The following is a 230,686-nucleotide window of genomic DNA, read 5'->3' as shown; positions in this document are numbered from 1 at the left end:
AAAATTTTTGAAATTATAAAAAATACTTTAAATAAAGTTATAAAAAATATTGATAAAGAAGATTATAAATATTTTTCTAAAGAATTTATAGATTTAATAGAATCCGCATCGATTAAAGAATATTATTCAAAAGTAAAATATAGATATAATTATTTAAGATTTTCAATATTTTCAAAAGATATTTCGATTCGTTATAAAGAAAATAGATTTAAATTTTATAAAAACGATATTGTTTAGAGGTAATTTTATGGATAAAATAAAAGTAGCTTTAATAAAATGCGATAATTACGAATTAAGCGAAGTAAAATCGGCTATAAATAGAGGAATCGATTTGCTCGGCGGAATAGATTTATTTATTAAAGAAGGCGATAAAATTTTATTAAAACCAAATTTACTCGCTTCAGAATCTGCAGAAAAATCTGTCACTACTCATCCCGTAGTTTTTGAAGCTATAATTTCAATTTTGCAAGAAATAAAAGAAAAGAAAAATATTAAAAAAATTTCTTATGGCGATTCTCCTGGAATTGGAAAAGGAATTTCTGTAGCTCAAAAATCGGGAATAAGCGAAGTTGCCGAAAAACTAAATATTGAATATGCAGATTTTGACGAACCTATCGGCGTAAGTTTTAACGAAGGAATAAAAGAAAAAAGTTTTACTATTGCAAAACCGATTTTAGAAGCCGATACGATAATAAGTTTGCCAAAATTAAAATCGCATGCTTTAACGATTATGACGGGAGCGGTAAAAAATCAATTTGGTTGCATCCCGGGATTTAGAAAAGCGGAGTATCATTTGAAACTTCCCGATTTTGACGATTTTTCTACAATGCTTTTAGATTTGAATAAATTAATTAATCCGAAATTATATATAATGGACGGAATTATGGCTATGGAAGGAAACGGTCCAAGAAGCGGAAACCCAAAAAAATTAAATGTTTTATTATTATCTTCGGATGCTATCGCTTTAGATTATGTCGCATCTCAAATAATCTCTTTCGATTATAATTTAATTCCAACAATAAAAATGGGATTTAAACTCGGATTTTCAAATAAAGAAAATATTGAAATAGTCGGAGATAATATTGAAAGCATTAAAGTTAATGATTTCAAAAAACCGCATAAAAGAATCGGAATTGGAAGAAGTTTAATGAAGTTAAGCGCATTTCCAATAATAAAAAGATTATTCGCTATAATGATACCGAAACCCGTAATAGAATATAGCAAATGCGTAAAATGCGGCGTTTGCGTTAAAGTTTGTCCTGTCACTCCGCTTGCGCTTAATTTTAATAAAAAAGGTAAAAATTATCCGCCTGAATATTATTACGATAAATGTATAACTTGCTATTGTTGTCAGGAATTATGCCCGCATAAAGCGATAATTTTGAAAAGAAAATTTTAATTTTAAATTCTGATAAAAAATTTTTAATTTAATTTATATAATACCGTTATTTATAGTATTGATAAAAGTATTTTTTGTAATATAATTTTAAATTATTCTTAAAAATAAATTCTTTAATAAAGGATAAAATCAATGAATTTGTTTGAAATAGATTTTAATAAAGATAAAAAATTTGTCGGCGAAGATTTTAGATATAGAAGAAAACTTTTAGTTATTCTTTTTGTATGCGTTTTTATATCCGCTTTGCTTTTAATAAGATTATTTTATTTGCAAATAATAAAGAATAAATATTATAGCGGTTTATCAAGAAACAATAAAGAACAAATAATACCGATTGAAGCTCACAGAGGCGAAATATATGACAGAAACGGCGTTATGGTTGCGGAAAATGTAAAAGTTTATGTTATGTATATGATTCCCGTTTATTTGCCTAAAAATTATTTTGAAAGAGAAGAGCTTTTATATAGAGTTTCAAAAATATTTGATATAGATTTAGGACAGATAAAATCTATTTTAGATAAAGTTCCTAAAAATAGTTACGAATCAATAGAAATAGCTAACAATATTACTATGGAGCAGATTAGCTATTTAGCCGAACGCTCCGAAGAATATCCAGGCGTTTATTACGGAAGTAAATCTGTTAGAAATTATCCGCTTGGCGAGACTATGACTCATATTTTGGGTTATATAGGAAATATATCGCAAGAAGAATTTGAAGATAAGAGAGCCGAAGGTTATAGAAGAAATAGCATGATTGGAAAAGAAGGAGTCGAACAATTTTACGATAGAGAACTTCGAGGAATTGACGGATATGTTCAATGGATAGTTGACTCAAGAAATAGAGTTAAAGAAACTATAAGTCCTGCAGTCGGAAGACCGATTCCTGGAAAAAAACTTATTTTAAGCATTGATTCAAAGATTCAAAAAGACGCCGAAGATTTATTATACGGACAAGTTGGAACTATAATAGTATCGCGTCCTACAACGGGAGAGATTCTTGCAATGGTAAGCGCGCCTTGGTATGACCCAAATATATTTATAGGAAAAATCGACAGAGAAAAATATGTAGAACTTATAAATAATCCAGCAAATCCTTTTTGGAATAAAGCTATAAGAGGTAGATATCCTCCAGGCTCAACTTTTAAATTAATATTGTCTTCAGGTTCGCTTGCAGAAGGAAGAATTACTGCAAACACTACAAGATTTTGCGGCGGAGGAATGCCTCTTGAAAATAGATTTTATAGATGCACTGGAGAGCATGGTTATGTAAATATGTATAGAGCGATTCAATATTCATGCAATACCTATTTTTATAATTTAGCTTATGAACTTGGACCAAATTTTATAAAAAAATACGCTGAAATATTCGGCTTCAATTCTACAACAGGAATAGATTTGCCAGGCGAAAAAATAGGAGTAGTTCCGAGCGCAGATTGGAAGAGAAGGAAAATAGGCGAATATTGGTGGGATGGCGATACTTTGCAATATGCTATTGGGCAAGGTTATATGTCCGCAACTCCTATAGCCGTTCATATGGCTACATCGGCAATTATAAACGATGGCGTTATGTATCGTCCTCATGTCGTTAAAGAAATAAGAAGTTCGCAAACTGACGAAGTTATATACAATAACGATAAAGTTGTAATTAAAAAATTAGATATTCCTCAAAATGTATTTACCATAGTTAAAGAAGGAATGAGAATGGCTGTAGACGGCGGAACTGCAAGAAATGGAGCTTGGTCGCCTTATGTTAAATTGGCTGCAAAAACTTCAACCGCTCAAACCGCACAAGGTAAGGACCATACTTGGATTACTATTTTCGGACCTTATAATCAAAGACCAACGGACGATATGGTAGCGGTTACGGTTATGCTTGAACATAGCGGAGGCGGAGGAGGAAGCACGGCGGGACCAATCGCTACGGCAATGTTGCGTTCTATACTTTCGGGCGAGAATGCCATTAATGTTAGAAATTCAATATATAATAGAATGCAACTCATATACGAGCAATTTAGACTTCAAAGAGAATTGGAAGCTTTAGAAAATAGCGAAAGCGAAAAAAATGACGAAGAAAAAGGCGGAAAAAAATCTAAAAGAGAAGAAGATAATAGGATAAAATATGAATGAAAAAAGAGAGATAAAAAAATTATTTATATTTGACTTTAGAATATTACTTTCAATAATATTTTTAATGATAGCTGGCGGAGTCGCCGTTTATTCTTCCACTTATTCGGCTGAAGCGAGCAGAATGAGTTGGCTTTTTTTGAAATATTTATTCTTTTCTTTTACGGGCTTGGTTATTATGTGCATAACTATGTTTATAAATTATACAAAATTAGCCGAGCATAGAATGTCTTTATATATTCCAATGATTGCGCTTTTAATTTTAGTTTTAATTCCTAATATTGGAACTACGATTAACGGAAGCAGCAGTTGGCTTTTTGGAATGCAACCTTCGGAGTTTGGAAAATTAATTATGATAATATTTTTAGCAGGATATTTAGACAAAATAGGAGATAGAATAAAAGAAGAAAAATATTTTGCTCTTGCGGGTTTGTTTATAGTTATTCCAATAGCTCTCGTTTTGATGCAGCCAGATTTGGGAACTGTTTTGGTTTATTGTTTTATAGTTTTCGTTATGCTTTTTGTCGGAGGAGTTCCCATTAGATACATTGTAGCTTTGATGAGCATAGGAATAATAGGGCTTTCTATTCCAATGTTTTTAGAATATAAAAGAATGTCGGACGATATAAATAATGTTCTTTTTAATTTTTTATCTCAAAGAATTTATATAGGTTATCTTGCTGGAATATTATTATTTATAGCGGTTTTACTTTTAACGATTAACTTTTATATGAGCAATAAATATATAGAATTATTATCTTTTATGTTTTTCGTTTTATTTTTAAGCTTGTGCGCCGCTTTGGTATTCGATATAGGATTAAAAACTTATCAGAAAGAAAGGCTTTTAGTATTTATGAATCCTCAATTAACAAGATTAAGTTCGGGTTATAATATAATTCAGTCTTTAATAGCCGTTGGAAGCGGAGGATTATTTGGAGAAGGATTTTTAAACGGAAGCCAATCTCAATTAAATTTTATTCCTCAACAGGTAAACGATTTTATTTTTTCAAATATATGCGAAGAATGGGGATTTATAGGAAGCGCTTTAGTCGTTATAGCTTATGCGATAATTTTTATAAGAGGAATAACAGTCGCTTATTTTGCAAAAGACAGACTCGGAGCTTTAATAGTCGCGGGAATAATAGCTATGTTTTTATGCCATGTTATAATCAATATAGGAATGGTTGTGGGAATAATGCCTATTACGGGATTAACTTTGCCTTTCGTAAGTAGCGGAGGCTCTTCAATTTTAACTTTTTCAATGTCTATAGGGCTTATATTTAATGTCGAGGCAAGAAGATATGTTCATTAATAATTTACAATTTAAAAATATATTATAATAAAGTTTCAAATTATGAAAAGCAATATTTTAACTGAAAAAATTTTAATAGTCGATTCAAATATAGATTACGCTAAATTTATACAAAACGCCTTAAAAAAAGACGGATATTTATGTTATATTGCCGTATCTTATGAAGAAGCGATTAATTTAACTTATGAGAAAATTCCAGATTGCATTATTGTAGATTATATGCTTCCTTTCGGCGGAGCTTTCAGATTAGCGGAAAGAATAAGCGCGGATAATCTTATAAATAATACGGTTATACTTTTTATGACGGCAAACGACAATAAAGCGGAATGTATAAAATCTTTTGAATGCGGAGCTGACGGATTTTTTCAAAAATCAATCGACATAGATATTTTTTTATTAAAAATGAAATCCTATATAAGATTAAAAAAAGCCGTTGAATCAAATATAATGTATATGGATATATTAAAAAAAGACATTGAATACGCTTCAAAATTGCAAAAAAGCATTCTCTCTTATGGAAATGTTTCAATACCAAAAAACGATATAGCGATTTATCATTATGCTCCAAACGAAGTATCGGGAGATTATAGCGGAATAAAGCAGATAAATGACGGTTGTTATGCAATTTTGCTTGCCGATGTTTCAGGACATGGCGTGGCTGCGAGTATGCTTACAATTTTAATAAAATCTTTTTTTGATTCTCATGCGATTATCGATTCAAAAAATACTTCTCCATCAGTTTTTTTGAAAGAATTAAATAATTTTTTTATAGACGAAGGTTTTGATAAAAGTTTATTCGCTTCGGTATTTTACGCCGTTTATAATAATGAAACGGGATATTTTTTATTTTCTTCGGGAGGTTCGCCAAAACCTTTATATTATTCTAATTTTTTTAATAAGATTGATTTTTTAGATATTGACGGTCCTTTAATTGGAATGACTGAAGAAAGCAAATATACGGAAACAAGCATAAAACTTGCTCATAATGACACTTTATTTTTATTTACGGATGGCGCTTACGAGATATTTGACGACAATAATAAAATGCTTGGAGATGAAAAATTAAAATCTATATTTTTAAAAAATATGCATAAAAATATTAATGTAATAAAAGATAATATAATTCGGGAAATAAAATACTTTTCAAATAATTCTCTCACTGACGATATAAGCATGATATTATTAAGAAGAACCGATTAAAAAATTATAACAAAATATTTTTTTATTTCGATAATATATTAGTTGACATATTATTATTTTACATGTATTATATTTATATTGGCGGTGATAATAAATTATGAAATTGAAGATAGGAATTTTGATTATAGTTAATTTAATAGCTTTCATAGCTTTGCTTTATATGTTCGATGTATTCGGCGTTGTAAATTATTATACTTTAATGCGAACGAGAATAGCGCCAAATGTTCCGCTTTTATCGAGATTTATAAGCAAACCGAGAGTGGAAGATATGTCGCTTTTGGCAAGAGACGATTTAGCAAAAATGCGAGAATCTTTTAATTTGAGAGAAAAAGATATTGAGGCTCAAGAATCTTTAATTGCAAGCAGGGCGATTGAATTAAATTCACAGTCCGAATTAATAGAACAAGACAGACAAAATTTATTAAGCGCTTGGTCTAATTATCAGGCTACTATGGACGCATCTTCGCAATATCAACTTGTTCTTACAGATTTGGCAAATAAAATTAATAGTATGCCTCCTCAAAATTCTGTCGCTCTTCTTAATCAGTTGGCTCAAAACGGTTCGGACGATTTGGTTATAGATGTTCTTTTAGAAATGGATTCCATAGCCGCTACGGAAGGACGAAATAGCACAACCTCTTATCTTTTAAGTTTAATGGACGCATCGGTTGCGGCAAGAATACTTGAAAAATATGAAGCGAGAACAAATCCAAGAAATAATACCGTTCCTTCTTCGCCAAACGATTTTCCTTCGTATCCTGATTCCGATATGCTAAACGATGCCGTAATTGATATGGGAACATAAAAATATTTATTTTAAAAAATAGTTTTTCTATATTGAAAATAATACTTATAAGTTTAAATTAATATTTCAATTATAATAAAATACTGATATTTATAATTTGTAGCAAACTATTAAATAAAAGAATTTGTAAAAAAACGCTTGACTTTAAAATAAAATAATATATTATATTTGAATATTTATTTAATATCGCGGGGTGGAGCAGTTGGTAGCTCGTTGGGCTCATAACCCAAAGGTCATAGGTTCAAGTCCTGTCCCCGCTAATAGTCTAACGACTTTACGGCGGCGTGGCTCAGGTGGTTAGAGCATGCGGCTCATATCCGCAGTGTCAGGGGTTCAAGTCCCTTCGCCGCTAATTATTTTATAAAAAAGGAAGGTGAGTTAATTGGTAAGAGTATTCGCTAACGAAGGAGAACCTGTAGAAAGCGTTATAAAAAGATTTCGTAGAGCATGCGAAAACGAAGCTATTTTACAGGAATTAAAAGAAAAGCAATTCTATAAAAAGCCTTCTCTCGAAAAAAAACTTCAAAGAGAGAAAGCTATTAAAAGAATGAAAAGAAAAATCAAAAAAGAAAGACGATTAGGTTTATTATAAATCTAATCAATCTATACTTGAAAATATTTATTTTTTATCGTATAATATTTACGATTTTAAAATGAAAATATTTTAAATATAGAAAAAATTATTAATATTTAATATTTGTTTGAAAGGAGAAAATTTATGGCAGCAAAACAGCTATTATTTGACGAAGAAGCCAGACGCTCGCTTATGAGAGGAGTTGACGCTTTGGCTAATGCGGTAAAAGTAACTTTAGGACCAAGAGGACGAAATGTCGTTATAGACAAAAAATTCGGTCCTCCGACAATTATAAACGATGGCGTTACAATCGCTAAAGAAATAGAATTGGAAGACCCTTTTGAAAATATGGGCGCTCAAATTGTTAAAGAAGTCGCTACTAAAACTAACGATGTGGCAGGAGACGGTACCACAACCGCTACGGTTTTGGCTCAAGCTATGGTTAAAGAAGGACTTAAAAATGTTACAAGCGGCGCAAATCCTATGCTTATTAAAAGAGGAATTGAAAAAGCGGTTAATGAAATAGTCGCTCATATAAAGTCGGAAGCGAAACAAATTAAAGGCAAAGAAGAGATTGCTCAAGTTGCGACAATTTCCGCTAATAATGATAATGAAATAGGCGAGCTTATAAGCGATGCTATGGAAAAAGTAGGAAAAGAAGGCGTTATAACAGTTGAAGAAGCAAAATCTTTGGAAACTAATTTATCATTGGTTGAAGGTATGCAATTCGATAGAGGTTATATATCTCCTTATTTTGTAACAAATGCCGACAGTATGACAGCGGAATTGGAAGACGCTTTAGTTTTATTATATGAGAAGAAAATCTCAAATATGAAAGAACTTCTTCCTGTGCTTGAAAAAATCGCTCAAACGGGAAAACCTTTCATTATTATCGCCGAAGATATTGAAAGCGAGGCTTTGGCAACTTTGGTATTAAATAAAATGAGAGGCGTTTTGAATGTATGCGCAGTTAAAGCGCCAGGTTTTGGAGACAGAAGAAAAGCTATGTTGGAAGATATAGCAATACTTACGGGCGGACAAGTTATAAGCGAAGATTTGGGAATGAAACTTGAAAACGCTACTTTAGAACAACTTGGAAAAGCTAAAAAAATTACCGTTGATAAAGAAAACACGACTATAGTAGAAGGCGGCGGAAAGAAAGGCGAAGTTCAAGCGAGAGTTTCAGTAATTAAAAAACAAATCGAAGAAACGGATAGCGATTACGACAGAGAAAAATTACAAGAGAGACTTGCAAAACTTTCGGGCGGAGTCGCGGTAATTAATATTGGAGCCGCTACTGAAGTTGAAATGAAAGAGAAAAAAGCGAGAGTTGAAGACGCTTTATCCGCTACAAGAGCGGCTGTTGAAGAAGGCGTAATTCCAGGAGGCGGAATAACCTACTTGCATGCTCAAGCTAAATTAGATTCTATAAAATTAGAAAACGCTGACGAACAGGTTGGAGTTAATATAGTAAAAAGAGCTATAGAAGAGCCTATAAGAATGATAGCGGCAAACGCTGGTTTGGACGGTTCTGTAGTCGCTATAGAAGCTAAAAAGCAAAAAGGCAATATGGGATTCAACGCTCTTACAAACGAATGGGTTGATATGTTGAAGACGGGAATTATAGACCCTGCTAAAGTTTCAAGGAGCGCTCTACAAAATGCAGCTTCAATAGCGAGTCAAGTTCTAACCGCTGAAGTTATCATTACAGACATACCTGAACCTGAAAAACCTATGCCGCCAATGCCTGGCGGAGGAATGGGCGGTATGTATTAATAATTAGCCTCAAATATTTTTATAAAGATAAAGCCCTGATATTTTGTCGGGGCTTTTTTATATTTAAAATTAATTAATTCAAAGCTATATCTAAAATCATCATAATAGCAAAACCGAATATAAATCCAAAAACTCCAAAATGATTATGTTCTTCGGCAACCGCTTCGGGAACAAGTTCTTCTATAACGACATAAATCATAGCGCCTGCAGAAAAAGATAAAGCCGCAGGTAAAATTAAAGTTAATTTTGTGACGGTTAATGCTCCGATTACGGCGGCAATAGGTTCTACCAAACCCGATAAAGAGCCTAAAGCGAAAGATTTTAATTTTGAAACGCCCGTAGTTTTTAATGGCAAAGAAACCGCAGCGCCTTCGGGCAAATTTTGCAAACCTATACCTAAAGTAAGAGCCATTGCAGAAGCTAAAGTTATTCCGCTTTGTCCTATAGAAAAAGCTCCAAAAGTAACTCCGACAGCCAAGCCTTCGGGAATATTATGCAATGTTATAGCAAGAAATAATAATACGCTTTTTGATAATTGAATTTTAGGACCTTCTTTTTCTTCATGCCCATTAACAATATGCATATGCGGTAATACTTTATCCAATATCCATATAAAAAAACTTCCGAATAAAAATCCTAAAACGGGAATAATCCATTTAGGCAAATCCATTTTTGAAGATAATTCTATCGAAGGAGCAAGCAGAGACCAAAAACTTGCGGCAGTCATTACGCCCGCTGCAAATCCATACATAGTAGCCAAAACTTTTGGTTTAATTTCAGAGAAAAAAATAAATACTAAAGCCGAACCTAAACTTGTAAAAGTCCAAGTTATAAGTCCGCCGAATAAAGCCAAAGCTATTGGAGAATCAAACATTTACTTTACCTTATCAATCAATTAAATTTTATAAATTACAATCATTATATTTTATTTTATTATTAGTTTCAATATAAAATTAATTTTTTACTATTTAATAATTTTATATTCTAAAAATATAATTAGGACACAAAAAAGTAAAATAAAATTTTGAATTAAAGAAATATATTTTTTGAAATTTATTATATTAAAGATATAAATAAATTTAAAAACTAATAATTATTTATTTTCCCTCTCTCTTAAAACGCGCATTAACTCTTCTACAAAAATTTTATCTCTAAACGCTATATGTTCCAAAAGCCAATCTTTTAAGTATTTTACCAATTTATTAGCGACAAAAGGCTGTCCTTCCTGATATCTACTTATTTGCTTTACCACTTCGTTATAAAAATCTTTATGCATAGTTTTATGATTTTCCGCATCCGAATAATTTATAATATCCATTATTTTCTCTTCCGTCTTAAAATGATAATCGGTATAATCGATGCATCTTTTCGCCGCTTTAATAAAAGCCTCATTTTTGTTTGATTTATTATCTATAGTCGATAAGTAAAGGTCGTTAATTATATTTACAAGTTCTCTATGCTGTTCGTCTATAATTTTATGCTTTGTATCGTATAGAGGACTCCATTCTATAAAAACGCCATCCTCTCTGCTTTCGTTTTCTGTCTCATTAGCATTATTCTTTCTCATAAATAAAATTCTCCATAAAGTGATATTAAAAAATTGTTCTCATACTAAATATAATAAAAATTTTAATATTTTCAACTATTTTTTATTTTTAAATATATAATCGCGAATTTTATAAAATATATCTGCTAATATCTCTATTCTCTTCTATATCTTTCATAGCTTCTTTTATGTTCTCGGATTTAATTTTAATAAACTCTCCTTTATGTTCGTCCGCCGTAAATGAAATATCTTCAAAAACTTTTTCCATTATCGTGTAAAGTCTTCGCGCTCCTATATTTTCAACATTTGTATTTATACTATAAGCCAAATCCGAAATACTATCTAAAGCCTCTTCTTCAAACTCTATAGAAACTCCTTCGGTTTTCAATAATTCTTGATATTGTTTAGTTATGGCGTTTTTTGGATTAACTAAAATATCTTTAAAATCTTCCTTTGATAAAGCTTTTAATTCCACTCTTATCGGAAATCTTCCTTGAAGTTCGGGAATCAAATCCGAAGGTTTATTTGTATGAAAAGCTCCAGCCGCAATAAATAAAATATGGTCGGTTTTCACGGGTCCGTATTTCGTATTTACCGTTGTTCCTTCGACTATAGGAAGCAAATCTCTTTGAACTCCATGACGCGCCACATCCGCATGGTCGCTCTTGTTTCCGCTCGCTATTTTGTCTATTTCATCTAAAAATATTATCCCCATATTTTCAGTTAAACTCAAAGCGTCAGAAGTTACTTTTTCCATATCGATAAGAGATTCCGAAGCCTCGCTTATTAAATATTTTTTAGCTTCTTTAACTCTTAATCTTTTATTTTTCTTATTAACGGGCATAATGCTTCCAACCATAGATTGAATCATATCGTTTTCTTCAAAACCCATTCCTGGAATTATTCCAAACATTCTATTTTGATTGCTATTAACTTTTATCTCGACATAAGTTTCGTCAAAATCTCCGTTGGCGATTCTAATTTTCATCTGCTCTTTTGCTTTCTTCTTTTTTTCCGCTTCGTTTTCGGACAAATATTTATCGTCTTCTTTATCGGAGTTTAAAAGAAGTTTCACTAATCTATCCAAAGCGTTATTCGTTGCCTCTTTTTCAACTTCTTTCATCATAGCCGATTTTAAATCAAATATAGCCGCATTAACCAAATCTCTAACCATGCTTTCAACATCCCGTCCAACATAGCCGACTTCCGTATATTTTGTAGCCTCAACTTTAATGAAAGGCGCTTTTACAAGTTTTGCAAGTCTCCTTGCAATTTCAGTTTTTCCGACTCCCGTAGGTCCTATTAATATTATATTTTTAGGCGCGACTTCGTCTTTTAATTCGTCAGGCAAATGTCTTCTTCTGTATCTGTTTCTTAAAGCTATGGCAACCGACCTTTTAGCTTCGGTTTGTCCTATTATATATTGGTCTAAAGCCTCGACAATTTTTCTAGGCGTAAGTTCGCTTTCCAATTTTGCGTCAAATGACATTATTCTATAACCTCCAAAGAAATATTACTATTAGTGTATATGCATATATTAGAAGCTATTTCAAGCGATTTTTTAGCTATAATATCTGCAGGCAAATCCGTATTTTCCGTAAGCGCTATAGCCGCCGCTTTTGCATATTGTCCGCCGCTTCCAATAGCGAGTATATTATTATCGCTTTCTATAACATCTCCGTTTCCAGAAATTAAAAGCATTCTATCTTTGCTTGCCACTATTATTAAAGCCTGAAGATTTCTAAGCATTTTATCTGTTCTCCATTCTCTTGCAAGCTCTACCGCCGCTCTTGTCAAATCGCCCGAATATTCTTCAAGTCTTTTTTCAAATTTTTCAAATAAAGTGAAAGCGTCCGCAGTAGAACCAGCAAAACCCGACACTATTTTTCCGCCGAATAGTCTTCTTAATTTTACGGCATTTGGTTTCATAACGGTTTCACCGAGCGTAACTTGTCCGTCTCCAGCTATGGCAGTAATTCCGTTTCTACTTACCGCGCAAATAGTAGTGCCTTTAAACATATACCAACCTCTATTAATATTAATTCAAAAATAATTTATATATTGTATTATATAGCTTTAATTAATGCAAATTTATATTAATTGACATATTATTTAATTGATAGAATTATTTTTATAAATAATAGTTTTTTAATGAAAAGTAAAGTCAAATATATTGCAAAATTATATTTTATGAATAAATATTTAAATTTTAAAATAATAATTTTTATATTTTTTGCTTATCAATATTATCTAATCTTGGTTTATAAATATTCTTATATAAATAATCTGTAATTTTATCATGCTCTTCTTTATCTTTAATTTTTCTTGTTGTCATTATTTTCATTTTTATCGTTCCCTCTTCTTTTTTTTCATTTATACAAGCCATATTATAATCGTAATCGGCAAGTATAAAACCAAAACGCAAATACCAATCTATACGCTTTTTGGCAATTTCATTTAAATCATAAGGTTCTACTTCTATAACGATTAATTTATCTTTTAACGATTCTAAAATTTGAGTTAAAATTTTTGAGCCGTAATTTTTTCCTCTGAATTTTTTATCTATCGCTAAATATTCTATATAATTAAAATCTAAAAATTCCCAAATCGTAGTAATTCCAACAGGAATATCGCCGTCCAATATCGCATAAAATTTATTATTGTTATTATTTAAAATTGCATTGAAATCCCATCTTTCTTCTATAGGAAAAGCTTCATTATATAAATTTTGAGCAAAATCTTTATATTCCAAATTATCTTTAATCTCTAAAAAATTTATCATAAAATCCTCTAATAATTTAATTTTATTATATTCGATTTTTTAATTTAAGTAAATACAAAATCTTAATTCTAAATAAAAATTTGATTTATAAAAAATAATCTATTTAAACTTTTCATTTGACAAAAATTTAAAATATTATATAATTATTTTAATTGTTAATTAATTTAAGCGATTATCAAATAGAAAATATAATCAAAAAGAGGAAAATTTATGTTATTGTTAAAAACATTTTTATCAACATTATTTTTTAATGATTATAAATTTCCCCAGAAAATTTCATTATAATAAACCGTGAGTTTATTCAAAACATTAGCCTATAATTAATCAATCATTAATTATAAAAAATTAATTTATTTACATTTTATTTTAAGGATAGCATTATGAGTTATAATCATAGCAAAAGTATATTTTTGGGCGATATTCCCATCGGCAAATCGTTTTTCTTTAGGATTGAAAACGCTCTTTTAGTTTCTAAAAAGGACGATATTATAGAGATAATTTCGTTTTACAATAATCTTGAAAACGATTTAAAATCCTACTGCATATTTAAAGGCGAAATATTTTTAGATAAGAAAAATAATAAAGAATTATATAGCTACTATATAAAGAAAAAGTCGAACGATAATTTTCCAAAATTTGAAGCTGATATTAATCGTTTAGAAAGCAATCCTCCGTTAAATATAGGACTCGCTCCAAGAAATAGTTTGCCTGAAGAAGGCTCTCCAAATTACGGTTTTGACTTGCATTATAAAGAGGATTTATGGAATAATAATATTTCAAAACTTTACGAAGAAAGCAAAAAAACTCAATGGAATACTTCTGTCGATATAGATTGGGATAATATACCGAATTACGATAAAGATATGGAATTTGCTATAGCTCAAATTATGACATATTTAACAGAAAACGAATTTTCAGCTTTATATGTGCCAAGTAAATTTATAGCAAAAGTTAGTCCGTATTTTTACGAGATTCCCGTATTTTTATCTTCTCTAATTAATGACGAAGCGAGACATATAGAAGCGTTTATTAAAAGAGCGAATATAAACGGCATGGGAGTTCAATATTCTTCGATTATTACTCAAAATTCTTTATATACTTTATACGCCGAAAGTAATTATATAAAATCGAGCTTTTTGTTGCATGTAATGGGAGAAGGAACTTTTTTGGATTTACTGAGTTTTTTAGAAAAATATACAAAAGACGAACCGACTCAAAAATTATTAAGATTGGTTAGAATAGACGAAACTCGACATGTTAGATACGGAACGAATCATATTAAAGAAATATTAAAACATAATCCTAATAAAGTGAATATTTTAAAAGAAGCGGTATTTAAAAGAAAAGAATATTTGGACGAATTAAACGGAGAATCGACTTTATTAATAGAATCTATGGCTTTTCTTGCGGGCGGCGGAACTTCTTATAATCAGTATAAAAACGGAATGGAACTTGTAAGCGAACTTAAAAATCAAATGCATGAAAATAGAGTTCAAAGACTAACAGAAATAGGAATAGACGAAGACTTGGCGGTGGATATATCGAAAAAACATACGCCTAATTTTATGTGATATATAAATAAAAATTTATATATAAAAAATATTAAAATACTTTAAGGAGAACAAAAATGAGTAAAATTTTTGAAGATGCAATTAAATTTGCAGAACAGCATGTTAAACCTTATACGGAAGAGGTTGACAAAAACGGAAGATTTCCGAAAGAAGCCTATAACGAATTAAGAAAACAAGGCTATATGGGGCTTATAGTTCCAAAAGAATACGGAGGAATGGGCGGAGGAGCTAAAGAGCATGCCGAAGTAGTTCATGCATTGGCTAATTACTGCGCTACAACGGGATTATGTTATATGATGCATAACGCTGGAACTAAATGCTTAATTGATTACGGAACTGAAGAACAGAAAAAAGAATTCTTGCCTAAAATTGCGAAAGGAGAAGTTGCAATAGCTTTGGCATATAGCGAAAGCGGAAGCGGAACGCATTTTGGAAGTCCCGATATGACGGAAACTAAATCTGGAAGTAGAATAATATTAAACGGAAGAAAGAGTTTCGTTACAAGCGCATTATTTGCCGACTATTATTTAACTCTTACCAATTCTTGCGAAAATAAGGGAACATTAAATAATTGGCTCGTTCATAATAATTCAAAAGGAATTACCCATGAAGAAAATAAATGGGACGGTTTAGGAATGAGAGGAAATGCGTCTATGCCCGTAGCTTACGATAATGTGGAACTTGATATTTCTTATAGAATAGGCAAAGAAGGAGACGGAGAAAATCAATGCGGAAGCGTTTTACCTTATTTCGTTGTCGGTTTGGGAGCGGTTTATAGCGGACTTGCAAGAAACGCTTATAATTGCATTTTAGATTATACAAAAAATAGAAAATATACAAGCGGACAATCTTTAGCCGATATTGAAATGGTGCAAGTAAATTTAGCCGAAATATATACAAAAATGCAATCTGCCGTAGCGTTTACATTTGCATCAGCCGAAAGCCTCGACAATAACGAAGCCGATTCTGGATTAAAAATATTTGCTTGCAGAATAAACTCTATTGAAATAGCGGTAGAAGTTTGTCAGAAAGCCATGAAATTGGGCGGAGGAAACGCTTATGCAAAAAGGCTTCCGTTAGAAAGATATATGAGAGACGCTTTGGCTGCGCCCGTTATGGCTCCTGGTATCGATGTATTAAAAACATGGCTTGGAAAGGCTATAGTTTCTTAATTTAAAATAGTAAATTTGATTTTAAAAAAAGGAGATAAAATGAAAACTATATTATTAGGCGCGGTAGCTTATGACCCTAAAGTGGTTGGAATTTGGGATATAATAAGAGATTATAGCAACGAATACGGATGCAAGCTCGATTATGTTTTATTTTCAAATTATGAAAGGCAAGTAGATTCTTTATTAAAAGGACATATAGATATAGCTTGGAATACAAATGTCGCTTGGATAAGAACATTATACGCGACAGACAATAAAGCTAAAGCTATAGCTATGAGAGATACCGATTTACATTGGTCTACAAAATTTGTAGTTAAAAAAGATAGCAAAATAAAAAATATTGAAGATTTGAAAGGCAAAAAACTTGGAGTTGGAAGCGCCGATTCTTCTCAAGCTAATATAATGGCTATTTATTATCTAAATAAAAACGGATTAAAAATTAAAGAATCCGATATTAATAATTTAGAAATAGATAACGAAAGCGTAAACATTATAAGATATAATTCCGATTTGGGAAAACATGGAGATACAGGCAGAAGCGAATGGGATGTATTGGAAGGCTTAAAAAATGGTTCTTTGGATGCGGGAACTATAGGCTCTAATACTTGGATAAGAATTTTGGAAGAAGGATTATATCCTGACGGAGATTTAATCTCTTTTTACACAAGCCCCGATTTTTGTCATTGCAACTTCACGGTTATGCCAAATATCGATTCTGAAATATCGGATAATTTTGTTAAAATGCTTATGTCTCAAAAAAAGGAAAATCCTATTATAAAAAAAATGATGGCTATGGAAGGCTTGAACGAGTGGATAATTACGGGCGAGAAAGAGCTTAAAGGATACGACACTTTATACGAGGCTATGAGAGAACAAAAATTATTATAATTTTAATTTTTTATTTTAAAAAAGCGGGTTCTATTAATAGGACTCGCTTTACTATTTTTACAAACATTTTATAATACATTCTTTTTTGATTTGCCAAAGCACAACTTGAACTTTGCCTATTTTATCAATATTTACAATTTTAATATCTTTATGATGCATAAAAAGAAATCTACAAGCAATATATTTACTAATATTTTTCAATTCTTTTAAATAAAACATTTTTATACTATTTCGTCAAAACCGTTATTTTGCCTATAGATTTTATTATATCGTTAAAAAACAAAATTTTAACCATTTTATTTTATTCTTAAAATATTATATAATATATCAAAAAAAGGAGATGTAAAATGATAAATGTAAAATTAAACAATGGAATCGAAATGCCGATTTTAGGACTTGGAATATATAAAATAACCGATAAAAAAGAATTGTATAACGCCGTAAAATGGGCTATAGATTCGGGATATAGAAAATTTGACACGGCTCAATTCTATGATAACGAAAGAGAGCTTGGAGAAGCTATAAGAAAAACTGGAATCGATAGAGAGAAAGTTTTTATAACTACTAAAATATGGAATACAAATCAAGGATATAAATCTACTAGAGAATCTTTTGAAGAGAGTCTAAAAAAATTAAATATGGATTATGTCGATTTGCTTTTAATTCATTGGCCAGGACAGAAAAAAGAAAGATATTTAGACACTTGGCGAGCTTTAGAAAATATATATCAAATCAAAAAAGCGAGAGCAATCGGAGTGAGCAATTTTGAAATAAAACATTTAAACGATATATTTGCTAATTGCGTAATCGCTCCCGTAATCAATCAAATAGAAAGGCATCCGAACTTAAACAGAAAAGAATTAATAGAGTTTTGCAAAAGCCATAATATGAATATCGAAGCTTGGTCGCCTCTTGCAAGAGGAAAACTCATAGATAATAAAACATTGGAAAGTATAGCCGAAAAATATAATAAAACGGTAGCTCAAATAATATTAAGATGGAATATAGAAAATAAAATAGTGGTAATTCCAAAATCTATTACAAAAGAAAGAATAGAAGAAAATATAGATATATTCGATTTTAGTTTGGAAGAGGAAGATATAAAAAAAATAGACTCTATGAATAATAATAAAAGAACGGGATTTGACCCTATGGAGTTTGATTTTTAATTTTTTATGCGTTTATTATTTTGTATTATAAGAAAGTCAAAATTTATACTTACTTTCTTTATATCAACGATAGGCTAAAAGCCCGCAGAGTAAAACGGATAGAAGTCAAAAAAATACGCTTTTAATAAAATTCATTAAAAATTATTTCTATTATTTTATTATACTGCTCTTTATTTATAATTCGCTTCTTGCTTTATCTATTAAAGTATTTGTATATTCTGGGTATTTATTTTTAAGAACTTTAAAACTATCGACAATTCTTGCAAATTCCTCGAAAGTTATATTATAAAGTTTGGCAATCAAAATATCGTTTCTTATTTGAATCATATTATAATCTTTATCGTTTTTAGGAATTTCAACGCTCGTTTTATAAAGAGATTTCAATTCTTTATTATTATATAAATTTAAAACAAAAGCATTTTCAATTATTTCGTTATAAGGATTTTTCTTTAATTCTTCTTCCGATGCATGTATCAAAGGAATTTTCATTAAATATATTTTATTAACCGCCATGTCTACATATAAACGAATTATATAATCTATAATAACGCTATTGAAAATCGCATTAACCCACAAAAGCCTTTCAAAAGGAATTTTCTTTATTTTTATATCTTTATTTTCCAAATAATATTTTTTTGAATAAGACAAATATAAAGAATTTCCCGCCGTAGAGTTTGGCGGAAGAATTGCGCTTATTAAAGTTCTTTCATTAGTATTGCTCGCTACTCCTCTAAAAGCCAATCTTGGAAAATTATAATCATAAACTATATATTTTTCCAAATCCTCTCTTTTATCGAAATTAAAATATTCCAAAATTGTAGCTTCTTTGCTTTTATTGTTTCGTTTCAAATTATTTATATTTTTTTCTTCGTAAATATTTTGTATCATTCTATAAATTTCTTTTGAAAGAATTCTTTTCTTAAGCTCGTTTTCGTCCACAAAATATTGAGGCTTTTCAAAAGAAGAATTGAATTGATTAATCATTCTGCCTTGATAAAGAAACATTTCGTTATTATTTCTATCTTCCAAAAATATATCTTTATCAATAGTTAAATGAAGTTCATTGTAAAAATCTATATAATTTGTGTCGATAATTTTTCCAACCGAATAAGTTTTTTGCAATATTTTCAAATCGTTTTTGTCTCTAATTTCGGGAATCATATAAGAGTCGTAAAATAAATTTCTTGAAAAATTGAGCGAATAAAATATATCTTTTATTTTTTCGTTATAAAGTCTGTCGGTTTCAAGCTCCATAAAAAAGCAAGGCAATTTGTCAAAATCTGCTTTTGATTTGTCGGGATTTAATTTTTGCAAACTCCAAATCGCGAATTTATATCTCGAATCCACATCTCTAAAAATTTTATTTCTATTTTCAAATTGATAAAAATATTTAAATTTAATATTGTCAAAAATATATTTCCTCAAATTAATCGAGCCTTCCTCGTAACTCCAAGTAGAAGGAGTTATATAAATCAAAGAACCTTTTTGCGAAAGTAAATTTATATTTCTTTCCATAAAAAGTTTATATAAATTCGTATCGCCCGCTCCTTCGTTTAGCGGATAATATTTATTATAATATGACGACAATGTATTTATATAAATTCCCGTATTCAAATATTCTTCTTTAATTTCTTTAGAGTATTTAAGCAAATTATCTTGAGTAGCTTTTTTCTCGCTATTTTTCATCGTTCTATAATTGCTTCTATATTTTGAGAAAAAATCTTTATCGTCCAATTTTACTTTATCCCAAGGCGGATTTCCTATAATAATATCGAAACCGTAATTATAACTTTCTGGAAATTCAATATCGTAATGAAAAAATTTATATTTATTTTTTATTCTTCCGACTTCTAATAAAGCGTCTTCATTCTCTAAGTCGATATAATTTTCAATATTTGTAAAAATTCCGTAAGTATCCAAACTTAAAATTTCCGTTTCTTTTTTCTTTTTGAGAGATGCCGATAATTTTTTATATGTTATTAAATCTAGTATTTGAGACAATCTTTTTTGTTTTGGATATATTTCTTCAGAGTATATTTTTTTAGAGTTTTCAATTTCTTCCGTTGTGCTATCTGGTAAAGATGATAATTTTTCGGATATATTTTTCAAGTCGTCAAATATTTCTTTAAAATTTGTTTTAAAAAATTCGTCCGATTTTTCGCTTTCGCTGAATATTTTATTTCCTTCCTCTATCGAAGAGCCGATTAATGAATTGCCTTCTTTAATGTGATGTTCTATAAAACTTAAAGGAGTTCCAAATATAAAAGTTTTAAGCCACAAACTTAAACGGGTAAGTTCTACCGAAAAATAATTTATATCTACTCCGTATATTATTTTCTTTAATAAAATTCTTTTTAATATTTGAAGTTCGTCTATTTCCAAATCGTCTAAATTGTATTTTTTCAAATTCTCTTTAATTTTATCTTTTTCTTTAATTATAAAATCGTATAAATAATAAAAATCTCCCTCTTTTTTCTCTCCGTTAAATATTCTCGAATAAATGTTTTCCGTTAAAGCGTCCAAAAAATCCACTAAAAAATGTCCGCTTCCGCAAGCGTTATCTAAAACTTTTAAAGAAAGTATATTTTCCTTGTATTTTTTCTCATTTAAAATAATATTAACGGCGTCTTTTACCATAAAATTTGAAATTGAAGCTGGAGTATAATAACTTGCGCTCATTTTTCTTTCGTTTGAATTATTAACCAAATAAATAGAATTAGGCTCTATTTCTTTTTCAATATCTATTTTTATATTTTTATTCTTTTTCATTAATTGATAATCGTGAATATCATAATAACCGTTTTTTGATTTATTCGTATCGTCTCTATATTCCAAATAATATGTTTTATCGTTTCCCGCTTTTCTAAAATTATATTGCAATAAGCCTTCGTAAATATTTCCAATATGAGTAACCGACATAATCGCAAAATTTCTAATATTTATTTTGTTCTTATCATCTCTTATTTGCAAAAGTTCTTTTAAAATATCAAATACCTCCTCGTTAGTAAATAATTTTTCATTATGAAGCAAAGGAGCTTTATTCTTTTCAAATAATCCGCCATTTAAAAGAGGAATATTAAAAGGAACGCTTCCTTCGTCTAAAATATTAAATAAATCGCATAGTTCTTTATAAGCGTTTAATTTAGGATTAACTTTTGCTCCGCTAAAATGTTTTTCTAAATTTTTATACAATGTAAACAACGCTTTAATTTTATAATTGTCATGTTCATAAAATAATTGACTTTCGTATTTAGTTTCAAAATAGGATATGAATAATAATCTATAAGCCATAATTATTGATTGATTAAACAACTCGTTTAGACTTCTATCGTTATAATTTCTATATAAAATCTGTCCTATTTTTTCTATAATGGAATTGTCGCCATATATTATATTTTTTAAATCTTCTTCTATTTCATTTATCGCCATTTCGTTTATGATGCTTATTTTATCCGCTTTGCTTTCAATTTCTTTTTCTTCGGCTATAAAATACTTTTTTCTAAAAATATAGTAAAAATATTGAAAAAATTCGTAATCGTCATTTTTAATAATATCTTCCAAATCTATAGAAAAGAATATTTTTTCTGACTTTTTATCTTTCAAATCATATAATCTCCATTCTTTGCCGTTTGACAATATTCCGTATCGAACGCCTATAAACATATTATAACGAACAAGTTGCATATGCGGAGATTGCGCTATTGTTTTTGTGTCAAGCTCTCTTGCCCATTCTTTAGCCTCGAATATTAATAATATATCTTTATAATCTTTCTTATCGATATAATTCTTTTTTGCTTTTTCGTTTGGAAATAAAATATAATCGGGTTTTAATTGTTGTCCGAATATTGTAATTTTTTCTTGAGTTAAATATTTATATTCAAATATATCGTTTAATATAGGTTTTATAAAATTTTCTTCTAATTGGCTTTCGTTTAACTTTTCTAAATTATTTTTATAATAAAGATTTTTTATATAATCAAAAGCAGTTTGGCAATTTTTATCATCGTCAAAATACTTTTTTAAATCCACTCTTAAAACTCTGTCGGAAAAATAATTATTCTTAATATATTTCATTTGTAAACCTCTAATTATTATTATACACTATATATAATTTTTTTATATAATCAATTATGAATTATCTTTTAACCATATTTGAAATTTTATAGTTTATATTTTATAATTAATAATCAAACTTTATTGAATAATAAAATAATATGAGAAATAAAATAATCAGAAGAAAAGACACGATTTTTGCAATAATAGTTTCGTTAATTTTGCATATATTTGTTTTTAGTTTTATAAATACTTCTATTATGAAATCGGTTTTTGCCTATGACAGAGCCGAAGAATTGGAAGAAAATATAAAAAAAGACGATTATATGTTTTTAGTCGAAACGCCCGATATTGAAGAAGAAGAAAAAAACGAAGAGGATACTCTTTTTGCTTCCGACAAATCTTTAAGGTCGAGAGGACAGATAAATGTTAATCCTTCAAAAACTTTTTCAGACACTTCTGTATTTTCATTTTTCGGAGACGGAGCAAATAGTCCGATAGTCGAAAGAAGAGAAAATATATCTCCAAATAATAACGATAATAATATAAAAAGAAACGAATTAGGCGAAAATATAAGCAGAGAAAAAGTTGAAACTTATAAACCTAAAAATCCTGGAATTAAAGGAAATACAAAAATTCCCGCTTCTTTTGAAGACGGAGCGGACAGAGCGGTTGTTCTTTCGAGCCAAACGGGAGGCATTCAATTAGGAACGAAGGCTCAAGAATATTTTTGGTATTTTTATTCTTTAGTAGGTTCAATAAGAGATTCTTGGTATTTAACGATTCCAAATCAAGCGCATTATTTAGGACTTTTGAGAACGGACGAAGTTGAAGTTTTAATTTCAATAGACGAAGACGGAAATATTTTATTTGAAAAGTTTTTAAAGAAATCTCAAATTGGACAAGGCAGTTTAGATAATTCCTGTTCAAAAGCGATAGAATACGCTAAAAAATTAAAACCGCCACCTCAAGGCTTACTTAGAGATTATGCGGAAAACGGGAAGGTGTATATACCGTTTAAGTTTATATATCAGAATTTTAGCATGGATTAATTTAAAATATTTTTAATAATCACAAACGCCATTATTTAAAATAATTTTTATAATAAAAATAATCTTATTGAAAAAATTTATATTTAAGTATATTCTTAAAATATTAATAATTTTGTAAAAAGGTTCAAATTATGAAAGCATGGAAAGGATTACTCAAAGAATATAAATCTTATTTACCGATAACCGATAAAACTCCGCTTATAAGTTTAAATGAAGGAAATACGCCTTTAATAAAAGCCGAAAAAATAGGAAAAAAACTTGGAGGAATAGAATTATATTTTAAATATGATGGATTAAATCCAACAGGTTCTTTTAAGGATAGAGGAATGGTAATGGCAGTAGCTAAAGCTTTGGAAGAAGGCTCTAAAGCTATAATGTGCGCTTCTACAGGAAATACTTCGGCATCGGCAGCAGCATACGCCGCAAGGAGCAATATTCAATGCATAGTTCTTATTCCCGATGGAAATATCGCTTTAGGAAAATTGGCGCAGGCTTTAATGTATGGCGCTAAAGTTATAGCGATAAACGGAAATTTTGACGAAGCGTTAAAATCGGTTATAGAGATTACGAATAATTATCCTATAACTCTCGTCAATTCCATTAATCCTTACAGACTTCAAGGACAAAAAACTTCAGCTTTTGAAATATGCGATATATTAGGAAAAGCTCCCGATTATTTGGCGATACCTGTTGGAAACGCGGGAAATATATCCGCTTATTGGATGGGTTTTAAAGAATATAAAGATAAAAATATAGTTTCTAATTTGCCTAAAATGATAGGTTTTGAAGCGGAAGGTTCTGCGGCAATCGTTAAAAATAAAATTATAGAAAATCCTCAAACTTTGGCTACAGCGATAAAAATAGGAAATCCTGCAAGTTGGAAATTAGCGGTTAATGCTGCAAACGAATCTAAAGGCTTTATAGATTCTGTAACGGACGATGAAATACTCGAAGCCTATTCTATGCTCGCAAAAGAGGAAGGAATATTTGCAGAACCAGCGTCCGCCGCGTCTTTGGCGGGAATAATTAAAACTTATAAAAATGGCAAATTAAAAAAAGGCGATATTATAGTTTCCGTTCTCACAGGCAACGGCTTGAAGGACCCCGATAACGCGATTAAAATATCAAACGCTCCGATAAAAGTTGAAAATAATATTGAAGAGATAAGAAAAGTTATAGGATTATAAAATGGATAAAATTAAATTATTAATAGAAAAATCAAAAAAGCTATTTAAAGAAGATAAAGCTATTGTGCATCTTGTTAACGATGAAAAGCAGAATAAATTTTTAAATGATTTAAAAAATTATCCTCATGCATTTGTTTTAGCTTGTTTAATGGATAGGCAAATAAAAGCCGAACGCGCTTGGGCTATACCTTATAAAATTTATAAAACACTTAATACTTTTGATATATATAAACTTGAAAAGCAAGGTTGTAAATATTATAAAGATTTATTTAATAATAATGAAGAATTATTTGATAAAAAGAAATTTCATAGATTTAACGATAAATTTTCGGAAATTTTTTATAATGGAGTTCGCCATATCATTAATAAATACGAAGGGAAAGCGGATAAAATATGGAATGATAATCCAAGTAGCGCAACAATAGTTTATAGATTTTTAGAATTTGACGGATGCGGTATAAAAATAGCGACTATGGCTGCCAATATTTTAGCTAGGCAATTCAAAATACCTATGTTAGATTATTATTGTATAGATATATCTCCAGATGTCCATATTAGACGAGTTTTATATAGACTTGGTTTTGTTGAAAAAGAGGCAAGCCCTGATATGGTAATATACAAGGCGAGAGAGCTAAATCCAGAATTCCCAGGATTAATAGATTTTGTATGTTGGGAAATAGGAAGAAATTATTGCAGACCTAAATTTAAAGATTGTGAATGCAAAAAATGTGATATGAATGAAGCTTGTTCTAAAAATGAGTAATATTATAAATAATGATTTAAGGAAAATAATTATTATGAATAAAACTAAAATCGTTCAAGTAGGAAATATTTTAATAGGCGGCGGAAATCCTATAACCGTTCAATCTATGACGAATACAGATACAAGAGATATAAAATCAACAGTTAGACAATTAAAATCTCTTGAAGATGCGGGAGTCGATATTGTCAGGCTTGCCGTTTTGGATATGGACGCTGCAAAATCTATAAAAGAAATAAAATCGCAAACTAAAATTCCATTGATAGCCGATATTCATTTTGATTATAGACTCGCTTTAGAAAGTATAAAAAATGGAATTGACGCTTTAAGATTAAATCCTGGAAATATTAAAGATAAAGAAAAAGTTAAAGAAGTTATTAAAGAAGCAAAAGCAAGAGATTTGACAATAAGAGTCGGAGTTAATGGCGGAAGTTTGGACAGAGCGATTTATAAAGAAGTAAGCCCAGAAAATATGGTTAAAAGCGCGGGAGAACATATAAAATTAATGGAAGATTTAAATTTTACAAATATAAAAGTTTCTTTAAAATCTTCGGATATAAAAACTACGATAGACGCGAATATTTTATTTAGAAAAAAATACGATTATCCGATTCATTTGGGGGTGACGGAAGCGGGAACTTTAAGAAGCTCGCTCATAAAAAGCACAAGCGCGCTATCCTATCTCATAATGAACGGAATCGGAGACACAATAAGATATTCTATAACGGGCGACCCTGTGGAAGAAGTTATGGCGGGAAAAATGCTTTTAAAATTTTTAGGTTTAAGAAAAGAGCCTTCGATAGAAATAATCTCATGTCCGACTTGCGGAAGATGTCAAGTTGAAGTTGAAGAAGTTGCAAGCTATATTGAAAAGCATGTTCAAAATATTAAAAAAAATATTACAATAGCGATTATGGGCTGCGTTGTAAACGGACCTGGCGAGGCGAGGCATGCGGATTTTGGAGTCGCGGGAACGGGAGATGGAAATTTTATTTATTTTGAAAAAGAAAACGAACCGATTAAAATATCAAAAGAAAATATAATAAATTTCATAACAAAAAAAATAGAAGAATTTTAATATTTTATAATATTCTTTAATTCTTTATTTATTAAGAATATTAAAAAAAAATATTTTAAATTTAAAATTTTAAAATCCTTGATAAATAATATTTCCGCTTTCGGTTATTCTTATAACTTTTCTGTCGGAAAATCTTATTTTATAAGCGCCCGATTTTTTCTCTATATCGACTATTTTTGAATTAGCCAAAAAAGAATTTATTGAATTTATCACGGCTTCAGGCAATACTTTTTCTGGAACATAATTATAATAGCCGTCTATTTTTATCCAATTTCCATCCGCAGTAAAAGATATTTTAGCATTGTTTACAAGTTTTACCGTATATATACCTTTATCCATTTTTATTTCTTCCGCTGGAATTTGCGGATAAACCCACTCGATAAATTCTTGAGCGTTTTTAGGCAAAGCGGTTAAAGAAATCGGAACTACGGTTTTGGAATATATTACAGCCGAAATAAATAATAATATAAATATAATTTTATTTTTCATTTTAATATCCTTATTTTCTATTTTAAATTTAGACGAATAATATTTAAAAAAGTTCCCGTTTAATTTTTTATATAATATCTATATCCCGAATCTTTTATAGCGTCTTCAAATATTTTATTGTCTAATTTTTCTTTCGTTAAAATAATCGCTTCCTCTTTATCAAAATCGACTTTTGCATAAACATTTTTTATTTTATTAAGATTGTTTTCTATATTTCTTGCGCAATGAGAACAAGTCATTCCTCCAATATTTAAAACTTTTTTATATTGATAATGGCTTTTATTTTTGTCTTTAACTTTCACTTTTTCGGAATTTAAAATTCCTTCGCCCGAGCAACAGCTTCCCGATTTTATTCTTTTTATATAGTTTATAACCGAAATTACGGCGATAATTCCTATCGAAATTAATATTATAATTTTATCCATAATCTAATTTATCCTTAAATAAATATTATTAAAAGTGTTAGAATATAATAACATTTTTTAATTTTCTGTCAATATAGATATTGCAGATATATAAATAATGTAAAATAAAACTTGATAAAATGCGAACTTTTGATATAATAAAATAATTTCAAGGTTAATATTTATTTTATACTTTATTTTTATATATTATTAAGGATAATTTATGTCTAAAATTATAGCTATAGTAAATCAAAAGGGCGGAGTCGGAAAAACCACTACGGCAGTTAATTTAAGCGCGGCTATAGCGGATATGGGATATAAAACTCTTTTAATAGACATTGACCCGCAGGCAAATACTTGTTTGGGAATAGGAATTTCAAGAGATAAAACCAATAAAGGAATATACGATTTGCTTATAGGAAACGCTAAAGTAAATGAAGTTATAATAAAAACTTATAAAGAAAATTTATATATTATTCCTTCAGATTCCGATTTGGTTGGCGCTCAAATAGAACTTGTAAGCGAAATAGGAAGAGAGTTTAAATTAAAAAAAGCTATAGAATCGATTAAAAACAATTATGAATATATATTAATAGATTGTCCGCCTACTTTAGGAATACTTACATTAAACGCATTAACCGCTGCAGATTCCGTTCTTATTCCGATACAATGCGAATTTTACGCTTTGGATGGAGTAGTAGAGCTTAATAATACAATATCGCTTGTAAAAGAAAATTTAAATCCAAATTTATTTATAGAGGGAGTTCTTTTAACTATGTATGACGGAAGAACAAAATTAAGTTCGGAGGTTGTAAGAGAAGTTGTTAATTTTTTTAAAGAGAAAACTTATAAAACCATGATTCCAAGAAATGTCCGTTTAAGCGAAGCGCCTTCATATAGTAAGGCTATCGGAGACTACGATAAAGAATGTATAGGAGCTAGAAGTTATAAAGAGTTTGCAAGAGAGTTTATAGAAAAATCTAAAAAAGAGAAAATTAAAATATAAAAATTAATTTCGGAGAATTATTATATGAGCAAAAAAGGAGGATTAGGAAAGGGTATGAAAGCCCTTATAAATTCGGGAGACAGAGATATAAAGAAAGCGGTTGAAGAAGCGGAAAAAAACGGCGTTCTTGAAATAGATATTAAACTTATAGATATGAATCCCGACCAACCGAGAAAAATTTTTGACGAATCGGAAATAAAAGGATTAGCGGAATCGATAAAAGAAAACGGACTTATAAATCCTATAACATTAAGAGAGAAAGACGGAAAATATCAGATAATTTCGGGGGAGAGAAGATTTAGAGCATTTAAATTTTTAGAAAGAAATAAAGTTCCAGCTTTAGTGCTTAAAAATATTGCCGATTCAAAAATGCTTGAGCTTACATTAGTTGAAAATATTCAGAGAGCGGATTTAAACCCGATAGAAATTGCAAGAAGTTTTAAAAAATTAATATACGATTTAAATATCAAACAAGAAGAGCTTGCAAAAAGAGTAGGAAAAAGCAGAAGCGCGGTTTCAAATTCTATGAGAATATTAGATTTAAGCGAAAATATACAGAATTTAATTTTAGAAGGAAAAATTACCGAAGGACATGCAAGAGCTATTTTATCTTTACAAAACGAAAGAGAGAGAGAGAGTTTTGCAAAACTTATAATTGAAAAAAATTATTCGGTTAGAGAATGCGAAAGAATAGTAAAAGAAATGAAAGAAAAAAAAGAATCAATCTCTAACGAAAAAGAAACGCGTAAAAAGGACCCAAATATAAAAAAACTTGAAAACGATTTAGAAAAAATATTTTCGACTAAAGTTAATGTTATAGATAAAAATGGCAAAGAAGGTAAAATCGTTATAGAATATTATAGCGCTGACGATTTATCAAGAATAATGGATATTCTCGATAATATTAATTTAGAGAATAATTCGATAAAACCAAAACTTGAATATTAGGAGATATTTTGAAATTTAAAATTTCTAATATTTTAAAATATATAATTTTATTATTTGTATTATATTTATCTTTATATCCTCAAGAAAAATTTAAAGAAAAAAAATTAAAAGTCGCCACTATAGATTTGGATAATCATTTTAAGGAAAATAAACCTTTAAGAAAAGAAATCGTTAGAACTATAAACAGATATCATTACTTAAAACAAAAAATGACAATATCCGTTGATAGAGAAAAAAAATATTTATTTGGAACGAATCAATTAAATTTAAAAAACGGTTTAACTGTCGCCTCTAATTTAAATGTTAGAATTGCAATAATCATTAAAAGCGAAAGAATATTAATAACAAATAATACGGCTACAAATAAAATTGAAGATAGCAATCAAGCGGGAACTAATTTTGGATTTAGCAATAATTTGAAAGACGCTTTTAATCAAATATTTGAAAATTATAAAATAGTAGAAGATACTATTTTAAATAATCTTTTTTTTACTAATAATAACAATACGAATTTAAGCAATAATTTAAGAAACGAAAAAAGATATAATAATAATAATGAAAATGAAGAAGAAAGATTTGAGCTTAAATATAATTTTAATGTTATCGATATTGAAAGAAACGATATTTTAAAAGAATATAAATTAGTCTCTTCAAATCAAGCTATGACAACTATTCAAAATATATCCGATTATTTGGAAGCATATTTTGCAAAGTTAGTATTTGATTCGGTTGAGCCTAAAAAAAACGATATCAACATTAATTTTACTATAGAAAAAATATCTTCAGGCAATAGAACTAATTCAATATATTATAACGGCAATGTTACCGAAGGAGATTTTATAAACCTTAAATTTAATCCTAATAAAAACGGATATTTATATATATTTGCATTACAAAATAACGGCAATATGATTTTAATGCATCCAAACGATTTTAATAATTTTATAAATAATAATAATGTTCAAAAAGACGAAATTGAAGCGAATAAAAATTATTCTATACCGCCAGAAAATTCAAAATTTAGCATAATTGTAAGTCCCATAAATATCGAAGAAGAAAAATTAAAAATAAAAAATATTGATAGTTTTTACGCTATTTATACTAAAAGAAAACAAGGTTGGATTACAGCGCGATATTTTAACGGAGACGGTTTTAAGATTTGTCCTAAAAATAAAACCGCGGATTTTGCATTCAAATTAAAAAATAAATTAAAATTAAAATATGAATGGCAAATGTCTAAAATATATTTAAATGTATTTTCAAAAATGAAAAGATAAATAATAAAAAACTAATTATATAATCGTATATCCCATATTTGAAATTTCATTAAAAATATATTTCGTTATTTTTTCGCCAAGTATTATTTGATATTGTCCAGCATCAAAAAATATTCCATTAACTTTTTCTAATTTTTCAATTTCAGAAACATTAACTTTATTTTTATCTTTGACAATTAATCTTAATCTTGTCGCGCAATGAGATACGGAAGATATATTTTCCTTTCCTACCAATTCAATTATTTTTGTAGCTAATTCTTTATAATTTAATTCCATAATTTATAATCCTTAAATTTTATTTATTTTTTATAAGAGGATAATTCATAGCCTCTCTTGAAGAAATATAAGCCGAAGAAACTTTTTTCATAAGCTCTCTAACTCTTGCTATATAGCCCGCTCTTTCCGTTACGCTAATTGCGTTTCTTGCATCAAGCATATTAAAAACATGCGAACTTTTCATAACCATATCGTAAGCTGGAAGAACGCATCCGTTTGCAAGACATTTATCGCATTCTTCTTCGTATTCTTTGAAATGTCTAAAATACATGTCGATATCTGCAATTTCAAAATTATATTTAGAAAATTCTTTTTCGCCTTGCAAATGAACATCGCCGTATTTTATTCCATGTCCCCATTCTAAATCGTAAACATTATCTACATTTTGCAAATACATGCATATTCTTTCAAGTCCGTAGGTAATCTCGCCCGTTATAGGTTTTAAGTTTATTCCGCCAACCGCTTGAAAATATGTGAATTGAGTTATTTCCATTCCGTCAAGCCAAACTTCCCAACCCAATCCCCAAGCGCCAAGTGTCGGAGATTCCCAATCGTCATGAACAAAGCGAATATCATGGTCTTTAAAATTTATTCCCAAAGCTCCCAAACTTTCAATATATAAATCTTGAATATTATCGGGCGAAGGTTTCATTATAACCTGATATTGATAATAATGTTGAAGTCTATTCGGATTTTCTCCGTATCTTCCGTCAGTCGGTCTCCTTGAAGGCTCTACATAAGCGACATTGAAAGGCTCTGGTCCCAAAGCCCTTAAAGCCGTAGCGGGATTAAAAGTTCCAGCTCCAACTTCCAAATCATAGCCTTGCTGAATTATGCAACCGTTATCGCTCCAAAATTTATTTAAATTCATTATTAAATCGGTAAATGTCATAATTTCTCCATAAATTTTTAATCATAAAATTTCTAATAAATTTTAATGTTTATATGATACAATAAAAAAATATTATATCAAGTATATTTTATTTCACAACATTTAATAAAGTTAACTTTAAAAATTTGGTTTTATTAAATATATGAATTTTATTAAAAGCGGATTGATTTACTTCGTTTACAACGACATATTAAAAAATAAAACCCCTATGCTCTTTTGAACATAGAGGTTTTGGCTTAAATCTTTATTGTTTTTTAGTTAGCTTAAATAAAATTCTAAAATAGAATTATTGTATGGTTATTGTTACTACTAATGTAGCTTTTCCTGTAGAAGCATCATAAGTATATATTTGACCATCAGTTACATCTGAAGCGAATTTTACATTAGCATTTGCTGGCTCCATTGTTAGAGTTAATTTTTTATTAGCATCAAGTTTAGTATCATCGCTAGTCAATTTAATTACACTAGCATTCTTGCTTGCTACTTCATCAATTGATTTTTTCAATGGGTCTTTTATATCTGTAATTTGTTTATTAGCTACTGCTTTTACAGTCACATTACCTTGTTGAGGTGTAACAGCGCTATCTAATTCAAAAAGATTAGAATTTTGTACATCTACAGTTGAAGTAAATATTGACAATAATTCACTTGTCATTGTCGCTGCATCAACTACTACGGTTTGTGGGCTAGTAGGTTTGCTTCCGCCTTCGTCCTTGCTACAGCTAACCGCCAATAACGATAAAGCCATTACCGTTATTAATAAAGATTTAAGAATGTTTTTTGTGTGTTTCATTTTGCACACTCCTTTTGAATAAAATTTTTTTATAACTAAACAAGGATTTTTAATTTTCCTTGATAAGCTATCGAAATTGATTAAAGTTAAAAAGATTTTAACTAAATTATGCAACAAAATTGAGACACTTAAAAATTTAAATGCCTTTAAAAATTGAAATATATAAAATTTAAAATTATTATTTAAAAGACAATTATGGCTTTGCTTTGCTTTGCTTTGCTTTGCTTTGCTTTGCTTTGCTTTGCTTTGCTTTGCTTAACAAATTTACAGTATTGTTATTTATCGTAATTTTCATATCAAACTTTCCTCACCGATTTCTCGGCAAATATTTTTATCAATTAAATTATACAACATTAAAAAAAATTAGTCAATAGTTTATTTTAAATTTTTTCAATATTGATTAATTTAATTTAACAATATTATAAAATATTTAAAAAATTTGTCAACTATTTATTTTAATTAATTAAATAATATTATAAAACATTTAAAATTTTTGTCAACAAAATAATTTAAATATTTATTAATTATAATTATACAATCTTTTTAAAAATATATCAAGCGTTTATTTTAATTTTAAAAATTATCTTTTGATATATCTTTCCATTTCTCTGTCTAAAGTTTTTCTTTTTAGAGTTTCTCGTTTGTCATGAAGTTTTTTGCCTTTCGCTAAAGCTATTTCAACTTTAATTTTTCCTTTGCTAAAATATAAACTTATTGGAATTAAAGTAAGTCCTTGTTCTTTAACTTTTCCGAATAAACGCTTTAATTCTCTTTTTTTCATTAAAAGTTTTCGCTCTCGCAAAGGCTCATGATTATTTCTATTTCCAAAATGATATTGAGATATATGCATATTAACTATAAAAAGCTCGCCTTTTTTAAACGAAGCGTAGCTATCGGACATATTTACGGCTCGCTCTCTTAAAGATTTGACTTCCGTTCCAAGCAAAACTATTCCAGATTCGTATTTTTCTATAATCTCATAATTAAAAAGCGCTTTTTTATTTTTAACTATCTCGCCAGAAGAAATATTATTTTTTTCTTTTTTATTTTTTTTAGACATAATCTATTCCTAAATATCAATTTCAAATTATACTTAAATAAAAAATATTTGTCAACTTTTTCTATTTATTAAATATTTTATAAAATTGTTCTTTATTATTTTTTATATTTAATGTATAATAATTGCAATAATTTAAAAATAATTAAATAGGAGTTTTTAATGACAAAAGTAGTTTTAATTCGTCATGGAGAAAGCGTTTGGAATAAGGAAAATCTTTTTACGGGTTGGGCTGATGTTACTCTATCTGAAAAAGGAATTGAAGAAGCTAAAAATGGCGGTAAAGAATTAAAAAAAGCGGGATTTACTTTCGATAAAGCCTACACTTCCACTCTCACAAGAGCGATAAAAACTTTAAATTTAGTTTTGGAAGAGATGGGACTTTTATGGATACCAGTCGAAAAGGCTTGGCAGTTAAATGAAAGGCATTACGGAGCTTTGCAAGGATTAAACAAATCTCAAACGGCTGAAAAATATGGAGAAGAGCAGGTTAAAGTTTGGCGAAGAAGTTATGACACCCCGCCTCCAGCTTTGGAAAAAACTGACGAAAGATTTCCAGGACATGACGCAAGATATAAAAGTTTAACCGAAAAAGAACTTCCATTAACCGAATGTTTGAAAGATACGGTTGCAAGAGTAGTGCCTTATTGGGAAAATATTATTCTGCCCGATATTAAAGCGGGCAAAAAAATAATAATAGCGGCGCATGGCAATAGTTTAAGAGCTTTAGTAAAATATCTTGATAATATTTCGGATGCGGATATTACAGAATTAAATATACCAACGGGAATGCCTTTAGTTTATGAGCTTGACGATAATTTTAAGGCGATTAATAAACAATATTTAGGCGACCCTGAAGCGGTTAAAAAAGCTATGGAAGCTGTGGCAAATCAAGGAAAAAAGAAATAAATAAAATTAAATTAAAATATTTTTTAATTAAAGGAGTTTTTAACTTGAGTTTATATGTTTTAATTAATATAATAATATTTTTAGTATTAATGGCTATTCTTTATGTAATGCAAAAGAAACATATTGATTTTACATTTAGAGTATTAGGCGCGTTAATTATGGGTTTAGCTTTAGGTTTTTTATTAAGAACCTTATATGCATCAAATATAGAAATAATTAATAAAACTATAATTTGGTATAATATCGTAGGCAACGGATATGTTAGGCTTTTGCAAATGTTGGTAATGCCTCTTATATTTGTTTCTATAACTATGGCTTTGATTAATATAAAAGGCGGAAGCAATTTGAAAAAAATGACTTTCAGCATTATAGCGGTATTAATGATAACAACCGCAATATCTGCTTTGGTTGGAATTTTGGTTTCAAAAGGTTTTGGATTAGACGCTTCAAAATTACAATCTTTAGTTGGCGATATTTCTCAAGGAGCTTCAAATTACGAAGGCAGACTTGAAAGTTTTAATTCAAAGCCCATTCCTCAACAATTATTAGAGATTATTCCTACAAATCCCTTTTCGTCTTTAGCGGGATTTGGAGGCTCGCCGACTTTATCGGTAGTATTCTTTTCCGCTTTAATCGGAGTTTCGGCTTTAGGCTTAAAAAATAAAAAACCTGAAATTTTCGATTTCTTTTTTAAGATAATGCAAACTTTACATGATATTATAATGAAAATAGTTTCTTTCGTTATGAGATTAACTCCTTTCGGCGTATTGGCTCTTATGACAAAATTTATGGCTTCAAGCGATTTAAATGCTTTCGCTCAATTAGGACAGTTTTTAATCGCTTCTTATGTAGCTGTAATTATTATGCTTTTAATTCATACAATTATACTTATAATATTCGGATATAATCCTTTTAAATACTATTCAAAAGCTTTTGCAGTTCTTACTTTTGCTTTTTCTTCAAGAACGAGTGCGGGAACTTTGCCTTTAACTACTTCTACTTTAACAAATGGAATGGGAATTTCCGAAGGAGTATCAAATTTATCGGCTTCGCTAGCGGTTACAATAGGACAAAACGGATGCGCGGGAATTTATCCCGCTATGGTTGTCGCTATGATAGCGCCTACTTTGGGAATAAATATTTTTGAGCCTTATTTTTTAATAAAGGTTATAATAATAATAGCTATCGGAAGTTTTGGAATAGCGGGAGTCGGCGGAGGAGCTACAAACGCCGCTTTAATTACGCTTTCCGCTTTGAATTTTCCCGTAGGTTTGGTTGCCGTTCTTTTGGGAATAGAGCCTATTATAGATATGGGAAGAACTATGCTTAATGTTAATGACGGCATGATAACTGCGGCGGTTACGGGAAAGATTTGTAAAGAAGTAGATATGGATAAATTTAACGCTAAATATACATCCTATTCTGAAAATATATAAATTATTGAAAACTATTTTTAGGCAGGGATTAAATCCTTGCCTTTTTTATTCGCCTATAATTTTTATCAAAACTCTTTTATTTCTTTTTCCGTCATATTCTCCGTAAAAAATTTGTTCCCAAGTTCCAAAATCAAGTTTGCCATTCGTAATTGCAACGACTACCTCGCGTCCCATAATTTGTCTTTTCATGTGAGCGTCAGCGTTATCTTCGTATCCGTTATGTTTATATTGACTATGCGGTTTTTCGGGAGCTAATTTTTCAAGCCAAATTTCAAAATCGCTATGTAATCCGCTTTCGTCATCGTTTATAAATACGCTTGCAGTTATATTCATTGCATTGCATAAAATTAATCCTTCCTTAATTCCGCTTTCTTCCAAACATTTTTGAACTTCGGGAGTTATGTTTAAATATCCTCTTCTTTTCGGATAATTAATATCCAATACTTTTCTGTAAGATTTCATTTATTTCCTCCAAATAAAATAATTCTTAAATTATACAAAACAAATAAAAATTGTCAAAAAAATTATTTGCATTATAATTAAAAATATGATGATAAGCGCAAGCAGAAGAACCGATATACCATCGACTCATTGCAAATGGTTTTTAGAAAAATTAAAGGATAAATATGTTTTAGTTCAAAATCCTTTTAATAAAAATAAATTCTATAAAGTAGATTTGAGTAAAGAAAATGTAGATATAATAGTTTTTTGGAGCAAAAATCCGAATATAGATTTTTTGGAAGAAGTTAGAAATATGGGATATAAATTTTATATTCATTTCACTATCACGGCTTATGATAAAAATATAGAAAAAAATATTCCAAATAAAGAATTATTAATAAAAAAATTTATTAATATAAGCGATAGATTCAAAAAAGATAAAATAGTTTGGAGATACGACCCGATTATTTTAAATAAAGAATTTAATTCAAATTATCATATTAAAAATTTTTCTTATATTTCAAACGCTCTTAAAAATTATACGGACGAATGCATATTTAGTTTTGTTCAAATATATTCAAAAATAAAAAATGTATTTAAAGATATAAATAACGATATCGAAGAGCGTAAAAATTTAATTAACGATTTAAAAGAAATCGCTAGTAGAAATAATATAATATTAAAAAACTGTTCGCAGAGTTTTGATAATATAGAAAATTCTTCTTGCATAGATAAAAACAGAATAGAAAATATTTTAGGATATAAAATAAAAGAAAATAAAGATAAAGGGCAGAGAAAACTTTGCAATTGTATAAAAAGCGTAGATATAGGAACTTATAATACTTGCCCAAACGGATGCATATATTGTTATGCAAATAAATAAATAAAAAGAATTGATTTTTTATTTAATTTAAATTATAATATTTTCACTTTATAACTTTTACTTAATTTAAGGCTTTATATTTCAACTTTTATTTTTTATAATATATAAATAATAAGGAGTTAAAAATGGCAGAAAAACAAATACTTAATTTTGAAGCCGAAACTAAACAAATTTTAAATTTAATGGTTCATTCTATTTATACTCATAAAGAGATATTTTTAAGAGAACTTATTTCAAACGCGAGCGACGCTTTGGATAAGGCGAGATTTGAATCCATAACTAAAAGCGATAAATATACGGGAATGGATAATTTGAGAATAAAAATAGAAATAGACGAACAAAATAGAATTCTAACGATAAAAGACAATGGAATTGGTATGACAAAAGAAGATGTTATACAAAATATTGGCTCTATCGCAAGAAGCGGAACTAAAGCTTTTTTAGAGAAAATTAAACAAGAAGCGGAAAATAAAAAAGAAAGCGGAATCGATTTAATCGGACAATTTGGAGTAGGTTTTTATTCGGCTTTTATGGTTGCGGATAATATTATAATAGAAACTAAAAATGTAGAATCCGACAAAGGCGTTAAATGGGAAAGCTCGGGAGACGGTTCTTATTCTATAGAAGATATTGATAAAGCGGATAGAGGAACTAATATAATATTGAAATTAAAACCTAAAAATGAAAATGAAGAAAACGAAGAAGATTATTCAAATAGATATACTTTAGAAAGATTGATTCAAAAATATTCAAATTATGTTCATTATCCGATTATTATGGATATGCCGATTCCTAAAAAAGATGAAAAAGAGATTCAGCAATACGAAGAGAAAACTATAAACTCAATGATTAGCATTTGGCAGAAAAATAAAAGCGATGTCAAAACAGAAGAATATAACGAATTTTATAAAGAACATTTTCATGATTACGCCGAACCTTTCGATATTATTCATACTAAAGCGGAAGGAACTTTGGAATATACGGCTTTACTTTTTATTCCTTCAAAAGCTCCTTTCAATTTTTTGTATCCTAATTTTGAAAGAGGTTTAGAATTATATTCAAAAAATGTTTTTATAATGGATAAATGCAAAGAATTGATTCCCGAATATTTAAAATTTGTTCGAGGCTTGGTTGATTCTCAAGATTTTTCGCTTAATATTTCGAGAGAGATTTTACAACATACGGCTCAATTAAAAAGAATCGCTTCAAATATCGAAAAGAAAATTTTGGAAACTTTGGAAAATATTTTAAAAAACGACAGAAAAAAATACGAAGAGTTTTTTAAAGAATTTGGAGAGTCGATAAAAATAGGAATTTATAGCGATTTCACTAAAAAAGAAAAATTATCAAATCTTTTATTATTTCAATCTTCAGAAATGTCGGAAAACGAATATACGACTTTAGCGGAATATAAAGCGAGAATGAAAGAAGGACAAGAATTTATTTATTATGCGGCGGGAAAAGATAAAGCCTCTATAGAAAAACTTCCTCACATGGAAGGCATGAAAGATAAAGGTTTTGAAGTTCTTTATTTTACCGATAGAGTTGACGAGTTTATGGTTGGAATAATGAGAGATTATGAAGAAATAAAACTTCATTCTATACTTCAAGCCGACAATGAAAAAACGGATAAAGATTTTTCAAAAGAAGAAAATAAAGAAGTGAAAGATATACTTAAAGCCGTTAAAGAAATTTTGGGCGATAATAAAGTGGCGGATGTTAGAGAAAGCGACAGATTAAAAGAAAGTTTGGTTTGTCTTGTAAATAAAGAAGATTCGATTAGTTTTAATATGGCTAAAGTTCTTGCCGAAACGGGAAACAATATGTTTGGCATGAAAGCGGAGCGAGTTTTAGAAATAAATACTTCGCATGAAGTTTTTAAAGCTATGGAAAAAGAATATCAAACAAATAAAAAATCGGATTTATTTAAAGAATATAGCGAGCTTTTATACGATGAAGCTTGCATACTTGAAAATCTGCCTTTGGAAGATACAAAACTTTTTGCTTCAAGAATGAGTAAATTAATGCTTAAATTATAAAAATAGATTTATAATTAATTAAAGGAGATACAATATTAAAAATTGCATCTCCTTTTTTATATAAACTTTACATAGTTTTAATTAATATTATAAACTAATTCATTTTATAATTTACTTATTATTTATATCCACCATTCTGGCGTAATTTCTCCGAGCTTTAAAATTTTTTTATTTTTATAGTCAAGCATAATTTCAATATCTTTATAATCGTCAGGCATTAATTGAACCATTAATTCTCGACAAGCCCCACAAGGCGCGCCCGTTTCTTCGTTTGGCATAATCGCAATAACTCTTTTAATTTTATATTCTCCGTTTGTTATCATATTGAAAATCGCATTTCTTTCCGCGCATATTCCCAATGTAGAGCATGTATCTATACAAACTCCCGTATATATTTTATTCTTTGTCGATAGAATTGCAGCTGCGACAGTTCCCGCTTCTACATATTTAGATATTTTTCTTTCATTTTGAACGGTTTTCGCGGCTATATACATTTCTTCCCATTTATTATCCATAATAATTTTCCTTTACAAATTAATATCTATACTTTGAAAATATAATTATTTTATCTTTCAATTTTATTTTTTCAACTTTATAACCGTAATCTAAAAGCTCTTTTTTATAAGTTAAAAAAGAATGGTCAATATCAAAACCTGTAGCGTCTTTTATTTGATTAAAAGATAATTCAATTTTTTCTTTATTCGTTTGTTTAAAAATTAAATCAATATACATCCATAAATGTCCGTATTTACTCATTATTTTTCCTTGATAAATTTTAATTTGTTAATCTATAATATTTTTAATTTTTGATAAATCTCCGCTGCATAAAGCTTCCATATTCTTAAAAATCTTTTCAGCGCTCCAATCCCACCATTTAATTTTAAGCAAATATTCAATTAAATCTTCGTCAAATCTTTTTCTTTTAACTTCGCAAGGATTACCAACGGCAACGGAATAAGGCGGAATATCTTTTGCCACAACTGAATTTGCTCCGATTATCGCACCGTCTCCTATATGAACTGCGGGCAGGACGGTGACATTTTGCCCTATCCAAACATCGTTGCCTATAATAGTGTCTCCTTTTAATTTTAAATCAGATAAAGAAGGCGCGCTTTTTTCCCAACCGTTTTCCATAATATTAAAAGGATATGTGGTAATTGCGTTAATTCTATGATTTGCTCCATTCATTATAAATTCAATTCCTTTTGCAATAGCGCAAAATTTTCCTATGATAAGTTTGTCTCCTATAAAATCATAATGATGCGTCACATGACTTTCAAAATTCTCCGCTCCGTTAATGTCGTCATAATAAGTATATTCTCCGACAATTATATTTGGATTTTTAATAACATTTTTGATAAAGCATAAACTCGGTATTTTCGGATTAGGAAAAATTTCATTCGGATTAGGTCCCATATCATAACCTCGCTAAATTTTAATTTTTTAATCTATAATATTTTTAATTCTTGTAAGGTATTTGAAAATAATCAAGCCAAGTTTTAAATTTATCTTGAGCCGTTAAACATGTATCTCTTAAATAACCTTTCTCATTTTTCCATTCATTTAAACCGCGATAATAAAATAGTTTCAAATTATCGTCTATAATGAAAGGAACTATATTATGTTTTAAACATTCTTTAAACATAATTAATCTTCCAACGCGTCCGTTTCCGTCTTGAAAAGGATGAATCATTTCAAATTTATAATGAAAATTTAAAATATCGTCAAATGTTATTAACGAAAGCGAATTATACCAATCGATAAGTTTTTTTATTTCTTTCGCCACAATTTTAGGTTTTGTAGTTTCCTTGCCTCCAACCTCGTTTGGAAGTTTTTTATAATCTCCTACTTTAAACCAATCAAGTCTATCGCTACTTGTTCCGCTTTTTAATATTTTATGCAATTCTTTTATAAATTGTTCCGATATAGTTTTTTTGGCAGATTCTATTATTACATCTATACATTTAAAATGATTAGCCGTTTCGATTATATCGTCAGAGTTTAATATTTGATTTCCAATTTCTATGGTATTTGTTTCAAAAATATATCTTGTCTGCTCTATAGTTAATTTACTGCCTTCAATATGATTTGAATTAAATGTTAAATCTATTTGAATTTTATGATATATTCCGCCTGCGATTTTATTTTTCTTTTCAAATTGAAGTATTTCAAGCAATGTTTTTGGTTTAGAATATTTTTTATTTATACGATTTGGTTTTTTAGCGTCTTCTGGTATATTCCATTTTTTTGATATTTGAGATACTAATAAATAATTCATATAAATTATTATATATTTTATCGGCAAAATATCAATAAAGAATGCATTTTATTAATTTTTTTGCCGTTATCGGAATAAATAATTTGACTTTATATATTAATTATAAACCTTAATTAGTCAATAAAAACGGTTGAAATTTATTTTTAAAAATATTATAATTACAATCGTTAAAGCGAATAAAAATATTATAAATTATATAAAACGCTTGACTTATTTTTAAGATATTGTATAATTTTAACTATGTTAAAGAAAAATGAAATACTAAAAAATAATAAATTCTGCAGCTCAGCTCAGCTCAGCTCAGCATCATTTTAAAATTTTATGTTTACTTATTAATTATAAAAACTATTATATTTATTTTGAGTTCATATTTAATAAAATCGTTTATTCAATTAAATGTTTTTATTCATATTTTTATATACAAAATATTTTTGGGAAAAATAAAAACAAGTATCACTGTATGATACTAGTTATATGTTATAATATAATAAAAAATTTAAATTAAAAGGAGACAAAAAATGGCAAATTATTATTGCGAATACTGTGGGCAAAAATATTCCGATGTTAGGAATTTGACTGCTAACAGTTGCTCAAGACATCCAGATGGACCGAGTAAGGGAAAACACAAGCTTTACGAGGGAGGAGAGAAATCTCAATATATTTGCAAATATTGCGGACAGAAATACTCAGATTTGAGGAATTTAACTGCCAGCAGTTGCTCAAGACATCCAGATGGACCGAGTAAAGGCAAACATGCCCCAGCTTTATAAGTAAAGTTGAATGGATGCGGTAGGTAGAAATTAATAATTTTTACCTACTTTAATAAATAAAAAAGGAGAATTAAAATGCGTGGATTTACTAAAATGTCAATAATATATGCCGCTTTGTTAATTTATATAGGGGCAATATCTGGTATGAAGTCAGAATTTAAAATGATACTTTTTGCTATAATTGATTTAACATTTCTTAGAATTATACTTCGTAGAAAAGACACTTATGAGAAGAAATTTGCTTTTGTGCTTATTACATATTCAATAGTTTTACCAATAACTTATGAAGCTTTCTCATTATTAAAACATAGCGATGAAGATATGAAAGAATTTGGCATATTTTTATTAACAATATGTCTTATTACCATTATATTATCTATTTTATATTTTATAAAAACTATTAAAAAAATTAAAATGATTAATTTTGAAAGAAAATTTAATCTAATTTTTTATAAAATCGATGGAATAGACGACAAAATTTTATATTTACAAAATGAAATTTCAAAATTATCAGGAAAAGATAGAGAAAAAACAAATTTTTTATATATGAATTTAATTAAATATAATTTAGCAAAAATTGAAGGAATAGATGATGAAATTTTATATTTACAAAACGAATTTGGCAAATTGTCAAGAAAAGATAGAGAAAAAATAAAAGTTTTATATACTAATGTAATAGAAGTTCATTTAAATAAAATCGATGGAATAGACGATAAAATCTTATTTCTAAAAAATGGAATTGAAAAATGGGCGGAAAAAGATAATGTATTAAGAAAAATTTTAGAAGAAAAAATTAGATATTTTGATATTAATAGAGAGCGTATAGAAAATGATGAAGAAAGAAGACGTGCAGAAGAAGAAAAAGTGGATGAAATTTATAATGAAATTGTAGGCTATGTAGAAAATAAATATTTTGTAGAAACCGATTTAGACCATATTTTTGGAGAAGACGAAGGTTGTTTTTTGATTATAGATGATATAAGAAGACTTACAGAATATTATGACAATAAAGAACATAGAAGATTTAGAGAAATGTATAGAGGAACATTATATATAACTAATAAAAAATTATGGATAAAATCATACCAAAAAACAAATCCTATAATGGTATTAGCGCCTCTTACCGATATATTAGAAATATATAAAAAGTTCCATGATTTCAATTATTTATTAAAATTAAGAATTAGTAAAACAAATACAGAAGATGACATTCTTTTAGAAGTAGATGATGAAATGGATGCTTATAAAGCAATGTTTTGTATTGAAAAAACTAAAGAATATTTATAAATTTAAATTTTTATTAAGGAGTAAAAAATGCATAAAAAATTTTACAAATGTTTAAAATCTAATAAAGGAGGTATGCTATATGGCAGAAGATAAACAAATCGATTTGCTAAAAAGTTTAATTGAAAACAAAGAAAAAATTGAAAAAGATATTGAAGAGGCAAAGAAAAGAATTATTCCAACGGTTAATATAATAAATATTTTAGGTTGCGCCTATGACGAAGTAAAAAATAGTTCTTTACTTCATAATATTCTTAAAATAAAATTTAAATATGATAATAAAGAAATAAATTTTGCAAAAGATTTTTCTTTATATATTGTTGGCGATGAATATAAAGATAAAATTAAAAACGCTAAATTTAAAAATGTATATAGAGAATTTCAAACTAAAGACGGCAGAAGAATTGACATATTAATCGTATTCGATAAATTTGAAATAATAATTGAAAACAAAATAAATGCGGGCGACCAAGAAAATCAATTATTAGATTATTATAACGATAGATATAACGGAGAAAAAGAAATATTTTTAGTTTACTTAACCAGATGGAAATATGAAGCGTCAGAATATAGCATATCAAAAGAAACAAAAGAAGAGTTAAAAGATAAAATATATTATTTATCACACGGCGATATAGCCGAATGGATTGAAAACGATATTTTAAATAAATACGAGTTTTTGAAATTCGATAAAAAATATCAATCGATTTATTCCGCATTAATTCAAATAAGAGATAACGAAAAAATTATAACTAATCCAAACGAGGAGAACAACATGAAAAAAGAAAAAATTAAAAATTTTTTTGAAGAGAATAAATATTTTGAAAATTTATTAAATAAGGAAGAAACGATAAAGGATAGCTTTGATAAATTAAACAAATTTTATGAATTGTTAGAAAATGCTCAAAGAGTAATTATAGATAAAAAATTCGAGCTTATATCTGGCAATATAAAATATTCATCGAAGGTAAGCGAATTTATTAAAAAAGTTCAATCTGATAAAGGCGAAGATTATATGAAAGGCGCTCTCTTATATAATGAAGAAGGTATTAAAGGACAATTTAACGGTATATGGTCAAGGAATATACTTATTTCAATAATAGGCTACTTGGATTTATGCATAACTTTAGAACAGAATATTTATATCGTTGATTATCATTTATTTATAAATATAATTGCGAATAATAACATTGCAAATAAGTTAAGAGAAGAGCCGATTAAAACCGAAATAGGAAAAATACTTGGTAAAGATAGCAATAAATATAAAGAAGACGAAGATAGAGGATATATTTATACTTTATATATAGATATTGAAAAAGACAAACCCGAAGAAATAGGACAGAAAATAATTGATTTATATAATTTATTAAAAGAAAAAATAACTCAATAAAATTTAAACTTAAAAACAGGAGAAATAAAATGGCAAATAATTTAACGCTTGAAGATGTTAATAATTTATATTTTTGGGCTACAAAACTTGAAGAAAAGCAAAATTCTCGTTATGTGTATGAAGAAAATATAGAAAGTAAAGAGGATATTTTAAACCTTACTGGTATTGCTGCTAGAAATTCTCTTCCGAAGGAAGTTTTTAAACTTAATCGGCTTAAATTTCTCGGAATAGAGGTAGAAGACTTGACTGAATTGCCTAAAGAAATAGGGAATTTAAATAATCTTGAAGGTTTGACAATAAGATGTCCTAACTTAAAAGAGCTTCCAAAAGAAATAGGGAATTTAAATAATCTTGAATATTTACATATAACACGTCCTAACTTAAAAGAGCTTCCTAAAGAAATAGGGAATTTAAATAATCTTGGAAGGTTAGAAATAGAATGCCCTAACTTAAATGAACTTCCTAAAGAGATTGGGAATTTAAATAATCTTACAAATTTATATATAACATGCCCCAACTTAAATGAACTTCCAAAAGAAATTGGGAATTTAAATAATCTTGAAAAGTTAGAAATAAAATGTTCTAACTTAAAAGAGCTTCCTAAAGAGATATGGAATTTATCAGAATTTAAAGTTGAATTTGATATTAAAAATAATAATAATAAGGAACTATTAAAGTATATTGTCGATAGTCCTAATAATGAAAATAAGGATGTAGAATTAAAAATTGTGATAAAAGAAAAAAAAGATTAAAAAATGGCATATATTATAAATATAGGCTATTTAATTTTAGTTTTTATAATACCCTTCGTTTAATTAATATTAAGCGGGTTTAAAATTATAAAGGGTTTATTATGTCAAAAAGTTATAGAAAAAATCCTATTCATTGGGTATGCGGCAATACATCTAAAAAAGATAAAATAGCTTATAATAGATGTTTTCGCCGTAAAGATAGATTAATTTTGAAATACTATGACGACAATACCGTTTTGCAAATGCATAAAAGAGACGGAGAAGGTTGGTGGACTTGGCAATGCGATGGCAAAATTCATTTCTTTTATACTAAAAAAGAATTATTAAACAATGAAGAATTAGCTTTATGGTATAAAAAATTTATGAGAAAATAATTTTATAATTTTTAAAATATATAAATAACTAGTATCATTATATAATACTAGTTATATGTTATAATTAATATAAACAATTTTTATTAAATAAAAGGAAAAGTAAAGTGAAAAACAATAATATAAATAAAATTATTATTACTAACGAAAACGAAAAAGAATATTGGATAGAATATAAAAAAACTTTATCTCCGCAAATAAGAGAAGCATTGATTACTAAATATAAATATTTGTTGGAAGATACGGCTAATAAGATTAAAGGAAATATTGGAAAAGGACGCTTTAAGAATTTGGATTATGAGGATTTAGTATATTTAGGTTCTTTCGGACTTTTGGAAGCGATAGATAGATATAACCCAAACAACGAAAGCGATATAAAATTTGAAATTTATGCCAGCATGAGCATACAAGGCGCTATATTTGAGGAATTCAGAGCAATGGATGGGTTGCCAAAGTCAGTTCGTAGAGAGATAAAAAAATTAGAAATGGTAGAAAATAAAATGATAAATAATTTAACCAAAAAAGAAATCGACAATTTATGCAAATGGGCGAAAAAGTATAATATTGAAGATTTGGATACAGAAGAAAAAATATTGAGTATTATATTGGATATTAAAGAACTTAAAATAGTTTCTGATGAAATAGATTATTTGCCAAACGAAATTTTCAAACTTACAAATCTCGAGAGTTTTTATATAGACTGCTATTCTTTGGAAGAATTTCCTAAAGATATTGAAAAATTAATTAATCTTAAAAAACTTACGATAGAATTTTCCGATATAAAAACTCTGCCAAAAGAAATTTTCAACTTGGTTAATCTTGAAACTCTTAATATAGACTGCTATTCTTTGGCAGAATTTACCGATGGAATAAGCAATTTAACAAAACTTAAAACTCTTAATTTTATATATTGCGAGGAGTTAATAGAATTTCCTAAAGAAATATTTAACTTAAAAAATCTTGAAAATATTCGTTTAATCTATTTTAATAAGTTTAAAGGTTATTATAAAAAAATAAACGATTTAGACAATATAAAAAATATCGAATTAGAAATATTTGATTTTGATGGATTTGAATTCCAAAAAGAAATATTAAAACTATCTAAATTAAGGACTCTAGAGATGTATGGCGATAACGGATACATGAAAGAATTGCCAGCAGAAATAGAAAACTTAATTAACTTAAAAAAACTTTCTATAGCCGTTGAAATTTTAAAATGTTTGCCTAAAGAAATCGGAAATTTAATTAATCTCGAATATTTAGAAATAGATAGCGAATTTGAAGATTTTAACGGAATTCCTAAAGAAATTGGAAATTTAAAAAATCTTAAAACTCTTAAAATAGTGCGATGCAAAGGTTTAAAAGAATTGCCTAAAGAAATATTTTATTTGCCAAATCTCGAAAACCTTGAAATAAATTGTGAAATAACGGAAATTCCAAAAGATATAAAAAATTTAGTTAATCTTAAAAATTTTAATATATGGCGAGCTAGTTTAACGGAATTGCCAAATGAAATATCTAATTTGACAAAACTTGAGGAACTTCATATATCATGCGATAATATGAAATATTTGCCAAAAAATATATATAAATTAATCAATCTTAAAAATTTATCAATTTGTTGTCGCAAATCAAAGAAACTTCCAAAAGAGTTATTCGATTTAATTAATCTTGAAAAACTTCAGATAAGTTGGTGCGAAAGCTTAAAACATATTCCCAAAGAAATAGGAAATTTAATCAATCTTAAAGAATTAGAAATAGCTCTAAATAAATTAAAAAATATTCCAAAAGAAATTAAATGTTTAATTAATCTCGAGACTCTTAATATATGGTGCGCAAACTTAAAATATATTCCAAAAGAAATTAATGGTTTAACTAAACTCAAAAATCTTAATATATACCATTGTAAAAACTTGAAATATATCCCCAAAGAAATCGGCGATTTAGTTAATCTCGAAAAACTTAATATAGAATGGTGTGAGAAATTAGAAAAAATTCCTGAAGAAATTGGAAATTTAACTAACCTTCAAGAACTTGATATACATTGCGAAAATTTAAAAGACTTACCAAACGAGATTGGAAATTTAGCCAATCTTAAAATATTTAGTTTAGGAAAGTATTCGTTCAACGAAAATTCAAATTTAAAAATAATACCAAAAGAGATTGGGAAATTAATTAGTCTCAAAGAATTTGATATTTTCTCTTCCAACTTAAAAGAGTTGCCCAAAGAAATTGGCGATTTGGTTAATCTTAAAAGATTTGAAATAGATTGCGATAGTTTAGAAGAATTACCGCATGAGATTGGAAACTTGATTAATCTTAATAGCGTTAGAATGTATTGCGATAAATTAAAAGAACTTCCAGAAGAAATAGGCAATTTATTAAAAATGGAATATTTTAGTATGGATTCTGAAGTTTTAAAAGAATTGCCAAAAAGTATAGGAAATTTTACTAAACTTCGCAGTCTTGGATTAGACTGTTCTAATTTAGAAAGACTTCCTAAAGAGATAGAAAATTTGAAAATAATTAAAGGAATCGATATAAGAAGCGATAAGTTAAAAGAATTTCCTAAAGAAATATTAAGCATGCCTAAACTTGAACGGATTGATTTACATGGAAACGGAATAAAAGAGATACCAAAAGAAATTATTAATTTGACTAAACTTGAAAAATTGGATATGCAATATTGCGCTAACTTGAAGAAAACTCCGAAAAAAATAGGCAATCTGATTAGAGAATCTAAAATTAAATGCTGGTGGAATTTTTAAGGAGAAATAAAATGCAAAATAATTTAACAAAAAAAGAAATTAATAATTTATATAATTGGGCTAAAAAATATGATATTAAAGAATTGCAAACAAAAGATAGAAATAAATTATTAAATATTAAAAAACTCTATATATTTTCGAGAAATTTAAAAGTATTGCCTAAAGAGATAGAAAATTTGATTAATCTTGAAGAGCTTATTATTGGAGATTATATTGTCGGAGGCACAATTAAAAAACTACCAAAAGAAATTGGAAATTTGACTAATCTTAAAAGGCTTGAAATAAGTTGCCACAAATTAAAAGAATTACCTAAAGAAATATGCAATCTCACTAATCTTAAAGAATTATTAATAAACTGCAATAATTTAGAAGAATTGCCTAAAGACATTGGAAATTTGACTAAACTTAAAAGACTTACAATAAGGTGCGATAAATTAGATAGACTGCCAAAAGAAATTGGTAATTTTATCAAACTTGAATATATTCTTATAGGTTCTAAAAGTTTAAAAGTATTGCCTAAAGAGATAGGAAATTTAAAAAAACTTAAAGATTTTACTTTATGGCTAAATAATTTAACAAAATTTCCTAAAGAAATTGTAAATTTAGTTAGGCTTGAGCGTTTAGAAATAAATCGTGGAGATAACTTAAAAGAATTTCCAAAAGAGATTATAAATTTAGTTAAATTAAAAGATTTAGAGATAAGTCATTGTAATAAAATAAAAAATCTACCAAAAGAAATTGAAAATTTAACTAAATTTAAAAGATTTAGAATTAAAAGGTTAAGTTTAAGTAAAATTTTTAAATAAATAAAATTTAAATATTTAATATAAATAATTGACAATTTAAAATATAAGTATAATATAAAAATAGGAGGAATTTTTATGACAGAAGTAGAAAATCAAACTCTTAATTTATTAAAAAATATTATTGAAAATAGAGACAAAATATTTGAAAGTATAAACGAGGCAAAAGAAAAATTAATTCCTATAGTTAATATAATAAATATTTTGGGCAATACATATTATGAAGTTTCAAATAGTTCGCTATTATATAATATTCTTAAAATAAAATTTAAATATGATAATAAAGAAATAAATTTTGCAAAAGATTTTTCGGAATATATTATTAAAGAAAAATTAGGAAACGATAGCGTAAATATTAATTCTTCCAATATAAGTGTTTATAGCGAAGAGCATCCTTCAATCGAAAGTAAGCGTAGAATGGATTTATTTATACAGTCCGATAATTTTGAAATAATAATTGAAAATAAAATTGGAGCTGGCGACCAACCAAACCAATTGCAAGATTATTATAGTAATAGAATTAATGAAAATAAAATTATTAAAGATAATATATTTGTAGTTTATTTAACCCGATACGGTTATAAACCGTCAGAATTTAGTATTGATAAAAAATTAATTTCAGATTTAGAAAAAGAAAATAAAATATATTATTTATCGCATGACGATATGTCAAATTGGATTGAAGATAAAATTTTAAATAATAAAGAATACGAATTCTTAAAAGAACAAAAATATCAGTCGATTTATTCGGCTTTAATTCAAATAAGAGATAACGAAAAATTTATAAGTAAAGAAACGGAGGAAAATAAAGTGGAACAAAAAATAACTGAAGATTTTTTAAATCTTAAATCATTAATAAACGAGGGCGAACCAATAAAAGATAGTTTTGATAAATTAAATAAATTTTACGAGTTATTGGAAAATGCCCAAAAAGTAATTTCAAATAAAAGACTTAATCTTGTATCGAGAGATATAGAATATTATTCATATATAAGAAAAATTGTGGAAGAATATAAAACAAATAAAGGCATTTATGCTAATATTATATCTAAAGAACTTGTTAGTTATAGGTTTTCTTCTGGAGATTCATATTCTTTAAATATAGATATTCCAATAGGAAAAAATAATGATATTCATATAATATTAGACCAGCGTCTCGATTATCATTTATGCATAAGCGTTTTTTCTGAAAAACCTGATATTATTAATCAATTAAAATATATTGATAAAATTAAAAATAAAATTACTAAAATCCTTAATAATTGTATAGAAGGTGAAAGTTCAGAATATGGAAGTAGTTGGGTTTATCTCAAATTTATTGATACTACTAAAAAAGATGAAGCTGAAGATATAGCCGATAAGATAATTGAATTATATGAATTTTTAAGAGATAATATAAAATTAGATAATGCATAAATTATAATTCTTTAATTTTCAAAATATATAAATAATTTTATTAAACAGGATAAATTAAAATGCAAAACAATTTAACCAAAAAAGATATTGAAAAATTAAACAAATGGGCTAAAAAATATGATATTAAAGAATTGAAAACCAAAGATAAAAATAAGCTATTGGATATTAAAGAACTTACGCTTGGCGAATTATCTAGAGCGGAAAAAAATTTTTCTTATATTCCAAATGAAATTTTTAAACTTGTAAATCTTAAAGAACTATATATAAAATCCATAAACTTAAAAGTGTTGCCAAAAGATATTGGAAATTTAATTAATCTTGAAGAGCTTACTATCGGAGGTTTTCGCGGTTGCAAATTAAAGAAATTGCCAAAAGAAATTGGGAAGTTAACTAACCTTAAAAAACTTGAAATAAGTTGTAAAAAATTAAACGAACTTCCGAAAGAATTATTTAATCTTACTAATCTTAAAGAATTTGAAATTAAGAAGCGAAAATTTAGAAAAACTTCCTAATGAAATTGCCAATTTTGTTAACCTTAAAAGTCTTATAATAAGTTGCGATAAATTAGTAAAACTGCCTAAAGAAATATGCAATTTTTCAAAACTTGAAGATATAGAAATAGCTTGCGAAAATTTAAAAGAATTGCCTCATGAAATAGGAAATTTAAAAAAACTAAAATATTTCACTTTATGGGAAAGTAATTTAAAAAAATTTCCTAAAGAGTTTGGGAATTTAATTAACCTTGAATATTTTAAGATATATTCATCTTATAGCTTAAAGGAATTTCCAAAAGAGCTTGCAAATTTTACTAAATTAATACATTTAACAATAGAATGTTATAAAATGAAAGAGCTTCCAAGAGAAATAGGAAATTTAATTAATCTTAAAAGCCTTCATATTAAAAGCGCAAACTTAAAAGAACTACCAAAAGAAATTAAAAATTTGGTTAATCTTGAAAGAATTGATATAATTTGGGACGGATATGCAAAAGAATTGCCTAACGAAATTCTTAATTTTGAAAAACTTAAATTTATAGAAATAAAAAAATTGGGATTCATTTATAAATCGGTTGGAAGAGAATATAAAATTGAAAAAGCCAAAAATAAAATAAAGAAAAATATAAATAAAACAAAGAAAGGATAATTTTTTTCAAATTGCTTTTTAAATTTTTTATAAATATCAATTTATTTTAAAAATAATTATAAAATAAGGCTTTTACAAACTTTTTCCACAGTCTTTGGAAGTATAATCCATTCGGCAGATTCCATAACTCTTTTTTGCAATTTTTCCGCCGTATCGTTATCTAAAACTTTAACGGCTTTTTGCATTATAATCTCTCCGCCGTCAACAATTTCGTTTACAAAATGCGTTGTAGCACCCGTAATTTTAACTCCTCTTTTTATAGCTTCTTCATGAACTTTTATTCCGTAAAAATTTTTTCCGCAAAAAGAAGGAATAAGCGAAGGGTGAATATTGATAATTTTTTTAGGATAATCTTTTACAAAATTTTTAGACAAAACCGACATAAATCCCGCCAAAACTATAAGCTCGATTTTATAAGATTTCAAAATTTCTTTTAATTTTCTTTCAAATTCCTCTATTTTCTTGCATTCTTTTTTAGAAATAATTTCAAAAGGAATTTTTGATTTTTCGGCTCGTTTCAAAGCGAAAGCGTTAGAATTATTTGAAATAACCAATTCTATTTTTCCGCTTTTTATTATTTTATTTTTTTGAGCGTTTATTAAAGATTGCAAATTAGTTCCGTTTCCCGAAACCAATACGGCGATTCTTATTTTTTTATTCATATCATTCCTTAAAAATAATTTTTTCTTTATTCTCAATTATTTTGCCAATAATATAAGCGTCCTCTTTGCAGGAGCTTAAAATTTCAATAGTTTTTTCAGCGTCTTTTTTTGAAACGATTATGCACATTCCGACTCCCATATTAAAAGTATTAAACATATCTCGCTCTTCTATATTTCCAATTTTTTGAATATATTTAAATATTGGCAAAATTTTAATTTTATTTTTTTCTATCTCTGCGCAAAGTCCGTTTGGAATGCATCTTGGAATATTCTCGTAAAAACCGCCGCCCGTTATATGCGATATTCCTTTTACTTTAATTTTTTTTAATAATTTTAAAATCGGTTTAACATAAATTTTTGTCGGCGTTAATAATATCTCGCCAATAGATTTTTTCCCAAGTTCTTTAACTACATTATTTATATTTGAATTATCAATATTTAAAATTTTTCTAACAAGCGAAAATCCATTTGAATGAATTCCGCTCGAAGATAAAGCGATTATAATATCTCCTTTTTTTATCAAACTATTATTTATTATTTTTGATTTGTCAACTATTCCCGTAGAATATCCCGCCAAATCGTATTCGTCTTTAGCGTAAAAATCGGGCATCTCAGCAGTTTCTCCGCCTATCAAAGCGCAATTAGATTGAACGCATCCTTTTGCTATTCCTTTTACTATTTCAGAAATTTTTTCGGGATAATTTTTTCCGCAAGCAATATAATCTAAAAATATAAGAGGTTTCGCTCCAACGCATATTATATCGTTTACGCACATAGCAACGCAGTCTATTCCTATAGTGTCATGTTTATTCATTGAAAACGCTATCTTTAATTTTGTCCCAACTCCGTCAGTTCCGCTTACCAAAATGGGTTTCTTTATTCCTTTTAAATCAAGTTCAAATAATCCGCCGAATCCTCCGATACTTGAAATAACGCCTTTAATATTAGTTTTAGCTATATGCTTTTTTATAAGCTCTACAGATTTATATCCCGCCGTTATATCGACTCCCGCTTTCGCGTAAATATCGGATTTGGAATTATTCATTTTGATTTTTCCTCGTCTATATTATTTATCTTTCTTTCAAAACGATTTTTAAATTTTTCGGTTGGAATTTTTGTAGGATAATTTCCGTCAAAACAAGCTATACAGAATCCGCTTTTTTCATTGACATAACCTATTTTTTTAACTCCTTCCAAACTTAAATATCCAAGAGTATCCGCTCCGATTTTTTTTGCTATCTCTTCAATCATATATTTGCAAGCGATTAAATTATCTTTTGAATCTATATCGATTCCATAATAGCAAGGGTTTACAAAAGGCGGCGCCGAAACTCTCATATGCACTTCAATAGCTCCCGCTTCTCTTAAAAGTTTAACTATTCTTCCGCTTGTCGTTCCTCTAACTATAGAATCGTCTATAAGAATAACTCTTTTTCCTTTAACGACATTTGCCATAGGATTTAATTTTATTTTAACTCTATCCATACGACTCTTTACTTCGGGATGTATAAAAGTTCTTCCGATATATTTATTTTTTATTAATCCTATTCCGTAAGGTATTCCCGAAGCTTTTGAATATCCTAAAGCCGCATCCAATCCAGAATCGGGAACTCCGACTACAATATCTGCATTTACAGGATTCTCTTTTGCAAGTATCTCTCCCGCTTTAATTCTCGCCTCATAAACATTTTTTCCGTCTATTATAGAATCGGGACGCGCAAAATAAATATATTCAAAAACGCATAAAGTTTGTTTCGCTTTATTACAATGTTTTTTTATAGAAGTTATTCCGTCCTTACCAAAAACTACAATCTCTCCTTTTTCTATATCTCTTATAAACTCCGCTCCGACAGAATCTAAAGAACAACTTTCAGAAGCTACTACATATTCTCCGTTTGCAGTTTTTCCATAACAAAGAGGTCTAAAACCGTTTTCGTCTCTTGCAGCTATAAGTTTTTGAGGCGACATTATTACCATTGAATAAGCGCCTTTTATTCTATTCATAGCCTCGCAAACCGCTTCTTCTATAGTATCCGCTTTTAATCTTTCTTCTATAATCGTATGAGCTATTACTTCCGTATCCGAAGTCGTGTGAAAAATAGAGCCTTTCGCTTCAAATTCAGAACGCAATTCGTAAGAGTTTATAAGATTTCCGTTATGAGCTAAAGCCATACTTCCTTTTATATGATTTACAACTATAGGTTGAGCGTTGCTTCTTTCGTTTCCTCCCGTAGTGCCGTATCGAACATGTCCAACCGCAATATTTCCTTCGCCAAGTTTATCAATAACGCTAGGAGTTATAACATCGTTTACCAATCCTAAATCTTTATAAGAGCTAAAAATTCCTTCGTTATTAACGGCTATTCCGCAAGATTCTTGTCCTCTATGTTGCAAAGAAAATAATCCGAAATATACGATTTGAGATAAATTTTCTTTTTTAGGGCTATAAATTCCAAAAACTCCGCATTCTTCTCTTATTTCAGACATATAATTTCTCCAAAAAATTATCCGAGTATTCTTTTCATCATTTCTTTATAAGCGCCTTCTACATTTCCCAAATCTCTACGAAATCTATCTTTATCAAGTTTTTCGTTTGTAGTCGCATCCCAAAAACGACATGTATCGGGAGAGATTTCATCGGCAAGAACTATTTTATTATCTGCAAGTTTTCCAAATTCAAGTTTAAAATCAATGAGTTTTACATTTATTGAAATAAAAAATTTTTTCATCTCTTCGTTTATTTTGAAAGCGTATTTTTTTATAATTTCAATTTCTTCTTTTGTTGCAAGTTTCAAAGCGATTGCATGATAGGAATTGATTAAAGGGTCGCCGAGATTATCGTTTTTATAAGAAAATTCTATTGTCGGTTCGTCAAAAATTATTCCCTCTTCCACTCCGTAATTTTTTGCAAAAGAGCCAGCCGAAACATTTCTAATAATAACTTCAAGCGGAATTATCGAAACCTTTTTAACTAAAGTTTCTCTCTCTGAAATTTCTTCAATATAATGCGTAGGAATTCCCGCTTTTTCAAGAAGTCGCATCATATAATTTGTAACTTTATTATTTATTATTCCTTTTCCTAATATAGTTCCTTTTTTTATTCCATTAAAAGCGGTGGCGTCATCCTTATATGAAACGAGTAAAATTTCTGGTTTATCGGTTTCAAATATTTTTTTCGCTTTGCCTTCGTAAAGTTGTTTTCCTTTTGTCATTTTATAAACTCCTTTATAATTTTTTATTGAAATTTTTCATTTATAGCAATGTCTTTTTTAAGAACTGCTTCGCTGTCTTTAATTCTTTTTTCTTTTAATTTTTTAGATAATTCTTTATCATTAACGGCTAAAATTTCTATTGAAAGCAAAGCCGCATTAACTCCTCCGTTTATCGCAACTGTAGCGACAGGAATTCCCGAAGGCATTTGAACGGTTGATAAAAGAGCGTCAATTCCTTCCAAATTTTGAGATTTGCAAGGAATTCCTATAACGGGAAGAATAGTATTTGCAGCAATAACTCCCGCAAGATGAGCCGCCATTCCAGCAGCCGCTATTATAACTCCAAAACCGTTTTTTTCGGCATTTTTTGAAAATTCAATCGCTTTTTCGGGCGTTCTATGAGCGGAATATATATGAACTTCAAAAGGAATAGAAAAATCTTTTAATATATCAATAGCTTTTTCTATTATTGGCAAATCGCTATCGCTTCCAATTATTATTCCGACTTTTTTCATATACTACTCTTTTTTTGATATTAAATATTAGAGTAGTTATTATATTATATTATTTTTTTTAATCAATAGATTTAATAATTGATTTAGAATTGCTTCATTAATAGCTTACAATTACGGTAAAAAATCGATAGCTTGGCTTTGTTGAGGATATGTCTTATAATGATATTTTACTATATCAAACTACTTCATAATTTTATTTTTTGTAAATTTTTTTTAAATAAATAGAATTTTTTTCTTGACTTTTATTAAAAAATTGTTAATTAAGGATAGACAGTGAGGATAAATGTTTTTTATAATTACTGTTAAATAAAAAAAAATTTAGTTCTTTTTGAAGGAGGATAAAATGAAAAAAGTAATTTATTTGTCTTTAATTGCCGTTATTATGGCGGCGGCTATTAGCGTGATTTCTTGCACAAGCAATGAAAATCCAGTAAGGTTATCGCAATCGGAAACAATAATTAAATACGAAACAAATACGGTATATAAGACAAATGATACAGCGAACACCACATATAATGTTTTAGATTATTACAACATTTATGTTCCTTACGCTGGAGGAATGAACGGTTATTTTAATGTAAGCTATAAAGACACCAACAGATTAAACAAAATATGGTTCGCCCAAATTCAAAGAAAAGGCGAAAACGATGGAAAAGTATTCGCTATTAGAAATAGAGCGAATGATAGAGATATGAATAATTTTCAAAACTCTCATAATGGAAGAGAAGATTATTACTATTTCGCGGATAATGGCGATATATATTACAAAGGTGGAGATAAAACTAATACAACAGGCTCAATTTTAATAAAGAGATTTGTCGGAGCTGTTATAGTCGATTATAGAAGAGTGCATAAAAGAGTTTATCAAACGGCAAACTGGTCGGATGATGAAATATACAATACGGGAGAGTTTACTATCGGAGCTATTTATAAAATGGGAATGTCAGAAGGGCAAGCGCAAGCTAGATTTGCAGATGAAAGCGGAGCGCCTACGGACGGAACTTATGAATTCATAGCGGCTCGTAGAAAACTATATACCTATCGCGATGCATTTGTCGCAAAATCTGTATTGTTTAAAAGATATTATCATAACGATACATTTATTGAAGTTCTTGTTTTGAATCCTTATGCTAATGAAGGAAATGAACATTGTTTGGGAGTTGATGCGTATTATGCATACGATAGCCCGCGCGGATTAGCTCCTATGACAGATGAAAAGGTATATTTGGGCGAGAGACCTGAACATATAATTCCATTGTTGAATCGCACGACTACATTTACTGATGCAAGTCGTTGGTGGAGTTTCTTGGCTTTGCCTGGACATAAATATTAAAAACGGAGGATAAAAATGATAAAAACAGTTTATTCATTCTTAATCGCCACTATTACGATGGCACTTTTAGCGATTTCTTGTTCTGACAAGGATAATATTGAAAGTTTATCTCAAACGGGATTGTTGGATGCAAACGGAAATTTGGTAACTAATTCATTGAGTTATACCAATAGCGCATGGTTTACTAATGATATTCCGATTTGGGCTACTAATGAAAAAATTGGAGCTACAATAATTAAAACTAATACGGATGGTTCGACTACAGTTTACCATATTGTATATGAGACTAATTATTTTCTTCCAAATTTGCCTGAAAGTCCTACCGATTATTACAGGCTTCGCGTTCCTTATTCTGGAAATGGAAACGACTATGCTACAGTAAGTTATAGAGATATGGACAAATTAAAACAATTATGGCTCGACCAAATTCAGAGAAAAGGTGCGGGAGATGGCAAAGTATTCGCCATTAGAAATAGAGCGAATGATAGAGGACAATGGTATGAGAATATGAATTTCCAAAAGTCTCACGAAGGAAGACAAGATTATTACTATTTTGCGGATAACGGCGATATATATTATAAAGGCGGAGATAAGATAGATAAAAATAAAGAGATTTTAGTGAAAAAATTTGTCGGCGCTACTATAGTAGATTATAGAACTGTGCAGAAAAGAACGAGTCAGCTTCCAAAAAGAGGATTAGACCAAATAATTAATACGGGCGAATATACTGTAGGCGGTATTTATAAAATGGCTATTGATGTAAACGATGCTAGAGAAAGATTTGCCGATGCAAGCGGAGGCGCTTTAGACGGAGTTTACGATTTTATTGCGGCGCGTAAACAAGTATGGTTTTGGTATAATGGAATTCAAGAAGATAAAGGCATGTTTATAAGACAATTTTATTCTACAGACTTTATAGAGGTTCTCGTTTTAAATCCTTATGCTAACGAAGGAAATGAAAATTGCATGGGATTAGACGGTTATTACGCTTATTATGGAGATTATAGAAGCGGAGAAGGAGAGATGCCTGTAAGCGGATTTACGGAGGAAAATATCCATTATATGACGGATGAAAAATTATATTTGGGTAAAAGACCAGAGTGGATAGTTCCATTACTTAGTCATACGACTACTTATACGGATGCAAGCCGCTGGTGGTCCTATTTGGTAATGCCTGGGGAAAAATATTAATAGATTTATAGTTATGAGGCAATCTACAAAATGGATTGCTTCATAATTAGGTTATAACTCGAATTGAGGGGGAAATTAAAAATGAGAAAATCGATTTATTTATTTTTGATTATCGTTATATGTATTATGTCTATGTTAATGGCTTCTTGCGATAATCAGCCTATGAAAGTTTCTTATTCGCAGAAGACAGGATTGTTAGACCAAAATGGTGATATTGTATCGAATTTTACTTATACTAATAGCGGTTATGTTGCGCCTGAATTACCATTTGACGCTACAGAATACTATAGAATATTCGTTCCTTATTCTAAAGGAAGCGGTTATCATACTGTAAATTATAAAGATACTAATAAATTAAAACAATTATGGCTCGACCAAATTCAGAGAAAAGGAAGAAGCGATGGAAAAGTATTCGCCATTAGAAATAGAGCAAATGATAGAGATATGAATAATTTTCAAAAACAGCATGGAAGTCAGTCAAGATACGATTATTATTACTTTAAAGATAACGGAGATATAGTTTATAAAGGCGGAGATAAAACCTATTATGCAAAAGAACACTTAATTAAAACATTTGTCGGAGCTGTTATAGTAGATTATAGAACCGTAAAGGAGAGAACGGAGCCTGACGCGGGCGTTACTCATCAGGATGTAATACATCATACGGGAGAATATACGGTTGGCGCTATTTATAAAATGGCTATAAATGTAAACGAAGCTAGAAGATTATTCGCGGATGCTGGAGGCGGACCTACAGATGGAGCTTATGAATTTGTAGCAGCTCGCAAAATGATTTGGTTTTTTGCTGGAGGATTTACTCAGGATACATCTCTATTTGTTAGACAGTTTTATAACACGAATTTTATGGAGGTTTTAGTTTTGAATCCTTACGCTAATGAAGGAAATACTTATTGTTTGGGAGTTGATTCTTATTATGCGTATTATGGAAATTATAGAGTTGGCGAAGGAGCGACTCCGCCTATTGACGGTTTTACGGCTCAAAATTATCCTTATATGACGGATGAAAAATTGTATTTAGCTCAAAGACCAGAAACTATAATTCCGTTGCTTAATCATACGACTACATTTACCGATGCAAGTCGTTGGTGGAGTTTCTTGGCTTTGCCAGGACATAAGTATTAAAAATATATAAATTTAAATATATTTAATAAAAATTAAGGAGTTAATTATGACAAGATTAAAAACAATTAAAGTTTCAAATCGAATAGCTGTTATTCTATTGATAGCTATATTTAGTATCGTAGGTATAGTTGCCTGCGGTGGAGCACAAGACATTAGCGCTAGTAATGGCGAAGGTTTTGTAGTAAATCCAGATAAGTCCGATAGCACTGGTAGCACTGGACCTACAGAAACGCCAGGAACTAGCGGACGACCATGCGCTTATCCCGAAAACACATATTGGGAGTTATACGCTCCTTTTGTTACTTGGGACAATACTCTTCCAGTGAGCTATTTGGATACCAATACTTTGAGCGAATATTGGAGAAAGCATATAAAGAGAGCTGGTAGTAACGACAACACTCAATGGATTATAAGAGACGGAGATAATAGACGCACCGACCCAAGAGACGGAAACTATTATTATTTTGATAAGAATATGGATATAGTTTATATGCATCAAACAGATAATAATAAGTATCAAATAAAAGTTAAAGAATTCCTTGGCGGAGTAATAGTAAGATATAGTATAGATTTTACGGGAAAAGTTCCAGACCCTCCAGTTTATACTATAGGCGGACTTTACAGAAATACCTTAAATAGAGAATCAGATAACTCTAAAGGAGAAAAAGGCTATACTAAATATGACAATAGCCCTCTTAATGAGTTTATGCGCGAGATACATCATTGGGGCGAAGGCGACTTGACGGTTCTACTCATGAATGTAGGTTATGCGACTATTGATTTCAGATATAATATGTCATTCCCATTCAGTTATGAATTTGGAGTTGATGAATATTACTGCACAGTAGACGGCAACTATAGAAAAGACCCTACATATTTCTTAGGACAAAATCCTACTAATTATTTGGGAGTTGAATGGAAAAACTATTGGCATGAAAAGTTAAATGTAAGAGTTAATCACTCTCACTATTTAGATAGATATAACTTTAGATTTACTATAGCGGAAGCTTACGATTGGTGGGATAAATAAAAAAATATAAATTTTAAATTTATTTAAGAAGCTTATAATTTGTTTTGCAAACTTGGGGCTTGTCAGAAATGGCAAGTCCTTTTTATTTGTATTAACTTCGGTTTATAAATATCTTGCAATAACTATATTCTAAATTATATTAAATAAAGTAGATTTAATTTACTTTCTAATATAATATATTTCTTAAATTTTAGTTTTATATTTATAAAAGAGTTTTTAATTTATGGAAAATAATTTTGAAAATAATTATAACGAAAAAAATAATTTATCTTTTTTGACTATATTAATAATCTGCTCTTATATAGCTTGTCAAATGATTTCAAATATATCAAGCGTAAAAATCGCAAATGTTTTAAGTTTGGCTGTTGACGGCGGAACCTTTCTTTATCCTTTGGCTTTTACAATAAGAGATATGGCTCATAAAACTATAGGTAAAAAAAATACTCAAAAACTTATAATCGTTTCGTCTATTATAAATATATTTACGCCAATTTATTTTTATATAATATCTCAAATACCCGCGGATTCAAGTTGGGAATTTAACGAAGCTTTTAAGATGACTTTAAGTCCCGTTATTAGAATTTCTATAGCTTCAATAATCGCATCTACTTTATCGGAATTTGTCGATACGGAAATTTATCATTTTTTTGTAAGTAAAATAACTAAAAAATATCAATGGTTAAGAGTTTTAATAAGTAACGCTTTCAGTATTCCCGTAGATAATTTTTTATTTGTAGCGATTGCTTTTTTTAAGGTTTTGCCAATTAACGCTTTAATAGGAATATTTATTTTTAATTTCTTTGTTAAATATGCTGTCACGATTATTAGCGTTCCTATGATTTATTTAGTTAAAGAAAAAGATTGAGATTAAAATCAAATTTTTATAATAAAAAAGGAGACTTTAAAAGCCTCCTTTTCTTTAGGAATTAATTATGCAAGATTTCAATTTATTTAATTAAGCTTCTTTTTTAATTTTTGTTTTATATAACCAATCTACAAAAACAGCTATAGCGTTATCGCCTGAAACATTAGCCGCAGTTCCAAAAGAATCTTGAGTTAAATACAAGGCTATCATTAAACCTTGCAATTCTTCTCCCGTTATTCCAACCATATAAAGAAAAGGCAAAGCGCTCATTATAGCTCCGCCAGGCGCGCCAGGAGCCGCTACCATTGCAACGCCAAGCATAAGTATAAATGGAAGCATTGAGCCGTAATTTGGATTTTGCCCTAATATCAGTATAACCGCCGTTGAACAGCTTGTTATTGTTATCATAGAGCCAGCCAAGTGAATAGTCGCGCAAAGAGGCACTACAAAATTTCTAATCTGTTCTGAAACTCCGTCTTTCTCTGCCGATATTAAATTAACGGGTATAGTAGCGGCGCTGCTTTGAGTTCCTACAGCCGTAAAATAAGCGGGAATTTGATTTTTAATAAGCATTAAAGGAGACTTTTTAGCTATTAATCCAGATATTATAAATAATGCCGTAATATATAATAAATGAAGAATTATAACTACTACAAAAACTTTGCCGAATATAACCAAAATATTTTGTATGCTTCCCGCATAAGACAAATTGGCAAAAGTTCCTAAAATATGAATTGGCAATATTGGAATAATTATTTTTTGAAGTATAGATTGTATAACCTCTTCGGCATCCTTTACTATAGCGAAAAGTTCCGCTCCTTGTCCTTTCGGACGCAACATTGTAATTCCTACTCCAAGTATAAATGCAAATATAACCGCTGAAGTAACATCAAATAGAGGTTTTAACGGAATAGTAAAATAAGTTTCAAGTCCAGATTCAATTTTTACAGCTCCTAATTGAGTAATATTTAAAAGAATCGGGAATAAATTTGATGCCGTTAAAAAAGCTATACTTCCCGCAAGCAAAGTTGAAGCGTATGCTATTAAAACCGTCACGCCTATTAATTTTGAAGCTCCTTCCGTAAGGCTCGCTATACCGTATCCTATAAACGCTACTATCATTAAAGGAATTATAAAGTTTAAGAATAAACTAAATATTGAGCTTATAGTTACGAATATTCTTACAATCGGAGCGGGCAAATATAAACCAACCAATATGCCAAGTATAATGCCGATTATGATTTTTGGGAAAAGTCCAATCTTTTTCATTTTGAGACTCCTTAATTTTTGTATTTTATTATTATAATATATTTTAAATTTTATTCAATAGGTTATTTTTTATATTGTGATAGCTTAATTATTTTAAAGGCATATTTTTCAAAAAAATTTGTTTAACTATTATTAATAAATAATTAAACAAAGAGGAGTTATTATGTCAGGAAACGCTAATATAATAGTAATAGAAGGAAGACTTACAAGAGACCCAAATTTTACTAAAACTAAAAATGGAAAATCTTTATGCAAATTTAGTATGGCAAATAACAGATATTATTATACCAATGGAAGTTTGCAAAAAGAAGTTTATTTTTTTGATTTTATAACTTGGGGATATAACGCCGAAAAAGCCGCGTCAAGTTTAAGTAAAGGAAGTCATGTTTTAGTAAGCGGAGAATTAAGACAGAATTCTTATTTTACTAAAGAAGGAAACAGAAAAAATTCAATTTATATACTCGCTTTAGAAATTAAGAGTTTGAGCAAAAAAACTTTGGATAATAATTCTTCAAACGAACTTGCAAATAATCAAGAGATATCGAATATTATTGAAGAGAATATGGAACAAGCATTTTAGATTTTTCTAAAATATTAAATAATTCATCGTTAATGATTTTTATATCTTTATTGGTGTCTATATGATAAATAAAAGGTTCGTTAAAGGAATGAAATATTTTATCGACTTTTTTTAAATAGGTTTCGTTTTCAAATCTGTCGGCGATTCCTCTTTTGGATATTATTCTGTTTAAGGCAATGTCTATCGGAAGATGAAAAATAAAAACTATGTCGGGTTTGATAATAAAATCTTTATGCATATTTATTATTCGATTAATATCTATTCCTTTAGCTCCTTGATAGGCAATTGAAGAATAAAAATATCTGTCTAAAATTATAAAATAGCCTTCTTCCAAAGCGGGCTTTATCATACATTCTATATGTTCTTTTCTGTCTTCGATAAATAAAGTTAATTCTTCTTCGGCGTCCAAATTTTCCGACAGCATGCTTTCTCTTAATTTAGCCCCGTAATGCGAATGCGTAGGCTCAAAAGTATAAATTGTTTTTATATTAATAGAATTTAATTTTTCAGTAAGATTTTTTGCGCATGTAGATTTTCCCGAGCCGTCAATTCCTTCTATAACTATTAATTTGCCTTTCATTTTTATATTTCCTAAATTCTTTTAAATAAAATCTTTTTTATAAATTATCTTATTTTTAAAGTCGCTATTCCGATTATTGCAGCGATTATTCCTAATATATAAAATCTAAAAACTACTTGAGTTTCTTTCCAACCCGATTTTTCAAAATGATGATGCAAAGGCGCCATTTTAAAAATTCTTTTCTTAAACATTTTATAATAAAATACTTGAAGAACTACGCTGAAAGCTTCGGCTACATAAACCGCTCCAATTATAACTAAAAGAAGTTCATGCTTAATGAATAAAGCTATAATTCCCAAAACTCCGCCGAGAGATAAACTTCCTACATCTCCCATAAATACTTGAGCGGGATGAGCGTTGAACCATAAAAATCCGAGTCCCGCTCCGATTAAAGCTCCTACAAAAACCGTTACCTCTCCAGCATCGGATATAAAAGGAATTTTTAAATAAGTAGCCACGAGAGAGTTTCCCGATACATAACATAAAACAGCCAAAGCCACAGACATTATTATTAAAAGCCCAATCGCAAGTCCGTCCAAACCGTCAGTTAAATTTACGGCATTACTCATGCTAACTACAACAAAAATTGCAAAAGGTATATAAAAAATTTTTAAGTCTATATAAAAAGTATCAAAAAAAGGTAAAAATAAAGTAGAAGAAGGAACTTGAGCGACTTTCACGGTTTCAAATATTCCAGCCAATTGATTTAATTCAAAAGACATTAAAAAAGTGGATTTGTCGAAATAATATAAATATATTCCGATTATAGCTCCTACAAAAATTTGAAAGAATATTTTATATTTTCCCGAAAGTCCTTTTGAGTTTTTATATTTTATTTTCAAAAAATCGTCCAAAAATCCAGCTATTGAAAGTATTATTAATGAAATCGTCAAAAGTATTATTTTAACATTATCTAATTTTCCCCATAATAAAACGCTTATCAATACGCTTCCGATTATAAATAAACCGCCCATTGTAGGCGTTCCCGTTTTTGCCAAATGACTTTCGGGACCGTCATCTCTCACTATCTGCCCGAAGTTTAATTTTTTTAATTTTTCTATTATATTCGGCGCAAACATAAAAACCAAAATCAAAGCGGTTGCGACAGCTCCAGCCGTTCTGAAAGTAATATATCTAAATATATTAAATCCAAAAAATGATTCTCTTAAAGGATAAAAAATTTGATAAAGCATATTATAAAAACCTTTCGTTTTAATTTATTTAAAATCTATTTCCATAAAGTTTATTTCAAATCGAAAATATTATTAAAAATATAAGCGTTAAAACAATTTTAAAATTATTTTATATATACTATTACATATTTATTTTTTGTCAATGAAAATTTAATTTTAAAGTAGTATTTGCTATGCTATTTTATTTTTTAATTTTTATTATTAACAAATTATAAAATAACTATATAATCTCTTGTTATTATAGCGTCATAATTTTTATAACCCAATATTTTTAATATATCGTCAGAATGATGTCCGATTATTTTTTTAGCGTCTTCAGAATTATAATTTATTATTCCTCTTGCAAACTCTTCTCCATTTTCATCTGCAATACTCACTATATCGCCTCTTTTGAATTCGTTAATAATCTCTATAACTCCTACAGGAAGAAGGCTCGATTCTTTTTCCAATATCGCTTTTTTAGCGCCAGAGTTTACAATAACTTTTCCTATTATAGTCGTTGCGTAGGCAATCCATCTTTTTTTTGTATTAAGTTCGTCAACTTCTTCAACGGGATAAAAAATCGTTTTGTCTTTAGTTTCAAATATATATTTAAGAACATCGGGCTTTTTTCCGTTTGCTATAAATAAAGCGCATCCGCATCTTGTAACTATTTTAGCCGCTTGAAGTTTAGTTTTCATTCCGCCTCTTCCTCCTTTTGAAGCGTCAAGCCCTAAATTTTCTATTTCTTTTGTAATTTCAAATACTTCATGAATAAATTTTGCATTTTTGTTTGTTTTTGGATTATCGTCATAAAGTCCGTTAATATCCGAAAGTATTATAAGCAAATCGGCGTCAAGTTCGCTTGCTACCAATGCGGAAAGTTTATCGTTTTCTGAAAAACTTATTTGAGTTATATTTCCTAAAAATTGCACTTCATCGCTCGATACGGTATCGTTTTCGTTTATTATTGGAATTACTTTATATTTCAAAAGAGTATCTAAAGTTGAACGCAAGTTTAAATATCTTCTTCGGTTTGAAAAATCTTCTTCTGTTAATAATATTTGAGCGGTAATTATATCGTATTTTGAAAATCCGTCTTCGTAAGTCGACATAAGTTGAGACTGTCCGATTGCGGCGCAAGCTTGCTTTAGAGAATTTTCACTTAAATCAACAGCGTTAATTTTTTTAGCTCCGAGTCCAACGGCGCCAGAAGTGACAATAAGAATTTCTTTCCCCATTCTATGAAATTTGGCGATAGCTTCAATAAAAGAATATATTCTTGCCATTGAAATATATCCGTCTTCGCCTCTTAAAACATTAGTTCCGAATTTGAAAACTATTCTGTTTATATTATTTAAATTTATTTTTTTCATTGAAATTAAAAACCTTTAGAATTTTATATTGATAGTATATTTTATTTATTATATTGTTTCAAGCATAATTTAAAAAACTAATTTATAATAAGATATTTTTTATTTATCAAAAATATATTTATAAACATTCTCCGACAAGGGAATTCCATTTTTTATATAATTTTCTGCGCAGGCTTCTTTTCTTTCTCCTGGTATTGAGATGGTTTCATTTTTATTCATAGCGGGTTCTTTTTTTATATCGTCTATAAAAGATTGAACGCTATTTAAAAAAGTTTCCATATCGTTGAAAAGCGAAGGTTCTATAACAAGTATAAAAGTCGAGAGATTTCTTTTTTTATCCATATCGCCATACATTTTTACCAAATTATTGCAATAAACATTTCCAATTAAAAGTCCCGTAAAAGCTTCGACCATAGTCATTATTAAATAGCCTTTGACTCCTCCAAAAGGAACGACATATTTTATTTTATTCGGGTTGGAAGAAGGATTTCCGTCTTCGTCTACTCCCCAATCCAATGGCACAATTTCGTTATTGTCTCTTGCCGTAAATATTCTTCCGAGCGAAACTTTGCTTGTCGCCATATCGCCTAATATAAAATCTTTTTTTGCTGGAAAACCGTAGCTTATAGGATTAGTGCCGAAGAAAGATTTTTTTCCGCCGAAAGGAATAACGCAAGGGTCGGTATTAACCATTATGAGAGAAACTTTTTTATCGTCTATAGCCATTTTATTATAATATCCCAAAGCTCCGCAATGGCTGTTGTTTTTTATTCCTATTAAAGCTATTCCCTGTTCGTTTGACGTTTTTATAGCCCATTCCATTGCATATTTTGTGGCGACATGTCCAAATCCGCCGTCCGCATCCATAGAAGCAAAAGAAGGTTTTAAAACATTTATTTTAAAATCTGAATTTAAATTTATTCCTCCGTTTTTCATTCTGTTAATATAATGCTCCACTCTCAAAACGCCATGAGAATGAATTCCTCTTATGTCGGAATATAAAAGAACTTCGGTTATTATATTGGCTTGTTTTTCGTCAATGCCCGAATTTTTTAATTTGTCGAAAGTCGCTTTTTTTAAGTCTTCGTATTTTACTTTTATCATTTATAATTGCATGCCTTTTAGAATTTATATAATTTATATTTTTTTAGTTTACATAATAAAAATTAAAAGTCAATATAAAATGAAAATTAATTATTTATTCAAATAAAAATATTTAAATGATTTTAAAGTTTACGAATGCAATAAAAATGTAATTATAATGTTTTTTGACTTAATAATCGTTTATATTATAGTAAAATTATGATAAATTCATATAATTTAATTAATTTTTATAAAAAATATTAATAATTATTAAATTTTTTGCTTGACATAAATTTAATTTAATTATATAATTGATTACCTTGTAAATTATAGACTCTATTTAAGTCTAATTAAGGAGTAAAAAAATGGCGGGAGCTAAAATAAAAACCGAGCAGATACATTTGCAATGCACGGAATGTAAAAGGAAAAATTATATTACGACAAAAAACAAACAGAATGTTCAGGAGAAACTTGAATTGAAAAAATATTGTCCGCATGATAGGAAACATACTATTCATAAAGAGTTGAAGGTTTCAAGATAGATTTTGTTATGGGTCAGTAGTTCAATTGGTAGAGCACCAGTCTCCAAAACTGGGTGTTGCAGGTTCGACTCCTGTCTGACCTGATTGTTTTGCTGATATTTTAATTTTAGGGTGATTTTATGGCAGATAATAAAAAAAGAAAAAACAAATTATTTAGTTCTTTAGATGAAATTAAAAAAGAACTTTTTGAAAGAAGCGTATGGCCCACTCGTCAAGAGGTTATTAATCAAACGGTTGTGGTTATTATTTTGCTTATTATAGCTTCGGCTTTTTTGGGAGCTGCGGATTATGTGGTAACTCTTTTAACTAGAACTTTATTGGACGGTTCTATTATGTCGTCTATAATGTCTTCGAGAATGATTTTATTTTTAATAGCGATAGTAATAGTTTTAGTCGTAATTTATTTTGCTATACGATATGTAAGGAAGAATAGATATAACAGGTGATAAATATGTCCGATACGAAAGATTATAAATGGTATATAGTTCATACTCAAAACGGCTATGAAAAGAAAATTAGAGAAAGAATAGACAAGAGAGTTAAAGAAAACGGAATGGAAGATTTGATTGTCGATATATATATTCCTTCTCAAATGGTTTCTGTTACTAAAAACGGAAAGAAAGTAAATAAAGAAGAATTTTCTTATCCTGGATATGTTTTTGTTAAAATGATAATGAACGATGCCACGCAATCTATGATTAGAAGAACTCCTGGCGTTTCGGGTTTTATAGGAAGCCATGCAACGACTAAAGAAGAAGGGCAAATAATTCCAAATCCTTTAAGCGAAGCGGATGTATCTCGCATATTTGAGGATATGGAAAGCAAAGATAAGAATCAAATAAACGAAATTATAGGATTAGATTTTGATGTAGGCGAAAAAGTTCAAGTTATTGACGGACCTTTTAACGGTTTGAATGGAGTAATTAAAAATGTTAATACCGATAAAGGCAAAATTACCGTTGAAATAGAAATTTTCGGAAGAAGCACGCCTACGGAATTAGATTTTAATAAAGTTAAGAAATTATAAAATAATTAAAGAGGTATAAAATGGCTAAAAAAATAGTTGGTATTGTAAAGGTTAGAATTCCAGGAGGAGAAGCTACGCCAGCGCCTCCATTGGGTCCAGCTTTAGGACAGAAGCAAATTCAAATAGCTGCATTTGTTAAAGATTTTAACGCTAAAACTTCTAAACTTAAAGGACAATTATTAAATACATATATAACGGTTTATGAAGATAAAACTTATACTTTTGTAACTAAAGGAACTTCTACTTCTACCTTGATTAAAAAGAAATTGGGAATAGAGAAAGGTTCGGGAGAACCTAATAAAACTAAAGTCGCTTCTATAAATCAAAAACAGCTTGAAGAGATAGCTCAAGAAAAAATGACTTATATGTCGGCAAACGATATAGACGCGGCTAAAAAAATAGTTGCGGGAACGGCTCGCACTATGGGTATAAAAGTGGAGTAAATTATAAGCAACACCATTTATTAGATTAATAATTTTAAGAATAAATGGAAGTAACAGTTTGAAAAATAGATTATAAAAAGGATTGTAAAATGGCTACAAAACAAAAAAAGATAGGCGGCAAACGTTACGACGCTATATTTAAGACGGTAGAAAAGTCAAAACTTTATGCCGTAGATGAAGCTATAGAATTAGCGAAGAAAAATGCCACCTGTAAATTTGACGAGACTATTGAGGCTACTATAAACCTTAATATCTTGCCTAAACATTCGATAAGAGATACTTTATCTTTTCCTAATTCTTTCGGAAAGGAAAAAAGAGTTGTAGTTTTTGCTCAAGGCGAAAAAGCTGACGAAGCAAAGAACGCGGGCGCTATTGAAGTCGGTTTTGAAGATTTAATAAGCAAAATTAAAGGCGGTTATACCGATTTCGATGTTGCAATATCTACCCCAGATTTAATGAAAGAAGTCGGCAAATTGGGACAGATACTTGGAAGAAAGGGACTTATGCCTAACCCAAAAACGGGAACTGTAACTTTAGATATCGCTCAAACCGTTAAAAGTTTTAAAGGCGGAAGAATGGAATACAGAGCGGATAAATTCGGAGTCGTTAGAATGGGAATAGGTAAAGCTTCAATGGACGCTAATAAATTAAATGAAAATTTTAGAGCGTTTTATGACGAGATTTTAAGAAAGAAACCTTCGGACCTAAAGGGAGAGTACATTAAAGGAATAAGCGTTACATCCACTATGGGCGTTGGTATAAGTATAGATTATAAGAAAATAAAATTATAAAAAATGTATATTTGAATAAACCTGTTTTTATAAGCGAAGTCGTATTTTGTGATCCCATTATACGAATAGATTAAAGAAACGGTTTAATATAGAGAGGTGATAATATGCCTAATAAGAAAAATATTGAAACGGTTGCGCATCTTAAAGAGAGAATTGATTCTTGCGCTGGGCTTGTATTCTTCGATTATAGAGGAGTAAATGTGGCTCAACTTACCGATTTAAGACGCGAACTGTCAAAAACTTCTTCCTCTATAAAAATATGTAAAAACTCTTTGGTAGATATTGCCTTAAAAAATTTAGGCAGAGAAGTAAAAGACGAGATGTTTATCAATCCTACGGCGGTTGTTTTTGCAAAAGAAGATATGCCTGCAGCTGCTAAAGTGATTAGCGAAGCCGCTAAAAAGAACGATAAAATAAAAATCAAAGGCGGTTATATGGGAGCGGATTTGCTTGACTCGGCTAATGTCGAAGTTGTAGCTAATATTCCGCCAAGAGAAGTTTTGCTTTCTCATTTGGTTACGGCTTTACAATCGCCTATATCAAGTTTGGCAAATTCTCTACAAAGCGTTATATCGGAACTTGCTTATACGCTTGATTCTGTGGAAGAAGAAAAAAAGAAATCGGCTTAATAGCTGAAAAAATAATTAAATTAAAAATTAAAAAAATTAAGGAGTAAAAAAATGGCTTTAAGTAAAGAAGAGATACTACAAGCGATAGAAGAGATGAAAGTTATAGAGCTTCATGAATTGGTTGAAGCTATTAAAGAAAAATTTAATGTAACCGCTGCTATGCCCGTTGCGGCTGTAGCGGCTCCTGCGGCTGGCGGTGGCGCTGCGGCTCCTGCGGAAGAAGAGAAAAACGAATTCGATATAATTCTTACGGGATTTGACGCGGCTCAAAAAATAGCGCTTATTAAAGAGGTTAGAGCGGTTAGTGGTTTAGGTTTAAAAGAAGCTAAAGACGCCGTTGAAAAAGGCGGAGAGACAATTAAGTCTGGAGTTTCTAAAGACGAAGCTGCCGCTATCAAAAAACAATTAGAAGCTGCTGGCGGTAAAGTTGAAGTTAAATAATAAAAAACGATTAAAATTTAAGGAGGGTATTATGGCTTTTACCCTTCTTAATTCTTATATTAAAATACAAACTAATTAAAGCTACAATGCGGAGACATTTTTAATATGGCTAATAACATTCAAATAGACAATAAAGTATATAAAGAAAGAGGAATAGAGTTCGCTAAAAAATACAGAATTGAAAACGGACGAGTAAATTTTTCACATTCGGCATCGGTTTTAGAACCTCCCGATTTTCTTGCTATACAAAAAGAGTCATACAATAGTTTTCTTCAAAAGGATGTTCCTGAAAACAAAAGAAAAAACGAAGGATTGCAAGAAGTTTTAAACTCTATATTTCCTATAGTCGCTACAAATGAAAAAATGCAAATAGAATTTATTTCATATTCTATAGGAGAGCCTAAAATATCCGAAAAAGAGGCGAGAAGAAGAGATAAAACTTACGCTTATCCTTTTAAGATAAAAGTTCAATTAACGGTTAGAGACCCTGAAATGATAGTCGAACAGGAAATTTTTGTAGGCGATATTCCAGCTATGACGGATAGAGGCACTTTTATAATAAACGGAGCGGAAAGAGTCGTAGTTTCTCAAATTCACAGGTCGCCAGGCGTAGTATTTAATAGAAGCGATAGAGACGCTATGTTTGTAGCAAAAATAATACCCGAAAGAGGAACTTGGCTTGAGTTTGAACTTGATACTAAAAAAGATATAATGTATGTAAGAATAGACAGAAAGAAAAAACTTCCCGTTACGGTATTTTTAAGAGCTATAGGAATTACAACCAACGAAGAAATTTTAAAATTATTCTATACGGTTGATAAAATTTCATTAACTAAAATGTCGGATGAAGCTAAAAAAGAAGCTTTGATAGGAAGACGCTCATATTCAACGGTTTACGATACGGAAAATCCAGAAGAGATTATATTAAATCCAGGCGAGCTTATAAATACAAACCTTGCCGAAAGGCTTTTAATGAGCGGAATTAAAGAAGTTGAAGTTTTGAATATGGAAGCCATTAAAGATAATGTAACTATAATCAATACTTTAGATAAAGACGCTACAAGAAATCAAAAAGAAGCCTGCGCAAAAATATATAATGTAATAAGACCTGGAGAGCCTGCTTTATTAGACACTGTGGTTAAAATATGCAATGATTTGGTATTTGATTCTAAATCTTACGCTTTGGGAGATGTCGGAAGATATAAAATAAATAAGAGACTTAATTTTCCTGAAAACGAACAGAGCAAAGTTTTAAGACATGAAGATATAATTGAAACGATTCGCTTTTTAATAAAAGTTTTCATAAACGAAGAACAGCTTGACGATATAGACCATTTGGGAAACAGAAGAATAAGAAGCGTTGGGGAGCTTTTGGCTATTCAAATGAAAACGGGATTTACGAGATTGGAAAGAATAGCAAAAGAGAGAATGCAAATGCAACAATCCGAAAGCGGAGCTATTACTCCTCAATCTTTGGTAAGCATTAAATTAGTGCAGTCGGTTTTGAAAGAATTTTACGGAACGAGTCAATTATCGCAATTTATGGACCAAAATAATCCTTTAGCCGAAATTACGCATAAAAGAAGATTAAACGCTTTAGGACCTGGCGGACTTACGAGAGATAGAGCGGGATTTGAAGTGCGCGATGTTCATCATACTCATTACGGCAAAATATGTCCTATTGAAACTCCAGAAGGTCCGAATATTGGGCTTATAGTTTCGCTTGCAACTTACGCGAGAATAAATAAGCATGGATTTTTAGAAGCTCCTTATAGAAAAGTTATTAAAGGCAAAGTGACGGACGAGATAGAATATTTGACGGCTCATGACGAAGAGAGATTTCATATTGCAGACGCGAACGCTCCTATAAACGAAGACGGAACTTTTAAGGAAAATCTTATTTCTACAAGATACAGGTCCGAATTTCCTTATTCGTCTCCCGAGCAAGTTCAATATATGGATGTTTCGCCTCAACAGATAGTTTCGCTTTCAAGTTCTTTAATACCGTTTTTAGAGCATGATGACGCAAACAGAGCTTTAATGGGAAGCAACATGCAAAGGCAGAGCGTTCCTCTTTTATTTCCAGAAGCTCCGATAGTCGGAACGGGAGTCGAAGCTAAAATATGTCAGCCTGGAACGGGAATAGCTTTGCATGCTAAAAGAGCGGGAAAGGTTATAAAAGTAGTTAATAATGAAATAGTTATTAAGCCGAATAAACAAAACGATAAAGACGATTTCGATATTTACGAACTTATAAAATATCAAAGAACAAACCAAGACACTAATTTTCATCAAAGACCAGTAGTTAATGTCGGAGATTCCGTTAAAGCAGGAGGACTTCTTGCGGATGGACCGGCTACCGATAACGGAGAGCTTGCTTTGGGAAGAAATGTTTTAGCCGCTTTCATGATATTTGAAGGATATAATTTTGAGGACGCTATTCTTTTAAGCAAAAGATTAGTTCAGGAAGATGTATTTACTTCGATTCATATAGAAGAGTTTTCGGTTGAAGCGAGAGAGACGAAATTAGATAAAGAAAATATTACGAGAGATATTCCTAATGTTTCGGATTCCGCATTTAAGAATTTGGATGAAAGAGGAATAGTTAGAATCGGAGCTAAAGTTAAAGCGGGAGATATTTTAGTTGGAAAAGTGACTCCCAAAGGCGAGACGGAAATTACTCCAGAATATAGACTTCTTCATTCTATATTCGGCGAAAAGGCGAGAGATGTTAAAGATACTTCTTTGAGAGTGCCTCATGGAAAAGACGGAACTGTTATAGATGTTAGAGTTTATAGCAGAGAAAACGGAGACGAATTAAAGCCTGGAGTAGAAGAGGTTGTAAAAGTATTTTTAGCTAAAAAACGAATAATACAAGAAGGCGATAAAATGGCAGGGCGTCATGGAAATAAAGGAGTCGTTGCAAGAATAATGCCTATAGAAGATATGCCTTTTTTAGAAGACGGAACTCCTGTAGATATATGTTTAAATCCTTTAGGCGTTCCTTCTCGTATGAATATAGGGCAGGTTATAGAGATGTTGCTCGGATGGTCGGGTTATAAAATGGGATTAAAATACGCTTGTCCCGTATTTGAAGGACCTAAAGAAGACGCTTTAAAAGAGGCTATGATTGCAAGCGGAATGAATCCAAGCGGTAAGGTTAAGCTTTATGATGGAAGAACGGGAGAGCCTTTCAAAAATGAAGTTGCCGTAGGTTATATGTATATGCTTAAATTAAATCACCTTGTAGAAGATAAAGTTCATGCAAGAAGCACTGGACCTTATTCTTTGGTTACTCAGCAGCCTTTGGGAGGAAAATCTCAATTCGGCGGACAGAGACTCGGAGAAATGGAAGTTTGGGCTTTAGAAGCTTATGGAGCTGCTAATATGCTTCAAGAGTTTTTAACCGTTAAATCGGACGATATGACGGGAAGAGCAAGAATATACGAATCTATCGTTAAAGGCGATGTTATATCCTCGCCTGGAATACCAGAAAGTTTTAATGTTTTGGTTCAAGAATTAAGAGGATTGGGATTAAATATCACAATTCACGATGAGAAAGGAAATAAATTGCCTTCAACCGAAAAAGAATTAAAACAAAAATCGAAAAAACAAACTAAAATTTTTAAATAAAATAGGAGAAGTTTAATTATATGCAATTCACAAACTTTGACCAAATAAAAATTAGCGTGGCAAGTCCTCAAGTTATGAGAGAATGGAGCTATGGAGAGGTTAAAAAACCAGAAACTATTAATTATAGAACTTTACGCCCAGAAAGAGACGGGCTTTTTTGCGAAAAAATATTCGGAACTACAAAAGAATACGAATGTTATTGCGGAAAATTTAAAAGCATTCGTTATAAAGGCGTAGTTTGCGATAAATGCGGAGTTGAAGTTACTCACTTTAAGGTTAGAAGAGAGAGAATGGGGCATATAGAATTGGCTGCGCCTGTGGCTCATATATGGTATTATAGAAATACGCCTTCAAGAATCGGGCTTCTTCTAAATATAAATATGTCTCATTTAAGAAGCGTTCTTTATTTTGAAAGATATATAGTTATAGAGCCTGGCGAAAGCACTTACTCTAGAGGAGACCTTCTTACCGAAGACGAATATAACGAATGTTTAGATAGATTCGGAGACAATATAAAAATAGGAATCGGGGCGGAAGGCATAAGAGATATGCTTAGAGATATCGATTTGGACGAAGAGATAAAAAAGCTCAGAGCGGAGATGATTAAAAAGGGAGAAAAGAGCGATAGAAGATTAAGAAAAAGATTAGAAATTTTTGAGGATTTTAAATCGAGCGGAAACGACCCTTCTTGGATGATTTTAGATGTTGTTCCCGTTATTCCGCCAGAATTAAGACCTATGGTTCAACTTGATGGCGGAAGATTTGCAACAAGCGATTTGAACGATTTATACAGAAGAGTTATAAATAGAAATATTCGCTTAAGAAGATTATTGGTATTAAGAGCGCCCGATATTATAATAAGAAACGAAAAGAGAATGTTGCAAGAAGCCGTTGACGCTTTATTTGACAATAGCAGAAGAAAGAAAGTCGTAAAAGGACCTGGAAACAGAGCTTTAAAATCTTTATCCGATATGCTTAAAGGAAAGCAAGGACGATTTCGTCAAAACTTATTAGGTAAAAGAGTCGATTATTCTGGGCGTTCTGTTATCGTTGCTGGACCGAGTTTAAAAATGCATCAATGCGGACTTCCTAAAAAAATGGCGGTTGAATTATTTAAACCTTTTATAATGAAAAAATTGGTTGAAATAAACAGCGCTCATAATATTAAAAGCGCAAAAAGATTTGTCGAAGAAGGCAGAGAGGAAGTTTGGGGCGTATTGGAAGAGATAGCTAAAGAGCATCCCGTTTTATTAAACAGAGCGCCTACTCTTCATAGATTGGGAATTCAGGCTTTTGAGCCAGTGCTTGTCGAAGGTAAAGCGATTCAGTTGCATCCTTTAGTTTGTCATGCTTATAATGCGGATTTTGACGGCGACCAAATGGCAGTTCATACTCCGCTTTCTGCAGAATCTCAAATCGAGGCTTGGACTTTAATGCTCGCTCCTCATAATATACTTAATCCCGCTAATGGAGAGCCTATCGTAAATCCTACGCAAGATATAGTTCTTGGAATAAATTATTTAACAAAATTAAGAGCGGGAGTTAAAGGCGAGAATAAAATATTTTCTTCTTCAAAAGACGCTTTGCTTGCTTACGATAATAATTTAGTAAAGCTTGAAGCGAGAATAAAAGTTTTAATGAAAAATAATAAAACGGGCGAGGAAGAATTTATTGAAACTTCGGTTGGTAGATTAAAATTTAATAATGTAATTCCTGAAGATTTTAGATATCAAAATAGAGATTTCAACAGTAAGGATTTGACAAAATTTATTCATGAAGTTTATTTAAAACATGGAACTTCCACTACGGTAAATATGCTTGACGATATTAAAGAGCTTGGTTATAAGAGCGCTACTGTATTCGGTTCTACGATTTCTATAGAGGATATTGTAATTCCTCCAATGAAGAAAAATGAAATTGAAGAGGCGACTAAAAAATTAGAATCTCTTCAATCTCAATATATGGACGGTATTATTACAAATGACGAAAGAAGCCAAAAAGTTATTGACTTATGGTCTTCTGTTTCGGATAAAATTTCTGACGCTATGATGGATAATTTAAGAAAAGACCAAGACGGATTTAACCCCGTTTATATAATGGCGGATTCGGGAGCGAGAGGAAGTAAACAGCAAATAAGACAGCTTGCAGGTATGCGAGGACTTATGGCTAAACCTTCGGGAGATATTATAGAACTTCCTATTATATCCAACTTCAAAGAAGGGCTTACGGTTCAAGAATATTTTATTTCAACACATGGAGCGAGAAAAGGACTTGCCGATACTGCTTTAAAAACTTCAAGCGCGGGATATTTGACGAGAAAATTAGTCGATGTGGCTATTGGAGTTGTCGTTTCAGAGCCAGATTGCGGAACGGTTAAAGGTATTGTAGTTGAAGCTATAAAATCGGGAGATGAAGTTATAGACCCTTTAAAAAATAGAGTAGTAGGATTTTTTAGCAACGAACATATTTATCATCCGATTACTAAAGAGCTTATATGTTCTGCAAATACGGAGATAACCGAAGAGATTGGCGATATAATAGAAAAAGCGGGAATTGAAAAAATAAATATAAGGCATCCTCTAACATGCGAAAGCAGAATGGGAGTTTGTCAAAAATGCTATGGAAGAAGTTTATCGACAAATAACCTTGCGGCTATAGGAGAAGCGGTTGGAGTAGTCGCCGCTCAAAGTATAGGACAGCCAGGAACTCAGCTTACAATGAGAACTTTCCACATTGGAGGAGTCGCTACGCAGTCGGTTGAAGAGAATGAGGTTAAAGTTAATTATCCTATTTATATAGAGCAATTATCGGGATATGTTTTACAGCCTAACGGAGTTAAAATTACGGCAAGAAAAGGCGATTTGAAAATTAGAAGAGTTTTAGATAAATGGGAAATAAGTAACATAAAAGATATATTATTTGAAAACAATTCTAAAGTTCTTATAGGCGATGTTATAGCCAATACAAAAAACGGCGATGAGATAAAATCTACTTATAACGGAACATTTAAGATAACTGACGATAATAAATATATAATGATAACGGGAATAGAGCATAATGTCGGCATTAAAGTCGGAAGCGAATATAGAGTTGATGAGCATACATTTATTGAAGCGAATACAATTTTGGCAAGTTTTGACGCTTATAACGAGCCGATAATCGCCGAAAAAGGCGGAATCGTAAGGTATCAAGATATTATTTTAGGCAGAACTATGGTTGAAGAGATAGACGAGCAGACGGGAAATAAAACTCATATAATTCAAGAGTTTAAAGACGAAAAAATGCAGCCTAAAATACTTATAGTAAGCGAAGGCGACACTTTTGAAACCGATATTCCAAACGGCGCTCAACTTATGGTTGATAATAACGCTAAAGTTGAAGCGGGAGAGGTAATAGCGAAAATAACGAGAGTTCAACAAAAGAGTAGGGATATTACTGGAGGACTTCCAAGAGTTACAGAATTACTCGAGGCTCAAAAACCTAAAGATGCCGCGATTATAGCGGGAATTGACGGAGAGGTTGAAATCGGAGGCTCTCATAAAGGTAAAAAAGTAGTAAAAATTATAAACGAATTTGACGAGACTAAACATTTAGTGCCTCATGGAAAAATGCTTTTGGTTAGAAATGGAGACCATGTGGAAACAGGCGCTCAGTTATGCGCGGGTAAAATAAATCCTCATGATATTTTGGAGACTAAAGGAGATTTGGCTCTTCAAACTTATTTGCTTGATGAAATACAAAGCGTTTATAAACAACAAGGAGTTGGAATTAACGATAAACATTTTGCGCTTATAATTAGGCAAATGTTAAGAAGACTTGAAATTACAGACCCAGGCGATACTAAATATATTGTAGGGCAGTATGTCGATAAATACGAATTTGAAGAAGAAAATAAAAGATATGAAGAAGCGGGAGGTTCGCCTGCAAGCGGTAAACCCGTTCTTTTAGGACTTACTAAAGCTGCACTTAATACGGAAAGTTTTATATCTTCGGCGTCTTTCCAAGAGACTACGAAAGTTTTAACTAACGCAGCAATTAAAGGCAAAATTGATAAATTGCTTGGATTAAAAGAAAATGTTATAATAGGGCATTTGATACCTGCAGGAACGGGAGTTAAACTTTATAATAAACTTCATGTATATAATAAGAAAAGCGGAGATTTAGAGAAAGTCGAAAGCGTAGATTTATCCGCCCCTAAAGAAGAGGATATTATACAGATAACTGTTTAATATTTTGTATAAATTCGACTAAATTTTTAAAATTGACCTTTTTAATTGCGGATTGTTACACCTTCACTTCGTTCGGCTCGCAATGACAGTGTTTATTTAATGCATCAAAGAACGATGCAAAAATTTTAAATGAATTTAAATTAGAGTTGAGTTGCAGAATGCAACTATTATGTTTTGTTTATTAATAATTCTACTTATCATACATCCTTAATTTAACAAACTTTTTTAAAAAGTCAAGCATTTTTTTAAGCTTAATTTTTATTGTATTAATTGATAACTTTATTTATTTATCGGATTGTTAATTTATAAATTTTAATTCTTATGAAAAATAATATAAACTATTCTGATAATTTATTTTCTGCTTCTCTCAATACTTCAAATATTGCGGCGCTATTATTCGCTCTCGCTATATCTCTCGGGTATTTTCCATCGTTATTTCTTATTTTAGTGTTCGCTCCTTTCAATACCAACTCCCCTACAATATCTATATTCCCCGAAATAACCGCTAAATGCAAAGCCGTGTTTCCTACTTTATTTTGAATATCTAAATTCGGATTTTTTTCTAATAATAATTTAACTACCGAAAGTTGAGAATTTAAAGCAGCGGTATGCAAAGCCGTGTTTCCGTTTATATCTACCGCGTTTATATCGACGTTTCTTGTAAGCAAAATTCTAACTACATTATCAAGCCCCAATCTTGAAGCCGTCTTTAAAGGAGTGTCAGCCCAAGAATCTCCATTCGTATAATTAACATTCGCTCCATTTTCAATTAAAATTTGAAGCAAATCCATATTGTTTTGAGCTATCGCATATCCGATTAAACTTACTCCATCTTGCATTAAACTATTTACATTCGCTCCGTTTGTTATTAAAAATTTTGTAAGTTCCATATCTCCGCTTTCAATCGCTATATTCAAAGGAGTAAATTCGTCTTCGTCCGCATAATTAATATTTGCTTTATTGTCGATTAATAGTTTCATTATATTAATTCTACTTTCGACTATTGGGCTTTTAATTGCAATCAATAATTCGTCTTTAATTTTCGCTTTATTTTCCAATAATAATTTTGCAATTTCAATATCTCCGTTATTTACCGCATAACTTAAAGCGCTCCATCCTTCAAAATCTATAGCGTTTACATCCGCTCCGTTTTCAATAAGTATTTTTGCAGTATCGATATAAGAATTTCCAACGGCTATTATTAAAGGAGTTTTTCCTTCCAAAGAATCGTTTATAAGTTTTTTATCGACTTTGTCTATAATCATTTGCATTATTTTAGCGCTATTTTGAGAAAGACTTTCTAAAAGTTTTAAATCTACCGCCGAAATATTTTTATTGTTATTAAATTTTGAACCCGAAGCCGCCATTAAAATATTTCCATAAATATCGCTTTTGCCCGCATTTTCTATACTCGCTCCTTTATCTAAAAAATATTCAACTAATTTAAGATTTAAAGATAAAACGGCATCGTATAAAATCGTTCTTTTGCTTTCTTCGTTTTCGTAAAAAATTTCATAATTAATATTCGCTCCATTTTCAACCAAATATTTAATAATATTTTCATCACTATTTTCTATCGCATAACTTAAAATATAAGATTCTCTCTTTAAGTCAAAATTATTATCTAAAAGAATTTTTATCATATTTAGATTTTTATTTTTAACGGCGCAATATATAGGATATTTTTCAAAATCTTCTCCATAATAATATCCGTAAATATTCGCTTTGCCTTCTTTAATTAGAAGCTCTACAATTTTTGGTTTATTTTCTTCTATTGCCAATACGAGAGGCGTAATTCCGTCAAAAGTCGCTATTTCTACATAGGCGTTATTTTCTATAAAGAATTTTACGGCTTTAATATTGTTATGTTTTATCGCTTGATATAATCCGCCTATATCTTCATCGCCCGTTTGATTTATATCTTTTCCGTAATTTAAAACTAATTCTTTAATTATTTTATCGCCGTATTTTTTAGCGTAAATTTCCGCATCGTAGACTTCGTAATTTTCAGCCATTTTATTTAAACTCGATTTTCCGCCTACAAATAAGAATATTCCAATAAGCAGTCCCGCTCCTATTAAGAAAACTAATACTATAGCTGCGACAATTACTCCGACTTTGAAAACAAATTTTTTGCTTTCTTCGTTATTAATTCGATTATTCATTTTTAGCCTTTATTTTAATTTTTATAATTATAACATATTTCATATTAATTAAAAGTAAAAATATTGACATATATAAAATTAGTTATAAAATCTTTGTCGAATTATAAAAATATTTTGGAGATTAAAATGCCTTTTGCAATATTTATGCTCACTTTTTCAGCATTCGGAATAGGAACAAGCGAATATATAATAATGGGTTTATTGTCGGAGATTGCGGAAGATTTAAATATTACTATTCCTCAAGCTGGCTCTTTAGTCACAATGTATGCAATGGGAGTCGTTGTCGGAGGACCTTTGCTTGCAATTCTTACGATGAAACTCTCAAGAAAAATTGCATTACTATCTTTAATGTTTATGTTTATAATAGGCAATATTTTATGCGCGTTATCGACAAGTTATTATTTCTTAATGGTTGCGAGAGTTTTTGCTGCTTTATGTCATGGAACTTTTTTTGGAATAGCCTCCGTTGTAGCGGCGGGAATGGTAGACGAAAATAAAAAATCTCAAGCTATAGCTTTAGTTTTTATGGGCGTTAGTTTGGCAAATATTTTGGGAGTTCCTGTTGGCACTCATATCGGCGAACAATTTGGATGGAGAGCGACATTTTGGCTTGTTAGCGCTATAGGAGTTTTATCGGTTTTGGCTTTATTAAAATTTATTCCATCAAATCTGCCAATGCCGAGCGGAGACATTATAGGAGAGTTTAAAATTTTAAGACATAGAAGAGTATTTATTCCTCTTATTTTATCCGTTCTAACTTCCGCAAGTTTATTTACAATATTTACTTATATCGACCCAATTCTGCAAAAAGTTACTATGGTTAATAAAGCCACTGTAGTAAAAATATTATTTTGGATAGGAGCGGGGCTTTCAATAGGAACTTTAACGGGAGGAAAACTCGGAGATAAAAGTTTAATAAAATCTTTAATATCAATTATGTTTTTAATAGTTATTATACAAATTATAATGCTATTCGTTAATACAAAAATTATGCCTATGATTGCGACTCTATTTGCATGGAGCATAACGGGATTTGCCATTTGTCCTATGCTTCAGGCTTTGGTTGTAGAACAGGCAAAAGGCGCTCCAAATTTAGCTTCGACTTTTAATCAAAGTTCTTTTAATTTAGGAAACGCAATCGGCGCGAAATACGGAGGACTTCTCATACATTATGGAATCGCTTATAAAAATTTATCGATATATGCGGCTATTATAATGATTATAGCGATTATTTTGACTTTATATTTTAGGCATTACATAAAACATAGAAAAACTAGCTAATGATTTATAAATTATATAAAAATTAATTTTGTTATTTACGCTTAATTATAAATTCTAAAATCCATTTCGGGAAATATATCGTCTCGCCATTCTAATTTGCTTAACCATTCTTCGTTTAAATCTCTGTTTTTAATAGCGTAATATAAATCGGTAAATCTTTTCAAATATAATTTTGTCGTATTAACGGCGTATTCCACCATAGTTCCAGTATGCATTATAAAAGCCCAATCGCTACTTTGAGCAAGCAAAAGTTCTCTCGCCGCTTGATTTAAAGCTCTTTCATAAAGTCCCGTTTCATTATAATAATTATGAGCAAGTTCAATCATTCTTTCTGCAGCTTTATGCAAATGCCTATATATCCAACCGTTAGTTCCGTTAAGCCAAACTTCTCCATATCCGTTAGCTCCCCAACTCGACATTGAAGGCATAGATATTTGATTTACAGGATGCCTTTCTAAATATTCTTTAGGCGTTATAGTTTCTATTATATTTTGGTCGAAATGAATTTTTCTCATTAAGAATTCTATAAACATAGGTCCTTCATACCACCAATGCCCAAATAATTCCGCATCATAAGGCGAAACTATAATTGGCGGTCTATCCATAACGGAAGCTAAATATTCAATCTGCTTTTCTCTATTAAACATAAAATTGCCCGAATGCTCTCCCGCAGCGTCCATAGCGGCTTCAGGATTATAAGGTTCTTTCGGACAATCTTTTCCCGTAATTCTATAATATTTAATTCCCGTATTTTTTCTTAAACCGTTACTTTGAATAAAATCTTTAATATATTCAAAAGGCAAATCGTAACCTATATCTCTGTAAAATTCTCTATATCTAAAATCGCCTGGATAACCGACTTCGGCGCTCCAAACGCTTCTTGAACTTTCAATATCTCTTCCAAATGCCGCGACTCTACTTTCTCTCGAACAATATAAAGGAGCGTAAACTCCATATTTTGGCACTTTATCAGCATGCATTATTCCATGCGTGTCGACAAAGAAATATTTAATTCCGTTATTTGCTAAATGTTTTTCAAGTCCTGGAAAAAATCCGCATTCTCCAAGCCATATTCCCGTAGGTTTTCTGCCTAAATGTCTTTCATGAGTTTTAACCGCCATTCTTAATTGCGCTTCTATGGCGTTAGGATATTCCTGCATAAAAGGAAAAAATCCATGCGTAGCTCCGCAAGTTATTATTTCTAAATTTCCTCTTTCTAAAAAATATCTAAATCCGTTTAATAAATTTTTATTATATTTGTAAACGAATATATCTCTTATTCTATAAAATTTATCTCTATAAACTTCGGCAGTATGATGAAAATTTGGGTCTAAAGAAGTTCTCTCGCATTCCATTTCCGCCAATTTTATTAACTTCTCTATATGCTCGACATATCTATTTTGAAGAAGTTCATTTGCAAGCATATTCATAAGAGGAGGCGTAACGCTCATTGTGATTTTAAAATTTACTCCGTCATTAACCAATCTATCATAAGCGTCAAGCAAAGGAATATAAGTTTCCGTAATTGCCTCGTATAACCATTCTTCCTCTAAAAAATTTTCATGCTCGGGATGTCTCACATAAGGCAAATGTGCATGCAATACTAAAGCGAAATAACCTTTCGACATATATTATCCTTAAAAATTATTTTATATATATTATTATAATAAAATATATTAGTTAAATCAATACTTTATAAGATAATTTTTATAATTTTTTATTATGATAAAATTTTAAGATTTGCAAGACGGACAAATTCCCAAAAATACAATATCATGTTTTATAATTTCCATATCGTTTTCTTTTGAAGCGGTTTCGTCTAAAAAATTTTGATATTTCATAGGCATATCGAATAATTTTTTACATTTATCGCATTGAAAATGATAATGCTCTTCCGTTTTATGGTCGAATCTCACGGCATCGTCTATTATCGATATTTTTTGTATATCTTTATTTTCAGAAAGTAAATTTAAATTTCTATAAACCGTTCCCAAACTTATAGAAGGAAAATTTGGCTTTATATGATTATAAACCTCTTCCGAAGTAGGATGATTTTTTAATTCTCTAACGGCGTTTAATATAACCTGTTTCTGTATCGTATTTCTTGTATTATTCATAACAAACCTTAATTATGTTAAATAATAATTGATAATTAATATTATTTAGTAATATATTATATTTTATAATATTTGTCAATATGTTAAAATATAGTGGTAAAATTTTAATATATTTACATAAAAACGATTATAATATATTCTATTTATAATTATTAAGGTTCAATAAATATGATATACGATAATGATTTGATAAAATCCTCGCTTATTTCAATGAGAGAATTTTTAATTGATTTAAGAAGAGATATACATAAACATCCCGAATTAGGTTTTGAAGAAATAAGAACTATGGAAAAAATTTCTTCTATTCTTAATTCTTTAAATATACAACATAAAACTAAAATCGCCAAAACGGGAATAATAGCCGACATTGAAGGAATCGATAAAAATTTTACAATAGCTTTTAGAACGGATATGGACGCTCTTCCAATGGACGATTTGAAAAGAGATTTGAAATGCGAATATTCATCGGAAGAAAAAGGAAAATGTCATGCCTGCGGACATGATGTTCATATTGCAATTTTAACGGGAATTGCAAAATATTTTTCTAAAATAAAACCGCCATGCAATATTAGATTAATTTATCAGCCCGCCGAAGAAACTACAGGCGGAGCAAAACCTATGATAGACGAAGGCGCTTTAGATAATGTTAATATTATTTACGGTTTGCATGTTCGTCCCGAAATAATGGCAGGACAAATAAGCGTAAAATATGGCGTTATGTATGCAAGCTCAAATATGTTCGATATTAAAATTTATGGCAAAGCGTCTCACGGAGCAAAATCTTACGAAGGAATAGACGCTATAATAATTGCCTCAAATATTTTAAATCAATTGCATAATTTTGTGTCCGCTTTTACCGATGGAAGTACGAGATTGCATATCGGAACTATAAAAGGAGGAAGCGCGAGAAACATAGTAGCCGATTTCGTTCAAATGGAAGGAATAATAAGAATGTTATGCAATGACGAAACAAGAAATAAAAGATTATCAATGATAGAAAAAATTATTTTAAATACCGCAGACTCTTTTAATGCAAAAGCGGAGTTTATAAATATGCCTTCTTATCCCGCTTTAATTAATCATACCGAAGCGGTAGATATTATTAAAGAAAACGGTTTTAATATATTGGGAAAAGAAAATGTTTTTATAGAAGAAAATTCAAATATGACAACGGAAGATTTTAGTTATTATCTTCAAAAAGTTTCGGGAGCTTTTTTTAGTTTGGGAGTTTCAAATAAAAATATAAATATTCCTATTCATAACGGTTTATTCGATATTGACGAAAGAGCTATTAATATAGGAGTTAATATGCAAATAGCTAATGTATATAAAACTTATAATAAAAAAGATTTGTTTATTAAGAAATAAAAAATTAAAATAAAATATTTTAAAACAAGGAGATTAATATGTCATCACTATTTAAGGGAGCAGGCGTAGCCCTTATAACGCCATTTACAAAAGACGGACAGGTTAATTATAAAAAATTAGCCGAGCTTATCGAGTTTCAAATATCAAATAAAGTTGACGCTATAATTGCAGCTGGAACGACAGGAGAGAGCGCAACTTTGACGAGAGAAGAGAGAATTGAAGTTATAAAATTCTGCATAGAAGTGACGAATAAAAGAACTATGCTTATAGCTGGAACGGGAACGAATGTCACGGCAACTGCGGTAGAACTTACAAAAAAATCTTACGAATACGGAGCGGATGCGATTATGGCGGTTACTCCTTATTATAATAAAGGAAACGATAGCGGACTTATAGATTATTTTACTCAAATAGCAAACGCCGCAAAATGTCCGATTATAATGTATAATGTGCCTTCAAGAACGGGAGTTAAATTGCCAATTTCTGTGATTAAAAAATTATCGGAAGTTTCAAATATAGAAGCGATAAAAGAAGCGAGCGGAGATATAAGTTATACGGCTGATATAGCGAGCGAAGTTCCTAATTTAGATTTATATTCTGGAAATGACGATATGGTGACTCCTATATTAGCTTTGGGAGGAAAAGGAGTAATATCTGTAACAAGCAATATTGTTCCTAGAGAAAATCATGATATGGTTATGAATTATCTAAACGGAAACATTAAAGAAGCGATTAAAACTCAAATACATTTTATAGATTTAATAAGAGCTATGTTTATAGAAGTTAATCCCGTGCCTATAAAATATGCAATGAATATAATCGGTTTTGAAGTTGGAGATTGTCGTTCGCCTTTAGGACCTTTAAGCGAAAAAAATAAAGAGCATGTAAAAGAGATAATAAAAAAATACGGAGTAAAAAAATGAATACGATTAAAATAATTATTCATGGAACGGGAACAATGAGTTCTATTTTAAAGAATGTAATTGAAACCGAAAAAGATTTAGAAGTGTCGGGTTTTGCTGACGATTTGACTAATGAAAAAGGCGATATAATAATAGATTTTTCTCATTTTTCGAGAATTCCAAATATGCTTAATTTTGCAGTTAATAATAATATTCCGATAGTAATTTGCACTACGGGTTATGACGATAAAATATTGAGTCAAATTAAAGAAGCGTCTTCAAAAATTCCAATTTTGCTTTCGTCAAATACTTCTATCGGCATAAATTTAATGAATGATTTAGTTTCAAAAATGGCGGAAAATCTTAATGGATTCGATATTGAGATTATAGAAACGCATCATAATAAAAAAGTCGATTCTCCAAGCGGAACGGCTAAAACTTTATTTAATGCGATAAATCAAACTTTGGAAAATAAAATGAATTTGATTAACGGACGGGAAGGAAATCATAAAAGAGATAAAAACGAAATCGGTATGCATTCTATTAGAGGCGGTTCGGTTGTAGGCGAGCATAGAGTTATATTTTACGGAGACGATGAATCTATTGAAATAAAACATTCGGCTATGTCGAAAAAAATATTTGTTTATGGAGCTATAAAAGCTGCAAAATTTTTGATTGGAAAGAAACCAAATCTTTACGGCATGAAAGATGTTTTATCTTAAAAATTTAAATATTATAACTTAAGCGGTTTTTATGCCGTTTAAGTTTATATTATATTGCATTATTTTTTATTATTACTAAAACCGTAAACACTAAAATATCTAACTTGAATATCCTCAATATCGTCTTCTATATCTTTTAAAAAGAATTTTAAGTTAAGTCCGATTAAATAATTATTATTCAAAGCTATAAATCTTTCTTTTTTGTTATCGGCTTTCAAAGAATAATCGTTCACTATCATATTAACATCTATATGGATATCGGAGAGAATATAACCGTCTTCTAAAATTTCAGTAGTTATCAAAACAAAATTATTTAAATATTCGTATTCAGCATAAGCTCCAGAAGCTAAAGAATATTTTTTTAATTCGGTATTATCAAGAAAATTTTCAACTCCTTCTTTAATAACTTTCTCAATATTTTTATCTTTATAAATTTTTTCTCTAACTTCTTCTTTGCTTATTCTTCCGCAGGAATTTTTAATATTATTAATATCCATATTTTCTAAAGTTCCCATAATTATTATTCGCTCCTATTATTAAATCGTTAATTCTATTTTATTATTTTCTGGGTCTAATATAACGCTTTCATAATATCCGTCTCCTGTAGTTCTTGGATTTGAAGATATTATATAACCGTCATTTTTTAATTCTTCCGTCAAACTATCGACTTTATATTTGCTTCCAACCGAAATTGCAATATGAGCAAAACCGTAAAAATTATTTTCTTTATTCAATTCGTTTATATCTTTTATATTCATTATTTCTATTTTAGAACCGTTTTCAAATGAAAGAAAATAAGATTCAAAACCTTTTTTATTATTAATATATTTATCGTTGCATTTGCAATTAAAATATTTTACATAAAAGTTTTTTATATTTTCTATATCTTTAACCCAAATAGCTATATGAGAAATATTCATTAAAATCTCCTAATTATTATTTATTTAAAATCGCTTCGCCTTCGGAGTTAAATTTTATTCCGCTGTTTGGAAAATCCAAATCTGCATAATTATTTAATTTTTTTATCGCTTCGTTTGAAGAATCAACGCTTGGAATTCCTCCGTTTATAAGTTTAATCGGAATCACTTTAGCCGAATTTATTTTTAAATTGTCGTTTAATGTAATTTGCAATATCGCGCTTATTCCGTTATTTCCCGCCAAAGAAAATTGTTTATAGCCTACAAAATTTCCAAGAGAATACGCTATAAAAGAATTATTATAAATTTCCATAGCTCTTAAAACATGAGGACCATGCCCGATTATTAAATCCGCCCCCGAATCGCTTACCGCTCTTGCAAATTTATAAACATCTCCCCTGTTTTCTCCGTAAAACATTTCCGTAGTTTTTGGAACTCTATACATATTTCCGCCTTCGGCTCCGCCATGAAAACTCACGACAAGAAAATCGCATTCTTTTTTTGTTTTTTCAACCAACGTTTTTGCAGAAGTTATATCTTGAATAGAATTATTCGCGTAAGAAAAATAATAAAAAGCTAAAAATCCTATTTTTTTATTTTTAATTTCTATAATAGTAGCGGTATTTAAAATATTTCCGACTATTTTTATTTCCGCATTTTTTAGATATTCTTGAGTCTGTTTATAACCTTTATCTCCAAAATCTCTCGAATGATTATTAGCGACTGCGACTATATTAAAACCCGCTTCGGCTATTCTGTTTGCCATATAAGGAGGCATACGAAAAGAATAAGAATTTTTGCTTCTCTTTGACGACTGCGTATTTGTATTTGCTATCGCTCCTTCCAAATTTGCAAAATTAATATCTGAGTTTTTAAAATAATTTTCTACGCTTTTAAATATATCTTTGCCTTCGTTTGACGGCAAATAACTTTTATCGGGATAATCGCTTCCCGTCATTACATCGCCCACAAATGATAATATTATCTCGGCATTTAAAAGATTTACAAATAAAGAAAGTAATATAGAAATAATTATAATTTTTTTAATATTCATAGTTTATATTGTATAATTAAAAATATAAAATTACAATGTTTTATTTATATAATTATTTTGAAAAACCTCCGATTATGCTACTAACCAAAAATTTTCTAAATATAATAGATAATAATGCTGGCGGAAATATAGCAAGCAATCCAGCTGCGGTAGTTATTCCATATTTTATGCTATCTTTAGAGACAAATTCTGATGCTACTATAGATATAGGTTTAGTTTGAATAGAACTTGCAAAAATTAAAGGTATTTGAAATTGCCCCCAAGACATTAAAAATATTATAAGAAAAACGGATAAAATATTTTTAATAATTTTTATTATATTTAATATTATAACATAAATTATAGTTATAAATTTAGAAAGTATCCGAATATTTTATATATATTTTTTCTAAAATAATATATAATAATATAATCATATTTTTAATGTTTTGTATTTTATAAATAATAACTTTATTTTGTAAGGAGAGAAAAATGAAAAAAGTATTTATTTTCGTTTTTATAGCAATTATTTTTTCTATTTTTGTATTTGCAGAAACTAAAAAAATAGCGTCTAATCAAGAGGCTATAGTTCCTTATAGACTTTTTAAAACGACAAATATGTGGAATTTTATTCAATTAGAGACGGCAACGGGAAGAATGTGGCAAATTCAATACGATATTAAGGGCGACAGTAGAGGAAGCGTTGTTATTAATGATAAAAATCTTGCCGAAAATAAAAAATCTATCGTTGGACGCTTTACTTTACATTCTACGGATAATATGTGGACTTTTATATTACTTGACCAAATAGACGGAGATACTTGGCAAGTTCAATGGTCATTTGAAGAAAGCGAGAGATTTATAATACCTATTAATTCTTTCGGTTATTAAAAAATAAGAATAATTTAAATAATAATAAATACGGTATATAATAATATAATCATATTTTTAATGTTTTGTAAATGAAGTCAATAAGATTTTTGTTAATATTTATTATAATATTTATTTCAATATTTAAAGGTTTATCGGCTCAAACCAATATTCAATCAGGGCTTTATATAGGAGCAAAATTAAACGGAAATTTTTTCCCGTATCTTGACGGAGGCGGCGAGATAAAATTATTTTATAGATTTATTTCGGATGTATTTCCTGGTTATATTTGGGAAGGAATTAAAACGGATTTAGGAATAAGCGATTATATTACCGCCGAAAATAATAAATTAACAATTTTTGTAGACACTTCGATTGTAGAATATTTTAATATAAACGCTAAATTGTCTTTTTTGAATTATTATACTTTTGCAAAAAGAGGATTTGTTAATTTTGAAAGCGTAAATCAATCTTTTGATACAAACGAATTAAACAACGCTAATAAATCAGAAAATATATCTTTTGAAGCCGAAATTACTCCGACATTTAAAGTAGAATTTTTAAAAATGCTTTTTGAAGGAAGAGGAATTATTTTACAAGCGGGATTAACTTTCAAATATGCATTTATTAAATACGGAAAATATCATTTGGATTATGATTTACTTCTTATAAGAGATAAAAACGATATTTCTTATAAACTTGATTCTATGCTTATATTTAATTTATATCCTTTGTCGGTTGGAATAAATTATATGCTCGCTTATATGAATAATACTAAACATTTATGGCAAACTATCGGCGCTTATGCTCATTTAGAATGGGAATTTATAAATAGAATATACACGGAAGCGAATTTAAAAATCGGACAATATATATATCATCCAATGTTTAGAGCGAGATTATATTTAGATATAAACGCTATGATGACTTTCAGAATAATATAATTATCTTATTTGTTTTATAAGTTTGCATATTAAATCCGCTTCGTTTTTTTGCAAAGTTGGATATATAGGCAAAGATATGCTATTTAAATAAGCTTTTTCAGTATTTGGGAAATCATCTTTCGGCAGATTCAAATATTGATGCAAAGGTTTAAATATCGGTTTTGCAACTTCCACTTTATGTCTTTCAAACATTGAAATAGTATCGTAAATATTCATCTCTCCGTTTAACATACAAACATATCTATAATAAGAAGGTTCTTCAGAATCATGCATTGAAAATTTGCTTAATTTACTTTCCAAAATTGCAGAATCGTAAAACGATGCGATATCTTTTCTAACTTCAATCATTCTTTCAATATGTTTAAACTCTTCCATTCCTATTGAAGCTTGCAAATCTGTAGCGCAATAATTGAATCTTGGAATAAAATTTTCTTTTTTGTCATAATGAATAATATCTCTTATGGCGTCCATTCCTTTTTTTTTCGTTAATATCATTCCGCCTGCGCCACCCGAAGTTATCATTCTAGTAGCCGAAAAAGAAAAATATGCAAAATCTCCGAAACTTCCCAAAAGTATATTTCTATATTTTCCTCCCAAACTATGCGAGGCGTCCTCTATAACGGGAACTTTAATATCGGCAAGTTCGTCAATCAAAGCGCAATTTCCGAACATATGCGAAACTATAATAGCTTTTGTTTTTTCATTTATCGCTTCGATTACATTATCCATCGATATTTGAAAACTGTCTTCGTCAATATCTATTAAAATCGGTTTCGCTTTTAAATTTACAACCGCTTGAAGAGGAGAGGCATTCAAAAAAGAAGACATTATTATCTCGTCTCCTTCGCCAATATTTAAATATCTTAATATAATTTCCAAAGCGCTAGTTCCGCTGCTTACAAATATTGCCGAAAAACCTTTGCCGAAATAATTTGCAAATGTTTTTTCAAATTCTTTTATAATATCGCCCGTAGCCAAATTGTCGCTAATCATTACTTTTAAGGCGCTTTCCAAATCTTTTTTTCTTATTGTAGGTCTCGAATGTCTTATCAATTTTATTCCTCGTTATTAATTAATTGTATTTATAATATATTAATTTAAATTTATTTCAATCTTTCGTTTATAAGTTCTTCTAATCTATTTAAAATTTTCTCTCTTCGCTCCCAAATATAATCAACCATAGAATCGTTAATTTTTATTTGATTTTGAAAAGCGTCAAATAATTTATCGTCTTTATTTAATCTTTCAACTTCTTTTAAAAGTTCCGAATTGTCTTCGCATGCTCTATAAAATAACAATGCATTTTTATTTATCAAATCTAACTCAATATTTTCATCTCCCGAATAAATCGGAATGCATCCCGCTTTGAAAGAATCAAATAATTTTTCCGTAATGTATCCATCGCTAATTGTATTTTCGGGACAAATATTAAATTTAAAATCTCTCAAATATTCTATTTTGTTATTATTAAATTCATTTTTCAAAGTGTCGTCATTGTGTAATAATTTTCCCGCGCATTTCACTTCGCCAATTTTATTAATTTTATTAAAAATTTCCGTTCTAATTTTCGGAATGTCATGGCTTGCAACGAGAGATGCAAATTTATTCTTTTTAGATTTTGCATTATTAATATTGTCTATTACCTTTTTAATATCGTTTTTTGTATAATTAAGGTTCAAAATACCCCCCCCTATAGTATTAAAATGATAATTTATCCAAATAGGAAATCTCACATAATTATTAAATTTATTTTCGTCCAATCTATCAAAGCCTAAAGACAAATCGACATCATTGACGCAATTATCAGAATATTCAGCCCAACTTTTGTCTATTGCATTTTTAGAAACGCATTCTCCCGTGTAAAAAATTTTAATTTTAGCTTTCGATTTATTTAAAAAATATCTTTTTCCTACGGGACCAAAAATTTCTATATCGGGTTTATAACTTATTTCTAAATCGTTTATATAATTATTTTTTATTACATTATAAAAATAATTGTTATAAAATTCTTTTTCGTCTATAATCCAATCGTTTCGCACGAAAAAAGTTTTTTTATTTCTCACTTTATTTTTATAAGTTTGATAATTAAGCCAATGGAAAAAATCTCTAGAAAAAACATTATCTAATAATTTCCATCTTGCCTTATCTCTTAAACTTCTTATTGGAATAAGCCATACCAAATAATGCACAAAATTTTTATTCATAAATACTCCAAATATTTGCAGAAAATTATCGTTTATTATAATTTATATTATAAATTATGTAAATAAAATTAAATAATTATATATAAACACTTGATTTTTTTGAATTAAATTAATATAATAAAACATTAAAAAATAATATTTATAAGCGGAGATTTATATGTCTGACAATATTTCAAAATTTCAAAAGAATGCGGAATTAATTTTTACATATATCTATAATAATAGAATGATAATTACATCCATTTTCGTTTTGATTATAGTTATAATAGCGGGAATTTTAATTTATAACGCGAATATAGAAAGCAAAGATAAAACTGTTAACGCAGAGTTTGAATCCGCTTTTGCTTTGTATGGAATGCTTCAAAATAATAGAATACCTAAAGAGCAGTTGAACGACCCAACAATTATAGTGGAAATAACTACAAAATTGCAAAAAGTTTACAAAGAAGCTAAAGGAAAAACTTTAAAATTAAGAGCGGCTTATTCTTTGGGCGCGGTTTATTACGATATAGGAAATTATACGGAAGCGGTAAAATATTTTAAAGAAGTTTCGGATAATAGAAATTTTTATTTGCAAGAAAGCGCAATTTATAATTTGGCAAGCTCTCAAATCGAGTTAACCAATTATAACGAAGCGGTTAAAACTTTGGAAAATTTTATTAAAGCGTATCCGAATAGTTATTTGAATCCGCAAGCTACTTTAACTTTATCGGACATTTACAGAAAACAAAACGATAAAGTTAAATCGATAAATGTTTTGAAAAATTGGATGAATAATAATACTAATAATCAATACTTAAATATATTTTCAGAAACGATAAATCTTATAGAAAATAATATTTATTGATAAAATTTTGTAATACGAATTGAATATTTTAAGGAAATAAAATTTGAATAAAAACGCTCCTCTTATAGTTCAAGGCGATGGCACAATTCTTTTGGATGTAAGCGCAAAAGATTTTGAAGAAATCAGAAATTTTATGCTTGTTTTTGCCGAACTTATAAAAAGCCCAGAATATATACATGCTTATAGAATAACTTTAGTTTCTTTATGGAATGCGGCGAGTTTAAATTATACTTCCGAGTCTATTATAGATTTTCTAAAAAAATATACTTCTTATGAAATACCTAAAAATATAATCAAGCAAATAGAAACGAGCATAGAAAAATACGGAAGAGTAAAAATAATAAGAGAAGAAGAAAAATATTATTTAACAAGCGAAGATAAAGATATTATAGAAGAGATATTGCATTATAAAGCCGTAATGAAATATTTAAAAGAAAAAGTAAAAGATAATAAAATTGAAATTGAGCCGATTTATAGAGGACATATAAAACTTGCATTAATAAATATTGGCTATCCCGTTCAAGATTTGGCGGGTTATAAATTGGGAGAAGAATATCGTTTTAATTTGAGAGAAAAATTAGCATCAAACGGAGAAGATTTTATTTTAAGAGATTATCAGAAAAATTCGGTTGACGCTTTTTATTCAAACGGCGGACCAGAAGGCGGAGCGGGAGTTATAGCGCTTCCTTGCGGAACGGGAAAAACAATAGTCGGTTTAGAAATTATGCATAGAATACAAAATAAAACTTTAATTATAGTGACGGGCGTGACGGCTTGCAGACAATGGAGAGACGAGATTTTAGATAAAACGGATATTCCGCCAGAAGATATAGGAGAATATAACGGATTAAATAAAGATATAAAACCTATAACAATAGCGACTTATAAAATATTAACTTATAGAAAAAATAAAGAATCTCCGTTTGTTCATTTTGAAATATTTTTTAAACATAATTGGGGACTTATAATATATGACGAGGTTCATTTGCTTCCAGCTCCTATAATAAAACTTACAAGCGAAATTCAAAGCATGCGAAGATTAGGACTTACGGCGACTCTTGTCAGAGAGGACGGACTTGAAAAAGATGTATTTTGTTTAATAGGACCTAAAAAATTTGATATGCCTTGGCGAGAACTTGAAGAGAAAAAATTTATTGCAGAAGCCTATTGTTATGATATAAGAATTCCATTAGACGAAAGCCATAGAGATGATTATATTATTTCAAGCGATAGAGGAAAATTTAGAATTGCAAGCGAAAATGTCTTAAAATACGATATAGTAAAAAAAATAATTGAAAAAGTTGAAGGAAAAAATATATTAATTATTGGACAATATATTTCGCAGCTTGAAGAAATGCAAAAGAGAATGGGCTTTTCTATAATCACGGGAAAAACTCCGCAAAGAGAAAGAGATATTATTTATAAAAAATTTAAATCGGGCGAAATAAATACGCTTATAGTTAGCAAAGTCGCCAATTTGGCGGTTGATTTGCCTGACGCTAATGTTTTAATTCAGATTTCTGGAACTTTCGGCTCAAGGCAGGAAGAAGCTCAAAGATTAGGAAGAGTTTTGCGTCCTAAAAAAGGCGAAAATAGAAGTTATTTCTTTTCAATTATTACAAGCGATACGAAAGAAGAAGATTTTTCACATAAAAGACAATTATTTTTAACGGAACAAGGCTATCATTATGAATTATTGGATATAAATTCTTTTGAAGAGTTAAAATTTAATAATTAATAAATATTTTCTATGTTGACAAAATTTAATAATTAATGTATTATTTTATAATGATATTATCGTTATTATTATTTATGGTTGACAACCTTCAACCTTCAACCTTCAACCTTCAACCTTCAACCTTCAACCTACCTATAATTTATAGGCGGGATTTTTATTTAACAGATACTTCATAAAACCATAACTTGTGAAAATATATTAATTTTACGAGGTGGTTTTATGTATGATAATAATATAAAAACAGATTGGAATAACTATTATAAAGAACGAAAAAAGAATAATTCAAAAATAATATTAGCTATAACAAGAAATACTAGAAAAATAACGGATAATATAATTATTAATATGCTTAAAAAGACTAAATTAAATATTAATTCTATTATAGAACTTGGAGGAGCTGATAGTTGTTTTTATGAAACTTTAAGAAAAGAATTTAATAATTGCGATTATACCGTAATTGATAATAGCAAAGTTGGTATAGATATATTTAATGAAAAATATAAAGATGATAAAACTAAAGCTATATATCAAGATATTTTATTAGAAAATATAATTGATTTGAAATCTGATTTAGTATTTAGCGCTGGTTTAATAGAACATTTTAATATTGACGATACTTCTAAAATGATACAGAAACATTTTCATTTTTGTAATGATAATGGATTAGTTTTAATAACTTTTCCAACGCCTACCATTTTATATAGAATATTAAGAAAAATTTCCGAAATAATAGGGATTTGGGAATTTCCAGATGAGCGTCCATTAAAAAAGCAAGAAGTATTATCAGAGTGTAAAAAATATGGAAATGTATTAGAAGTAAAATTAAATTGGTTAATCGGACTAACTCAATATATAATTTTATTTAAAAAATTTTGATTAAGTATATTTAATTAATTAACCTATCGAAGTTCCATTATCGCAATCTTCATTGACGCTTAATAAAGCGACTTCGCCGTTTTCTTTTACCGCTCCCAATACTAAACACTCTGAGAAAAAATTCGCTATTTGTTTTTTAGGAAAGTTTACGATTGCGACTATTCTTTTTCCAATCAAATTTTCTTTTTTGTATAGTTTCGTAATTTGAGCGGAAGAGCATTTTATTCCGATATCGCCAAAATCTATTTTTAATTTATAAGCGGGTTTTTTAGCTTTAGGAAAATCTTCAACTTCTATTATAGTTCCCGTTCTTATATCTAAAGCCAAAAAATTATCAAAAGAACATTCGTTTTTAATGTTATTCATTTTTTATCCTATTTTAAAATTATTTATTAAAAAAAATTATATAATATTTTATTAGAATTTAAAAATAATTCTTTACTTTTTAGCTATATAGACTTATCATATATAAAATTAATAAAAAAAGGCGGATTAATGAAAAATAAAAAAATCATTATAATAGGAGCGGGGCTTTTGCAAGTTCCTGCAATACAAATAGCTCAAGATATGGGATTATATGCAATAGTTTTTGATTATAATAAAGACGCGCATGGAATGAAAATAGCCGATTTGCCAATGGTTGTGTCTACTAGAGATGTTGACGGAAGCGTTAGAGCTGCAAGAGATTTAAGCAAACAAATGGAAATAAACGGAGTTATAACTGTTGGAACGGACGCTTCTACTACTGTAGCCGCAGTTGCAAACGCGCTTGGACTTCCAGGAAATAGATTTGAAGATGCTTACGCCGCCTCAAATAAAATAAGAATGCGAGAGAGATTTAAAAAAAATAATGTTCCTCAACCGAATTTTTTCCCCGTTTGGAATTACGAAGAGACAATGGAAGCATTCAAACATTTAAATAAACCTGTAGTTTTAAAACCCGCCGACAATATGGGAGCGCGCGGAGTAATGAAAGTTGAAAACGAATGCGATATATTAGCAGCATTTAACAGAGCAAAAAGTTCTTCTCCTTCGGGCGAGGTTATAATTGAAGAATATATGGACGGTCCCGAGCTTTCGATTGATATGCTTATTTACGAAAATGAAATTTATGTTACGGGAGTCGCCGATAGAATAATAGAATATCCTCCATTTTTTATTGAAACGGGACATATTATGCCTTCCGCATTAGATAAAGATAAAATAGAAGACGCTATTAAAGTTATGAAAGACGGAATTAAAGCGCTTAATCTAAAAATCGGAGCGGCAAAAGGAGATATTAAAGTGACGAAAAATGGCGCTATGGTTGGAGAAATTGCAGCAAGATTGTCGGGCGGATTTATGAGCGCATATACTTATCCTTTATCTACGGGAGTTAATCTAATTAAAAACGCTATTGAAATATCTTTAGGAAATCCTCCGAGCGATTTAAAACCAAAATGGAATAAAGTCTCTGTGGAAAAAGCTTTTTTGCCAGGAACGGGAATAATAGAATCTATAGAAGGAATAGAAAACGCTAAAAATATAAAAGGAATTAAAGAAGTATTTATAAAAACTAAAGTCGGAGATATACTTGTTCCGCCGACAAATAATTTAGATAAAGCGGGAAATGTTATAGCCGTAGGAAATACTAGAGACGAAGCTATAGCTGTGGCAAATAAAGCGATTGATTTAGTTCATTTCAAACTCACGGATGAAAAAAACTTAAACTTGGAAGAGATAAAAAGATTAGCTCAAGAAAAATTAGCTTCAAAACTTAATTTATCTTATTTATTTAGATATAATACTGACGAAGAAATGGGACTTTCAAATTACGCTTTCTGCCCGAGTATAATTCATGAAGAAAAACCTATAAAATTAGAAACTACAATTTTTAATACTCATGTCTCTCAACCGATAATAATCGATACGATTCATAATCTTAAAGAAGCTATTGACGGAATAATGGATATAAGAGAATATTATCAAATAACTATGGATGCGGCTTCTAACTGCGAAATTCTTGCAATCCTTAACGATTTTAATAACGAAGAATTATTTGAACTTTCAATTAAAATTATTAAAGAGCATAAAAGAGGAATAATTATGCTAAACGGCAATAATTCGCAGGAAGTTTTATTAAATAGAGTTAGAGAAGCTCAAAAAAACGGAGCTTGCGCGGTTGGAATAGATTTGTCTTATTGTTATGATATTAATTCTATAGATAAAAATAAAATTTATATAAAAAGCGAAAAAGAATTAAATAATTTAAGAAAAAGTTTGGATATTCCTTTGATTATAAAAGGATTATCTAACGAAGAAGATATATTTAATAAGAATTTTAATAATCTATATTTTTCAAATAATAACAAGTATTTATTAAAAGGAATAAAAAAAGTTTCCGATACTATAAACAAGATTGCATTAAATTTGCAAAGTAGCAGACATAAAATGCAAATTAATATGCTTGCAGAATCGCCAAAATTTGGAAGCGACATATTTAAATATTTTATGCTTGGGGCGAATGCAATTTGTATAACCGAAGAGAGTTTTATTGCAACGATAAGTAAAGGAAGAAAAGGGTTGGAATATATGATATATTCTAATAAAGAAGAACTTGAAAAAATGATGAAAGTTTTCGGCAAAACGGAATTAAAATACGATAGCGACATTATTTATAAGAATTAGGCAAGAATTATGGAGTCAAAGAAAATTAATTTATCGAAATCGTATCTATACGGATTTTTTGCTTCTATGATATCAGCGTTAATATATAGCGCCGTTATTATACCGATTTATATATTATTGATATCTCCGAATCCTCAAAATTTCTTTGTTTATTTATTATATACTCTCGATATTTGGGTTTGGATTTGGATTGCAGTTTCTATTTTATATTCTTTTATAATCGTATTGATGTTTAATATTAATAAAGATTTTATAAATACGATATGCAATTTTTTATTTTTTATCGTAACTTCTTCTATACTTTTACTTTCTTTAAGTTATGTTCCAGCTATACAGAATATTTTATATAGAAGAGAATATACTTTTTATTTTGCAATATTATGTTTTGGATTATTTTTTATATCTATACAATTAACTTATAGCTTAAAAAAAGTTATATTATTTATGTATAAATCAATATTATATAATTTAGGTTATGATGACGAAGAGGAAGAATATAGCGAAATAAATACTAATGTAATCGAATCTGAAATATTTTTTAATACTCTTAAAAATATAATATCTTTTGCTCAAAGACATGAATATGCGATTGGGCTTATAGCTTTTAAAATATCTAATCATAAAAAAATTGTAGATAAATGCGGAGAGATTGGCTATAAAAATATTGAAGAAGAATTAATAAAATTTATAAAACAAACCGCTCGAACGGGAGAAAATCAATGTTTGGCTGAAAATAATATTATATACACTTATATATACGCCGAAGAAGAGGACGCATGGAAAACTATAAGAAGATATTTTAAAGGATTAAAGAATTATAATTTTGAATATAACGGAGAGAATATCGATGTTGAAATAACTATTGCGGTAAGCGGTTATGATTTTTCAATTAATAAAATGAATAAAATTTCGGCTTTTGTCGTTAAAGATAATTTAATTACAAAACTTCAAGAAGCTTTGATAGAAGCGGAGGAAACGGAAAATCCTATAGTATTTTATCAAAAAGGAATATAATTGTGGAATTTTCAATAATATTTATAATAATTTTTATAGTCATATTAGGGTTGGCTACCAACTATATAATTAGAAGCGGAACATACGGCAATAAATTAAAGAGAATAAATCAATTATATAGCGAAAACAATTATGATTTGGCTATGCGCGAGATAAACGAGTTGGACCCGAAATATAAAAGGGACCCTTATATATTATGGTTAAGCGCGAATTTATATTATAGACAACAACAATTTATATTGGCTATGGCCGCTTTGCAAAATATAATAGACGCGGGAAGTTTTACTAAAGAAGTAAATCAATTAAATGTTCGAGAGTTTTTAGCGAAGATTTACGAAGAGACGGGAAATTATAAAAAAGCTATAGACGAATACGATGAAATTATAAGATTAAAGGACCAGGATTTTGATTCTTTATATAAAGCGGGAACTATTTCTTATGAGGCGGAAGAGTGGAGTTTGGCTCAAAAATATTTTACTTTAGCGGTTGCAAGAAACGACAGCAATCCTCAATTACTTTATATGCTTGCTAATTGTTATTATCAAATGCGTTCTTATCATGCGGCTCAACAGAATATTCAGCGCGCTTTAGATTTAGACCCAAATAATATTCAATATCATTTGCTTATGGGAGAGGTTTTATCGGCATCGAGAGATTTTCAAAATGCGGTTGTAGAATTAGAAATTGCCTACGGAAGCGATGCTTTAGATAATAAAGATTCTATCTCTTTACAGCTTGCAAACTCTTATTATGAACTTGGAAATTATGAGAAAGCAAAAGGTTTTTACGAAAAAGTTTTAAATAAAGAAGATATACCAAACGAGAAAGTCGTTGATGAAAGATACAGATATGCAGAAACTCTTGTAAAATATAAACAATTTGAAAATGCGGTAAAACAATGGGAAATAATTAAATCTACAAGAAATATATATTTGGATATAGACCATAAATTAAAAACTTACAGCTCAATTATCGCAAATAACGCTTTAAGAACGGCTTTAGAAATGGATGTTGTAGATTATTTGGAAAAACATTTTTATAGAGTATTGACTCTAAACGGCTATATTGTCACCGACCATAGCAAGAAATCCGACACATTAGTTTTCTTTGTTACAATAAAAAAATTCGGTTCTGAAGGACAATCATATAAAAGCACTTTCGCTTTAGATACTTCGGGTTATCCTATGAGACAAGACATTGTCGACCAATTTGTTGATTATGCGAGAGTTTACAAAAGCGCTCACTCTTTCTTAATAAGTATAGGCGGTTTTGCCCCTAATTTGAAAACTGACGATACTATAATGACAATAGAACCTGAAAGATTTGAGGCTATCATTGAAGGCGTAATATCATTTAGCGATTAAATTTTATTTATAATTTATATTGACTTTATATTTCTTTATATTATAATCATTCTTATGAAGCAGGAAATAACGCCTATATTAGAAAATTATTTAGAAAGCATCTACAATCTTGAAGTAGAAAAGAATTTTAAAGAAGCTATAAGAATAACCGATATAGCAGATGTCGTAAGTCGTTCTAAAGCTAGCGTTAATACGGCTATAAAAAGTCTTTCAAAATTAGGATATATAAAGCATGAACATTACGGCGATATAGAACTTACAGAATCAGGAAGAGCGATAGGAAAAGATATAGCCGAAAGACATGCGATATTTTATTATTTTCTTACTAATATTTTAGGAGTTGAAGAAAAGAGAGCGGACGAAGAAGCCTGTTTAATAGAGCATACAATGAGCAGAGATACCGTCCATAAGTTTAAAGAATTCTTATGCGCATATTGTAAAAAAGAAAATATTTTTAATAATAAAAAAAAGTAATATTTTTATTTTTGATTACTAAATTATTTCAGTAAATTATTAGCGTCTTTTCTTTCTTAATAATCGGATTATATCGCTATATCTTTCTTCTTTAGCTATTGATAAAGCCGTTTTACCATCTCTATCTTTTACTTTTATATCCGCCCCGCTTTTAATAAGAAGTTGAGCTATTTTATCGTATCCGTTTCTTGCTGCAAACATTAACGCAGTCCAACCGTTCTTATCTTTGGCGTTAATATCGGCTCCGCTTTCTATTAAATATTTAACCATTTTATAATCGCCGTAATATGAAGGAAGCATTAAAGGAGTGCAATCATTTTCGCCTTTAGCATTAACATCCGCTCCGCTTTCTATAAGCAATTTAGATATTTCGGGATTTTTTCCATTTAACGCAACTATTAAAACCGTGTTTCCGTTTTTATCTCTTGCATTAATATCAGCTCCGCTTTCTATAAGAGATTTTACTATATCGTAATTATTTTTATAAGAAGCCAATATTAAAGCGTTTCCTCCCAACTTATTTTTTAATTCTATATTAGCTCCATTTTCTATAAGAAGTTCCACTATTTCGTTATATCCAAAAGCCGAAGAAAATATTAAAGCCGTGTTATTATATTCGTCTTTTGTATTTACATTTAGATTTTTATTTTCGAGCAAATATTTAATTTCTTCTATATCCCCATTTTCAGCCGCATTTAAAAATTTTTCTTCTTCTCTGCTTATTGAGAATGCGTTTATACTAATTGATAAAAATAATAAAATTAAAGTTAATGTTTTCATTTTTTGTCTTCCTTTTTTGAATTTAATTTTTTAGTTTTTTAATATTATGTTAATTATTATCGTAATTAATTTAAAATGTATTAAGATAAAATATTATAATAAAACCTAAATTTAATTATATATAATTGTAAATTATTTAATTTTATAAGTTTGTATATATTTTCATTTTTTTAATAAAATATTTTTTTCTTTAAACTCATATTAAAGAGCGGGTTATTTTATTTAATATATGATATATAATAAAATACAAAGGGCAATATATGAATTTCAAATTATTTTGTATTATTTTCGAAATTAGTATTATGTTAATAATAAATTTTTTAGCGAAAAAAAAATAAATATTATGTTTACTTATTATGAAATAATCAAAAAATGGATTATATAGTATGCTATATATATTTTTTCAAGCTAAAATATGTATTAAATGTAATATAAACAGAGTATTTGCTACAAAAAAGCTAATTTTTTTTATTTTTTCAAAAAAAGCACTTGACAAAATTTATTCTATAAGTTAGAATATTCTAACAATAATTTTTAATAGACAAAATTAATTACGGAGATTATTATGAAGCATTGGTTTTTTAGACTTATGGAACTTGCGGGAAAATTTAAAATATTGCTTTTATTGTCTTGTTTATTTTCTATAATAAGCTCGATACTCGTTATGTTTCCTTTTGTTTTTATTTATATGATTATAAAAGAATTATTATATTCAAATAATTATGAAATTATAACTTATTATGCAAAAATAAGTTTAATATTTTCGTTATCGAGTTTAGCCGCATATTTGATAGCTTTATTATTATCTCATATAAGCGCGTTTTCTACGATACACTCGACAAAATTAAAACTTATGAAACATATAATTTCGTTGCCTTTGGGTTTTCACATAAAAAACCCGAGCGGAAAAATTAGAAAATTGGTTGAAGTTAGCTCGGAAGAAATAGAAAATTTTATCGCTCATAATATTCCAGATATAGCATACGCTTTCGTAAGTCCTATAGCTTTAATAATTTTATTTATATATTTCGATTATAGAATGGCTATAGCTTGTTTGATTCCGATTGTTATAGCCTTCATAATGCAAAGTATTCTTATGGGAAATAAAGGGGCTGGTAAATTTGTCGAGTTTTATCAAAAATATTTGGGCGAAATGAATAACGCAGCCGTAGAATATGTTAGAGGGATTTCTGTTATAAAAGTATTCGGGCAAACGACTTTTTCATTTAAAACTTTTTACGATTCTATAATAAGCTACGGAGATTATGCTAAAAAATACGCTATGTCTTGGAGAGTTCCAATGTCTTCTTTTATAGCTATAGTAAATTCTTCTTTCTTTTTTCTTATTTTATTTGGATTAATATTTATAACTAAAACGAACGATTATAGAGCCTTTGTTTTAAGTTTTATATTTTATACTATTGCAAGCGCTTTGGTTTCTTTAACTTTAATGAAACTTATGTATGTTAATTCGCATTCCGTTATGTTAAAAATGGCTGTGGACGATATATATAAAGTATTGGAAGAAAAACCGTTAGACAATATCACTAAAGAAATCAAACTTAACAAATTTGGCATTAGTTTTAAAAATGTAACTTTTCAATACGATAATACAAATATTCCCGCTATAGAAAATATAAGTTTTGACGCTTTGCCAAACACAATAACGGCGTTGGTAGGGGCTTCTGGTTCGGGAAAAAGCACTATAGCGAATTTGATTCCAAGATTCTACGATATAAATAAAGGAGCTATAGAAATAGGCGGAGTCGATATAAAAGATATAAATTATTCTCAATTAATGAAAACGGTTAGTTTCGTTTTTCAAGATTCAAAATTATTAAAAGCGACTATATTTGAAAATGTTAAATATGGAAGCCCAAACGCTTCAAAAGAGGAAGTTATTAAAGCGATGGAATTGGCTCAATGCGAAGATATAATAAATAAATTCCCCGATGGAATAAATACAAAAATAGGAACTAAAGGAGTTTATTTATCGGGAGGAGAAGTTCAGAGAATATCTATAGCGAGAGCGATACTTAAAAACGCTCCGATAATAGTTTTTGACGAAGCGACATCTTTTGCCGACCCAGAAAACGAATATCAAATACATTTGGCGCTTAATAAATTAATCAAAAATAAAACCGTTATAATGATAGCTCATAGATTATCTACTATAAAGGACGCCGATTTAATATTGGTTTTGGATAACGGAAAAATAATAGAAAGAGGAAATCATAACGAGCTTATAGAATTAAACGGAAAATATAAAATAATGTATGATAATTATAAAAAGGCTTTAAATTGGAGCGTAAAAAATAAAAAATAATAATTGCTTTATAGAATTAAAGGAGAAAATCTTATGCTTAAAAATATGTTTATGTTGTCGGATAGAGGAGTAAAAGATATGAGAAAGGCTATATTTTGGTCCGTAATATCCGACATAACTTTGATGGCTTCCGTTAGCGTATTGTTTATGGTTCTAAAAATTTTTATAGAGCCGATTATAGAATCTAAGGAATATACGGGCGAAAACGCGATAGCTTATATTTTAATAGCTTTATTGATAGCTTTTTGTATATATATAGCTTTTTATATTCAATACAAATATTTATATATTTCCGTATATTCCGAAAGTTCCGAAAAAAGAGTGAATATGGCTGAAACGATTAGAAAATTGCCTTTATCGTTTTTTCAAAAAAAAGATTTGGTAGAATTTACAAACACATTAATGAAAGATATAACGATAGTGGAAAATTTATTGTCGCATGCCGTTCCTCAATTTATAGGTTCGGCTATAACTATTGTATTAATATCGATATTGCTTTTAATTTTTGATTTTAAAATGGGTTTGAGCGTGGCGATAGTTTTTCCTATAGCTATATTAATAGTTTTCGCAAGCAGAAGAATAATGGAAAAATACGGGAACATAGCTTTGGATATTAAAAATCAGTCTTCTGACGCTATTCAAGAAGCTTTGGATTGCGTTAAAATAATAAAGTCCTACAATATAGAAAAAGATTATTTGAAAACTCTTAAAGAAAAATTAAGAGAATCGTTTTACGCTTTTCTAAAAACCGAAGTTGTGACGGGAACTTTTGTAATGTCGGGGAACGCGATATTGAAATTCGGAATGTCTTTAACTATATTTTTCGGAGCTTATTTATTTATAAGAAACGAAATAACGATTTATAAATATATAGCTTTTTTGTTAATCGCTTCGAGAATATATTCGCCAATAGAAATTATGCTAAATAGAATAGCGGAAATATTTATGCTTAAACTTATATATAAAAGAATGCGAGCGATAGAAAATGTAGAAATACAAAAAGGAAGAGAAAATATCGAATTAAATAATTTTAATATATCTTTCAATAATGTTTGTTTTTCTTATAAAGACGACAATAATCAAGTTATAAAAAATATTTCTTTTGAAGCGAAACAAAACGAAGTGACGGCGATAGTCGGAAAAAGCGGAAGCGGAAAATCGACTTTGGCTAAACTTGCCGCAAGATTTTGGGATTTTCAAGAAGGAGATATAACGATAGGCGGAGTCGATATAAAAACTATAGAGCCAGAAACTTTATTAAAAAATATATCCGTAGTTTTTCAGGATGTAATTTTATTTAACGATACGATTTATAATAATATAAAAATTGGAAAACGAAACGCGACTAAAGAAGAAATTTATAAAGCCGCAAAATTGTCTCAATGCGATAAATTTATAAATAACTTAAAATACGGTTATGAGACGATGCTTGGAGAGAATGGCGAAACTTTATCGGGCGGCGAAAGGCAGAGAATTTCAATAGCGAGAGCTTTACTCAAAAACGCTCCGATAATATTGTTGGACGAAATAACTTCTTATTTGGATAGCGAAAACGAAAGTTTGGTTCAAGAGGCGATTTCAAATCTTATTAAAAATAAAACCGTTATTGTTATAGCGCATAGATTAAAAACTATAAGAGACGCCGATAAAATAATAGTTTTGGATAACGGAAAAATTTTAGAAGAAGGAAAACATGAGAAGCTTATGCAAAATAATTCTTTATATTCAAAACTCGTTTCTATGCAAGAAGAGAGTTTAAGTTGGAAAATTTAATTTTTAAGCGAATATTAATATTTAAGGAGAATATATGAATTTCAAAAAAGTAAAAATAGAAATATTTATTCCCGCAGAATATACGAATAAATTAAGAGAAGAGTTAAATAATATCGGGGCTTTGGGAGTTGGTAATTACGATAATGTTATCTCTATTACGAAAATAAAAGGTTATTGGCGTCCTCTTGTTGGCGCTAATCCTTTTGACGGAAAAATTAATGAAATATCCGAAGCAAACGAAGATAAAATAGAATTTTCAACCGACATAAAAAATATAGAAAATATTATTAAAGTTATTAAAGAAACTCATCCTTATGAAGAGCCTGTTATAAATATTATTCCTTTATTAAATGACAAATTTGATATCAATTTGAATTATTAATTTAATCTTCTTTTGTCTAATAATCCCATTAAATCTCTAACTTCGTATAAAGTTTTTTGAGCGACTTTTAAAGCGGATTTTTTTCCTTCGTTTAAAACATCGTAAACAAAATCTTTATCGTTTGAAAAATTTTCTATTTTTTCTCTTATCTGCGCTAATTCCGTATTTATATTTTTTGCTAGAGATTTTTTACATTGAACGCAACCGATATTTGCGCTTTGGCAATCTTTACAAATTTCTTTTTGTTCTTCTTCGCTTGAAAATATTTTATGATAACTGTAAACATTGCAAATTTCTGGGTTTCCTTTATCGGTTTTTAATTTTCTGTTTGGGTCGGTGACGGCTTTTTGCAAAATTAATTTTTCAGTTTCTTCGGCGCTTAATCTTAAAGGAATATGATTATTTAAAGACTTACTCATTTTATTAATTCCGTCAAGTCCTAATATTCTTAAAACTTTTCCATGATAAGTTTCTGGCTCTTTAAAATATTCTCCGTATCTATTGTTAAACTTTCTCACTATCATTCTTGTAAGTTCGACATGCTGTTCTTGGTCTTCTCCAACGGGAACTATATCGGGATGATAAAGCAAAATATCGGCAGCCATTAAAGAAGGATATGTTAAAAGAGCGGCGTTTATATTTTCTGCGTTCTTTCTTGATTTATCTTTATATTGAGTCATTCTTTCAAGTTCGGCTACGGGAATAATAGAATTAAATATCCAAGCTAATTCTGTGTGAGGTTCTACATCCGATTGAACAAATATAGAACATTTTTCTAAATTGAGTCCGCATGCCAAATATTCTATCGCCGTGTCTATTATTCTTTTTTGCATTTCTTTCGCGTCATATTCTATCGTTATAGCATGATAATCTGCAATAAAAAAGAATCCGTAATATTCGTTTAATATATTTTCCCAATTTTTCAAAGCGCCCAAATAATTTCCTATATGAAGCGCTCCCGTAGGTTGTATTCCGCTTAACATTATTTTTTTTGACATTTTATAACCTCGTTTAATTAAATAAAATTTTATTCGGTTTTTATATTTGCTACCAAAGAACCGTTTTTATTTTTCAAATCATGAACATTTATATAAATTATTCTTTTATCTTCGGTTTCTATCATTATTTTTTTACTCAAAGGATTTAAATCTTTTATCATTGCATGGACGCTATTAAATATTAATTTTGTTCCAACTTTAGGCAAATCTTTTTTCAAACAACAATAAGCGTCATATTCATGCGCCAAACAACACATTAATCTTCCGCATTGTCCCGATATTTTCATCGTGTTTAAGAGAATACTCTGTTCTTTAGCCATTTTTATTGTTATCGTTTCAAATTTGCTCCTCTTTACTCTGCAACATAATTCTCTTCCGCAAATTCCGCATCCACCGATTGCTCTCGCTTCATCTCTAACTCCTATCTGTCTTAATTCGATTCTTATTTTGAAATGAGAAGCCAAATCTTTTACTAACTCTCTAAAATCTACTCTCTCTTCTGCGATAAATTCAAATAATAATTTTGCCCTGTCTAAAAAATAATAAGAACTTATAAGTTTTAAATCCAAGTTATGATTAATTACTTTTTCTTTGCATATTTTTAAAGCTTCTATAGAATCTTTTTTATTTATATTAAACTGTTCTATATCGTTTTCGTCCGCTATTCTAATTATATTAAATATTTTATTTTTATTTCTATGATTTTTATGATGGGTTTCTTTATCAACCATATTTTTAATTTCTTCGGATACATCTTCGCCTTCTATATTATTATCTTCGTTGTCTTCAACTTTATGAGTTTCTTCGTCAATTTTATTTAATAAATCCAAATCCACATCTTCAAAATTAATTACATTTCCCAATTCTATTCCATCGTCAGTTTCTATAACGCAATTATCTTTTACTTTTACATCTTTTATATGCAAATGTTCAAATTTTCCAATATTAGAATCTCTAAATTTTATATGAGCTATATTTTTTATCATTAAACTTCTCCATTACTTAAATATACTTGAAATAATTTAAAGATATTATATTTTATTTATAAGTTAATATTATTGCAAGTGATATTTTAAAAGATAATTTATTGTAACGCTTAATATAGTAAATGAAATTTTATATAATAACCGTAATTATTTCAGTTATCGAAATAATTATAAATTAAGTATAGCTATATATTTTTTAACGCGTCAGTAAATAATTCAATAATTTTTTATAAATTCTATTTTAAAAACAATTGATTTTTATATAAAAAAATATTAAAATATAATAATCTTAAATAGGTGTTTATTATGTTAACTAAAATTATAATAATTTTGTTTGCTATTTATTCTTCCGTTTTTGCCCAAAGAAGAGAAACTATTTTAACTTACGATAAATATATGGAAAGAATAGAATCTTTAATTCCCGAAATGAAATTAACCGCTTCTACCGAAAGCAATGCATATAATGATTTGATTAGAGCTAAAAGCAGCGGAGATGTAAAATTTGATTTGCAGGCTGGAGCTATCGGAACGCAAAACTATTTCGAGCAATATGTTATTTTTCCTCAGTCGACTTTTCGTTATAACGGTTTTAGAATCGGAGCGGGATTTAGCGGACTTATTCCATATTCAGGCACGAGATGGGCGGTAAAGATTCAGCATGACGGTTATTTTGGAGATTTCGATAGCGGTAATATATCATTTCCTTTTACTGCTGGTCAAAAAATGGTTTTGCCAAGTTTAAGAACAAATAATTTTAAATATTATTCTCCAAGTATAAAAATTGAAATTGCGCAGCCTATATTGAGAGATTTTTTCGGCAAATTAGACAGATATCCGATAAAAGACGCGGAATATCAATTAACAATAGCGAAATTAAAAAGAATGATTGACGATAATTCAGTTTTAAATTCTTATAGAAAACTTTATTATCAATGGATAATGACGAGAAAATTAGTTTCATTTTATAACGATATGATTAAAGGAGCGAAAGATTTTGAAAATCGAGCAAAAAGAGGATATACAAACGGAGTAATAGATAACGATTCTTATCAAAACGCTATAAGACAAACTTTAAAATATATTGAAGCGAGAGACGAAGCAGAAATTGTATTAAAAAAAGTTTTAAGAAATATAAGATTTTTTATACCCGAAACGAATACTATTCCAAGCGAAAGAGATTGGAATAATACTCTTAAAAATTCTATGAACGCTAAAATAGAAACCGTTCCTTTTTTAGAAAGTATTCAAGGACAAATGGCTCATCAATTAAAATTAAGAGCGGAATATGGAATGACGATTATAAAAAATAATTCTATGCCCGATTTGTCTATTGTCGGCAATCTTTCTCTTTCGGCTTTAGACGATAACGGATTTTTTAATTCTTTTGCAAGTATGACTAATTTAAATTATTTTGTCGGACTTATGTTTTCTTATCCAATAGGCGGACGAGATGCAAAGGCAAAAATGATGGACGCTTACGCTTCTTTAAATGCAGTTTCTGCAGATTATGAAAGAGTTAATAGAGATTACGAAATTCAAATTGGAATATATTACGATGAATTTCAATCTTATAAAAAAATGCTTGAGATTAAAAAACGAGAGATAAACGCTATAGTTTCAAAAATCAATACTCAAAACGAAAAATTTAAACAAGGTAGAATTTCGATTGACGAAATTATTAACTCTAAACTTGAACTTGCAAAAGCGAGAGCGGAAACTCTTAATTTGGAATATTCTATAATAAGAACTGTTATGGATTATAATTCTTTAGTTATGATGGAATGATTATGATTTAATTTTTAATATTTTTTAATTTAAATAAATAATAATGAGGAATAAAAAATGAATAAAATAATTGAAATATTCGCTAAAAATAGATTATTGGTTAATGTTATTATAATAATTACTTTAGCGTTAGGAGTTTACGCTTTTATTAATATAAAAAAAGAGGCTTTCCCTTCAACCGATTTCGATGTTATTGTAGTTCAAATTATTTATCCTGGCGCTTCGCCCGAAGATGTAGAGCAAAATGCGATGATTCCTATAGAAGACGAACTTCAAACGATAGCGGGAATTGATGAATTTTATTCTCTTATAGTTGAAAATGCGGGAATACTTACTATAAGAATTGATATGGAACTTAAAGATACTCGCCCCGTTAAAGACGAAATATTTAGAAAGATTCAAAATGCGCCAAATGTTTCAAGAGATATTCAAGAAATAAAAATTATAGAAGCTAACGCCGATAAAATGCCTATTTATAATTTGGGAATTCATTTCAAAGAAGGAATTGAAGGAGACGAAAAAGAACTTTACGATATATCAAAAAAACTTGAAAGAGAATTAAAATATGTTGATGGAGTTGCAAATATTGAAGTTTATGGCAGAAGTGAGCCAGAAATTCAAATAATTGCAAATCCTTATAAATTAAGAGAATATTATATTTCATTAACCGAAATAATTCAGGCTTTATCTTTAAGAAATATTCGTTCTACAAGCGGAAGCATTAAGCCTACAGAATACGATAATATAGACAAGAAAAATAAACTTTTAGTGACAACGGGACAATTTGAAAATCCTTTATCGATTACAAATCTTATAATTCGCTCTATTTTTAACGGAAAGCCCGTTAGACTTTCGGATGTCGCCGAAGTTAAAGAATTTTTCGCCAAAAAAAATGTGTTTATGAGAGTAAATAAAACGGACGGATATTCTATTAATATAATCAAAAAAGAAGATGCCGATATAATAAAAACTATAAATAATGTAAATAAATTTTTAGAAGAAAATAAAAATATTATACCAGAAAATATAGAAATTTCCGTAATGGGAAATAATTCAAGAACAATAAACGACCTTTTAAATGCCGTAACTTCAAATATTGCAGGCGGATTTGTAATAATATTTTTAATACTTATAATATTTTTAGATTTCAAAAGCGCAATTTTTACTTCGCTTGGAATGATAATAGTTATATCGGTTTCTATGATATACATGAAATATTCAAATATAACTTTTAATACAATATCTTTAGCGGGAATAATAACCGTTTTAGGAATGATAGTCGATAATTCTATAGTCGTCTCTGAAAATATTTTTAATTATCATCAAAAAGGATTTAAAGGTTTGGATGCGACAAAAAGCGCCGTTGGAGAAGTTTTTATGCCGATGTTAGTTTCAACTTTAACGACTGTAGCCGCATTTACTCCTATGATTTTTGTTTCGGGAACTATGGGAAGATTAATTAATCAATATCCTAAAGTTGTTATAGTCGCTTTAATTACGAGCATTTTTCAAGCGATTCTTTTGCTTCCGAATAATTTAATAACGAAAGACAATTTGAAAACTTTAACGGGAATGGACGCTATAATTTATAAAGTGCATAAAAAGAAAAATCCTTTGGACTTCGATAAAGATAAATTATTTAATATATTAAAAATTCCTTTTAAAAAATTATTAACTTTTACGCTTAAAATAAGATATTTAATAATTATACTTTTTATAGCGATTTTAATATTTTCAATTATGATTTCAAAATCTATATTTTCAAAATTTACTTTGGTTTACGATACAAGCGCCGATGTAATAGTTATAAATATAAATACGGGAATCGGAAGCTCAATTTATAAAACTAAAGAATATTTATCTAAAATTGAAAATATAATTTACGAAACGATTGACAATAAAGATTTAATAGCGGTTTATAGTTTAGCGGGAAAACAACTTGATAAAAATAGCGTTGAAATATCGGAAGAATTAAATAATTTAGCGGGAACTATGATATATTTAGTCCCTGCAAATAATAGAGAAAAAACGGCTTTCGATATAATTGACGATTTGAATTTTGCGATAGACAAAAGCAAAATTAAAGAAGAATTGGAACTTTTAACAATTAATACAAAACTTGTAATAAATCCAGGCAAAGCGATTGATATAAAAATAATTGGAAACGACACTTTGAAGGCGCAAGAAGTAAAAAATAAAATGAAAGAAAAATTATTATCTTTAAGCGGAGTAATAAATTATGACGATGACGATAAAATAGGCGAGGAAGAATTAAGAGTTATATTTAATTACGATAAAATGGCGGAACTTGGTTTAAATGTTTCAATTGCAGCAAGAGAATTAAGAGCGGTTTATTCGGGAATAGTGGCGACTTCAATTCAGCAGTTTGATAATAGATTAGATTTTAGAGTTAAATTGAACGAAAAATATACTCATAATACAAATACTTTATATAATCTTCTTATTCCAAACACTTATGGAAGATTAATATATTTAAAAGATATAGCTACGATTCAAATTACAAATAATAAATCAAGCATTATGCATTATAACGGCAAAAAATCTATAACTATGACGGCAGATATTATTCAAGGAGAGAATACGGCTTTGCAGGTAATGTATATTATGAAAGATTATTTTAATTCGATATCGAAAGATTATCCAGGAATAAGCGTAGATTTTTCGGGCGAGGTAAAGGAAACGAGCGGTTCTATAATCGGACTTGCTTGGGGATATTTATTTGCAATAATTGCGATTTATGTCGTTCTATTGCTTCAATTCAATAAATTCGTTCAGCCTTTAATGATACTTGGAATAATACCTTTTGGAATAATCGGAGTAATTTTAGCTTTTGCTATTCATAAAATGCCAATGTCTTTTGTAGGCGGAGTTGGAATAGTCGGGCTTGCGGGCGTTGTCGTTAATAACGGAATAATAATGATTGATTTGATTAATAGAATAATTGAAAACGGAAATATAAAAGATAAAAAAGATGTGTTTAACGCCGTAGTTGAAGGAGCGAGCGAAAGATTTAGAGCGATATTTTTAACTACTATTACAACAATATTTGGACTTCTTCCAACAGTTTATGGAATAGGCGGAAGAGCGGATTTAATCGTTCCAATAGTTATGGCTTTAGCTTACGGACTTTTATTCGCTTCTCTTTTAACTTTGATACTTTTGCCTTGTTTGTTTATGGTTTCTGCAGATTTGAAGCTTGTGAAGATTAATTATAAGGATTGATTGCAAACTTTATAATTTGTTTTATTAAATATTTTTTCTTGTATAATTTTTATCAACAGAAACCTTAAATTTTTGTTTTTAAAATTAACTTTTTAAATGTGTATTACCACACATCACTCTGTTCGGATTGCAATGAAAATTTATTTCTTCATCATTATGAGGCTCTGCCGAAGCAATTAACTATAAATATATTACTTCATTAATGATAAATTTTTACTTCAATGACGATTTTATTTCAATCAAAATGTCTAATTAAAATATTTCTATTGTCGATATATTAACATAACGGAATTATATTTAAATTGTATAAACAAGGGGTTGCAACCCCTTGTTTTCTAAATTGTATAATTGCCGATTACCATATTTAAAGGCGTATATTTAATTTTATGCAGAGTAAAAAATTCAAAATAAAAGAGGAAAAAGCGACTATACTCGATATAAAATCCGCGATTTCGATAGCTTTATTCAACGGAGAGCTTAATAATAAAGGTATAGAATTGGATACGGATGTTAGAAGAGCTATTACTTATAATAAAATTATATTTGAAGATTTATCAAAAAGATTATTTTCATATTATAATAGCAGAGAGGATAAAAAAAATAAATTAAAAGAAATTTCGCTTGTAAGAGCGCTTAAAAAAAATCCTAATTTATTAAATAAAGAAAGAATATATTATATAGAAAATCCAAATTTGAATACTTTTGAATTTTTAGACGATGTTTTGGATAAAGAAAAAAAAGTTAGAGGCTATAGCGAGTATATTTTATTTTCTCTGTTTAATAATTATTTTGACTATATAAAAAATTAATAGTTTTAAATATATTCGCTTAAACTAATAAACTAAATTTTTAAAATATTTAAATAGGATATATTATGAAAAAAATTATTATAGTTTTTATTGTATTTTTTAATTTTTTATTTTCTCAAAATTCCGATTTAAAAAATTTAAATACAAATTCTATAAATTTAGACAGAGAATTTTTAAACGCCGAAAAATTATTTTTTCAAAAAAAATATAATCTATCTCGAGAGGCATTTCTTTTATATTTGAAAAAAAGACCTTTATCTACAAACGATATGCTTTATTATTATATTGGCGCTTGCTATTTTCAAGATAAGCAATATCAAAACGCTATCGAATATTATAAACTTGCTTTTGATATAAACGATTCTTATTCTTATTGCAATAATATAGCAAACTCTTATTATCAATTAAAAAATTATAACGAGGCTTTGATTTGGTATAATCGTTCTGCGGAAAGATTATATTCTCTTTATTTGTCAAATATAAACGAAGAGATTTTAGACGGATTTACTATTTGGCAAAATGTTGTTACAAATACCGTATTTATAGGAGATTTTAATTTAAGCGAAGATTTGATTGAAAATTATAATTCTTCAAATAATATAAATAATGATAATTTGGAAGAAATTACAGAAGAAATTAACGAAGAAAATTCTGAAGAGAATTTAAACGAAGATTTGAGCGAAAATTTAATTCAAACAAAAGATAAAAAAAATATTTATAATTCTTTTACAAAATTACCTTTATTTACAAATATTATTATAACGAATACTTTTACAAACGAATATTTTTTTACGAATAAAACCGTAATATTTGAAGATAACACAAACTTTAATTTGGAAATTATAGGCAACCTTACGAATATTATAACGACTACCGATTTGATTATTGACGGCACTAATATTGTTTTTACAAACGCTATTGCATTTTTTGATTCTTATAATACTTCCGCTTTATATTATAGCGCTTATCTTAATATGGGACATACTTTTTTAGCTTTGGGAGATTTAACAAACGCCGCAATATCTTATGAAATATTTTTAAAAAATGTCGGAGATGATTATTATCAAAAAGATTCTTTGGATAAAGTTATATCTTTAATAAGGACAAACGATAATTCAATAAAATTTATTCCTTTTACGAATAATTATAGAATAAGCGAAAATAATGACGGAAGCTCAACGACTGAAAATATTTCACCGAATTTTGATTATATAAGAGAGACTATTTTTGAAAACGATATAAGAATAGTTTACGAAAAAGGAAAATTTGAAAAAATAAAAATGTATTCAAACGATTATACGATTTCGGATACTTTATATCCTTACGGTAAAAGAGAGATTGAAATTATTTTTGAAAACGGCGATAAAAAAACAGAAAGTTATTTTGCCGATAATTCAAAATCTATAAATTATAAAACCGCTAAAGGAGATATTTACGAATATATTTTATATCCCGATGGCTCTTTTATAAATAGAAAAACTGAAAACGATAATATTATAACGGAGATAAAGAAAACTGACGGCTCTTTAATCGTTAAAACTGAAAATATTGAAGATGGAAGTTATAAGATAGTTGCAAATTATATTGACGGAAGCATAGGCACTACGACTGTAGATAAAGACGGAATAAGTAATTTGAAAATAGTTTATCCAGACGGAAGAGTCGAAGAGAGAAATTCAAAAAGTTCTGGAGAGGGAAATTTATCTTATAATGTTAAAGCCGATGACGGAAGCGTAATAACAAAAACTTATAACGATGACGGCTCTTTTACTGTAATAACGAAAAAAGTTGACGGAACAATAATAACCGACACTATAGCCGAAGAGACTATAAGCGAAATAAAAATGCCAAACGGAACTTTAATAAAAAGGATAATTTGGAGAGACGGCTCAAAAGAAACTACGACTTTAAATAAAGATTCAAGCTCTATAATCGAAGCGGTTGCGGCGGATTCTAGCAGCGTGACGACTACGGTTAAAGCTGACGGCTCTACTATAACGGTGACAAAAGATATTTTAGGAAATACAGAAACGATTAATATTTATGCGGATGGAGGGACTTCAACCGCTCAAAATTATGTAGACGGAAGAACTATTATAAACGAAAAGAGAGCCGATGGCACAACTATAGATATTGAAAATGACGGAAAAAATAAAATATTAAAAGCGGTTGATTTTGAAGGCTATACTCTTGAAATGAAACAATATAGAAACGAAGACGCCGAAATAACTTTATTTAATTCTTTAGGAGATAGAGTAGATTTAGAAACCGCTAAAATCGTTATAAGAAGAATGGATTTAAGCATAAGAGCGGAAGATATAAAAAATCTTATTTCCGATAAGGATTTAAAAAATACAAAAGAGGATTCTGAAAATCCGATTAATGAAATTTCTGAAAATGATAATTCTTTTGATAATGAAGATAGTTTAGAAGATTATACAGAAGAAGATTCGGATACGGTTGATAATAATTCTATTTCAGAGTAGTTTTTATAAAATAACGCTTAAGATTATTTACTTGATATATTAATCAATTTTATCTAATTCATTTTATAAAAAAATTATCAACATTAAACTAATTTGCAAAATAATATGCATCCTCGCAAAAAGAAACTATAGCGCAGGTTGTAAGCTCTGGGTCCATCATATAACTTTCGGTTAAAGTAATTCCAAATTTTTCGGGTTTTAATCTGTCGAAAATTATTCTATTTCCAAACATATTTGTCAAAGCTTTGTAACCAAAAGAATATCTGCATCCTACATGCTTTCTCTTTCCGTTATTTTTTAGACAAAGCAAATTATCCATATTTGTTTGAAGTATATCGACATAGTTTTCGATTATATTTATTCCGATTGCATTATAAAAATAATAATCTTTATAATCCGAATTGTCGTATAACATTTTCAAAAAATTTGCGAATTTATTTCCTAAACTTACAACCGTAAAACCAATCGTATCTTCTTTTTCTTCAAAAAAATCAACTATAGAATTATAAGGTTCTTTAGGCATTCTCTCTAAAGGAATTTCAATAATTTTGTCGGTTAATTTATTGTCTTCTGCGTCAAATATAAAAAGTTTATCGTTTTCTGTAAATGTTTTATAAAATCCGTAAATCATTACAACTTCCATTAAATTATTTTCCACAATATTATTTTTCATCTCCTCATATTTCGGCTCTACTTTATTTTTAATCATTTCGTTATATTTTTCCATATCCTGATTTTTTGTCGAATATCCGAAACCCGCTCTGAATAATCTGATTTTATTTATCATATCGAAAGCTTCTTTTTCGGTTTTCTTATTAAAATCAAAAACTTTGCTTCCATAAAACGGAGGCTTATTTATAGAATGTAAATGATTATTATGATTTATTTGCATTTTTACTCCTTTATAACAATGGACTTAAGCCCCTTGTTTCATATTATTTATTGCGATTATTTAAATCTCTATCTTTTATTATTTCCTTAATCGCTATTATATCGTCAAATCCGTCTTTGCAATAAAATATTTTAGCCATTCCTCCATAAGCTTCTTTACAATCTTTTTCTACAAATTCTCTTGTCAAAGCGGCGCCGCCAAGTAAAATTGGAATTTTTAATCCTTTTTCTTTTATATAAATTAAATTCTCTTTCATTACTTCGGTTGATTTTACAAGCAAGCCCGACATTCCTATACAATCCGCATTATTTTCAAAATAAGATTCTAAAAATTTTTCTATCGGAACTTTTGTCCCGATATTAACCGTTTCAAATCCGTTATTTTTAATTATAATTTCAACCAAATTTTTTCCAACATCATGAACATCGCCCGCAACCGTTCCCAAAATTATTTTAGCGGTTTTTTCCTGTTTTGTTTTCGTTAAATACTCCGATAAAAAATCAACGCTCTTTTTCATTACTTCCGCAGAACCTAAAACAAAAGGAAGTTGAATAGTTCCCTCTCCAAATTTTACTCCTATATCGTCCATTGTCGGAAGCAAAATTTCGTCAATTATAGCTTGAGCAAATTTTTTCTCTCCGCCGAATATATCGCTGTTTGTTTTAGCCTCATTCAAAAGGTTTTGCATATCCTTCCATTCTCCGTCAAGCATAGCGTCTTTTATAGCTTCTCTTATTGGCTTTTTTATATTTACATTTATATCTTTAATTTCTTTTTTGTCTGAAAAATGATTTATATAATTTATAAGAGGCTCTTTTGTATTTTTTTTATTATATATAAGTTCTCTTGCAAGCTCTATTTCTTTATCCGATATTTTTGAAAGAGGAAGAATTTGAGCGACATTTATTATTGCCATTGTAAGTCCATGATTTATAGCTTCGTATAAAAAAACTGAATTTAATATTTTTCTTGCCTCTTCTTTTAATCCGAAAGATATATTTGAAACTCCCAAACTTATTGAAGCTTCGGGATATTTTTTTGATAATTCTTTTATCGCATTTAAAGTTTCCATTCCCGCGTTAAAACTATTTTCATCTCCGCTTGCTAATGTAAAAGTCAAAGGGTCGAATATAATATCATGCGGATAAATTTTATGAATATTAACCGCTCTATTATACATTCTATCGCACATAGAAATTTTATCTTTATAAGTTAATGCCATAGCTTTTTCGTCTATTGTAAGAAGCATAATAGCCGCTCCAAATTTTTTTGCCAATTTGCATATAGCGTCAAATTTTTCTTCTCCCTGTTCCATATTTGCGGAATTTATAATTGATTTTCCGCCATAAACTTTTAAAGCCTCTTCTATAACATTAGGTTTTATAGCGTCAATAACTAAAGGCAGAGATATTTGTTTAACATAAGCGGAAAGTATTTTTTTTATATCTTCAATTTCATCTCGCCCAGCCCAAGCCGCGTTAATATCTATGGCATGGCTTCCCGCTTTAACTTGCTTTATTCCAATATCAAGCATTCCATCCATATCGCCTGCAATCATAAGCTCTCTAAAAACTTTACTTCCAGTAGCGTTGCTTCTCTCTCCAATCATTAAAGGCGCGGGTTCTTGTTTTATGCTTACTATATTAAATAAACTTGAAATATAAGGACGCGGTTTTTCTAATTTAGGTTTTTTAGGTTTAAAATTTTTAGCTATTTCGGATAAAGCTTTTATATGTTCGGGAGTAGTTCCGCAGCAACCTCCAATAAATGCAAGTCCGTCCAAATTAAAAAACTCGCTGTTAATTTCGGCAAACTCTTCAGGTTGCATGCTATAATATGCTTTACCGCCTCTATTTTGAGGAAGTCCCGCATTGCTATGAATCGACACGGGCAAATAAGATATTTCCGTTAATTTTTTAATATGCCTCATTGCCATATCGGGTCCTGTTCCGCAATTCATACCGATTGAAAATATATTTAAATTCGACAAAACCGTATAAGCCGTTTCAATATCCGTTCCTAAAAGCATAGCGCCTTCTTTTTCTATTGTAACCGAAACCATTATTGGAATATTTTCGTCAATATCGTTGCATGCTAAAATTCCCGCTTTAAGTTGCAAAATATCTTGAGCCGTTTCAAGTAAAATAATATCGACTCCGCCGTCTATTAATCCTTTTATCGCTTCCAAATAACCTTTATAAAGTTCGTCAAAACTTATTTGTCCTAAACTTGGAAGTCTTATTCCAGGTCCTAAACTTCCCGCTGCAAAAATATCTCTGTTTGAATTTGTTTTTTCTTTAAACTCTTTTATAGCTTCTTTCGATATGATTGCAGATTTTTTTGAGATTTCATAAGCCATTTCTGAAATATCGTATTCGCTCAAAACCGAAGGAATAGCGCCAAAACTATTTGTTTTTATTATATTAGCTCCCGCATTCAAATAATCAATATGCACTTCTTTCATTATATGCGGAGCGTTTATATTTAAGATTTCATTGCATCCTTGAATATTATTTCCGTTTATAATCCATTCTTCTTTTTTAATTTCTTTTTTTTGAAGTTCCGTTCCCGTAGCGCCGTCAATTATTAAATATTGATTTTCAATTAATTCTTTTAATCTTTCTTTTGTTTTAATAAATTTATTCATATTTATTTTTAATAATCGTCTTCATCCTCTTCATAATCGTCATAATCTCTTTTAGCGCCTAATTTTATAAGAGCGTCTTCGATTTCCTCATAATATATATTATAATCTTTAGCATAATGTAAAACTCCTTTTCCTTCGTCATCCGTAGAATTTATATCTATTTTTAAATCATTAACCAAATAATCGAAAACTGAAATATTGCCATGCAAAGCCGCCATGTGAAGCCCGTTCGCTCCGTAAGAATTTTCCCAATTAACGAAATCGGGATATTTTTGAATAAGCGCTTTTATTATATCTAAAGTTCCAACCGCGCATGCATAAGCGAAAGCGTTCCATCCGTCTTCGTCTCTATGCAATAAAACCGATTCATCGTTAATATTATCAAGCAAATATTGAACTATTCCAATATCTCTATAGAATACGGCAAACGATAAAGGATTAACTCCATCTATAATATAATAATGGTCCGCAAATTCATTATATTCTTCTTCTCCGTCATTATCAAATTCGGCTTCGATTTGCGAGTTATCCGCTTCTATTATTTCCGCCACTCTTTGAAGGCTTCCACCAAATCTGATAGCTTCAAATATATTATAGTTATTGTCGTATTTGCCTTCTTCTCTTCCGCCCAAAGTAAGATAGAAAGAATTATTAGTTTTTTCTACATATCTGCCTTCTTCTCTTCCGCCCAAAGTAAGATAGAAAGAATTATTAGTTTTTTCTACATATCTGCCTTGAATTTTTACGACATTAGAATATTTGCTATGATATATATTATTCGTATTGCCTTTGACATAAGCGTTGTAAATATTTTCTTCTTCAACCGTTTCGTTTTCTTTTTTACAATAAATAATCGTAAATAAAATTAAAGTTAAAAATAAAAATCTTAAAAATGTTTGTTTCATTGTTTTTCCTTCCTTTTGTTTTTTATTAAATTTCATTCAAAATTTATTAAATAATATAATCGATTTATTTTATCAATAATTAAGAAAAATAAAATCAATAATCGTATTCATCCTCATAGTCATAATCGTAATATTTTCTTCTTTTAGCGCCTAATTTTATAAGAGCTTCTTCGGTTTCCTCATCGTTAGCATAATATAAAACTCCTTCTCCTTTGTCATTCCTAGAATTTATATCTATTTTTAAATCATTAACCAAATAATCTAAAACTGAAATATTTCCATTTAAAGACGCCATGTGAAGCCCGTTCGCTCCGTAAGAATCTTCCCAATTAACGAAATCGGGATATTTTTGAATAAGCGCTTTTATTATATCGACTGTTCCAACCACGCATGCATAAGCAAAAGCGTTCCATCCGTCTACATCCCCATGCAATAAAACGGATTCATCGTTAATATTATCAAGTAAATATTGAATTATTCCAATATCTCTATAGAATACGGCAAACGATAAAGGATTAATTCCATATATATTATAATAATTACCCGTAAATTCATTATGTTCTTCATATTCTTCTTCTCCGTCATTATATAACTCGGCTTTGATTTGCGAGTTATCCGCTTCTATTATTTCCGCCACTCTTTGAAGGCTTCCAAATCTGATAGCTTCAAATATATTATAGTTTTCGTCATATTTGCCTTCTTCTCTTCCGCCCAAAGTAAGATAGAAAGAATTATTCGTTTTTTCTACATATCTGCCTTCTTCTCTTCCGCCCAAAGTAAGATAGAAAGAATTATTTGTTTTTTCTACATATCTGCCTTGAATTTTTACGACATTAGAATATTTGCTATGATATATATTATTCGAATTTCCCTTGACATAAGTATCGTAAATATTTTCTTCTTCAACCGTTTCGTTTTCTTTTTTACAATAAATAATCGTAAATAAAATTAAAGTTAAAAATAAAAAATTTAATAATATTCTCTTCATAAGAAATAAAACCTTAAAATAAATTTAAATATCATTATACTATATTTTTTATATTTTTCAAATTATTATTTTATAAAAACTTATTTAATTTCATAACTTAACATAATTTACAAAACTTTAATAATTTGATATAATTAATTTTATATTTTTAATTGATAGAGTTTTTTATGGCTAAAAAAGAAATTAAAACTGATTTTTGGGTATATTCTTTACTGCAAAGCGCGAATATTGACGCTACCGCTCAAGGCTCGAATATTAAAGAAGTTGACGAAGCTTTGAAAAGCGCAAGCAAGAAAGGAACGGGCGAAAGCGGATTTCCAGATTTTACTGCAAAAGTGAAAGACTTTTTAATCGTTATAGAAGATAAATCCGATTTAAGTAAGCATTGTAAATTGGATTCTAATTCTTGCATAGATTTGGATAATATTAAAAGCATTACAGATTATGCGGTTAATGGCGCTATTCATTATGCAAAACATTTGGCGAAAAATACAAGCTTCAAAAAAATTATTGCAATTGGCGTTAGCGGAGATGAAAAGCATCATAAAATTAGCCCGTATTTTATTAACGAAAGAGGAATACTCGATAAAAAATTAAACGATTTAGAAACATTTACTTTACTAAACGAAGACAATATAGAAAGTTATTATTCTCAAGAAATATTAAATATTACTCCGAAAGAAGAAACGACAGACGAAGAAGTTAAACAAGACGCGGAATATTTGCATGAATGTTTACGAAATTACGGAGCTATAAAAGACGCCGACAAACCTTTAATAGTTTCGGGAATACTTTTAGCTTTAGACGAAATGAAAGAAAATAAATTAAATATCGATTATCTAAACAATGATGGAGCTACTACGGACGGGCAAAAATTATGGGAGCTTATAGAAAAGAATTTAAAAAGGGCGAGATTAAGTCCCGAAACTAAAAGAGATAAAGTATTGTCTCAATTTTCGGTTATTAAAGATACTAAAAAGATTAACGAATTATGCGAAATTTCTGATAAAAACGGAATAAAAATTAATTCTACGCCTTTGAGATATTATGCGGAATTTGTAAAAAATAAAATATACGACAATATTAAAAGTATAAAAAATTCTGAAGATTATTTGGGAAGATTCTATTCTGAATTTATGCGTTTTAGCGGAGGAGACGCTCAAAGTTTGGGAATAGTTTTGACGCCTAGACATATAACGGATTTATTTTGCGAATTAGCCGATTTAAAACCAAACGATATTATTTTAGACCCTTGTTGCGGAACGGGAGGATTTTTAGTATCGGCTATGAATAATATGATTTCAAAGACAAACGATATAATGCAAAAAAATAATATTAGACAAAATCAACTTTTCGGATTTGAATTGCAGCCGTTTATGTTTGCCGTTGCCACTACAAATATGGTATTGAGAGGAGATGGCAAAAGCAATTTAAATAACGAAGACTTTTTAAAACAAAATCCAAAACAATTACAAACCGATTGCGAGGCTACGGTAGGATTTATGAATCCTCCTTATTCTCAAGGAAAAGTGGATAAAAATTTAACCGAAATATCTTTTACGGAACATTTATGCAATTCTATATTAAAAGGCGGAAAGGTTATCGTAATCATACCGCAAAGCGCGGTTACGGGAAAAACTAAAGAAGAAAAAGCGATTAAAGAAAGCATTTTAAAAAAGCATACTTTAGAAGGCGTGATAACATTAAACAAAAATACTTTTTATAGAGTCGGAACAAATCCTTGCATAGCGATTTTTACTGCAGGCATTCCGCATGATTATAAAAATAAAATTTGTAAATTTATTAATTTTGAAGATGACGGTTTTGAAGTTCAAAAGCATAAAGGATTGATAAAAACTATTCATGAAAAAGATAGAAAAGAACATTTATTAAAAGTATGGCGAGGCGAAACCGAAGCGGAAACTAAATTTTGCGTAAAAACGACTATCGAAGCGGAAGACGAATGGCTGCATAGTTTTTATTATTTTAATGATGAAATTCCTAAAGAAGAAGATTTTGAAAAAACTATGGCTGATTATCTAACTTTTGAATTTAATATGATAACGCATGGAAAAGAGTATTTTTTTGAAGAAAAAGATAAAATAAATATAATAAATAAAGATTTAAAATTATCTTCTTTAAAATGGAAAGAATTTAAACTTAACGATTTATTTGAAAGAATAGAAAAAGGCAAATGTCAAAATACAAATAAGGAAACTAAAGAAAGTATAAACGGCGTTTCTTTTTTATCGGCAACATTAAATAATAATGGAGTAAGCGGTTTTGTAGAGCCTAATTATTTATTACAAAAAGGAAATTGTATAATGTTTGTAAATCAAGGAGACGGAGGAGCGGGCTATTCGGTTTATAAAAAAGAAGATTTTATATCTACTACAAGCAACTCTTTCGGTTATGCAAAATGGATAAATCGCTATATGGGTTTATTTGTCGCTTCGATATTATGCCGTTTTAAAGAAAAATATTCTTTTGGTTATGGGCGAACAGAAAATAGATTAAAAAATGATAGAATATTATTACCAATAAATTCTAAAGGACAGCCTAATTGGGAATTTATGGAAAATTTTATGCGTAAAATCGAATATAAAAAATTAAATATTTATTTAGATTATATTAAAAATAAAACCGCCACAAATTAATATGACGGTTTTTTAAGAAGTTTATTTATTGATTATTTTAAAACTATATCTTTAGCAAACCATTTTTGAGATATTTCAGAGGCTTTTCCATCCGCTTTCATTTCATCCAATATTTTATCGACTTCAGCCAAAAGTTTAGCGTCAGTTTTTCTAAATCCGACTCCGTAAAACTCTTCGGTTAAAGGGCTGTTTTCAACGACTACAAAATCGACTTTTTCTTCCGAGATATAATATTGAGCGGCGACTTCGTCTATTATAACGACATCGATTCTCTTCGCTTTCAAATCTAAAAATGCATTTACATTGACATCGTATTTTCTAATTTCTTTTGCCTCTTTGCTTATCGAGTCTGAAGATAAAGCTTCGTCATTGCTTCCAACTTGAACGCCTAAAATTTTTCCCGCCAAATCTTCTTTTGAATTAATATCGTTTCTATCTTTAGGCTTAACTATAATTAGTCTATTATTTAAATAAGGTTTTGAAAAATTAATTTGTTCTTTTCTTGATTCGTTAATTGTAACTCCATTCCAAAGAACATCAATATCGCCTTTATTCAAACTTAATATTGAGCTTGACCAATCTATAGGTTTAATTTCAAGCGCAACTCCCATACGAGATGCAACCTCTTTTGCCAAATCGATATCGAAGCCTACGATTTCACCCGAATTATCTCTAAATCCCATTGGAGCGAAAGTGTCATCCAAACCCAAAACAAGCTTTTTAGCGTCTTTGACTTTCTGAAGAGAATTATCGACAGAAGATTTTTTTTCAGAACAGCCTATAAATATAATCATTGATATAATGATAGATAAAATAATTTTTACAGATTTCATTTTTTAATCCTTTTAAAATAAAATTTAATTACTATATATTGTATTACTATTTAGGAAAATGTCAAGGCTTTTATAATAAATTCAAAAAGAAATTTAAATCTTCTTTATTAGTTATTTTAATATTATTTGAAGAACATTCGACTATTGAGACTTTTCCTGCATAAGCGCTGTAAATTTCGGCATCGTCTGTAACTATTTTTTTCCCTAATCTTTTTTTATAATTAAAATCGTTTATATATCTTTCCATTGCAACCATATAAATTCTATAACCAAACGCTTGAGGAGTAGACGCTCTATAAATAAAATTTCTGTCTATAGTTTCTATAATATTTTTTTTTGAATCTACTTTTTTTATTGTATCCGTTATTTTAGAAGCCAAAATTGCAGCGTTCTTTTCTAAAACCTCTTTATACAATTCTTTAATTTCATTTTTTGAAACAATAGGACGAACTCCATCATGAATAAAAACAATATCGGTTTTAATATTATTATCCTTTATAAATCTCATTGCATTATAAACCGAAAAAACTCTTTCCTTTCCGCCATTGACATAATAAATATTTTTACTATTTAATATATTTTTATTAATTTCTTTTTTTATATTATTCAAATCTTTTTTTGAACTTACGATTATAATATTATTAAATTTAAATTTTAGCATAGCTTCCAAAGTATAAATAAACAAAGGCTTATTATTTACTTTTATAAATTGTTTTTTTATTTTTCCTGCAAATCTTTTTGATTTTCCCGCTATAAGCAATATTAAAGTAGTTTTAATCATTATCGTTTTTCCTTTTATGTTTTTTCTTTTTTCTTTCTTCTCTTAATTTTAATCTTTTTTCTCTTCTCTCTTTAAGTTTTTCTCTATTTTTTAATTTTTTCTCTTCTTTTTCTCTCTTTCTATCTTCAATATATTTTTTATACTCTTCTTCAATTATTTCTCTATTTTTCTTTATAGCTTCAAGTTGTTTTTTAATTTCTTCTTTTTTTAATGCTCTTTCTTTTTCTTTATTTTGTATTCTCTCTTCTCTCTCTTTAATTCTTTGAGCTTTCTCTTCTTCTCGCCTCATAAATTTTTCAAGTTTGGCAGAATCGTCAATATTTTTTAATTTACGATTATTTTTTTGAATATAAATTTTTCTTTTGCCTATATTTTTAGGAAAAAGCGCCGCTCCTATTCTATCTGAAAAAAGTTTTGCTCTTAAAATAAAAGTATTTTGAGTCTTCATATTTATAACAGAACGCCAAGGAGTTTTTAATATTATTATAAAAGTTATTATTCCCGACATTGTATTTGAAAATAAATTTCCGTAAAATACAGACCAATATTGCAAATGGCTTGATGTCATTAATATAAATATATATCTTAAAAACCATATTCTTAAAATGCTTATAAAGAGAGGCACTCTCGTTCTTCCAAGTCCAATTAAAGCTCCTTGAACTACCATAGTGACGCCGAAACCTATTATTGACAATGCATAAATTGGAAGCGCTCCGTTAGCGATTGCCAAATCTTCGGCGTCTCTCGTAAATAAAACAGTCATATATTTTGATAACGGAAGAATTATAGCGATTAAAATAATTGAAGTTATTATACTCATTATTATTCCCATATAACATGACTTTTTTGCTTTATCCGAATATTGCGCTCCGATATTCATACTTACCATAGTAGTAACAGCAGAACCAAAAGCGGCGGGCATATTAAAACAGACCGCGGTTATATTATTTGCTATTCCGTTTCCGTTTAGGACAATTTGCCCATATTTTTCAACTTCGCTATTGATTAAGAAAAATCCGAAATTGCTTAAAAATGTAGTAAGCATTGAAGGAATTCCAATAACCATAAGTTGCTTAAGAATTGAAATATCAAATTTAAATCCTTTTAAGGTTAATTTGTCTTCGCTTTCTTTTACAAATAAATCATAATACATCCAAACGCTTATTAAAGAGTAAGTTGAAAAAGACGCCAAAACGCTTCCGACAATTTTTAATTGCAAAAAATAAACATAAATAAAATTAAATATTATTTTAAATATTAACAATAAAAGCATTCTTATAAAAGTCGCTTCTGGTTTACCGCTAGCATTTTTTAAGCCGTTATAAATTGCAGCCATAAAAGTCATAGGCATAACGAAACTATATAAAGACAAATATTGAAAAACGCTTTCTTTAACTCCTTCTTGCAAATTCATTGAAACCAAAATACTTACAATATATAAAGTCGGTCCCATAGCGATTCCGAAAAGAACTCCCGAAACTACTATTTGAGTTGAAACTTTTTTAGCGTTTTTGAAATCTCCAAGTCCGTTATACTGTCCGACTATCGCCATAGCCGCAACGCCCAAACCTTGAGATAATGCCGTCATCATATTTATAATTGGCTCGGCAAAATTTATACTGCTTGCTATTAATCTTCCCGCGACATTATTTAAAAAAAGTCCGTCCATAAGAGGAACCATAGATTGAACCAAACCCATCATTAAAGTCGGGATTGATAACATAATCAAAGTGTTTGTAATAGAGCCATGAAGTATTAAGTCTCGTCTCGCTTCGGTAGTCTGACTTTGCAAAAATTTAATCATTTTGAATTTTCCGTTATTTAAAATAATTTAGACATTATATAATAATTATTAAAATAAATATATATTCTTTAAGAAAAATTATAAAATTTTATTATCAACTTCTTATATTCCCAACGCTCGGGTCATGTATATCCTCTTCGGGAAGCAAATATATATTAGTTCTATCGTTATAATTATTTTCATCTTCAAGCGGAGTATAATAATAAAATTCTTCCTCATCGTTAGTTTCATTATTATTATATATTCTTCTGCTTCCGCTTCTTATATGGTCTATAGGACATTGAGTAGTTAAATCAATATTTCCTCCAACCGTAAGAGGATTAGTATTTATGCAAGTATGATTTCTTGGAAGTCCCGATTCCTGACATATTTCTATTATAAATACATCATCTGGAACTTTCCAATTAAATTCTCTTCTATCCGAAGGAGTTATTGCATTTAAATATTGAAAAGTCGCTAAAGCCGTAGTCGCTCCGCCCGTAACATTATTTGGTAAAACATCGTTTCTATCGCTTCCTATCCAAGTTATAGTCGCTATCTCGTCATTATAAGCTGCAAACCAATTATCCCTATGCTCGCTCGTTGTTCCCGTTTTTGCTGAAAATGAAGGATAATGAAAATTATAAGCGTTTGCGCTTCTGTAAGCAGTTCCGCCCGAAGATATTACTTTTTGTAAAGTCGTATTTAAAAAATAATAAGAAGACGAAGAAGTTCCGCTTATTTTATGAGGAGTTCTATCCGCCAAAGCCGTAACGCTCAATTCTCTTCCGTTCATATCTAATATTTTATTTACTATATAAGGTTCGTATTTAGAGCCGTAATTTGCCAAAGCGCCGTAAGCTGAAGCTAAATCAAGCGGACTCATTTCCATTGTGCCTAATCCAATCGACAAAGCGTTTGGTATATAAGCGTTATCGCCAAAAAATTCTTTTGAATGTTCTATAAAATAAGACAAACCAATATCGTTTAATAATTTTACCGCTATAGTATTTATCGATTTTACAAGCGCCGTTTCTAAAGTCATCTCTCCTCTATATCTTCTGTCAAAATTTCTTGGAGAATATGCGGGCTTTCCCGTTCCTTGAGGATATATGTAATTAGTGTCAGTCATAGTTGAAAAAGGTTGCGCTCCGCCTTCAAAAGCGTATAAATATATAAAAGGTTTTATAACGCTTCCAATTTGTCTTTTAGATTGAACCGCTCTATTAAATTGATTTTGCAAAGTATAACCGTCTCCTCCAATCATTGTGAGAATTCCGCCGTCTTTAGGATTAATTGAAACCAAAGCTCCTTGATAACTTCTATTTGAAGTTGCAGCTTGAAGTCCTCTTATTTTTTCTTTCATTACGGAATCGGCAACTCTATAATATCTTTCGTTTACTGTCGTATATATTCTTAAACCCGATAAAGCAAGTTCGTCTTTATTAAAATAATTTAAAAGTTCCTGTCTCACATATTCATTAACATAAGGCGTTCTATTTACTGTCATTTTCCATTGAGAGCCTTTTACTCTTTTATTTATATTCGTATATTCTTTATCAAATAATTCCAATTCTCCTTTCATAGCGTTTTTATCGATAATATTATTTTTTACAAGCCTTGATAAAATCTGTTCTACTTTTCTTCTGCTGTTATCGGGATTATTAACTATAGAATAATAACTTGGATTTGGAAGCATTCCTATCAATATAGCGTATTCCAATAATCTGCATTGTCTTAAAGGTTTTTGAAAATAATAATTTGCAGCGGCTTCAAATCCATAATTTCCGTCTCCTAAATAAACCGTGTTAAAATACATTGCTAAAATTTCTTTTTTCGTATATTTATCTTCAATCTCTCTTGCTGCGAACATTTCAAATAATTTTCTTTCTATAGTTTTTTCGCTTTTTGTAAATAATAATTTTGCAAGCTGTTGAGTGAGAGTAGAGCCGCCGCCGACTATTCTTCTCGATATAATAGTTTTTATTCCTAAATAAGCCGAACGAAAATAATTAATTCCATGATGCGAATAAAATTGTTGGTCTTCCATTAAAAGCAAAGTTTGTTCCAAAAGCGGATTAATATCATCGACATTAACGACTTCGTAAGAAGGCGGCATATACTCGCCTATCAATATATTATTTCTATCGTAAATTTTAGTCGGAGGAGAATCGCCAAAAGGATTAAGCGGATTAAAATATCTTATTCTTTTTTCGTTTCCTCTAATTACTATTATATTATAATATTCTTCAAGCATAGCCATGCTTTGAATTCTTCTGCCAAGCCAATCTTTATAAATGCCGCCTACAAAAAATGTAAGTCCCATTCCTATTATTAGAATTATAAGAAAAATTATAATAATAATACTAGTTATAAATTTTTTAATTTTAGATTTTTTATTAATTTTATCGTTTTTTTTATTCACGCAAATACCGTATTAACATAATTATTTTAATATATGATACTATTATATAGATAACATTGCAAGTGAAATTATGTAATAATTAAAAATATTTTTCGTTATTAACTGTTGACAAAAAAATAAGATAATGTATAATATTAATATATTTTAATTGATAATTAAAAGATTGAATAATTATTAATTAAATTTTGGAGTTGTAGCTCAGTTTGGTTAGAGCGCCTGCCTGTCACGCAGGAGGTCGCGGGTTCGAGCCCCGTTAACTCCGATTATTATTTTATTTTATTGTAGATAGGAGATAATTAATGCCTAATATAAAATCAGCATCTAAAAGATTAAGACAAAATTCGGTTAGGAATTTATATAACAGACAAATAAAAAGTTTTTTAAACACTCAAAGAAAAAAAGTTATTAAATCAATAGAAGCTAACGATAAAAATGCAAGTTTGGAAGAATATAAAAAATATGCAAGCGCTTTAGATAAAGCTGCAAGAAAATCGATTATTCATTCAAACAGAGCGGGAATTAAAAAATCGGTTATGATGAAAAAAATTAACGCTATGAAATAAGCAATTCTTTAAAGTGTATGTGTTGACAGTAAAAGCTCTGTATGTTTCTGAGGCATATAGGGCTTTTACGCCTTAATTAAAGATTGAAATTTTATTTTTAATAAAATATAATTCAAAATAAAAATTAGGAGTTTTTATGCTACCAGTAAACGATTTAAGAAAAGGAGACGCTATAATTTTAGACGGAGAAACCTATTTAGTAATGGATGCCCATTTTCATAGAGCGCAACAGAGAAAGGCAAATGTCAGAACTAAATTAAAAAATATGATAAAAGGTAATATTATTGAAAAAACTTTTTCGTCTACCGAAAGCGTGGAAGAAGCGGATATTTCCTACAGAAAAGCTCAATATCTATACGAAGAAGGAAACGGTTATATTTTTATGATTTTAGACAATTACGAGCAGGTTCATGTCGATGCGGAAGTATTGGGAGATAATAAATACTATCTTTTGGATAATAGCGAAGTTGATTTGCAATATATTAACGATGAAGTTACAGCCGTTCGTTTTCCTATTCATGTTATTTTAGGAGTAACCTACACGGAGCCAGGATTTAAAGGCGATACTACAGGCTCTACTTTAAAACCTGCAAAACTTGAAACGGGAATGGAAGTTAATGTTCCATTATTCATAAATATTGGCGATAAAATAAAAGTTGATACGAGAGACGACAGTTATGTTGAGCGCGTAAATAAATAATGCTTTATATAATATTTATAATATTAGGTTTATTTATTTTTATATCAATATTTTTTTTGCAATTTAATTTATTAATATATTTTGCGATAATATTATTTGCTCTTCATATAATATTTACAAAATCGATATTTAAAACCTTAAAAAAATTATTATATTTGTTTCCGTATTTTTTAGCGATTTTTATAATTCAATCTTTAAATGCGAGAGGAGAATATTATAAAATATTTGGATTTTATATTGATAAAACGGGAGCGGATTTTACGATTATTTATTTTATCAGAATTGCAGCAATTCTTTATTTTATTTCAATTTTCTTTATTATTATAAAAAAAATAAAAATTCCAAAAGGCGCTTTTTTTGACGAATTAATAAGAATAAATATTTTTATGAATATAGTTAAAAAATCTTTCTTTTTTGAATTTAATAAAATAAAAGATAAAGACAAAACTTTTAGAGAAAAATTAAATTTAATAAATAAATTAATTGAAAATGTTTATAAAGATTCTTTCAGGTTATATCCTTATGACGCTTTTGTAAATAAATTAAATAAATATAGAAAATAACGGATTAAAAATATGATTCATTATTGACATTTTCTACATTTTTATATAATGTTTTTCTATACTAATTTAAAAACAATATTTAAGATTAAGGAGATTTTAATGAATATACAAAAATGCGCGGTTATAGGTTCTGGAGGAGTTGGAGCTACAACGGCTTTTACTCTCGTTCAAAGCGGATTATTTAATGAAATCGTTATTATAGACGCTAATAAAAATAAAGCCGAAGGAGACGCTTTAGATATAGCTCATGGAATTCAATTTACTAATCCCGTTAATGTTTATTCGGGCGATTATAAGGATTTGAATGACGCTTATTTGGTTATAGTCACAGCGGGAGCGAATCAACTTCCTGGAGAGACTAGAATAGATTTAATAAATAAAAACGCTTCGATATTTAAAAAAATTATTCCAAGTATAATAGAATACAATAAAGATTGCATTTTATTAATAGTTACAAATCCCGTTGATATTCTTACAATGCTCGCTTTAGAATTAAGCGGTTTTCCTAAAGAGAGAGTTTTGGGAAGCGGAACGGTTTTAGATACATCTCGTTTAAGATATTTGCTTAGTAAAAAATTAGAAGTTGATAGTAAAAATATTCATGCATTTATAATAGGAGAACATGGAGATAGCGAATTAGCAGTTTGGAGTAATGCCGATATTTCTGGAATTCATATAGAAGATTATTGCAAAAATATATTAAATTCCTACAATATAAATTTAGAAGAAATATTAGACGAAGTAAGAAATAGCGCATATCAAATAATAGAGAAAAAAGGCTCTACTTATTATGGAGTGGCTATGGCGGTTAAAAGAATAGCACAGGCAATTATAAGAGACGAGTATTCCATACTTCCTGTTTCGCATTTTTTAAACGGAGAATATGGAATAAATGATGTTTGTTTAGGAATACCTTCTTTAATATGCAGAGAAGGAGTGAAAAAGATTATTCCGATAACCTTAAACGAAGAAGAAAAAAATTATTTAACTAAATCGGCAAATAAATTAAAAGAAGCTTATAAGAGTATTAAAAATTAATTGTAATTAATTAAATTTAATATTAGTCTTTAAGTTTGTGAATTTATAAGTCAAAATTATTTTTTCTTTTTTGATAATATGCTTAATTTGGTAAAAGCTAAAAAAGAACTATATCAAAGTCGAACATAAGCCAAGCAATCCACTTTTAATAAAATTCATTTATTAATGAAACTAAATTCTAAAAATTAACTTTTTAAATGTAGATTGCTATTCATTTTTTATAATGCTATCAATTACGGTTTAAAATATTTTAAATAACTAAATAAAAAATATAACCTTTTTAATTAAATTATAAAAATAATTTTATTTAATAAAAAATATATTAAGCATTTAATTAAAAATTAATGTAAATTTATAGTAAAAAGTTAGTAAACAAACTTGACATTATTTTTAAAATATTTTATAATATAAGTCGTAAAGAGATTTACAAAATATTATTTTATTAAGGAGAGTTTCTTATGAAAGAAAACAAAAATACAAAAAAATTATTAATCGCTTTATTTGTTTTATCGGCATTTTCGAGCTTTTTATTTGCTCAAGCTACAAATAATGGACAAAATCCATATTCATATACGCCTGACACAAACGCTCAATACGGTTATGGAGTTCAATTATCTTCTATTCCCCAAAACGCTCAAAATTTTATAAAACAGCATTTTCCTAATATTCAAGTTTCGTATATAGAAAGAGATTGGGACGATATAGAGGTTTATTTGGCAAACGGAACTCAAATAGAATTTTTCCCAAACGGCGATTGGAAAGAGGTTAAATGTTATATGAATATGCCCGCTTCAATATTGCCTGCAAATGTTATGGCTACGATTCAAAGGACTTATCCTCAAGCTGCTATAATAAAGATTGAAAAGCAATTTACTATTTTTGAAGTAAAACTAAATAACATGATGGAACTTTATATAGACAATAACGGAACTTTAATAGGGCAAAAATTTGACGATTAATTTTAATTATTTATAAAATTTATTTTATGTTTCTTAAGGCAGGGTTTATAACCTTGCCTTTTATTTTAATTTATATAATACTCTTGATAAATAGCAATATTTCTAATATAATTAATAAAAATATAAATTTGATAAAACAAGACTCTATTATTTAAGGATTTTTTATGTGCGGTATAGTCGGCTATGTTGGAGAAAATAATTCTGTTGATATTCTAATGAATGGACTTTATTCTTTGGAATACAGAGGATACGATTCGGCGGGAATTTCAATAGTTGAAAACGATAATATAATAACTTTCAAATCGGAAGGAAAAATTGATAATTTACAAAATATTATAGACAAAAATAAAAAAATAGAATCAAATATTGGAATAGGACATACAAGATGGGCGACTCACGGAGCGCCTTCGGATATTAACGCTCATCCTCATTCTACCGCAAGGCTTTCTTTAGTTCATAACGGAATAATAGAAAATTATAAAGACATAAAAAATAATCTTATAAATAAAGGTTATAAATTTATTTCAGAAACCGACACAGAAGTCGCTGCAAATTTGATAGATTATTTATATAATGGAAATCCTTTGCTTGCCATAAAAAAAGCGATTGAGATTATAGAAGGTTCTTACGCTTTTGCAATTATTTTTAAAGACAAACTTGATAAAGTTTACGCTATAAGAAAATGCGCGCCTCTTATTGTAGCTTTGGGTAAAAACGAAAATTTTATAGCGTCAGATATTCCTGCGATATTAAAATACACGAATAAATATATTTTAATAGACGAAGAAAATATTGCAGAATTACAAAAAGATAAAGTTATTATTTACGATAAAGATTTGAAAGAAGTAAATGCAAAAGTAAACGAAGCTAATTGGACTTTAGAACAGGCTGAAAAATCGGGCTATGAGCATTTTATGATTAAAGAAATTTACGAACAGCCTAAAGCGATTTTAGACACGATAGAGCCAAGAATTGTGCATGGAATTCCCGATTTCAAAAGAGATAATATATTAGACGAAAATTTTTGGAAATATTTTGAAAGAGTTTATATTGTAGGCTGCGGAACTGCAATGCATGCGGCAATGATTGGAAAAAGATTGATTGAGGATAATTGCAGAATTCCCGTAGAATGCGAAATTGCTTCGGAGTTTAGATATAAAAATCCTATTATAACCGATAAAACTCTTGCAATATTTATTTCGCAGTCGGGAGAAACCGCCGATACTTTAGCCGCTTTAAATTTGGTTAAAGAGAGAGGATGCAAAAGTTTGGCGATAGTAAATGTAAACGGTTCTTCAATAGCGCGAGCCGCCGATTATGTTATTTATACTTACGCGGGACCTGAAATATCTGTAGCTTCAACAAAAGCTTATTCCGTTCAAGTCGCTATAATGTATTTAATAACTTTTAAAATATCTTTGGCAAGAAAATTAAAAAACGAAAAAGAAATAAAAATTCTTATAAGAAATATGCTTAACGCGATTGATTCTATAAACGATTTGCTTGATATGAGCGATGAAATAAAAAATATTTGCGTAGATTATAAAGAAGTTAATAGCATATTTTTTATGGGAAGAGATTTAGATTATTATCAGGTTATGGAAGGCGCTTTAAAAATGAAAGAGATTAGCTATATTCATTGCGAGGCTTATGCTGGAGGCGAGCTTAAACATGGAGTAATATCTTTAATAACCGAAGGAACTTCCGTAGTAGCTTTGGCTATTCAAGAAAAAATTTTAAATAAAATGATAAGCAATATAAAAGAAGTTGTTTCAAGAGGAGCTAAAGTTTTATTATTCGCTAAAAAAGGAATGAATATAGATAAAGACGCTTACGATAAAATAGTATATCTACCTAATATTGAAGATATGTTTATGCCTATCGCTTCAATAGTCGCTTTACAATTACTCGCTTATCATACCGCCGTTATCAGAGGTTGCGATGTCGACAAACCAAGAAATCTAGCAAAAAGCGTTACCGTTGAATAATATTTTTACTTGTAAATAATATTTTACTTGACAAAAAAAAAAAAAATGACTATACTTAAAGTATAAATATTATTAATTAAGGAGTTAGGTATGCTTATAGGATGCCCAAAAGAAATTAAAAATCAAGAATACAGAGTCGGATTAACGCCGTCAAATGTAGCCGATTATGTCGGAAATAATCATAAGGTGTTAATCGAAAAAGGAGCTGGAGAAGGTTCGGGATTTTCGGACGAAGAATATAAAAAAGCTGGAGCCGAAATAACCGATAAAAAGAAAGTATTTGAAGCGGATATGATAGTGAAAGTAAAAGAGCCGATAGAAGAAGAATATAATTATTTTAGAGAAAATCAAATATTATATACTTACTTGCATTTAGCCGCCGATAAACCGTTAACCGAAATGTTATTAAAAAAGAAAATCAAATCAATCGCTTATGAAACAATGAGAGACGAATTTAATCAACTTCCATGTCTCGCGCCTATGAGTTGTATTGCGGGAAGATTGTCGATTCAAGAAGCGTCAAAATATTTGGAGAAGAAATTTGGAGGAGAAGGCGTTTTACTTGGCGGAGTTCCTGGAGTTCAAAAAGCGAATGTCGTTATACTTGGAGCTGGAGTTGTCGGATTAAACGCGGCTCAAATAGCTATGGGTTTTGGAGCGAATGTTTCAATAACGGATGTTAATATAGCAAGATTATCTTATATAGACCAAATATTTAATATGAGAATAAATACTTATTTTAGCGCTCCTTCTACTTTAGAAAATCTATACAGAACGGCTGATGTCGTTATAGGAAGCGTTTTAATTCCCGGCGCAAAAGCTCCTAAACTTTTAAGAAAAGAGCATTTAAAGATAATGAAAAAAGGATGCGTTATAGTCGATGTCGCTATAGACCAAGGAGGATGTTTTGAAACTTCGCATGCCACGACTCATGATGAACCTATTTATATTATAGACGATATAGTTCATTATTGCGTTGCCAATATGCCAGGAGCAGTGCCAAGAACTTCCACAATAGCGTTAACTAATTCCACAACTCATTACGGAATAATGCTTGCAAACGCTGGAGTTGAAGAGATATGCAAAACGAATAACACGATGCTAACGGGATTAAACACTTATAACGGAAAATGCACTTTCAAAGGAGTCGCCGAAGCCTTTGGAATAGAATATACCGAACCTAAAAAGGCTTTAGGTTTATAAAAATTAGCGAGGGAGAAAATAAGGGCTATATTAAATTATGGTTCTTATTTTCTTATATTATTTTTTTATAGGAGATTTCAAATATTATGATTGAAAAAATATCAGCAATTAACAATATAATTAATAGTTTTGTATGGGGTCCTTATATGTTAGTCCTTCTAATCGGGACTGGAGTATATATGAGCATAAGGACATATTTCTTTCAAGTAAAGAATTTTAATATATGGGCAAAATTAACTTATGGCTCTATGTTTGATAAACATGAAAAAGGACATAATATAACTCCGTTTCAAGCTGTAAGCGTGGCTTTAGCAAGCACTATAGGTATAGGAAGTATAGCGGGAATAGCTACGGCGATAGTCTCGGGCGGTCCTGGCGCTTTATTTTGGATGGTAGTTTCCGCATTTTTTGGAATGATGACAAAATTTTCGGAGGTAGTTCTATCGGTATATTTTAGAGAAAAGGACGAAAATGGAATTCATTATGGAGGTCCTATGTATTATATAGAAAAAGGGCTTAAACAAAAATGGCTCTCTATTTTATTTGCTATTTTTGCATCCATAGCGACTTTTGGAGCTGGAAATATGACGCAATCTAACGCTATAGCTGGATTATTGAGACAGACGCTTAAACTTCCAGAATATGTTTCGGGAATAATAGTGGCTATTATAGTCGCTTTGGTATTAATAGGAGGCATTAAAAGAATATCAAGCGTTTCTGAAAAACTTGTTCCGTTTATGGCTACTATATATTTTATAGCGTCTATAATCATACTTATAATTAACTTTAAAAATATGCCGCAAGCGATAAAACTTATTGTATCCGAAGCTTTTTCTTTAAAATCTGCAGCTAGCGGAATTACTGGCTACGCTATATTTATAGCTATGAGATACGGAATAGCGAGAGGAGTATTTTCTAACGAAGCGGGACTTGGAACCGCTCCTATAGCTCATACCGCAAGCAATACTAATAATCCCATAAAACAGGGAATGTGGGGAATATTTGAAGTATTTAACACTTTAATAATATGCTTATTAACTGGACTAGTTATTATATCTTCAGATTTATATTTATATGGAAATACGGCGGCGGACGGAGCGGTTTTAACTTCGCTCGCTTTTAAAGAAGCTATAGGTATTATAGGAGAAATAGTAATAACAATATCAAGCATATTATTTGCATTTTCTACGATAATAGGCTGGTCTTATTACGGAGAGACTTGTCTCGGATATTTAACTAAAAGAAATAAAATAGTTATTATGTCATATAAAATAATATTTATAATAATTATAGTAATTGGAGCTACTTCAGATTTAAAATCAGTTTGGGCTATAGCCGACACTTTTAACGGACTTATGGCTATACCTAATTTAATCGGAGTAATATTATTATCTCCTATAGTAATTACTATGGTTAAAAAGTATTTAAAAAATCCTATTTCGGTAGAATTAGAAAATTAAAATTGTAAAAATATAGATAAAATTTTTGGGGATAATATGATTTAAAAATTATATTATCCTTTTATAATTTTAGAAGAATTCTGCAAAAGATTTTTCTTTCGCGTTTTTATCGTTAAGAAGTCCTAAATCGTATAAATATCTTGTAACGGCTAAAGAAAATCCGCCTTTAATCGGAGTCTTTGGATATAATTTTATTAAAGGAGTTCTCTTTTGAATAGAAACCATAACCTTTTCTTCGTCAAATAAAATTGGTCCCAACAATACTAAATTTATATCTAAAGAAAATTTATCCGAAACTTTTTTAACCTCTTTGTAAAGATTAATCGCCCAATCGATATTTTTTACTTTATTTACTATCAAATATATTTTATCCGTTATTTTATTTACAAACATCATTTTCATTAATCTATAAAGGTCGGTCAACGAAGTTATTTCGGGATTTGCAATTAAAATAATATCGTCAGACATTTGATAAAATTTCATCATAGATTGAGTTATTCCCGCAGCGTAATCTATTAAAACATAATCGTATTCTTCAGACAATTCTTTTAAGTCTCTCGCCAAAATCGACAAATTAAAATCGTTTTCAAATTGAACGAATCTTTGAATATTTATTCCCGCGCTTATAACATCTATATTAAATTCGCTTTTTATTATGCAGTCTTTTAAGTTTAATGTTCCTTCAAAATATTCTTGCAATTTTGATTCGGGTTTTACATGAAGAAGTATAAAAACATTCGAGCAATTAATATCAATATCAAATACCAATACTTTATAGCCTCTTGAAACCAATTCGGTTGCAAAATTAACCGTGCATAGAGTTTTGCCCGCTCCTCCCTTTCCGCTTGAAAAAGATACTATTCTTCCCATAATTATATCCCCGTATATAATTTTAGAACGGAAGAAACTTTTGCTCTAACATCCTCATCCCAATCTAATATATGAGATTTTAAAGCCTTTATAATTAAAACTCTATCTATATTTTCTGCAGAAACCATTTTTGCAAGTTCATCTAAAGCGTTAAGTCTTTTTTTAATGTCTTCGCTTTCAAGTTCGGATAGTATTTCTTTCATTATATTTAATCCTAATTAAGAATAATATTCAATATTTTGATTAATTATATATTATAAATGTTTTTTGTCAAAAAATATATTTATGAAACTATAATTTTGATTAAAATTTTATTTTTAAGTAAACATAATAAAATATTTTATAGCAGGTAAATAATATAAAAATTTATAAATAATTTTCTTTACTTTTTTTATAATATTGTATATATTATAAAATAATTAAGAAAGGTTTTATATAAATGAAAGAAATTTTAAAAATTACGGCAATTATAATATTATTGATATCTCTTATATCATGCAATCAAGTTTTCAAAAATAGATATAATTTAAATAAAGCCTATTCGTTATACGAAAAAGGAAAAAATAAAGACGATGACGAAGCTCTTCTTGAAATAACGGGAACTTATAACGATATAATAAATCAAAAAATTTACGCTCAAGATAGACTCGCCGCAGTTTATAGAACTTTGGGAGAGAGAAGTTTGGCTAAATCTCAATACGGATATTCTGCAAAATATTTTTCAGAAGCGTTAAAAGTTTTACCTAACAGTCCTTATTTAAGATATGGACTTGGAATTTCTTATTCTTATTTGGCGGAAAGCGCCGATACGGAAGAGAAGAAAAATGATTTTATAAAGAGAGCGGAAAATAATATAAATTTTGCAATTAGTAAAGACGCTAATAATCCTAATTATTACGCCGCATTATCTTCGCTTAAAGGAATTAAACAAGATTATTATGAAGAAGCGCTTGAGCTTATAAATAAAGCTATTTCGCTTTCGCCCGATAATATAGATTATCTTTTTTTGCTTGCAAGATTGCAATATAGCGTTGGAAATAGAGATAGAGCGGTTGAAGTTTATAGAAGAATAATTAATTTGAGCGATTCTTCCGCTATAAAACAGAAGGCTTTAAATAATATTAATCAAATTTTAAATAATAATTAGAAAATAAAAATGAGTAAAAATAACGATATAAAAACATATTTGATAGCCCTTAATCAAATTGAAAAAATCGGCGATAAAAGAATATACGAACTTATAAAACATTATGAATCGGTTGAAAATATTTTTGAAGAGAAAGAAAATAACTTAAAAGAATTGATAGAAAAAAAGTTTAAATTTAAACTTGACGATTTTAGTAAAAATGAAATTTTAGATAAAGCTCAAAATATAATAAAAAAATCGGAAGAGCATGAAATAAAAATTTTAAGTTTATTTGATAAAGAATATCCTTTTAACTTAAAGCAGATTGATAATCCGCCTTACATACTTTATTATAAAGGCGATTTGAAAAAGTTAAGAAGAAATTGCGTGTCGATAGTAGGAACAAGAACGCCGACTAATGAAAGCAAAAAATATGCATTCGATATTGCCTCAAAATTATCGGCGTTAAATATTACCGTAGTTTCGGGCATGGCTAAAGGAATAGATACGGAGGCTCATTTGGGCGCAATATCTTCGCTTGTAAATACGGCTGCGGTTTTAGGAAATGGAATCGATATAGTTTATCCTTCGGAAAATTTAAGAGTTTATAATAAATTAATTGAAAGCGGAATTGTTTTAAGCGAATTTGAAGTTGAAAGAAAACCAGATAGAATGAATTTTCCAAGAAGAAATAGAATAATATCGGGTTTATCTTACGCTACAATAATGGTTGAAGCTCCAAGCAAATCGGGCGCTTTAATAACGGTAGATTTTGCTTTAAATCAAGGCAGAGAAGTTTATATAGCTCCTTACGATGAAAAATTAAAAGAATATTTTGGAAATCATAAATTGTATAAAGAAGGCGCTAAAATTCTTAACGATATAACCGATATACTTGAAGATTTTGATTCTATATTTTCAAACGATGACGATTATTTGAAAATGAAATTAAAATATTTTGAAGGCGGAAATATACAAAGAAAAGAATATAAAGAAATTAATAAAAATAAAGTTGTAAAAACTCAAAAAATTAAAGATAATAAAACGAATAAAAAAACTGAAAATAAAAAACCGAATTTAATTGGCGAAGAAGCTAAACTTTACGATATAATAAATAAAGTCGGTAAAGTCCATATTGACGATATTATAGAAGAAACGGGAATGAAAACTCAAGCCGTAACTTCTATTTTAATGCAGCTTGAAATAAACGGTTTTATAAAACAAACGGCTGGAAAATATTATAAAATAAAAAATTGAAATAGGATAAAAAATTATGGAAACTAAAGAAAAAATAAAAGAAAAAAAATCAAACGCCATTTCTAAAAAAAAGAAACTTGTAATTGTGGAATCTCCCGCAAAGGCAAAAACTATTAATAGATATTTAGGAGCGGATTATATAGTTAAATCTTCTATGGGACATTTAATAGATTTGCCTAAAAGTAGACTCGGTATCGATTTAGACAACGGATTTGAACCCGAATATATTACGATAAGAGGAAGAGCTAAAATATTAAACGAACTTAAAAGAGAAGCTAAAAAATCCGAAGAGGTTTTACTCGCTGCGGACGATGACAGAGAAGGAGAGAGTATAGCTTGGCATATAGGAAATAGAATCAAATTGGCAAACTCAAATATTCCTATAAAGAGAATAGTTTTTCATGAAATAACAAAAGACGCCTTAAACGAAGCGATTGAAAAACCAAGAGATATCGATATTGCGAAAGTAAACGCTCAAAAAGCTAGGAGAGTTTTAGACAGATTAATCGGATATAATTTAAGTCCTCTATTATGGGAGAAAATAAAAAGAGGATTGTCTGCGGGAAGAGTTCAAAATGTAGCTTTGCTTATAATATGCAATAGAGAAGGAGAAATAGAAGCTTTTATTCCCGTAGAATATTGGACTTTCGGAGTATTCTTAAAACATAAAAATAAAGAATTTTTAGCGGAACTTCAAAAATATAAAGGTTCAAAACCAGAATTAAAAACTAAAGAAGATGTCGATGAAATAATGGAACATTTAAAAGATAAAACTTATAAAGTTTCTTCGATAGAAATTAAAGATAGATTAAGAAATCCAATCGCTCCTTACACGACAAGCAAATTGCAACAAGCTGCAAGCACTTCTTTAGGTTATAATTCTTCAAAGACAATGCAAATCGCCCAAACTTTATACGAAGGCGTTTCTATAGCGGGAGAATCTACGGGACTTATAACTTATATGAGAACCGATAGCGTTAGAATATCGCCAGTAGCTCAAGAGCAAGCGAGAGAGTTTATAAAAAAAGAATACGGAGAAAATTATTTGCCTATAGAAGCGCCAAGTTATTCGGTAAAAAAGAACGCTCAAGATGCGCATGAAGCTATAAGACCCACAAATGTATTTTTGACGCCAGATTATGTGAAAGAATATTTAAAAAGCGAACAATATAAATTATATAAACTTATATGGGAAAGATTCGTTTCTTCTCAAATGCTTCCCGCTAAAATGAAAAATACGAGAGCTATTATTGTCGCGGGAGATTGCGAATTTTCAGTTTCTTCTTCAAAAATAGAATTTGACGGTTATTTGAAAGTTCTTACTATAGATAAAGGAGATAAAGAAAAAGTTTTAAAAATGCCTAATCTTTCAGAAAATGAAATTTGCGAATTTGTAGACAATAATCCCGAACAGCATTTTACGACTCCGCCACCGAGATATAATGACGCTTCTTTGGTAAAAACGCTTGAAGAATCGGGAATAGGCAGACCTTCTACTTATGCGCCTACTATAAGAACGATAATCTCAAGGCATTATATTCAAAGAAAGGGCAAACAGTTAGTGCCAACAGAGTTGGGTAAATTGGTTAATGAACTTATAAGCGAAAATTTTTCAGAACTTATAAATATTAACTTTACGGCAAATATGGAGAGTAAACTTGATAAAATAGAAGACGATAATATAGAATGGAATAATATATTAAAAGAATTCTATCCTCATTTTTTGGACACTTTAAAAACGGCTACGGAAAATATCCATAATATGAAGGATTTTTTCAACGAAGAAACCGATTTTGTATGCGAAAAATGCGGCAGGAAAATGATTAAAAGGCTTGGAAGATACGGATATTTTATAGCATGTTCGGGCTTCCCTGAATGCAAAAACGCAAAGGGAATTTCTTTTGGCGTATGTCCTAAATGTAAAGGAGATATAACTTTAAAGCGTTCTAAAAGAGGAAGAGAATTCTACGGTTGTTCCAATTATCCTAAATGCGATTTTGTAAGTTGGGATAAGCCTATTCAAACTCCTTGTCCGAAATGTAACGGACTTATGGTTGAAAGGCAAATAAAAAATAAAGGATTATTTAAAGTTTGTATCAAGGAAGATTGCGGATATTCAGAGGAAATATCGGAAGATTCAAAAGAAGAATAGCTTTTATTCTAATTTTAGTATTTGGTTTAATTAATATTGCAAAATCCGAAACGGTAAAATTAAATAATTTAAAAATAAAACCCGAAGATTTGAAAAAAACTTTTAATCCCGTAGCGAATAAATTTAATCAAAAAACGATTACGGCAATAATAATAGACGCGGGACATGGAGGAAAAGACCCAGGCTCTATTGGAATAAACAAAATTAAAGAAAAAGATATTGTTTTATCGTTTTCGTTAGAATTGAAAGAAGAATTAAAAAAAATACTTCCAAATGTGGATATTGTCCTTACGAGAGATAAAGATACTTATCCGACTTTGCAAGAAAGATATAAAATAGCCAACACGGCTGCTAAAATAGAAACGGATAAACCTGAAAACGCATTATTTATAAGCGTTCATGCAAACGCTTCTTTAAGTCCGAGCGCAAAAGGTTTTGAAGCATATTTTATAACGGCTCAAGAATCGAGCGAATATGCGAGAGCGGTTTCTATGCTTGAAAATAGCGCATTGGTTAAATTTGATAAAATAGACGCTTCAAAATATGAAGAAAATTCTTCTCAATTAACTCATAATTATATGCTTGTAGAACAATATCAAAAAGAAAGCAGATTATTAGCTCAATCGATAGTTGACGAAGTTTATAAAGTAAGCGGAATTTCAAAAAGAAATAAACCCGTTCAAAACGCTTTATTTTATGTTTTAAAAGGTTCAATAATGCCTTCGACTTTAATAGAGATTGGATTTATAACCAACGAAGAAGATGCAAAATTTATGAATACAAAAGAAACTAGAATTAAAATGGTAAAAGCAACGGCATTGGGAATAAAGAAGTTTATAAAGGAATTTGAAGATACTAAAGGGTTTAGCGAATAATATTGAAATAAAATATATAATCAAATTATAAATTTATACTGACTAATAGCATAAATAATTTTACATTCTTTACAAATAAAAATATTTTGTTATAATACACCTTATGAAAGAATTTGAATATTTAGAAAAAATCAAAAATGAAATTATTACCATTGATAATTTAAACAAGAAAAACGACTGCTTTATCAGATATTTATTTTCAGACGAAGGAAATGAAAATATTGTTTTAGATTTTATAAACGGAGTAATGATTGATTTAAATTTTCAAACTTTTAATAATGTTGTAATTTTAAATCCTTTTAATTTAACTAAATATTTAGACGGTAAAGAATCTATTGTCGATGTTAAATGCATTACCGAAGATAATCAAACCGTTATAATTGAAATTCAATTACAAGGAAATCAATATTTTATCCGCAGAAGTCTTTATTATTGGGCGAATAGCTATAGTTCTTTACTTAATAAATCGGAAAATTATACAAAACTTTCGCCCGTAATTAGCATTAATGTTTTGGACTTTATTTTATTTAACGATATTAAAGATTTTCATTCTTGTTATTTATTGAAAGAAATTAAGCATAATAAAATATTAACCGAACATTGCATGTTGCATTATATCGAATTACCTAAATTTAATTTAAATAATGACAAAGAAAAATTATCAAGTTGGATAAAATTTTTTAAGGGGGAGAATATGTCAAATTTAATAAAAGAGAATAATATTTTTGAAGAAGTAGAAAAGAGATGCCAAAGTTTTATCGATAGCGACCCGTTGATAAACGCTTACAGAAAAAAGGAATGGAATGAGTATTTTTATAAGGATATGATGAATGTAGAAAGAGAAGAAGGAATAAAAGAAGGCATGAAAAAAGGGAAACTTGAAGGACTTAAAGAAGGCAGAATATCCGAGCAAATCTCAATGGCAAAATCAATGAAAACTAAAAACCTGGACATTAACCTTATAAGCGAAATTACAGGCTTAACAATAGACGAAATAAAAAAACTTTAACATTAAAATTTTAATTATAATGTATTTCTTTATTCATTATTTACTTAACAGAATTATATTTAAATCTTCTATTCTCGCTTAAAACTTTACTTATAGCCTTCATTAAAAGCCCGATTGAAAAAGACAAAGCGGATAATATTATCAAACATATAGTTAATATCGCTGTTGGAAATCGCTCAACTTTTAAAGTTTCAAAATATTCTATCGTTATTCCTATTCCTAAAAATAATCCAATTACTAAAAATATTAAACTTATCGTATTAAAAAATAATAAAGGCTTTTCGGTAATTAATAAATAAATTATAGTGAAAAGTATTCTAAATCCGTCCTTAAAAGTATTTAATTTTGAATGCGAACCTTCGGGACGCTTTATATATTTCGCTGAAACTTCGTCTATAGGCAAACGCATTTGCAAAGCGTATATTGTAAGCTCTGTCTCTATTTCAAAGCCTCTCGAATTTGCTGGAAAACTTTTAACAAATCTTTTTGAAAATATTCTATAACCGCTTAACATATCGTTAAATTTCTTACCGAAAAGAAAATTAGCAAATCCCGTAAGCATCATATTCCCAAAAGAATGTCCTTTTCTGTGAACGGTTTCATCGACAACTTCTCGAGATATATTAAGCATATCTAATTTATTTTCCGTAAAGTAATTAATAAAATTATTTATTTCGCTTAAATCGTATTGCATATCGGCGTCAACCATAATATAAATATCCGAATCAATATCAGCGAACGCTCTTCTAATAACCTCACCTTTTCCTTGATAAGAAACTTTATTTACTATCGCTCCCGTTTCTTTTGCAATGTTGTAAGAATTGTCGGAACTGTTATTATCGAAAACATATATTTCACATTTCGGACAATATTTTTGAATATCGCAAATAACTTGTTTAATTGTAAGCTCTTCATTATAGCAAGGAATAATAGCGGCTATTTTCATTTTTCTCTCCTTGCAATTCTTTAATAAAAGTAAAAAACGATATTAGAGATATTATTGATATTGGATAAACGGGATAAATATATCTAATATCTACTACAGGAGTAAATGAAACCACAATAAATATTGTAGCGATTGAAGAAAAAGAAACAGAAAACGAATAAATTAAAAGATTTGAATTAAATATTCTTTTTGTAAAAATTAAAATAAAATTAATTATAAATATAATAAATGTCGATATAACGCAAAATATTATAGGAATATGAAACATATTCTTAAAAAGAAAATTATATATTTTTTCTCTTAATGGCGTGAAAGTAATTTTTTGCTCGTTGCTATTAAATCTATTGATTATAGGTATATGTGTGTTGTTAAATCCAATATATAATCTTTGTATAAAATCAGAATTCATTAACCACCAACTTTTTTTATTTTTTATACAAAATTCTATAAAAAATCTATTAATATGTTTAATGTAGTTTATAGGATATTTAAAAATATATTTTATCCATACTCTTTTCAAATTGACTAATTTAGTATTTGCTAAAAATGGTCTCTCTTTTACCCAACCTGTAGAAAAATTATCAGCATTTAAAGGATTATCGTTATATGTTTTCTTTACATCTTCAAAAGTTTTACCATCTTCATACCATTCTTTTGGTATTAAAGAATTATCATTCGCTGGAACAGAGCAACCCGCTATTTGAAGTAAGAATAAATGGTTTGATGCGTAATTATAATGAATTCCTAATATATGCGGAAATACTTTTACAATTCCAACTAAAATAATTGCCCATAACAACATTAGTATAACAAATGATTTTACATACTCTTTTATATTTTTTATTTGATTTGTTTTAAGGCATAAATAAGTAATTAAAATAAAAATAGGATAGATAGTGACTATCATATTATGTCGCCATAAAAGCCCAAATAATAATATAATAGCGGTAAATATTTTTATGAATAATCTTATATATCTATTATTTATCGGCATTGATAATTGAAAAAATATTAAAGAATATAATAACCAAATAAACATTGAAGCTGTTGAATCTTTTACTTGAGAGAAATTCATAAAATATATATCTTTAATAAAAATTAACAAATAAATCAGAAGAACTTTTTTAGTTTTAAATCTATGATATAAAGAAATTATAATAAGAGCTAATCCTAAATAGAATAGAAATAAATTAATAAAAAATAAATAATAAGAATGAACTCCAAATATTTTATATAAAAAATGCAAAGTCAACGATATAATAACAGGATGCCAATTACTATAATTATTCGCTATAGCTTCTCCAATAATAACATAATTGTCCGCCCATTGAAAATATCCAGGAAATCCGAGCCAAAATTGAAATATAAATAATATTAATACAATAATACAATTTACAATAATAAATATTTTTTCATTTACGCTTAAAGGATTAAAATATTCTTTTTTACCTATAATCTCTTTATAAAAATTTAAAAAATTTCCAAATGCATAATATATAAAAAATTTAATAGCTAATATAAATATTAATATTACGCATATAATACTAATTAAATTATTTTTTACTTTCAAGATATAATTAATATTATCAATTTTCTCTTCAATCTCTCTTTTATCAGATATAAAATTCCCGTAAGGACTTCCGTCTCCATCCATTTCCACATTTTTCATATAATCAGGTAAGTTTGATAAATCAGGATAAACGCCATAAATATCGTTATTCCTAAATGTTTTGTCATAATAACGAATTCTAAAATGATGGACATAATTTGTAATATTTTCATTATTTAAAATAAAATTCTTTAAACCTTCTTCGTCTAAATCATTATTTATATTTTCTAAATTATTTAATTCTAATGTTTTATCAATATTCAAATTAAAATCAGTTAAATAACCAATTCGACTTTTAGAGCCCAATATTTGCAAAACGACTAAAGCGATAATCGTAACAATTACAAACGGAATATAAATTTTTAGAAATAAATTTTTGTGTTTCATAGAGTTATCTCCTTAAAAAGTTAATTTTTGTAAACGCAAGGGAAAGCGTTTAAATGTTTCAAATAATTCTTTAGTTTTGCAATGAAAAAATCGCCGAAAAAATTTATAATGCTGCGTGTAGTGTAGTGTAGTGTAGTGTAGTGTAGTGTAGTGTAGTGTAGTGTAGTGTAGTGTAGTGTAGTGTCAAACTAAACATATAAAATTCCTACCTTATTTTTTAATAATTAAATTATAACATATTAATAAAAAATGTCAACACCTAATATGGCGATAATAAATAAAAAATATATCTTAATTATATTCTTGAAAATATTTTTATTATATATTATAATCTAGCCTATAATTTTTTATAATATTTAATATAGGAAATCAATAAATGGATAATTTGGACGAAATTTTTAGCTTTCTAAAAAATAGTATAGAAAAAGCGGATATTCAATCAAAAATAGACGATATAAGAGTCGCATATTTAGGAAAGAAAGGAAAAATTACAGAATTATTAAAAAATTTGTCTTCAATAAATAATTTGGACGAAAAAAGAGAACTTGGGAAAAAAATAAACGAGATAAAAAATTTCTGCGAAAAAGCCTTAAACGAAAAGAAAAAAGCTATTTTGGAAAAAGAATTTTTAATCTCTCTTCAAAAAAATAAAATCGATATAACAATGCCAGGAAGAAGACCAAAATCTGCAAATGTAAATCTATTAACTAAAGTTGAAGAGGAAATAGTTTCAATTTTAACCGAAATAGGTTTTAGAGTTGTTGAAGGAAATGAAATCGAAGACGATTTTCACAATTTCGAGGCTTTGAATATTCCTTATTATCATCCTTCGAGAGATAGTCATGATTCTTTTTTTATTTCTAAAGAACATGTTTTAAGAACTCATACTTCGGGAATGCAAATAAGAACTATGATGGAAACTAAACCTCCAATAGCGATAGTTTCGCCTGGAAAATGTGCAAGAAGAGACGCTATAGATTCAAAACATTCTCCCGTATTTCATCAAGTTGAAGGGCTTTTAGTCGATAAAGAAATAAGTTTTAACGACTTAAAAGGAATATTAGAACTTTTCTGCAAAAAAATGTTTGGAGACAAAACTAAAATAAGGTTGCGTCCCGATTATTTTCCTTTCGTTGAGCCTGGAGCTGATTTAAGCGCTACTTGTGTTATATGCGCGGGAGAAGGTTGTAAAACTTGCGGAGGCGAAGGTTGGCTTGAACTTATGGGAGCGGGAATGGTTCATCCTAATGTATTTAAACATGTCGGCTATGAAGCAAATAAATATACGGGATTTGCGTTCGGTATGGGAGTTGAAAGAGTCGCAATGATAAAATACGGAATAACCGATATAAGAATGTTTTACGAAAATGATATTGATTTTTTAAAACAATGGTAATAAAAAATTGAATAGATATAGTAATGAGGTGGAGTAAATGAAAGTTCCTTTAAGTTGGCTTAAAGAATTTGTTAATTTGGATGATTTGACTGCGGAAGAGATAGCTAAACAATTAACTCTTGCGGGAAGCGAAGTGTCTTCAATAGAAACTACGGGAGGAGATATTCCTGGAGTTATAATTGGAAAAATAGCGTCCGTTCATAAACATCCCGATGCCGATAAATTAAGCGTTTGTAAAGTCGATATTGGAGACGATGTTTTATCTATAGTTTGCGGAGCGCCGAATGTTAGAGAAGGGGCTTTTGTTCCTGTTGCAATGATAGGAGCGAAATTGCCAAACGGACTTACGATTAAAAAAGCGTCAATAAGAAGTTTTGAAAGCAATGGAATGTTATGCTCAAGAACAGAATTAGGTTATGACGAAATTGAAGGAATATACGGAATATGGATTTTAGACGAAGAAATAAATAAAGCGGGATTAAATACCGAAGAAATTATAGGAAAACCGATTTCTTTAATAGTCGGAACTGTAGATTATGTGTTTAATATAGAAATTACGGCAAATAGAGGAGATTTAGTAAGCATTATAGGTTTTGCAAGAGAATGTTCTTTAGTATTGGAAAGAAGAGTAACCGTTCCTCAAGTAAATACTTACGACTCAATAGGCGGAAATATAGATATAACTGTAGAAAATCAAGAAGGTTGTTATAAATACACGGGAAGACTTATAAATAATATAACTGTCGCTCCGTCTCCAGATTGGATGCAAAAAAGATTAAAAAAATGCGGAATCAATCCAATAAATAATATAGTCGATATTACAAATTATGTTATGATTGAATATGGACAGCCTTTGCATGCCTACGATTTCGATAAAGTAAAAGGCGGTAAAATTATAGTTAGAGATGCAAAAAACGGAGAGAAATTAACGCTTTTAGACGGCAAAGAAATAGAATTAAACGAAGATGTTTTAATTATAGCGGACGAAGAAAAACCTATTGGAATTGCGGGAGTTATGGGCGGAGATGAAACTAAAATTGAAGAGACTACAAAAAATATTTTAATAGAATCGGCTTATTTCGACCATATTGCAGTAAAAAAATCTTCGCTTGCCACAAATACGAAAACGGACGCTTCTTACAGATTTGAAAGAGATATAGACTACAATTCGACTCTATCAGCCTTAAACAGAGCGGTTGATTTGATAGTCACTTTTGACAACGAATGCAAAATATCATCGAGAGCGAAAGAAGTTAATACAAAACATTTTGAAAATAATAAAATAGTATTTGATTGTTCTTTAGTTAAAAGATATTTAGGGCTTGATATGAATATAGGCGAAATGTCTTCAATATTTAAAAGATACGGTTTTAACGCTTCAGCGCTTGGAGAAAATAATTTAAAAGTTGAAGTTCCTTTTTATAGGCATGATTTATCGATAGCGGAAGATTTAGTTGAAGAGATAGCGAGAGTTTACGGATATAATAATATATCTTCAAATATTCCTCATATAAAATGCAATCCTATAAATACCGATTATGAAGAGTTAAGTTTGATAAAGCATAAAGTCTCTTCTTACGGACTTTACGAAACTAAACAATATTCTATGGGCGATAGCGCTATTTTTATGAAACTTGGAATTGAAGAAGAGAAACTTATTAAAGTGGTTAATCCTCTTACAAGCGAAATGGATGTTTTGCGTCCAACCGCTTTGGCTTCTTTATTAAATAGCGTAATTTATAATCAAAATCATAGACATAAAAACGGAGCTTTATTTGAAATTGGAAATATTTTTTATAAAGACGGAGATAAATTTATTGAAGAAAAGCATCTTTCTGCGGTTATGTTTGGATTATATCAAGAAAAATTATGGAATAAAGATGCGAGAGTTTACGACTTTTTCGATATGAGCGGAGTTGTCGAAGAGTTATTAATAAAAGATTTGAAATGTTCCGACTATAATTTAATCGCTAAAGAAAATAAATGGTTTGTTCCAACAATATCCGCTGAAATAATTATTTTTGGCGAAAAAATAGGAATAATTGGCAAAGTTCATCCTAAAATCCTTGAAATATTCGATATTAACACGGATGTTTATTATTTAGATATCGATATAAGAAAAACATTGAAACTTATTAAAGAGCGAGCGAAAAAACTAAAATTAAAAGATATAGGAAAATATCCCGCCGTATTTAGAGATTTGGCTTTGGTTTGCGACAATAATATAGAGTTTAGTAAAGTTATTAAAGCTATAAATAAATTCAATGATATAATTCAAAATGTTGAAGTTGTCGACAGATATGTAGGCGAGCAAGTTGAAGAAGGAAAACAATCAATAGCGATTTCAATTACTTATTACGATATTAATAAAACATTGAAAGAAGAAGAGATTAATTCTGTTGAATCCGCTTTACTTGAAATGCTAAAAAATAAGTTTTCAATAAATTTAAGAGTTTAAAATCGGAGAGATTATGGAATACGATATAATAAGCTGGGAAAATATAAACGAAGCGATAGAAACGATAGCGAAACAAATAGAGGATTCAAAAATTCATTACGAAGTTCTTTACGGACTTGCGAGAGGCGGATTAGTGCCAGCCGTTATGTTGTCGCATAGATTAAATATTCCGATGGTTCTTAATATGGAAGAAGTTTGGAGATTGAAAGTTAGAAATAAAGCGGTTTTAATAGTTGATGATATTTCGGATACGGGCGAAACTTTGAAATATTTTGACGAGCAGAAATTTGATATTGCGGCGCTTTTTGTTAGAGAACATACAAGCAAAGTTAAACCTAAATATAGTTATAAGAATATTAATCATAATAATTGGCTTTTATTTCCTTGGGAGACAAAAGACTCAAGCAAATAATTTTTATTTTTATATAAAATAATAATAAAACAATTTTAATATAATTTATTTATAGTTTTGTAAATATTATTAATTCGTATTTTAGTCTAATTTTTTTTAATGAAAAATCAAATAAAGCCGAATAATTATTATAAGAATATTTTTTATTTATGGAATTTAAATGCCTTATATAAAATTAAAAGTTTTTATAATATTTATTTTATATGTTAATCTAAACGGCGAAGTTTATAATGTATTTTCAAATTATAGTAATATATATTATAGTTCGGTTAATAATACTCAAAATGGTTTTATATTAAATAATTCTTCAATGAAAAATAATAATACTTCGGAAATATCAGAATTATTTGAACCCGTTTTTGCCAATACTGTTAATTATAATAATATTAATTATAGCAAAGATATTAAATATATAGACGGAGTTTCAGGCGGAAAGGCTGTTTTGCTTCCAAATGGAAAATCTTTTATAAAAATAGACAATAAAAGTTATTTTGATTCGAGAGAAAATTCGATAAATAGTTTTAATATAGAATTTTATTTAAATCCTTATCAAGTAAGGATGAATTCTAAAGTTCTTTCAAAAATAGCGATATATAATGACGAAGACGGAGAGAAAAGCAAATATTCGGGAATTCGAGCGAGCATAATAGACGGAAAATTAGTTTGGCAGTTTAATAATTTGTTTATGTATGAAGGCAAATATTCAAATATAACTTTATCTGTGGGCGAGACTTTAAAACCTAACGAATGGCGACATCATTGCGTAAGTTTTGATTCTAAAACGGGAAAATTGGTAAAATATATTGACGGACTTGAAGAAGAAATAATTTATTTAACAAGCACGGGAGATATTAACGGTTCGCCTTACGCGTTTAATATAAATAATATAATTTACGAGCCTTTATATTTAGGGCAGGGATTTATTGGAGCGATTGACTCTTTTTCTTTTACTCCAAATTTTAAGAAGAATTTTAATTTATATAAATACTTAAAAAGAGGCGAGTTAATAAGCGAAGTTATAGATTTAAAAGATAATCACATTTTTATAGATTATATAGATTATAAGGCTAATATTTCAAACGGAACTTATATGGATATTTATTATAGAATTTCAGATAATTATTTTCTGCCCGAAGATGATTTTATAGAATGGAAATTTTTAGATGCAAAAAATATTATCTCAAGCGGAAGATATATTCAAATAAAAGCCGTTCTTGAAAGCAATAGCGAAAGAAATATAAGTCCGATATTAAATAATGTTGAAATTGTTTATCATAGAGGAAAGATGCCAAAAAATCCCGTTAATTTAACTGCGATTGCGGTTAATAATTCAGTCGTGCTAAAATGGGACGGCTCTCATGAAAATATAACGGGTTATAAAATATATTACGGAACTAAATCGGGAATTTATAATAATGCCGATAATATTCCAATAATAATAGGAAATCAAAACGAATATGTTATAAACGGATTAAAAAACGGCGAGATTTATTATTTCGCTGTTACTGCTATAGGCGGCGAGGGCGGAAATATAGAAAGTAATTTTTCTAAAGAAGTTTTTGTCCGAACATCTTATTAAAATAAAAAGGAGAGAGACTATGCATATAGGAACTAAAGCGGTAAAATTAAGCAATCTTGCGGAAGATTTATTAAGAAAGGGAGTCGATGGCGAGGCTATGGAAGCTCTAAAAAGAAGTATGAGATTAAGCAACGGAAACGATATGAAATCGTATTTGCAAATAGCTTTATCTTTATTTGAAAGCGGAGATTACGAGCATGCAAAAATATTCTTAAATACTTTTTTAGAATATTGGATGTCGTCAGAAGCATATTTTATTTTGGGAGATATCGCCAAAAAAGAATGTAGATTTAAAGACGCTTTTGAATTATACAGAAAAGGAATAACTCTATATAATTCGCATAATCTTAATCCTTATTATGAGTTTTTATCTTTATGCTCTCTTTTAGGAGAAGAGGACGAAGGATTGGAAATAGCAAAATATTTATTGAAAAGAAATAATAGAGACAGAGTCGCGTTGGTTTATATGGCTACTTATTTTTACAGAAATCAAATGTATAAAGAAGCGATAAATTTTTATAAAATATTAGTCGAAAGCGATTTAGCCGATTATAACGATTATCATTATTATGGCGTTTGTTTGCATGAAATGAAAGATTATAAAAAAGCGGAAGATATGTATATTCAAGCTTTATCAATATATCCTGCAAATACTCCAGCCGCAATCGAGCTTAAAAATTTGAGAAATAAAAATTTACGAGATAATTATCCTAATATAGCTCAAAGCAAGGCAAAATATATTAAGAATATAAAAAATTCGCCTAAATCAAACGATTATTTTCATTTGGGAAATATAGAGTTTATAGAAGGAAATTACGAAAAAGCCGCAGAATATTATTATAAAGCTAAAGAAGTTTACCAAGCGAGTATTGAAACGGAAAATAATATTGAAAATAGAGAAAAAGTTTTAGTATGATTTTTTAATTAATCATTAAATACGGAAACTTTATTTCTTCCCATACGCTTCGCTTCATACATAGCGCTATCGGATTCTTTTATAGTGTCAGAAATAGCTTTTTTTGAAGAAGGTTTATATTCCGACACTCCTATACTTATAGTTATATTTATAATATTCTTTTCGTAAAAGAAAGATTTTTTTTCTATAGTTTTTCTTATTCTTTCGGCTAAAATATAAGCCTGTTCTTTTTTTGTATTCGGACATATAACTAAAAACTCTTCTCCGCCGTATCGAATCGCTATATCGCTTTTTCTTAAAATGCTTATATTATCCGAAGAATTATTCAAAAGTTTTCCGATTTCATGAAGTATAAAATTTCCGCAGTCATGCCCGTATATATCATTTACATTTTTAAAATGGTCTAAATCCATAAACATTATTGACATATTATAATTATATCTTATAGCTCTTTCAACTTCTTCTTCTATCACTTTATTGAAAAATCTAACATTATATAATCCTGTGAGAGCGTCTATTGTAGATTGAGCGTTTAAGGTGTCGATTTCTTTTATAAGATTTTTTATAACATTGTCTTTTTCCATTGAGGATTTTTCTTCTATAATACTTATATTTAATCCGATATTTCTTATTTTTAATTTAATAACCGTTTCGTATAAATCGTATAAATTTGCAACTCCCAAAGGATGATTTTTATTATCTACAATTATTATATATTCGGTTTTGTTTTTAAGCATATTGTCAAATATTTTTTCTAAATCGTCTTCGGGATAAGCCGTTATAAAATCTTTATTCATATAAAAAGAAATTTCTTTATTAAGAACGGCTTCGATATTTTTTGTAGTTTTTTTTGATAATTGTTTAAGAACGCTAATCGATAATTGACGATAATCTATTATTCCGACTAATTTATTAGATTCGTTTACGATAGCCAATAATTTAAAATTCTCTTTGCTCGCTATTAATTTTGATAGAGTAATATTTTTTTTTACAATTTTAATATCGCTATCAATATGAGATTTTACCGCATTCTTATACATTAAATATAAAACCTTTTTTAATATTTATAAAACCATATTAAGACATTATTATATACTAATATTTAATTTTTTTCAATAATTATAATTTATTTATATTTTTACTTTATAAAAATCGTCATTTCTGGCGATAGCGAAACAATTTATATGAAAAATTAAATTTAAAAATTTAGTTTCGTTAATAAACAAATCTATTAAAAATCGATTACTTCGGCTAAAGCCCTCGCAATGACTAATTGATAAAAAAGAAGCTCGCCCATTTCAGACAAGCCTCTTCAATAATATAAAAAAAGATTTTTCTAACCGCAACCTAAAAATCGCAACTTAAAACCTCAACTTTTATAAACTACTTTATCAAACCCTCACTGCAAGCAAAAACTACTTACAATGAGGAGTTTAACAAAATTTATTTAATATATGATGGATTGACTTACATTTTACAATTATTCTATCCAAGCTCCTTTTTTCTGGTCAAATGTAATTGAATGTTCTTTATAAAAAGAATTGAACGGTTTGAACTTAATCACAAATGTAGCTTTTGTTCCTTCCGTAGAACTTGTAATTTCAAAACCAGCGTTATTATTATAAGTTGAAATATCTTGGCTAGAATTAAAAGAATTTGAGAGAATAGTTGCAATTTCGCTCATTTTTATTTGATTACCATCATCGCCAGTGTTCGCATTTGCAAGTGTAAATTTGCTATCGTCAGAAGCATCGACTTGAAAGTCAGTATTTTTAAATAATATTGACCTAGCTTTACCTGTTTCAGTTTGCACAAGCTTATCGCCATCGAAACTTTCTTGCCCTTTTACAGTATCGCTTACATCAAACTTTAATTTTTTCAATGTTTCAACCGAAATATTAGTTTGCATTTTTCCTACAAAAATATCTGCAGTGTCAGTATATCTTGTAATTGGGCTAGACGAACTTGCGGATAAATCAAAAGTTAAAGTAACTTTATTCGATACGGCAGCCTCTGCTGTAGACAAATCAATATTTGTCAACTTTAAAGCGTTGTTTTCAACAATAAAATTATTTATGTCTAAATTTAAATTCTTGCCTTGTTCTACTTCAACTTTGGTTACCGTTGCATTTGCTCCAGCGAACCTCAAAGGGATGGAGTTTAAATTTGTTTTTCCGTCAGTGGATACGATTAGCAAATTTCCCGTCATTGATTTTGTAGGGTCGATTGGTGTTGGGTCTCCTCCACCTACGCTTTTTCTACAACCGAAAATTAATGCTACTGCCAATAAGATTATTGTGAAAGTTATGCTTCGGACATGTCCGAAGGGCGCAAGCCTACGGCTTGCGCCTATGTTTCTTTTAATTTTTTTTGAATTAGTCATACTAATTCCTCCTTTAAATAATTTAATATTTTTATTTAAAATAATTAGAGTTTTGCCTCCAATAATTTTCCACTTTAGCAAATAAACTTAAAAAGCCTAATTGCAACTTTTACTTTATCTTACTATTCTAATTATAAATAGCAAATCAAATATTCTCTACCCATAATATAGCAAACTTTTAAAAAAAGTCAAGTAGAAAATTTATAATTTTTGACTTTCTTTATAGTAAAATATCGGCTTTTGTATTGATAAATTTTAATTTTTATAAAAATTTATATAAAATATAAAATACTTTATTTAAAAAATATTAATTTCAATGTATAATATTCATAAATAAAATTTTTTTATAAACTTCAAATTTTTAAGGATTTTCTTAATTATGATAAAAGCCATATTTTTTGACATAGACGGAACTTTGGTTAGTTTTAATACTCATAAAGTTTCAAACGCTTCTAAAATAGCCATTAAAAAACTAAAAGAAAAAGGCATAAAAGTTTTTATAGCTACGGGAAGAATTAAATTGCAAGTAGATAATTTGGACGATTTGGAATTTGACGGATATATAACCGCTAACGGACATGATTGTTATGTAGACGATAAAGAAATATATAGAAATGCAATAAGCAAGGAAACAATATACTCTTTAATCGATTATCTAAAAAACAAAGAAAAATTTCCATGTTCTGTAATGACGAATAACGGAATATTTATTAATTATATTGACGATAAAGTAAAAAAACTTTCTGAAGGAGTAGATATAGAAATTCCTGCAATCGAAAATTATTTTGAGTTTGTAGAAAAAAATATTGGCAATATTTTGCAAATTAATATTTTTGTTGGAGAGAATAAAGAAAAAGAATTAATGAATAAAGTATTTAAAGATTGCGAATCTAGTAGATGGCATCCCGCATTTGCAGATATTAATAGCAAGGGCGGAGGAAAACATATAGGAGTAGATAAAATTATAGAATATTACAAAATAGATATTGCAGAAACTATGGCTTTTGGAGATGGCGGAAACGATATAACTATGATAGAGCATTGCGCGATTGGAATCGCTATGGGAAATGCAAACGAGAAATTAAAAAAAGTCGCCGATTATATAACCGATAATGTTGATAATGAAGGAATATATAAAGCTTTAGAGCATTTTAATTTAATATAAAAACTTGAAAAATATAAAATTTTTTACTATACTAATAATATAAATAATTTTGGAGTTTTTTATGAGAGCATATAATACCGTAGCATTAATACTTGGAGGAGGAAGAGGAACGAGATTATATCCTTTAGTTAAAGCGCGTTCAAAACCCGCGGTTTCTCTTGGAGGACAATACAGAATGATAGATATTCCCGTATCAAACTGTATTAATAGCGGACTTAGAAATATTTATGTTATAACTCAATTCAATAGCGCCTCTTTAAATAATCATATTTATAATGCTTATAGATTTGATAACTTTTCAGGCGGGCATGTAAGTATTTTAGCAGCCGAACAAACCGATACAAATATAGATTGGTATCAAGGAACTGCGGACGCCGTTAGAAAAAATCTTTCGCATTTCGACAATGAATTTATTAATAATGTTTTAATACTTTCAGGCGACCAAGTTTATCGTATGGATTATAATGTTATGAATAGGCATATGCTTGAAACGGGAGCGGATATTGTTATAGGAACAGTTCCCGTATCTAGAGAGGAGGCAAAAGGTTTTGGAGTAATGCTTGTCAATAAAAGAGGGCAGATAACTAATTTTTACGAAAAACCTAAAGAAGATGAGATTCTCAATTCTCTAAAATTAAGCGCAGAGCAAAAGAAAATGTTTGATATAGAGGACGGAAAAAAAGAATATTTGGCTTCTATGGGAATATATATTTTTAGAAGAAATGTCCTTAAAGAACTTTTGGAAGATGTTTCAATGATGGATTTCGGAAAAGATATTATACCCGAAGCGATAAAAAAATATAAAGTATTCAGTTACGCTTTTCAAGGATATTGGGAAGATGTAGGAACTATTAAGGCTTATTTTGACGCGAATATTTCTTTTGGAAGCAAGAATCCGCCTTTCGATTTCTATGACGAAGACGCTCCAATTTATACGCATGTTCGTTATCTATCGGCATCGAAAATTGAAAAAGCAAATATTAATTCAAGCATAATAGCGGACGGATGCAAAATAGAAAACGCCACGATAAAAGAATCGGTTATAGGTTTGCGTTCGGTTATTCAAAGCGGTTCTAATTTGGAAAGAGTCATTATGATGGGAAGCGACTATTATGAGAATAGAGATGATATAGAGAGGCTTAATGTTAGACATTTGCCTAAAATAGGAATAGGAAAAAAATGCACTCTCAAAAATGTGATTATAGATAAAAATGTTAGAATAGGAAACGAGGTTACTATAGTAAATAAAAAGAGAATTCAGCATCAGGATAGCGAGTTTTATTGCATAAGAGATGGAATAGTTATAATTCCTAAAAATACGGTAGTTAAAAGCGGAACTGTTATATAGTTTTATTTATTAGAAATTTAAATTATAAAAATTATTTTTTAATTAAAATTGCTTTGCTACTTTTAACGCGTTTAATTTTATTTTCTATGATAATATTTTATTGTCATGATATAATATCGAAAAATTGACAAATATAATTTAATAATGTATTATAAATCTCAATATGCAAAAATTGACAATAAAAGATATAGGTTTTGACGAATATTTTGAAAAATTAACTTTAAAAATTCTAAACGATATAAAAGACAGAGAAAATTTAATTCCTGCAAGAGTTATAAGAATACATAAAAGATATTATACTTTATTTTCAAACGAAGGCGAATTTTTAGCGAGAATTAAAGGCAGAATAAGACATAAATCGGAAATTCAAAGCGAGCTTCCGATTGTGGGCGATTGGGTTTTAATGCGAAAATCGGACAATAACGCTTTTATAGAAACAATTTTAACTAGAAAAAATATTTTATACAGAAAGGCAAATATTAAAAAAAATGATATTCAAGCGATAGTAAGCAATATTGATTATGTTTTTATAATTGTCGCTTTAGATAATGAAATGCCAATTTCGGCTATTGCAAGATATTTGTCAATCGCTCATACTTCGGGAATAAAGCCTATAATAGCGATAAGCAAAATCGACATTTATAAAAAAAATGAATTCAAAGAATTATTAAAAACTATAAAAGAAAATTATCCTAATGAAATAGCTTTTGGTTATAGCTCAAAAACGGGAGAAAATGCAAAAGAATTTTTATCTTATATAAAAGAAAATACTTCTTCAGTTTTTATAGGAGCTTCTGGTTCGGGTAAATCGACTATAATTAACTATTTATTAAAAAAAGAAAAAATGAAAACTAAAGAAGTGAGAGAATACGATTTTAAGGGAATGCACACAACAACTCATAGAGAGCTTTTAATTTTAGAAGGCGGCGGAGTAGTTATAGATACGCCAGGATTAAGAAATTTAGATTTATGGGAAGACGATAAAGGAATAAAAAAAACTTTTGAGGATTTGGAAGAGCTTTCAAAAAATTGCAAATTTAAAAATTGCACTCATCAACATGAGCCAGATTGTTATATACTTGAGCTTGTCGAAAAAAATAAAATTCCTTACGAGAGATATCAAGCTTATATAACTTTGCTTAATGAAAATAAACAACTTCAAAAAACTTCAATAGAAATTAAAAAAGATAGAAAAAAAGCATTGAAGAAAATAATGAAATACAGAAACGATTATAAGAAAATAAATAAAAATCTTAAAAAATAAATTCTATTCTAAAAATTTAAAATCAAATTTTAAAATAAATTTTTTTAATATTTAATTAAAAAAAATTTAAACACTTATTTTAAAAGTTTTGTATCTTAATTGTAGAGAATGGAAATATTGAGGTTAAATAAAATAAAAAAAGTTAACCACAATTTAAAAATAATTATTATATTTTGAGTAGAAAATATGAGAGTAAAAATTGGAGGAGAAGTTATGACGATGAAAATAGCATTTGTAATTATAGCGACATTTATATTATCATTAGGATTATTCGCTAACGAATCCGATACGCTAATGAACGCATTAAAAAATGACGATATTAATAAAGCGAAAGAACTTATAATGTCTGGAGTTAATATTAATACTAGAAATATAATAGGCGAAACTCCTTTAATGGAAGCGGCTGAAAAAGGATATACCGAAATAGTTGAGCTTTTATTAAATAAAAGAGTTAATATAAATATAAGCAATGTTAAAAATATAACCGCGTTAAGTAAAGCCGCTTATAACGGACATACCGATATAGTAAAACTTTTGGTAAATGCTGACGCTACTCTTAATATAAGAGATAGAGACGGGAAAACGGCATTAACTTACGCTTTTGAAAACGAGTATAAGGATATAGTTAAAATACTTAAAAAAGCTGGAGCGGTTAAATAAATTAAGATAATAAATAATTTTTTTCATATTTTTTCTCCTATTGTATTATTAATGTAGAGCCATCTTAACGGGTGGCTTTATATTTTAACAAGGTTATAAAATTTTATTATTTGCAATTATAAAGAGCGAAAAATTTTAATTTAAGCGAAAGGCGATGTTTTTATTAACTCATTATAAAATAAATCTCTCACGCTATTTAAAAATAATTTTGTTTCTTCGCTTGAATAATCTGCATAAGTCCAAGGAAGCTCCGTATATCCGAGTTTTTTATTATATATTAAAGTTAAGTCGGCAAAAACTCCGTCTTTTAAATATATTCTATGAGTAAAATTTTTATTAGTCGTTAAAATAAAATTTTCAAGCGTAAGTATAGCTGGGTCTATATTTATTTTTCTGTTTCCGTTAGAATATAAATATTTTTTTTCTATTTTATCGGTAGTCTTTTTTACTTCAGATATATAATCTCTTTCTATTAAATTTTTAAAAACTAAAAATCTTTTTTTTAAGTTTTCGCCCATTTCTTCTTTATAATATGCAGAATGAGAAAATAAATATTCTTCGCTTATAATTTTTATTGAATTAAAATTTTCTATAGCGTCTTTTAATGCCAAATTATAAATTTCTAAATCTCTATACATAAAGGCAATTACAAGAACGGCTTTAGACTGTTTCAAAACTTTACTCATATTGATTATTTTATTAATATATAATATAATTATTTTTAGAAAATATTAAATTAATAATAAAAAAATGGCAATAATTAATAAATAAACGCTTGACAAAAAATAATTAATATTGTATAATTAACAAACTTAATTAAAAAATTAACGCGGGCCAATAGCTCAGTCGGTAGAGCATCGCCCTTTTAAGGCGGTTGTCGAAGGTTCGAACCCTTCTTGGCTCAAATACGATTTTAATAATTTTGCTAAAATATATACGCCGGTGTGGTGAAGTGGTTTAACACACAGGATTTTCATTCCTGCATTCGCGGGTTCGAAACCCGTCACCGGTTCATAATTAAGCCCGTATCTTTCGATATGGGTTTTTTTATTTAATCAAAAATTATTATTCCGATAAATATAAAATAAAATTACTTGACTTATGTTTATTATATATTATAATTTATAATGTGTATTTTTTAAGGAGATAATATGTCAAATCAAATACTTGTATTTAATATAAATAACGAACTATACGGAATAGATATATTAAAAGTTCAGGAAATACTTAATTTTATTCAGCCTACGCCGATTCCGAATTGTCCCGATTATTTAAAAGGAATAATTAATTTAAGAGGAACTATAATACTTGTTATAGATTTAAGGGCAAGATTTCATTTCGATTCTCCTATGGACCCAAATAATTGCGTTATAGTTGTTGTCGCTATAGGAAATAAAAAATATGGTTTGGTTGTCGATTCTGTTTCAGATGTTCTTACAATTAACGAAGAAAATATACAGGAAGATATTGATATTCATTCGGGAATAGACAATAGATATATAATGGGACTCGTTAAGGCAAACGAACAAATGATTATTTTAGTAAATATAGATAAAGTATTTTTAAAAAACGAACTTGACGATTTAAATAGCGCCGTAAATAATTCGGTTGTTTAATAAAATAATATGTCTTCTCATAGAATATTTAGAATAAATGAAAATATTAAACAACTTCTATCTGCGATTATATTTAAAGAGATAGAAGACCCAAGAATAAAAAATAATCTTATAACTATAACAAAAGTAGATACCGATAAAGATTTGAAAAACGCTAAAGTTTTTTTCGTATGTTTAAATGAAGATAAAAAAGACGAAGTTTTAAGCGGATTAAATAGCGCTAAAGGAGTTATATTTTCTTATCTTAAAAAAAGTCTTAAAGTTAGATATGTTCCAAATTTAACTTTTCATTACGATAAAACTTTAATCGAAACTAATAAAGTATTGACGAATATAAGAAATTTAAATATTAACGATAATGAAGATTAATTAATTTTTAAGAGGAAATTATTATGGCTAATAAAAAAAGCGTAAATAAAATAATAAAAAAAACCGCAAAGAAAACGGTTAAAAATAATGCAAAGAAAAATATAAAAACAAATATAAAAGAAATATTAAAAACTCTCTCAAAAGCAACAAATATAACGATAATCGGACATAGAAATCCCGATGTCGATTGTATATGTTCATGTTTGGGATTATCTTTACTTTTAAAAAAAATATTCAAAAAGAGAAAAGTTTTCGTTGTCAATACGGATAAAATGCAAAGAGATTTACAAAATGTTTTATTAATAGAAGAAGTAATATTTAATGTTAATGAAGAAACTATTCCTAAAAAAGATGTTTTGGTTGTATTAGATTCGGGAGATATTGACAGAATAGGTTGGATTTCTGAAGTTCTTAACGAATATAACGAAGTAATATTTATAGACCATCATAAAGTTAGAAATATAGAAGGCGTTACTATGTTTTATAACGATACTAACGCAGCCGCCACTTGCGAGATAATTTTTGATATATTTTCAACTTTCTTAAAAAGTATGGATTCTACTATAGCGACTTTATTGTATTGCGGACTTTCAACCGATACGGGAGGTTTTGTTTTTAGCAATACTACAGAAAAGTCTTTACTTGCAGCTTCAAAATTAATGAGTAGGGGAGTTATAATAGAAAATTTAGGAAATGTCGTTAGAAAGAGATATACTAGAATAGATGTAGCCGCTTTAATGGAAATATACAGAAGAATGATAATAGACGAAGAAAATAAAATAGGCTATATATGTTTGCAAGAGACAATTAACGGGCATAGCATGAAAGAGATAACCGTAAGCGCTTCGGATATTTTAATTCAAATGGAAGATGTTTTTATCGGATTTATAATTCATGAAAGCGAAGAAGATTTTAGAGTAAGTATGAGAAGTAGAATAAATAAAAATGTAAGAGAAATTGCAGAATCTTTCGGAGGAGGCGGACATCCTAAAGCCGCTGGTTTTACCGTATCAAAAGAAGATTATAATAAAGAAAAACTTATATCTGAAATCAAAAATAAACTGATAAAATTATTAAATGAAAGATAATATTATAATTTACACTGACGGCGGATGTAGAGGAAATCCTGGACCTGGTGCTTGGGCTTCAATATTAATAAGCGAAAAATATAATTTGCGTCTTGAAATTGGCGAAAGCGAAGAGATGACGACAAATAATAAAATGGAAATGAAAGCGGTTATAAAGGCGCTTGAGAGATTAAAAAATTCCCATAACATAAAAGTTTATAGCGATAGCGCATATTTAGTTAATGGAATGAACGGTTGGATTTATACTTGGCAAAAAAATAATTGGATTAAAAGCGATAAAAAACCCGTTGAAAATAAAGAATATTGGTTTAAGTTAATTGAACTTTCAAAAAAGCATAATATAGAGTTCATAAAAGTTAAAGGGCATTCGGATAATAAAGAAAATAACAGAGCGGATGAAATTGTAAATATACTTATGGACGAGCATGAAAATACGGGCAATATTGCTAGTTTTTATAATAAGATAAATTAGTTTGTTTGTATAATAAAAAATCATGTTTTATTTTTTTGATTTTATAATATAATTATTTTTAAAATAAATTAAAATTAAATAGGAAGTTTTTATGAATAACTTAAATAATTTATCAGAATTAAAAAAAGAATATTTATATATGCTTAAAGAAAATATAATTCCATTTTGGCTAAAAAACGGACTTGATAAAAAAAACGGAGGATATTGGACGGCATTAGACAGAAAAGGAAATATTATAGACAGAGATAAATCCGTTTGGTTTCAAGGAAGATTTTCTTGGATTTTGTCGACTCTTTACGCGGATTTTGAAAAAAAAGAAGAATATTTGGATGCGGCGAAATCGGGAATAGACTTTTTGGAAAAACATTGTTTCGACAAAGACGGGGACGGAAGAATGTTTTTTAGAGTAACCGAAGAGGGAAAATGCGTTATAAAAAGATTGAGATATTATTTTTCAGAAACATTTTGCATAATCGCTATGGCATCTTATGGAAGAGCAAGCCGTGATAAAAGCTACATAATAAAAGCTAAAGAATTGCTTGAAAGAATCGATAAAATTCAAAAATTATTAATTCCTAAATTTGACATTAATCAGAGAGCTACAATTTCTTTTGGACCGCCAATGATAATGCTTGCCACAGTTCAGGAATTAAGAAAATCGGATGAAGAAAACAGAGAATATTATAATAAATATATAGATAATCTTTTATCGCAAGTGAAAATATTTTTATACGAAGAGAAAAAAGCGGTTTTGGAACAATGCAATCCCGATGGAACTTTGCAAGACCATTTTGAAGGAAGACAACTTAATCCTGGACATGCGATTGAATCCTCTTGGTTTATATTGAGAGAAGCTATTGAAAGAGATAACGATAGAAATTTAATTGAGCTTGGATTAAAAATTTTCGATTGGATGTGGGAATGGGGATGGGATAAAGAGTATGGCGGAATAATACAATTTATGGATGTTTTAGGCAAACCGAAAAGTGATTATTGGCATGACATGAAATTTTGGTGGCCCCAAACCGAAGCTGCGATTGCGACTCTTTACGCTTATTATTTTACTAAAGATAAAAAATATTTAGAAAAACATTTTATGGTAAAAGAATACACTAATAAATTTATCGATAAAGAATTTGGCGAATGGTTTGGTTATTTGCATAGAGATGGAAGCCTTTCTACAGATTTAAAGGGCAATATGTATAAAGGACCTTTTCATATTCCAAGAATGTATATAAAATGCGTTGAAATGATAGATTTAATAAATAATAATAAATAATAAAAAAGACTCAAGTAATTAAACTCAAGTCTTTTATACAAATAACAGGAGAATAAAAAATCAAGCTTTATAAGGAACTTTTACTATGCCCTTTTTAACATGAGTTTTTCCCGTTTTCGGAGCAAGTCCGACTCTATGAGCGTCATAAGGCAAAAGTATCAATATATTTCCAGGCGTAAGAGTCAAACGAACGGCTCCTTCGCCTTCCCAATTATGATAATCTGTCGCTTTATCGTATTCTTTAGGTTTTAATTCCGAAGTATTTGCTATAATATAATCTTCTGCTCCTTCAAATATTATTTGAATATCTACAAACTCTAAATGCGATTCCCAAGGCGGATTATCTTTATTGTCGTATTCTGCTATATTAATATAAGCGCCTTCGCAAATCTCTTTATCGAGTTTATGTTGTCCTACGGAAAGTTTTTTCAAATCTTCGTAATGTTCTCTAACATAATTTTTTGCCTTCCAAATTCTATCATGAAAGTCTTTATTAAATTCGCTTTTTAATGGTTTTAGTATCATAAAAATATCCTTCTAAAAATTTTTAGTTAATTAAATTTTTAATTAATTATATTATATTTTAAATTATTTTAAACCGCTTTTTGCTTCTTCAATCATTTTATAACAATTTTCAATAATCGGTTTATCGCTTTCTATAATATCAGGCAAAGGTTTTCTAACTCCGCCGATATCAATTCCCTGCTTTCTCAAAATCTCTTTCATAACAGCGTATAGATTTCCATGACAAGAACACATAGCCGCGATTATTCTATTGATTTTAAATTGAATATCTTGAGCTTTCTTAAAATCGCATTCTCTAACCGCTTTATCCGCCTCTATAAATAATTCGGGCATAACTCCGTAAGTTCCGCCTATTCCTCCGTCAGCTCCGATTATTCTTCCGCCAACAAATTGTTCGTCTGGTCCGTTAAATATTACGCTATTGTCTCCCGCTACATCTTTAAATGTTTGAATATCAAAAATCGGCATTGAAGAATTTTTAACGCCTATAACTTTATTGTTTTCTCTCATTTTCTTATAAAGCGAAACCGTTAAAGAAACTCCCGCAAGTTGAGGAATATTATAAATTATAAAATCGGTATTTGGCGCTGCTTTACTCATATCGTTCCAATAATCCGCTATGGCGTAATCGGGCAAATGAAAATAAATAGGAGGAATCGCCGCTATAGCGTCAACGCCCAATTTTTCCGCATGCGCCGCCAATTCTTCGCCGTCTGAAGTATTATTGCAGGCTATATGAGCGATTATAGTAATTTTTCCTTTAGCTACTTCCATAACGGATTCTAATATTAATTTTCTATCCTCTTTGCTTTGATAAATGCATTCTCCCGAAGAGCCTCCGACATATAAGCCTTTAACTCCCTTATCGATTAAAAACGAAGTAAATTTTTTCGCTCTCTCTTTGCTTATCTCTCCTTTCTCGTCATAGCAGGCATAAAATGCGGGTATAACGCCTCTATATTTTTCTAAATTTCGCATAATTAAAATCTCCTTGTTTTTATTTTTTCATTAAACTTGAATAAGTCAAATTATCCGTTTTATCTTTGTTTGGTTTTCCGCAAATCAAAGAAGCAATTAAAGAAACCACAACGCCAGAAACTATTATTAAGAATGAAATCAGTATTTCAAATACTTGCGGTTTGCTATAAATTGGAATCAATTTTGAAACTATGCCCGATGGGTCCGTTAAATAGAACGCCAAAATCGTTGAAGCTATAAAACCTATCCAAACGGCAACGGTATTAACTTTATCGAAGAATATTCCAACCAGAATTACAGAAGCTATAGGTCCGCCCAAAAGTCCCGTTATCGCTTGGAAATATAAATAAATATCGCTAGGTCCTCCGCTTAAAAACTTAACGGCTAATAATGTGCTTATAAGTCCTACAATCCAACTTGAACTTCTTGCAAAATTAAGTTTGAATTTATCGCTTAAATCAGGTTTTAATTTTTCAAGTATGTCTTTTGTCATACAGGTTGAAACTGAGTTTAAGCTTGAGGAAACCGTAGATTGAGCCGCTGCAAATATTCCCGCTATTACCAAGCCAGATATTCCCACAGGCAAATAATCCATAATAACATGAGGTAAGATAGCGCTTCCGCTTATATTTTCGGGCAAAGTAGCCTTGCCAGAATTAAATAATATCCAACAAGCCGAACCCATACCTATAAATATTATAGAACTTGTGCAGGCAAGCGGAACATTTAATAATAAACTTTTTTGAGCCTCTTTTTCGTTTGGAGTCGTGTTATATCTTTGAACTATATCTTGTCCTCCAATATATTGATAAATAGAACCAAAGAAAGCGCCGATAACCATAGCCCAAATACTCTGTTTAGCCAAATCTAAAGAAAAGAAATCCGGTCCTATCATTTTACCGTCTCTCGCCAAAATCGAAAATCCTTCGCCTACGCCCACAATAGCGAAACAAACTATTATAACCAATATAGCTCCAAAAATAAGAACTACGGCTTCTATAGCGTCAGACCATAAAACTGCTTCTATTCCGCCGATTGAAGTATAAGCCACGCAGAATAATCCAACCAATAGAGTTACTATTACGGGATTTAAATTCGGAAGAGCTTGAACCATAGCTAAAGTTGGAAGATAAAGGACTATAGCCATTCTCACAATATGGAAAGCTATAAACGATAAACTGCCCAATAATCTTATACTATAAGAAAATCTTGAACCCATCCATTCGTAAATAGTCGTTACCTTCAATCTTCTGAAAAACGGAATAAACACCAAAGCAACGGGAACCATTAAGATTATTATACCCAAAGGCGCCATACCTAATAACCAACCGTTATTATAAACAGACGCGGGAACGGCAATAAAAGATATCGAAGATAATGCCGTAGCGTAAATACTTAACGCCGTTATTATCGCGGGAACTCTTGCGCCCGCATTAAAATAATCGTCTGTTGATTTTGTTCTTTTACCAAAGAAAACTCCAATCAACAACATCGCAGTGAAATACAATAGTATTACAACCCAGTCGAACCAATGCCAAGCCATAATAATATCCTCCTTTCAATTTATATATTTTTTATTTAATTACAATTAATAAAAAAATGCAAGTATTTTTTCTCAATTTTTCTATATTTATATAAAATATTACTTTATATAATATTAATTATTGATTTTTTACATATTATTTTTAATATTTTATAATGTTTTTTATTTTTAACAAAATATTTTTTAATCTATCATAATATATTTTTTATAAAAAAGAATCCTTGCCTCAATGCACACAGAGTAGGCGAGTATAAGTTTAAAGTTTTTCTAAAAATAACAAAAAATCGAATTAATAAATACTTTTAAGTCCGCTATCAATATCAAATATCCAATGTTTATCGAATACTTTTCTGTAGGAATAACCGAAAGGAAATTTTCCGATTGAAACTGCAAAAAATTTATTTCCTTTTGATTTTTGTTTTTCGCATAATTCGATTAAATTATAAGGCATATCTTCCATCATAAAATCGGACAATACCAAAACATCGGCATTTTTGAAATCGTCCGTTTTCATTATTCTGTTTGCTTCGTAAAGAGCTTTATAAATATCCGAACCGCCATGATAACTTAATTTAAGAAAATCTATAAGTTCGTTTAAGCCGTAATTTTTAGAGAATTTGCAAGCATATATTTCAACGCTAAAATTTATTAAATAAACATTTCTATCTTCCGACAAAGCCTGCATAACTATTTTAAGCATTGTAGCTTTTGCAATATATTCGTTTATTCCTTTCATTGAACCGCTTGTATCTATGCATATTATAACGGGACCTCTTCCATCAATATAACCCGATTGAGTTTTCCGCGTTTCTCTTTCGTCAAAAATATAAGAATTCTTATCAAAACACATTAATCTATTTTCAATATATTTTAATTTAAATAATTTTTCAAAATCTCTGTCGCAAAGTAAAGAAAGTTCTTCGGGAACTATATTCTCAATATCTTTTGAAAAATAAATTCCTACAATTTCGTCTTTTGAAGTTATTTTTTTATTTGAATAATTATAAGAATCTTTAAACTCTATATTATTAATCGCGTTTTCAATGTCTACTCTTCTGCCCATACTTTCGCAAATTATCTCTATATCCTTATAATCGTTTATAAAATCAATCCATCTTTTAAAAAGCGAAATATCGTCTTCTGAAAGCTCGCCGATTCTAAAATCCCATAAAACGCCCGTTTTTATTCTCAAAATGTTAGACATATATTTAAGTTTTTTTAAAAGCTTAATCCAAGATTCCATATCGACAATAAATTTATCTCTCTTTCCTTTAATTGTATTCAAAGTCCAAATATTATTTTTATCGTTATAAGATTTTTCCCAAGAAGATAAAATATTTTTTTCTATAATATTAAAGTTTTCATTATTTAATCTATCAATCCAAAAATTATAATCAATATTTTTATCAATTTCTTTAAAGCTATTTAAATAATTAATTATTTCATTTTTATTATAACTTTTATTAGACGATTTTTTATTTTTAAACTTTTTAAAAGCAATATCCAATTCTATTTTATTTGTTTCGTAAGGATTATTATTTTCAATATATTCTTTTAATTCTTTTTTCCATTTTGAAATTTTTATTTCAAGTTCGTCCTCAAGTCTTTTGTCGTCAATATTCTTAAAAGAACCGTAAAAAACTCCTCTCGCCATATCTTCGGTTTTCTTAATTTCTTTTGTCGCAGTATTAGTTATATTTGTCATATTTATAATTTTTATTTTTTAATTTAAATTGTAGCAAATTCTAAAATTTCGCTTTTAAATTTTTCAATATTTAATTTTTCGCTTTCTAAATCTTCAATATAAGATTGAAACATATCGTTTATAATATTAATTTTTTCTTCAGAGATAAAAATATTTTGAGATTCGTTTTTTGTTTTTTCAAAATTATTTTTTGAATTATTAATTATATTTTCTATTTTAGATATTAGAGAATCTATAAGAATTAAATAATTTTCTTTTTTTTCTTTTTCAACTTTCTTAAATCCGTTTTTTCTCATATAAAAATCGGGTTCAAATTTTGTAAATAATTCATAATTCTTTGAAAGTTTATCCGAAATTATTCCATTTGTTAAAGTCGCGGAATTAATTTCTATAGAACAAATTTCGCTTTCGTTAAAATTGCATCTAAATTTTTTAGTTATAAATCTTCCTTGCTCTAATGGATGAAAATATCCTTTTTTATTCATATTTTTTAACGGAATATAAATTATCGTATCGCCGTTATTTCCGTATTCGTCAATTTTTACATTTAAAGTTTTAGCGATATATAATTTGTCGTCAATATTTTCAGTGTCGTAAGTTTTTTCTAAATTATAAAATGTATTTTCAATATCCGATTTTAAATTTTCAAAATTTTCTTTCCATTTTTCAATTTCGGAGTTTTTAAAATTATAAGAAATTCTAATTGCATTTTCTACAATTTTTTTAATTGGCTCAATATGTTCTTCCAAACTCCATAAACAATTATCTAAAAGTAAAGTTTCGTAAATATCAACTTCGTTTTTATCGTTTAAATATGCGGCGGTTTTCATTAAATAAGAAATATTTTGCCATCTTCTGTCTGAAATATATATTGGAATATCTATATTGTCTTCGTTAAATTTTTCTATGGAAAGTTTTATTGTATGAATAATATTAAAAACGATTTTAAAAATTTTTATTTTATTAATTTCTTCGCTCATTTTATTCCATTCTTCCGTTGTTATTTTTAATTTTTCGTCTATTTCAATAAAAGGATTTAATTGAGTATTTTCTAAAAGTTTTTCAAAATTATCTCTTTCTTTTAGAGGATAAACCGTAAGCCTCGTTATAAATCTATCGTATAAAGCTTCAAGTCCTTGATTTGGCGGCGGAGTTTCATTGCTTGCGGAAATCAAACCCTTTAGAGGAACTTTTATTTCTTCATAACCGTTTTTAAATATTCTTTCGTTTATAATCGTAAGTAAAGTGTTGAGTATTGCGGGAGCGCTTTTCCAAATTTCGTCTAAAAATGCAAAATCGCTATCGGGTATATAACCTTTTATTTTTCTTATATATTTATCGTTTTTAAGTTCTTCCAAACTAACGGGACCAAATATATCTTCGGGAGTGCTAAATCTTTGCATTAAATATCCAAAATATTTTGAATCTCTAAACGCGTAAGAAACTCTTTTGGCAATAAAACTTTTAGCTGTTCCAGGAGGTCCGTAAAGAAAAACGGGCTTTCCCGCAATAATGCTTAAAAAAGTTAAAGCTACGATTTCTTTTCTTTCGTATAATCCGCTCGATAATAAAGATATTATTTTTGCAATTCTATCTTTCATAAAATAAAAACTCTGATTAAAAATATTTATATATTATAACATTTTTTATAAAAAAAAGAATTATATAATTGATATTTATAAAATATTATGTTAATATAATTATGTTAACTAAATTATGTTAATTAAATTCCGATAACTATATTATGATAACTAAAAATATTAATATAAAAAATAAATATCTCAAAGAAAATATAATAGCCTATATTGGCAATAAAAGAAGATTATTGCCTTTTATAGAAAACGCTTTTTTGGATATTTTAAAAGAAGATAATAATATAAAAACCGCTTTAGATTTATTTGCAGGAAGCGGAATTATATCGAGATTATTAAAAACTTTAAATTTGGAAGTTTATTCAAACGATTGGGAATATTATTCTTATATTTTAAATTACGCTCATATTTATATCGACATAAAAGATACAAAAAATATGTTCGCTCATACGGGCGGACTTCAAAATACAATCGAAATGCTTAATAATATTAACAAGATAAAAGATAAAGATAGATATATTTCAAAATATTATGCTCCTCAAAACGATAATAATCCCGATTTAAAAAACGAAAGATTATTTTACACTCAATATAACGCTACTAAAATTGATATTATAAGACATAATATTGAAGAGCTTTTTAAAAATAAAGCTATAAACAAAAAAGAATATTTTTATTTAATAGCTTCTTTAATTTATGAAGCCGCAACACATACTAACACTTCGGGAGTATTCAAAGCTTTTCATTCGGGTTTTGGCGGAAGAAATAAAGACGCATTGGGCAGAATATTAACGCCGATATCTTTAAAAGAGCTTCCTTTATTTTATGGAAAAAGAGGACATACGAGTATGCTCGATGCAAAAAAATTTATATTGAAAAATAAAAATAAAAATTTTGATTTGGTTTATTTGGACCCGCCTTATAATCAACATCAATACGGAAGCAATTATCATTTGCTTAACACAATTGCATTATGGGATAAGCCCGAAATAAATAAAGAAATATATATAAACGGAAAAAAAACAAATAAAAGCGGAATAAGAAAAGATTGGATAAAAACAAAATCCGATTATTGTTATAAAAAAACTGCAAAAAATTCTTTTGTTAATTTAATCGAAAATATAAACGCCAAACATATAGTTATGAGTTATTCTACCGATGGAATAATAGAATTTGACGATTTAATTTCAGTTCTTGAAAAAAAAGGAAAATTAAAAATATTAACTTCAGAATATACAAAATATAGAGGAGCAAAGCGTTCGATAGTAAATAAAACTAAAAACATAGAATATTTATTTTTAGTCGACACAAGAAAAACAAAAATAAAAAATAATAATCATTTAAAAATAAAATATATTGAAAGCGTGAGATTAAAATTAAATAATCCCGTAAACTGTCAGAAAAATTATTTAATATTTAACGATTATAAAGAAGGAAATATAAAATTAAATTTAAAATATTCCGTTCATATAATAAATATTGAAGAGATTTGCGCGGAATTAAAAAATAAAAGCATAGATTATATAAAAAGATTTTCATTATTTTTAGACAAATATATTAAAGACAATAATATTGAAGCTTTGAAAATATATTCTTCGCATTTTAAAAAAGCAAGTTTAATAAACGATACAAAATTGATAAAATATTTTTCAAATTATATTTTGAAGATTTATACAAGTTTATGCTCAAAAAAATCTAACGAATATATAATAGATATAACAAACGAACTTTTGGATATAATTTATAAATACGACAATATAAACGCCGTAAATAAAATAAAAAAAAGAATGATTTATAATATTTCAAATTCGGGAATTTCGGATATAAAGAAAAATAAAATTCTTAATAAAATTTGATTTGAAAATTTATTTTATTTTCTTTTATTTAAGAAATTACTTTTACTCTATTTTAAAAATAGAAGAAATTTTAAGCTTATTTTTATTATTTTTAAATATTAATATTTTGACATTTTTTATTTTAATCTATATTATATAAATTTAATATAACTTCATTGAGTATAAATAATAAATGGTAAAATATATAGATATAGAAGAATTCTTAAAATTGGAAAAAGAAAATCTGCCAATAATAGATGTTCGCTCGCCCGCCGAATATAATCATGCTCATATTCCAAACGCTCATAATGTTTATTTATTTAATGACGAAGAAAGAAAGGAAATCGGAACTATATATAAACAAATCGGAAGAGAAGAAGCCGTTTTAAAAGGTTTGGAATTTGTAGCTCCTAAAATGACGAATATATTAAAATCGATAGACGAAATAACTAAAAATAATAATTGTAATGATAAAAATAAAATACTTATGCATTGTTTTAGAGGCGGAATGCGAAGCGAATCTGTAGCTTGGTTATGTTCAAATTATAAATACGATGTTTATGTTTTAAGAGGCGGTTATAAAAGTTATAGGCGTTATGTTTTGGATTCTTTTAATAGAGATTATAAAATATATTTGCTTACGGGAAAAACGGGAAGCGGAAAAACTTTAATATTAAATAAATTAAAAGAATTTGGATATAATATTATCGATTTAGAATATTTGGCAAAACATAAAGGCTCTGCATTCGGAGGAATAAACGAAGGCGAACAACCGACTCAAGAACAATTTGAAAATTATTTATCTAAAGAATTAATAGAATATAATAATAAAATAATTTGGCTTGAAGATGAGAGTTTTTTAATAGGTAAAATAGCGATTCCGAAACCTTTATTTAACGCTATGAAACAACCGCAGAAAATTATTTATTTAAATGTTTCAAAAGAGAGTAGGGCGAAGTATATAACCGAAACTTATGGAAAATACGATATTAACGATTTGGAAAAATCAATTCTAAAAATTAAAAATCGTTTAGGCGGAGAGAGAATGAAAGAAGCGCTTGAATTATTGCATAAAGGAAAAATATACGAATGCGTTTTAACTTTGCTTTACTATTACGATAAGGCTTATAAATTAAGTATAATCGAGGATAAGGTTATAAATATAGAATGCGATAATTTAGATTTTGATTTTATAATAAAATTAATTTTATTAAATGTGAATTGTTAGGCTATCGTTCATAATGACGGTATTATTTTTTAACAAATTTTTTAATTTTTTTAAAATTTTTTCTTAAAAAACGCTTGACAAATAATAAAAAGTATACTATAATATAACTATGAATAAAAAACTGTTTAAGTATATCTACGATTACTCAATCGCCAATCGCCAAGTATTTTAAACTTTTTAAAATATAAAATTTTATCAATTAAAATTTATCATTTTATACTTGAAGAAGTCTTTATAAACGGCAATAAATTATTCAAATTCTTTTTTGAATATAATATAAATTATTTAATTTTGCAAAAAGCATTTATTTATATAAATGTTTTTAATAAAAAAATATTAAGGAGATAGTCTATGACTACGAAAAACAACACAAAAAAATTTTTATCTATAATAGTAATCGCTATTATAGGAAGCATGTTATTCATAGCATGTAAAGCAAAACCTACCGATTTGAATAACTATCAGGTAGAAGAGCCAGCGGTTAATCCTACAAACCCAGAAACGCCAAATCCTACTAATGAAAACTCTCAAAAAGTAGAAGTTAAAATCGATAACAATAACGATTTAAGACAATTTGGCGAAGGAACGAGAGAAAATTTTAAGGGTTATCATTATGTTTCTAAAGAATATATGATTAATGGAAAACCTTATAAATTCACGGCTACGGTTGGTTGGGATTCTTATCAGTATTATATACAATTTGAAGACGGCTATAAGTTTTATCAAGGAGCTGGACCTTCTTGTAAAGGCGCTAATTATAAATTAGTTATACAATCTGGCGCTTCAAGAAACGGAGGAGCTTGTCAATATGCGGATGTTGTATTTACTACTAACGGCTATTTATATGTTAAATTTAATAATTATAGTTGGACTATAGAATATGCTTTAAGTAAAAAAGAAGATAACACGGGCGGTAATACAGTCGGTAGTCATTCTAAATCTGAACTTACAGGAAAGTGGAAAATATCTGAAAATTATAATCGCCGAGAATGGGAATTTACTGTTGATGGCGATGGTAATATAAATTTTCCATGTGGCGGAATGCTATATGCTGTGGATGATTATACTTATACTGGAAAAGTTAACGACACTTTTAATTATCCATATACTACAAAATTAACAGCCGTATATCAAAAAGAAACAGTGGAAGGAACGATAACATTTAATAATCCAACAAACGCGACTATTTCTTATTTGTCTCGTTGGGCTGCTTATGGTGGCTCAGGTTGGGACAAATACAATCCTACTTTTAAATATAGAGAACCTTTAGATTAATTTATAAATTATATTTTTAGAATATAGAATAATATAAAAGACATCATATTTTTTAATATGGTGTCTTTTTTATTCTTTATTTGATTAATAAATAAAAGGGGAATTTTTACCCTTAAATTCTTTTATCTAATTAGAACGATTCAAAACCGTCAGAATCGCTTTTAGCATTATTAAAAGTAGAACCAAATTCGCTATCTTTAGAAGTTGAAGATACATGTTTAGTTTCTTCATAACTTTTCTTTATAGGACTTTTTATTTCAGTCGAAGGTCTTGGTTTTGGAGTAAATACTTTTTTCTCTTCTTCTTCCTTTTCCTCTTTAGGCAAATTTTCCGTATAATCTTCTTTTATCTCTTTATCTAATTCTTTTTCTTCTTTATATTCCGATTTACTCACTTTTTTATCTTCTTTTTTTTCTATATTTTTAGAAGTATCGCCGTCTTCTCCTCTTAATTTAAAGAACTTCATTGCATTTAATAATTCTTTAGCTTGAGAAAATAAAGTTTCGGACGCCGCCGTAGCCTCTTCAACTAAAGCCGCATTTTGTTGAGTAGCCATATCCATTTGAGCGATTGCTATATTTACCTGGTCAACTCCCGCTTGTTGTTCCACGGCGGTTGAACTTAAATCTTGCATTATTTTAGCCGTTTCTTCTATTTGTTGTTTTAAGTTTTCAAATATTTCTTTAGATTCTCTTGCCGTTTCCGTAGCTTTAGCCGTTTTTTCTTCAGCGTCAGATACTAAAGTCGTAATATCTTTAACGGAAGCTTGAGTATTTTGAGCCAAATTCCTAACTTCAGACGCTACTACCGCAAATCCTCTTCCTTGCTCGCCCGCTCTTGCAGCTTCAACTGCGGCGTTTAAGGCAAGTATATTTGTTTGAAAGGCTATATTTTCTATTATTTTTGTAATTGCGCTTATTTTTGAACTTGATTCGTAAACCGCTTCTATACTTTGAGTCGTTTCTTCTATTATTCTTCCAGCCTCTTCAATAGCGTTTCTTGAATTAATCATCATATTATTTCCTTCCACCGTATGGTCCGCGGAAGATTTTATTGTAGAAGCTATTTGTTCCATAGACGAAGCCGTTTCTTCAAGTCCAGACGCTTGGCTTTCCGTTCTGTCGGATAAGTCAACATTGCCTTGAGCTACTTCATCTGCGGAAGATTTTACAGTATCGGCGCTATAATAAACGAGTCTAACTTTTTCGTTTAGCACTTCTAATATGCTATTTATTGAATTAGATATTTCTCCAAATTCGTCTTTTTTATTAAGAAGGAAATGAGGAACGCTCCAAGTTAAATCTCCGTTTGATAATTTTATTAAATCTTTTGATAAAGCGCTTAATATTTTTGTTATTTTTCCTACATACATAAATATAAATGCGGAAGTAATTATAAGCATAACTATAGTTCCGATTATTGCATATTTTATCATTGAATAAGTATTCGCAAATAACTCTTCAGATTCTATACTCATAACCACAGCCCAATCGGATATAGGTTCTCTGTTAAAAGTCGCTATAGATTCTTTGCCATTGAAAGGGGATTTAAATTCATAATAACCAGATTCATTTTCTCTTGCATATTTTATATAATCCGCTTCTTGTAAAACTTTATTTCTTATATGCGAAGGTATAGGGTCGGCTATAACTAATCTATCGCTATCTACTATAAAAGGATGCCCCGTATTTCCAAATTTAATTAAATCTAATTCTTTATCTATAAAAGAATGCCAATCAACCATAACCGAAACGACTCCGATTATATTTCCTAAACTATTTTTTACGGGACTAAATATTTCTATTAACCATTTGCCATCTTCCAAAGGCGAAGCGATAGCGGTATGATACATTGAAGTTTCGCCAGAAATAACTTTTCCCCATAATTGAGTTTCTCTAAAATTAGGAATTGAGCTTGAGTTTATAAATCTTCCATTTATGCTGTCTAATATAGGTCTTCCTTGTAAATTAAATATAACAGCGACTTCTATCTCTTTATTATTTGCCACTATATTTTTTAGAGTATTTTCCGCTACGACTCTCGTCTCTTCCGTATTTAAAGCCAAATGAGTTCTAATATCAATAAAACCAGAAGCTATAGAATCCGATATAATCATTGCCTGTTTTAACCAAGCGTTTATCATTCTTGAATATACTTTTGTAGTCGATTGAAAACCGAATATTGACGAATTTCTTATTCCTTTTGCTCCTTTATCTATTATAATCCATCCCAATATCAAAGTCATTACCGTTACCAATAACATAATGAAGAAAGGGACTTTTACTCTCAAGGATTGTAATTTTCTCATTTTTTTACTCCAATAATTTTTTCAAATTGACTTTATTATTCTATATAATAATTTTATTTTTATCAAGCAATAGTTTATCGATTAAATTATCGGAATATTATTTATTAAAATTTATTATTCTGTTTTCAGCTTCGCTTTTTCTTAAATATAAAGGAGAGAGCGAAAATATATCGTCAAAATCGCCCGCTTTATATCTGCTTTCAGATAGTAATATTGAATTTGAGGCTCTTATTATATTAAAAGAATAATCTAATTTATTTATTTTATAATTTTTTGGATTTTTATTTAATCTATTTATAAAAAAATCTTTATTTTCAGAAAAACCGTCTCCGCATAAAGTAATAGTATCTTCATTATTTGATATAGAATCAATTATATCTAAAACTTCATTATATGTTAAATCCGCATTTTCTTTTATAATATTATCGTCTTTGTAAATATTTGCATAAACGCTTCCTTTTCTTGCCTCTATTAAAGCCAATTTAACGCCGTTAAAAGATTTTATATTTTGATACAAAGATTCTAAACTTGAAACGCCGATTATTTTAATATTTTTAGCGTAGCAAATACTTTTTATTGTGGCGAACGCTATTCTTATAGAAGTAAAAGAACCAGGTCCTATTCCAAAAACCATATAATCAATATCATCCAAAGATAAATTCTTTTTTTTCAAAAAACTATCTAATGTCGGCAATAATTCGCTATTATGATTTTTTACATATTCTTTATTTATTTCAATCGTATAATTTCCTAATTTCAAAGCCATTGAAAAACTTGAAGATACCGTATCGAAAGCGAGAATATTCATGAAATTAAATTTAAAACCAATCCTTTAAGTCTCATTACTTTATTAGCTATAGCTATATGATTTTTTTGTTCTGCAATTATATCTCTATATAAAGAATCAAGCTCTTCGTTTATTTTTGCAACCACATTATAAGTTTTTCTATTCATATTTAAATTTCTAACTCTATAAGCGTCTTTAATTACTTTTTCAACTAACGCTCTTATTAAATCTCTAAATTTTTGGAATTCTTTTATATTTGAACTTTTTTCAAGCATATATCCTGCATCGTATATTTGTTTTTTTAATTCGTCAAGTTCATAAGAATATTTTTTTATTTCTCTTTCTTCTTCAAGCATTGCTGCAAAAGGCGAGGAGGCTACGGAAACTTTAGGCGAAGAATCCATTAATAAACTACTATTTAAATTAATTTCTCTATTTCTTCTTTCTTCGACTCTTATCATAAAAATGCCTCCAATAAAAATTATTATGTTAACTTAATTATGTTAACTTAACATAATTTTAATAAAATAGCAATATTTAATAATTCGTATTTTTTAGTATTTTCTTTATTATTATTTTTTATATTTTTCCTACTATATCTTTGAAATCAAAAATATAATAGGAAATTTATATTGTCTGTAATTAGGGTAGACATTAAAAAACGATAAGAATTTTATAAAATAATTAACTTATATAATTTTAATTTTACTTCTCAATATAAGCGTAATTAAATTTATATCTTCCCAAAGGCTCGTCAGTATAATTTTTAAGTTTCGGACTAACAACCAAAAAATCCGTTCTGTATATAAAAGGAATAATTGGAACTTCGTCAAATAATATAGCTTCGGCTTCTCTCAACGCTTCCATTCTCTTTTCGGCATCTATTGAAGTTCGAGCATATTCTATTAAATTGTCGTATCTTTCGTTTGAAAATCCGCCGTAATTAAAATCGCTATCGCTTGTCATTATTTGAAGCATTGTCAAAGGGTCGTTATAATCTCCCGTCCAACTTGCTCTAACCATTTGATAATTTCCAGCTTCTCTTAAAGGCAAACTTATCTTTGACTCAACCGTTCTTAATCTCAAATCAACATTTAAATTCTTTTTCCACATATCCTGCACGGCTTCCATTACCGTAGTATAAAATCCAGCTCCGACATTTAATTCTATAGTAGGAAAATTTTCTCCGTTTGGATATCCAGCTTCCGCCATTAATCTTTTTGCTTCTTCAATATTTTTTGCATAATTATTAATGTCTATATAATCTCCGCTCTCTTCTCTAAAAGATTTATTTAAACCTTTTACAACAGGAGGAACGAATCCGCCAGTCGCGATTAATTTTCCATGTCCGATATTTCTTGCTATATAATTTCTATCTATCGCAAGAGATAAAGCTTTTCTCACTCTTTTGTCGGATAAAGCTTTGTCTTTAGTATTAACATCGATATAATAACAGCCTATAATATCGCTTACCGCCATAAGTCCGTCTTTAATTAAATTTTCAATCTCGCCAATCGGCGGAGCGGTTATAGAAAAATCTACATCTCCCGTTCTAACGGAATTTAAAGCTATATATTCGTCAGCCATTAAAACGAAATTTATTCTTTTAGCGACTTGATTCTTATAATCCCAATAATTAGTATTTATTTCAAAAGCGATTAACTCGTCAGGTTTTCTTTCAACCATTTTATAAGCGCCGTTTCCAATATAAGTTTCTGCTTTCCAAGTCCAATCGTCTCCGTAGGTTTCTATAATATCTTCTCTAACGGGAACATATATTCCGCCTGAAGCGACTATATCTAAAAAATATAAAGTAGGAGCTTCCAACTCTATTATTAAAGTATTTTCGTCTGCAGCGATAACTCCTAAAGATTCAACCGATTTTAATCCTTTAGTTATATCTTTAGCGTTTTTTATATATTCCATTAAATAAGACATTGGCGATGCAGTTTCTGGATTAACCGCTCTTCTGAAAGAATATAAAAAATCTCCCGCGGTCACTTTTTTGCCATCGCTCCATTTTGCATTATCTCTTAAATGAAAAGTATAAACTAAATTGTCTTTACTTATCTCCCATTTATTTGCGACTCCTTCGATTATATTATTATTCGTGTCTTTATTTAGCAAACCTTCAAAAGCATGATTAATATATATAAAACCGTAAGAACTACTATTTAAAGTTGGGTCTATGGTTTTTAATTCATACTCCAAGTTTACCGTTATCTCATCTTTAATCTCTTTTTTGTTTTCTTTAATATTATTGCAAGACGAGAGCAACATCAACAATATCAAAGTTTTTGTAAAAAATTTGTAAGTCATAAAAAACTCCTTTGTCTAGGCTTCCTAAACCTGACATTAATTAAGATTTTATTTTTATAACCGTTTGAAATGTAGTTTAATCTTGTTTTGATTTAATAGAATTAATAAATAAAACAAGACCAACTTTAGAAAAGAATCTCATTTTATTTATTTTTATAATATGAGAGTGATTCCCTACGCTGGCATTACCCAAACAGGTTATAAGGGTCGAAATATTTTATTTCCTCTCAGCCTTTTAAAGCTCCCCTATTGATTAATATTGTAATATATTTTAATTTTTTGTCAACAGTTTATTAATAATAAATTTTATTTTTTATATTTATAAGGTATTGACATTTTTATTAAACATGCTATAATTCATTCATTAAAAATTAAAGTAGGAATTTTATATGTTTAGTTTGCCACTACACTACACTACACTACACTACACTACACTACACTACACTACACTACACTACACTACACTACACTAACGCCGCATTATAAATTTTTTCGGCGATTTTTTCATTGCAAAATTAAAGAATTATTTGAAACATTTAAACGCTTTCTTTGGCGTGAAAACTTATATATTACATTTTATTTTATAGCGGAGGTTTCATTATGATTAAACTTCCGAATAAAGAAATAAAAGAAATATATAATGAGAAATTTTATAATAATCAGTCAGATAGTAGTTATAAATCGGCTAAAATTATACTTCCAATTCTTTTTAATCATTATAAACCTAATTCTATTATAGATGTAGGTTGCGGTATTGGAACATGGTTAAAAGCTGCTAAAGAACTTGGAATTAATAAATTTTTTGGCATAGACGGAAATGAAATTGAAGAAGATTTTTTACTTGTGAGTAGAAAATATATTAAAATAGATAATTTAGAAACTCATAAAAATATTAATAATGAAAAATATGATTTAGCAATATCCGTAGAAGTTGCCGAACATTTGCATAATAATTGTTCTGTTCATTTTGTGGAAACTTTAACAAGTTATAGCGATGTAGTTTTATTTTCGGCGGCTATTCCTTATCAAGAAGGAGAGCATCATATAAATTGTAATCCTCCTCAATTTTGGGTTGATATTTTTAAAAAATATGGTTATGATTGTTATGATTTTAGAAACGATTTAATGAATATGTGGGAAAAAGTTTGTCCTTGGTATTCTCAAAATATACTTTTATTTGCAAAAGAAAAATATCGTAATACATTTATTAAGTTTAATTTAACGGAAAAGCCTATATTTTATTATCATCCTTATTTTGTAAACGATATTATTAATTCTTTAGTTAATAATAAAAATTACGAATTAGAAAAGTTAAAATTAAATTGTAATTGGTTTAATATCTTTGGAATATCAAATAATAGCGAATATTTAAGAATAACTTTATTTGGAATAAAAATAATTATAAAGATTAATGAAAAGAATATTAATAAGTTGGCTTGGTGGATACCGATTAGAAAGTGGAGAGATGAATTTAGAAATAAATTTAAAATATAATATAAATAGTTTTAAGTAATATTTATAAAAAATCTTATAAAATTTTTAAAAAATAAAACCCGCTCTATTAAAGCAGGTTTTAATTTGTTTATATAATTAATTTAATTTCTATAAGGCGAAATATCCCTTAATCTCGAAACTATTTTTTCTAAAGCGTCCGCAGTATAATTTATCTCTTCCATAGTGTTATCTAAAGAAAGAGAAAACCTTGTCGAACTATGAGCGTATTCAAAAGGAACTCCCATAGATTGCAAAACGGGCGAAGGCTCTAAAGTACCTGAAGAACATGCGCTTCCGCTCGAAGTGCATATTCCATAGCCGTCAAGCAATAATAAAACCGACTCTCCTTCAATATTTTTGAAACTTATATTTGTCGTATTGCTTACTCTATTCGCGTTTTTTCCGTTTATTTTTATATCGTTTATTCTTTTTGAAACTTCTTCTTCAAGTTTATCTCTCAATTTTGAAGTATGCTCGTTAAACTTTGGAAGTTCCGATTTTACCATAGAACATGCTTTTCCAAGTCCTACAATATAAGGAACATTTTCCGTCCCAGCTCTTCGTCCTCTTTCCTGATGTCCTCCCGTTTGCACGGTTCTTAATTTAGTGCCGTTTTTTATATATAACGCGCCTATTCCTTTTGGGGCATGTATTTTATGTCCCGCTATTGTAAGCATATCTATATAAGGCTCATTTTTCATGTTAAGAGGAAGTTTGCCAGCCGCTTGAACGGCGTCAACATGCAAAACCGCTCCCGCACTTTTTACTATCTCGCCAATTTCTTTAATCGGAAAAATAACTCCCGTCTCGTTATTGGCATACATTATCGAAACAATCGCCGTGTTTTCGTTTACGGATTTTTTTAATTCTTCCAAGTTTATATTGCCATCGTTATCGACATCTAAAAGAGTTATTCTATAGCCTAATCTTTCCAAAGATTTGCAAGTTTCAATAACAGCGGGATGCTCCACTTTTGTAGTTATAATATGGTTTTTAGTCGGATACGCTTCAATAGTTCCTCTTATAGCCATATTATCGCCCTCGCTTCCGCAAGAGACAAAACATATTTCAACCTTTTCGCATCCTAAAAAATCTGCTACTTGTTCTCTCGCTTTTTCCATCTCTTTATGAACTCCGCCCGCAACGCTATACATACTTGAAGGATTAAAATATTTTTCTTTAAAATATGGAAGCATTGCCTCCAAAACTTCTTCATATACTCTCGTTGTGGCGTTATTATCCATATATATTAATTTTTTATTTTCCATTTTATCTCTCCAAAATTAAAAAATTAAGCTTCCACAACTTCCAAATCTTTATTTACAATCTCTTTAATTTTAGGCTCGACAAAACCCTTTAAAGTATTTTTAGAAGCGAAACATGAAGAACAAGCGCCCTTAAAAGAAATTATAACTTTATTTCCGTCAACATCTACAAGTTTACAACTTCCGCCATCCATTTTAAGCATAGGATTAATAACGGTTTCTAAAGCCTCTTCGATTTTTTTCACTTTCTGAACAGTCGTAAGAGGAGCGTTTGCCGCAAGTCTTTCTCTTTCGGCAAGCTCTTCGTTTAATATGTCTTCCAATTTTACTTTACAAGCGCCGCATCCTCCGCCCGCTTTCGTATAAAAAGTTATCTCTTCTACAGTGTTTAAGTTATTTTCTCTTATCGCTCTTTTTATTTTTGTGTCGGTTACTCCGAAACATTTGCAAACTATAGCGCCTTCGTCATGCTCGTCATCTTCTGTTGTTATTCCTCGATAATTATTTATCGCTTTCTCCAAAGTTTCCATTCCCATTACCGAACAGTGCATTTTTTCTTCGGGTAATCCTCCCAATTCTTTGGCTATATCTCTATTTGTAATATTTTTAGCTTCTTCAAGAGTTTTGCCTTTTATCATTTCGGTAAGAATGCTGCTGCTCGCTATAGCCGATGCGCAACCGAAAGTTTGAAATTTTGCATCCGTTATTTTTTCAGTCGCTTTGTCTATCTTTAAAGTTAATTTTAAAGCGTCTCCGCAAACTATACTTCCTGTCATAGCTTCGGCGTCTGGATTTTCAATCTCTCCCACATTTCTGGGATTTATAAAATGGTCTTTAACCTTATCTGTGTATTCCCACATATTTACCTCCATAAAATTTTTTATTATAACTTATTATATTTTCCGCTAAACTAAATTAACAGAAAATATAATAATAATTTTGAAACAAATAATTATTTATTTATTTCGTCTAAAAGCTGCTGAATGCTTTCTTTACAACCGCCGCAACCCGTTCCCGCTTTGGTAATATCGCTAACCTCTTCAACAGTTTTTAATTTGTTAGAAATTATAGCGTCTCTAACTTCGTTTTCCGTTACTCCCATGCAAAAACATAATTTTTTGTCATCAGCCATCGTTTTTCTCCTATTTTTAATTTATTTTATAAAATAGAAAAATATGACATTAATATGAAATGCATTATTAACTATTTTATAACCTTTCATTGTTAGAAAATTATAACATTTTAAGAATAAATATCAAGTGTTATAAATTATAAAATAGTAATAATTATCATTTATCTAAAATAATTTTTTTCTTAATTTTGAATAAGTAAAATCTTAAAAATGAAAAAGATTTTAAGGAAAAATTATCTATTTAATAAAAAATAATAACAAGCGGCTTTATTTTGCTTACTTGCTAAAAACCGCTTGTTAACAAATTATTTAACTTCTAATTAAAGCGCTGGCAAATACCAAGTTATTCCCGTAGTGGCGTTAAAGTTTAAAACTTTTTCTGTTTCGTCCGCATTATCTCCCAATTCCGCTTCAAAATACCATTCTAAATTTTGGATTGGAGTAACGCTAATTTCTCCGTAAACATTCCAAGCTAAAGAATATGTATCTTTATCACCATTATTTAAAGCGCCTGCGATATCCAATCCCAAAGAAGGCTCTAAATAAAGCGATACTATATCCGAACCTGCGCTTAATCCTAAAGCTGGCATTAAAGTTAGTTTCCAAGCGTTTTTATCAAAATCATTTCGTCCAGCTGTGTATTGTCCTGCTTCCAAAACCGCCTGACTGAAACTACCTTCTGATTTAAGATTTTCAATAATATCAAAATTAAGATAGTCTGTTGGAAGATGTTTATTTAAACTAGTATCGTAAACGATTTTAATGAAAGGCTCGAGTTCAACATCTTCAACAATAGCGCCAAAATAAAGTCTGAAGTCGAACCCCAAAGTTTCGTATTTAGTTTCGGCACTGCCATTTTTCATAGAAAAGTATGCATAGTTAAAGTATAATCTCACTTGCGTTAATATATCGTTTCCCGTGTAATATCTGAATTCTGAATTAAGTTTTGTTGCAGTTAAATTTTGTTTAATACCTGCAGATGTTTTATCGTTTATAGAAACCACTTGAATAGGAATAGCCATTCTAAAAGCGTTATCCAAAGCGTTCAAAACTAAAACGGGAGTATGTCCTGTAGCCACAACGGTTTTAGGATTTGCGCTTCCGTTATATTTTGAAAATTTTTCTCCAAAACTTAAAGTATAACCTAAACCAACGCTTATTAAAGAAGAAGTATAACCTATTCCTATAGAAGTATGAGGAACGAAATCATACCAATTAGGATTTGAATTTTGAGAAACTAAAGCTCCTAAAGTTCCTCCCGCTCCATTATCAAAACCGAAAGTTCCTTTAATAGTATCGTTTCCTAAAACAAAACCTAAAGTTTCAAGTCTCGCTCTAAATTGATTGCCGTCCGTTAAGAAGTCAATCCAATCCGTATCTACTCCATACATAGCAAATACTTGAGCGCTTGCTATAGTCAATATTGCTATAGCCGTTAAAAAATATTTTTTTATTGTATTCATTATTGTTATCCTTCGCCAAAAATCTGCCCGACTTTTTATATTTTATTAAGGCATGATTTTAGCATTTTAATTTTATTATTTTATTTTTCAAACCATTTTGATATCAAAACAATAATTTATTTCTTCATTAAACATTAAACCTTTATTTTATTTAATCTCTATTTCATTAATCGCCTCCTTGTAAAATTAAATTTTTATTTGCAATTAAGTTTGTAAATTATGCTTAATTGTTAGTATATTCTAACATAAATTAAAATAAATTGCAAGCGTTTATATAAAGAAATTATATATAAGATTTAATACGAAATTAAAAGAATGCAAATTTCTTTTTGAATTTTATAAATAACCAAATTAATTTATTATTTTACCACAATATTAACAAGCCTACTTTTAACATAAACGACTTTAATAATATTCTTTCCTTCTATAAACGGTTTTACTTTCTCGCTTTCAAGCGCCGATTTTTTAGCGTCTTCTTCCGAAATATTAATATCCGCTTCGATTCTGTCTCTGATTTTTCCGTTTACTTGAAAAACAAGCTCAAAAGTTTCGTCCTTGCAATATTCTTCATTATGATTAATCCAAGTTTCGTTTAAAATAGTATTTCCAAATTTTAAGAGTTCAAAAAGCTCTTCCGTTATATGCGGAGCTATCGGATTAAGTAAAATTAAATATCCTTTTATGATTTCTCTAAACATTGAATATTCTTCTTCAGAGTTTACTTTTAACGCGCTCATATCGTTTAGAAGTTCCATTAACGAAGCTATAGCCGTATTAAAATGAAATCTGTCTTTTATATCAATCGTCACTTTTTTTATTGTTTTATGATATTTTCTATACAAACTTTTAGCCTCTTTTGAAAGATTATTATAATCGAAAGTTTTTTTATTTTCGTCTTTATATTTAATAAACAAATTCCAAATTCTATTCAAAAATCTCGCCGAACCTTTAACTCCGTCATCGCTCCATTCTTTATCTTTTTCAGGTGGCGAAACAAACATAACGAAAATTCTAACGGCATCCGCTCCGAATAATTCTATAATTTCTGCAGGGTCGACTCCGTTCGCTTTCGACTTTGACATTTTCTCCATTTTTATTATTATATCGTCTTTATTTATTCCGTCTTTCTCATACTCTTTATTATTTATTTCTTCTTGAGTGTAGAATTTTTTTAATTTTTTCGATTCATAACTATTTGATAAAACCATTCCTTGAGTTAATAATCTCTTAAAAGGTTCGTCTTCTTTAACAAGCCCGATATCTCGCATAAATTTAAACCAAAATCTTGAATATAATAAATGCATGCATGCATGTTCAATTCCTCCAATATATTGGTCTATCGGAATCCAAGCGTTTGCAATATCGGAATTGAAAGGCGCTTTATCGTTATGAGCGTCAGTATATCTTGCATAATACCAAGAACTGCAAGTAAAAGTATCCATAGTGTCGGTTTCTCTTTTTGCTTTTCCTCCGCATTTCGGACAAGTTGTATTGACAAACGAATCGGATTTTTTAAGAGGATTTTCTCCAACGGTAAATTCTATATCCATAGGAAGAGTTATAGGCAAATCGGATTCTTTAACGGGAACTATTCCGCATTTTTTACAATGAACGAAAGGCAAAGGATTTCCCCAATATCTCTGTCTTGAGATTAACCAATCTCTTAATTTATATTGCACTTGTTCTTTTCCAAAACCTTTTTCTGACGCGTATTCTATAGCTTTTTTAATCGCTTCTTTTGTATACAATCCGTTTAATATATCGGAGTTTACAACTTTTCCGTCTTCAATATACGCTTCTGTCATATTTTCCGCATTAATAGAATTATCTTCGTTTTGAATAACGACTTTTATCGGTATATTATATTTTTTTGCAAATTCAAAGTCTCTCTGGTCATGAGCTGGAACGGACATAACAGCTCCGCTTCCGTATTCGGCTAAAACGAAATTTGCCGCGTATAAAGGCGCTTTTTCATTATTAAAAGGATTTATAACAAATCTTCCCGTAAAAACGCCTTCTTTTTCGTAATCGGCTTTTTGGTCTATTTTTGCAGATTTTTTAATAAACTCTTCAACCGCTTTTTTATTTTCTTCGGCGCATATATCTAAAAGTCCTTCATAATTCCAAGCGATTGCCATATAAGTGACGCCGTAAATCGTGTCTGGTCTTGTAGTAAATATTGGAAAATCTTTGCCATCATCCAATTTAAAATTGATATTCGCTCCAACGCTTTTGCCTATCCAATTTTTTTGCATCGCTATAACATTGTCGGGCCAATTTCCTTCAAGTAATTTTAAATCCGCATCCAATTGTTCGGCATAATCGGTAACTTTTATATACCATTGTTCTAATTTCTTTTTTGTAATTTCATTATCGCATCTCCAACAAGTTCCTTCGGGTGAAACCTGTTCGTTTGCTAAAACCGTATTACAATGTTCGCAATAATTAACTTCGCCGCCTTTTCTATAAAGAAGTCCTTTTTCAAACATTTTTAATATAAACCATTGTCCCCATTTATAATAATCGGGTAAACAAGTAGTAACCTCTCTATCCCAATCGTAAGAATAGCCAAGAAGATTTAATTGATTTCGCATATTTTCTATATTTTTTAAAGTCCATTCTGCAGGATGAGTTTTATTGTCTATAGCCGCATTTTCTGCAGGCATACCGAAAGCGTCCCAACCCATAGGATGCAAAATATCGTAGCCTAAAAGTTTATAGTATCGCGCTATAGAGTCGGCTATTGTATAATTTGAAACATGTCCCATATGCATTTTACCCGAAGGATAAGGAAACATTTCTAAAACATAATATTTTTTATTATTAGGTTTTGAGACTGTTTTGAAAGAGCCATTTTCTTTCCAATATTTTTGCCATTTTTTTTCAATAGTAGTAAAATTATATTCCATAAAAACTCCGTAATTCGATACTATAATATTTTTTTAGATAATAAATTATATTTTAATTTTTGATATTTTTCAAATTTTTATTTGTATTTTTTGATTATATTTTTAATCAATTTATTAAGCGGGAACTTTTTTAAATTATATTCGTCTAATATATTATAAATAAAACAAAAGGAGATTAAAAATGATAAGAAAATTTTTAACTACAATTATTTTAAGTATGTTAGTCGTATCGAGCGTATTCGCTCAAAATTCAATTCTCTCTTGGGGAGGAGGTTCTTATGGAAGAGCATATTATAATCAAGTCTCTTACGGAAGAGGTTATTATGGAAGAGGATATTGCGGAGTCGCTTACGGTTATCGAGGATTAGGCGGAATAAACTTGAGCGAAGAACAACTAAACGAAGTTAATAAAATTTTAACTCCCAAACAAAAAGAACTTCTAAATTATTATCAACAATACGGATATTACGGAAAAGGATATTTTAGAGATGTTAATGGCATTCGCGGTTTGGGAAGAATAAATTTAAGCGAAGAACAATTAAATAAGATTAACAATATTTTGACTTCAGAACAAAGAGAGCAATTAAATTATTGTAGACTATACAGATAAACTAACAAAAATACTTAAAATAAAAATTTAATTCAAAGAGACAGTGAGTTTGCTGTCTCTTTTTAATTTTAAATTACTATTAAAATAATATTTTTAATTTATATAATGGTTTTATTTTATAAGATTATGCATTTAGTTAAATAAATTATTATTTATAGCATTCAAAAGAGACGCAGTGATTTATTTATTATTAATGAAATTAAATTTATAAAATTAACTTCAATTAATTTGTATTGTTTGACTATCTCCGACTTTGTCAAGGAATTCGTCCTTACAATAACAAATAAAAAATTTATATCGCATTTACAATAACGAAAAAAGTAAAAATTATAAATTAAAATTTTAATAAACTTATAGAATTTATAATTTATAATTTTATAAATCTCAATTAATTAAACAAAAAAATCAAAAATATTTATAATTTTTTATATATAAGCATTGAGGTATTTTTTATGAAAGTAATTTATAGTTTTATGATTGGTTTAATACTATTCAATTTTTATGCTTGCACTAAACAGCAAATTGAAGAACCTTTAACAGAAAACGCCAAATTGGAAATAACCTATTTGGACGAAAAAAACAATCCAACAGAAAAGAGAACGGACAATATTTTAATGAAACTTAAAGACGATGAAAGCGGTTTTATAATGGTTTCAAGAAAAACGGGCGAAAACGAATACACGGATTATTTAATTGATAACATAAACAATTCGACAATATCCATGTATTATACAAACAAATCAAATTTCCCGTATAAAATAGTAGTCATTCAAGAAGGAGTTTCAATGGTTGGCTATACTTCAGAGTATAGGGAAGATACGAAAGATTTTGATATAGTCTGGGAAATGTTAAACGGTTCGACTACAGAATATGAAACTTTTGCAAATATATCGGCAACAAATTTGTTTAATCATGCCAAAACTTCTGGAGTTGATGAGAATACCGATTACCAAATAATGACTTTAAAGGTAAGCGTTAGAATAGCGGATGCGATTAATAAATATGTGGACGATAACTTTGAAGACAATCCTATAACAAGGGGATTTTGGAGCAAATTTTGTAATTTTTGGAAGAAAGTTTTTAAGCCGATAGTTAGAGTTGTGACGATTATAGTAGCCGTATTTGTTCCGCCTGTAGCTGCAATAATAACGACAGTTGTAAAAGTTGCGGACGCCATAATTAATACTATAGATAATGCGATTAATAAAACGGAAGAGGCTGTAAAAGTCTCGTCTGGACCTAAAAAATTATATATATTGAAAAATAATAATGGAGATTATAAAAATGCAAGTAATCAATATACTAATACAGAAAGTATATATTTAAAAAGTTCTGGAGCTACAACGAATATAATATTTAAAGTTACAGATGCCAAACTAGGAGGATTGAAAGGTTACGCTTCTGTTTCTAACGAAAGTATTAACGCTACTGATTATTATGAATTTAAAGATACTAAAGGCAAGAGCTATTCCATAAATTCTGAAAAACAATTATTATCTTTAACAGACGCTGATATTGGTAATTTATTTAATTTAGTGGCAAAAAGAAAAGTAAATAAGATGGGCTATATCGTATTTATAGATATTAAATTACAAGATAATATATTTGTAAACGACAAAGCTGGCATTAAAGATTTCAGACTAATATTACAGCAAGATGAAAATTAAATAATATTTTGGAGGTAATTAAGTATGAAGTTTAAAATACTAATATTATTTATATTAATGTCTTCTATGCTGTTTCCTGCTAATTTTGAATTTAGTTTTGGAGGTTCTGCTGGAGCTACTACAGAATTTAGTTATGCATTAGATAGAGAAGAAAGTATTATCTCTAGCGGTGATAGAGTAGATAGCGGTTTATCTGTGACGGCTTTTTTAGATATAGGGGCTAATTTCGAGCTTCCAAACAGTGGGGTTTTGAGTAGCGTGAGCCTTATATTTGAAACGGGATATAATTATTATATGAGAATTAGAACCTTATATAAAGAATATCCCGAAATGGCTAGGCATAGATTTATTTACCATAGTTTAATATTGGGGATAATGCCTAAACTCAATTTTGATTACGGTATCTCTTTAGGGATAGGAGCGGGTATTTTACTTCCTCTATATAGCCAATCGGGTAAAGGAAAAAATGAGGCTAATTGGGGATTAGGAAGTTATCATAATGACGGTTTAGGAAGTTATTATGATGGCGGTTATAAAGAATTCAACTTTAAGAGAATATCTTACATGTATAAAGTTCCAATTATGCCGTATATAAAATTGAATTTGGAGAAAAATTTTTATATTTCGGAGCTTTGGGCTTTTAAAATAGGAGCGAATTTGGTTTATAATTTTGGCATGGAATTTGATATGGATAAATTGGGAGAAGGAGGCGCTAAATATTACGCTTGGGACAAATATAAATTTTCTTCATTAGTTTTTGAGTTGTTTTTTGGTTTTGGTTTTGGACGTCCTAAATAAAGTATTGGTTTTAAACTATTAATGTTTTACCTCCTAATAAAATATCCCGTAGAAATGCGGGGTTATTTTTTTATATATTGTTATTGTGAGGTAATTAATATTTAAGAATGTTATTTTTAAATATTTGGGTTTATTAAATATTTACAATGAGGTTTTTTATAAAAAAATTATTAACCATTCTAAAATACATAAAAAAATAAGTTTTTCTTGGTTAAAAATCTGTTATTTATGAAAATTATTAAAAAATATTATAAAAGATTAAAAAGACTATATAAAGATTATGAAAAATAATTATAAACAAAGTAGAAAAAATTAAAAAAAGTTCTTGACTATTTTAAAATATTTCTTATCTTAAGTATGTAAGATAAATAAATCTTATAATTTAATTTAATATGTCGGGTAGGGAAACTTGACAAAGGAGCTTTTATGTTTAAATCAAAATTAATAAGTAGAGTAGCTGTTATAATGTTAATAGCGGTATTTAGTGTAGCAGGATTTACTTCTTGCAAAAAGAATAAAGCGACTTCATCAACGCTTTTAAGCGGCGAGATGCCAATTGACTTAACTCAAGATATTAGTCAATTTGCAGGAAAAACTTTTAAGTCTGTAGATGTATTAGAAGATGTGGGCGGTTATTCTTTATGGGTTAAAATTTCTGAAGATTCTACTATAAAATATCAAGGAGCGGGAAATACTGAACCTAACTTTGCAGATTCTAAAGAATTAGTAATATCTAGAGGTATGGGACAAAATTATGTATTTCAAGGTAAAGCTTTTGTTGATACAAGCGAAGAACAATCTGGAAATTTAACATTTGAACCTGACGGAACTTTGACGGTTAAGTTTATACGCGGAACTTCTTACGATGGACAAACTATAAAGTGTAAATTGGTAAAATAAAAAATTAGGTTGTAGAATATATAAAAATCATTATTGGGAGTTTTTCTCTCAATAATGATTTTTTATTTATTATTCATTTTATTATTTATTTCTGTAATTATCGTCTATTCTATTTACAAGATTATTAAACTTCTCTTTAAGCATAGCCGTTCTTTTCTTTTGCCACATTGTATATATTGCTATTGTATAACATATTAAAGATATTATCATCATAAATAAAAATGCCATAAAGTAAGATAAATTTGACGCTATATATCCGAATATAAAAGGCATTATTAAAGCCGCTATTCCTGTTAACGCTTCGTTTACCACTACATTTGAAGTTGAATTTTCCTGGTCCGCCAAAGCGTAATATAAACCGAAAAAATAACCAAAACCGCTTACGAGTCCTAAAAATAAAAACGACATTAATAATAAATAAGAATTATTTGTTATTAAAATAATGCTTAAAGCGATAGGAGTTAATAATCCAATTATTATAAATACTCTTTTTCTCTCTAAAAATTTTATATAAAAAGCGCTAATTAAAGAACCTATAGCCATAAATCCCGCCAAACTTCCAGAAAGAAAACTTGCCAATTCTTTAGAAAGTCCTATTTCTTTTATGCCATAATCTATAAACATAAATCTTAATGTATGCAAAACTGACGCTCCTACAAATAGAATAAGCCAACCTATATAAACTTTATATCTTGGCGCTCTTGTAAAAGCTTCTTCCCATTTATGTTTATTATTTTTCAAATGCAAATGTCTCGACATATAAAAAAGAATAAACATTAAAATACTCATTAAAATAACTATAATAAATCCTATATTTGGATTTAATTCGTATATTAAACCGCTTATAATAGGACCTATGGCTAATCCGAATGTCCATGAAAATATAAATAATCCAACGCTTATTCTTATTGGCAAATCTTTAGAAATAGAATCTAATAACGATTGAAAGCATACAAAAAATATTGTTACATTTGCTCCATAGAAAAAAGAATATAATAAAGCTATCTGCCAATTCATAAAAAATATGCACAAAAAACTTATTATAGCTTGCATACATGCTTCGATATACAATAATTTAGGATAGAATTTTTTTGATATTTTTAATTTTGAAAATATTCCCGCGCATACCATCATTCCCATTCCGTAAAATACGGCTAAAAGAGATATAAAAAATGCGCTCTCTCCACTATACGATAAATTTATAACTAAAACCGTGCTAAATATACCCGAACACAAATAAAGAATAAACGGCAAAGAATAAATTAAAATTATCATAATTTTAAACCTCTATAATTTATTTAATATAAGTTTAACAATATTATATTATTATATAAAAAATGATATATTTAATTTTTAATTTTTATTTGTTTTATAAGATTTAATTTATTTACTTGATATATTAAATTACTTTTGATATAATTAAAGCAATTTTAAATTGAAAATAATTAATATAGCGTAAGATTATGAATAAAAATAAATCTGAAAATAATAAATCGGTAGGAATAATAATCAACACTTTAAGAGGAAATCCCGCTTCTATACTTTCAAAAGTTAAAGCTATACTTAAAAAGCATTGCATTGAAACTGTGATAATAGATTATGATATATCTTCGCGTCAAAATATAAATAAAGCGGGAAAAATATTAAAAAATGTTTCTATGCTTATTTCAATCGGCGGAGACGGAACTTTACTCTCGGCTTTAAAAATTGCAATAAAATATAATATTTCTGTTTTGCCAATTTATAACGGAAGTTTGGGTTTTATATCCGAAATTCCTCCCGACGAAGCTTATTTTATATTGGAAGAATATTTAAATAATAAAAAAAGTTTATACGAAATAGAATCAAGAACTTTACTTGAAGTAAAATTATCTCAAAAAAAAATAAATAAAAATTCTAAAATAAAAAAATATTTAGCGGTAAACGAACTTGTATTAGGCAAATGCGATGGAAGAGCGATTTATATCGATGTTAGCATAGAAAATAAAATGGTTTCTTCGATAGTTGGAGACGGAGTTGTTATAGCGACTCCAACAGGTTCTACGGCATACGCTTTAAGTGCGGGCGGTCCCGTTCTTGCGCCGACTATAGATGCAATTTCTTTTGTTCCTATAGCGCCGCATTCTTTAACTTTTCGTCCTCTTGTTATTCCGAAAGGAGATACTATACAATTAGAACTTTCAAAAAAATCTTTTAAGGCTATGATTACAATAGACGGATACGATATTTGCAAATTCGACAAAAACGATATTTTAAAAGCTCAAATTAGCGAAAAACATTGTTATATATTTCAAAGCGCAAAAAGATTATTTTACGATATTCTTCGCAATAAACTTAAATGGGGAAGATAATGCTTAAGTATCTTGAAATAAGAAATTTTGTATTGATTGATAAATTAAAGATTAATTTTAATAACGGTTTTAATGTTTTAACGGGAGAGACGGGAGCTGGAAAAAGTATAATAATAAGCGCGCTTGAACTTATAACGGGAGAGAAAGGCTCTATTAGAATGGTAGGCTCAAACGGAGACAGGTTAATCGTTATGGGTTGTTTTAGTTTGCAATCTTCTTCAAATATTGTAAAAAGTAAATTGAAAGAATGGAATATTGAAATAAACAATAACGAACTTAATATAAAAAGAGAAATTACAAAAGACGGAAAAAGCAAATCTTTTATAAATAATATAGGCGTTAGAATAGCGGAATTAAAAGAACTTGGAGATTTAATTGTCGATATTCATGGACAGCATGAACATCAATCTTTATTTAATCCCGCGAATCATTTGAATTTTTATGACAGTTTTTTGAATATTGAAGATAAACTTGAAATATATAAAGAACATTATAATAAACTTACAAAATTAATAAAACAATATAATGAAATTTCTCAAAATAAAAATAATATAATCAAAGAAAAATCGTTTTTGGAATACGCGATAGACGAAATAGAAAAAGCGAATTTGAAACCTAACGAAGACGAAGAGATAAAAAACGATATAGCCGTGATGTCGAACGCCGAGAGTATAGCGTCTTCATTGTCTGTAGTTAATAAAGATATTTTCGGAAACGAATCGGGAGCTTATTTGAAATTAACAAGAAGCGTGAATATTCTTCAGTCAATTTCGCAATATGACGGCAGATTATCCGATTTATCTTCTCAAATTGAAGAATTGGCTTTAAATTTGGAAGATATAAAAAATATTTTAAGCGAGATAAGAGCGAAAACAAAATTCGACCCGAGAGAGTTGGAATCTTTAAACGAAAGATTATTTTTTATTAATAATTTGAAGAAAAAATACGGCTCAAGCATAAAAGAGATTTTAAATTATGCGAAAGAATCTAAAGAAAAATTGGAATCTTTAAATTTTTCAGAAGAAGATATTATAAATTTAAAATCGGAAATTGAAGAATTAAGAAAAAAAACTTCTATTTTAGCAAAAGAAATTTCTAATATAAGACATAACAGAAAAGAAGAATTTATAAAAGCGATTGAATCGGAAATGAACGATTTGGGAATGTCATCAACAAAATTCGATGTTGAAATAATGTCGGATGAGGACGAAGAGGGAATATTAATCGTTGACGGAGTTAATATAAAGGCAAACGCTTATGGAATCGACAATATAGAATTTATAATCGCACCAAATAAACAGAGCATATTTCAGCCTTTAAGAAAAATAGCTTCGGGTGGCGAGATATCGAGAATAATGCTTTCGCTTAAAAATGTTTTATCTTTAGGAGATTACTGCGAGACTATGGTATTTGACGAGATTGATGTCGGAGTTGGTGGAAGAATAGCGGAAGTTATAGGCGAGAAAATCGCAGCGTTATCGAAACGAAAACAAATTTTAAGTGTCACTCATTTAGCGCAGATTGCGATATATGCAAATACTCATTTTAAGGTTATTAAAAACGAAGGCGAAGATAATGTAACTTCAACTATAGAAGAGCTTAACGAAAATACGAGAGTAGGCGAAATTGCAAGAATGATAACGGGAAAAGAGATAACCGAAGCGAGCATAAAGCATGCGGCGGAACTTTTAGAAGGCGCTAGAAAGTCTAATATTTTTATATAAATAGTTAAGGATTAAAAATGTCTTATTATATAACATTAGATAGAGAATATATAAAATCAAAAATAGGTATAAATCAAAATTTTCAAATTTTTAATGAAGATTGCAGAGAAGGTATAAAAAGATTAAAAGATAATTCTATTGACTTTATAGTAACCGACCCGCCATATTTTATTGACGGAATGGGAAACGAATGGAACGATAAGAGATTACAGAATAAAGCTAAAAAATCGGGAATTATAGGAGGATTGCCTATCGGTATGAAGTTTGATAGAATTCAAGGAGAGAGATTGCAAGAGTTTATGAATCCTCTATCTAATGAATTTTTTAGAGTTTTAAAACCTGGCGGATTTTGTATAGTTTTTTCTCAAGCGAGACTTTATCATAGAATGGCAATGAGTTTAGATTTGACGGGATTTGAAATAAGAGATATGCTTGTTTGGAAATATGAAGGGCAGGCAAAGGCGTTTTCGCAAACGCATTTTATAAAAAAAGATAAAACTTTATCTACATCTCAAAAAGAGGTTCTTATTAAAGAATTGGACGGAATGAAAACTCCTCAATTAAAGCCTAGAATCGAGCCTATGGTTTTAGCTCAAAAACCTAAAATTGGGACTTTTGTTAAAAATTGGCAAGAATATAAATTAGGACTTATTAACAGTAAAGAAAGTTTAGACGGCGGATTTCCAAGCAATGTTATGGAAGTATCTAAACATATAAGAAATAATGAAAGCGAAGAAAAAATAAAACATCTTACAAGAAAACCCGTGCGTCTAATATCGCATTTAGTTAGACTTTTTACTCAAGAAGGGCAAATAGTATTAGACCCATTTTTTGGAAGCGGTTCGCATGCTATAGCTTCGCTTGAAAATAATCGTAAATTTATTGGTTTTGAGATAGAAAAAAAATATTTTAAAATTACTCAAAAAAGAATAGAAAAAAGATTTTTAGAAATATCGGAATAAAAATGAATAAAAAAGAAATTATAGAAATATATAAAGTTATTTCTGCAATGTATGAAAAATATCTTAAAAAATATGGAGTAAAACCTATAAATTTGTATGATAAAAATAATAATTATACAAAAGATGCATTAACTTTAATATATTTGGCAAAGGATTATCCTAATACTAAAGCTATATCAAAACAAGAACTTACTGATTTTATAAGACAATTTTATCCCGAAACTAACGATGTTCAACAGGCGAGACATTTAAGCAAACAAAAAGGTTATAATATTATTTCTGGAACAAGAGGAGATATAAACGAAAAAATACCCGCTGGTTATTATAAACTTATAGATTTAGAAAATCCTTATCCGTCATATAAGCCAGATAGAAGAGAAGGAATACAAAGCGAAAGTTTTGAAGAGCTTAAAAAAGAATATAATTACAGATGTGCTACTTGCGGTTCAAGAGAAGGCGAATTACATTATATTAGAAAAAATGAAATTACAAAATTGCAAGCTGGACATATAAATCCTTCCAAACCTTTAGAATTAGGAAATATTATCCCGCAATATCAAGTTTGTAATCGTCCAGATAGAGATAGATGGATTTATGATAGAACGTGCAGAGTAATTGAAATAGCGGATTCTGACGATGGTAAAAGAGTCGTTGAAAAATATTTTAAAAGAGTAAGCAAATCTACAAGAGAATATTTTTTAGATTTTTTAAAAAGACTTTTAGGCATAAAATAATTAATATCATACTTTTTTAAGCAATAGAATTGTATTAATAAAAGATATTATTATGAACTCTTGAAAATTAACCATTAATAAAGTATAATAATTCAATATTTAATACAAGGCAAATAAAATGTTAGATTTTGATTTTTCATTATTAGACAATAAAGACTTTAAAGAGGATTCCGTTAGAGAGGATATAATAGCTCCTTTATTAAAAGAATTGGGTTTTGAAAGTAAAAAATCGCAGGAAGGTTTAACTCTCAAACGCTCCGTTAAATTAACTAGTGATACTATTTTAGGTTCTAATAAATCTATAAAATCAAAAGATTTAATTATTCCCGATTATGTTTTATATATAGACGGCAAACCTCATTGTGTATTGGATGCCAAAAAACCTAATGTTGATATAAATTCAAAAAGTAAAAGCGAAAGACAAGCCTTTTATTATGCTATTAATCCGAAAATGCAATCTCCATTTTATGCTCTATGTAATGGCAGAAGTTTAACATTATATCAAACTTCAAATCAAGAATTGATATTAGAAATTGATTTAAATACAGAATTAAATTCTAAATTTGAGCTTTTAAAACAATATCTTATTACTCCTATAGCGTCTTTAAGGCAAGATATTAGCAGCGATAATAAAAAGCCTAAAAAATCTGACGATTGGTATTTATCCCGTAGTTTGCCCAAAAGAATTGAAATCCCGAAGAAACAAGCAAAAGCAAGACATTATGGTTGCACTATGTATTTTACTCGTCAAAGTTGGGACATTGTAACTTTAAATATTAGAAATTTTACGGATGAAGGCGATATAGTCCTTGACCCTTTCGGGGGAAGCGGAGTTACGGCAATAGAATCTATGATGAATAATAGATTTGGAATTCATACGGATTTAAATCCTCTTTCCGTATTTATGACAAAGGCTTTAAGTTCTCAAGTAGATTTGGGCGATTTATACGATTTGGGAGAAGAGATTTTAAGCGAATTTGAAAAATTAAAACCTAAAAACGAAAAAGAAGCAAAAGCCATTTTAGAGAATGCAAAATATTTTCCAAACGCTATAAATAAAGAATTTGGAAATACGGCAAGCGTAAAAAAACAAGAAGAAATATTATGGATACCGAAAGACGAAATTTTACCGAAAGGAAGCGATGTCGATTCCGTCTTAAAATTATTTTCGCCTACTCAATTAGTAGAGTTGGCGATTTTAAGAAAACTTATAATGCGAAAAACTACTAAAAATAAAGAAATGAGATATTCTTTATTTTTAGCTTTTTATAACGCTATTACGAGATGCAATTTAACTTTTCATAGAGCCAAATCTCTACCTAATGGTGGAGATAGCGGAGTATTTAGATATTATCGTTATAGAATTGCTAAAGAGCCAGAATTTTTGGATATAGGAAATCATTTTAGAAGCAAATTTAAAAGAGTTATAAAAGGTAAACAAGAGTTGCAATATTCACCTTATTTTTACAATTCGTATTTTTACCCATTAAATAAAACTATTAAGAATAGGGAAGAAGCTATAAACGGAGAAAAAATATTTCAAGCGGACGCTACAAATCTTAAAGAGATTAACGATAAAAGTATCGATTATATTTATACCGACCCGCCTTACGGAGCTAAAATTCCATATTTAGATTTAAGTGCTATGTGGAATGCTTGGCTTGATTTTTCAGTTGATAAAAAATTAAGAGAAAAAGAATGTATAGAAAAAGGAAGTTTGAATAAAAGCCGAGATGAATATATTTCTTTAATGAAAAATAGCATAAAAGAAATGTATAGAGTTTTAAAGTTTAATCGTTGGTTAAGTTTTGTATTTCAACATCAAGACCCTCAACTTTGGCAACTATTGGTTGACGCTGCCGAAGAGGTTGGTTTTGAATATGTTGGAAGCGTTAGGCAAGATAACGGAAAAAAAACTTTTAAAAAAATACAAAATCCAGCTACCGTGTTAAGCGGACAATTAATTTTGCATTTTAAGAAAGTCGATAATCCGAAAACTAGAATTAAGAATAAAGTTGGAGATACATTTGAATTGGTATTAAATAATGTAGAAGCGTTAATTGCAAGAGATAACGGCGCTACTTTAGAAGAGATAAATTCGGAACTAGAAACTAGAGGATTGGAACTCGGATTTTTGCATGAATTAGGTGAAATGTTTAAAGATTTAACCGCTTTTATTAATCAAAATTTTGATTATGATAGCTCAAGCGGAAAATATCATATTAGACAAGGGCAAAAATTTAAAAGTCAAATAGATATAAAAGTAAGGGCTAAATATTTTATTCTTTCATTTTTACGAGGAGCGGAGAGAAGAAATGAAAAATCTACTTTTGACGATATATGCCTTGAAGTTATCCCATTATTAAAAAATGGAATAACGCCAGATGAAGAATACATAAAAGATATTTTAGAAGAAGTTGCAATTCCAAATAAAACTACGGGCGAGTGGAAATTAAAAACGAGCGACCCAAAATTATTTGACGATATTTAAAAAATCTAATTATATAATTTACGCTTAAAAAATAAAATTATCTTAATCAAAGAAACTAATATAAACGCAGTCCAGCAAATTATCGAGCTATAAAAATATTTTATATCGGGCTTAAACTCAAATACTATTTCATTGTCGCCCGCTTTAGCGAAAACTCCTCTAAATAATAAATTAGCGTTTAATAATTCTTTTTCTTCTCCGTTAACTTTTACTTTCCAATTTGAATCGAATCTTTCTTTTGAAATTAAAATTCCGTCTTCTTCGGTTTTTAAATTAAAAGCTATTTTGTTATTTTTATTTTCAATCATTTCTATAAAATAAATATTCGTTTCGTTATTTAAACTAAAATTATTTGAAGAGTTTAAAATAATCGCTTCTTTAGATAAATTGAAATTTGGCATTCTTAATCTTCCCAAACCGTCATTAAAATCTTTAGCGTTATAAACTTTGCTTACAAACTCGTATTTATTTCTATAATCTTTTAATTCGTATAATACAGCCGCCGAAAATTCATCCTGATATTCCGTTATTTTTTTAATATCGTTTGAAAGTAAAGAATTTTCTAAATATGTAGGACTTAATATATATCTAACGCCAAGCAAATCCATTAATCTTGGTTGATAGCCGACATAATCGTTTATTCTGAAAGCGCCGAATGTTTCCGTTATATCTTTACTCAATCTGCTTGCTGCGGGAGGTTCGGTTAATGGAATTTTATAATAAGGCATTGTATGAGTCGTATATCTATATAAATAAGGAATCAAAATCGGCATTGTAGTTTTGTTATTATTTTCTTTTAATATATGTTCGGTTATTGGAGTAGGATTATACATTTCGTTAATATTCGATTTTACTAAAAACATATTTCCGCTTTGAGTTAAATCTAAAAATAAAATTGCCATAAAAATATAAGGCAGATATTTATAAAAAATATTTTCTTTATTCGCTATAATTATATAAGCAAAAATTACAACCGCTCCGATTATAAGAAATCCTATTTTCCCCAAATCGTAAACTGAAAATAATATAAATCCCATTAAAGGAATTAAAGCTATATATCTTTCTTTTGAAGTTGTTTCTTTCAACGAGATAGAGTTTAAAATTAAAATTGTTGATATAAAAGATATTAAAGTTAATCTTATAAAAGCCATAAATATATTTTTATAAATTAACGCCGATTTTTGAGCTTGCCATTCCGCTAAAAAACTATTATAAATAAATCCTTTTCCAAAAATTGTTAAAAGAGCGAATATTAATGAAACGATTGAAATTACAATCATTATTTTTTTTGCAATATCAATATATTTATAATCATATTCCAAATATTTTAATAAATTATTTTCTTTTTTTGTTTTTAATTCTATCGCATTAAAAATATAATCGGCGGCAAAAGAAGAAATTATTGCAAAAGGAATCGGTATTATTTCAATAAATTTATTTGGATTTCTTGCATCTTGAAATATTGGAATTTGAAATAAAGCGCCGTAAATTAAAGGAAAATATCTCCCGAAACTTGCTATTAAAAAAAATAAAGCCGTTAAAATCCAAAAATATTTTTCTTTGTATTTTTTATCGCTTATAAAAATTGCAAATATAATAAATAAAAAAGTTATATAACCGATATTAGTCGCCGTTAAAGAATAATTTGAAGTTTTAGGCTCTCCTTTAATATTCGCTATTCTTCCCCAATAAGGATGAGTTTCGCTTCCCGAATAATAACCGAATAAACCAGGGATAAAAAATCCTAAAACTTCTTCGGGCGGATAAGACCATCTTGTAGCCCAAGCCCATAATTCTTTTTTATTGCTAACTCCCGCAGCGCCCATATCTTGAGTATTTTTCGTAATCATTATTATTTGAATCGACATTAAAAAAGAAAATATAGCGACTAATAAAAATTTTAAGCATAATAAAATAATTTTTTTGTTTTCTTTTTTAATAAAGTCAAATAATTTTAATTCGTTTTTTTTATTATATAATAAATAAAGAAAATAAATCGCTAAAAATAACGCGAAATACATTGCTACATCCAAAGCTCCACCCAAGAAAGCGATTCCCAAAAAAGCGCCCGTAAAAAAGAAGAAAGTCCATTTTTCATTATTCATTGCTTTTGATAAAAAATATAAAACGAAAGGAAAATAACAATAAGTTTCAAATTTTCCCAAATGTCCTGGCAATATTAAAGTAATAATTGAATTTGAAAACATTAAAGCGATAGCTCCAAACATAGAGGCTTTTATCGAAAGTTTTTTTTCTCTTAAAAATAAAAATAAACCGTAGCCCATTATAGTTATATGAAACATTACGCTAACTTGAGGATAAATATTAACGGGCAGAAGAGCGATTAATAAAGATTTTGGATGAAGAGGAACAGTCGAGCTTGTCGCTATTGTAAAATAAGCGCCATTCCAAAAATAAAAATTTCCATTCGCTATAGCTTCTTTAATATTTTTTATCTCCCACAAAATAACATCTCCCATTTGAAGATAAGAAAAAGTTAAATTGCTATAAAAAAACAATATCGAAAGAATTGCAAATATAACGAAATATATTATCTCTCTTTTTAACGGCTTTAATAAATTCATTAATTTTCCCTTAATTATAGAAATATAATTTTACTTATTATACTAAAATAGCCGTATTTTGTCAAAACATTATTTTATTAAAGATTTAAAATAATTATTATATTTTTAATCTTATTAATCCTATAACTTTTCCAATTATAGAAATTTTTTCTTGTTCTATCGGAGGATAATCCTTATTTTCCGAAACAAGTTTTATATAATCATTTTCTTTAAAAAATCTTTTAATAGTTATGTCTTCGTTTCCTTTATTATATATTTTAGCGACTACTATATCTCCGTTATTCGGTTCTATTTTTGTAGGACTAACTAAAACCATATCGCCTTCTTTTATATGAGCGTCTATCATAGAATCGCCAACGACTTTTACAAGAAAATTATTTTCGTCTTGCGCTATAGATTTAGGTAAAGTAAATCTTTCTTCGATAGTTTCGCTTGCAGAATCCATTAATAATCCTGACTTTATTTCGTTATACAATAAAGGAATACTTACGGAGTCTTCGTTTCTAAATATATTTATTGGAACGCTTCCTCTCGCTCTGTTTCCAGTTTTCTTAACGAATCCTTTTTTTTCTAACGCGGTTAAATGAGTAGTCACAGCCGTAGGAGATGCAAAATTAAATTTCGCCATAACTTCTTTTACGGTTGGAGGATATCCATTTTCGCTTGTAAATTCTCTCAAAAAATTGAGTATGTCTTTTTGTTTGTCTGTTAATTCTGTCATAATTTATGCTCCTTTTTTTATATAAATTATTATACTATACATAGTTATTAAGTCAATATTATATATTGATTTTTTTATCTATATAATATATATTTCAATTAATTTTTTATGGGATAAATTATGATACCTAAATTACATTTAAAAATAGTAGAGAGATTTAGAGAAATCTTCGGACACAAAGGCGAAGCTAAATTATATTTTGCGCCTGGAAAAGTTACCGTAATCGGAGAGCTTATAGATTACTCAGGAGGAAATACTATAACCGCGGCTATAGACAGAGGAACTTATATTGTCGCAAGAAAGCGTCCTGATTCTAAAGTAAATATTTACGCTCATTCGTTTAAGGCGAGAAAATCATTTTCTTTAGACGATTTGGAAAAAACTAAAGAAGATGAATGGCTTGTATATTTTAAGGGAGTATATTCAAGCTTAATTGAAAAAGATTACAAAGTAGCAGGCATTGATATTTATGTTTATACCGATTTGCCTTTTAATACTTCTTTGGCTTCTTCAAGTTCTTTATGCGGTTGTTTGACTTACGCTATTTTGGATTTAAACGGAATATCCGATATAGAGCCTTTGGAAATGGCTAAATTATCTTACGAAGGCGAAAAAAAGTTTGCATCTCAAAAAACTTCTTTAACCGACCATGTCACAATTTTTATGGGAAAAGAGAATCAAGTATTTTTCTTTAATATGAACTCTTTAGAATACGAATATTTAGATTTTAATTTGGGCGAATATTGTATGGCGGTTATAAATAGCAATAAAAAAAGAAATTCAAGCGATAGCGAATATAACGCGAGAAGAAGAGAATGCGATAACGCTTTTAAAAAACTTAAAGAGAAAAAACCAAACTTAAAATCATTATGCGATTTAAAACCTAAAGACGCGGAGTTTATAAAATCGAATCTTCAAAATAAGGAGATGCGAAGGGCTTTATATGTTTCTGCTGAACAAGATAGAGTCAATCAAGCTGTCAAAGCTATTAAAAAAGGCTCTGTTAAAGATTTGGGAAATTTAATACTAAAAACGCATGACGGTTTAAGCAAATTATACGAAGTCTCAACTGCAGAATTGGATATTTTAGTTGAAGAGGCTATAAATATGGACGGAGTTATGGGAGTTTGTATGATTGGCACGGGATTTGGCGGAGGAGTTTTAATGTTTCTTAAGAAAACCGAAGTTGAAAATGTTATAGAAAATCTTTATTCAAAATATAAGGAAAAAACGAGAAGAGATGCCGATGTTTATATAGTAAAGCCTTCAAATGGAGCGAGAATCCTTCCTATTGAAGAATAATTTTATTAGTATTGGGGAATTAATATGACATTATCAGAGATAAAAAATATAGTATCAAATATTAAAGAGCAGGCTAAAATTTTAAGGGGGTATCTTTGACCCAGAATCGATTTATAAAAGAGTAAAAGAGATTGACGAAATTTCGGCAAAAGACGATTTTTGGAGTGATAATATTTCCGCTCAAAAATTGATGAAAGAGAGAATGCTTTTGCTTGATAAAATAGAGCCCGTTGATAATCTGATAAAAAATTCAAATAATATATACGAACTTACCGAACTTGCCATAAACTCAAACGATAATGAAATGGAAGCGGAATTAGAAAGCGAATGTTTAGAATTACAAAAAGTTTTTGAAGAGCTTGAAACTAAAAATTTATTTTCGGGCGAATTTGATAGCAAAAATGCATATTTAACTTTAAACGCTGGAGCTGGCGGAACTGAAAGCTGCGATTGGGCTTCAATGCTTTCAAGAATGTATGTGAGATTTTGCGAAAGGCATGGATGGACTGTCGAAACTACTGACGAACTTCCAGGAGACGAGGCTGGAATAAAACAGATAAGTTTTTATATTCAAGGTTTATACGCTTACGGATATTTGCGTTCTGAAATAGGAGTTCATAGACTTGTTAGAATATCGCCTTTTGATGCCAACGCTAAAAGACATACTTCATTTGTAGCCGTTAGCGTTATGCCAGATATAGACGAAGATATTGAAGTCGATATAAATCAAGCAGATTTGAGAATAGACACTTATAGAGCTTCGGGAGCAGGAGGACAGCATGTTAATAAAACCTCTTCGGCTATAAGAATAACTCATATTCCCACAAATATTGTCGTTCAATGTCAGGCGGAGAGGAGTCAGCATAATAATAAAGATATGGCAATGAAAATGCTTAAGGCTAAACTATATCAGCTTGAAAAAGAAAAATTGGATAAAGAAAAACAAAAAATAGCGGGAGAGAAAACAGATATTGCTTGGGGAAATCAAATAAGAAGTTATGTTTTTCAGCCTTATCAATTAGTTAAAGATTTGAGGACGGGTTATGAAAGCGGAAATATGAATTCGGTAATGGATGGAAATATTGACGAGTTTATATCGGCTTATTTGAAGTGGAAGATTAAGAAATAATATTTTTAATATTAAGATAATAATTTATATTTAAATAAACTTTAGATTATAGAATTATTAATATAAGTTAATTTATCGATTTTTTATATATTATTCTATAATTCTAACTGATTTATAGATTTTTACGAATTAAGGAAAATAGAGTTGATTACGGGAATTTTAACGATATTCAAAGCGGATATAATATAGTTAAAAATATATTAAAAGATAAAATCTATTTTGATTCTATATTTTACTCAAATCAAAGATTGGCTATAGAAATATTAAAAACAGAAAGTCCGTCTTTACAGTTTTTAATCGTAGGGTTTTGCTTAATATCTAAAAAAGTTTCGTAAGATATATTGCCCTTATCCAATACATCCTTTACTTTTTGCAATACTCCGCAGGAATCCAAAACTTTATCGCTAACTAAAAGCGCCTTTTTAAAACCTCTCGCTTTAACTTCGTTAGAAAGTTCGTTTCTAATTCCCGCTCCAAAATAACTTGTTTCGTTTAAAATAAATCTAGCCATTTTAATTCTCCTTTTGTTAATTTATTTTTTATTTGATTTATTAGATTTTATTTTATGTTTTACATTCAAGCCGTAGTTTTTAAATTTCTCTAAAACTATTTCCATTTCGCTATCAGGCAAAATAGAAAAATTTCCTATGGTTTTAACTCCGATATATAATCTTGCCAAATTTTCAACTTCCATCATTACATGATAAGCTTTTTGCAAAGTTTCATCCGAAGCGACTAAACCATGATTATTTAATATGCAGGCTTTATAACCTTTCATTGCTATTGAAATATTATCGCATAATTCTTGCGTTCCATAAGTTGCGTATTTCGCGCAAGGAATTTTATTTCCTCCCGCGACTCCAACCATATAATGTATTGCGGGTATATAATCAATATTGAGTATAGAAACCATAGAAGAATAAACAGCATGATTATGAATAACGGCGTTAAAATTTGGATTGTCTTTTAAAATCGATAAATGAAATCTCCATTCGCTTGAAGGGATTTTATCTTTTTCGGCTTCGCCTTTTGAATTAACAAAAACTATATCTTCAGGTTTCATAATCTCGTAAGGCATTCCCGAAGGAGTTATAAGCATTCCGTCTTTAAATCTAACGCTTATATTTCCCGCAGTTCCTTGATTTACTCCATCCTCGCGCATTTTTAAGCATGCGGCTATTATCTGTTTAGACAAATCTTTTCTGTTATTATTAGAATTATTATTTTTTTTAATCATATTGATTATTTCTCCTTAAAAAATATATTTAATTAAACTTTTACAAATAAAATTATATTTCTTTTATATCAAAACTTTTTATTACTAATTCTCTCATTTCTTTAACATTTTTCAATAAACCTAAAGATTTAAATTGAGCCAATATATTTCCTATCGCCGTGCATTCTACGGGACCGGCAAACGCTTTTATATTAGTTTTATCTTTAGTTAATTTACAAATCAATTTATCTCTGCTTCCTCCTCCGACTATATGCAAATAGTTTATATCTTTTTGCAAAATATTTTTAAGACTTTCTATGTATTTTGCATAACTATCGGATAAAGAATTATAAACAGAAGATATTATAATTCCTCTGTCTTTTTTTTCAATAATTCCTTGAGATAATAGGCTTATTTTTTTAAAAAATTACTTATATATTATATATAATATATATAAAAATGTTTACGCTATAGTTTCTACAAGCGAACTTGAAATATACGCGAATATTATATTAAAAAAAGGCGTTGTGCTTTTTCAATAAAATAGAATTTATTTATTTTTATAAACAAATCGTATATTTATATTTTATCTATTCCATATTTATTGGTTTATATTTTATATAATTAAAAAATAATATTTTATATTAATGAGTTTGTAAATATGAGTAATTCAAAAACTGTCAAATTTAAAAAAGATTCTATAATATTTATAGACGGACAAGAACCTAAATATATGTTTTATATAATCATTAAAGGAAAAGTTGAAGCGTATAGTTATTTTGCAGACAATTATACTTTTCAATATAAAGAAGGAGATATTATAGGATTTTATAACGCGGTAATTAACGAACCTTTTATTTTTACGGTAAAGGCTTTGGAAGATACGGAATTATTAGAAATGAATATTCAAGAAATAGAAAATATAAATAATCAAAGCATAATAAATAAAATATATAATTATTTAATTCTCAATCTTGAAAGATGGCTTGATAGATATTATTATTTTCTAAATAAAGCGAATAAACCTTATATTAAAACAAAACCGAAAATATCGGATATTGTTGAGATGGGAAAAATATATTATAATAATGGATTTTACGATGCGGCTTATAAATTATTTAATAAATATAAAGAATCCAACGAAAATAATGAAACTGTAAACGAATTATTATCTAAAATAAAGCCAATCGAAGAACCAGAACTCATAGAAAATAATATTTATAAATATAAAAAAGGCTATTGTCTATACAACGAACTTAAAAGCAGCGATTATTTATATATAATAAAATACGGAAAAGTCGGAGTTTATAATATTTTTAATTCAAAACAAGTTACAAGAAGAGTCGCAATAGACGGCGATATTATAAACGGATACGAACCTAATTCAAAAAGTCAATCTCTATCGACTACGGCTATAATTTTACAAGATTCTATTATTCAATCGATAAAAAGAGAAGAGATTTTAAATTTAATGCTTACGGATAAAAATATAAGATTATATTTAATAAAAATAATGAGCATAAGAATATACGGCACGATATTGAGAATAAAAGCCTTTAACGCTAATAATATAGCGAGTAAATTTATTATAATTATAGACGCTCTTATAAAAACGGAACTTTTATTTAAAAATATTAAAAAAATAAAATTCCCTTACAATATTTACGATATTTGTTCTATTATCGGAGTCGATTATAATGAAATCGTTGAAAATGAATTAACTAAAATAAAATCTTTATCCATATCTGAAAACGGAAATTTAATAATAAATAATATAGACGAATTTTACGAAGAATATAATCTTTATAGTCATAGAATATTAAATAAATAATCAATTATTTCTTATAAAATAAACCAAATATTCTATATTTCCTTTAGCTCCTTTTATAGGCGAGATAGTTTTTTTTATTTCTTTAAATCCTATTTCTTCAATTTTTTTTATAGCTTTATTTAAAATACTTTCCCTTAATTTATCGTCTCTTATTATTCCGCCTTTTGATATTTCCGATTTTTCCGCTTCAAATTGAGGTTTTATTAAACTAATCCAAAATTCAAAATTTTCAAATTCTCTATAAATAACGGGAGCTATTTTTGTTATCGATATAAAAGAAACATCGCTTACGATAACGGATATATTTTCTTCAAACATTTCTTTTTTTATATTTTTAGCGTTAAAGTCTTCAATCGATACAACTCTTTTGTCGTTTCTTAATTTATAAACTAATTGATTATGTCCGACATCCAAAGCGTAAACTTTTTTAGCGCCGTTTTGAAGAAGGCAATCGGTAAAACCGCCCGTAGAAGAGCCGATATCCAAACATATTTTATCTTTAACCGAAATATCAAATTCAAAAAAAGCTTTTTCTAATTTGCTGCCCGCACGGGAAACATATTTTCTATTTTGAATAATATTAATTTTATCGATATCTTTTATATTTTGAGCTTTTGAAGTAACTTTAATATCGTTTACAAAAACGCAACCTGCAAGTATTATATCCTGCGCTTTAGCTCTGCTTTCGGTATAACCGTTCTTAAAAAGATATTCGTCTAATCTCACTATTTAATATTTTCAATTAAAGTTTTTATAATAATAAGAATATTTTTAGTTTTATCTTTAGCGTCAACTTTAACTATAGTTTGAGTATGATTATTATCTAAAATATTTGAAGTTAAAGATAAAGAATCAAATTCTCCTATATATTTTTCTAAATCGAATAATAATCCCAAATCGGTATTAAAATTAAAATAAAGCGAAAGCATATTATCGTTTGCCAATTTTAATTTGTCTTCGTCCAATGTAGAATTAGGAGTCTCTCCTTTCGCTATAGAATTAATAACGCTTTCTTCAGTAACCATATAAAGAATAGAATTATTTATATAATAATAATCGCCGTATATATTATAAATTTCGCCTTCTTGTTCAGACGAAAAAGTTTTCAAAGCGTTTTTAACTTTTTCTTCATCCGTTATCGACATTGAAAATAATATTGCCGTATTCTCTTCTTCTGTATCCCAAGCCGAAACAAAAATATCTCCGTCACAAAGTTCAAGTAATTGAGATGAAATTTCATTGTTAACAAATGAACTTATAAAAGATTTTACAAGCGTAGAAGAACTATTAAATCTAAACGATAAGAATCCGTAATTTTTATCTCCGTTTACGAATTTGTATAAATTTTCTAATAATTCTTTTTCGGGCAATTCTTTTTTAGTAGATAGAATATCATAATCATTATTTTGAAGATAAGTGTCAAAAATCATATCGGCGATTCCGTCATTAAAATTAACCTTTGCAGTTAAAATTCCGCCTTTATAAATATCTTTAATATCTTCTGGCATATTTCCAAATAATTCAAATAAAGAACTTTCGCTATCCGATAAAATAGACAAATCAGCCCAAGCGTAAAAATCGTTAGTGTCGTTTTCTAAAGAAATAAAATATTCGTTTTCAAGAGAATCAGAATTAAATATAATATCTGCAGAAGTTTTTATATTTAAATCGTCTTCAAAAATTAATCCTCTTAAAGACAAAACAAATACTTCGTTATTCCAAGACATTAATATATTTTCATCAAGGCTTAAATATCTGTATTTTTCATTTTCAGAAAAAGAAATTAATTTATCTTCTTGACTTGCCATTTTAATCATAAGTTTATCAAGTTCGGCTATATCCAAAATATCTATTATTATTGACGATTGTTTATAATCGTTTAGGAAAATAATTTTTGAAGCTTTTGAAAAATCAAATAATTGAGCGAGTTTATTAGTCATAATTTCGGCTACCGCTTCATCGTCTCTATATCCCAAATAATTATCAGCAAATTTCTGCATAAATAAAGAATTAAATATTTGCTGTAAATCGCCTTCCGCTTTTTTAGATAAATTATCTAAACTAAAAGAAATTGCGGCGTTGGCGGTATTTGGAATATATTTTTTATCTACCGCATAAGCCGAAATTGAGAAAACGGTTATAAATAAAACTGCCGTTAATACTATTTTATTTTTTATTGTAGTAATCATTTTAAATCTCCTCAAAAAATATAATCGCTAAAATCATAGCTTTATTTAAGAATATATTTATTATATTAGAGTATAATTAAAAGTCAAGAGTTATTTTTTATAATTAATTAAAATTTTGCCTTGAAAGTTTTTAAATAAAATAGTATATTATAATAATAAAGGAGTTTTTATGCCTAAACTTAAAGTAATGATAGCGGCCTCTGAAGCCGTTCCTTTTATAAAAACGGGCGGACTTGCCGATGTTTCGGGTTCTCTGCCGATATATTTAAAAAAGTTTGGAGTAGAGGCTTTTGTCGTTATTCCAAAATATAGAGATATTGATTTTAAGGACTGTTATTTAGAAAATGTTCTTCCGACTATGTGCGTTCGTATGGGAAACGGCGAAGAATGGTGTTCTGTATTTAAAACGGTTTATAACGAAGTTGATTTTTATTTTATAGAACATCATAATTTTTTTAGCAGAGAAGGACTTTATCATGATAATGTTTTTAACGATTATCAAGATAACGCTTGGAGATTTGGATTTTTTTCAATGGCGGCTTTGCAATTATGCAGAGATTTAAAATTAGATATCGATATCGCTCATGTAAACGATTGGCAGACGGCGGCTATTCCCGCTTATATAAAAACTTGGCATTGGAGCAATGAGCTTGGACGAGCCGCAAGTTTGCTTACAATTCATAATGCAAATTATCAAGGAATTTATAATTCTTCAACTACTTATGATTATTTAGGTTTAGGTTGGAATAATTATAGTCCCGATACTTTTGAAGACCATGGAAATATTAATTTGCTTAAAGGCGGAATATTCTTTTCGGATGTCGTGACGACGGTTAGTCCGACTTACGCTAAAGAAATATCATCTCCTTACGGCGGGCATGGAATGGCGCCTTATTTACAAAATAAAACTACAAGCTTTTTTGGAATTCTTAACGGAATAGACGAAAATGTTTGGAATCCCGAAAAAGATAAATTTATTCCCGCTAATTTTTCTGATAAAAATATGAAAGGTAAAAAAATATGCAAGAGAGAATTACAAAAAAGATTTTTACTTGAAGAAGACGATAAAGTTGCATTAATAGGAGCGATTGGCAGATTTGTGGACCAAAAAGGTTATCAATTTATAGCTTCAATAATAGATTATTTAATGAATAACATGAAAATGCAATTTGTAATATTAGGAACGGGAGATAAAGGACTTGAAAGTTTCTTTGGAGATTTGCCAAAAAGATATCCTGGACGAGTAGGTTCTTATATTGGCTATAATAATGAACTTTCGCATTTGATAGAAGCGGGAGCGGATATGTTTGTAATGCCTTCTTTATTTGAGCCTTGCGGACTTAATCAAATGTATTCTCTAAAATATGGAACTATTCCTATTGTTCATGCTACGGGCGGACTTGAAGATACGGTTGAAAATTATAATGAAGAGACGGGAGAAGGCACGGGATTTAAATTTTATGACGCCACTTCTTCGGCATTATATAATACTATAGGTTGGGCTATAAGCGTTTATTATGACTATCCCGAAAGATTTAAGAAAATGCAATTAAGAGGAATGAAAATTGATAATTCTTGGGAAAAAAGCGCAAAAGAATATATTAAAGCCTATGAGCTTGCTATAGCGAATAAAAGAAATTATGACGATATGTGCAGTTTATAATCATAATTTCTATAATGATAATCTCTAGGAGAAAAAGTCATGGAAAAAACAAATAATATTTTATATGTAATGGCTTATAAAAATTTTCAAGATGAAGAATATTTTGAAACGAAAAAAATATTTGAAAATAACGGATATAAAACAAAAATCTCTTCCTCAATAATCGGCGAAGGACAAGGCAAATTGGGAAGTTCCGTTAATATAGAGCTTTTATTTAGCGAAGTTGATACCGTAAATTTTGACGCTATAATATTTGTCGGTGGTTTAGGATGCATTACATTATGGGACGATTGGCGAGCGCAGGGACTTGCAAAATTGTTTTTAGAAAATAAAAAAATTGTTGCGGGAATTGGAAGCGGAGTCGTTATAATGGCTAATGCGGGAATACTAAAAAATATTAAAGCCACTTGTTCAACTGCGGACGAATCTCATGTTCGACATGGCGAAGCGGATATAGTCGGAGATAATGTGGTAATTACGGGAAATATTATAACGGCGGAAGGTTCAAAGTCGGCTAAAGAATTTGCGAATACTTTGATTAATGTTTTGAAAAATTAATTATTTTGTATTGCTTTACTTCGTTTACAATGACATATTAGAAAATAAAAAAAACTATAATTTTTTGAATATAGAGGTTTTTGTTAAATCTCTATTTTATTATTATATAGAAAATTTTATAAATTCAATTTAAATTTTGACAAATAAAATTATTCTGTTATAATATTCTTATGAATAAAAAACCTTTTAATGCATTAAATGATTGTTTCGTTCGGTATTTTTTCACGGACAAAGGTGGAGAAAAAGTTTTACTTGACTTTATAAATGCCGTTATGATTAGCGCAGACATGAAAACTTTTAAAGCGGTTGAAATTTTAAATCCTTTTAATTTAAAAAAGCATTACAATGATAAAGAGACAATCGTTGATGTGAAATGCATTACAAAGAATGGAACTGTCGTTATAATTGAGGTTCAACTTTCAGGCAATTCGAGATTTCCCGAAAGAATACTTTATTATTGGGCGGCAAATTATAGCAAACTTTTAAAGAAAGGCGAAGAGTATGAAGACTTAACGCCTGTAATAAGTATCAATCTTCTTAATTTTAATCTTAATAAAAACGATAAAAATGTGCATAGCTGTTATATGATTTATGATACAAAAAATGCAAGGTTGCTAACAGACCATTTGCAAATACATATAATAGAATTAAAAAAATTTAAATTCAAGGATAATGATTTAAAAAAGGATTTAAATTATTGGCTTGGATTTTTTACAACTAATAACATGGAGGAATATATGTCAGAAATAGTAAAAGAAAAACCTATAATGGAAGAAGCGCATAAACGATATAATAATTTTATTAGAAGTCGATTAATGATGTCGGAGTATGAGAAGAAAGAAATTTATCAATATGATAAACAAATAACGCTTAAAGAAGAAAGACAAGAAGGAATTAAAGAAGGTAGAAGAGAGGGAAAAATTGAAGGAGAAAGAGACAAATCAATTTTGATAGCCAAAAATCTAAAAAAAGCAGGTTTAGATATAAAATTTATTAGCGAAAATACAGGCTTAACAATAAAAGAAATTGAAAAATTATAATTTATAAACCTTATCCAAACAAATAAAAATAAATTATTATCTTCATTATTTAAAAATAAAATCCCTATGCTCATAAAGAACATAGGGCTTCAAATCTTTATTTTGTTTTTTTAATTAATTTTAAAATTATTTAATTATTGTTCCCAAGCAGCAGCGGGTTTAATATTTAGTGTTAGCGTAGCTGTTTTATCTTTATTGTAAGTATATTTAGTTCCGCCTGTTATTGTAGTATCAAATTCAAAACCACTTTTTGCAGTAAAGACTATAGTTACTTTTAAATCAGTTTGATTACCTGCTGCAGCTGCAGTATCAAAAGTTACAGTTACAGAAACTGGAGTTAATGGAGTTTGAAATACGGTTTGTATAGTTCCTTTAACTTTTGTTAAACTTTTACTTTCACTTGCTCCTTTTGTTATATTAGCGCTTCCATTTTCTGGGTTCGTCATTTTTGAAAAATCTATATCAGTGGTTGATGTATCACCTAATGCTCCAAGCGCTTTAAGTGTGCTAGTTAAATCAGCATCGGTTATTTTTTGAATTGTAGGAGTAGTTGGCGTTTTTGTGCCGCCTTCGTCCTTTTTACAGCTAACCGCCAATAACGATAAAGCCATTACCGTTATCAATAAAGATTTAAGAATGTTTTTTGTGTGTTTCATATTGCACACTCCTTTTGATATAAATTTTTTTATAGTTAAACAAGGACTTTTTATTTTCCTTGATAAGCTATCAAAGTTGATTGAAGTTAAAAAAGTTTTAACTAAATGTAAAAAATATTTTTGAAATAGAAATTTAAAATAATTATTTAAGATATAATTATGGCTTTGCTTTGCTTTGCTTTGCTTTGCTTTGCTTTGCTTAACAAAATTACAGTATTTTTATTCATTGTAATGTTCATATTAAACTTTCCTCACCGATTTCTCGGCAAACATTTTACAATTAAATTATACAACATTTAAAAAATTAGTCAATAGTTTATTTAATTTTTTTTCAATATTGATTAATTTAATAACATTATAAAATATTTAAAAAAATTGTCAACTATTTATTTTTAATTAATTTAATAATATTTTATAGCATTAAAAATTTTTTGTCAACAAAATAATTTAAATATTTATTAATTGTTATTATACAATCTTTTTAAAATAATGTCAATATAATTAATTTAAATATTTTTAATTTAAAAATATTTCAAGCGTTTATTTTAAATAATTAAAAAATTTTCATTTATATTTTATTAATTTTAATTCTTATTAAAAAATTTTTAACTAAAGAATTAAATAATTCGGGTTGTTCTATTTGTAAATTATGTCCCGCGATATCTATAACGCTAAAAGTCGCTCTCGGATAATCTTCAAGCAATTTATATAAATCTTTATAACCTACGCATATATCTTGCCTTCCAGCCATAAATAAAACAGGTTTGTTAAATTTAATTTTTTTCAATTTTTTATCGACATTAAAAGAAAAAGAATAATTTTTCCAAAGCGATTCTATAAAATCCTTATTACATTTTTTTATCCCAGAAAGAATTTCATTTTTATATCTTTTATAAACTTTTTTATTTTCAAGGACGCTAAACTTACCGAATGTTTTTCTTTCAAAATCGTTAAGAGTATTTATAAAATCTTTATCTTCAAATTTTATAATATTTTTAGGAACATCTCTTTTTGCATGAATTGGAATAACAACGGGACATAATAAAGCCATGCCGTCTATTTTTGAATCGAGTTTTGATAAAATGCCTCTTGACAAATATCCTCCGTAAGATTCTCCGATTAATAAAAAATTTTTAGAAATAATATTTTCAGCAAAAGAAATCAATATATCGAGAATTTTATCAGAAGACGCGTATTCTAATAAAGCTTCGGATTTTCCCATTCCAGGCAAATCTATATATATTCTTTTATAACCATTTTTATTTTTAAAAATCGGCTCAAAGCAACCTTTCATTAAATTTAAATCGCAGTCGAGTCCATGTATCATAAAAATAGGTTTTCCGCTTCCAATAAGTTGATAATGAATTTTAATATTTTTATAAGAGTAAAACATATTATTTATTCAACCTCTTTTATTATTTATTTTATAATTTATAAACGCTTAATTATATTTCCTTCCCAATCGGTTATATTAGGTTTATGAAATGAATGCCATTTTTCAATAAAATAGTTAATATTTTTCATGTCTCTTTCTATAATAAATTGCAATTTCTTTATCGCCATGTTTAATCCAAATTTCGTATGGAAAGATTTTAATTTATAATTTTCAAACCAAAATCTATAACTAAATAACGGAATAGTTTTTAACATATCAATATCAAGTCTTTCTTCTTTTTTCTTATTCGGCGGCAAATAAAATTTTATTCCGTCTATATCTTTAAGCTCAAATATATTTTCAGGCTTTGGAGATAATTCAAAAATATTAAGATAAATTTTAATATATCTATCTCTTGAAGTAATATAAGTCGTTATGCATTCAAGATTTGAATTTGTTAAACGACACATATCATAAATATAAAGTTGCGGATTATGTTTGCCGAAATTAGCGTTTAAAAAAGGCGATTTTATAAATCCGTTTTTTTGAAGAGATGAAAAAGCATATTCTAAAAAAATATTATTTCTTATTTTTAAAAGTTCGCTATTTTTAAGAGAGTGAAACATAAAACCTCTACTTTCCGATATTAATTTTTTCTATCGCCTCAAAATAGCAAGACATAAAATCGCCTTCGCCGTTTTCAAAATCCAAAACTATAGAAATAATTTTTTTATTAAGCTCTTTTATCATAATTAAAGCCAACTCCTGCGCTTTGCTTTCGGTTAAGTTAGGATTATTTTTTAATATTTGCTCCATAACTTTATTTATATTGACTCTTCTATAAACTCCATCGCTATCCATTTTATTCTCCGTTGATATTTTAAAAAATTATGCTTTTATAATTATTATGTTAACTTTTTTAAATCGTTTATAAATTCAGAAAATAGTTTTACTTTGCTACTTTTTTCAAATTCGTTTTCTGTAAGAATATAGCATCCGTCCGTATCGACTTCTACAATAGCTCGTCCTTTTTTAGCGGGCTTTTTAGAAAATATATCGTCTTCATCAAGCGTAATAAAAAATACTTTTATATCTTTAGTTATATTAGAATTCATAAGTTTAAGTTTCCAATATCCCGTTTGAGCGATTCTTTCTCTTAAAGTGACTTTAACCGATAAAACTGCTATTATTTTACTTTTATTAGGTTCGTATATTATTATATCCACATCGGGCAAATGCATTCCAAATTCGCCATAATCTATAGCTAAATTTCTTTTTAATAAATCTAATTCGTTATTGTCGCTATATTTATTATGCTCTAATATATTGCCGTTTATTATAGATAAATTAAGTTTTTCAATTTCGTCTTTAATTATATGTTCGATTAATTTTTCTAAATTTTTGCCTTTAAAAGCTCGCCAAGATTGTTCCGTATCAGTTATTCCTCTACTTAAAGCGTCTTGTCTGTAAATTTCTTTAATCTCTTTTAATAATTTTGAAATATATTTATAAGTATCTTTTTTATATATTTTCTTTTTATTTTCGTAAACCGATATTATATCTTTATATGTCATAATCTCTCCATAATTAAAATATATTCTGTAGGGTAAACTAATTTATCTCCTAAAGAAACATTGGCAAATCTTCCCGTAATAGAATCTCTTGTAGAAGGTAGCATTTTTGAAGGTATCTCTCTATGTATAATAGAATAAGTTTTAAAACCTATATTATTCATTTGTTCGCAAAAAACTTCCGCATTTAAAATATCTATATTTTTAAATTGAGTATTGCCTATAACTATTGCCGCCTTTCCTTTAGGTTTTAAAATTCTTTTCATCTCAATAAAACTTTCAAGCATATCTAAATAATAATTTTTTATTTCCGCGTATTTTTTAGATTTATATTTAAAATTTTTTAATATATTTATCGCTATCTTGCTTTTTAAATCGTTATCGTTAATATCTTCCGTTTCTCTTTTACAACCGCTGCCTATAAATTTTTTTCTAAAATCATTTAAATTATTTAAATATCCAAACCATAATGAAGGTAGTTGATGCAAGTCTGCATATTCATAACTTGTCACATAAGGCGGGCTTGTAACTATAAAATCGGATTGTTCATTTTCAAAAGGAAGAGTTCGAGAATCTCCGCAGATAATATTTCTATATTTATTAATATTTTCAAATATTTTTTTATCGATAGTCAAATTATATAAATTATGTCTTTTTATCATTTTTTTAGCTTGAGTTAAAAATAACGAATAAACATCTTTATCTTTTTTATTAAAGTCTCTTGTAGGCTTTATGCTTTTCTGTAGCCATATAGAAACCGTTTTTAATATTTGAGCGAAAGCTACTAAATAAAAATCTCTTATATCAATATTATATATTTCAGATATGCAATAAAGTATAATAGATAAATCTTGTTTTTGTTTAGGTTTAAACCAATAATCTATTCTTTCGTTATTAGGAATAATATTTTTAGATTTTTCAATTAAATCATTTAAATTTTTATTATCCATAAATTTACTTAATAATATATTATATTCTTTCTCTAATAATTTAATGTCAATCGGAGTAGTTTTTACTTTTGAAATTAAATATGCTATTTCATTTATATCGACTCCGAATGCATATCTATTATTTATAAGGCTCTCTACTATAGTAGTTCCGCTTCCCATAAAAGGGTCTACAACAATGTCGTATTTATTTGTATATGTATTTATTAATCTTGATACTAATTGCGGTATAAATTTAGCGGGATATGTATAATAATTATGCGTAATATATGCAGTATCTTTTATAGTTTTATCAGAAAAAGACCAAGAATAATCTATATCTATAGAACTAAAATCTTTTATTTTAAATATTTCGCTTTTTTCTAATAGCTTTTGATTAATTACCGTTGTCAATTTTACTATATCCTATATCTAATAATTAAAAAGAAGACAAAACTTCGTTTATGCCTTTTAATTTATCTTCAAATTCTTTTTGTTTTCGTTTTTCAGTTTCAATCGCTTCTTGTTTGGCTTTATTAATAAAATTTTCATTTGAAAGTTTTTTATTAACGGCGTCCAAATCTTTTTTATAAGCGAACGCTTCTTTTTCAAGTCGCTTTTTTTCGGCTTCAAAATCTATTATTCCAATCAAGTTAACATTAATCTCGCCGCCTTCAAATACTTTGACAAAACTTCCTTTATTCCTTTCGTTTTCTTTTGCGGAAACTATATTTAAAGATTCTGTTAAAGAAAGAGAGGAGATTATATTTTTATAATTTTCGCTTACAGTTTTAAAATAATCGTTTGCGTATCTTAATACAACTTCTAATTTTTTATTTGGAGGCAAATTGAATAAAGAGCGAGAATTTCTTATTGCAGAAACTATATCTTTTATCAAATCAAATTCTTTTTCAATATCTTCAAATATATATTTATTTTTCGCTTTAGGATATTCTCTTATCATTAAAGATTTTGATTCTATATTTCTTTTTGGCAAATTAAAATAAATCTCTTCGGTTAAAAAAGGCATGAAAGGATGAATCATTGCAATTGATTCTTCTAAAATATACAAAAGCAAAGATAAAGTTTTTTCTCTTTTTGAATTATCTTTTAAGTCGAATTTGCTTATCTCAATATACCAATCGCAAAATTCGTTCCAATAGAATTTATAAACCGTTTGAGAGGCTTCGTCAAATCTATATTCTTTTAATTTTCTTTCCGTAGATTCTATAGCTTTTTGAAGACGAGATAAAATCCATTTGTCTTTATTTTCAAGTTCAAATTCGTCAATATTTTTTATTTTCTCTCCGTCTTCGATATTTCCAAATATATATTTTGCGCTATTGTATATTTTATTTGCAAACTTTCCTCCCATTTTAAAAAGTTCTTTATCAAGCCAAATATCTTGCCCGCCTAAAGAAGTTATAAAAGATAAAGTAAATCTAAAAGCGTCCGCTCCATGTTCGTCAATTATTTCAATCGGGTCGATTCCGTTTCCTAAACTTTTAGACATTTTCCTTCCTATTTTATCTCTAATCAAACCGTTAAGATAAATATCTTTAAACGGAATATCTTTCATAAAATGAGTTCCAGCCATTATCATTCTTGCAACCCAAAAAAATAATATATCGTATCCTGTCACTAAAGCGGATGTTGGATAAAAATATTTTAATTCTTCATTATCTTTTGGCCAACCGAAAGTTGAAAAAGCCCATAGCCAAGAAGAAAACCAAGTATCCAAAACATCTTCGTCTTGCTTAATATTTTTACTTTTACATTTAGGGCATTCGTTAATATCGGTTTTCGATACAATCATCTCGCTGCAATCTTCGCAATACCAAACGGGAATTCTATGTCCCCACCATAATTGCCTGCTTATGCACCAATCTCTTATATCTTTCATCCAATGGTTATAAGTGTTAATCCATCTTTCTGGATAAATTTTTATTTGTCCGTTATTAACGACTTTATAGGCTTCTTCGGCTAAAGGCTTCATTTTTACAAACCATTGGTCGCTATAATAAGGCTCGACTGTATTATGGCATCTATAACAATGTCCGACTTGATGCTTTATATTTTCTTTTCCTAAAAATGCGCCTAAACTTTCTAATTCTTTTATTATTAAATCTCTCGCTTCTTTAACCGTTTTACCTTGATAATTTTTTGGAGTATTTTCGTTAAATGTTCCATCGGGATTAAGAATATTTATTATTTCTAAATTATGCCTCTGCGCTATTGCAAAGTCGTTTGGGTCATGAGCGGGAGTTATTTTCAAAGCGCCCGTTCCAAAATCTTTATCGACATAAGCGTCTTTAATGAGTTTTAATTTTCTGCCGACTATCGGAAGTATTAAAATTGTATTTTCATTTAAATGAGAATATCTTTCATCTTCGGGATGAACTGCAATCGCCACATCGGCAAGTATTGTTTCAGGACGAGTCGTTGCCACTTCAATATATTCGTCTTTTCCTTCGATTTTATATTTTACATGATACAAAGCGCCCGCAACTTCTTCATGGTCAACTTCGTCATTGGCTAAAGCCGTGCCGCAACTTGGACAATAATTTATTAAATATTTTCCTCTATAAATTAAACCTTGATTATAAAGCTCTACAAAAACCTCTCTAACCGCATTGCTTAATCCTTCGTCTAAAGTAAATCTCTCTCTCTGCCAATCGCATGAGCAACCTATTTTTTCAAGCTGTTTAATTATTATCGAATGATGCTCGTTTGCAACTTCCCAAGTTAATTTAACGAAATCCTCTCTTCCCAAATCATATTTATTTTTTCCTTCTTTTTTTAATCTTCTTTCCACTACATTTTGAGTGGCAATTCCCGCATGGTCGGTTCCTGGCATCCATAAAACGCATTTTCCAAGCATTCTATGAAATCTAATTAATATATCTTGCAAAGTATTATTTAATCCATGTCCCATATGCAAAACGCCCGTGACATTTGGAGGAGGTATGACTATAGAATAAGGCTCTTTATTTTTATCAATTTCGGCATGAAAAAATCCGCTCTCTTTCCAAAAGCAATATAATTTTTCTTCAATATTTTTAGGATTATAATTCCCTCCTAAAGTATGTTTCATTTATTCCCCCGATTAAAATAATTGTTTATACATTTTACAATATATAATATATTTTTCAATTATTTATTTTATTTGTATCGCTTGACTTTACCATACTTTACACTATGCGCTTACGGTGAAAAGTATGCAAAAAATTTTAACTTATTTTATTATAAAAAATATTTATTTTATTATTATAATTAAGAAGATTAATAATTTAAAGATATTATAAGTTAATATTATTTACTTAATAATATTTATTAAACTAAATTAATATTTAATTAATTTTTAATATTATTTTTTCTTGCTTCTTTGTATAAAATCGAACGCTACGGCTATTAATAAAACTATTCCTTTAATTACCGATTGAACATAAGTATTCATACCCATTAGAACTAATCCGTTATTTAATACTCCAATTATCAATATACCAGAAATAACATTTGATATTTTTCCTACTCCTCCATTAACGCTTACGCCTCCCAAAACTACGGCGGTTAAAACATCAAATTCAAATCCTTTACCCATTGTAGGCTGTCCAGAATTAGTTCTGCTTAATAATATTACGCCAGCTATACCAGCAAATAATCCCGATAATGTGTATGCTAAACATTTTATTTTATCCACATCTATTCCCGATAAACGAGAGGCTTCTTCATTTCCGCCTATTGAATAAAAATATCTTCCAATGTAAGTTTTATTTAAAATTACAGCTCCAATTATAAGAATTACTATCATAATTATTACTGGTATCGGTATTATACCTATATATCCTTGTCCCAAAACTGAAAAACCTTGAGGAAATCCGAAAATTGGTATGCCTTTAGAAATTATAAAAGCTACGCCTTCGATTATTATCATAGTGGATAAAGTTACTATTAAAGGTGGCATTTTTATTTTAGAAATTATTATTCCATTAAAGAAACCAACTGCAGAAGTCAAAATTATGCATAATATAGAAGCTATACATGGATTTATGTTTCCTTTCGTCATCATTATAGAACAAATTACGGCTACCATTGACATTTGAGAACCAATTGATAAATCAATGCCTCCGACAAGTAAAGCAAAAGTCATACCGACTGAAGCTATTCCAAGCATTGATATTTGTCTAACTACATTAATTAGATTATTAGCGTTTATAAAAGACGGGGACGCTATAGAGAAAAATAAGAATAGCAGTATCAATACCACATAAATAGCGTATTCGTTAATTTTATCTTTTAAGTTTATTTTTTTATTCATTTTATACTCCTTTATTTAATCGATTGCCGCCGCATAGCTCATTATTAAATTTTGAGAAAATTTTTCTTTAGGTATCTCTCCAACCATACTGCCTTCAAATAAAACTATTATTCTATCGGACATTCCTATTAGCTCTTCCATTTCGGAAGATATCATAATGATAGTTTTACCGTTTAATATTAATTCGTTTATTAATTTGTAAATCTCATATTTAGCTCCGACATCAATGCCTCTTGTAGGTTCATCCAATATAATCAAATCGGGATTTACGGATAAACATTTTGATATAACGACTTTTTGCTGATTGCCTCCGCTTAAATTTTTTACAATTTGATTTATTCCCGAAGCTTTTATTTTTAAATTCTCTATAAAGCTATTAGATATATTTTTATCTTCTTTATCGTTTATAAATAAAAATTTTGATATTTTTTCTATGCAAGATATACTTATATTTTCTTTTACGCTTCTTGTTATCAAAGCTCCTAATCTTTTTCTATCTTCAGGCGCTAAAACTATACCATTATTTATGCAATATTTTGGATTTTTAGGAATAAATCTTTTACCGTTAAAGAATATTTCTCCTTCTTTTATCTTTTTTGCTCCAAAAATTAACTCCATTAATTCCGTTCTTCCAGAGCCTATTAAACCTGCAAACCCTAATATTTCTCCTTTTTTAAGTTTAAAAGAAATATTTTTTATTCCATTTCCAGATAGATTTTTAACTTCCAATAATATGTCGTTAGAATTATGAGTTTCTCTTTTAGGAAATGTTTCTGACATTTTTCTGCCAACCATTAAAGATATAAGTTCTTCAACATTTGTATCTTTAGTGTTTAAAGTCGATATTTTTTTACCGTCTCTCATGACTGTAACTCTATTTGATATTCTAAAAATTTCATC

203 protein-coding genes, 6 tRNA genes and 1 riboswitch (2 of these 210 running past the window's edge) are annotated in these 230,686 nt (G+C 28.8%); of the genes, 122 read left to right on the top strand and 87 right to left on the bottom strand.

Annotated elements, in window-relative coordinates:
- The 10 genes from EPJ79_RS05160 to groL form a co-directional block, all read left to right on the top strand.
- A protein-coding gene (locus EPJ79_RS05160; protein WP_147738686.1) for a glycosyltransferase family 2 protein crosses the window boundary here: on the top strand, positions 1–237 show its final stretch. Its footprint begins 768 nt before the window's first position; only the last 237 of its 1,005 coding nucleotides appear in the window; its start codon lies beyond the left edge, outside the window; it ends in the stop codon at positions 235–237.
- A gap of 10 nt (positions 238–247) precedes the next feature.
- Positions 248–1,399, top strand: a complete 1,152-nt coding sequence (locus tag EPJ79_RS05155) for a DUF362 domain-containing protein (protein WP_147738685.1) — start codon at positions 248–250, stop codon at positions 1,397–1,399.
- Positions 1,400–1,531: 132 nt separating this feature from the next.
- Positions 1,532–3,526, top strand: coding sequence for a penicillin-binding protein 2 (mrdA, locus tag EPJ79_RS05150; RefSeq protein WP_147738684.1), 1,995 nt, complete (start codon positions 1,532–1,534; stop codon positions 3,524–3,526).
- On the top strand, positions 3,519–4,835 hold the full coding sequence (locus EPJ79_RS05145) for an FtsW/RodA/SpoVE family cell cycle protein (RefSeq protein ID WP_147738683.1): 1,317 nt from the start codon (positions 3,519–3,521) through the stop codon (positions 4,833–4,835). Before mrdA ends, EPJ79_RS05145 begins: the two co-directional genes overlap by 8 nt.
- 42 nt (positions 4,836–4,877) lie before the next feature.
- A complete protein-coding gene (locus EPJ79_RS05140) occupies positions 4,878–6,035 on the top strand; it encodes a SpoIIE family protein phosphatase (RefSeq protein ID WP_147738682.1) in 1,158 nt (385 codons plus the stop codon).
- Positions 6,036–6,132: 97 nt separating this feature from the next.
- Positions 6,133–6,840: a periplasmic-type flagellar collar protein FlbB gene (locus EPJ79_RS05135; RefSeq protein ID WP_147738681.1), complete on the top strand. Its 708-nt coding sequence runs from the start codon at positions 6,133–6,135 to the stop codon at positions 6,838–6,840.
- 187 nt (positions 6,841–7,027) lie between these two features.
- Positions 7,028–7,100 (top strand) — tRNA-Met (locus EPJ79_RS05130).
- An 18-nt stretch (positions 7,101–7,118) separates the two neighbouring features.
- Positions 7,119–7,192, top strand: a tRNA-Met gene (locus EPJ79_RS05125).
- A 30-nt stretch (positions 7,193–7,222) separates the two neighbouring features.
- A complete protein-coding gene (gene rpsU, locus EPJ79_RS05120; RefSeq protein WP_147527149.1) occupies positions 7,223–7,432 on the top strand; it encodes a 30S ribosomal protein S21 in 210 nt (69 codons plus the stop codon).
- Between the two features lie 126 nt (positions 7,433–7,558).
- Positions 7,559–9,190: a chaperonin GroEL gene (gene groL / locus EPJ79_RS05115; protein WP_147558309.1), complete on the top strand. Its 1,632-nt coding sequence runs from the start codon at positions 7,559–7,561 to the stop codon at positions 9,188–9,190.
- A 73-nt stretch (positions 9,191–9,263) separates the two neighbouring features.
- Here groL and EPJ79_RS05110 read toward each other — a convergent pair whose 3' ends face one another.
- From EPJ79_RS05110 to EPJ79_RS05090, 5 genes are all read right to left on the bottom strand, one after another.
- A complete protein-coding gene (locus tag EPJ79_RS05110) occupies positions 9,264–10,064 on the bottom strand; it encodes a ZIP family metal transporter (RefSeq protein WP_147738680.1) in 801 nt (266 codons plus the stop codon).
- 219 nt (positions 10,065–10,283) lie between these two features.
- Positions 10,284–10,757 (bottom strand): bacteriohemerythrin, encoded by a 474-nt coding sequence (locus EPJ79_RS05105; protein WP_147560699.1) that lies wholly within the window; start codon positions 10,755–10,757, stop codon positions 10,284–10,286.
- A gap of 109 nt (positions 10,758–10,866) precedes the next feature.
- The gene (gene hslU, locus EPJ79_RS05100; protein ID WP_147738679.1) at positions 10,867–12,225 is read right to left on the bottom strand and encodes an ATP-dependent protease ATPase subunit HslU; all 1,359 of its coding nucleotides are present in this window, start codon (positions 12,223–12,225) and stop codon (positions 10,867–10,869) included.
- The gene (gene hslV / locus EPJ79_RS05095) at positions 12,225–12,755 is read right to left on the bottom strand and encodes an ATP-dependent protease subunit HslV (RefSeq protein ID WP_147531912.1); all 531 of its coding nucleotides are present in this window, start codon (positions 12,753–12,755) and stop codon (positions 12,225–12,227) included. Before hslV ends, hslU begins: the two co-directional genes overlap by 1 nt.
- 205 nt (positions 12,756–12,960) lie before the next feature.
- A complete protein-coding gene (locus EPJ79_RS05090) occupies positions 12,961–13,518 on the bottom strand; it encodes a GNAT family N-acetyltransferase (protein WP_147738678.1) in 558 nt (185 codons plus the stop codon).
- Between the two features lie 380 nt (positions 13,519–13,898).
- On the opposite strand from EPJ79_RS05090, the gene EPJ79_RS05085 reads away from it, so the two are divergent.
- Genes EPJ79_RS05085 through EPJ79_RS05075 form a run of 3 tightly spaced genes read left to right on the top strand, consistent with a single transcriptional unit; the run spans position 13,899 to position 17,149 of the window.
- The gene (locus EPJ79_RS05085; RefSeq protein ID WP_147738677.1) at positions 13,899–15,089 is read left to right on the top strand and encodes a ferritin-like domain-containing protein; all 1,191 of its coding nucleotides are present in this window, start codon (positions 13,899–13,901) and stop codon (positions 15,087–15,089) included.
- 56 nt (positions 15,090–15,145) lie between these two features.
- Positions 15,146–16,261, top strand: a complete 1,116-nt coding sequence (locus tag EPJ79_RS05080) for an acyl-CoA dehydrogenase family protein (RefSeq protein ID WP_147738676.1) — start codon at positions 15,146–15,148, stop codon at positions 16,259–16,261.
- 39 nt (positions 16,262–16,300) lie between these two features.
- Positions 16,301–17,149 carry a phosphate/phosphite/phosphonate ABC transporter substrate-binding protein gene (locus tag EPJ79_RS05075; protein ID WP_147738675.1) on the top strand — a complete coding sequence of 283 codons (849 nt, stop codon included), beginning with the start codon at positions 16,301–16,303 and terminating at the stop codon, positions 17,147–17,149.
- A gap of 57 nt (positions 17,150–17,206) precedes the next feature.
- On the opposite strand, the gene EPJ79_RS11525 is transcribed toward EPJ79_RS05075, so the two are convergent.
- Positions 17,207–17,368: a hypothetical protein gene (locus EPJ79_RS11525; protein ID WP_158634350.1), complete on the bottom strand. Its 162-nt coding sequence runs from the start codon at positions 17,366–17,368 to the stop codon at positions 17,207–17,209.
- A 128-nt stretch (positions 17,369–17,496) separates the two neighbouring features.
- Here EPJ79_RS11525 and EPJ79_RS05070 point away from each other — a divergent pair, with 128 nt between their 5' ends.
- A complete protein-coding gene (locus tag EPJ79_RS05070; protein ID WP_147529791.1) occupies positions 17,497–18,318 on the top strand; it encodes an aldo/keto reductase in 822 nt (273 codons plus the stop codon).
- A gap of 174 nt (positions 18,319–18,492) precedes the next feature.
- Here EPJ79_RS05070 and EPJ79_RS05065 read toward each other — a convergent pair whose 3' ends face one another.
- Complete coding sequence (locus EPJ79_RS05065; protein WP_147738674.1) at positions 18,493–22,392, bottom strand: Eco57I restriction-modification methylase domain-containing protein; 3,900 nt, start codon at positions 22,390–22,392, stop codon at positions 18,493–18,495.
- A gap of 140 nt (positions 22,393–22,532) precedes the next feature.
- Here EPJ79_RS05065 and EPJ79_RS05060 point away from each other — a divergent pair, with 140 nt between their 5' ends.
- The 4 genes from EPJ79_RS05060 (at position 22,533) to ispG (ending at position 26,448) form a co-directional block, all read left to right on the top strand.
- Complete coding sequence (locus EPJ79_RS05060; protein ID WP_147738673.1) at positions 22,533–23,423, top strand: TonB C-terminal domain-containing protein; 891 nt, start codon at positions 22,533–22,535, stop codon at positions 23,421–23,423.
- 131 nt (positions 23,424–23,554) lie between these two features.
- Positions 23,555–24,610: a threonine synthase gene (thrC, locus tag EPJ79_RS05055; RefSeq protein ID WP_147738672.1), complete on the top strand. Its 1,056-nt coding sequence runs from the start codon at positions 23,555–23,557 to the stop codon at positions 24,608–24,610.
- Position 24,611: 1 nt separating this feature from the next.
- Entirely contained in the window at positions 24,612–25,373 is a 762-nt protein-coding gene (locus EPJ79_RS05050) for an iron-sulfur cluster loop (RefSeq protein ID WP_147738671.1), read from the top strand.
- Positions 25,366–26,448, top strand: coding sequence for a flavodoxin-dependent (E)-4-hydroxy-3-methylbut-2-enyl-diphosphate synthase (gene ispG / locus EPJ79_RS05045; RefSeq protein ID WP_147738670.1), 1,083 nt, complete (start codon positions 25,366–25,368; stop codon positions 26,446–26,448). Before EPJ79_RS05050 ends, ispG begins: the two co-directional genes overlap by 8 nt.
- Positions 26,449–26,517: 69 nt before the next feature.
- Here the strand turns inward: ispG and EPJ79_RS05040 are convergent, their stop codons facing one another.
- Positions 26,518–26,937 carry a PepSY-like domain-containing protein gene (locus EPJ79_RS05040; RefSeq protein ID WP_147717816.1) on the bottom strand — a complete coding sequence of 140 codons (420 nt, stop codon included), beginning with the start codon at positions 26,935–26,937 and terminating at the stop codon, positions 26,518–26,520.
- Positions 26,938–26,996: 59 nt separating this feature from the next.
- Positions 26,997–27,362, bottom strand: a complete 366-nt coding sequence (locus EPJ79_RS05035; RefSeq protein ID WP_147738669.1) for a heavy-metal-associated domain-containing protein — start codon at positions 27,360–27,362, stop codon at positions 26,997–26,999.
- 202 nt (positions 27,363–27,564) lie between these two features.
- On the opposite strand from EPJ79_RS05035, the gene EPJ79_RS05030 reads away from it, so the two are divergent.
- The 3 genes from EPJ79_RS05030 to EPJ79_RS05020 are packed head-to-tail and all read left to right on the top strand — an operon-like array spanning position 27,565 to position 30,572.
- A complete protein-coding gene (locus tag EPJ79_RS05030) occupies positions 27,565–28,347 on the top strand; it encodes a ParA family protein (protein ID WP_021959694.1) in 783 nt (260 codons plus the stop codon).
- A 24-nt stretch (positions 28,348–28,371) separates the two neighbouring features.
- Positions 28,372–29,295 carry a ParB/RepB/Spo0J family partition protein gene (locus EPJ79_RS05025; RefSeq protein WP_147528718.1) on the top strand — a complete coding sequence of 308 codons (924 nt, stop codon included), beginning with the start codon at positions 28,372–28,374 and terminating at the stop codon, positions 29,293–29,295.
- An 8-nt stretch (positions 29,296–29,303) separates the two neighbouring features.
- The gene (locus tag EPJ79_RS05020) at positions 29,304–30,572 is read left to right on the top strand and encodes a DUF4384 domain-containing protein (protein WP_244289071.1); all 1,269 of its coding nucleotides are present in this window, start codon (positions 29,304–29,306) and stop codon (positions 30,570–30,572) included.
- A gap of 15 nt (positions 30,573–30,587) precedes the next feature.
- Here EPJ79_RS05020 and EPJ79_RS05015 read toward each other — a convergent pair whose 3' ends face one another.
- The 4 genes from EPJ79_RS05015 to smpB all read right to left on the bottom strand — a co-directional run bounded on the left by EPJ79_RS05015 (position 30,588) and on the right by smpB (position 33,593).
- On the bottom strand, positions 30,588–30,848 hold the full coding sequence (locus EPJ79_RS05015) for a PTS transporter subunit EIIB (protein ID WP_147528106.1): 261 nt from the start codon (positions 30,846–30,848) through the stop codon (positions 30,588–30,590).
- Positions 30,849–30,867: 19 nt separating this feature from the next.
- A complete protein-coding gene (locus EPJ79_RS05010) occupies positions 30,868–31,740 on the bottom strand; it encodes a glycine--tRNA ligase subunit alpha (protein ID WP_147738668.1) in 873 nt (290 codons plus the stop codon).
- Between the two features lie 286 nt (positions 31,741–32,026).
- Positions 32,027–32,533, bottom strand: coding sequence for a hypothetical protein (locus tag EPJ79_RS05005; protein ID WP_147738667.1), 507 nt, complete (start codon positions 32,531–32,533; stop codon positions 32,027–32,029).
- 580 nt (positions 32,534–33,113) lie between these two features.
- The gene (smpB, locus tag EPJ79_RS05000; RefSeq protein ID WP_147717812.1) at positions 33,114–33,593 is read right to left on the bottom strand and encodes an SsrA-binding protein SmpB; all 480 of its coding nucleotides are present in this window, start codon (positions 33,591–33,593) and stop codon (positions 33,114–33,116) included.
- A gap of 159 nt (positions 33,594–33,752) precedes the next feature.
- Between smpB and gpmA the strand changes: the two genes are divergently transcribed.
- Together gpmA and EPJ79_RS04990 are read left to right on the top strand one after the other, a co-directional pair.
- The gene (gene gpmA / locus EPJ79_RS04995; protein WP_021957644.1) at positions 33,753–34,499 is read left to right on the top strand and encodes a 2,3-diphosphoglycerate-dependent phosphoglycerate mutase; all 747 of its coding nucleotides are present in this window, start codon (positions 33,753–33,755) and stop codon (positions 34,497–34,499) included.
- A 44-nt stretch (positions 34,500–34,543) separates the two neighbouring features.
- The gene (locus EPJ79_RS04990; RefSeq protein WP_147738666.1) at positions 34,544–35,935 is read left to right on the top strand and encodes a cation:dicarboxylate symporter family transporter; all 1,392 of its coding nucleotides are present in this window, start codon (positions 34,544–34,546) and stop codon (positions 35,933–35,935) included.
- Positions 35,936–35,980: 45 nt separating this feature from the next.
- Here EPJ79_RS04990 and EPJ79_RS04985 read toward each other — a convergent pair whose 3' ends face one another.
- Entirely contained in the window at positions 35,981–36,397 is a 417-nt protein-coding gene (locus EPJ79_RS04985) for a secondary thiamine-phosphate synthase enzyme YjbQ (protein ID WP_021957646.1), read from the bottom strand.
- Between the two features lie 85 nt (positions 36,398–36,482).
- Here EPJ79_RS04985 and EPJ79_RS04980 point away from each other — a divergent pair, with 85 nt between their 5' ends.
- Entirely contained in the window at positions 36,483–37,259 is a 777-nt protein-coding gene (locus EPJ79_RS04980) for a DUF1848 domain-containing protein (protein WP_147738665.1), read from the top strand.
- Between the two features lie 125 nt (positions 37,260–37,384).
- Positions 37,385–39,298 (top strand): molecular chaperone HtpG, encoded by a 1,914-nt coding sequence (gene htpG, locus EPJ79_RS04975; protein ID WP_147738664.1) that lies wholly within the window; start codon positions 37,385–37,387, stop codon positions 39,296–39,298.
- A 122-nt stretch (positions 39,299–39,420) separates the two neighbouring features.
- Here htpG and EPJ79_RS04970 read toward each other — a convergent pair whose 3' ends face one another.
- The 4 genes from EPJ79_RS04970 to EPJ79_RS04955 are packed head-to-tail and all read right to left on the bottom strand — an operon-like array spanning position 39,421 to position 41,576.
- The gene (locus EPJ79_RS04970; RefSeq protein ID WP_147738663.1) at positions 39,421–39,813 is read right to left on the bottom strand and encodes a cytidine deaminase family protein; all 393 of its coding nucleotides are present in this window, start codon (positions 39,811–39,813) and stop codon (positions 39,421–39,423) included.
- Between the two features lie 19 nt (positions 39,814–39,832).
- Positions 39,833–40,054, bottom strand: coding sequence for a hypothetical protein (locus EPJ79_RS04965; RefSeq protein WP_147545687.1), 222 nt, complete (start codon positions 40,052–40,054; stop codon positions 39,833–39,835).
- Between the two features lie 27 nt (positions 40,055–40,081).
- The gene (locus EPJ79_RS04960) at positions 40,082–40,714 is read right to left on the bottom strand and encodes a Vat family streptogramin A O-acetyltransferase (RefSeq protein WP_147545690.1); all 633 of its coding nucleotides are present in this window, start codon (positions 40,712–40,714) and stop codon (positions 40,082–40,084) included.
- Positions 40,715–40,757: 43 nt separating this feature from the next.
- Positions 40,758–41,576, bottom strand: coding sequence for a Fic family protein (locus EPJ79_RS04955; protein ID WP_147738662.1), 819 nt, complete (start codon positions 41,574–41,576; stop codon positions 40,758–40,760).
- 518 nt (positions 41,577–42,094) lie between these two features.
- Here EPJ79_RS04955 and EPJ79_RS11985 point away from each other — a divergent pair.
- The 10 genes from EPJ79_RS11985 (at position 42,095) to EPJ79_RS04905 (ending at position 52,273) form a co-directional block, all read left to right on the top strand.
- Positions 42,095–42,346, top strand: coding sequence for a hypothetical protein (locus EPJ79_RS11985; RefSeq protein WP_167497316.1), 252 nt, complete (start codon positions 42,095–42,097; stop codon positions 42,344–42,346).
- A gap of 75 nt (positions 42,347–42,421) precedes the next feature.
- Entirely contained in the window at positions 42,422–43,633 is a 1,212-nt protein-coding gene (locus tag EPJ79_RS04945; RefSeq protein WP_147738661.1) for a PH domain-containing protein, read from the top strand.
- A 79-nt stretch (positions 43,634–43,712) separates the two neighbouring features.
- Positions 43,713–45,020, top strand: coding sequence for a PD-(D/E)XK nuclease family protein (locus EPJ79_RS04940; protein ID WP_147738660.1), 1,308 nt, complete (start codon positions 43,713–43,715; stop codon positions 45,018–45,020).
- Positions 45,021–45,049: 29 nt separating this feature from the next.
- Positions 45,050–45,772 (top strand): leucine-rich repeat domain-containing protein, encoded by a 723-nt coding sequence (locus EPJ79_RS04935; protein ID WP_147738659.1) that lies wholly within the window; start codon positions 45,050–45,052, stop codon positions 45,770–45,772.
- A gap of 101 nt (positions 45,773–45,873) precedes the next feature.
- A complete protein-coding gene (locus EPJ79_RS04930) occupies positions 45,874–46,146 on the top strand; it encodes a hypothetical protein (protein WP_147738658.1) in 273 nt (90 codons plus the stop codon).
- A 104-nt stretch (positions 46,147–46,250) separates the two neighbouring features.
- A complete protein-coding gene (locus EPJ79_RS04925; RefSeq protein WP_147738657.1) occupies positions 46,251–48,911 on the top strand; it encodes a leucine-rich repeat domain-containing protein in 2,661 nt (886 codons plus the stop codon).
- A gap of 11 nt (positions 48,912–48,922) precedes the next feature.
- Positions 48,923–49,717 carry a leucine-rich repeat domain-containing protein gene (locus tag EPJ79_RS04920; protein WP_147738656.1) on the top strand — a complete coding sequence of 265 codons (795 nt, stop codon included), beginning with the start codon at positions 48,923–48,925 and terminating at the stop codon, positions 49,715–49,717.
- 75 nt (positions 49,718–49,792) lie between these two features.
- Positions 49,793–51,130: a PD-(D/E)XK nuclease family protein gene (locus EPJ79_RS04915; protein ID WP_147738655.1), complete on the top strand. Its 1,338-nt coding sequence runs from the start codon at positions 49,793–49,795 to the stop codon at positions 51,128–51,130.
- A 59-nt stretch (positions 51,131–51,189) separates the two neighbouring features.
- A complete protein-coding gene (locus EPJ79_RS04910; protein WP_147738654.1) occupies positions 51,190–51,642 on the top strand; it encodes a leucine-rich repeat domain-containing protein in 453 nt (150 codons plus the stop codon).
- Positions 51,605–52,273, top strand: coding sequence for a leucine-rich repeat domain-containing protein (locus EPJ79_RS04905; protein WP_147738653.1), 669 nt, complete (start codon positions 51,605–51,607; stop codon positions 52,271–52,273). The genes EPJ79_RS04910 and EPJ79_RS04905 overlap by 38 nt, the downstream gene beginning before the upstream one ends.
- Positions 52,274–52,329: 56 nt before the next feature.
- On the opposite strand, the gene purN is transcribed toward EPJ79_RS04905, so the two are convergent.
- Genes purN through purE form a run of 5 tightly spaced genes read right to left on the bottom strand, consistent with a single transcriptional unit; the run spans position 52,330 to position 56,662 of the window.
- Positions 52,330–52,935, bottom strand: coding sequence for a phosphoribosylglycinamide formyltransferase (gene purN / locus EPJ79_RS04900; RefSeq protein WP_147738652.1), 606 nt, complete (start codon positions 52,933–52,935; stop codon positions 52,330–52,332).
- 1 nt (position 52,936) lies between these two features.
- Entirely contained in the window at positions 52,937–53,980 is a 1,044-nt protein-coding gene (purM, locus tag EPJ79_RS04895; protein ID WP_147738651.1) for a phosphoribosylformylglycinamidine cyclo-ligase, read from the bottom strand.
- The gene (purF, locus tag EPJ79_RS04890; RefSeq protein WP_147738650.1) at positions 53,977–55,422 is read right to left on the bottom strand and encodes an amidophosphoribosyltransferase; all 1,446 of its coding nucleotides are present in this window, start codon (positions 55,420–55,422) and stop codon (positions 53,977–53,979) included. The genes purM and purF overlap by 4 nt, the downstream gene beginning before the upstream one ends.
- Before the next feature lie 17 nt (positions 55,423–55,439).
- Complete coding sequence (gene purC, locus EPJ79_RS04885) at positions 55,440–56,147, bottom strand: phosphoribosylaminoimidazolesuccinocarboxamide synthase (RefSeq protein ID WP_021957791.1); 708 nt, start codon at positions 56,145–56,147, stop codon at positions 55,440–55,442.
- Between the two features lie 23 nt (positions 56,148–56,170).
- Positions 56,171–56,662 carry a 5-(carboxyamino)imidazole ribonucleotide mutase gene (gene purE / locus EPJ79_RS04880; protein ID WP_147738649.1) on the bottom strand — a complete coding sequence of 164 codons (492 nt, stop codon included), beginning with the start codon at positions 56,660–56,662 and terminating at the stop codon, positions 56,171–56,173.
- Positions 56,663–57,005: 343 nt separating this feature from the next.
- Here purE and EPJ79_RS11820 point away from each other — a divergent pair, with 343 nt between their 5' ends.
- From EPJ79_RS11820 to EPJ79_RS04855, 5 genes are all read left to right on the top strand, one after another.
- Entirely contained in the window at positions 57,006–57,995 is a 990-nt protein-coding gene (locus EPJ79_RS11820; protein ID WP_244289070.1) for a hypothetical protein, read from the top strand.
- A gap of 15 nt (positions 57,996–58,010) precedes the next feature.
- Positions 58,011–59,186: a hypothetical protein gene (locus tag EPJ79_RS04870; protein ID WP_147736478.1), complete on the top strand. Its 1,176-nt coding sequence runs from the start codon at positions 58,011–58,013 to the stop codon at positions 59,184–59,186.
- 81 nt (positions 59,187–59,267) lie between these two features.
- Positions 59,268–60,329 carry a hypothetical protein gene (locus EPJ79_RS04865; RefSeq protein ID WP_147738648.1) on the top strand — a complete coding sequence of 354 codons (1,062 nt, stop codon included), beginning with the start codon at positions 59,268–59,270 and terminating at the stop codon, positions 60,327–60,329.
- A gap of 46 nt (positions 60,330–60,375) precedes the next feature.
- A complete protein-coding gene (locus EPJ79_RS04860; RefSeq protein WP_147738647.1) occupies positions 60,376–61,359 on the top strand; it encodes a hypothetical protein in 984 nt (327 codons plus the stop codon).
- A gap of 223 nt (positions 61,360–61,582) precedes the next feature.
- Positions 61,583–62,224 (top strand): queuosine precursor transporter, encoded by a 642-nt coding sequence (locus tag EPJ79_RS04855; RefSeq protein ID WP_147738646.1) that lies wholly within the window; start codon positions 61,583–61,585, stop codon positions 62,222–62,224.
- 90 nt (positions 62,225–62,314) lie between these two features.
- Here EPJ79_RS04855 and EPJ79_RS04850 read toward each other — a convergent pair whose 3' ends face one another.
- Positions 62,315–63,493, bottom strand: coding sequence for a cation:dicarboxylate symporter family transporter (locus EPJ79_RS04850; protein WP_147738645.1), 1,179 nt, complete (start codon positions 63,491–63,493; stop codon positions 62,315–62,317).
- Positions 63,494–63,656: 163 nt separating this feature from the next.
- Here EPJ79_RS04850 and EPJ79_RS04845 point away from each other — a divergent pair, with 163 nt between their 5' ends.
- On the top strand, positions 63,657–64,073 hold the full coding sequence (locus EPJ79_RS04845; RefSeq protein ID WP_147738644.1) for a single-stranded DNA-binding protein: 417 nt from the start codon (positions 63,657–63,659) through the stop codon (positions 64,071–64,073).
- Here the strand turns inward: EPJ79_RS04845 and tmk are convergent.
- The 4 genes from tmk to EPJ79_RS04825 form a co-directional block, all read right to left on the bottom strand.
- Complete coding sequence (tmk, locus tag EPJ79_RS04840; protein WP_147738643.1) at positions 64,042–64,653, bottom strand: dTMP kinase; 612 nt, start codon at positions 64,651–64,653, stop codon at positions 64,042–64,044. The two genes, EPJ79_RS04845 and tmk, sit on opposite strands and share 32 nt — an antisense overlap.
- 44 nt (positions 64,654–64,697) lie before the next feature.
- The gene (gene mraY / locus EPJ79_RS04835; RefSeq protein ID WP_147738642.1) at positions 64,698–65,846 is read right to left on the bottom strand and encodes a phospho-N-acetylmuramoyl-pentapeptide-transferase; all 1,149 of its coding nucleotides are present in this window, start codon (positions 65,844–65,846) and stop codon (positions 64,698–64,700) included.
- Between the two features lie 209 nt (positions 65,847–66,055).
- The gene (proB, locus tag EPJ79_RS04830) at positions 66,056–67,201 is read right to left on the bottom strand and encodes a glutamate 5-kinase (protein WP_147738641.1); all 1,146 of its coding nucleotides are present in this window, start codon (positions 67,199–67,201) and stop codon (positions 66,056–66,058) included.
- 99 nt (positions 67,202–67,300) lie between these two features.
- Entirely contained in the window at positions 67,301–68,305 is a 1,005-nt protein-coding gene (locus EPJ79_RS04825; RefSeq protein WP_147738640.1) for an Ldh family oxidoreductase, read from the bottom strand.
- Positions 68,306–68,649: 344 nt separating this feature from the next.
- Between EPJ79_RS04825 and rpmG the strand changes: the two genes are divergently transcribed.
- The 10 genes from rpmG to rpoC all read left to right on the top strand — a co-directional run bounded on the left by rpmG (position 68,650) and on the right by rpoC (position 80,019).
- Positions 68,650–68,826, top strand: coding sequence for a 50S ribosomal protein L33 (rpmG, locus tag EPJ79_RS04820; protein ID WP_021958740.1), 177 nt, complete (start codon positions 68,650–68,652; stop codon positions 68,824–68,826).
- A gap of 10 nt (positions 68,827–68,836) precedes the next feature.
- Positions 68,837–68,909, top strand: a tRNA-Trp gene (locus EPJ79_RS04815).
- A 36-nt stretch (positions 68,910–68,945) separates the two neighbouring features.
- Positions 68,946–69,272 (top strand): preprotein translocase subunit SecE, encoded by a 327-nt coding sequence (secE, locus tag EPJ79_RS04810; RefSeq protein ID WP_021958739.1) that lies wholly within the window; start codon positions 68,946–68,948, stop codon positions 69,270–69,272.
- 5 nt (positions 69,273–69,277) lie between these two features.
- A complete protein-coding gene (nusG, locus tag EPJ79_RS04805) occupies positions 69,278–69,853 on the top strand; it encodes a transcription termination/antitermination protein NusG (RefSeq protein ID WP_021958738.1) in 576 nt (191 codons plus the stop codon).
- 20 nt (positions 69,854–69,873) lie between these two features.
- Entirely contained in the window at positions 69,874–70,296 is a 423-nt protein-coding gene (gene rplK / locus EPJ79_RS04800; protein ID WP_147738639.1) for a 50S ribosomal protein L11, read from the top strand.
- An 89-nt stretch (positions 70,297–70,385) separates the two neighbouring features.
- Entirely contained in the window at positions 70,386–71,087 is a 702-nt protein-coding gene (gene rplA / locus EPJ79_RS04795) for a 50S ribosomal protein L1 (RefSeq protein WP_147527068.1), read from the top strand.
- A gap of 104 nt (positions 71,088–71,191) precedes the next feature.
- Positions 71,192–71,716 (top strand): 50S ribosomal protein L10, encoded by a 525-nt coding sequence (rplJ, locus tag EPJ79_RS04790; protein ID WP_147544600.1) that lies wholly within the window; start codon positions 71,192–71,194, stop codon positions 71,714–71,716.
- 51 nt (positions 71,717–71,767) lie between these two features.
- Positions 71,768–72,157: a 50S ribosomal protein L7/L12 gene (gene rplL, locus EPJ79_RS04785; RefSeq protein WP_147557521.1), complete on the top strand. Its 390-nt coding sequence runs from the start codon at positions 71,768–71,770 to the stop codon at positions 72,155–72,157.
- A gap of 105 nt (positions 72,158–72,262) precedes the next feature.
- Positions 72,263–75,790, top strand: coding sequence for a DNA-directed RNA polymerase subunit beta (gene rpoB / locus EPJ79_RS04780; RefSeq protein WP_147738638.1), 3,528 nt, complete (start codon positions 72,263–72,265; stop codon positions 75,788–75,790).
- A gap of 20 nt (positions 75,791–75,810) precedes the next feature.
- Positions 75,811–80,019: a DNA-directed RNA polymerase subunit beta' gene (gene rpoC, locus EPJ79_RS04775; RefSeq protein WP_147738637.1), complete on the top strand. Its 4,209-nt coding sequence runs from the start codon at positions 75,811–75,813 to the stop codon at positions 80,017–80,019.
- A gap of 338 nt (positions 80,020–80,357) precedes the next feature.
- Here rpoC and EPJ79_RS04770 read toward each other — a convergent pair whose 3' ends face one another.
- Positions 80,358–82,184: an ankyrin repeat domain-containing protein gene (locus EPJ79_RS04770; protein ID WP_147738636.1), complete on the bottom strand. Its 1,827-nt coding sequence runs from the start codon at positions 82,182–82,184 to the stop codon at positions 80,358–80,360.
- A 126-nt stretch (positions 82,185–82,310) separates the two neighbouring features.
- On the opposite strand from EPJ79_RS04770, the gene EPJ79_RS04765 reads away from it, so the two are divergent.
- The gene (locus EPJ79_RS04765; RefSeq protein WP_147738635.1) at positions 82,311–83,465 is read left to right on the top strand and encodes an MFS transporter; all 1,155 of its coding nucleotides are present in this window, start codon (positions 82,311–82,313) and stop codon (positions 83,463–83,465) included.
- 41 nt (positions 83,466–83,506) lie between these two features.
- Here the strand turns inward: EPJ79_RS04765 and EPJ79_RS04760 are convergent, their stop codons facing one another.
- Entirely contained in the window at positions 83,507–85,093 is a 1,587-nt protein-coding gene (locus EPJ79_RS04760) for a glycoside hydrolase family 57 protein (protein ID WP_147738634.1), read from the bottom strand.
- A 105-nt stretch (positions 85,094–85,198) separates the two neighbouring features.
- Positions 85,199–85,582: a Fur family transcriptional regulator gene (locus EPJ79_RS04755; protein ID WP_147738633.1), complete on the bottom strand. Its 384-nt coding sequence runs from the start codon at positions 85,580–85,582 to the stop codon at positions 85,199–85,201.
- 168 nt (positions 85,583–85,750) lie between these two features.
- Here EPJ79_RS04755 and EPJ79_RS04750 point away from each other — a divergent pair, with 168 nt between their 5' ends.
- The 3 genes from EPJ79_RS04750 to dapB are packed head-to-tail and all read left to right on the top strand — an operon-like array spanning position 85,751 to position 88,574.
- Positions 85,751–86,950 carry a M20 metallopeptidase family protein gene (locus tag EPJ79_RS04750; protein WP_147738632.1) on the top strand — a complete coding sequence of 400 codons (1,200 nt, stop codon included), beginning with the start codon at positions 85,751–85,753 and terminating at the stop codon, positions 86,948–86,950.
- 38 nt (positions 86,951–86,988) lie between these two features.
- Positions 86,989–87,873 (top strand): 4-hydroxy-tetrahydrodipicolinate synthase, encoded by an 885-nt coding sequence (dapA, locus tag EPJ79_RS04745; protein ID WP_147738631.1) that lies wholly within the window; start codon positions 86,989–86,991, stop codon positions 87,871–87,873.
- Between the two features lie 5 nt (positions 87,874–87,878).
- A complete protein-coding gene (gene dapB, locus EPJ79_RS04740) occupies positions 87,879–88,574 on the top strand; it encodes a 4-hydroxy-tetrahydrodipicolinate reductase (RefSeq protein WP_147739608.1) in 696 nt (231 codons plus the stop codon).
- A gap of 59 nt (positions 88,575–88,633) precedes the next feature.
- On the opposite strand, the gene EPJ79_RS04735 is transcribed toward dapB, so the two are convergent.
- Genes EPJ79_RS04735 through EPJ79_RS04720 form a run of 4 tightly spaced genes read right to left on the bottom strand, consistent with a single transcriptional unit; the run spans position 88,634 to position 90,813 of the window.
- Entirely contained in the window at positions 88,634–89,089 is a 456-nt protein-coding gene (locus EPJ79_RS04735) for a hypothetical protein (protein WP_208745252.1), read from the bottom strand.
- 21 nt (positions 89,090–89,110) lie between these two features.
- Positions 89,111–89,494, bottom strand: coding sequence for a VOC family protein (locus tag EPJ79_RS04730; RefSeq protein WP_021959796.1), 384 nt, complete (start codon positions 89,492–89,494; stop codon positions 89,111–89,113).
- A gap of 16 nt (positions 89,495–89,510) precedes the next feature.
- Positions 89,511–90,545, bottom strand: coding sequence for a CapA family protein (locus tag EPJ79_RS04725; protein ID WP_147738630.1), 1,035 nt, complete (start codon positions 90,543–90,545; stop codon positions 89,511–89,513).
- Between the two features lie 52 nt (positions 90,546–90,597).
- Positions 90,598–90,813: an ABC transporter permease family protein gene (locus EPJ79_RS04720; protein ID WP_242003177.1), complete on the bottom strand. Its 216-nt coding sequence runs from the start codon at positions 90,811–90,813 to the stop codon at positions 90,598–90,600.
- A gap of 203 nt (positions 90,814–91,016) precedes the next feature.
- On the opposite strand from EPJ79_RS04720, the gene EPJ79_RS04715 reads away from it, so the two are divergent.
- Both EPJ79_RS04715 and EPJ79_RS04710 read left to right on the top strand, forming a co-directional pair.
- The gene (locus EPJ79_RS04715; RefSeq protein ID WP_147527860.1) at positions 91,017–91,415 is read left to right on the top strand and encodes a hypothetical protein; all 399 of its coding nucleotides are present in this window, start codon (positions 91,017–91,019) and stop codon (positions 91,413–91,415) included.
- Between the two features lie 71 nt (positions 91,416–91,486).
- On the top strand, positions 91,487–92,338 hold the full coding sequence (locus EPJ79_RS04710) for a toxin A (protein ID WP_147738629.1): 852 nt from the start codon (positions 91,487–91,489) through the stop codon (positions 92,336–92,338).
- Here the strand turns inward: EPJ79_RS04710 and EPJ79_RS04705 are convergent, their stop codons facing one another.
- Both EPJ79_RS04705 and EPJ79_RS04700 read right to left on the bottom strand, forming a co-directional pair.
- The gene (locus EPJ79_RS04705) at positions 92,339–93,391 is read right to left on the bottom strand and encodes a DegT/DnrJ/EryC1/StrS family aminotransferase (protein ID WP_147738628.1); all 1,053 of its coding nucleotides are present in this window, start codon (positions 93,389–93,391) and stop codon (positions 92,339–92,341) included. It abuts the gene before it with no gap.
- Between the two features lie 50 nt (positions 93,392–93,441).
- On the bottom strand, positions 93,442–94,542 hold the full coding sequence (locus EPJ79_RS04700; RefSeq protein ID WP_147738627.1) for a glycosyltransferase family 10 domain-containing protein: 1,101 nt from the start codon (positions 94,540–94,542) through the stop codon (positions 93,442–93,444).
- A 157-nt stretch (positions 94,543–94,699) separates the two neighbouring features.
- Here EPJ79_RS04700 and EPJ79_RS04695 point away from each other — a divergent pair, with 157 nt between their 5' ends.
- From EPJ79_RS04695 to EPJ79_RS04685, 3 genes are all read left to right on the top strand, one after another.
- Positions 94,700–95,389 (top strand): tetratricopeptide repeat protein, encoded by a 690-nt coding sequence (locus EPJ79_RS04695; RefSeq protein ID WP_147738626.1) that lies wholly within the window; start codon positions 94,700–94,702, stop codon positions 95,387–95,389.
- 43 nt (positions 95,390–95,432) lie between these two features.
- Positions 95,433–97,127 (top strand): DNA repair helicase XPB, encoded by a 1,695-nt coding sequence (locus EPJ79_RS04690; RefSeq protein ID WP_147738625.1) that lies wholly within the window; start codon positions 95,433–95,435, stop codon positions 97,125–97,127.
- A 219-nt stretch (positions 97,128–97,346) separates the two neighbouring features.
- Positions 97,347–98,003 carry a class I SAM-dependent methyltransferase gene (locus EPJ79_RS04685; protein ID WP_147738624.1) on the top strand — a complete coding sequence of 219 codons (657 nt, stop codon included), beginning with the start codon at positions 97,347–97,349 and terminating at the stop codon, positions 98,001–98,003.
- Positions 98,004–98,021: 18 nt separating this feature from the next.
- Here the strand turns inward: EPJ79_RS04685 and EPJ79_RS04680 are convergent, their stop codons facing one another.
- Complete coding sequence (locus EPJ79_RS04680; protein WP_147738623.1) at positions 98,022–98,369, bottom strand: tRNA-binding protein; 348 nt, start codon at positions 98,367–98,369, stop codon at positions 98,022–98,024.
- Positions 98,370–98,498: 129 nt separating this feature from the next.
- Between EPJ79_RS04680 and EPJ79_RS04675 the strand changes: the two genes are divergently transcribed.
- The 4 genes from EPJ79_RS04675 to EPJ79_RS04660 are packed head-to-tail and all read left to right on the top strand — an operon-like array spanning position 98,499 to position 103,522.
- On the top strand, positions 98,499–100,670 hold the full coding sequence (locus EPJ79_RS04675) for an ATP-grasp domain-containing protein (protein ID WP_147738622.1): 2,172 nt from the start codon (positions 98,499–98,501) through the stop codon (positions 100,668–100,670).
- Between the two features lie 9 nt (positions 100,671–100,679).
- Positions 100,680–101,684, top strand: a complete 1,005-nt coding sequence (locus EPJ79_RS04670) for a hypothetical protein (protein ID WP_147532032.1) — start codon at positions 100,680–100,682, stop codon at positions 101,682–101,684.
- Between the two features lie 2 nt (positions 101,685–101,686).
- Positions 101,687–103,048 carry a tetratricopeptide repeat protein gene (locus EPJ79_RS04665; RefSeq protein WP_021958768.1) on the top strand — a complete coding sequence of 454 codons (1,362 nt, stop codon included), beginning with the start codon at positions 101,687–101,689 and terminating at the stop codon, positions 103,046–103,048.
- A gap of 54 nt (positions 103,049–103,102) precedes the next feature.
- Complete coding sequence (locus EPJ79_RS04660; RefSeq protein WP_147560595.1) at positions 103,103–103,522, top strand: metal-dependent transcriptional regulator; 420 nt, start codon at positions 103,103–103,105, stop codon at positions 103,520–103,522.
- Between the two features lie 39 nt (positions 103,523–103,561).
- Here the strand turns inward: EPJ79_RS04660 and EPJ79_RS04655 are convergent, their stop codons facing one another.
- Entirely contained in the window at positions 103,562–104,302 is a 741-nt protein-coding gene (locus EPJ79_RS04655) for an ankyrin repeat domain-containing protein (protein WP_147738621.1), read from the bottom strand.
- A gap of 565 nt (positions 104,303–104,867) precedes the next feature.
- Here EPJ79_RS04655 and EPJ79_RS04650 point away from each other — a divergent pair.
- From EPJ79_RS04650 to EPJ79_RS04640, 3 genes are read left to right on the top strand one after another with little or no spacing between them, the layout of a single operon-like run.
- A complete protein-coding gene (locus EPJ79_RS04650; protein ID WP_021959311.1) occupies positions 104,868–106,628 on the top strand; it encodes an ABC transporter ATP-binding protein in 1,761 nt (586 codons plus the stop codon).
- Positions 106,629–106,661: 33 nt separating this feature from the next.
- Positions 106,662–108,401, top strand: coding sequence for an ABC transporter ATP-binding protein (locus EPJ79_RS04645; RefSeq protein WP_021959312.1), 1,740 nt, complete (start codon positions 106,662–106,664; stop codon positions 108,399–108,401).
- Positions 108,402–108,435: 34 nt separating this feature from the next.
- Complete coding sequence (locus tag EPJ79_RS04640) at positions 108,436–108,783, top strand: YqfO family protein (protein ID WP_147738620.1); 348 nt, start codon at positions 108,436–108,438, stop codon at positions 108,781–108,783.
- On the opposite strand, the gene trpS is transcribed toward EPJ79_RS04640, so the two are convergent.
- Positions 108,780–109,781, bottom strand: coding sequence for a tryptophan--tRNA ligase (gene trpS, locus EPJ79_RS04635; RefSeq protein ID WP_147738619.1), 1,002 nt, complete (start codon positions 109,779–109,781; stop codon positions 108,780–108,782). The two genes, EPJ79_RS04640 and trpS, sit on opposite strands and share 4 nt — an antisense overlap.
- A gap of 29 nt (positions 109,782–109,810) precedes the next feature.
- Entirely contained in the window at positions 109,811–110,767 is a 957-nt protein-coding gene (locus EPJ79_RS04630; protein ID WP_147738618.1) for a PSP1 domain-containing protein, read from the bottom strand.
- A gap of 306 nt (positions 110,768–111,073) precedes the next feature.
- Between EPJ79_RS04630 and EPJ79_RS04625 the strand changes: the two genes are divergently transcribed.
- The 4 genes from EPJ79_RS04625 to EPJ79_RS04610 all read left to right on the top strand — a co-directional run bounded on the left by EPJ79_RS04625 (position 111,074) and on the right by EPJ79_RS04610 (position 119,090).
- Positions 111,074–112,552 carry a TolC family protein gene (locus EPJ79_RS04625; RefSeq protein WP_147738617.1) on the top strand — a complete coding sequence of 493 codons (1,479 nt, stop codon included), beginning with the start codon at positions 111,074–111,076 and terminating at the stop codon, positions 112,550–112,552.
- A gap of 57 nt (positions 112,553–112,609) precedes the next feature.
- The gene (locus EPJ79_RS04620) at positions 112,610–115,795 is read left to right on the top strand and encodes an efflux RND transporter permease subunit (RefSeq protein ID WP_147738616.1); all 3,186 of its coding nucleotides are present in this window, start codon (positions 112,610–112,612) and stop codon (positions 115,793–115,795) included.
- A 386-nt stretch (positions 115,796–116,181) separates the two neighbouring features.
- Positions 116,182–116,604: a hypothetical protein gene (locus tag EPJ79_RS04615; RefSeq protein ID WP_147738615.1), complete on the top strand. Its 423-nt coding sequence runs from the start codon at positions 116,182–116,184 to the stop codon at positions 116,602–116,604.
- Between the two features lie 65 nt (positions 116,605–116,669).
- Complete coding sequence (locus tag EPJ79_RS04610; protein ID WP_147738614.1) at positions 116,670–119,090, top strand: tetratricopeptide repeat protein; 2,421 nt, start codon at positions 116,670–116,672, stop codon at positions 119,088–119,090.
- A gap of 88 nt (positions 119,091–119,178) precedes the next feature.
- On the opposite strand, the gene EPJ79_RS04605 is transcribed toward EPJ79_RS04610, so the two are convergent.
- The 4 genes from EPJ79_RS04605 to EPJ79_RS04590 form a co-directional block, all read right to left on the bottom strand.
- On the bottom strand, positions 119,179–119,982 hold the full coding sequence (locus tag EPJ79_RS04605; RefSeq protein ID WP_147738613.1) for a vitamin B12 dependent-methionine synthase activation domain-containing protein: 804 nt from the start codon (positions 119,980–119,982) through the stop codon (positions 119,179–119,181).
- A gap of 43 nt (positions 119,983–120,025) precedes the next feature.
- Positions 120,026–122,629 carry a homocysteine S-methyltransferase family protein gene (locus EPJ79_RS04600; protein ID WP_147738612.1) on the bottom strand — a complete coding sequence of 868 codons (2,604 nt, stop codon included), beginning with the start codon at positions 122,627–122,629 and terminating at the stop codon, positions 120,026–120,028.
- 8 nt (positions 122,630–122,637) lie between these two features.
- Positions 122,638–123,534, bottom strand: a complete 897-nt coding sequence (locus EPJ79_RS04595; protein WP_147738611.1) for an ankyrin repeat domain-containing protein — start codon at positions 123,532–123,534, stop codon at positions 122,638–122,640.
- Positions 123,535–123,628: 94 nt separating this feature from the next.
- Positions 123,629–124,522, bottom strand: a complete 894-nt coding sequence (locus EPJ79_RS04590) for an ankyrin repeat domain-containing protein (RefSeq protein WP_147738610.1) — start codon at positions 124,520–124,522, stop codon at positions 123,629–123,631.
- Between the two features lie 167 nt (positions 124,523–124,689).
- Here EPJ79_RS04590 and EPJ79_RS04585 point away from each other — a divergent pair, with 167 nt between their 5' ends.
- The gene (locus EPJ79_RS04585; protein WP_147738609.1) at positions 124,690–127,179 is read left to right on the top strand and encodes an N-6 DNA methylase; all 2,490 of its coding nucleotides are present in this window, start codon (positions 124,690–124,692) and stop codon (positions 127,177–127,179) included.
- 32 nt (positions 127,180–127,211) lie between these two features.
- Here EPJ79_RS04585 and EPJ79_RS04580 read toward each other — a convergent pair whose 3' ends face one another.
- The 4 genes from EPJ79_RS04580 to EPJ79_RS04565 form a co-directional block, all read right to left on the bottom strand.
- Positions 127,212–127,973: an amino acid ABC transporter substrate-binding protein gene (locus EPJ79_RS04580; protein ID WP_420913207.1), complete on the bottom strand. Its 762-nt coding sequence runs from the start codon at positions 127,971–127,973 to the stop codon at positions 127,212–127,214.
- 109 nt (positions 127,974–128,082) lie between these two features.
- Positions 128,083–128,793 (bottom strand): IspD/TarI family cytidylyltransferase, encoded by a 711-nt coding sequence (locus EPJ79_RS04575; protein WP_147738608.1) that lies wholly within the window; start codon positions 128,791–128,793, stop codon positions 128,083–128,085.
- Positions 128,786–130,597 (bottom strand): MATE family efflux transporter, encoded by a 1,812-nt coding sequence (locus tag EPJ79_RS04570; RefSeq protein ID WP_147530652.1) that lies wholly within the window; start codon positions 130,595–130,597, stop codon positions 128,786–128,788. The genes EPJ79_RS04575 and EPJ79_RS04570 overlap by 8 nt, the downstream gene beginning before the upstream one ends.
- Before the next feature lie 94 nt (positions 130,598–130,691).
- Complete coding sequence (locus EPJ79_RS04565) at positions 130,692–132,902, bottom strand: transglycosylase domain-containing protein (protein ID WP_242003194.1); 2,211 nt, start codon at positions 132,900–132,902, stop codon at positions 130,692–130,694.
- A gap of 286 nt (positions 132,903–133,188) precedes the next feature.
- Here EPJ79_RS04565 and EPJ79_RS04560 point away from each other — a divergent pair.
- The 9 genes from EPJ79_RS04560 to EPJ79_RS04520 all read left to right on the top strand — a co-directional run bounded on the left by EPJ79_RS04560 (position 133,189) and on the right by EPJ79_RS04520 (position 141,475).
- Positions 133,189–133,263, top strand: a tRNA-Asp gene (locus EPJ79_RS04560).
- 37 nt (positions 133,264–133,300) lie between these two features.
- A complete protein-coding gene (gene rpsT / locus EPJ79_RS04555) occupies positions 133,301–133,564 on the top strand; it encodes a 30S ribosomal protein S20 (RefSeq protein ID WP_147738607.1) in 264 nt (87 codons plus the stop codon).
- 136 nt (positions 133,565–133,700) lie between these two features.
- Positions 133,701–134,264, top strand: coding sequence for an elongation factor P (gene efp / locus EPJ79_RS04550; protein ID WP_147738606.1), 564 nt, complete (start codon positions 133,701–133,703; stop codon positions 134,262–134,264).
- Between the two features lie 155 nt (positions 134,265–134,419).
- Entirely contained in the window at positions 134,420–134,827 is a 408-nt protein-coding gene (locus EPJ79_RS04545; protein ID WP_244289069.1) for a hypothetical protein, read from the top strand.
- 99 nt (positions 134,828–134,926) lie between these two features.
- On the top strand, positions 134,927–135,865 hold the full coding sequence (locus EPJ79_RS04540; protein ID WP_147738604.1) for an L-lactate dehydrogenase: 939 nt from the start codon (positions 134,927–134,929) through the stop codon (positions 135,863–135,865).
- Positions 135,866–136,323: 458 nt separating this feature from the next.
- Positions 136,324–136,824 (top strand): PepSY-like domain-containing protein, encoded by a 501-nt coding sequence (locus EPJ79_RS04535; RefSeq protein WP_147738603.1) that lies wholly within the window; start codon positions 136,324–136,326, stop codon positions 136,822–136,824.
- 164 nt (positions 136,825–136,988) lie between these two features.
- A complete protein-coding gene (gene glmS / locus EPJ79_RS04530) occupies positions 136,989–138,812 on the top strand; it encodes a glutamine--fructose-6-phosphate transaminase (isomerizing) (protein ID WP_147738602.1) in 1,824 nt (607 codons plus the stop codon).
- 90 nt (positions 138,813–138,902) lie between these two features.
- Positions 138,903–140,015 carry an alanine dehydrogenase gene (gene ald / locus EPJ79_RS04525; protein WP_147738601.1) on the top strand — a complete coding sequence of 371 codons (1,113 nt, stop codon included), beginning with the start codon at positions 138,903–138,905 and terminating at the stop codon, positions 140,013–140,015.
- A gap of 86 nt (positions 140,016–140,101) precedes the next feature.
- Positions 140,102–141,475, top strand: a complete 1,374-nt coding sequence (locus EPJ79_RS04520; RefSeq protein WP_147738600.1) for an alanine/glycine:cation symporter family protein — start codon at positions 140,102–140,104, stop codon at positions 141,473–141,475.
- A 69-nt stretch (positions 141,476–141,544) separates the two neighbouring features.
- Here EPJ79_RS04520 and EPJ79_RS04515 read toward each other — a convergent pair whose 3' ends face one another.
- Positions 141,545–142,345 (bottom strand): AAA family ATPase, encoded by an 801-nt coding sequence (locus EPJ79_RS04515; protein WP_147717760.1) that lies wholly within the window; start codon positions 142,343–142,345, stop codon positions 141,545–141,547.
- Positions 142,346–142,347: 2 nt separating this feature from the next.
- Positions 142,348–142,548 (bottom strand): hypothetical protein, encoded by a 201-nt coding sequence (locus EPJ79_RS04510; RefSeq protein WP_147530516.1) that lies wholly within the window; start codon positions 142,546–142,548, stop codon positions 142,348–142,350.
- Between the two features lie 236 nt (positions 142,549–142,784).
- Here EPJ79_RS04510 and EPJ79_RS04505 point away from each other — a divergent pair, with 236 nt between their 5' ends.
- From EPJ79_RS04505 to EPJ79_RS04485, 5 genes are all read left to right on the top strand, one after another.
- Positions 142,785–143,492 (top strand): tetratricopeptide repeat protein, encoded by a 708-nt coding sequence (locus tag EPJ79_RS04505; RefSeq protein ID WP_147531280.1) that lies wholly within the window; start codon positions 142,785–142,787, stop codon positions 143,490–143,492.
- 9 nt (positions 143,493–143,501) lie between these two features.
- Entirely contained in the window at positions 143,502–144,728 is a 1,227-nt protein-coding gene (gene dprA, locus EPJ79_RS04500; RefSeq protein ID WP_147738599.1) for a DNA-processing protein DprA, read from the top strand.
- Between the two features lie 16 nt (positions 144,729–144,744).
- Positions 144,745–146,880 (top strand): type I DNA topoisomerase, encoded by a 2,136-nt coding sequence (gene topA / locus EPJ79_RS04495; RefSeq protein WP_147738598.1) that lies wholly within the window; start codon positions 144,745–144,747, stop codon positions 146,878–146,880.
- Positions 146,835–147,755: an N-acetylmuramoyl-L-alanine amidase family protein gene (locus tag EPJ79_RS04490; RefSeq protein WP_242004521.1), complete on the top strand. Its 921-nt coding sequence runs from the start codon at positions 146,835–146,837 to the stop codon at positions 147,753–147,755. The genes topA and EPJ79_RS04490 overlap by 46 nt, the downstream gene beginning before the upstream one ends.
- Positions 147,756–147,858: 103 nt before the next feature.
- A complete protein-coding gene (locus EPJ79_RS04485; RefSeq protein ID WP_147738597.1) occupies positions 147,859–148,764 on the top strand; it encodes an Rpn family recombination-promoting nuclease/putative transposase in 906 nt (301 codons plus the stop codon).
- A gap of 40 nt (positions 148,765–148,804) precedes the next feature.
- Here EPJ79_RS04485 and EPJ79_RS04480 read toward each other — a convergent pair whose 3' ends face one another.
- Positions 148,805–149,710: a glycosyltransferase family 2 protein gene (locus tag EPJ79_RS04480; protein WP_147738596.1), complete on the bottom strand. Its 906-nt coding sequence runs from the start codon at positions 149,708–149,710 to the stop codon at positions 148,805–148,807.
- Positions 149,679–151,706: a hypothetical protein gene (locus EPJ79_RS04475; RefSeq protein ID WP_147738595.1), complete on the bottom strand. Its 2,028-nt coding sequence runs from the start codon at positions 151,704–151,706 to the stop codon at positions 149,679–149,681. Before EPJ79_RS04475 ends, EPJ79_RS04480 begins: the two co-directional genes overlap by 32 nt.
- A gap of 376 nt (positions 151,707–152,082) precedes the next feature.
- On the opposite strand from EPJ79_RS04475, the gene pheS reads away from it, so the two are divergent.
- From pheS to EPJ79_RS04450, 5 genes are all read left to right on the top strand, one after another.
- The gene (pheS, locus tag EPJ79_RS04470; protein WP_147738594.1) at positions 152,083–153,102 is read left to right on the top strand and encodes a phenylalanine--tRNA ligase subunit alpha; all 1,020 of its coding nucleotides are present in this window, start codon (positions 152,083–152,085) and stop codon (positions 153,100–153,102) included.
- Positions 153,103–153,139: 37 nt separating this feature from the next.
- A complete protein-coding gene (gene pheT / locus EPJ79_RS04465; protein WP_147738593.1) occupies positions 153,140–155,560 on the top strand; it encodes a phenylalanine--tRNA ligase subunit beta in 2,421 nt (806 codons plus the stop codon).
- 13 nt (positions 155,561–155,573) lie between these two features.
- Positions 155,574–155,972: a phosphoribosyltransferase gene (locus tag EPJ79_RS04460; protein WP_147738592.1), complete on the top strand. Its 399-nt coding sequence runs from the start codon at positions 155,574–155,576 to the stop codon at positions 155,970–155,972.
- Between the two features lie 160 nt (positions 155,973–156,132).
- Positions 156,133–157,551 carry a fibronectin type III domain-containing protein gene (locus tag EPJ79_RS04455; protein ID WP_147738591.1) on the top strand — a complete coding sequence of 473 codons (1,419 nt, stop codon included), beginning with the start codon at positions 156,133–156,135 and terminating at the stop codon, positions 157,549–157,551.
- A gap of 19 nt (positions 157,552–157,570) precedes the next feature.
- Entirely contained in the window at positions 157,571–158,467 is an 897-nt protein-coding gene (locus EPJ79_RS04450; protein WP_147738590.1) for a tetratricopeptide repeat protein, read from the top strand.
- An 8-nt stretch (positions 158,468–158,475) separates the two neighbouring features.
- On the opposite strand, the gene EPJ79_RS04445 is transcribed toward EPJ79_RS04450, so the two are convergent.
- A complete protein-coding gene (locus tag EPJ79_RS04445; protein WP_147738589.1) occupies positions 158,476–159,507 on the bottom strand; it encodes a diguanylate cyclase in 1,032 nt (343 codons plus the stop codon).
- 440 nt (positions 159,508–159,947) lie between these two features.
- Positions 159,948–160,850: a hypothetical protein gene (locus tag EPJ79_RS04440; RefSeq protein ID WP_147738588.1), complete on the bottom strand. Its 903-nt coding sequence runs from the start codon at positions 160,848–160,850 to the stop codon at positions 159,948–159,950.
- A 379-nt stretch (positions 160,851–161,229) separates the two neighbouring features.
- On the opposite strand from EPJ79_RS04440, the gene EPJ79_RS04435 reads away from it, so the two are divergent.
- From EPJ79_RS04435 to EPJ79_RS04420, 4 genes are all read left to right on the top strand, one after another.
- Positions 161,230–162,015 (top strand): Cof-type HAD-IIB family hydrolase, encoded by a 786-nt coding sequence (locus tag EPJ79_RS04435; protein WP_147738587.1) that lies wholly within the window; start codon positions 161,230–161,232, stop codon positions 162,013–162,015.
- 61 nt (positions 162,016–162,076) lie between these two features.
- Positions 162,077–163,363 (top strand): glucose-1-phosphate adenylyltransferase, encoded by a 1,287-nt coding sequence (locus tag EPJ79_RS04430; RefSeq protein WP_147529065.1) that lies wholly within the window; start codon positions 162,077–162,079, stop codon positions 163,361–163,363.
- A gap of 172 nt (positions 163,364–163,535) precedes the next feature.
- On the top strand, positions 163,536–164,627 hold the full coding sequence (rsgA, locus tag EPJ79_RS04425) for a ribosome small subunit-dependent GTPase A (protein ID WP_147739606.1): 1,092 nt from the start codon (positions 163,536–163,538) through the stop codon (positions 164,625–164,627).
- 213 nt (positions 164,628–164,840) lie between these two features.
- Positions 164,841–165,287: an ankyrin repeat domain-containing protein gene (locus tag EPJ79_RS04420; RefSeq protein ID WP_307972294.1), complete on the top strand. Its 447-nt coding sequence runs from the start codon at positions 164,841–164,843 to the stop codon at positions 165,285–165,287.
- Between the two features lie 140 nt (positions 165,288–165,427).
- On the opposite strand, the gene EPJ79_RS04415 is transcribed toward EPJ79_RS04420, so the two are convergent.
- Positions 165,428–165,973, bottom strand: coding sequence for a DUF4416 family protein (locus EPJ79_RS04415; protein WP_147738586.1), 546 nt, complete (start codon positions 165,971–165,973; stop codon positions 165,428–165,430).
- Between the two features lie 145 nt (positions 165,974–166,118).
- Between EPJ79_RS04415 and EPJ79_RS04410 the strand changes: the two genes are divergently transcribed.
- From EPJ79_RS04410 to EPJ79_RS04380, 7 genes are all read left to right on the top strand, one after another.
- Positions 166,119–166,191: transfer RNA gene (locus EPJ79_RS04410), tRNA-Lys, on the top strand.
- 34 nt (positions 166,192–166,225) lie between these two features.
- Positions 166,226–166,299, top strand: a tRNA-Glu gene (locus EPJ79_RS04405).
- A 139-nt stretch (positions 166,300–166,438) separates the two neighbouring features.
- Positions 166,439–166,903, top strand: coding sequence for a chemotaxis protein CheW (locus EPJ79_RS04400; RefSeq protein ID WP_021959623.1), 465 nt, complete (start codon positions 166,439–166,441; stop codon positions 166,901–166,903).
- Positions 166,904–166,912: 9 nt separating this feature from the next.
- Positions 166,913–167,272, top strand: coding sequence for a 30S ribosome-binding factor RbfA (rbfA, locus tag EPJ79_RS04395; protein ID WP_021959622.1), 360 nt, complete (start codon positions 166,913–166,915; stop codon positions 167,270–167,272).
- A gap of 23 nt (positions 167,273–167,295) precedes the next feature.
- The gene (locus tag EPJ79_RS04390; RefSeq protein WP_147738585.1) at positions 167,296–168,360 is read left to right on the top strand and encodes a DHH family phosphoesterase; all 1,065 of its coding nucleotides are present in this window, start codon (positions 167,296–167,298) and stop codon (positions 168,358–168,360) included.
- Positions 168,350–168,832, top strand: coding sequence for a ribonuclease HI (gene rnhA, locus EPJ79_RS04385; RefSeq protein ID WP_147738584.1), 483 nt, complete (start codon positions 168,350–168,352; stop codon positions 168,830–168,832). The genes EPJ79_RS04390 and rnhA overlap by 11 nt, the downstream gene beginning before the upstream one ends.
- A gap of 91 nt (positions 168,833–168,923) precedes the next feature.
- A complete protein-coding gene (locus EPJ79_RS04380) occupies positions 168,924–170,111 on the top strand; it encodes an AGE family epimerase/isomerase (protein WP_244289067.1) in 1,188 nt (395 codons plus the stop codon).
- Positions 170,112–170,171: 60 nt separating this feature from the next.
- Here the strand turns inward: EPJ79_RS04380 and EPJ79_RS04375 are convergent, their stop codons facing one another.
- From EPJ79_RS04375 to EPJ79_RS04355, 5 genes are all read right to left on the bottom strand, one after another.
- The gene (locus EPJ79_RS04375; RefSeq protein WP_147559777.1) at positions 170,172–170,636 is read right to left on the bottom strand and encodes a NanQ anomerase/TabA/YiaL family protein; all 465 of its coding nucleotides are present in this window, start codon (positions 170,634–170,636) and stop codon (positions 170,172–170,174) included.
- A gap of 63 nt (positions 170,637–170,699) precedes the next feature.
- Entirely contained in the window at positions 170,700–171,614 is a 915-nt protein-coding gene (locus tag EPJ79_RS04370) for a dihydrodipicolinate synthase family protein (RefSeq protein ID WP_147738583.1), read from the bottom strand.
- A gap of 19 nt (positions 171,615–171,633) precedes the next feature.
- Positions 171,634–173,157 (bottom strand): sodium:solute symporter family protein, encoded by a 1,524-nt coding sequence (locus EPJ79_RS04365; protein ID WP_147738582.1) that lies wholly within the window; start codon positions 173,155–173,157, stop codon positions 171,634–171,636.
- Positions 173,158–173,446: 289 nt separating this feature from the next.
- On the bottom strand, positions 173,447–174,862 hold the full coding sequence (locus tag EPJ79_RS04360; protein ID WP_147738581.1) for a VWA domain-containing protein: 1,416 nt from the start codon (positions 174,860–174,862) through the stop codon (positions 173,447–173,449).
- Between the two features lie 23 nt (positions 174,863–174,885).
- Positions 174,886–176,463, bottom strand: a complete 1,578-nt coding sequence (locus EPJ79_RS04355; RefSeq protein ID WP_147738580.1) for an AAA family ATPase — start codon at positions 176,461–176,463, stop codon at positions 174,886–174,888.
- 143 nt (positions 176,464–176,606) lie between these two features.
- On the opposite strand from EPJ79_RS04355, the gene EPJ79_RS04350 reads away from it, so the two are divergent.
- From EPJ79_RS04350 to EPJ79_RS04340, 3 genes are all read left to right on the top strand, one after another.
- Entirely contained in the window at positions 176,607–178,310 is a 1,704-nt protein-coding gene (locus EPJ79_RS04350; protein ID WP_147738579.1) for a DNA adenine methylase, read from the top strand.
- Between the two features lie 172 nt (positions 178,311–178,482).
- Positions 178,483–179,517 (top strand): tRNA 2-selenouridine(34) synthase MnmH, encoded by a 1,035-nt coding sequence (mnmH, locus tag EPJ79_RS04345; RefSeq protein ID WP_147738578.1) that lies wholly within the window; start codon positions 178,483–178,485, stop codon positions 179,515–179,517.
- Positions 179,518–179,868: 351 nt separating this feature from the next.
- Positions 179,869–180,792, top strand: a complete 924-nt coding sequence (locus EPJ79_RS04340; RefSeq protein WP_147738577.1) for a hypothetical protein — start codon at positions 179,869–179,871, stop codon at positions 180,790–180,792.
- A 130-nt stretch (positions 180,793–180,922) separates the two neighbouring features.
- On the opposite strand, the gene EPJ79_RS04335 is transcribed toward EPJ79_RS04340, so the two are convergent.
- The 4 genes from EPJ79_RS04335 to EPJ79_RS04320 all read right to left on the bottom strand — a co-directional run bounded on the left by EPJ79_RS04335 (position 180,923) and on the right by EPJ79_RS04320 (position 186,206).
- Positions 180,923–183,100, bottom strand: a complete 2,178-nt coding sequence (locus tag EPJ79_RS04335; RefSeq protein WP_147738576.1) for a methyl-accepting chemotaxis protein — start codon at positions 183,098–183,100, stop codon at positions 180,923–180,925.
- A 97-nt stretch (positions 183,101–183,197) separates the two neighbouring features.
- A complete protein-coding gene (gene tsaB, locus EPJ79_RS04330) occupies positions 183,198–183,908 on the bottom strand; it encodes a tRNA (adenosine(37)-N6)-threonylcarbamoyltransferase complex dimerization subunit type 1 TsaB (protein WP_021958234.1) in 711 nt (236 codons plus the stop codon).
- Positions 183,905–184,348 (bottom strand): YaaR family protein, encoded by a 444-nt coding sequence (locus tag EPJ79_RS04325; protein WP_021958233.1) that lies wholly within the window; start codon positions 184,346–184,348, stop codon positions 183,905–183,907. Before EPJ79_RS04325 ends, tsaB begins: the two co-directional genes overlap by 4 nt.
- A 244-nt stretch (positions 184,349–184,592) precedes the next feature.
- Positions 184,593–186,206, bottom strand: a complete 1,614-nt coding sequence (locus EPJ79_RS04320; RefSeq protein ID WP_147738575.1) for a peptide ABC transporter substrate-binding protein — start codon at positions 186,204–186,206, stop codon at positions 184,593–184,595.
- Positions 186,207–186,360: 154 nt separating this feature from the next.
- Positions 186,361–186,464, bottom strand: a riboswitch (TPP riboswitch).
- Positions 186,465–186,806: 342 nt separating this feature from the next.
- On the opposite strand from EPJ79_RS04320, the gene EPJ79_RS04315 reads away from it, so the two are divergent.
- Positions 186,807–187,700: a methyltransferase domain-containing protein gene (locus tag EPJ79_RS04315; RefSeq protein WP_147738574.1), complete on the top strand. Its 894-nt coding sequence runs from the start codon at positions 186,807–186,809 to the stop codon at positions 187,698–187,700.
- A gap of 101 nt (positions 187,701–187,801) precedes the next feature.
- Here EPJ79_RS04315 and nifS read toward each other — a convergent pair whose 3' ends face one another.
- From nifS to leuS, 5 genes are all read right to left on the bottom strand, one after another.
- Positions 187,802–188,968, bottom strand: coding sequence for a cysteine desulfurase NifS (nifS, locus tag EPJ79_RS04310; RefSeq protein ID WP_147738573.1), 1,167 nt, complete (start codon positions 188,966–188,968; stop codon positions 187,802–187,804).
- 23 nt (positions 188,969–188,991) lie between these two features.
- Positions 188,992–189,825: a Fe-S cluster assembly protein NifU gene (gene nifU / locus EPJ79_RS04305; RefSeq protein WP_147738572.1), complete on the bottom strand. Its 834-nt coding sequence runs from the start codon at positions 189,823–189,825 to the stop codon at positions 188,992–188,994.
- A 92-nt stretch (positions 189,826–189,917) separates the two neighbouring features.
- On the bottom strand, positions 189,918–190,097 hold the full coding sequence (locus tag EPJ79_RS04300; RefSeq protein ID WP_021958376.1) for a (2Fe-2S)-binding protein: 180 nt from the start codon (positions 190,095–190,097) through the stop codon (positions 189,918–189,920).
- 320 nt (positions 190,098–190,417) lie between these two features.
- Entirely contained in the window at positions 190,418–191,560 is a 1,143-nt protein-coding gene (locus tag EPJ79_RS04295) for a cell surface protein (protein ID WP_147738571.1), read from the bottom strand.
- 359 nt (positions 191,561–191,919) lie between these two features.
- The gene (leuS, locus tag EPJ79_RS04290) at positions 191,920–194,469 is read right to left on the bottom strand and encodes a leucine--tRNA ligase (RefSeq protein WP_147738570.1); all 2,550 of its coding nucleotides are present in this window, start codon (positions 194,467–194,469) and stop codon (positions 191,920–191,922) included.
- Between the two features lie 181 nt (positions 194,470–194,650).
- On the opposite strand from leuS, the gene EPJ79_RS04285 reads away from it, so the two are divergent.
- From EPJ79_RS04285 to EPJ79_RS04270, 4 genes are all read left to right on the top strand, one after another.
- Positions 194,651–195,079 carry a hypothetical protein gene (locus EPJ79_RS04285; protein ID WP_147738569.1) on the top strand — a complete coding sequence of 143 codons (429 nt, stop codon included), beginning with the start codon at positions 194,651–194,653 and terminating at the stop codon, positions 195,077–195,079.
- Positions 195,080–195,531: 452 nt separating this feature from the next.
- A complete protein-coding gene (locus EPJ79_RS04280; protein WP_147738568.1) occupies positions 195,532–196,746 on the top strand; it encodes a hypothetical protein in 1,215 nt (404 codons plus the stop codon).
- 24 nt (positions 196,747–196,770) lie between these two features.
- Positions 196,771–197,544 carry a hypothetical protein gene (locus tag EPJ79_RS04275; RefSeq protein ID WP_147738567.1) on the top strand — a complete coding sequence of 258 codons (774 nt, stop codon included), beginning with the start codon at positions 196,771–196,773 and terminating at the stop codon, positions 197,542–197,544.
- A 426-nt stretch (positions 197,545–197,970) separates the two neighbouring features.
- Positions 197,971–198,444, top strand: coding sequence for a hypothetical protein (locus tag EPJ79_RS04270; protein WP_147738566.1), 474 nt, complete (start codon positions 197,971–197,973; stop codon positions 198,442–198,444).
- A gap of 81 nt (positions 198,445–198,525) precedes the next feature.
- On the opposite strand, the gene EPJ79_RS04265 is transcribed toward EPJ79_RS04270, so the two are convergent.
- Positions 198,526–199,719 (bottom strand): MFS transporter, encoded by a 1,194-nt coding sequence (locus tag EPJ79_RS04265; RefSeq protein ID WP_147738565.1) that lies wholly within the window; start codon positions 199,717–199,719, stop codon positions 198,526–198,528.
- Positions 199,720–199,907: 188 nt separating this feature from the next.
- On the opposite strand from EPJ79_RS04265, the gene EPJ79_RS04260 reads away from it, so the two are divergent.
- The 5 genes from EPJ79_RS04260 to EPJ79_RS04240 all read left to right on the top strand — a co-directional run bounded on the left by EPJ79_RS04260 (position 199,908) and on the right by EPJ79_RS04240 (position 206,706).
- Entirely contained in the window at positions 199,908–200,795 is an 888-nt protein-coding gene (locus EPJ79_RS04260) for an NAD(+)/NADH kinase (RefSeq protein ID WP_147738564.1), read from the top strand.
- Positions 200,795–202,519, top strand: coding sequence for a DNA repair protein RecN (gene recN / locus EPJ79_RS04255; RefSeq protein ID WP_147738563.1), 1,725 nt, complete (start codon positions 200,795–200,797; stop codon positions 202,517–202,519). The genes EPJ79_RS04260 and recN overlap by 1 nt, the downstream gene beginning before the upstream one ends.
- Before the next feature lie 17 nt (positions 202,520–202,536).
- The gene (locus EPJ79_RS04250) at positions 202,537–203,481 is read left to right on the top strand and encodes a DNA-methyltransferase (RefSeq protein WP_147738562.1); all 945 of its coding nucleotides are present in this window, start codon (positions 202,537–202,539) and stop codon (positions 203,479–203,481) included.
- 2 nt (positions 203,482–203,483) lie between these two features.
- Positions 203,484–204,215, top strand: coding sequence for a hypothetical protein (locus EPJ79_RS04245; protein WP_147738561.1), 732 nt, complete (start codon positions 203,484–203,486; stop codon positions 204,213–204,215).
- A 118-nt stretch (positions 204,216–204,333) separates the two neighbouring features.
- Positions 204,334–206,706 (top strand): DNA methyltransferase, encoded by a 2,373-nt coding sequence (locus EPJ79_RS04240; RefSeq protein ID WP_147738560.1) that lies wholly within the window; start codon positions 204,334–204,336, stop codon positions 206,704–206,706.
- 5 nt (positions 206,707–206,711) lie between these two features.
- Here EPJ79_RS04240 and EPJ79_RS04235 read toward each other — a convergent pair whose 3' ends face one another.
- A complete protein-coding gene (locus EPJ79_RS04235; RefSeq protein WP_147738559.1) occupies positions 206,712–209,291 on the bottom strand; it encodes a hypothetical protein in 2,580 nt (859 codons plus the stop codon).
- Between the two features lie 97 nt (positions 209,292–209,388).
- On the bottom strand, positions 209,389–210,012 hold the full coding sequence (gene lexA, locus EPJ79_RS04230) for a transcriptional repressor LexA (RefSeq protein WP_147717645.1): 624 nt from the start codon (positions 210,010–210,012) through the stop codon (positions 209,389–209,391).
- Between the two features lie 120 nt (positions 210,013–210,132).
- Here lexA and galK point away from each other — a divergent pair, with 120 nt between their 5' ends.
- Both galK and prfB read left to right on the top strand, forming a co-directional pair.
- A complete protein-coding gene (gene galK, locus EPJ79_RS04225; protein WP_147738558.1) occupies positions 210,133–211,314 on the top strand; it encodes a galactokinase in 1,182 nt (393 codons plus the stop codon).
- Positions 211,315–211,338: 24 nt separating this feature from the next.
- A protein-coding gene (gene prfB, locus EPJ79_RS04220) for a peptide chain release factor 2 (RefSeq protein WP_167497315.1) occupies positions 211,339–212,443 on the top strand; the annotation gives its coding sequence in 2 pieces (ribosomal slippage) (positions 211,339–211,410 and positions 211,412–212,443; 1,104 coding nt in all).
- A gap of 241 nt (positions 212,444–212,684) precedes the next feature.
- Here the strand turns inward: prfB and EPJ79_RS04215 are convergent.
- From EPJ79_RS04215 to EPJ79_RS04205, 3 genes are read right to left on the bottom strand one after another with little or no spacing between them, the layout of a single operon-like run.
- On the bottom strand, positions 212,685–212,954 hold the full coding sequence (locus EPJ79_RS04215) for an iron-containing alcohol dehydrogenase (RefSeq protein WP_244289066.1): 270 nt from the start codon (positions 212,952–212,954) through the stop codon (positions 212,685–212,687).
- 21 nt (positions 212,955–212,975) lie between these two features.
- A complete protein-coding gene (locus EPJ79_RS04210) occupies positions 212,976–213,680 on the bottom strand; it encodes an L-fuculose-phosphate aldolase (RefSeq protein ID WP_021958588.1) in 705 nt (234 codons plus the stop codon).
- A 52-nt stretch (positions 213,681–213,732) separates the two neighbouring features.
- Positions 213,733–214,050, bottom strand: coding sequence for an FGGY-family carbohydrate kinase (locus EPJ79_RS04205; RefSeq protein WP_274596009.1), 318 nt, complete (start codon positions 214,048–214,050; stop codon positions 213,733–213,735).
- Positions 214,051–214,072: 22 nt separating this feature from the next.
- Here EPJ79_RS04205 and EPJ79_RS11885 point away from each other — a divergent pair, with 22 nt between their 5' ends.
- Together EPJ79_RS11885 and EPJ79_RS04195 are read left to right on the top strand one after the other, a co-directional pair.
- Positions 214,073–214,201, top strand: a complete 129-nt coding sequence (locus EPJ79_RS11885; protein ID WP_208745281.1) for an RbsD/FucU domain-containing protein — start codon at positions 214,073–214,075, stop codon at positions 214,199–214,201.
- Positions 214,202–214,320: 119 nt separating this feature from the next.
- On the top strand, positions 214,321–215,490 hold the full coding sequence (locus EPJ79_RS04195) for a cyclic nucleotide-binding domain-containing protein (RefSeq protein WP_147738556.1): 1,170 nt from the start codon (positions 214,321–214,323) through the stop codon (positions 215,488–215,490).
- Here EPJ79_RS04195 and EPJ79_RS04190 read toward each other — a convergent pair whose 3' ends face one another.
- Entirely contained in the window at positions 215,491–216,216 is a 726-nt protein-coding gene (locus tag EPJ79_RS04190; RefSeq protein ID WP_147738555.1) for a TlyA family RNA methyltransferase, read from the bottom strand. It lies immediately after the preceding gene.
- Positions 216,216–217,679, bottom strand: coding sequence for a DUF4836 domain-containing protein (locus EPJ79_RS04185; protein WP_244289065.1), 1,464 nt, complete (start codon positions 217,677–217,679; stop codon positions 216,216–216,218). The genes EPJ79_RS04190 and EPJ79_RS04185 overlap by 1 nt, the downstream gene beginning before the upstream one ends.
- A gap of 169 nt (positions 217,680–217,848) precedes the next feature.
- Between EPJ79_RS04185 and EPJ79_RS04180 the strand changes: the two genes are divergently transcribed.
- From EPJ79_RS04180 to EPJ79_RS04170, 3 genes are all read left to right on the top strand, one after another.
- Entirely contained in the window at positions 217,849–219,342 is a 1,494-nt protein-coding gene (locus EPJ79_RS04180; RefSeq protein ID WP_147560196.1) for a glycogen synthase, read from the top strand.
- Positions 219,343–219,381: 39 nt separating this feature from the next.
- A complete protein-coding gene (locus EPJ79_RS04175) occupies positions 219,382–219,900 on the top strand; it encodes a DJ-1/PfpI family protein (RefSeq protein ID WP_147738554.1) in 519 nt (172 codons plus the stop codon).
- A gap of 170 nt (positions 219,901–220,070) precedes the next feature.
- Positions 220,071–220,940 carry an Rpn family recombination-promoting nuclease/putative transposase gene (locus EPJ79_RS04170; RefSeq protein ID WP_147738553.1) on the top strand — a complete coding sequence of 290 codons (870 nt, stop codon included), beginning with the start codon at positions 220,071–220,073 and terminating at the stop codon, positions 220,938–220,940.
- Between the two features lie 134 nt (positions 220,941–221,074).
- Here EPJ79_RS04170 and EPJ79_RS04165 read toward each other — a convergent pair whose 3' ends face one another.
- The 9 genes from EPJ79_RS04165 to EPJ79_RS04125 all read right to left on the bottom strand — a co-directional run.
- Entirely contained in the window at positions 221,075–221,596 is a 522-nt protein-coding gene (locus tag EPJ79_RS04165) for a hypothetical protein (protein WP_147738552.1), read from the bottom strand.
- A gap of 568 nt (positions 221,597–222,164) precedes the next feature.
- Entirely contained in the window at positions 222,165–222,989 is an 825-nt protein-coding gene (locus EPJ79_RS04160) for an alpha/beta fold hydrolase (RefSeq protein WP_147738551.1), read from the bottom strand.
- Between the two features lie 38 nt (positions 222,990–223,027).
- Entirely contained in the window at positions 223,028–223,597 is a 570-nt protein-coding gene (locus EPJ79_RS04155) for a hypothetical protein (protein WP_147738550.1), read from the bottom strand.
- Between the two features lie 7 nt (positions 223,598–223,604).
- Positions 223,605–223,832 (bottom strand): hypothetical protein, encoded by a 228-nt coding sequence (locus EPJ79_RS04150; RefSeq protein WP_147738549.1) that lies wholly within the window; start codon positions 223,830–223,832, stop codon positions 223,605–223,607.
- 44 nt (positions 223,833–223,876) lie between these two features.
- On the bottom strand, positions 223,877–224,545 hold the full coding sequence (locus EPJ79_RS04145; RefSeq protein ID WP_147738548.1) for a BsaWI family type II restriction enzyme: 669 nt from the start codon (positions 224,543–224,545) through the stop codon (positions 223,877–223,879).
- Positions 224,542–225,882, bottom strand: a complete 1,341-nt coding sequence (locus tag EPJ79_RS04140) for a DNA methyltransferase (protein WP_147738547.1) — start codon at positions 225,880–225,882, stop codon at positions 224,542–224,544. The genes EPJ79_RS04145 and EPJ79_RS04140 overlap by 4 nt, the downstream gene beginning before the upstream one ends.
- Positions 225,883–225,907: 25 nt before the next feature.
- Positions 225,908–228,562 (bottom strand): valine--tRNA ligase, encoded by a 2,655-nt coding sequence (locus EPJ79_RS04135; protein WP_147738546.1) that lies wholly within the window; start codon positions 228,560–228,562, stop codon positions 225,908–225,910.
- Between the two features lie 273 nt (positions 228,563–228,835).
- Positions 228,836–229,786, bottom strand: a complete 951-nt coding sequence (locus EPJ79_RS04130) for an ABC transporter permease (RefSeq protein ID WP_147738545.1) — start codon at positions 229,784–229,786, stop codon at positions 228,836–228,838.
- Between the two features lie 15 nt (positions 229,787–229,801).
- Positions 229,802–230,686 carry the 3' portion of a sugar ABC transporter ATP-binding protein gene (locus tag EPJ79_RS04125; RefSeq protein WP_147738544.1) on the bottom strand. 606 nt of this gene lie beyond the right edge of the window, so only the last 885 of its 1,491 coding nucleotides appear in the window; its start codon lies off the right edge, out of view; it ends in the stop codon at positions 229,802–229,804.

Source organism: Brachyspira aalborgi (assembly GCF_008016455.1).
Taxonomy (GTDB): domain Bacteria; phylum Spirochaetota; class Brachyspiria; order Brachyspirales; family Brachyspiraceae; genus Brachyspira; species Brachyspira aalborgi.
The sequence above is the reverse complement of the archived record's forward strand: the minus strand, read 5'-3'. Positions and strand labels throughout refer to the sequence as shown.

Bases quoted from the DNA above. Each gene is read 5' to 3' on its own strand.
- EPJ79_RS04920 (WP_147738656.1), top strand. From the start codon at position 48,923: ATGCAAAATAATTTAACAAAAAAAGAAATTAATAATTTATATAATTGG.
- EPJ79_RS05105 (WP_147560699.1), bottom strand. From the start codon at position 10,757: ATGAGAAAGAATAATGCTAATGAGACAGAAAACGAAAGCAGAGAGGAT.
- EPJ79_RS04715 (WP_147527860.1), top strand. From the start codon at position 91,017: ATGAAAAAAGTATTTATTTTCGTTTTTATAGCAATTATTTTTTCTATT.
- EPJ79_RS04510 (WP_147530516.1), bottom strand. From the start codon at position 142,548: ATGAAAGAAATACTATCCGAACTTGAAAGCGAAGACATTAAAAAAAGA.
- nusG (WP_021958738.1), top strand. From the start codon at position 69,278: ATGTCCGATACGAAAGATTATAAATGGTATATAGTTCATACTCAAAAC.
- mraY (WP_147738642.1), bottom strand. From the start codon at position 65,846: ATGCTTTATCAAATTTTTTATCCTTTAAGAGAATCATTTTTTGGATTT.
- EPJ79_RS04460 (WP_147738592.1), top strand. From the start codon at position 155,574: ATGGAATACGATATAATAAGCTGGGAAAATATAAACGAAGCGATAGAA.
- rplJ (WP_147544600.1), top strand. From the start codon at position 71,192: ATGCCTAATAAGAAAAATATTGAAACGGTTGCGCATCTTAAAGAGAGA.
- EPJ79_RS05085 (WP_147738677.1), top strand. From the start codon at position 13,899: ATGAGTTATAATCATAGCAAAAGTATATTTTTGGGCGATATTCCCATC.
- EPJ79_RS04850 (WP_147738645.1), bottom strand. From the start codon at position 63,493: ATGAAAAAGATTGGACTTTTCCCAAAAATCATAATCGGCATTATACTT.
- EPJ79_RS04250 (WP_147738562.1), top strand. From the start codon at position 202,537: ATGTCTTATTATATAACATTAGATAGAGAATATATAAAATCAAAAATA.
- thrC (WP_147738672.1), top strand. From the start codon at position 23,555: ATGAAAGCATGGAAAGGATTACTCAAAGAATATAAATCTTATTTACCG.
- EPJ79_RS04160 (WP_147738551.1), bottom strand. From the start codon at position 222,989: ATGTTTTACTCTTATAAAAATATTAAAATTCATTATCAACTTATTGGA.
- EPJ79_RS04765 (WP_147738635.1), top strand. From the start codon at position 82,311: ATGCCTTTTGCAATATTTATGCTCACTTTTTCAGCATTCGGAATAGGA.
- lexA (WP_147717645.1), bottom strand. From the start codon at position 210,012: ATGACAGAATTAACAGACAAACAAAAAGACATACTCAATTTTTTGAGA.
- EPJ79_RS04760 (WP_147738634.1), bottom strand. From the start codon at position 85,093: ATGTCGAAAGGTTATTTCGCTTTAGTATTGCATGCACATTTGCCTTAT.
- EPJ79_RS04580 (WP_420913207.1), bottom strand. From the start codon at position 127,973: ATGATTATATTTATAGGCTGTTCTGAAAAAAAATCTTCTGTCGATAAT.
- purC (WP_021957791.1), bottom strand. From the start codon at position 56,147: ATGACAAAAGGAAAACAACTTTACGAAGGCAAAGCGAAAAAAATATTT.
- EPJ79_RS04565 (WP_242003194.1), bottom strand. From the start codon at position 132,902: ATGGGACTTACATTTTTTGTAGGCGGCATTTATAAAGATTGGCTTGGC.
- EPJ79_RS04930 (WP_147738658.1), top strand. From the start codon at position 45,874: ATGTCAAAAAGTTATAGAAAAAATCCTATTCATTGGGTATGCGGCAAT.
- EPJ79_RS04935 (WP_147738659.1), top strand. From the start codon at position 45,050: ATGGCAAATAATTTAACGCTTGAAGATGTTAATAATTTATATTTTTGG.
- EPJ79_RS04720 (WP_242003177.1), bottom strand. From the start codon at position 90,813: ATGTCTTGGGGGCAATTTCAAATACCTTTAATTTTTGCAAGTTCTATT.
- EPJ79_RS05035 (WP_147738669.1), bottom strand. From the start codon at position 27,362: ATGGATAAAATTATAATATTAATTTCGATAGGAATTATCGCCGTAATT.
- EPJ79_RS04595 (WP_147738611.1), bottom strand. From the start codon at position 123,534: ATGAAACAAACATTTTTAAGATTTTTATTTTTAACTTTAATTTTATTT.
- EPJ79_RS04265 (WP_147738565.1), bottom strand. From the start codon at position 199,719: ATGATAATTTTAATTTATTCTTTGCCGTTTATTCTTTATTTGTGTTCG.
- ispG (WP_147738670.1), top strand. From the start codon at position 25,366: ATGAGTAATATTATAAATAATGATTTAAGGAAAATAATTATTATGAAT.
- EPJ79_RS04660 (WP_147560595.1), top strand. From the start codon at position 103,103: ATGAAGCAGGAAATAACGCCTATATTAGAAAATTATTTAGAAAGCATC.
- EPJ79_RS05010 (WP_147738668.1), bottom strand. From the start codon at position 31,740: ATGACATTTACCGATTTAATAATGAATTTAAATAAATTTTGGAGCGAT.
- EPJ79_RS04400 (WP_021959623.1), top strand. From the start codon at position 166,439: ATGTCAAATCAAATACTTGTATTTAATATAAATAACGAACTATACGGA.
- EPJ79_RS05025 (WP_147528718.1), top strand. From the start codon at position 28,372: ATGAGCAAAAAAGGAGGATTAGGAAAGGGTATGAAAGCCCTTATAAAT.
- mrdA (WP_147738684.1), top strand. From the start codon at position 1,532: ATGAATTTGTTTGAAATAGATTTTAATAAAGATAAAAAATTTGTCGGC.
- EPJ79_RS05050 (WP_147738671.1), top strand. From the start codon at position 24,612: ATGGATAAAATTAAATTATTAATAGAAAAATCAAAAAAGCTATTTAAA.
- EPJ79_RS04295 (WP_147738571.1), bottom strand. From the start codon at position 191,560: ATGAATACAATAAAAAAATATTTTTTAACGGCTATAGCAATATTGACT.
- EPJ79_RS04325 (WP_021958233.1), bottom strand. From the start codon at position 184,348: ATGATAAGAGTCGAAGAAAGAAGAAATAGAGAAATTAATTTAAATAGT.
- EPJ79_RS04260 (WP_147738564.1), top strand. From the start codon at position 199,908: ATGAATAAAAATAAATCTGAAAATAATAAATCGGTAGGAATAATAATC.
- EPJ79_RS04485 (WP_147738597.1), top strand. From the start codon at position 147,859: ATGAAAGAATTTGAATATTTAGAAAAAATCAAAAATGAAATTATTACC.
- EPJ79_RS04430 (WP_147529065.1), top strand. From the start codon at position 162,077: ATGAGAGCATATAATACCGTAGCATTAATACTTGGAGGAGGAAGAGGA.
- EPJ79_RS04235 (WP_147738559.1), bottom strand. From the start codon at position 209,291: ATGAATTTATTAAAGCCGTTAAAAAGAGAGATAATATATTTCGTTATA.
- EPJ79_RS04680 (WP_147738623.1), bottom strand. From the start codon at position 98,369: ATGAATAACATTAAAAACGAATGTTCTTTTGATAATTTTTTGGCTTTA.
- EPJ79_RS04770 (WP_147738636.1), bottom strand. From the start codon at position 82,184: ATGAATAATCGAATTAATAACGAAGAAAGCAAAAAATTTGTTTTCAAA.
- EPJ79_RS04355 (WP_147738580.1), bottom strand. From the start codon at position 176,463: ATGAAAGATAGAATTGCAAAAATAATATCTTTATTATCGAGCGGATTA.
- EPJ79_RS04870 (WP_147736478.1), top strand. From the start codon at position 58,011: ATGATAAAAACAGTTTATTCATTCTTAATCGCCACTATTACGATGGCA.
- rbfA (WP_021959622.1), top strand. From the start codon at position 166,913: ATGTCTTCTCATAGAATATTTAGAATAAATGAAAATATTAAACAACTT.
- EPJ79_RS04360 (WP_147738581.1), bottom strand. From the start codon at position 174,862: ATGACAAATATAACTAATACTGCGACAAAAGAAATTAAGAAAACCGAA.
- EPJ79_RS05030 (WP_021959694.1), top strand. From the start codon at position 27,565: ATGTCTAAAATTATAGCTATAGTAAATCAAAAGGGCGGAGTCGGAAAA.
- secE (WP_021958739.1), top strand. From the start codon at position 68,946: ATGGCAGATAATAAAAAAAGAAAAAACAAATTATTTAGTTCTTTAGAT.
- EPJ79_RS05060 (WP_147738673.1), top strand. From the start codon at position 22,533: ATGAGAAATAAAATAATCAGAAGAAAAGACACGATTTTTGCAATAATA.
- EPJ79_RS04315 (WP_147738574.1), top strand. From the start codon at position 186,807: ATGATTAAACTTCCGAATAAAGAAATAAAAGAAATATATAATGAGAAA.
- EPJ79_RS04370 (WP_147738583.1), bottom strand. From the start codon at position 171,614: ATGCGAAATTTAGAAAAATATAGAGGCGTTATACCCGCATTTTATGCC.
- EPJ79_RS04130 (WP_147738545.1), bottom strand. From the start codon at position 229,786: ATGAATAAAAAAATAAACTTAAAAGATAAAATTAACGAATACGCTATT.
- proB (WP_147738641.1), bottom strand. From the start codon at position 67,201: ATGAAAAAAATAAATTTAAATAATATAAACAGAATAGTTTTCAAATTC.
- EPJ79_RS04515 (WP_147717760.1), bottom strand. From the start codon at position 142,345: ATGGGAAGAATAGTATCTTTTTCAAGCGGAAAGGGAGGAGCGGGCAAA.
- purE (WP_147738649.1), bottom strand. From the start codon at position 56,662: ATGAAAAAAGTCGGAATAATAATTGGAAGCGATAGCGATTTGCCAATA.
- EPJ79_RS04590 (WP_147738610.1), bottom strand. From the start codon at position 124,522: ATGAAGAGAATATTATTAAATTTTTTATTTTTAACTTTAATTTTATTT.
- EPJ79_RS04860 (WP_147738647.1), top strand. From the start codon at position 60,376: ATGACAAGATTAAAAACAATTAAAGTTTCAAATCGAATAGCTGTTATT.
- EPJ79_RS04365 (WP_147738582.1), bottom strand. From the start codon at position 173,157: ATGGCTTGGCATTGGTTCGACTGGGTTGTAATACTATTGTATTTCACT.
- tsaB (WP_021958234.1), bottom strand. From the start codon at position 183,908: ATGAATATTCTCGCTTTCGATACGGTATCTTCAAGTTTTTCAATGGCT.
- EPJ79_RS04570 (WP_147530652.1), bottom strand. From the start codon at position 130,597: ATGATTAAATTTTTGCAAAGTCAGACTACCGAAGCGAGACGAGACTTA.
- smpB (WP_147717812.1), bottom strand. From the start codon at position 33,593: ATGTCTAAAAAAAATAAAAAAGAAAAAAATAATATTTCTTCTGGCGAG.
- tmk (WP_147738643.1), bottom strand. From the start codon at position 64,653: ATGAAAGGCAAATTAATAGTTATAGAAGGAATTGACGGCTCGGGAAAA.
- EPJ79_RS11820 (WP_244289070.1), top strand. From the start codon at position 57,006: ATGAAAAAAGTAATTTATTTGTCTTTAATTGCCGTTATTATGGCGGCG.
- EPJ79_RS05145 (WP_147738683.1), top strand. From the start codon at position 3,519: ATGAATGAAAAAAGAGAGATAAAAAAATTATTTATATTTGACTTTAGA.
- EPJ79_RS04750 (WP_147738632.1), top strand. From the start codon at position 85,751: ATGATATACGATAATGATTTGATAAAATCCTCGCTTATTTCAATGAGA.
- EPJ79_RS04540 (WP_147738604.1), top strand. From the start codon at position 134,927: ATGAATATACAAAAATGCGCGGTTATAGGTTCTGGAGGAGTTGGAGCT.
- EPJ79_RS04845 (WP_147738644.1), top strand. From the start codon at position 63,657: ATGTCAGGAAACGCTAATATAATAGTAATAGAAGGAAGACTTACAAGA.
- ald (WP_147738601.1), top strand. From the start codon at position 138,903: ATGCTTATAGGATGCCCAAAAGAAATTAAAAATCAAGAATACAGAGTC.
- EPJ79_RS04285 (WP_147738569.1), top strand. From the start codon at position 194,651: ATGATAAGAAAATTTTTAACTACAATTATTTTAAGTATGTTAGTCGTA.
- EPJ79_RS04445 (WP_147738589.1), bottom strand. From the start codon at position 159,507: ATGTATAAGAATGCGGTAAAATCTCATATTGATAGCGATATTAAAATT.
- EPJ79_RS04300 (WP_021958376.1), bottom strand. From the start codon at position 190,097: ATGGCTGATGACAAAAAATTATGTTTTTGCATGGGAGTAACGGAAAAC.
- hslU (WP_147738679.1), bottom strand. From the start codon at position 12,225: ATGTCATTTGACGCAAAATTGGAAAGCGAACTTACGCCTAGAAAAATT.
- EPJ79_RS11525 (WP_158634350.1), bottom strand. From the start codon at position 17,368: ATGTTTTATTTAAAAGAATTGAAAAATATTAGTAAATATATTGCTTGT.
- EPJ79_RS04625 (WP_147738617.1), top strand. From the start codon at position 111,074: ATGTTAACTAAAATTATAATAATTTTGTTTGCTATTTATTCTTCCGTT.
- mnmH (WP_147738578.1), top strand. From the start codon at position 178,483: ATGGTAAAATATATAGATATAGAAGAATTCTTAAAATTGGAAAAAGAA.
- glmS (WP_147738602.1), top strand. From the start codon at position 136,989: ATGTGCGGTATAGTCGGCTATGTTGGAGAAAATAATTCTGTTGATATT.
- EPJ79_RS04865 (WP_147738648.1), top strand. From the start codon at position 59,268: ATGAGAAAATCGATTTATTTATTTTTGATTATCGTTATATGTATTATG.
- EPJ79_RS04480 (WP_147738596.1), bottom strand. From the start codon at position 149,710: ATGAAAATAGCCGCTATTATTCCTTGCTATAATGAAGAGCTTACAATT.
- EPJ79_RS04670 (WP_147532032.1), top strand. From the start codon at position 100,680: ATGGAGTCAAAGAAAATTAATTTATCGAAATCGTATCTATACGGATTT.
- EPJ79_RS04585 (WP_147738609.1), top strand. From the start codon at position 124,690: ATGGCTAAAAAAGAAATTAAAACTGATTTTTGGGTATATTCTTTACTG.
- rplA (WP_147527068.1), top strand. From the start codon at position 70,386: ATGGCTACAAAACAAAAAAAGATAGGCGGCAAACGTTACGACGCTATA.
- EPJ79_RS04695 (WP_147738626.1), top strand. From the start codon at position 94,700: ATGTCTGACAATATTTCAAAATTTCAAAAGAATGCGGAATTAATTTTT.
- dapA (WP_147738631.1), top strand. From the start codon at position 86,989: ATGTCATCACTATTTAAGGGAGCAGGCGTAGCCCTTATAACGCCATTT.
- rpoB (WP_147738638.1), top strand. From the start codon at position 72,263: ATGGCTAATAACATTCAAATAGACAATAAAGTATATAAAGAAAGAGGA.
- EPJ79_RS04615 (WP_147738615.1), top strand. From the start codon at position 116,182: ATGCAGAGTAAAAAATTCAAAATAAAAGAGGAAAAAGCGACTATACTC.
- EPJ79_RS04350 (WP_147738579.1), top strand. From the start codon at position 176,607: ATGATAACTAAAAATATTAATATAAAAAATAAATATCTCAAAGAAAAT.
- trpS (WP_147738619.1), bottom strand. From the start codon at position 109,781: ATGTCAAAAAAAATAATGTTAAGCGGAATACAACCTACGGGAGCGCTT.
- EPJ79_RS04270 (WP_147738566.1), top strand. From the start codon at position 197,971: ATGTTTAAATCAAAATTAATAAGTAGAGTAGCTGTTATAATGTTAATA.
- rpsT (WP_147738607.1), top strand. From the start codon at position 133,301: ATGCCTAATATAAAATCAGCATCTAAAAGATTAAGACAAAATTCGGTT.
- EPJ79_RS05155 (WP_147738685.1), top strand. From the start codon at position 248: ATGGATAAAATAAAAGTAGCTTTAATAAAATGCGATAATTACGAATTA.
- EPJ79_RS04240 (WP_147738560.1), top strand. From the start codon at position 204,334: ATGTTAGATTTTGATTTTTCATTATTAGACAATAAAGACTTTAAAGAG.
- EPJ79_RS04825 (WP_147738640.1), bottom strand. From the start codon at position 68,305: ATGATAAAAGTAAAATACGAAGACTTAAAAAAAGCGACTTTCGACAAA.
- EPJ79_RS04980 (WP_147738665.1), top strand. From the start codon at position 36,483: ATGATGATAAGCGCAAGCAGAAGAACCGATATACCATCGACTCATTGC.
- EPJ79_RS04955 (WP_147738662.1), bottom strand. From the start codon at position 41,576: ATGAATTATTTATTAGTATCTCAAATATCAAAAAAATGGAATATACCA.
- EPJ79_RS05015 (WP_147528106.1), bottom strand. From the start codon at position 30,848: ATGGAATTAAATTATAAAGAATTAGCTACAAAAATAATTGAATTGGTA.
- EPJ79_RS04415 (WP_147738586.1), bottom strand. From the start codon at position 165,973: ATGAGTAAAGTTTTGAAACAGTCTAAAGCCGTTCTTGTAATTGCCTTT.
- topA (WP_147738598.1), top strand. From the start codon at position 144,745: ATGGAAACTAAAGAAAAAATAAAAGAAAAAAAATCAAACGCCATTTCT.
- EPJ79_RS04945 (WP_147738661.1), top strand. From the start codon at position 42,422: ATGCGTGGATTTACTAAAATGTCAATAATATATGCCGCTTTGTTAATT.
- EPJ79_RS04655 (WP_147738621.1), bottom strand. From the start codon at position 104,302: ATGAAAACATTAACTTTAATTTTATTATTTTTATCAATTAGTATAAAC.
- EPJ79_RS04435 (WP_147738587.1), top strand. From the start codon at position 161,230: ATGATAAAAGCCATATTTTTTGACATAGACGGAACTTTGGTTAGTTTT.
- EPJ79_RS04505 (WP_147531280.1), top strand. From the start codon at position 142,785: ATGAAAGAAATTTTAAAAATTACGGCAATTATAATATTATTGATATCT.
- rpmG (WP_021958740.1), top strand. From the start codon at position 68,650: ATGGCGGGAGCTAAAATAAAAACCGAGCAGATACATTTGCAATGCACG.
- dprA (WP_147738599.1), top strand. From the start codon at position 143,502: ATGAGTAAAAATAACGATATAAAAACATATTTGATAGCCCTTAATCAA.
- EPJ79_RS05080 (WP_147738676.1), top strand. From the start codon at position 15,146: ATGAGTAAAATTTTTGAAGATGCAATTAAATTTGCAGAACAGCATGTT.
- galK (WP_147738558.1), top strand. From the start codon at position 210,133: ATGATACCTAAATTACATTTAAAAATAGTAGAGAGATTTAGAGAAATC.
- EPJ79_RS05070 (WP_147529791.1), top strand. From the start codon at position 17,497: ATGATAAATGTAAAATTAAACAATGGAATCGAAATGCCGATTTTAGGA.
- EPJ79_RS04960 (WP_147545690.1), bottom strand. From the start codon at position 40,714: ATGGGACCTAATCCGAATGAAATTTTTCCTAATCCGAAAATACCGAGT.
- gpmA (WP_021957644.1), top strand. From the start codon at position 33,753: ATGACAAAAGTAGTTTTAATTCGTCATGGAGAAAGCGTTTGGAATAAG.
- pheT (WP_147738593.1), top strand. From the start codon at position 153,140: ATGAAAGTTCCTTTAAGTTGGCTTAAAGAATTTGTTAATTTGGATGAT.
- EPJ79_RS04605 (WP_147738613.1), bottom strand. From the start codon at position 119,982: ATGCAAATAAATCATAATAATCATTTACATTCTATAAATAAGCCTCCG.
- hslV (WP_147531912.1), bottom strand. From the start codon at position 12,755: ATGTTTAAAGGCACTACTATTTGCGCGGTAAGTAGAAACGGAATTACT.
- EPJ79_RS04275 (WP_147738567.1), top strand. From the start codon at position 196,771: ATGAAGTTTAAAATACTAATATTATTTATATTAATGTCTTCTATGCTG.
- rnhA (WP_147738584.1), top strand. From the start codon at position 168,350: ATGAAAGATAATATTATAATTTACACTGACGGCGGATGTAGAGGAAAT.
- EPJ79_RS04375 (WP_147559777.1), bottom strand. From the start codon at position 170,636: ATGATACTAAAACCATTAAAAAGCGAATTTAATAAAGACTTTCATGAT.
- EPJ79_RS04620 (WP_147738616.1), top strand. From the start codon at position 112,610: ATGAATAAAATAATTGAAATATTCGCTAAAAATAGATTATTGGTTAAT.
- EPJ79_RS04135 (WP_147738546.1), bottom strand. From the start codon at position 228,562: ATGAAACATACTTTAGGAGGGAATTATAATCCTAAAAATATTGAAGAA.
- purM (WP_147738651.1), bottom strand. From the start codon at position 53,980: ATGAATAATTCCAAATCCGATATTTACGCGAAAGCGGGAGTCGATATA.
- EPJ79_RS04420 (WP_307972294.1), top strand. From the start codon at position 164,841: ATGACGATGAAAATAGCATTTGTAATTATAGCGACATTTATATTATCA.
- EPJ79_RS04685 (WP_147738624.1), top strand. From the start codon at position 97,347: ATGTATGATAATAATATAAAAACAGATTGGAATAACTATTATAAAGAA.
- rplL (WP_147557521.1), top strand. From the start codon at position 71,768: ATGGCTTTAAGTAAAGAAGAGATACTACAAGCGATAGAAGAGATGAAA.
- nifS (WP_147738573.1), bottom strand. From the start codon at position 188,968: ATGGAAAATAAAAAATTAATATATATGGATAATAACGCCACAACGAGA.
- EPJ79_RS05140 (WP_147738682.1), top strand. From the start codon at position 4,878: ATGAAAAGCAATATTTTAACTGAAAAAATTTTAATAGTCGATTCAAAT.
- EPJ79_RS04450 (WP_147738590.1), top strand. From the start codon at position 157,571: ATGCATATAGGAACTAAAGCGGTAAAATTAAGCAATCTTGCGGAAGAT.
- EPJ79_RS04700 (WP_147738627.1), bottom strand. From the start codon at position 94,542: ATGAATAAAAATTTTGTGCATTATTTGGTATGGCTTATTCCAATAAGA.
- EPJ79_RS04195 (WP_147738556.1), top strand. From the start codon at position 214,321: ATGAGTAATTCAAAAACTGTCAAATTTAAAAAAGATTCTATAATATTT.
- EPJ79_RS04970 (WP_147738663.1), bottom strand. From the start codon at position 39,813: ATGGATAATAAATGGGAAGAAATGTATATAGCCGCGAAAACCGTTCAA.
- EPJ79_RS04475 (WP_147738595.1), bottom strand. From the start codon at position 151,706: ATGAAACACAAAAATTTATTTCTAAAAATTTATATTCCGTTTGTAATT.
- EPJ79_RS04245 (WP_147738561.1), top strand. From the start codon at position 203,484: ATGAATAAAAAAGAAATTATAGAAATATATAAAGTTATTTCTGCAATG.
- EPJ79_RS05135 (WP_147738681.1), top strand. From the start codon at position 6,133: ATGAAATTGAAGATAGGAATTTTGATTATAGTTAATTTAATAGCTTTC.
- EPJ79_RS04725 (WP_147738630.1), bottom strand. From the start codon at position 90,545: ATGAATATTAAAAAAATTATAATTATTTCTATATTACTTTCTTTATTT.
- EPJ79_RS05075 (WP_147738675.1), top strand. From the start codon at position 16,301: ATGAAAACTATATTATTAGGCGCGGTAGCTTATGACCCTAAAGTGGTT.
- EPJ79_RS04910 (WP_147738654.1), top strand. From the start codon at position 51,190: ATGCAAAACAATTTAACCAAAAAAGATATTGAAAAATTAAACAAATGG.
- pheS (WP_147738594.1), top strand. From the start codon at position 152,083: ATGGATAATTTGGACGAAATTTTTAGCTTTCTAAAAAATAGTATAGAA.
- EPJ79_RS04390 (WP_147738585.1), top strand. From the start codon at position 167,296: ATGGCTAATAAAAAAAGCGTAAATAAAATAATAAAAAAAACCGCAAAG.
- EPJ79_RS04730 (WP_021959796.1), bottom strand. From the start codon at position 89,494: ATGAATATTTCTCATATAGCTATTTGGGTTAAAGATATAGAAAATATA.
- EPJ79_RS04185 (WP_244289065.1), bottom strand. From the start codon at position 217,679: ATGATTACTACAATAAAAAATAAAATAGTATTAACGGCAGTTTTATTT.
- purN (WP_147738652.1), bottom strand. From the start codon at position 52,935: ATGAATAAAAAAATAAGAATCGCCGTATTGGTTTCGGGAAACGGAACT.
- nifU (WP_147738572.1), bottom strand. From the start codon at position 189,825: ATGTGGGAATACACAGATAAGGTTAAAGACCATTTTATAAATCCCAGA.
- leuS (WP_147738570.1), bottom strand. From the start codon at position 194,469: ATGGAATATAATTTTACTACTATTGAAAAAAAATGGCAAAAATATTGG.
- EPJ79_RS04335 (WP_147738576.1), bottom strand. From the start codon at position 183,100: ATGAGAAAATTACAATCCTTGAGAGTAAAAGTCCCTTTCTTCATTATG.
- efp (WP_147738606.1), top strand. From the start codon at position 133,701: ATGCTACCAGTAAACGATTTAAGAAAAGGAGACGCTATAATTTTAGAC.
- EPJ79_RS04180 (WP_147560196.1), top strand. From the start codon at position 217,849: ATGCCTAAACTTAAAGTAATGATAGCGGCCTCTGAAGCCGTTCCTTTT.
- groL (WP_147558309.1), top strand. From the start codon at position 7,559: ATGGCAGCAAAACAGCTATTATTTGACGAAGAAGCCAGACGCTCGCTT.
- EPJ79_RS04170 (WP_147738553.1), top strand. From the start codon at position 220,071: ATGAATAAAAAACCTTTTAATGCATTAAATGATTGTTTCGTTCGGTAT.
- EPJ79_RS04145 (WP_147738548.1), bottom strand. From the start codon at position 224,545: ATGACATATAAAGATATAATATCGGTTTACGAAAATAAAAAGAAAATA.
- EPJ79_RS04215 (WP_244289066.1), bottom strand. From the start codon at position 212,954: ATGGCTAGATTTATTTTAAACGAAACAAGTTATTTTGGAGCGGGAATT.
- EPJ79_RS04600 (WP_147738612.1), bottom strand. From the start codon at position 122,629: ATGAATAAATTTATTAAAACAAAAGAAAGATTAAAAGAATTAATTGAA.
- EPJ79_RS04340 (WP_147738577.1), top strand. From the start codon at position 179,869: ATGACTACGAAAAACAACACAAAAAAATTTTTATCTATAATAGTAATC.
- EPJ79_RS04150 (WP_147738549.1), bottom strand. From the start codon at position 223,832: ATGGATAGCGATGGAGTTTATAGAAGAGTCAATATAAATAAAGTTATG.
- purF (WP_147738650.1), bottom strand. From the start codon at position 55,422: ATGTCTGAAATAAGAGAAGAATGCGGAGTTTTTGGAATTTATAGCCCT.
- EPJ79_RS04915 (WP_147738655.1), top strand. From the start codon at position 49,793: ATGACAGAAGTAGAAAATCAAACTCTTAATTTATTAAAAAATATTATT.
- htpG (WP_147738664.1), top strand. From the start codon at position 37,385: ATGGCAGAAAAACAAATACTTAATTTTGAAGCCGAAACTAAACAAATT.
- EPJ79_RS04965 (WP_147545687.1), bottom strand. From the start codon at position 40,054: ATGAGTAAATACGGACATTTATGGATGTATATTGATTTAATTTTTAAA.
- EPJ79_RS04645 (WP_021959312.1), top strand. From the start codon at position 106,662: ATGCTTAAAAATATGTTTATGTTGTCGGATAGAGGAGTAAAAGATATG.
- EPJ79_RS04940 (WP_147738660.1), top strand. From the start codon at position 43,713: ATGGCAGAAGATAAACAAATCGATTTGCTAAAAAGTTTAATTGAAAAC.
- EPJ79_RS04520 (WP_147738600.1), top strand. From the start codon at position 140,102: ATGATTGAAAAAATATCAGCAATTAACAATATAATTAATAGTTTTGTA.
- EPJ79_RS04650 (WP_021959311.1), top strand. From the start codon at position 104,868: ATGAAGCATTGGTTTTTTAGACTTATGGAACTTGCGGGAAAATTTAAA.
- EPJ79_RS05005 (WP_147738667.1), bottom strand. From the start codon at position 32,533: ATGAAACACACAAAAAACATTCTTAAATCTTTATTAATAACGGTAATG.
- EPJ79_RS05090 (WP_147738678.1), bottom strand. From the start codon at position 13,518: ATGATAAATTTTTTAGAGATTAAAGATAATTTGGAATATAAAGATTTT.
- EPJ79_RS04610 (WP_147738614.1), top strand. From the start codon at position 116,670: ATGAAAAAAATTATTATAGTTTTTATTGTATTTTTTAATTTTTTATTT.
- EPJ79_RS04165 (WP_147738552.1), bottom strand. From the start codon at position 221,596: ATGAAACACACAAAAAACATTCTTAAATCTTTATTGATAACGGTAATG.
- EPJ79_RS04440 (WP_147738588.1), bottom strand. From the start codon at position 160,850: ATGACTAATTCAAAAAAAATTAAAAGAAACATAGGCGCAAGCCGTAGG.
- EPJ79_RS04175 (WP_147738554.1), top strand. From the start codon at position 219,382: ATGGAAAAAACAAATAATATTTTATATGTAATGGCTTATAAAAATTTT.
- EPJ79_RS04320 (WP_147738575.1), bottom strand. From the start codon at position 186,206: ATGACTTACAAATTTTTTACAAAAACTTTGATATTGTTGATGTTGCTC.
- EPJ79_RS05110 (WP_147738680.1), bottom strand. From the start codon at position 10,064: ATGTTTGATTCTCCAATAGCTTTGGCTTTATTCGGCGGACTTATAACT.
- EPJ79_RS04535 (WP_147738603.1), top strand. From the start codon at position 136,324: ATGAAAGAAAACAAAAATACAAAAAAATTATTAATCGCTTTATTTGTT.
- EPJ79_RS04640 (WP_147738620.1), top strand. From the start codon at position 108,436: ATGAATTTCAAAAAAGTAAAAATAGAAATATTTATTCCCGCAGAATAT.
- EPJ79_RS04675 (WP_147738622.1), top strand. From the start codon at position 98,499: ATGAAAAATAAAAAAATCATTATAATAGGAGCGGGGCTTTTGCAAGTT.
- EPJ79_RS04855 (WP_147738646.1), top strand. From the start codon at position 61,583: ATGGAAAATAATTTTGAAAATAATTATAACGAAAAAAATAATTTATCT.
- EPJ79_RS04755 (WP_147738633.1), bottom strand. From the start codon at position 85,582: ATGAATAATACAAGAAATACGATACAGAAACAGGTTATATTAAACGCC.
- EPJ79_RS04155 (WP_147738550.1), bottom strand. From the start codon at position 223,597: ATGTTTCACTCTCTTAAAAATAGCGAACTTTTAAAAATAAGAAATAAT.
- recN (WP_147738563.1), top strand. From the start codon at position 200,795: ATGCTTAAGTATCTTGAAATAAGAAATTTTGTATTGATTGATAAATTA.
- rplK (WP_147738639.1), top strand. From the start codon at position 69,874: ATGGCTAAAAAAATAGTTGGTATTGTAAAGGTTAGAATTCCAGGAGGA.
- EPJ79_RS11985 (WP_167497316.1), top strand. From the start codon at position 42,095: ATGGCAAATTATTATTGCGAATACTGTGGGCAAAAATATTCCGATGTT.
- EPJ79_RS04210 (WP_021958588.1), bottom strand. From the start codon at position 213,680: ATGATTAAAAAAAATAATAATTCTAATAATAACAGAAAAGATTTGTCT.
- EPJ79_RS04575 (WP_147738608.1), bottom strand. From the start codon at position 128,793: ATGATTAAAACTACTTTAATATTGCTTATAGCGGGAAAATCAAAAAGA.
- EPJ79_RS04455 (WP_147738591.1), top strand. From the start codon at position 156,133: ATGCCTTATATAAAATTAAAAGTTTTTATAATATTTATTTTATATGTT.
- EPJ79_RS04710 (WP_147738629.1), top strand. From the start codon at position 91,487: ATGAAGTCAATAAGATTTTTGTTAATATTTATTATAATATTTATTTCA.
- EPJ79_RS04735 (WP_208745252.1), bottom strand. From the start codon at position 89,089: ATGGGAACTTTAGAAAATATGGATATTAATAATATTAAAAATTCCTGC.
- rpoC (WP_147738637.1), top strand. From the start codon at position 75,811: ATGCAATTCACAAACTTTGACCAAATAAAAATTAGCGTGGCAAGTCCT.
- EPJ79_RS04380 (WP_244289067.1), top strand. From the start codon at position 168,924: ATGAATAACTTAAATAATTTATCAGAATTAAAAAAAGAATATTTATAT.
- EPJ79_RS05040 (WP_147717816.1), bottom strand. From the start codon at position 26,937: ATGAAAAATAAAATTATATTTATATTATTATTTATTTCGGCTGTAATA.
- EPJ79_RS05065 (WP_147738674.1), bottom strand. From the start codon at position 22,392: ATGAAATATATTAAGAATAATTATTTTTCCGACAGAGTTTTAAGAGTG.
- EPJ79_RS04280 (WP_147738568.1), top strand. From the start codon at position 195,532: ATGAAAGTAATTTATAGTTTTATGATTGGTTTAATACTATTCAATTTT.
- EPJ79_RS04985 (WP_021957646.1), bottom strand. From the start codon at position 36,397: ATGAAATCTTACAGAAAAGTATTGGATATTAATTATCCGAAAAGAAGA.
- EPJ79_RS04630 (WP_147738618.1), bottom strand. From the start codon at position 110,767: ATGATAAAAAATATAGCTCATATAAAATTTAGAGATTCTAATATTGGA.